The sequence below is a fragment of the Pseudomonas sp. GW823-FHT02C05 genome, assembly GCF_058797595.1.
Genome location: NZ_JBXAJU010000002.1, coordinates 224,797 through 451,204 on the forward strand (window position 1 = coordinate 224,797; position 226,408 = coordinate 451,204).

Genomic DNA, 226,408 nt, shown 5'->3' on the forward strand with positions numbered 1-226,408 from the left:
CGTGGCCGCAGCGTGCTGCAGAACGCCGCTCGCGAACCAGAAGTCGTGGACCTGGCAAACTTCCTGATCGCCATGGGCGCGAAGATTTCCGGCGCCGGCACCGACACCATCACCATCGATGGCGTAGAGCGCCTGCATTCGGCGATCTACAAAGTGATGCCTGACCGTATCGAAACCGGCACCTACCTGGTGGCCGCTGCGGTCACCGGTGGCCGCGTCAAGGTCAAGGACACCGATCCGACCATCCTTGAGGCCGTTCTGGAAAAGCTCAAGGAAGCCGGCGCTGAAGTCACCACCGGCAGCGACTGGATCGAGCTCAACATGCACGGCAAGCGCCCCAAGGCGGTCAACGTGCGTACCGCTCCGTACCCGGCGTTCCCCACCGACATGCAGGCGCAGTTCATTTCCCTGAACGCGATTGCCGAAGGTACTGGCGCGGTGATCGAGACCATCTTCGAAAACCGCTTCATGCACGTCTATGAGCTGCACCGCATGGGCGCCAAGATCCAGGTCGAAGGCAACACCGCCATCGTTACCGGTACCGAAATCCTCAAGGGCGCGCCTGTCATGGCTACCGACCTGCGGGCTTCGGCCAGCCTGGTGATCTCGGCCCTGATGGCCGAAGGCGACACCCTGATCGATCGCATCTACCACATCGACCGTGGTTACGAGTGCATCGAAGAGAAGCTGCAGATGCTCGGCGCCAAGATCCGCCGCGTACCGGGCTAGTTGCATGACGGGCACAGGGAGGTGCCCACAGTCGAACCTGTTTCACGTCGAGCCTGTCTTCAGGCTCGACGCATGTCTGGCGCCGTTTGCGTCCGGGCATCAGTCGCCGCATAAGGACTTACGTTACTCATGTTGACCATCGCACTGTCCAAGGGCCGTATCCTCGACGACACGCTGCCGCTTCTGGCTGAAGCGGGCATCGTGCCAACCGAGAATCCGGACAAGAGCCGCAAACTGATCATCCCCACGACCCAGGACGATGTCCGCCTGCTGATCGTGCGTGCCACTGACGTGCCGACCTATGTCGAGCATGGCGCTGCCGACCTCGGGGTGGCCGGCAAGGACGTCCTGATGGAATACACCGGCCAGGGCCTGTATGAGCCACTGGACCTGCAGATTGCCCAGTGCAAGCTGATGACTGCCGGTGCCATTGGCGCCGCAGAACCCAAGGGCCGCCTGCGCGTGGCCACCAAGTTCGTCAACGTAGCCAAGCGCTACTACGCCGAGCAGGGTCGTCAGGTGGACATCATCAAGCTCTACGGTTCTATGGAGCTGGCACCGCTGATCGGCCTGGCCGACAAGATCATCGACGTGGTCGACACTGGCAATACCCTGCGGGCCAACGGCCTGGAACCCCAGGAACTGATTGCTACCATCAGCTCCCGCCTGGTGGTCAACAAGGCATCGATGAAGATGCAGCACGCCCGTATCCAGGCGTTGATCGATACCCTGCGCAAGGCAGTGGAATCGCGACACCGCGGCTGATTCACATGCGTGGCCTTGAGCCGCGCCCATCTATCCGCGTCATAGCCAGAATGCTCAGGTGCCCACGCGGATGGCTTGGTAGTCTTGCGGCGCCTGAGCTTTGCAAATCCAAGCTTGCCCTTTTGTGCATTCGCCAATCATTGAGGCCTTCGCTATGACCGCTCCGACTGCAATTCGCCGACTCAACGCTGCCGACCCGGACTTCGCCCGTCATCTGGATCATCTGCTGAGCTGGGAAAGTGTCTCTGACGATTCGGTCAATCAGCGGGTGCTGGACATCATCAAGTCCGTGCGCGAGCGCGGCGATGCGGCGCTGGTGGAGTTCACCCAGCGTTTCGACGGCTTGCAAGTGGCCTCCATGGCAGACCTGATCCTGCCGCGCGAGCGCCTGGAGCTGGCCCTGACCCGGATCACCGTGGCCCAGCGCGAAGCCCTGGAAAAGGCCGCGGCGCGGGTGCGCAGCTACCACGAGAAGCAGAAACAGGACTCCTGGACCTACACCGAGGCCGACGGCACGGTGCTGGGCCAGAAGGTCACGCCGCTGGACCGCGCCGGGCTGTACGTACCGGGGGGCAAGGCGTCCTACCCGTCGTCGGTGCTGATGAACGCGATTCCGGCTAAGGTGGCGGGCGTTACCGAGGTGGTGATGGTGGTGCCGACCCCGCGTGGCGAGGTCAACGAATTGGTACTGGCTGCCGCCTGCATCGCCGGGGTCGATCGGGTGTTCACCATCGGCGGCGCCCAGGCCGTGGCCGCGCTGGCCTACGGCACCGAAAGCGTGCCCCAGGTGGACAAGGTTGTCGGCCCGGGCAACATCTATGTAGCCACCGCCAAGCGCCACGTGTTCGGCCAGGTCGGCATCGACATGATCGCCGGCCCGTCGGAGATCCTGGTGGTCTGCGACGGCCAGACCGACCCGGACTGGATCGCCATGGACCTGTTCTCCCAGGCCGAGCACGACGAAGACGCCCAGGCGATCCTGGTCAGCCCGGATGCCGAGTTCCTGGATAAAGTCGCGGCAAGCATCGCCAAGCTGCTGCCAACCATGGAGCGCGCGGAAATCATCAACACCTCGATCAATGGCCGTGGAGCCCTGATCAAGGTCCGCGACATGCAGCAAGCCATTGAAGTGGCCAACCGCATTGCCCCCGAGCACCTGGAGCTGTCCGTGGCCGATCCGCAAGCCTGGCTGCCGCAGATCCGCCACGCCGGGGCGATCTTCATGGGCCGCCACACCAGCGAAGCGCTGGGGGATTACTGCGCCGGGCCGAACCACGTGCTGCCGACTTCCGGCACCGCGCGTTTCTCGTCGCCGCTGGGGGTGTATGACTTCCAGAAACGTTCGTCGATCATCTTCTGCTCCGAGCAGGGCGCCTCTGAACTGGGCCGCACCGCCTCGGTGCTGGCCCGTGGCGAGTCGCTGACCGCCCACGCCCGCAGCGCCGAATACCGCATCGTCGACGACCAAGATCAGGGGCAATGAACATGAGCAAATTCTGGAGTCCGTTCGTCAAGAACCTGGTGCCCTACGTGCCGGGCGAACAACCCAAGCTGACCAAGCTGGTCAAGCTCAACACCAATGAAAACCCCTATGGCCCGTCGCCCAGGGCCCTGGCGGCGATGCAGGCCGAACTCAACGACAACCTGCGCCTGTACCCGGACCCCAACAGTGACCTGCTCAAGCAGGCGGTGGCCAGTTACTACGGGGTGCAGGGTAACCAGGTGTTCCTCGGCAACGGTTCCGACGAAGTCCTGGCGCACATTTTCCATGGCCTGCTGCAGCAGGAAAAACCGCTGCTGTTCCCGGACATCAGCTACAGCTTCTACCCGGTGTATTGCGGCCTGTACGGCATCGAGCACGAAGCGGTGCCGCTGGACGAGCAGTTCCAGATCCGCGTGGCCGACTACGCCAGGCCCAACGGCGGGATCATCTTCCCCAACCCGAATGCGCCCACCGGCTGCCTGTTGGCCCTGGATGCGGTGGAGCAGATCCTCAAGGCCAGCCCGGATTCCGTGGTGGTGGTGGATGAGGCCTACATCGACTTCGGCGGCCAGACCGCCATCAGCCTGGTGGATCGCTACCCGAACCTGCTGGTGACCCAGACCCTGTCCAAGTCGCGCTCCCTGGCCGGCTTGCGAGTGGGCCTGGCGGTAGGGCACCCGGATCTGATCGAGGCCCTGGAGCGGGTCAAGAACAGCTTCAACTCGTACCCGCTGGATCGCCTGGCGATCGTCGGAGCGGCGGCGGCCTTCGAGGACCGCGAGTACTTTGCCAAGACCTGCCAGCAAGTGATCGACAGTCGCGAATGGGTGGTGGCGCAGTTGCAGGCCAAGGGCTTCGAAGTGCTGCCGTCGGCGGCCAACTTCATCTTTGCCCGCCACCCGCGGCACGACGCAGCCGGCCTGGCGGCCAAGCTGCGCGAGCAAGGGGTGATAGTGCGCCACTTCAAGCAGCAGCGGATCGCTCAGTTCCTGCGGATCAGCATCGGCACACAGGAACAGAACCAGGCGCTGATCGACGGCCTGGGCGAGCTGTAGTCCAGGCGCCTGGCTTCCGAGGTGGCCGTACCTTTATTCGTGGTGCGGCTCGCCGAGGAAAGTCAGGGAGCTGAACAGGCCGCGTGAGGCCACATCCGGGTTGTCCTTGAGCGCTACCTCCAGCTCTGCGGCAATCACGTTCAAGCCTTCGTTCCTCACCAGCACTTGGGCACGTCCCTGGGCATCGGTCTCGGTGCTCAGGGTGCTCGGTGCATTGCGGTAATCGCCAATCAACTTCACCCCGGCCACCGGCTGCCCATCCAGCAGCACCCGCACCGGCAGGTTTTTGCCCGGGCCGACGGTCAGCGGGTCGACTTCCGGCAGGATCACCAGCTTGAGCTGTTCCAGCTTGGGCAGCTTCGCTCCCGGTTGATAGATCGCCAGGCTGTACTTGTAGGTGTGAGTCGAGGCAATGGCCCCCGGGACCTTGCTGCGACCCTGGTTGACCCAGCGCTTGTCCGCGGTTTGCGACCAGGGGCCGTTGTCCAGTGCCACGGCCAGTACCGCCGGTGGTTTGAGCGGTTGCAGGCGTGCGTGGTCCGCCAGGCGTTGCACGGTCACCGGAATCATTCTGGCCGCGCCGTCATAGGCCCAGGCACCGCTGATTTTCTTGGCCTTGAAGGCGTCGTCTTCGGCGCCGTGGCCGTAGATCACTTCGATATTGCCGCGTCGTTGTTCGGTCCACAGGCCGTGGGCCGAGGCCTGGGTGGCGCCCAGTGTGGCGAGCAGGCCCAGCAGGGCAATGGATTTGAGGCTGTGCATGGCGGCTCTCTTCTACAGGTTGAGTGTGAGGCTGAGGGTGAAATTGCGCGGTTCGCCGGGATTGACCCAGTAGTTGCTGTAGGAGCGTTCGTAGTACTTCTCGTCGAACAGGTTGTTCAGGTTCAGGCCCAGGGTCAGGTTGTCGCTGGCCTTGTAGTGGGCCAGCAGGTCCAGGGTGCGGTAGGCGGGCAGCTCGAAGCTGCCTCCGGCCTCGCCCGAGCGGTCGCCGACATAGGTCAGGGCTGCGCCGATGTCCGAGCCCTTGAGCCGGCCGTCCTGGAATTCATAGACCCCCAGCAGGCTGGCGCTGTGCTTGGCCACGCCGAGAATGCGGCTGCCGGCGGGGATTGCCGGGTCGCCCTTGGTGACTTGCGCATCAATCAGCGCATAGGCGCCTATCACGCGCACCGCGTCGGTCAACTGGCCGCTGAACTGCAGGTCGAAGCCCTGGCTGCGGGCCTTGCCCACGGCGCGGCTGGCGTCGGTGCCGGGGTCCAGGGCCAGGACGTTTTCCTTGTCGATATGGAAGGCGGCGAGGGTGGCGCTCAAGCGTTCGTCGAACAGCTCGCTCTTGATCCCCACTTCATAGCCGACGCCTTCCTCGGGCTTGAAGGTCTTGCCGCCCGCATCCAGCCCATTGTTGGGCTTGAACGAGGTGGAGGCGTTGGCGAACAGCCCCACCTGCGGGGTCAGTTGGTAGAGCAGGCCGGCGCGCTGGGTCAGGGCATCGTGGTTCTGGCGGCTGCGCTTGCCGGTGGTGTGGTCGTCGATCTTTTGCTCGAAGTGTTCAAAGCGGGCGCCGACCATGCCTCGCAGGCGGTCAGTGAAGATGATCTGGTCCTGCAGGTTGAGGGCCTGGCTTTCGACATGCTCGAAAAAGTCCGTGCCAGAGCGTTTGCCGTTGGGCTTGGCCTGACCGTAGATCGGGTCGTAGATATCGATGGCATAGGCGCCGCCGGCAATGCTGGTGACCCGCTCGTTCTTGCGGTAGTTCTCGTATTCGCTGCCGATCAGCAGTTCATGCTGCCAACTGCCGAGGTCGAACAGGCCGCGCAGTTCCAGCTGGGTGATGCTGTCATGCCAGTTGTTGTCCCGCTCGCGGTAGCGCCGGTTGACCGTGTGCCGGTCGGCGTTCAGCGGTCGGGTTTCGGAGGCGAAGCCCCAGAGCTTGCCTTCCTTGTAGTGGCTGGCCAGACGCAGTTTCCAGCTGTCATTGAGGTGGTGTTCCAGGGTGGCCTGAAGCATGTTGTTGTGGTTGTCGATGTTGCCGTCATCGGGTTCGCCGAGGAAGGTCGAGCGGGAGACGCCGCTCCAGCGATTGTTCGGGGCCACGATGCCGCGGTCGAAGGTCGAGCTGTGGCGCACCCATTCGCTTTCCAGCAGCAGGCTGGTGTCCGGGTTCAACTGCCAGCTGAAGGAAGGCGCGACGAACACCCGGCGGCTGTCCACGTGGTCGCGAAAGCTGTGGTTGTCCTCCACGGCCAGGTTGACTCGGGACAGCAGGTTACCCTGGGCATCCAGCGGGGTGTTGAGGTCCAGGGCGGTACGGTAGCGGTCCCAGCTGCCAGCACTGGTCTGCAAGGTCGCGAAGGCTTCGGGCTGGGGTTTCTTGGTGACGATATTCACCGTGCCGCCGGGGTCGCCACGGCCATAGAGGCTGGCGGCCGGCCCCTTGAGCACTTCGATGCGCTCGACAGTGGCGGCGTCCGGGGTGCTGGGATAGCCGCGGTTGGCGCTGAAGCCGTCCTTGTAGAACTCCGAGGTGGTGAAGCCGCGCACGCTGTATTCATACAGGGTCAGCCCGCCGAAGTTGTTCTGCTTGGAAACCCCGCCGGCAAACTCCAGGGCGCGTTCGACGTTGTTGCTGCCCAGGTCCTTGAACACGCTGGCGGGGATCACGCTGATGGATTGGGGAATGTCGCGGATCGCCGTATCGGTCTTCGTCGCGCTGGCCGAGCGTGTGGCCCGGTAGCCCTTGACCGGGCCCGTTGCGGATTCGTATTCGGTGCTGATACGGGTGGTTTCAAGTTCCAGCGGCTCAGGTTCTTTAGCCAGCAGCGGATCTGCCAGCAGGCCCAGGGTCAGGCCTGCCAAGGGGAGGATTCTTCGGGACGTCATGGGGCTGTTCCAATAGCGATATTGAAACAATATAACATGACTAATGAGAATGTATGCTGTTAGCCCGGCATGGCCGGGCCCAGCTTCACTCTTCTTCTTTGACGGGCGCGGGCGGTGGTCGCAGGCCGATTTCTGCCGTCAGCTTGAGTTCCTTGCCGTTGCGCATGACCAGGATCGAGACTTTGTCCGTCGGTTTGATCCGCGCCACCTGGTTCATCGAACGCCGGCCGTCGCCGGCAGGTTCGCCATCGATACTGAGGATCACGTCACCCAGTTGCATCCCAGCTTTCTGCGCCGGGCCGTCGCGGAAGATCCCCGCCACCACGATTCCCGGGCGCCCGGCCAGGCCGAAGGACTCTGCCAGCTCCTGGGTCAAGGGTTGCACTTCGATCCCCAGCCAGCCGCGGATGACCTGGCCGTGCTCGATGATCGACTTCATCACTTCCATGGCCAGCTTGATCGGGATCGCAAAACCGATGCCCTGGGAGCCGCCGGACTTGGAGAAGATCGCGGTGTTGATCCCGGTCAGGTTGCCGTTGGCGTCCACCAGGGCGCCACCGGAGTTGCCCGGGTTGATGGCGGCGTCGGTCTGGATGAAGTCTTCGTAGTTGTTCAGGCCCAGCTGGTTGCGCCCGGTGGCACTGATGATGCCCATGGTCACGGTCTGGCCGACCCCGAACGGGTTGCCGATGGCCAGCGCGACGTCGCCGACGCGGACGTTTTCCGAACGGCCGACGGTGATCGAAGGCAGGTTCTTCAAGTCGATCTTGAGCACCGCCAGGTCGGTTTCCGGATCGCTGCCGATCACCCGGGCCAGGGTCTCGCGACCGTCCTTGAGGGCCACCACTATTTGCTCGGCACCGGAGGTCACATGGTTGTTGGTCAGCAGGTAGCCCTCGGGGCTCATGATCACCCCCGAGCCCAGGCTCGATTCCATGCGCTGCTGCTTGGGCAGGTTGTCGCCGAAGAAGCGCCGGAACTGCGGGTCTTCAAAGAGCGGGTGAGCCGGCTTGTTGATGACCTTGGTGGTGTACAGGTTGACCACCGCGGGCGCGGCGATCACCACGGCGTCGGCGTAGGACACCGGCCCCTGTTGCGTGCTGGTGGTTTGCGGGGCTTGCTGCAGATTGACGTCGAGGCTGGGCAGGCCCACCCATTGCGGGTAGCGCTGGATAATCAACAACGCGATAAGCACGCCGGCCAGTAGCGGCCAGCCAAAAAAACGCAGAGCCTTGAGCATTGAGCAAGTCCTGGGTGGTTACGAAGGGCTGCGCACGGCCCATAATGTCGCGCATTATACGAGGCCGCGCGTGCCTCTGAACGGGATATTTAGGAGTCTTTTATGGCCGTTGCCCTGAGCACACTGGTGGAAGAAGCGGACCGTTACCTGGGCAGTTCACGTATTGCCGATTACTGCCCCAATGGCCTGCAGGTCGAAGGGCGCCCGCAGGTGATGCGCATCGTCAGTGGCGTGACCGCCAGCCAGGCGTTGCTGGACGCTGCGGTGGAGGCCAAGGCCGACCTGGTGCTGGTGCATCACGGCTACTTCTGGAAGGGCGAGAACCCCTGCATCACCGGCATGAAGCAGCGTAGGCTGAAAACCCTGCTCAAGCACGACATCAGCCTGCTGGCCTATCACCTGCCCCTGGATCTGCACCCGGAAGTGGGCAACAACGTGCAACTGGCCCGTCAGCTGGACATCACCGTGGAAGGCCCGCTGGACCCGGAAAACCCCAAGGTCGTCGGCCTGGTGGGTTCCCTCAGCGAGCCGATGACCGCGCGGGACTTTGCCCGCCGGGTGCAAGAGGCAATGGGGCGAGAGCCGCTGCTGATCGAAGGCAGCGAGATGATCCGTCGGGTCGGCTGGTGCACCGGTGGCGGCCAGGGCTACATCGACCAGGCGGTGCAGGCCGGCGTCGACCTGTACCTCAGTGGCGAAGCCTCGGAGCAGACCTTCCACAGTGCCCGGGAAAACGACATCAGCTTCATTGCCGCCGGCCATCACGCCACCGAGCGTTATGGCGTCCAGGCCCTGGGTGACTACCTGGCTCGGCGCTTCGCCCTGGAGCACCTGTTCATCGACTGCCCCAACCCCATCTGACCCCCGGCAGGATCCGGCTTGCCGGCGAAAAGATCTTCAGCCCGAAGGTGCGCTTGAAAGCGCCTTCGCTGGCAAGCCAGCTCCTGCAGAGCGGCGCCTGGGGCCTAACGGAGCGGTATATTCATATACCGTTTCGTTCTAGTTGGCTCCCTGATTAGAAGCAGGTCGCTGTGCTAGCATGCCCCGCTCGAACACGGCCCGATGGCCGTCCATAAGAAAGCTTTCGTGAGTAGCCATGGTCGACAAACTGACGCATCTGAAACAGCTGGAGGCGGAAAGCATCCACATCATCCGCGAGGTGGCCGCCGAGTTCGACAACCCGGTGATGCTGTACTCCATCGGTAAAGACTCCGCCGTGATGTTGCATCTGGCTCGCAAGGCGTTCTTCCCCGGCAAGCTGCCGTTCCCGGTGATGCACGTCGATACCCAGTGGAAATTCCAGGAAATGTACAAGTTCCGCGACCGCATGGTCGAAGAGCTGGGCCTGGACCTGATCACCCACGTCAACCCGGATGGCGTGGCCCAGGGCATCAACCCTTTCACCCACGGCAGTGCCAAGCACACCGACATCATGAAGACCGAGGGCCTCAAGCAGGCTCTGGACAAACATGGTTTCGACGCCGCGTTCGGCGGTGCCCGCCGCGATGAAGAGAAGTCCCGCGCCAAGGAGCGCGTCTACTCGTTCCGCGACAGCAAGCACCGCTGGGACCCGAAGAACCAGCGCCCCGAGCTGTGGAACGTCTACAACGGCAAGGTCAACAAGGGCGAGTCGATCCGTGTGTTCCCCCTGTCCAACTGGACCGAGCTGGACATCTGGCAGTACATCTACCTCGAAGGCATCCCGATCGTGCCGCTGTACTTCGCCGCCGAGCGTGAAGTGATCGAGAAGAACGGCACCCTGATCATGATCGATGACGAGCGCATCCTCGAGCATCTGTCCGATGAAGAGAAAGCCCGCATCGTCAAAAAGAAAGTACGTTTCCGTACCCTTGGCTGCTACCCGTTGACGGGCGCGGTGGAGTCCGAGGCCGAGAGCCTGACGGACATCATCCAGGAAATGCTCCTGACGCGAACTTCCGAGCGCCAGGGCCGAGTCATCGACCACGATGGCGCCGGCTCAATGGAAGACAAGAAACGTCAAGGTTATTTCTAAGGGGCTGTCATGTCGCATCAATCTGATTTGATCAGCGAGGACATCCTCGCGTACCTGGGCCAGCACGAACGCAAGGAGCTGCTGCGCTTTTTGACCTGCGGTAACGTCGACGACGGCAAGAGCACCCTGATCGGGCGCCTGCTGCACGACTCGAAGATGATCTACGAAGACCATCTGGAAGCCATCACCCGGGACTCGAAGAAGGTCGGCACCACCGGTGACGACATCGACCTGGCGTTGCTGGTCGACGGCCTGCAGGCCGAGCGTGAGCAGGGCATCACCATCGATGTCGCCTACCGCTATTTCTCCACCGCCAAGCGCAAGTTCATCATCGCCGACACCCCCGGCCATGAGCAGTACACCCGCAACATGGCCACCGGTGCATCCACCTGTGACCTGGCGATCATCCTGGTGGACGCCCGCTACGGCGTACAGACCCAGACCCGTCGCCACAGCTTCATCGCCTCCCTGCTGGGCATCAAGCACATCGTCGTGGCCATCAACAAGATGGACCTCAAGGACTTCGATGAAGGCGTGTTCGAATCGATCAAGGCCGACTACCTGAAGTTCGCCAAGGGCCTGAAGCTGCAGCCCACCAGCCTGCACTTCGTGCCGATGTCGGCGCTCAAGGGCGACAACGTGGTGAACAAGAGCGAGCGCTCGCCCTGGTACACCGGCCAGTCGCTGATGGAAATCCTCGAGACCGTGGAAGTGGCCGGCGACCGCAACTTCACCGACCTGCGTTTCCCGGTGCAGTATGTCAACCGTCCGAACCTGAACTTCCGTGGTTTTGCCGGCACCCTGGCCAGCGGCATCGTGCACAAGGGCGACGAGATCGTCGTGTTGCCGTCGGGCAAGAGCAGCCGGGTCAAGTCCATTGTCACCTTCGAAGGTGAACTGGAGCAGGCCGGCCCGGGCCAGGCCGTGACCCTGACCATGGAAGATGAAATCGATATCTCCCGCGGCGACCTGCTGGTGCATGCCGACAACGTGCCGCCGGTCACCGACAGCTTCGAAGCCATGCTGGTATGGATGGCCGAAGAGCCGATGCTGCCGGGCAAGAAGTACGACATCAAGCGCGCCACCAGCTATGTGCCGGGCTCGATTGCCAGCATCCATCACAAGGTCGATGTGAACACCCTGGAAGAGGGCGCGGCCAGCGCGCTGCAACTGAACGAGATCGGCAAGGTCAAGATCAGCCTCGACGCGCCGATTGCCCTGGATGGTTACGAAAGCAATCGCACCACCGGTGCTTTCATCGTCATCGACCGCTTGACCAACGGCACCGTCGGCGCCGGCATGATCATCGCCCAGCCGGTGGCCCATGGCAGCGTCACCCAACACGGCAAGCTGGCTCATGTAGCCACCGAAGAGCGTGCCCAGCGTTTCGGCCAGCAACCGGCTACCGTGCTGTTCAGCGGCCTGTCGGGTGCGGGCAAGAGCACCCTGGCCTACGCGGTCGAGCGCAAGCTGTTCGACATGGGGCGCGCGGTGTATGTGCTCGATGGCCAGAACCTGCGGCATGACCTGAACAAGGGCCTGCCCCAGGACCGTGCCGGGCGTACCGAGAACTGGCGGCGCGCGGCCCATGTGGCCCGTCAGTTCAACGAAGCCGGGCTGCTGACCCTGGCGGCGTTCGTGGCACCGAGTGCCGAAGGGCGCGAGCAGGCCAAGGACCTGATCGGCAAGGAGCGTCTGCTGACGGTCTACGTCCAGGCATCGCCTGCGGTGTGCGCCGAGCGTGATCCGCAGGGCCTGTACGCGGCCGGCGGGGATAACATCCCGGGCGAGTCCTTCCCCTATGACGTGCCGCTCAATGCCGATCTGGTGATCGACACCCAGTCGCTGTCGCTGGAAGAAAGCGTCAAGCAGGTGCTGGACCTGTTGCGCAGCCGCGGCGCGATCTAAGCCATAGCAAAAAAGCCCGCAGCCGAGTGATCGGCTGCGGGCTTTTTTGTGCGCTTCAGATAGCGTTCGCCGGTAAGTAGGGTGCAGACCCGCAGGAGCTGGCTTGCCAGCGAAAAGGCCCTCAGGGTCTTGCCGGATACTCCCGATGCAGCGTTTCGAGCAGCGCATCCTTGTCCAGCCACTGCTGGTTGATCCAGCCCTGGAATTCCTGGCGATAGGCCGTGTCCTGCTCGTAGTTCTTGCCAAGGAACTGCGCCGGGATCTGCACCTCTTCGAAACGCACCACCACATCCTTGACCCTGCCGCACAGCAGGTCCCAGAAACCGGGGCGGCCCGCCGGGTAGTGGATGGTCACATCGATGATCGACTGCAGTTGCTCGCCCATGGCATCCAGGACAAAGGCGATGCCGCCGGCCTTGGGCTTGAGCAGGTAGCGGAACGGCGATTGCTGCTGGGCGTGCTTGGCGTCGGTAAAGCGCGTGCCCTCGACGAAGTTGAAGATGCCCACCGGGTTGTTGCGAAACTTCGCACAGGTCTTGCGCGTGGTTTCCAGGTCCTTGCCTTTCTTTTCCGGGTGCTTCTCCAGGTACGCCTTGGAGTAGCGCTTCATGAACGGAAAGCCCAGGGCCCACCAGGCCAGACCAATCACCGGCACCCAGATCAGCTCCTGCTTGAGGAAGAACTTCAGGGGGCGGATACGCCGGTTGAGCACGTACTGCAGGACCATGATGTCGACCCAGCTCTGGTGGTTGCTGGTGACCAGGTAGGAGTGCTGGTAATCCAGGCCTTCCAGGCCCTGCACGTGCCAACGGGTACGGCATACCAACTGCATCCAGGCCTTGTTGTTGCTGATCCAGGCTTCGTGGGTGTGGTTCATCAGCCACAGGCTCAAGCGCTGGGTGAGGGCGAAGGGCAGGGCCTTGACCAACGCCACGCAGAACAGGAACGAGCACAGCAGGATGGTGTTCAGCGCCAACAGGAGCGAGGCGATGACTCCGCGCACCACGGCAGGTAGAAATTCCAGCATTTAGACATCCATAGGTCGGTTGGCGGCTTGAATCGCGGTAAGGGCGATGGTGTAGACGATGTCGTCCACCTGGGCGCCCCGGGGCAGGTCGTTCACCGGCTTGCGCAGGCCTTGCAGCATCGGCCCCAGGCTCACGCAATCGGCGCTGCGTTGCACCGCCTTGTGGGTGGTGTTGCCGGTGTTGAGGTCAGGGAACACGAAGACCGTGGCCTTGCCCGCGACCTGGCTGTTAGGGGCCAGTTGCCGGGCGACGTTTTCGTTGGCCGCGGCGTCGTATTGCAGGGGCCCGTCGATCAGCAGCGAACGCTGGGCTTCGTGGGCCAGCAGGGTGGCTTCGCGAACTTTCTCCACTTCCTCGCCGCTGGCCGAGTCGCCGCTGGAGTAGCTGATCATCGCCACGCGCGGGGTGATACCGAAGGCGGCTGCCGAGTCGGCGCTCTGCAGGGCGATTTCCGCCAGCTCGCTGGCGCTGGGGTGCGGGTTCATCACGCAGTCGCCATACACCAGCACTTCCTCGGGGAACAGCATGAAGAACACCGAGGACACCAGGCTGCAGCCCGGCGCGGTCTTGATCAACTGCAGGGCCGGGCGGATGGTGTTGGCAGTGGAGTGGATGACCCCGGAAACCAGGCCATCGACTTCATCCAGGGCCAGCATCACCGTGCCGATCACCACCGGATCTTCCAGTTGCTGCTCGGCCATGGGAGCGTTGAGGCTCTTGCTCTTGCGCAGGGCCACCATGGGCTCCACGTAGCGTTGGCGAATCAGGTCCGGGTCGAGAATCTCCAGGCCTTCGGGCAGTTCGATGCCCTGGGCCCGGGCCACCGCGTGCACGTCCTCGGGCTTGGCCAGCAGCACGCAGCGGGCGATGCCCCGGGCCTGGCAGATGGCGGCGGCCTGCACGGTCAGCGGCTCGCTGCCTTCGGGCAGGACGATACGCTTGTTGGCCTGCTGGGCGCGCTGGATCAACTGGTAGCGGAACACCGCAGGCGACAGGCGCATTTCCCGCGGGGTGCCGCAGCGCTGGTGCAGCCAGTTGGCGTCCAGGTGACTGGCGACGAAGTCGGTGATGATTTCCGCGCGCTCGCGGTCATCGATGGGAATTTCCTTGTTCAGGCCATTGAGCTGGTTGGCGGTGTCGTAGGATCCGGTGCTCACCGAAAGCACTGGCAGGCCGGCGTTCAGGGCGCCCCGGCAGAGCTCCATGATCCGCGGGTCGGGCAGGGTGTCGCTGGTCAGCAGCAGGCCGGCCAGGGGCACACCGTTGATGGCCGCCAGGCTCACGGCGAGGATGATGTCGTCACGGTCGCCCGGGGTCACCACCAGCACGCCGGGCTTGAGCAGTTCCACGGTATTGCGCATGGTGCGGGCGCAAATGATGATCTTGGTCATGCGCCGGCTTTCGTAGTCGCCGGCGTTGAGCACCTGGGCGCCCATCAGGTCCGCTACGTCACGGGTGCGCGGCGCGTTCAGTTCCGGTTGGAAGGGAATGCAGCCCAGCAGGCGGAAGTCGCCGCTGCGCAGCAAGGGCGAATGTTCCTTCAAGCGCGCGGAAAACGCCTCCATGCTTTCGTCGGTGCGCACCTTGTTGAGGATCACCCCCAGCACTTTCGGGTCCCGCGGGCCGCCGAACAGCTGGGCCTGCAACTCGACCCGGCCGGACAGCTCGGTGAGCACTTCGTTTTCCGGGGCGGATACCAGGATCACCTCGGCATCCAGGCTTTTTGCCAGGTGCAGGTTGACCCGGGCGGCGTAGCTGGCACTGCGGGTCGGCACCATGCCTTCGACGATCAATACATCCTTGCCGATGGCTGCCTGCTGGTAGAGGGTGATGATTTCTTCCAGCAACTCATCCAGCTGGCCGTCGCCGAGCATCCGCTCCACATGGGCCAGGCCCAGGGGTTGTGGCGGTTTCAGGCCATGGGTGCGCGCCACCAGTTCGGTGGAACGCTCGGGGCCGGTGTCACCGGGGTGAGGTTGGGCTATGGGTTTGAAGAAGCCGACCTTGAGGCCAGCCCGTTCCAGCGTACGCACCAGCCCGAGGCTGATGGAGGTCAGACCCACTCCAAAATCGGTGGGCGCGATGAAAAAAGTTTGCATGCGAATTCTCAGAAGGTGCATGGCAAAGGCGACGGTCTTTGGCCGTCTGCCTGAAGTCAGGCGCTAAGGTTATCGTTATCCGGGGCTTGAGCACACCAGCCGCAGGCAAAGCGCTGGCCTATTTTTTTGGCTCGCAACTGCGGCTCCAGGACCCAGGCCCGGGACTGCCAGGGCGGTTGGTGGCGCAGGTGCTGGGTATGCCCGCAGGACAGTTCAGCCACCCAATGGCCTTCTTCATCCTGGTGAAAACCGCAGATTGTCGAGTGATTTTTCACGTTCCGTTGGTCCGGGTTCCGTTCGCTTTCGAGCGATTGCTTCGCTAAACTTGGACGTTCTTCATTCTTATGCAAAAGGTCCCGCCCCATGCTGATCGCCGCCAATAAGGCTGTCTCCATCGACTATACCCTCACCAACGACGCTGGTGAGGTCATCGACAGCTCTGCCGGCGGCGCCCCGCTGGTTTACCTGCAAGGCGCAGGTAACATCATTCCTGGTCTGGAAAAGGCCCTGGAAGGCAAGCAAGTTGGTGACGAACTGAAAGTCTCCGTAGAACCTGAAGATGCCTACGGCGAATACGCTGCCGAACTGGTCAGCACCCTGAGCCGCAGCATGTTCGAAGGCGTTGACGAACTGGAAGTGGGCATGCAGTTCCACGCTTCCGCTCCGGACGGCCAGATGCAGATCGTGACCATCCGTGACCTGGACGGCGACGACGTTACCGTCGACGGCAACCATCCGCTGGCCGGTCAGCGCCTGAATTTCCAGGTCAAGATCGTTGCCATCCGTGACGCCAGCCAGGAAGAAATCGCTCATGGTCACGTCCATGGCGAAGGTGGCCATCACCACTGATTTTCTGCGCTAAGCTCAAGCTTACTGGAGAGGCGCCCGAGGGCGCCTTTTTAGTCCGCGGCTTTTGGCTGTACTGTCGAGAGGCTGTTTTCTGTAAGAACACAGGAATTTGGAGTTCGTCATGAGTGCTTTTCACGACCTTAAATTGAAAGCCCTGGATGGTCAGGAGCTGCCGCTCGCGCCCTTCAAGGGGCACGTCGTGCTGGTGGTCAACGTCGCCTCCAAATGTGGTCTGACACCACAATATGCGGCGCTGGAGAATCTCTACCAGCAATACAAGGCCCAGGGATTCAGCGTGCTGGGGTTGCCTTGCAACCAGTTCGCCGGGCAGGAACCGGGCACCGAGCAGGAGATCCAGGAGTTTTGCAGCCTCAACTACGGGGTGACCTTTCCCTTGAGCAGCAAACTGGACGTGAACGGTCCCGAGCGCCATCAGCTGTACCGCCTGCTGGCGGGCGAAGGCGCCGAGTTTCCCGGGGACATCACCTGGAACTTCGAGAAATTCCTATTGGGCAAGGACGGCCGGGTACTGGCGCGTTTCTCGCCGCGTACCGCTCCCGATGATCCGACAGTGGTCCAGGCCATCGAAAAGGCCCTGAGCTAACCACTGACGGGCACCTCTTTCACGCCGCTGCAATGCGGCGTTTTTGCATCTAAATCACTCAAATCAATAATGCTGGGCAGCGTATTGAGGGGGGAATATTATCCTCATCATAAGTGCGCCGGGGCCGGTACCCGGCGCAGTCTTGTGCGTCGAATATCGACTCAAGCCTTTTTCTCGGAGCGCAGCATGCCTGTTCAAGCCTTGTTCAAACCCTTTCAACTCGGCGCGCTGGAACTGCCGACTCGCGTGGTGATGGCACCAATGACCCGGTCGTTTTCCCCCGGTGGCGTGCCCAACTCCAAGGTCATCGAGTATTACCGCCGCCGCGCTGCTGCGGGTGTCGGCCTGATCATTACCGAGGGCACCACGGTGGGTCACCAGGCTGCCAATGGTTACCCCAATGTGCCGCAGTTCCATGGCGAGGCGGCCCTGGCCGGCTGGAAGAAGGTGGTGGATGCGGTCCACGCCGAAGGCGGCAAGATCGTCCCGCAACTCTGGCATGTGGGCAATGTGCGGCGCCTGGGCACCGAGCCGGACGCCAGCGTGCCCGGCTACGGCCCCACCGAGAAGCTCAAGGACGGCAAGGTGCTGGTGCACGGCATGACCCACCAGGACATCCAGGAGGTGATCGCAGCCTTTGCCCAGGCCGCCAAGGATGCCCAGAGCATCGGCATGGACGGCGTGGAGATCCATGGCGCCCATGGTTACCTGGTGGACCAGTTCTTCTGGGAAGGCACCAACCAGCGTACCGATGAATACGGTGGCGACCTGGCCCAGCGCTCGCGCTTCGCCATTGAGCTGATCCAGGCCGTGCGGGCTGCCGTCGGTCCGGATTTCCCGATCATCCTGCGTTTTTCCCAGTGGAAGCAGCAGGACTACAGCGCGCGCCTGGTGCAGACCCCGGAAGCTCTGGAGGCCTTCCTCAAGCCGCTGGCGGATGCCGGTGTGGATATCTTCCACTGCTCGACCCGCCGCTTCTGGGAGCCTGAGTTCGAAGGTTCCGACCTCAACCTGGCGGGCTGGACTCGCAAACTCACCGGCAAGCCCACCATCACCGTGGGCAGCGTCGGCCTGGACGGTGAGTTCCTGCAGTTCATGGTCAACACCGACAAGGTGGCGCAGCCGGCCAGCCTGGAAAACCTGCTGCAGCGTCTGAACAACGACGAGTTCGATCTGGTGGCCGTGGGCCGTGCACTGCTGGTGGATCCGGATTGGGCGCAGAAAGTCCGTGAAGGTCGCGAGCAGGACATCCTGCCGTTCAGCCGTGACGCGCTGACGACCCTGGTTTAACTGCCGGCTCCGGGCGGCGAGGGGGGGAGCCCCCTTGCCGTGCCGAGTGTCTCCACCGCGCTGCGGGGTTTGACCGTAGCTTCGATAAGCCCTTCGTAATCCTCGGCCGGCCCGTGCTCGCAGGCACTGCGCAGGCGATCTTCAAACTGCTCGATAACCGCGGCCCAGCCCTGGCGGCTGGCATGCTGGCGGGCGTTGAGGCGTACCCGGCGCAAGGTTTCCGGTTCTTCCAGCAGCCAGTTGGCAGCGTCGCAGAAGGCGCTTTCGTCGCCGGGCATGGCCAGCACGCCGTTGTAGCCATGGCGGATATGCTGGGCTGCGGCAGCCTGATCGTAGGCCACCACCGCGAGCCCCGAGGCCAGAGCCTCCAGCACCACGTTGCCGAAGGTTTCGGTGAGGCTGGGAAACAGGAACAGGTCCCCGCAGGCGTAGTGGGCGGCCAGGGCTTCGCCCCGCTGGCTGCCACAGAACAGGGCCTCGGGCAGGCTTTTTTCCAGAGCCCCACGCTGCGGGCCGTCACCCACCACGATCAGCTTCATCCTGCGCTGTGGATAAGTCGCCTGCAGGCGTTCGAAGCAGCGCTTGAGCAAGCCCAGGTTCTTCTCCTGCGCCAGGCGCCCAACGTGGATCACCGCCAGGTCATCGGTGCCCAGGCCCCAGTCGGCCCGCAGCGTATCGAGCCGCTTGGCCGGGTGGAACAGTTGGCTGTCGACGCCCCGGGACAGCAAGGCCAGGCGTTCGAAATGCCGGCGCTCCAGCTCCAGGTGCTGGCTGGCGCTGGGTACCAGGGTCAGTTGCGAGCGGTTGTGGAACCAGCGCAGATAGTGGGTCAGCAGGCGGGTCAGCAAACCCAGGCCATATTGGCTGGAGTACTGCTGGAAGTTGGTGTGAAAGCCGCTGACCACGGAGATTCCCAGGCGCTTGGCGGCCCGCAGCGCAGACAGCCCCAGCGGCCCCTCGGTGGCGATATAGAGCACGTCCGGGCGCTGGCGTTTCCAGCGTCGCAGCAGCTTGTGCATCGACGACTGGCCCCATTGCAGCCCCGGGTAGCCCGGCAGCGGCCAGCCCCGGCACAGCAGCAGGGCTTCGTCGCTGGCCCGGCTCTGGTCGCAACCCTGGCGCGGGCGCACCAGCTCAACCTGATGCCCACGGGCGCGCAGGCCCTCGCAGAGGCGGCCAAGGGTATTGGCCACGCCATTGATTTCCGGTGGGAAGGTTTCAGTGATGAGGGTGATATGCAGAGCTGTCGTCATGGCCTCAGTGTCGGCTGAGGCCATGTCGCCATTGTGACCTTGCGATGATGGATTTATGACGCCCCGGCCTTATTTGGCCGGCAGGTTCTCCACCCCGCGTTCACGCACCCAGAACAGCGTGGCACCGGCCACGGCGGCCGGCATCATCAGGATATTGACCAGCGGGATCAGCAGCGCCAGGTAGACGATGCCGCCAAAGCCCAGGCTCTGCCAGCGCTTCTGGCGCAGCCAGGCGAGCATGTCCTGCCAGCTCATCTTGTGGTTGTCCGCCGGGTAGTCGATGTACTGGATAGCCATCATCCAGATACCGAACAGCAGCCACAGCGGCGCGGCAATCAGGTTGACCACCGGAATCAGCGAGAGGATGAACAGGCCGATGGCCCGGGGCAGGAAGTAGCCGAGCTTGCGCATTTCCCGCGCCAGGGTGCGGGGGATCATGGCAATCAGCTCACCCCAGCTGAAGGGCGGGAAATCATCGGTGCCGCGCACCACGGTTTCGACTTTTTCCGAGAGGAAACCGTTGAAGGGTGCGGCGATGATGTTGGCCAGCATGGTGAAGCTGAAAAACACCATGAAGGCCACCAGCACCACGAACAGCGGCCAGATGACATAGCTGAGGAAACTCAGCCAACTGGGCAGGGACGGCATCAGCGCATCGACCCAGAGGCTGAATTGATGGCCGGCGAAATAGATCAATCCGACGAACAGCACCAGGTTGATTGCCAGGGGCAGGAGCACGAACAGGCGCAGGCCGGGGCTGAGGACCAGCTTCAGGCCTTCACGCAGGTATTGCGGGCCGGACAGGACAGGGGCGGGCATAGAGCGCTCCGAGCAGAATGAAAACGCGCCGACCTTACCGGCTTTGTCCTGGGGGCGAAAGCACGGCGAAGCGGTCGACATCAACGGTAACAAAGACCCTTTCAAATAGGCCTCCTGAGGATAGAGACCGCCTATGAGCTGGATTGTTAAACCGTATTTCCTTAATCTTCGCCCCCTCTATACGCTTCACCCATTATTTTTTGGACGGACGAGTTCAAGCCTTCCCCAAGGTTTCGCCGTCCTTTTTTATTCCAGCCGGCAATCCGGCGTTCCGCGCCAGGCTAGCCGGGCCGGTCGATAGGAGTGAGTCATGTCTGAAGTACGCCATTCGCGTGTGATTATTCTCGGTTCCGGCCCTGCCGGTTACAGCGCCGCCGTCTATGCCGCCCGTGCCAACCTGAAGCCGCTGTTGATTACCGGCATGCAGGCCGGTGGCCAGCTGACCACCACTACCGAAGTCGACAACTGGCCGGGTGACGTGCACGGCCTGACCGGCCCGGCCCTGATGGAGCGGATGCGCGAGCACGCCGAGCGTTTCGAGACTGAAATCGTCTTCGATCACATCAATGCCGTGGACTTCGCAGCCAAGCCCTACACCCTGACCGGTGACAGCGCGACCTACACCTGCGACGCCCTGATCATCGCCACCGGTGCCAGCGCTCGCTACCTGGGCCTACCTTCGGAAGAAGCGTTCATGGGCAAGGGTGTTTCCGCCTGTGCCACCTGCGACGGCTTCTTCTATCGCAACAAGCCGGTGGCAGTGGTCGGTGGCGGTAACACCGCTGTTGAAGAAGCGCTGTACCTGGCCAACATCGCCAGCACCGTGACCCTGATCCACCGTCGCGAAACCTTCCGCGCCGAGAAGATCCTGATCGACAAGCTCAACGCCCGGGTGGCCGAAGGCAAGATCATCCTCAAGCTCAATGCCAACCTGGACGAAGTCCTGGGTGACAACATGGGCGTGACCGGTGCCCGCCTGAAGAACAACGACGGCAGCTTCGACGAGCTGAAGGTCGACGGCGTGTTCATCGCCATCGGCCACACCCCGAACACCTCGCTGTTCGAAGGCCAGTTGACCCTCAAGGACGGTTACCTGGTCGTGCAGGGCGGCCGTGACGGCAATGCCACCGCCACCAGCGTCGAGGGCATCTTTGCTGCCGGCGACGTGGCCGACCACGTTTACCGCCAGGCCATCACCTCGGCCGGCGCCGGTTGCATGGCGGCACTGGACACCGAGCGTTACCTGGACGGCCTGCAGAACGCTTCGTTCTGATTTGCCACCCATAAAAAAACCGGCGCAAGCCGGTTTTTTTATGGGTGTTGCACGGTAGCAGCCGGCTTGCCGGCGAACAGGCCCTCGAGCCTTGCGCCGCTGTGCTGACGCCTTCGCCGGCGAGCCAGCTCCTACAGAATGCGGATCAGCGGCGGGTCAGCGGCTGGGTGGAGAACTTGACCCCGGCCAGGCCGTGAACGATCAGGGCGCGGATATTGCCGTGGTCAGTGCCTTCGGGGGTGGCCAGTACCGAGCGGTAGTGTTCGCCGAAGGCCAGCAGGGCCTCTTCGTCGCTCAGGCCTTCCAGCAGGGCCAGGCCCAAGGTCTTGCACGAACCTTCGTTCTGCCCGGCGGCGTTTTCCACGCCGCCGTTGTTGAAGGCCTGGGGCTGGTAGTCATAGCCGGCGGCGACAAAGGCCAGGGTGTCGGCAAAAGCGTGTTCACCGCTGTTCAGGCTGGCGCGCAGGGTGTTCAGGTCAGTCATTGGGGTTTTCCTTTGGCGAACGCCGCTTGCTGCTCGGCGCTGGCTTCTTTCTGGTAGAGATTTTTCCATTCGGCGTAGGGCATGCCATACACCACTTCACGAGCGTCATCGAGGCTGACCTCGATCTGGCGTTCGTCGGCCTCGGCCTTGTACCACTTGGACAGGCAGTTGCGGCAGAACCCGGCGAGGTTCATCAGGTCGATGTTCTGTACGTCCTTGCGGCTGTCTAGGTGGGCCACCAGGCGGCGAAAGGCCGCGGCTTCCAGTTCCAGGCGTTGTTGTTCAGTCATGGGGTTTCTCCGGGACAGGGGCAAGCGCCCAGGCGGGCACTTGCCACTTGTGGCAGTTTTCTAGGCGCTGGCGCGGCTGGCCGCGAGGGTGATCGACACCGACTCGGCAAAACGCAGGGCGTGGGGTTTGTCGACTTCGACTTCGGCGTACTGCACCGAGGCGTTGCTCATCACCAGGTCCAGCAGCTCCTGGGTCAGGCGCTCCAGCAGGGCAAAGCGGTTGCCCTCGACATGGGCAATGATCGCCTTGGTGATGGTGCGGTAGTTCAGTGCGTGGTCGATGTCGTTGTCCCGCACCGCGTCCTGGGCCGCGTAGAGGATGGTCAGGTTGATCAGCACATCCTGCTTGTTGAGGATCTCTTCCTCGTTGATTCCGATGTAGGTCCGCAGGAGCAGGTCCTTGACTCGGATACGAGCCATTCCTGGCTGAAGTTGTGGCATTGCTACTTGCTCCGTCCAATCAATTGCAGGAATTCCTGGCGAGTGGTGCTCGAATCGCGGAAGGCGCCGAGCATCACCGAGGTGTGCATGGTGGAATTCTGTTTCTCGACGCCGCGCATCATCATGCACATGTGCTTGGCCTCGATCACCACCGCGACGCCGGCGGCCTGAGTCACGCTCTGTACCGCGTCGGCGATTTCCCGAGTGAGATTTTCCTGGATCTGCAGGCGCCTGGCGAACATGTCGACGATCCGCGCGATCTTCGACAGCCCCAGGACCTTGCCGGTAGGAATATAAGCCACATGGGCCTTGCCGATGAAGGGCAGCAGGTGATGTTCGCACAGGGAATACAGCTCGATGTCGGCGACTATCACCATTTCATCGCTGTCGGAAGCAAACAGCGCGCCGTTGACGATGTCCTCCAGCGACTGGCCGTAGCCGTGACACAGGTACTGCATGGCCTTGGCCGCGCGCTTGGGGGTATCGAGCAGGCCTTCGCGCTCGGGGTCTTCGCCCAGGTCCTTGAGGATCTCGCGATAGTGCTGGGGCAGGGAAAGGGTCATGCAAGGTCCTCACAGGGGCCGGCTTACTTGAGGTGCCGCCCGCCGTTGACGGTCAGGGTGGTGCCGGTGACATAGGGGTTGTCCAGCAGATAGCGCAGGCTCTGGTAAATCACTTCGCTGCCGGGTTCGATGCCCAGCGCGGATTTGGCCAGGGTCTTGGCGCGGTACGCCGCGTCGTCGTCGGGGTTGAACAATAGCAGGGCCGGGGCAATGCCGTTGACCTTGATTGTCGGGGCGTATTTCGCTGCGAAGGACAGGGTCAGGCTGTCCAGGCCGGCTTTGCTGGCGCAGTAGGCGATGTGCTTGCTGCTGCCCTTGCGAGTCACGTCGTCGCTGATGTGGATGATGTCTGCCGGGCTCGAGCGCTGCAGCAACTCGGCGCAATGCAGGTTGATCAGGTAGGGCGCCAGCATGTGCACGCCGAACATCCGGGCAAAGGCCGCTGCTTCCTCGCCTGGGCTCTCCTCCAGCCATTCCGAGGCGTTGTGGACGATGGCCCGCAGGCTCTGGGTACGGTTTTTCAGCTCGGTGATCAGGGCCAGGATCCCGGTTTCGCTGGAGAGATCGGCGAACAGCAGGGTCGCGCCCTTTTCCCGCAGGGCCTCAAGGCCCGGGCGCTGGCTGCGGTAGGTGACGATCACCGGCTGCCCGTCTTGGAGCAGGCGCAGGGCGCAATGCAGGCCGACTCGCTGGCTGGCGCCGGTGATCAGGATCGGGGCAGGAGAGGTGTTCATGAAGGGCTCGCGTCGCGGGTAGTGGGAAAACTATACCAGCGAGGGAAGGCCCTGTGCCTGCAGGCAACGGGCTTGCCGGCGAATGCGATCTTGCGGGGTTTTTTCGTTGGCAAGCCAGCTTCTACGGTAGGCGCAAATATTGCGCGAGGTGTGGTAAGAGCCGGCTTGCCGGCGAATCACGGATTCTGCGTCGAGGGGGTGGCCGGCAGCGGTCGGGCCGGTGTGCTGTTGAGCCAGTTGGCCAGCAGCCGGGTGGACAGTGGAATGAAGAAATAGACCATCAGCGGTGTCAGGGCCAGGGTGCTGACAAATACCCGAGGCAGCAGGCTCAGGTCGCCGAGCAACGGGCCCAGGACAAAGTTGAACAGCAGCGACACCGGGAAGAATGCCAGCCAGATGGCCACGGCCTGCTTCCAGCGCGGCGGGCGATGGCCGGCGGCGCCGAACCAGCCGTCGATACCGCTGACCCGGTGCTCCGAAGGGTGGGCGAACAGGTCGCTGCCCCGGGCCAGCCAGGCCGTACGCGAGGCGGAGTGTTCCCAGGTATGCAGGGTGGATTCGTCGGCGAAGCGGAAGATGATCTGGAATTCGTCATCGTTGGGTGGCGGCGCAAGAACGCCGGAACCCAGGTAGCCGGGAAAGTCGGTGGCCAGTTGTTCGCCTTCGCGCAGCCAGGCGATCAGGTCCTGGTAACGGCCGTCGGCAACGCGCCGGGCAACCATCAGGGTGACGGGTGAGGTAGACATTATGTATCTCCGTAAAACCAATGCGCTGCCTGGGTAAGGCAGTCGCTTGACGAGGCACCGGGGTGGCGGGCCGCGCCTGAAGCAAGCAAGGATTATTCCTGATTGCTGCCCAGGCACCAATGACGGCGGTCGGTTTTTCTCGTGCTTGAAGCATCGCCACCTGAGGGGAGTAGAATGATCGCCACTTTGTTTTCCGGTGTTTTCTTCCCAGATGCCCGTCATGACTGAACTTGCCCCTGCCCCTCACGCCCCCGAAGCCGTTCGTCAGGACGAGTTGTTTCCGATCCGTGAGGTGGCGCGCCTGACCGGAATCAACCCGGTGACCCTGAGGGCCTGGGAACGACGCTACGGTCTGATTCAGCCGACACGCACCGAAAGTGGGCATCGCCTGTACTCCATGCACGATGTTGAGGCGGTGCGTGAGATTCTCGGCTGGATCGAACGCGGCGTGGCGGTGAGCAAAGTGGGCAAGATCCTGGCCAAGGGCCGGGCTGCCCAGGCCCAGCTCAAGGCTCCGGTGGATGGCGGCTTGCAGGGCGAATACGGCCAGTGGCGCGATCAATTGAAGCTGGCGGTCAGCGCGTTCGATGAGGAGCAGCTTGAGCGCCTCTACGGGCAGATCTTCTCCAGCTATGCCTTGCCGGTGGTGTTCCAGGACATCTTCCTGCCGTTCTGGAAGCAGTTACTGCTGGCGCGCGAGGCTTTTGGCCAGACCAGCGAATGGCTGTTCCTGGATGGCTTTCTGCGGGCGCGGATTACCCAGCGCCTGCTGTTGCAACGCGCCACCCAGAGCCGCTATCTGCTGCTGACGGCGCTCAATGAGCAATGCCGCGAACTGGAGCTGTTGGTGGCGGCGCTGATGCTCGGGCAGGACCCGATCGGTGTGCGCCTTCTAGGCGCGGGTGTGCCGCTGGAGGAACTGACCCTGGTCTGCGAAAAGGTCGCGCCGGTAGCCCTGGTGGTGTTTTCCAATCACGCACCCTCGGCCGAGTTGCCCAAGCGCCTCAAGCGCCTGGCACTGACCCTGGATTGCCCATTGCTGCTGGCCGGGGACGCGGCGGACCTGGCCCAGGACAGCCTGGTCGGTTCGCCGGTGGCTTGCCTGGGTAACGAGGGGCGCTTGATGCAGCAGCGCCTGCGCGGGTTCCTTTGAGGCGCTAGCCTTCAGGCGTGCAATGCCGGATGGCTGTGGCGGTGCTGCTGGAGGATGAACTGGCGCAGGCGCTCGGTTTCTTCCAGGTCGCTCTGATCCAGGCGGTAGGCGTAGAAACCGGCTTCGGTCTGGCGCTCGAAGCGCCCGTGCAGGGCAATCCGTTCATAGCCCGAGGGGCTGAACCACTGGGCGAACTGCCGCGGTGGCCGGGTACCGTTGCGGATCTCCACCAATATCCCCTTGAACGAGACCTCCCGAACCCACAGGCGGCCAGGCTGGCCCCTGGCATTTTCCAGGGCCACCGGCTGCTCCAGGGCCAGGCGCCAGGGGCGCACCATGGGCCCATCCTCGAAGATGCTCGGCACCCCCAGCCGCAGGTGCAGGGCATGAAATTCGTCTTCCACCAGCTGCAGCGGGAAGGTCATCTGCTGGTTGTCGAAACGGGCCTGGATGGTGACCTTTTCATTGGCCGCCAGGCGCGTCAGCAGGTCACGGATCTGCGCGCCGCCATTGACCATCAGGCTCGAGGTGGTATCACGCACATTGAGCTGCGGGTTGTGCTGCATGGTCTGGATGAAGTCCAGTTCATCCTGGGTGAGGAGGGCGTCACGCTGCATGATGTTGCTCGGAGGGTGGAGGACAGATCGGCGGGGAATATCCCTACGACCACGAATTCCGCGATTTATTAGTGGCCGCTGGTCGCCTTGAGGGCGGCCAGTTCAGCTTGCACTTCGGCCAGTTGCTGCTCCAGCTGGAGCAAGCGTTGCTGGGCCTTGACCTGGACGCTGACGTCTTTCTGCACGCCGATGAAATAGGTCAGCTGATCACTGTCATTGAATACCGGGGTGATCGACAGCTCATTCCAGAAGTGACTGCCGTCCTTGCGGTAGTTGCGCAGCACCTCGCGGCACGGCCGGCCTTGTCGCAGGGCCTGGCGGATCACTTCCAGGCCTGGCTGGTCACGGTCCCCGGATTGCAGGAAGCGGCAATCCTGGTACAGCACTTCGTCGGCGCTGTAGCCGGTCAGCCGCTCGAAGGCCGGGTTCACATAGATCACGATGTTGTCTTCGCCTTCCTGCTCGGCGACCACAATCCCGTCGTTGGAGGCGTTGATCATCCGTTGCAGCAGATGAGCGTTGATCATCCTGAAGTTCCGCTTTCGATCAGCAAGTGCTGGAGTGTAAGAGAGGCTGGCCCGCTGTCCACCAGCGCTTTGCAGCAGAGGTGGCGGCACAGGCGGGATTTTACTCCGTAGCTGTTAATATCCCAGCCTTTTAGTCAGCTTCAGGATCAGATTGATGAAAGTCGCCATCCTTTCCGGCTCGGTGTACGGCACGGCTGAAGAAGTCGCCCGGCATGCCGCCAAACTCCTCAACGCCGCAGGTTTCGAGGCCTGGCACAACTCGCGCGCCACTCTGGCCGAGCTTCAGGCCTTCGCCCCGCAGGCGTTTCTGGCCGTGACCTCCACCACCGGCATGGGCGAGTTGCCGGACAACCTGCTGCCGCTGTATTCGAGTATTCGCGATCAGTTGCCCGCCGCCTGGCGCGGGTTGCCCGGAGCGGTCATCGGCCTGGGGGATTCCAGCTACGGCGATACCTTCTGTGGCGGTGGCGAGCAGATGCGCGAGCTGTTCGCCGAGCTGGGCGTGCAGGAAGTGCTGCCCATGCTGCGCCTGGACGCCAGCGAGAGCGTGACCCCGGAAACCGACGCCGAGCCCTGGCTGGCCGAGCTGATCAGCGCCCTGCGGGGCTGACCGGCTGTTCCCGCAGCAGCGCCAGCCAGGCTTGCGCTGCCTTGGACAGATAAGCGCCCTGGCGCCAGATGAAGGCGATATCCCATCGCAGGTAGTCCGGCGCCTTCAAGGTCAGGCGCACCACCCCAGGCCGCACCAGGCCACGGGCCACCACACTGGGCAACAGCACCACGCCCTGGCCGGCGGCCACCAGCGCCGCCAGGAAATCCGCCTGGCCGCTGCGCCCGCCTTCCCTGGGGGTGAAACCCACCTGCTGGCAGGCCTGCAACAGCCGGTCGTTGAGCACGAAACTGCGCTGGTACAGGAGGAACGGCGTGTCCGCCAGTTCTTCCAGGCGTACCTGGGCGTTCATCGCCAAGGGGTGATCGGCGGGCAGCAAGGCATCCAGCGGTTCATCGCAGAAGGGCTGGTAGGCGAACGCCGGGTCCTTGGGGGTCAGGCTTCCCCCCAGTTCCAGTTCGCCGTTGCGCACCGCCTGTTCGACATTCAGGCTGCCGCCTTCGAGCAACTGCACCTGGATATTCGGATAGCGCCGGCGGTATTCGGCAAAACGGCTGGCGAACAGCGCGTCACTGCCTAGCAGCGGCAGCCCCAGGCGCAGTTCACCCCGTGCCAGCTGGCTCAGGTCGTCCAGTTCGCTGAGCAGTTCGTGGCGCAGGCGCAACATGCCTTCGGCCCGTTGCAGCACCACGTTGCCGGCGGCGGTGAGGTGGATATGCGAACCCTGGCGCTCCAGCAAGGGCGTGCCGAGGCTCTGTTCCAGCTGGGCGATCTGCTTGCTGACCGCCGACTGGCTGATGTGCAGGGTCCTGGCCGCCTGGGTGAAGCCGCCCTGGCGGATGACCTCGACAAAGCTGCGCAGTTGTTTGAAATCCATGGCGTTGATTCCAGATTGGAATGGCTTCCAGTCTAACAATTCGCTTCGGTAATGATGGGGCTTTTCATAAAATAAGCCCCTGAGAGGACCGAACCACCATGAACATTTCCACCTGCAAACGCCTGGGCCGCCTGATTCTTGAACTGGCGGTGCTGCTGGCCATCTATTTTCTCGGCTGCCAACTGGCCAGCTGGCTGCCCTGGCCGATTCCCGGTGGGGTCATGGGCCTTGCGCTGTTGCTGCTGGCCTTCGCCCTGGGCTGGATCAAGCCGGCGGCCCTGCAGCTGGGGGCCGGCCTGTTGATGGCCGAGATGCTGCTGTTCTTCATTCCCGCACTGATGAGCCTGCTGGACTACGGCGGCCTGCTGCGCCAGGACGGCTGGCGAATTCTGCTGGTAATAGGCGTCAGCACCCTGCTGGTGATGCTGGTGACAGCCTTGACCGTGGAACTGGTGTGCCGCTGGAGGATGCGCCATGAAGCTTGAAGCCATGCCGGTGTTCTGGCTGGCCCTGACCCTGGGCGCCTACCTGTTCAGCCGCTGGATCTACCGGCGCACCGGGCGCTACCTGCTGTCGCCGCTGATTCTGGTGCCGGCCCTGCTGCTGGCGGTCGCCGTGCCGCTGCACACCGCCTACGCCGAATACGCCGCCAATACCCACTGGCTGATGCTGGTACTGGGGCCGGTGACCGTGGCCTTCGCCATTCCCATCTGGCAGCAGCGGCAACTGCTGATGCGCCACTGGTCGGCATTGCTGCTGGGCATGCTGGCGGGCAGCGCGGCTTCCATTGGCAGCTCGTTCGGCCTGGCCAAGGCCCTGGCCCTGGACAGCTCGGTGACCCTGTCCCTGGTGCCGCGCTCCATCACCACGCCGTTCGCCATGCCCCTGGCCCATGACCTGGGCGGCGTACCCGAGCTGACCGCGGTATTCGTGATGTTCACCGGGGTGTTCGGGGCCATGCTCGGCGGTGTGCTGCTGCGCTGGCTGCCGCTGCGCAGCGCCCTGGCCCGCGGCGCCCTGTTTGGCGTCGGGGCCCATGGTGCAGGGGTCAGCCGGGCCCATGAAGTGGGGGGTGAAGAAGGTTCGGTGGCAGGGCTGGTGATGGTCCTGACCGGGCTTCTGAACCTGTTCGCCGCGCCTTTGCTGGCGTCGTTGCTTTGACGCGCAAGCCCCGGGCCAGGGCCTGATTCCCGGCTGACCCGCACGGCCATCAAGCTGGCTGCCAATGCAACTCCGCCAGCGGCGTGAGCTGTCTAGACTCTGGAGGTCCTCTTCCTATAAGAACCATCACCGAGGTCCTTGCCGTGAGCCTAGCCCCCGTTCAATCGACACCGAGTGTAAAAAACCAGGTCAGCGCCATCGAGTGGCAAACCCGCGTGGACCTGGCTGCCTGCTATCGCCTGGTGGCGATGCATGGCTGGGACGACCTGATTTTCACCCACATCTCCGCCAAGGTGCCGGGCACCGAAGATTTCCTGATCAACCCGTTTGGCCTGATGTTCCACGAGATCACCGCGTCGAGCCTGGTGAAGGTCGACCAGGCCGGCAACAAGCTGATGGACAGCCCCTACGAGATCAACCCGGCGGGCTACACCATTCACAGCGCGGTGCATGCGGTGCGTCACGATGTGGTTTGCGTGCTGCACACCCATACCGCGGCCGGGGTTGCGGTGTCGGCGCAGAAGCAGGGCGTGTTGCCCATCAGCCAGCAGTCGCTGTTCGTGTTGTCGAGCCTGGGTTACCACCCCTATGAAGGTGTGGCCCTGAACCCCGAGGAGAAGGTCCGGCTGCAGGCCGACCTGGGGGACAACAGTTTCCTGATGCTGCACAACCATGGCCTGCTCACCTGCGGCGCGACCATCGCCGACACCTTCCTGATGATGTTCACCTTCCAGCGCGCCTGCGAGATCCAGGTGTTGGCGCAGAACGGCGGCGCCGAGCTGATTGCCATCCCTGCGCCGATCCTGGCCGGGGCCAGGGCGATGATCGCCGGTGTCACCCGCAGCGCTCAGGGCATGGGCGGCGCTCTGGCCTGGCCGGCCCTGCTGCGCAAACTCGATCAACTCGACCCGGGTTACACACTCTGATGCCTATTGCCGAGATCCCGCTGTGCGTGTGGCGTACACGCGGACATGACCTGCTCTTTCGCGGCCAGCGCATCCGTTACTGGGTGGCCGGGCAGGGCGAGCCGCTGCTGCTGATCCATGGCTTTCCCACCGCCAGCTGGGACTGGCACTACCTGTGGCAGCCCCTGGCCCGGCATCATCAGGTGATCGCCTGCGACATGCTGGGCTTCGGTGATTCGGCCAAGCCCCTGGAGCATGACTACAGCCTGCTGGAGCAGGCTGACCTGCAGCAGGCGCTGCTGGCCCATCTGGGTATCGCCGAGCCGGTGCATCTGCTGGCCCACGACTACGGCGACAGCGTTGCCCAGGAGTTGCTGGCCCGGCACTACGAAGAGCGGATCGATATCGCCAGTTGCGTGTTTCTCAACGGCGGCCTGTTCCCGGAAACCCATCGCCCGGTGCTGACCCAGAAGCTGCTGCTCAGCCCGCTGGGCTGGATGCTCGGGCGAACGTTCAGCCGCCAGGGCCTGGCCAAGAGTTTCCGGCAGATATTCGGCCCTCAGAACCGCCCCAGCGAGTCGGTGCTGGATGATTTCTGGAGCCTGGTGCAGAGCAACGATGGCCCGCGAATCCTGCACAAGCTGATCGGCTATATCCCTGAACGCCGGGCCCGGCGTGAACGTTGGGTCAGTGCCATGCAGCGCGGCGAGGTGCCCCTGCGGGTGATCGATGGTGCCCTGGACCCGATTTCCGGGGCACACATGGTGGAGCGCTATCGGCAATTGATCCCACGGGCCGACACGGTGCTGCTGCCGAACATCGGGCATTACCCGCAGATCGAAGCGCCCCTGGCGGTGCTCAAGCATTATCTGGAGTTTCGCGACAATCTGCTGTCGCCATCATCACGGTTGGCGTGTTCCTGAACCCCGCGGCCTTGAGCGGGCAAGGCGATTATCCCGCTGCCTTATTGCGCACCATTCAGGTCAAAACGTTTTTATTGTGACCAAAGGCTGGCTGCCTGACACTCGAAGCATTGTCCATTGGTCCTGCTGGAGTTCGGTATGAGTGAGTCTGTGCGCTTGGAAGATAAAGTGGTGATTGTCACCGGAGCCGGCGGTGGCCTGGGCCGGGCCCATGCACTGCTGTTCGCCCGGCACGGCGCCAAGGTGCTGGTCAACGACCTCGGCGGCTCGGCCCAGGGCGAAGGCGCCAGCGCTTCGGCCGCCGACCGCGTGGTGGCGCAGATCCGCGAGGCCGGCGGTATCGCCGAAGCCAGCCATGACTCGGTCACCGACGGTGAAAAGATCGTGCAGAACGCCCTGGATGTGTTTGGCCGGGTCGATGTGGTGGTCAACAACGCCGGGATCCTGCGGGACAAGACCTTCCACAAGATGGAGGACGCCGATTGGGACCTGGTTTATCGGGTGCATGTCGAGGGGGCCTACAAGGTCACCCGCGCCGCCTGGCCACACCTGCGCGACCAGGGGTATGGGCGGGTGATCTTCACCGCTTCCACCTCGGGCATCTATGGCAACTTCGGCCAGTCCAACTACGGCATGGCCAAGCTCGGCCTGTACGGCCTGACCCGGACCCTGGCCATCGAAGGGCGCAAGAACAACATCCTGGTCAACGCCATCGCACCCACCGGCGGCACGCGGATGACCGAGGGGCTGATTCCGCCCCAGGTGTTCGAGCAGCTCAAGCCCGAACTGGTCAGCCCGCTGGTGGTGTACCTGGGCAGCGAGCAGTGCCAGGAAACCTCCGGCCTGTTCGAAGTGGGCGGCGGCTGGATCGGCAAGGTGCGCTGGGAGCGCAGCCTGGGCGCCGGCTTCGATCCTCGCCAGGGCTTTTCCCCGGAAGACGTGGCGGCCCACTGGCAGCAGATCTGCGACTTCGAGGGCGCGGCTCACCCCAAGGACAATATCGAGGCGTTGAAGGAGATGATGCAGAATCTGCAAAAGTACGCCCTCTGAAGCGCCCCTTTGTCCATCCCCTATCGCCTGTGCCAGGGTGATAGGGGCCGGCTTCTAGCGCTAAGTGCGCCGGGTTTTCAGTGCTGGATGCATCACCCCGCCGGGCCCTGGCCCCGGCGGTTTTACTCCTGCAGCGTTCGTCACTATGCTCGACGGTCCGCGAACGAACAGGGAGTGCTGCATATGTATGAGTCAAAGGATCAGCCGGTATTGTCGCGGCTGCTGTTCATCCGCCGTTTATGCATGCATGGGCTGGTGGTGCTGGCGCTGATCATCTTCTCGGTGCTGCTGGGTATCAGCGGCCTGCTGTACTTCGAACAAGACATTTCCTTCCATGACGCCTTGTATGACGCGGCCATGATCCTCGGCGGCATCGGCCCCATCAACATGCCGCAAACCCCTGGTGGCAAACTGTTTTTTGCCAGCTACGGGCTTTATACCAACCTGGTCTTCGCTGCCACCCTGGGCTTGATCCTGTCCCCAGTGGCGCACCGTCTGCTGCACAAGTTTCATTACGACGAGAGCGAGGACGACGCGGCGTAGTTGCCACTTTCCTCTGGTGTTCCAGGCATAAAAAAGGCCGCTGCAAGAGCAGCGGCCGAAGCAAGACGTTAGATCAAGGAGCTACAAAATCAACGTCGGTGAACCAGGGGCAGCAGCTTGAATCACACGCCTTCAAGCGGCTGGAAATCATTCCCGGGAACAGTTCGTGCCCGGTACTTGCAAGGTCAGTGGCAAGCGGTTGTTTGCCGTGACTGCGAGTGAAGAATAAGCCCTGGCCGGGTACGGAAAAATAGCGATTCAGGACAAGGACTGTTACAGCCTGAGCAACAGTCTGAGCGTTTTTTCGCCCCGGTCATCCCCCTGCATCGACGCCCCTGATAAGCCTGCATCCAGCCGCTGGATAACCCCTTGAACGGCCGTGATGGCAAGGGCACTAATTCCTTCGAGTGACAGCGCGAATACCTCCTTGGTGCGCTTATCGACCGTGCTACCCCGGCAGTAGGGTGAGGCCTCCTGTCACTCACCGGGGAAGACGCATGACAAGAATAACAATGCGCGCCATCTTCAAACCGCAGGCGCTGGCCGTCGCGGTGGCGCTGGGCTGCTGCGCCCAGGCGCAGGCGGTGTCGTTCAACATCGGGGAAATCGAAGGGCAGTTCGACTCGTCGCTATCGGTTGGTGCCAGCTGGGGCATGCGCTATGCCGACCGCGCCTTCGTCGGAACGGTCAATGGCGGTACCGCCCAGTCGTCCACCGGCGACGATGGCCGCCTGAACTTCAAGAAGGGCGAAACCTTCTCGAAGATCTTCAAGGGCCTGCATGACCTGGAACTCAAGTACGGCGACACCGGGGTCTTCGTTCGCGGCAAGTACTGGTACGACTTCGAGCTCAAGGACGAAGACCGCGAGTTCAAGCCCATCAGCGACCACAACCGCAAGGAGGGCGCCAAGTCATCGGGGGCGCAGATCCTCGATGCCTTCGTCTACCACAACTATTCCATTGCCGACCTGCCGGGTACCGTGCGTGCCGGCAAGCAGGTGGTCAGCTGGGGCGAGAGCACCTTCATCGGCAACTCCATCAACAGCATCAACCCTGTGGATGTCTCGGCCTTTCGCCGCCCCGGCGCCGAAATCAAGGAAGGCCTGGTGCCGGTGAACATGCTGTTCGCTTCCCAGGGCCTGACCAACCAGCTGACCGTGGAAGGCTTCTATCAGCTGGAGTGGGACCAGACCGTGGTGGACAACTGCGGCACCTTCTTCGGCAACGACGTGGTGGCCGATGGCTGCACCACCGGCTACACCGTCGGCAGCCCGGCCATCGCGCCGTTGCAGCCGGTGGCGGCGGCCTTCGGCCAGGGCTTCCAGGTGACCCGCGAAGGGGTGATCCTGCCCCGCGGCGGTGATCGTGATGCCCGCGACTCCGGGCAGTGGGGCGCCGCCCTGCGCTGGCTCGGCGATGACACCGAGTACGGCCTGTACTTCATGAACTACCACTCCCGCAGCCCGGTGGTGAGTACCACCACGGCCAATGTCAGCGCGGCGACCCTGGGCGCGATTGCCGGCGTCGCCAACGGCATCGTTCCGGGTTCTGGCAGTGGCCTGGTGCAAAGCGTGATGCTTGGCCGTGGCCAGTACTACCTCGAATACCCGGAAGACATCCGCCTGTATGGCGCCAGTTTCTCCACCACCCTGCCCACCGGCACCGCCTGGACCGGCGAGATCAGCTATCGGCCCAACGCGCCGGTGCAGGTCAACACCAACGACCTGACCCTGGCCCTGCTCAACCCTATTTCCGGGGGCGCGGCGTCGCCGATCAAGACCGCCATGGGGGCCGACAACACCGGCTACCGGCGCAAGGAAATCACTCAGATCCAGAGTTCCATGACCCAGTTCTTCGATCAGGTGCTGGGGGCCGACCGCCTGACCCTGGTGGGCGAGGCGGCAGTGGTCCACGTCGGAGGCCTGGAAGACAAGAGCAAGCTGCGCTACGGCCGGGACTCGGTGTACGGCCAATACGGCTATGGGGGCGACACCGACGGTTTCGTCACGGCCACCTCCTGGGGCTATCGCGCCCGGGCCATCCTCGACTACAGCAACGTGATCGCCGGCATCAACTTCAAGCCCAACCTTTCCTGGTCCCATGACGTCAACGGCTACGGGCCCAACGGCCTGTTCAACCAGGGCGCCAAGGCCCTGAGCGTTGGCGTGGATGCCGACTACCGCAACACCTACACCGCCAGCCTCAGCTACACCGACTTTTTTGGCGGGCGCTACAACACCCTGACCGACCGGGACTTCCTCGCGTTGAGCTTTGGCGTGAACTTCTGAACCGGCACAAGAAGGAGCATTTGAATGCGCAAGATGATTCTGCAATGCAGCGCCCTGGCACTGGGGTTGTGGGCGGCCAACCTGATGGCCGCCGTGAGCCCGCAAGAGGCCGCCAAGCTGGGAACCAGCCTGACCCCGGTGGGTGCGGAAAAAGCCGGTAATGCCGACGGCTCGATCCCGGCCTGGACCGGAGGCATTCCCAAGAATGCCGGGGCGGTGGACAGCAAGGGCTTTCTCGCCGACCCGTTCGCCAATGAAAAACCGCTGTTCATCATCACCGCGGCGACGGTGGACAAATACAAGGACAAGCTTTCGGACGGCCAGGTGGCGATGTTCAAGCGCTACCCGGACAGCTACCGGATCCCGGTCTACCCCACTCACCGCAGCGTCGGTTTGCCACCCGAGATCTACGAGTCGGCCAAGCGCAGCGCCTTGAGCGTGACCACCACCAACGACGGCAACGGCCTGGCCAACTTTACCGGCAACCGTTACTACGCCTTCCCGATTCCGAAGAACGGCATCGAGGTGCTGTGGAACCACCTGACCCGTTATCACGGCGGCAACCAGAAGCGCATCGTCACCCAGGTCACCCCGCAGACCAACGGCAGCTACACCTCGATCCGTTTCGAGGAAGAGGTGGCGGCGCCGCAACTGATCCCGGACCTGGACCCGGCCAAGGCGGCCAACGTGCAGAACTTCTTCAAGCAGTCGGTGACCGCCCCGGCGCGGCTGGCGGGCAACGTGCTGCTGGTCCACGAGACCCTGGACCAGGTCAAGGAACCGCGTTCGGCATGGATCTACAACGCGGGCCAGCGTCGCGTGCGCCGCGCCCCGCAAGTGGCCTACGACGGCCCGGGCACCGCCGCCGACGGCCTGCGCACCTCGGACAACTTCGACATGTTCTCCGGTGCTCCCGACCGTTACGACTGGAAGCTGGTGGGCAAGAAGGAGATGTACATCCCCTACAACAGCTACAAGCTGGATTCCCCGAGCCTCAAGTACGACGACATCGTCAAGGCCGGGCACATCAACCAGGACCTGACCCGCTATGAACTGCACCGGGTGTGGGAAGTGGTGGGCACGGTCAAGCCCAACCAGCGGCACATCTACGCCACTCGGCACATGTACATCGACGAGGACAGCTGGCAGGTGGCCCTGGTGGACCACTATGACGGACGCGGCCAACTGTGGCGGGTAGCCGAAGGTCATGCGCAGTACTACTACGACCACCAGGTACCGGCCTACACCCTGGAGGCCCTGTATGACCTGAACGCCGGCCGTTACCTGGCCCTGGGCATGAAGAACGAAGAGAAGCACAGCCTGGAGTTCGGCTTTGCCGCCAAGGCGGCCGACTACACCCCGGCGGCCCTGCGCGCCAGCGGAGTGCGCTAGGCGCCTCTTGGGTTGCAGTGGAGCAATGGTCGAGCCGCACGCTCTTGGGGCGTGCGGTTTTTTAGGGCGGCCAGTCCTGGCAAGCGAGCTTGCTCGCCACAGTCGCGGCAATACTGCGTTCCTCTTGACTGGCAGTTATCCGACTGCCTGGTCGGTTTTTTTATGGGGGCTGATCAGCCTGCTGAATACTTCTTCAACTGGCCGGGAGGTCGGGGCTAGGGTGGGGCTACGCTGGCTAAAACTATAAAAAGGCACGCCGCAATGACCGCCATGACTCGTTGTCCAGAGCGTCCCGGGTTCATGCCCCGTTTGTCCTCCCATCATTTTTCCCGCAGCCGCCTCAGCGCGCCGTTGCTGGCCTCCGGTGCGCGGGTCAAGCTGCTTTGCGCGCCTGCCGGCAGCGGCAAGACGGCGCTGCTGGCTGAGTGCCTGCAACAGGCACCGGAGACCTGCCGGGTGAGCTGGTTGCCGTTGTCCGGCGGGCGGCATAGCCCGCAGGGGCTGTGCGCTGCCCTGGCCCAGGCCCTGGGGCTGGAGCGCGATGACGAAGCCACGGTGCTGCAGCACCTGGCGCACCTGCAGGCGCCGGCCTGGATCTTCATCGATGACTATTGCCGGGTCGCGGCTGCGGACCTGGACCTGCTGCTCGATCGCCTGCTGAGCCTGGACAACCCGCAGTTGACCTGGTGGCTGGGTTGCCGTCGCCGGCCCCTGTGCAACTGGCCACGCCTGCTGCTGGACGATCAGTTGTTCGAGCTGGACGGCCCGGCACTGGCATTCAGCCAGATCGAGATCGAGCAACTGCTGCAACGGCTGCCGCAACCCCTGTGTGCGCAGACCGCCAGTCGCATTCTGCAACGCAGTGGCGGCTGGTGCGCCGGGGTGCGCATTGCCTTGCTGGAAGGCAGCGAGCTGACGATTCAGCCCTGCAAGCCGGGGCGCCCCAATACCTTGCTGGAGTACCTGGAGCACGAGCTGTTCAGCGTGCTGCCGGCGGAGCTGGCGCAAGTCTGGCAAGTACTGGCGCACCTGCCACGTTTCAACGCCGAGCTGTGCGAGCATCTGTTCGGCGTCGGGGAGGGGGCCCAGTACCTGCGGACCTTGCAGGACATGGCCTGCTTCATCGAACCCTGGGACGGTGGCGGCGACTGGCTCCAGGTGTTTCCGCCGCTGGCCCGGCTGATGCGCGACGAGGCCTGGCCGGGCGGGCGCTCCTGGCATCGCCGGGCCTGCCAGTGGTTCATTGCCCAGGAGGATTGGCAGTCGGCCTTTGAGCAGGCGCTGCGGGCCCAAGAGTATGAAGTCGCGGTCAGCCTGCTGGAGCATTTCAGTTTCGAGTTCCTGTTCCAGCAGGACAATGCGCTGCTGTTGCTGCAACTGCATGAGCGCCACGGTGGCGAACTCTTGCTGGTGTCGCCGCACCTGGTGGGGCTGCTGGTTGCGGCCATGCTGTTTGCCGGGCGCTTCGAGCAGGCCGGGCAGTGCATGGCGCAGATGGCCCGGTTCGCCCCCCAGCCCTCGGCAGCGCAGCAGCGTCAGTTGCTGGCCCGCTGGCAGGCACAGCAGGGCTGGCTGCTGCACCTGAGCGGGCGGATGGCGGCGGCGCGGCAGCATTTTATCGAGGCCCTGGATGAGCTGGCGGACAGCGCCTGGACCACCCGCCTGCTGTGCCTGTCGGGGCTGACCCAGCAGGCCCTGCTGGGTGCGGAGCTGGATGTGGCCCAGGCCCTCAATCGTGAAGCCCTGTGCCTGGCCCGGGCCCAGGATGCCCAGCTGTTCGAAGGCCTGCTGGAACTGGACCATGCCCAGTTGCTGGAGCAAAGGGGCGCGCCGCATCGGGCCCAGAGCCTGCTGGAGCAGGTCTGTGAGCGCTTGTCGATGCAGGCGCTGCGGGCGACCCCGCTGCTCGGTCGCATCGCCCTGCGTCTCGGTCGCCTGGCCTTGCGCCAGGGGCATGCAGAGCAGGCGGCCGGCTACTTTCGCAGCGGCCTCGAGGATTGCCTGCTGAGCCACGACAAGCGTGCCTTGTATGGTTTCCTCGGCCAGGCCCAACTGGCGGCCAACCAGGGTGATTATGCCCAGGCCTTCGTACGCCTGCGGGATGCGGAGCGGCTGATGCAGCAGCGGCAGATTCCCGACACGGTGTACCGGGGCGTGCTGTTGCAGGTCAGCAGCCAGCTCTGGCTGCAACAGGGGCGACCGGAGCTGGCTCAGGAGGCCTTGAGCCGCTTGCTCCGGCACTTTCGCGGCCCCCAGGCGCTACAGGCGCCACCGGCCACCCTGGAGTTGATTCCGGGGATCGAATACCTGCTGGTGCTGGCCGAGGTGCACCTGGGGCGGGCCCAGGCGCCGATCGCTACCTTGCAGGGGCTGCTGGCCCGGGCCCAACGCCACGGCATGCAGGGGTTGGAGGCCGAGGTGCAACTGGCCCTGGCCGAGGTCGCCCACCTGCAAGGCAACCCGGCGCTGGCGCAGGAAGCATTGCAGGCGGGGCAGGCACTGGTGCAGCGATGCAACCTGCCGCAGGCACTGCACGAACTGCGCCTGCGGCAACCACTCTTGCTGTCTGCGGGGGAAGCGCTGCAGACGCCATCATCGGCAGGCCCCCTGGAAAACCGCGAAAGCCTGCTCAGCCTGCGGGAACTGCAAGTGCTGCAACTGATCGCCCAGGGCTGTTCAAACCAGCAGATCGCCGAGCAATTGTTCATTTCCCTGCATACCGTGAAGACCCACGGGCGCCGGATTCACAGCAAACTGGGGGTGGAGCGGCGTACCCAGGCGGTAGCCAAGGCCCAGGCCCTGGGGCTGATGAGTTGAGCGCTAGCGGTTATTGCGGCTGATAACCCATGCGCCAGCTCACTGCAGAGCTGGCCGCCAGCAGACGTTGGGCTGCGGGCCCATGTTCATCGGCGTGGAACAGCGACGTCGGCCCTACCACGGTCAGCACCGCGGCGATTTTGCCGGTGGCATCGAACACCGGCGCCGACAGGGCATCGACACCGGGCATCAGCAAACCGTGGACATGGTGCAGCCCGCGCTGGCGAATCTGCTCGGCCAGGGCATCGTGCACCTGCTTGTCGGCCAGGGCGTGGGGGCTGCCGGTTGCCAGTTCCTGCTGGCGCAGGTCGAGGGTTTCGCGCTGTGGCAGGTAGGCGTTGAACACCAGCCCGGTGGATGAACTGAGCAGTGGCAGCACCGAGCCCAGTTGAGTGACCACGGTCACCGCCCGCACCGCCGGTTCGATATGCACCACCGTCGCGCCCTGGTTGCCCCACACCGCGAGGAAGCAGGTTTCGTTCAATTCGTCCCGCAGTTCCGCCAGGGGCAGGGTCGCGACTTTCAGTACGTCCATGCTGCCCAGGGCGGCCAGGCCTACCCGCAGGGCTTCGCGGCCCAGGCCGTAGTGATTGGTGGCGCTGTTCTGTTCGGCAAAGCCGCTGGCAATCAAGGCCTGCAGGTAGCGATGCACCTTGCTTGCCGGCATCTGCACATGTTCGGCCAGGCGCGAAAGGGAAGTGGCCGGCGACAGTTCGGCCAGGGCCTTGAGGATGTCGGTACCGACCTCGGCCGAGCGGACTTTCTGTTTACCGGTGCTGTCGCTGATGCTGCGCGGCTTTTCCATGGAGGCATTGGGGTCCCGTGACAAGTGGCGGTCTTTATAGCTTGACGCTCCTGGGCAATCAAATTACGTTATGCGTAATTGGATTACGATAAAAATAACCCAGGCGTGCCGATAGCTCTTGTGAGGGAGTGGTGGGCCCCTGCCTATTCCAACTTACAGGAGGCTCCATGAACCTCGATTCTTCGGCGTCGGCCCTCAGCTACCAATCGGGCTTCGGCAACGAATTTGCCAGCGAGGCCCTGCCAGGGGCGCTGCCCGTCGGCCAGAACTCCCCGCAAAAAGCCCCTTATGGCCTGTACGCCGAACTGTTTTCCGGCACCGCCTTCACCATGACCCGCAGCGAAGCCCGGCGTACCTGGATGTACCGCATCCAGCCCTCGGCCAAGCACCCGGCTTTCGCCAAGCTTGCGCGCCAGCTGGCAGGCGGCCCCCTGGGTGAGGTCACCCCCAACCGACTGCGCTGGAGCCCCCTGCAGATTCCAAGCGAGCCCACCGATTTCATCGACGGCCTGGTGGCGATGGTGGCCAACTCGGCGGCGCAGAAGCCGGCGGGTATCAGCGTCTATCACTACCGTGCCAACCGCTCGATGGAGCGGGTGTTCTTCAATGCCGATGGCGAGCTGCTGCTGGTGCCGGAGCTGGGCCGCCTGCGCATCGTCACCGAACTGGGCATGCTGGACCTGGAGCCATTGGAAATCGCCGTGCTGCCTCGCGGGCTGAAATTCCGCATCGAACTGCTGGACCCGCAAGCCCGTGGCTACGTCGCCGAGAACCACGGTGCGCCGCTGCGCCTGCCGGACCTTGGGCCGATTGGCAGCAACGGCCTGGCCAACCCTCGGGACTTCCTGGCCCCCGTGGCTCATTACGAAGACCTGCGCCAGCCCACCACGCTCGTCCAGAAGTACCTCGGCGAGCTCTGGGGCTGCGAGCTCGACCACTCGCCCATGAACGTGGTGGCCTGGCACGGCAACAACGTGCCGTACAAATACGACCTGCGTCGTTTCAACACCATTGGCACCGTCAGCTTCGACCACCCTGACCCGTCGATCTTCACCGTATTGACCTCGCCCACCAGCGTGCCGGGCCTGGCCAACCTGGACTTCGTGATCTTCCCGCCACGCTGGATGGTGGCCGAGAACACCTTCCGTCCACCGTGGTTCCACCGCAACCTGATGAACGAGTTCATGGGCCTGATCCAGGGTGCCTACGATGCCAAGGCCGAAGGCTTCCTGCCCGGCGGCGCGTCGCTGCACAGTTGCATGAGCGCCCACGGCCCGGACGGCGAAACCTGCACCAAGGCGATCAACGCCCAGTTGCAGCCGGCCAAGATCGACAACACCATGGCCTTCATGTTCGAGACCAGCCAGGTGCTGCGCCCGAGCCAGTTCGCCCTGGAGTGCCCAGAGCTGCAGAACGACTACGATGCTTGCTGGGCCTCGCTGCCCGTCACCTTCAACCCGAATCGGAGATAACCCATGACCTTGCCCACCATCACCCGTAGCTGGGTCGAGTCCGCCAACGGTCACCCCGACTTCCCGTTGCAGAACCTGCCCCTGGGCGTCTTCAGCACCCAGGGCTCGGCGCCCCGCAGCGGGGTCGCCATTGGCGAACAGATTTTCGATCTGGAAGCGGCGCTGGATGCCGGGCTGTTCGAAGGCCAGGCCCAGGCAGCGCTGCAGGCGGCCCGTGGCGGCCAGTTGAATGCGTTCTTCGAACTCGGCCGCCCGGCCCGGGTCGCCTTGCGCGAACGCCTGCTGGAACTGCTCGGCGAAGGCAGCAGCCTGCGCGGCAAGATCGAGGCCCAGGGGGCGAAACTGCTGCCCCTGGCCGCGGACTGCCAGATGCACCTGCCGGCCAAGATCAACGATTACACCGACTTCTATGTGGGCATCGAACACGCGCAGAACGTCGGCAAGCTGTTCCGCCCCGACAACCCGCTGCTGCCCAACTACAAGTACGTGCCGATCGGCTACCACGGTCGCGCCTCCACTATCCGTACTTCCGGTGCCGACGTGCGCCGGCCCAAGGGCCAGACCCTACCGGCCGGGCAGTCCGAACCGACCTTCGGCCCCTGCGCGCGCCTGGACTACGAACTGGAGCTGGGCATCTGGATCGGCCAGGGCAACGAGATGGGCGAGCCCATCGCCATTGGCGACGCCGCCGAACACATTGCCGGGTTCTGCCTGCTCAACGACTGGTCGGCGCGGGATATCCAGGCCTGGGAATACCAGCCGCTGGGCCCGTTCCTGTCGAAAAGCTTCATTACCAGCATTTCGCCCTGGGTGGTGACCGCCGAGGCCCTGGAGCCGTTCCGCCAGGCCCAGGCCCCGCGCCCTGAAGGCGACCCGCAACCGCTGCCGTACCTGCTGGACAAGCGCGACCAGGCCGCCGGTGGCTTCGACATCGAACTGGAAGTGTTGCTGACCACCCGCACCATGCGCGAGCAGGGCCTGCCGGCACACCGCCTGACCCTGAGCAACACCCGGTACATGTACTGGACCGTGGCGCAGATGGTTGCGCACCACAGCGTCAACGGCTGCCAGTTGCAGGCCGGCGACCTGTTCGGTTCGGGCACCTTGTCCGGCCCGCAGAACGGCCAGTTCGGCAGCCTGCTGGAGATCACCGAAGGCGGCAAGAAACCCATCGAACTGGCGTCCGGCGAGGTGCGCAAGTTCCTCGAGGACGGCGATGAAATCATCCTGCGCGGGCGTTGCAGCCGTGAGGGTTTCGCCTCCATCGGCTTCGGCGAATGCCGTGGCACGGTCCAGCCGGCACGTTAAGGGAGAGCCCCCATGCAGCTCTATACCTACTACCGCTCCACTGCGTCCTACCGGGTGCGCATCGCTCTGGCCCTCAAGGGCCTGGAGTTCCAGGCCATACCGGTCAATCTGCTGGTGCCCAAGGGCGGTGCGAATCGCCAGCCGGAGTACCTGGAGATCAACCCGCAGGGCCGGGTGCCGGCCCTGCGGACCGATGACGGCGACCTGCTGATCCAGTCGCTGGCAATCATCGAGTACCTGGAGGAGCGTTATCCACAGGTGCCGCTGCTGTCCACGGACCTGGTCAGCCGCGCCCGGGAACGGGCGGTTGCCGCGATCATCGGCTGCGACATTCATCCGCTGCACAACTCCAGCACCCAGAACCTGCTACGGGAATGGGGGCATGAGGAAGCGCAACTGCTGGTGTGGATCGACCACTGGATCAGCCAGGGGCTGGCGGCCCTGGAGCAACTGATCGGCGACCAGGGCTTCTGTTTTGGCGATGAGCCGGGGCTGGCCGATGTGTTCCTGATTCCCCAGCTGTATGCGGCCGAGCGTTTCAAGGTGTCCCTGGACGCTTATCCGCGGATCCTCCGGGTCGCGGCCCTGGCCGCCGAGCACCCGGCGTTCCAGGCCGCGCACCCGGCCAACCAGCCGGATACGCCAGCCTGAACCCGCACGCTGCCCGGTATCCGGGGCAGCGTGGCATCCGCATCACCCAGGCCCCGCAACGGGGCCTGAGCGGTCACCGCCTGTGACCTGCGCAACATTGCTGCCCATAACCATAAAAAACCGAACAGGTACCTTGCGATGCAAAATCAGATTGCCAGCTTTCGTGCTGCGCTCGACGCCCGCCCGGTGTCCCGCTACCAGTGGTTGCTCTTGTTGCTTCTCGCCTTGCTGCTGGTCACCGATGGCTACGACGCCCAGGTCCTGGGCTATGTGGTGCCGGCCCTGGCCCAGGACTGGGGGCTGGAGAAGGCCGCCTTCGGCCCGGTGTTCAGCGCCAACCTGCTGGGCCTGACCCTGGGGTCCCTGGCGGTGACGCCCCTGGCCGACCGTTTTGGCGTGCGCCGGATCTTGCTCGTTTGCGTGCTGATCTACGCCAGCCTGACGGTGCTGATGGTGTTCGCCAATTCCCTGGAAAGCCTGATGGCCGCCCGTTTTATCTGTGGCATCGGCATGGGCGGGGCGATGCCCAGCGCGATGGCGCTGATGTCCGAATATTCGCCGCCGCGCCTGCGCACCCTGATGGTGACCCTGGCCGCCTGCGGTTTCTCCTTTGGCGGCGCGGCGGGTGGTTTCGTTGCCGCCGGCTTCATCGATCGCTTTGGCTGGGAAGCGGTGTTCCTCGCCGGCGGCATCACGCCGCTGCTGCTGTTTCCTTTCCTGCTCTGGCGCCTGCCCGAATCGCTGCCGCGCCTGCTGCGGGACGCGCCGCCCTATGCGCGGTTGCGCAATGTCACCGCACAGATGCTCCCGGACTGGCAACCGCCGGCCGCAGTGCTCAACAGCGGTGAGCAGGCGGACAGCAAGCTCACGGTGCTGGAGTTGTTCCGCCACGGCTATGCACGGCCGACCTTGCTGATCTGGGCGACCTTTTTCGTCAGCCTGATCCTGCTGTATTTCATGATCAGCTGGTTGCCGACGCTGCTGCTGGAGAGTGGCCTGGCCCTGAAGCAGGCCAACCTGGTGACTTCGATGTTCCTCTTCGCTGGCACCCTCGGCGCGATCTGCATGGCCTGGTTCGCCGACCGCCTGAAACGCAAGGTGCGCCTGCTGGCCGCGGTGCTCAGCGCCGCCGCACTGTGCACCGTGCTACTGGGGTTGAACCACGACAACCCGCGCTACCTGGTGGTGTTCGTGTTTGCCGCGGGCTTCTGCATCATCAGTGGCCAGTTGACCCTGAATGCCTTCGCCAGCAACTTCTACCCGGCCCAGGTACGCGCCACCGGCACCGGCTGGGCTTTGGGCGTGGGGCGTTTCGGTTCGATCCTCGGTCCGCTGTTCGGCAGCATGCTGCTGGCGATGCATATTCCGGTGCAGCAGATTTTCTTCTTCTGCGCGATTCCGGCCCTGCTTGCGGCGTTGTTGATCATCCAGGTGCGTTCGCCCCTGGCGTCGGCCTCGGGTGAGGCGGGGCCGGCCGCGCAACGGCAGGCGCCGCTCAAGTCCTGAGGGGCAGGGGGGTTCAGCGTGCCAGGTGCTTGATCATCGGCACGCAGGCCAGGGTCAGGCCCCGGGGCGACTGGTACTGGGCGATGCGCTCACCGACGAAGCCGCAGCGGCGATAAAAGTCGGCGGCGTTGAGGGTGGAATCCAGGATCAGGTGGGGCAACTCGGCTTCCAGCGCCCGTTCTTCGAGGTACTCCATCATCTTGCGGCCGATGCCGCGTCCCATGTAGGCCGGGTCGACGAACACCGCGTCGACCTGCCCGGTCGCCAGGTCGAGCATGCCGCTGGCGGTCACCTGATTGTCGATGACCGCGACATGGCCGGTGTTTTCCACCACTTCGATGAAGTAGTCACTCAGTTCGCCAGCTGTCCAGACCTGGAGGTCCGCTTCGGGGTAGTGGCCGGCGCACTGCTGGTTGATGGCCTGGTTGCGAATGTCGAAGACCCGTTGTGCGTCGGCGCCGTGGGCTTTTCTGATGAGCATGCTGTGTCCGTTCCCTGGGGTTAGCCGCCCATCCTGCCAGAGCCCGGGCGCTGCTGTCATGCGGCCCTGGCCTGGATCAGCAACAGCCCCCAGCCGTTGGCGTGGTGCTGGGGTGGCGCGGGTGGAAATCCTGGAGGAAGCGTTCGGCGCTGTTCATGCTTTTTCATCCTTGCAGCAGGCAGAAGGGCGGCGGGCATTCTTGCACGGCAGGCGCGAAACAGCGGGGGATTCAGTGCACGATGGTGTTGGGCGGCAGGTGCCCCAGGCGTTCGGTCAGGCGCAGGCGCTGGATCGGGTCGTCGCTGAGCAGCAGGGCGTGCTCCAGGTCGAAGCGTTCGGCATTCGGGCATTCCAGGCGCTGGTAGAGGCTGGCCCGGGCCAGGTAGTCGGCGGCGCTGCCGTTGCCGATTTCCAGGACCCGTTCGGCATTGATCAGGGCCCCCAGGTGGTCGTCGTAGGACAGGTGCAACTGGCGCAGGTTGCGTGACAGGCGCTGGAACATCTGCAGCGGTTCGGCGCTGGCCAGATGCTCGGCGCTGAGCTTGATATGGGCGCCGTACTGGCGCTGCAGCAGTTCCCGGCAATCGTTGGGGTACAGCCGGCGCCCGCCGCACGGGTCCAGCAGGTGGTCGGCACCGGGCACCCGCAGCAGGAAGTGCCCGGGAAAGTTCACCCCCGCCAGCGGCACCTGCAGCCGCTGCGCCAGTTCCAGAGCGATCAGGGCCAGGGCCAGGGGCTGGCCGCGCCGACGCTCCAGGACCTTGTCCATCAGCGCCGCCTGGGGCCGCAGGGGCAGGTGTTCGTCCTGTTGGAAACCCAGGTCGTTGAGCCGGCGCAACAGCGGTTGGCCAAGCTCGTTCGCCGGCAGCGTCGGCAGGCTGCTGCCCACTTGCTGCTGCAGTTGCTTGAACTCCTCCAGCAACAGGCCGGGCACCACCTGGGGATCATGCTCGGCGGCAATCCACAGGGCAGCTTCCAGCAGGGCGGGTGGCGAGCGGTGCAGACAGGCGAAAAAAGCTTGGCGCGGGTTCATCTCGATCTCCGACGGATGCCTCGTTTTAGCCCCGTGACGAAGCTTCGTCCAGTGTTGAAATGCGTGGTAGCAGGTTATTTCCCAAAGCCTGCAAAACCCCGGGGCTTATTCCTGCGCGGCGCAGCAAATTCCAGGCGCAAGCCTATACTGGCGTCTACAAGAAGTGATTCGGGAGCCCGTCGATGTTCGCTCTCATGCACAGCACCCGCCTTGAATCGCTGCACCTCAGCGTCGACCCTTGTACCGGGTTGAAGGCAGTGATCGCCATCCACGACAGCCGCCTGGGGCCCGCCCTGGGCGGCTGTCGTTACCTCGCCTACCCCGACGACAGCAGTGCCGTGACGGATGCCGCGCGCCTGGCCCAGGGCATGAGCTACAAGGCCGCCCTGGCCGGCCTGCCCCAGGGGGGCGGTACCGCCGTGATCATCCGCCCCGCCCATGTGGAAAGCCGCGCCGCCCTGTTCGAAGCCTTCGGCCGATGCGTCGAGCAACTGGACGGGCGCTACATCACCGCTATCGACAGCGGCACCTCGGTGGCCGACATGGACTGCATCGCCCAGCAGACCCGTTACGTCACCAGCACCAGTGCCGCGGGCGACCCGGCCCCCCATGCCGCCATGGGAGTGTTCGCCGGCATTCGCAGCACCGCCATGGCGCGCCTGGGCAGCGACAACCTGGAAGGCCTGCGGGTGGCGATCCAGGGGCTGGGCAATGTCGGCTATGCCCTGGCCGAGCAGTTGCACGCTGCTGGGGCGGAGTTGCTGGTCAGCGATATCGATGCCGGCAAGGTGCAACTGGCCATGGAGCAACTGGGCGCCCATCCCATCGCCAACGATTCTCTGCTCAGCACCCCTTGCGACATCCTCGCACCCTGCGGCCTGGGGGCGGTGCTCAACAGCCTCAGCGTGGCGCAACTGCGCTGCTCGGCGGTGGCGGGTTCGGCCAACAATCAACTGACCAACCTGCAGGTGGCCGATCAACTGGAGCGCCGCGGGATTCTCTATGCGCCGGACTACGTGATCAATTCCGGGGGGCTGATCTATGTGTCCCTCAAGCACCGCAACACGGAACTGCCGGTCATCACCGCCCACCTGTCGAAGATCAGCCAGCGGCTGACGGAAATCTTCGCCCACGCCCAGGCCGAAAAGCGCTCCCCGGCGCGAGTGGCCGATGAACTGGCGGAACGGGTGCTGTACCGCTAGGCATTCTTGCCTTAACCCTTGGCCAGGCTCTGTGTACCATCCGGCTGCGAAGTGCCCACTGACAAGGAATGTATCGACGATGCGTGAAGCGCTGGAGACCGGGCTGGGTGAGCAGTTGTCCTGCCTGTTGCGGGCGGGGGCGGACATTCAGGCGGTTCGTGATGTTCTTGTGGCATACCGGGACAAGGGCTTTTGCGCAGAGGCCGTATACAAGCATCTGGCATCACTCCGCCCTGGCGCATCAGAAGAGCTGGAGGACCGAATTCTGGAAGCCATGGATATCGCATCAGGTTTTTGTTCCGCAGGCTCCAGGGTCTGGGACGTCGCGCAATGACAGCGCCAGATATGGCCCCACCATTGACTGGCTGCTCCATCAGGCAACTGCAGTTGTACGCAGCGGCATGCCTGGCGCTTTACTGCGAACGAAAAGGCATTGCTCACCCGTCCATCGATGAGTTGATAAAGCACCTTGAGGGCTACCCGCCAAAGGGCGATCTACTGGCGTGGGAGAGAGCCGGGGCGCTGCTGGCACTCAATGGTCGCGGAGATGATTGGCCCCAGGAGCTTGTCGCCTTGATAGCGCCTGAAGAGGTCGAGGCGTTCTCCTGCATCGTTGACAGCGCAGTTGAGGTGGGAATGGTTGACCTGTATGGCGACTCGACTGAGATGCCCCTGGCCTTCCTGGGCAAGATCACTTCCCTGCTGCATCGCAACGCTATCGAATTGCCTGATCCGCCAGGGGCGACAACGCTTGAACCGGCCACCGCACAAGTGCCACTCTTGCCTTCGCAGGCATGAAAAAAGCCCTGTGCCAGGGGCACAGGGCTTATTCAATTCGCGTAAAGCCTATTTTGCGGCCTTGGCCGCTTTCGCCGGTTTGGCTGGCGCCTCGGCTTCAACAGGTTGCGGCTCTGCCACAGCCTCCACTACGGGAGCGGGGGCACTGAGCAACTCGGACAACGCGTCCGGCTGGCTCTTGAACGCCTTGGCGAACACATCGCGGTTCTTCGCCATGTAGATCCCGGCTTCTTCCACCTGCTGTTCGCTCAGCGACGGCACGGCTTTGTGCAACACTTCAGCGAGCAATTCAGCCAGTTCGAGCATTTTGTCATGACGGTCAGCTTCGGCTTTATCCATGAACAAGCGCTCCAGATCTCGGCTGCTGCGGTATACCACTTCGACGGCCATTCACCACCTCACATGCCTTCACGATAATGGGTCTGTATAAACACTGTATCTATATACAGGTCGAGAGAATAGGCGAAACCTTTTCCCTTGGATAGTGGCTTTTTAATGTAGACGCAATTTTTTTCCCGGGCCGATTGTTACCAGGCCGTGCCTCGTTGCCGGCGGCCACCATCTCATTGAAGGCTCCTGGCCTTTTTTCTGCATGCAGAACAACCGTCACGTCCAATCCGCATCATCCGGTCGAAACGACCTAAGGAAAAACCATCGTGAAAATCAATTGGGCCGAGAACCTGCGACAGAACGTCCACCAACTGGCCGAATCCCTGGGCAACCTGTTCGTCGAGTCGTTCCACTACCTGGCGCTGTTCGCCATCGGTGCGGTGACCGCCTGGGCGGCGGTGATGGAATTTTTGCAGATGATCGAGGTGGGCCACATCAAGATCGATGACATCCTGCTGCTGTTCATCTACCTGGAATTGGGGGCGATGGTCGGCATCTACTTCAAGACCAACCACATGCCGGTGCGTTTCCTGATCTACGTGGCGATCACCGCGTTGACCCGGTTGCTGATCTCCAACGTCTCGCACCACAACCCGCCGGACCTGGGCATCATCTACCTGTGCGGCGGCATCCTGTTGCTGGCCTTCGCCATCCTGGTGGTGCGCTACGCCTCGTCGCAGTTCCCTTCGGTGAAGATCGAGCATCCGCAGCGCAAGATCGGCGCGGGCTCCGGCGAACACCCGGAAGTGGAGAAGGGCGAGCTCTAGAACCTCAGGGCCGGCGGCGCGAGCTTCTGGCCGGTGGGCGGCGGCAGGCCCAGGCTGTCGCCGTTGGTCATGGCTTCGAGAATGGCCACGGCACTGTGGCCCTGCTCGATGGCGATACCAAACTGAATGCTTTGCACCAGGCGCTTGATGCGCTGCGGATCATTGCGCTGGGCCGCGCTGATCATGCGCTTGGCCACCACCCGGCCACCTTCGGACAAGGTCAGCATGATGCTGCCGTCCAGGCCCTGGATGCTCAGGTTGACTTGGTATTGCGGGGTGAAGGTGTCGGTAATCAGTTGAAAAGGGTTGTCCATGATGCGTCACCGCCTGATTGGATCGTGCAGTCATTGACCGGCAGGGCGCGGAATTAGTTCGCGATTCCGGACCACTGGCCAGTCGTTCGCCGAGGGTGGCCAACGTCCGTATTCCTCCCCCGGGACAAAGCAAGGGACATGCCGGGAAACGCGCCGGGCAATGAATACGGGGACAAAAAAGCGGACCATGAGGTCCGCTTTTTTTATCCCGGCCCGATTCAGGGCACGACTGAATAAATGATCGCAGACAGTGCGACCAGCCCGATCAGCACCACGAACAGGTTCGACAACTGGCCCGAATACTGGCGCAGTGAAGGCACCCGCCGGATCGCATACATCGGCATCAGGAACAGCAGGCAGGCGATTACCGGTCCGCCCATGGTCTCGATAATGCGCAGGATGCTCGGGTTGAAGGTGGCCACGGCCCAGCACGTGAGGATCATGAACAGCGCGGTGATCTTTTCCAGGCTGCTGGAGGACAGCGAGCGCCCCCGCAGGTTTTTCACGATCAGGCCCTGGAAGCCTTCGCTGGCGCCGATGTAGTGGCCCAGGAACGACTTGGTAATGGCCACCAGGGCGATCAGCGGGGCGGCATAGGCAATCACCGGGGTCTGGAAGTGGTTGGCCAGGTAGGACAGGATCGAGATGTTCTGCTCCTTGGCCGCTACCAGGTCCGCCGGCGACAGGGCCAGCACGCAACTGAAGCAGAAGAACATCACTGTCAGCACCATCATGCCGTGGGCCGTGGCCAGGATACCGCTGCTCTTGGCTTCGGCCTGCGGGCCGTAATGGCGCTTCTGATCCAGGGCGAAGGCCGAGATGATCGGCGAATGGTTGAACGAAAACACCATCACCGGGATCGCCAGCCACAGGGTCTTGAGGAACAGCGGCAGGGGCATGCCTTCGCCGGCCGAGGCGAAGAACGCGCCGTTCCAGTTGGGGATCAGGCTCAGGGCCAGTAGCAGCAACGCGGCGACGAACGGGTAGACCAGCAGGCTCATGGCCCGCACGATCACGCCCTGGCCGCAACGCACAATGGCCATCAGGCCGAGGATCAGCAGCAGCGACAGCAGCGCCCGCGGCGGTGGAGTCATGTGCAGTTGGTGTTCCATGAAACTGCTCAGGGTGTTGGTCAGCGCCACGCTGTACACCAGCAGGATCGGGAAGATGGCAAAGAAGTAGAGCAGGGTGATGAGCTTGCCGGCGCCGACCCCGAAATGCTCCTCGACCACTTCGGTGATGTCTCCGGAGCGCCCGGAAAGAACGAAGCGGGTCAGGCCGCGGTGGGCGAAGAAGGTCATGGGGAAGGCCAGCAGCGCCAGCACGATCAGCGGCCAGAAGCCCCCAACCCCGGCGTTGATCGGCAGGAACAGGGTGCCGGCGCCGATGGCGGTGCCATACAGGCCGAGCATCCAGGTGGTGTCGTGCTTGCTCCAGCCCTGGCGGGCGCTGGTGGTGTCGCGGGGTGTGGCTACAGCAGGGTTTTGGGCAGCAGGTGTCGGTACATCGGTCATCGTTATCGCCTCGTTATTATTTTTGCTCGGGCTCACGTAGTGCGGACGGTCAGGGAAGGCTCCTCAGCATTCCACCCAGCTCACCGCCAGGCCGCCCCGTGAAGTCTCTTTGTATTTGTCATGCATGTCGGCGCCGGTATCGCGCATGGTGCGGATCACCCGGTCCAGGGAGATGAAGTGCTTGCCGTCGCCGCGCAGGGCCATCTGGGTGGCGTTGATCGCCTTCACCGCGGCAATCGCGTTGCGTTCGATGCAGGGCACCTGCACCAGCCCGCCTACGGGGTCGCAGGTCAGGCCGAGGTTGTGCTCCAGGCCGATTTCCGCGGCATTGCACAGTTGCTCCGGGGTCGCCCCGAGGATCTCCGCCAGCCCGGCGGCAGCCATGGCGCAGGCCGAGCCCACTTCGCCCTGGCAGCCGACTTCGGCGCCGGAGATGGAGGCGTTCTTCTTGCACAGGATGCCCACGGCGGCGGCACCGAGGAAAAAGTTGAGGATGTCGTCGTCACAGGCCTGCGGGTTGAACTTCATGTAGTAGTGCAGCACCGCCGGGATGATCCCCGCCGCGCCGTTGGTGGGCGCGGTGACCATGCGCCCGCCGGCGGCGTTTTCCTCGTTCACGGCCAGGGCATAGAGGTTGACCCACTCCATGGCCGAGAGGGTCGAGGTGATGACATTCGGCTTGCCGATTTCCAGCAGGTTGCGGTGCAGCTTGGCGGCGCGGCGGGGTACGTCGAGGCCGCCGGGCAGGATGCCTTCGTGGCGCAGGCCCTGTTCCACGCATTCGCGCATCACCGACCAGATGTGCAGCAGGCCGCTGCGGATCTCGGCGTCGCTGCGCCAGGCCCGTTCATTGGCCAGCATCAGTTCGCCGACCCGCAGCTTATGGGTCTTGCACAGGGCCAGCAGTTCAGCGGCACTGTTGAAGTCGTAGGGCAGTTGGACACCGGTGGTGGTTTCGGCACCGGCCTCGACCTGGGCCGCTTCGATGATGAAGCCGCCACCCACCGAGTAGTAGGTCTGCTCCAGCAGCGTGCCCTGCTCGCCAAAGGCGGTCAGGGACATGGCGTTGGGGTGGTAGGGCAGGCTTTCGTCCAGCAGGAGCAGGTCCTGCTGCCAGTCAAAGGCAATGAGGCTGTGCCCGCCCAGCAGCAGTTGGCCGCTGTCGCGCAACTGCTGGATGCGCGGGTTGATGCTGGTGGGGTCGATGCTGTCGGGCCATTCACCCATCAGCCCCATGACACTGGCGCGGTCGGTGGCATGGCCGACGCCGGTGGCGGACAGCGAACCATAGAGACGGATCTGTACCCGCTGCACCTGGTCTTGCAGGCCCTGCTCGAACAGCGCCTGGGCGAAGGTCGCGGCGGCGCGCATCGGGCCCACGGTGTGGGAGCTGGAGGGGCCGATACCGACTTTGAAGAGATCGAAAACACTGATAGCCATGCTAAAGCCTTACAAGCAATGGAAGGTGGATCGCTGCCATTTTTTGTAGGCCAAGCGCAATGTCGGCGATACTGCCCGCCTCGGTCAGCACTGACCAACGAAACTTCCTAAGAGATCCTTTAGCAGGGCTAAACGATGAGCCGACAATTTCATGCCCAGACCTATGTCTGGCTGCATGTGTTTTCCTGTGCCGCGCGGCACCTGTCTTTTACCCGGTGTGCCGAAGAGCTGCACATCACCCCGGGGGCGGTCAGCCAGCAGATCCGCCAGTTGGAGGAGCGCCTGGGTTTTCGCCTGTTTCACCGGCGGCCCCGGGGGGTGGAGCTGAGTGCCGAAGGCCAGCGGCTGGCGCTGACGGTGAGCGAGGCCTACGGCAGCATCGACGCGGAACTGCGGCGCCTGGATGCGGGGATGATCGGGGGGACCTTGCGCTTGCGCTCGATCCCGTCGTTTCTCGGCAAGTGGCTGACTCCGCGCCTGCCGCGCCTGCAGCAGCGTTATCCAGAGATCCAGCTGCGGCTGGTGGCCGAAGACAGCAGCGTGGCCCTGCACGAGGGCGACTTCGACCTGGCCATCGACCTGAACGACGGCAGCTACCCCGGCTTGCAGTCCACCGCGTTGCTGGATGAGCAGATTTTCCCGGTGTGCGCGCCGAGCCTGCTGCGTGGGCGCCCGCCGCTGCACGGTCCGGCGGACCTGGCGCACTTTGCGCTGTTGCACGACATCACCGCCTGGCGCGGCAGCTATGAATACGCCGAATGGGAGTTCTACCTCAATGCCATCGGCTTCGAGGGCGCGGATGTGCGTCGTGGCCATACCTTCAATCGCAACCACCTGACCATTGAGGCGGCGATTGCCGGCATGGGCGTGGCGATTGCCCGGCGCACCCTGCTCAATGACGAACTGGAGCGTGGCACCCTGATCGTGCCTTTCGGCCTGGCGGTGCCCAACCACAAACGCTACGTGCTGCTCTATGCGCCGGGCGCACTGAGCCATCCGGGCGTACGCGCGGTGCATGACTGGCTGGTGGAGGAAGCGGAGATCTTTCGCGGCTTGCACCCTCTGGGCGAGGGGCAGCTGTGAGCGGTTTTGACTGACGCATGGGGCGGGCTAACTCCCGACCTTAACAGCGCCTTTGCGGTTTGTCCGGCTTTATTTGCGTATGAATATTTATCTTTTTTAAGGGGTTGAAATGTTCGTCGCCGTGCCTAATTGTGTAATCAAGAGGTCACGAAATGCAGGTTCATACGCATTGCCTTGACCCTCTTACGAGCAAGCTGAAATAAGGGAAGAACTATGCAAATCCAAGTCCATAGCGATAACCATATTCAAAGCAGCCTTCGGATGGAGGAGTGGGTGCGCAGCACCGTTGAAAGCACGCTCGAACGCTACGAAGAAGACCTGACCCGGGTAGTGGTCCACCTGCGGGACGAGAACGGCGGCAAGTCGGGTCCGGACGATATGCGCTGCCAGCTGGAAGCCCGTCCGAAAGGTCACCAACCGGTTTCCGTGACCCACAAGGCCGACACCCTGGAGCAGGCCCTCGACGGCGCCACCGTCAAGTTGGAAAGTGCCCTGGAGCACATGTTCGGCAAATTGCGTGGCAAACGTGCGGCAGCGGTGCCCACAGCCGATGGCAGCGAGGCAGATGCCCTGCTCGAAGAAGAATTCCTGGAGAACCAACAGGCCGCGCTCAATAGCTGACGGCCGAGTTTCACCCCCCAACCGGACGGGCCTGCATTGCAGGCCCGTTTTGCTTTGTGGGGAAAATTAATCAGAACGCCACGGAGGTCTGCACATAGAGCGTGCGGGGCTCGCCTACGTACTTGCCCTTGTTGTTGTCGTCGAAGGAACGGGTGAAGTACTGGTGGTTGAAGATGTTCTTCACCCCCACCGCCACGTTCAGGTCCGACAGTTGCGGGCCGAAGTCATACCCGGCGCGGGTGCTGAACAGCATGTAGCCGGGGATGCGCCCGGTGCTGCCATCGGCGCTTTCGGCACGGGTGTTGGCATTGTCGGCAAACTGGCTGCTCTGGTAGCTGCTGTCGAGGTTGAGCTTCCACGGGCCTTCGGTGTAGCTCACCCCCAGGGTGCCCTTGTGCTTGGAAGAGAAGGGCACGCGGTTGCCCTTGTTCGGGCCGTTTTCACGAATGGTGGCATCGACATACGCGTAGGTGGCGTAGACATCGAAGCCCGCCAGCGCCGGGGCCAGGCCATCCAGGGCGTAGCTGACGCTGCTCTCGATACCCTGGTGGCGAGTCTCGCCCCGGGCGATCACCGTGTCGTTGGTCTGGTTGCTGTCGTACTGGTTGTCGAAGTTGATCAGGAAAGCGCCGATCTCCGCCCGCAGGGTGCCGTCGTCATAGCGGGTGCCCAGTTCCCAGGTGCGGGCTTTCTCCGGCTTGACCTCGCCACTGGCCACGCGGTTGGGCATCTGGCTGTACTGCACGCTGCCGAAGGAACCTTCGGTGTTGGCGTAGAGGTTCCAGCTCTCGTTGAGGTGGTACATCACATTCAGCGCCGGCAGCGCGGTGTTGTAGTCACCCTTGTATTTGACGTGGGTGAGGTTGTTGCTCTGCTGCGACTCGATCATCTCGTAGCGGATGCCCGGGGTCAGGGTCCACTTGCCGATATCGATCCGGTCATCGACGAAGAACGCATGGGCTTCGGTGCCGCCACGGGTGTCGCGGTCATTGCGGCTGTTGCTGGTGGGCAGTTGCTGGTTGGCGGTCAGCGGCGTGCGATAGCGCAGTTCATGACCGGCTTCGTTGATGTAGCGGTAGCCGACGCCCACTTCGTGGCTGCTGTCCCCCAGGTCGAAGCCTTGGGCGAAACGGGTTTCCAGGCCGCGTACCCAGTATTCGCGAGGCGACAGGGAGAGGAAGCTGCCCTGGTCCAGGTAACCGCTGCGCAGGGTCTTGGTGAAGAAGCTGTTGACGGTGAATTCGCGGCGATCTTCCTGGTAGCGGTAGCCGACGTTGAACATCGTGCGCCGGCCCCAGAACTTGTCGTAGGGGCGGGTCGACTGGTACGGGTCGGCCTTGTAGTCCGCCACGTTCAGGCCGCCGGGCATGTCCGCCTCACCTTCGTAGTACTGGGCCATGGCATTGAAACTGTTGGCTTCATCGAGCTGGTACTTGCCCTTGAGGATCAGGTCGTCGATCTGCGTGTCGCTGTGTTCGCGCCAGTCGCCGCCGCGGGTGCCGGAGTACAGCAGGGCGCCGCCCAGGCCGTTGTCGGCGGTGCCACCGGCCAGCAGGTTGCCGGTGGTCTTGAAACCGTCATGGCTGGAGGAGGGGCTGGTTTCGGTCTGGAAGCCGCCCTTGACCGTCGGCGTGTCGGGAATTGCCCGGGTCACGAAGTTGACGATGCCGCCGACGTTCTGCGGGCCATAGCGCACCGCGCCACCACCGCGCACCACGTCCACGGCATCCATGTTGCCCATGCTGATGGGGGCAAACGACAGTTGCGGCTGACCGTAGGGGGCGAAGGGTACCGGGATACCGTCCATCAGCACCGTGGAGCGCGAGGCCAGGCGCGGATTGAGGCCGCGGATGCCGAAGTTCAGCGCCATGTCGTGGCTGCCGGTGCCGTTGTTGTCCGGTGCGTTGACCCCGGGAATCCGATTGAGCACGTCCCGCGCCTGGGTGGCGCCCTGGCGTTCGAACTCCTCGCGACGGATCACGTCCCGGGCCCCTGGGTGCTCGAACACATCGCTTTGCTGGGCATCGCCGAGCCAGTCGCCGACCACGCTGGAGGCGCCCAGGTGCAGCGGCTGCGCAGCGGCCTCGGGGCTGGCCGGTTGCAGGCTGAAGGCATTGCTACCCTCGGCCCGGGCTTGCAGGCCGGTGCCTTGCAGCAGAACGTTCAGGCCTTCCTGCGGGCTGTACTGGCCTTGCAGGCCACGGCTTTGCACGCCACTGGTGACGTGTGAGCCGAAAGAGATCAGCACCCCGGCTTGCCGGCCGAACTGGTTCAGGGCGTTTTCCAGCGAGGTCGGGGCGATGTGATAACTCTGGGCCTGGGCCTCGGCGGCCTGGACCAGGGGCAGGCTGGCCAGGCTCAGGCTGGCCCCCAGCAGCAAGTGGCGCAGGGTACGGGCCAGAGGCGTGAGGCAGGTGGGTTGCTCGGTCATGAAGGTGGGTCCTGAGAAGGGGGAATCAAGGTGGCTTTCCTTCTCTGTCACTTGAACCTGGGGAAACGGCTCATGGGCGGTGGTTTTTTTTCGGTGCCGGGGCGGGCGGCGATTGGTTTGCGGGGGCTTGGGTGAGGCCCGGGTCAAGGGCGCGTCCCCTGCGGAGCCGGTTGCAGCCCGCGGCAGCGGCGACAGAGTGCCGTCAGGCGCGGGCCTGGACGGTGACCCAATAGCGGGTGAAGCGACGTACCTTGACCGGCAGGCTGATCTCCAGCAGGTCGAGAATCCGCTCGCTGTCATCCAGGGGGTAGCTGCCGGAAATCAGCAGGTCCGCCACCTGCGCATCACAGTTGAGCTGGCCGCGGCGGTAGCGCCCCAGTTCGTCGAGAAAGTCCGCCAGGCGCATGTGCGCTGCCACCAGCATGCCTTCGCTCCAGGCGCCGCTGCCGGCATCCAGGGCCCGGGGAGCTTGCCAGCTGTTGCCGGTGAAATTCAGTTGCTGCCCGGCCGCCACCTGGGGCGGGGTTGTGGCGTAGTCCAGGGGCGTCACGCCGACGGTTCCGGAGAACACCGCCAGTTGGGTGTAGTCCTTGAATTGGCGCAGGTTCAGCCGCGCGCCTTGCGGGCTTACCTGCCCTTGTGCGGTCTGCACCCGCAGCGGCCGGGCATCCTGGGCACTGGTGAGCATGATCTCGCCCTCCAGCAGGCGGATCAGCCGTTGCTGGCCATCAAAGCGCACATCCACCGCGCTGCTGGTATTGAGCTGCAACTGGCTGCCGTCGCTCAGTTGCAGTTTGCGCCGCTGCCCCAGGGGGCTGCGGTAATCCGCCAGCAGTGGCGGCAGCGGGTTGTGCTCGCGCAGGCCCCAGGCGGCGGCCGATCCGGCGCCGAGAATCAGCAGCAGCTTCAGTGCCTGGCGCCGGCTGGCGGATTTCGGCGCGTTCAGGGCGGCGTGGGCCAGGGGCGAAGACAGGCCACGCAGGCGCTGGTTGACGCGCTGGATATGCTCCCAGGCCCGCTGATGTTCGCTGTGGGCATCGTGCCATTGCTGCCAGGCCTGTTGCTGGCGCGGGCTCAAGGGCCCGCCCTGCATTTCGATCAGCCAGTGCACGGCCTGTTCGGCCACCTGGTTGCTGAAATCGGGCTGGCCATTGAGGTGTGGGTTCATCGAGGCACTCACAGGGCGAAGTAGCAGCGCATCGCCGCTTTGTTCAGGTGGCGTTTGACCGTGGCGATGGAGATATTCAGCTCCCGGGCGATTTCGCCGTAGGTCAGGCCGTCCAGCTGGCACAGCAGAAAGGCTCGCTTGACCGGCCGCGGCAGGCCGTCGAGCAGGCTGTCCAGCTCCATCAGGGTTTGCAGGATGATGGCCCGCTCTTCCTCGGAGGGCGCCACCTGTTCAGGCATCTGCGCCAGGGTTTCCTGATAGGCCCGCTCCAGGTCCTGGCGCCGGTAGTGGTTGAACAGCACGCGCTTGGCGATGGTGGTGAGAAACGCCCGGGGCTCGATCAGGGCCGGTGTTTCCCGGGCGCTGAGTACCCGGATGAAGGTGTCCTGGGCCAGGTCTGCGGCGCTGTGGGGGCAGCCGAGCCGGCGCCGCAACCAGGTGTTCAACCAGCTGTGATGGGCCTGGTAGAGGCCTTCGACGGTAGCGGTGTGGGACAAGCCGGACGCTCCTGCACCGAGATGGCGCATAAGAGAACAAGAATTGTTCGCATTGTAGTGGGGCGACATGGCATTCGGCAATCAGGCCGGACCGACGGGTTTGCATCGGGTTCGTCGCTGCTTTTTGCATATGAGAATATTTATCATTAAACTTGCCCGCCTACTTCCCCCGGCCGCCTGTGTGCTGTGCCGGACCTCCCCTCGCGTCAAGGTCGAAACATGAAAAGCAAGGCTGGCGGTCTTTCCGCTTCCTATCGTCTGGCGGTGGCTTCGCGGGTATTCGCCGCGGTGCTGGGGGGCTATCTGCTGGCGGCGCTGGGCAGTGTCTGCCTGACCTTGCTGCTGCCCCTGCCCAGGGCCGATGCCGTGGTCAGCGGAATGGTGACGTCCTTCCTGTTCTATCTGGTGGCAGTGCTCTGGTGCTTTGCCTGTCGCAGTGCCTGGCAAGCCTGGCTGGGCTTGTTGCTGCCGAGCCTGGTGCTGGCGCTGGTCGCCGGCAGTGCCTACTGGGTGGCCCTGCTATGAAGGAAGGATTTCGCCAGTCCATGGCCTGGCTGCACACCTGGAGCGGGCTGCTGTTCGGCTGGTTGCTGTTTGCGATCTTCCTCACCGGGACCCTGTCCTATTTCAAGGATGAGATCACCCACTGGATGCAGCCGGAGGCGCCGGCCCGGGTCCTGAACGCCGATGCCAGCCTGGGGCTGGCCCAACGCTACCTGGAACGCCATGCCCAGGGTGCGCAACGCTGGTTCATCGGCCTGCCCGATGCCCGCCAGCCGAGCCTGTCGGTGGGCTGGCAGGCGTCCGGCAAACCCGGCGAGCGCGGTGCCTTCACCGAGAAACTGCTGGACCCGGCCACCGGCAGCGAAGTGCATGTGCGCGACACCCGCGGCGGCGAGTTCTTCTACCGCTTCCACTTCCAGCTGCAGATGCCCTATCCCTGGGGCCGATGGCTGTCGACGATGGCAGCCATGGTGATGTTCGTGGCGCTGATCAGCGGCATCATCACCCACAAGAAAATCTTCAAGGACTTCTTCACCTTCCGCCCGCGCAAGGGCCAGCGCACCTGGCTCGACGGGCACAACGCGGTGGGCGTGCTGGTGCTGCCGTTTCACCTGATGATCACCTACAGCAGCCTGGTGATCTTCATGTACATGGTCATGCCGGCGAGCATCCTGGTGGCCTACAAAGGGGATTCCGATGCCTTCTTCGAGGACTTGCGGCCCGCTGCTGCCGCTGCCTCGGCCGCCGGGCAGAGTGCCCCGCTGGCCCCCCTCGAACCCATGCTGAAGCAGGCCCGGGAACGTTGGTCGGGCGGCCATGCGCAGCGCCTGGTAGTCAGTTACCCGGGGGACCTGAATGCCTCGGTGCAGGTGTTTCGCCATGAAGCCGACCGGGTGGCCCGGGATTTCGGCAGCCAAGTGGCGTTCAACGGCGTGACCGGCCAGCCGTTGCAGGCCTCTGCCGAGCAATCCCTGCCGCTGGCCATCGGCGGCAGCTTCTATGGCTTGCACATGGGTCGCTTCGCCGGGCCGGTGTTGCGCTGGCTGTACTTCCTCTGTGGGCTGGCCAGCACCGCGATGATCGGCACCGGGCTGGTGATCTGGCTGGGCAAGCGCCAGCTCAAGCATGCCAAGAGTGCCGCCCAGCCTTTCGAACTGCGCCTGGTGGAAGTATTGAACATCGCCAGCATGGCCGGGCTGCTGCTGGCGGTGGCGGCGTTCTTCTGGGCCAACCGCCTGTTGCCCGCAGGCTTCGCCGAACGCGCCGACTGGGAGGTCAACAGCTTCTTCTGGGCCTGGGGCCTGAGCCTGTTGCACGCCTGCGTCCGCCCCGGCCGTCGCGCCTGGGTTGAACAACTGGGCCTTGGCGCCTTGCTGTTCGCCGGGGTGCCGGTGCTCAGCGTGCTCACCAGCCCGAGCCTGATGGATGGTTTCATGGTCCGGGGCGACTGGGCCATGGCGAGCTTCGACCTGGCGTGCCTGGGCAGTGGCCTGCTCCTGGCCTGGGCGGCGCGCAAGCTGCATCGCGCGGGGGCCGCCGCCACAGCCACGCCCCGGGTGCCCCGGCAACGCCCGCCGGCTCCTGAAACCGAGGTGAATTGAATGCTCCTGGTGCTGTTGCTCTGTTATGCCGGCTTTACCGGCCTGTGCCTGTCCCTGGACCGGCATCACGGCGAGCTGCTCGGGCACAAGCCTTCGGCCCTGCGCCGCCACGGCCTGCGTCTGGGCGGCTGGATGCTGCTGGGCCTGTCGCTGGCAGCAGCAGTGCAGGGCACCGGCTGGAGCCTGGGGCTGGTGCAGTGGTGCGCGGTGCTGATGTTCAGCGCCTTGCTGCTGGTGCTGCTGTTGCCCTATCGGCCGCGCCTGGTGCTGACGATGGCGGGGGCCAGCCTGCTGGCCAGCCCGGTCGCGGCCCTGGCCCACTTCTGAGCGGACCGACGATGATGAGCACCCTGCCACCGGAGCCTGCCGAGGGGGATCACCCTGATCCGCAGGGCAGCCGTGCGCATTTTCTCCAGGTGTTCCTGTCCCAGCGTTCGCAGATGGAGGCCCTGGTCAGCCGCCGGGTCGGTTGCCGGGCTACCGCCGCCGACCTGGTGCAGGACCTGTTCCTGCGCTTCTGGCGCCGGCCCCTGGTGCAGGTCGAGGAACTCAGCACCTACCTGCTGCGTTGCGCCGGCAATATCGCCATCGACCACCTGCGCAGCGAGGGCGCGCGAGTGCGGGTCAATGAAGGCTGGCTGCCAGAGCAGCAGGACAACCAGGGCAGCGAGCCCCAGGCGGCGCTGGAAGCCGGCAACGACCTGCGGCATGTCGAAGCGGCCCTGCGCAGCCTGCCGCAGCGCACCCGGCAGATCTTCCTGCTCAACCGCATCCACGGGCGCAAGTACGCCGAGATCGCCAAGGCCATGGGCTTGTCCCAAAGCGCCGTGGAAAAACATATGATGCGCGCCCTCGAAGCCTGCAAGGCCAGCCTGCGGGAAGCCCCGGGCACGCGCACGCCAAGGAATGCACCGTGAACCACCGCACGAGTATCTGCCCGACGCCCGCTCAGGAGCAGGCCGCGCTGGCCTGGCTGAGCCTGCTCCACGATCAGCCCAGCAGTGGCGACCAGGCCACCTTCAGCCAGTGGTTGCAGGCCGACCCCGCGCATATCGAGGCCTATGCCCAGGCCCAGGTGGTGTGGGAGCTGAGCGAGCAGCCGGCGCGCACCCTGGCCGATGAAGACGCCTTTGCCCTGCACGGCCTGCTGCGTTCCATGGATGCTGCCAGGGGCCGGGCCCGGCGGCGCTGGTCGGCGGGGCTGGCGCTGGCCGCCAGTGTATTGCTGGCGGTGGCCCTGGGCGCCGGCTGGCAGCCCGGGCGCTGGGTCGATGACCTGGGGGCCGACTACGTTTCCGCGCCGGGCCAGGTGCGCACCCTGATCCTGGCCGACCAGAGCCAGGTGACCCTGGATGCCGACAGCGCCATTGCCGTGGATTTCAGCCGCGGCGAGCGCCATGTGCAGCTGCGTCGCGGCGCCGGTTTCTTCAGCGTCAGCCACACCGGCGAGCCCTTTGTGGTGGACGCGCAAGAGGGGGAGGCGCGGGTGCTGGGCACCCAGTTCGAAGTGCGCCTGCAGCCGGGCGGGGCCCAGGTCACGGTGCTGTCCGGCCGGGTGGGGGTCACGCCGGCCAAGGGCGCGGCGCAGCAGGTGCTCGGCGCCGGGCAGCAAGTGGCCTACGGACATGGCGTTGCGGCCCCGCTGCACGCTGTCGACAGTGAGGCGCAACTGGCCTGGCGCCAGGGCTGGCTGAACTATTACCACGCGCCTCTGGCCGAGGTGGTGGACGACCTGCGGCGCTATTTCCCCGGGCGTATCCTGCTGCTCAACGATGAACTGGCGGCGCGGCGCATCAGTGGCAGTTTCTCCAGCAAGGACCCGCAGGCGGTCCTCGATTCACTGCAGGCGGTGCTCGGCTTCCAGCAGCATCGGGTTCTCGGGAGGTTCATCGTCCTGCGCTGAGAACCGCGTCCCAGAGCTCCCGAACATTCATCGTTATCGCTCCGTTCTGTCACCAAACCGTTACATCAGACGGGGATGATCTGCGCATTCCTGAGCACATGGTCAGGATCGGCGAGGGTTGTGATTCAGCTCTCACAAGGGAGGGATGGCTGAAGCGGGAGCAAGACGATGCGCAGCTGGGATGTAGCTAAAAAGAAAAAAGCTCATATCGAGATCATTCCGATGATCGATGTGATGATGTTTCTGCTGGTGTTCTTCGTACTCATCAGCCTCAACGTGATCCCGGCCGTAGGGATCAAGACGCAGTTGCCGGTCGCCAGTACCGCGCAACAGTTGAAGCCGCAAAACAAGGCAGTGATTACCCTGGGTCTGCAAGAGCGCCTGCAACTCGATGGCCAGGACCTGGATGAAAGTGCATTGCTGGCGCAACTCAAAGTGTTGAACGACAGCAGTGAAAAGTTGGTGATCATTATCAACAGCGATCAGGGCGTGGAAGTTAAACGCCTGGTTTCGGTGATGGACTTGCTCAAGGGCAATGGCTTCTCTTCCGTCTCCATCGCTACACGCAAGTCCTGACGCCATGTTCAGTCTCTATAGAACTCGCAAGTTGCTTGCGTGCCTGCTGCCGGCTGGCCTGTTGTTGCTGGTGATCTATACCAGCCAGTTGCAGCAGTTGCAGATCAAGCCGGTGTATGACGAAAGCACCGTGGAAATCGCCCTGGTCGATGCCGCCGAACTGCTGGCGGCGGCCGAGCCACCACCGCCACCGCCTGAGCCGTTGCCCATCGAGCCCGAGCCGCCGCAGGTGGTGCCGGAGGAAGAACCGCTGGTGATCGAGCCGCCGAAACCCAAGCCGGTGGTCAAGCCCAAGCCGCCGGTGCCCAAGCCCATGGTGGCCAAGCCTGCGCCACCCAAGCCGGCCCCGGCCGTGGCCCAGAACGCCCCCACCGCGCCGCAGCCCGCAGTGGCCGCTGCGCCGAAACCGGTGGCCGCACCGGCTCCCGTACCTGCTCCGGCCACCGCGCCCGCGGCGCCCAGCAGTGCAATCAAGGAAAGTCTGTACACCGCCGCTTTGCGCAAGGAACTGGAAAAGCACAAGCAATACCCCAGCGGCCGCGAGGCCTCGCTGCAACGTCCCCAGGGCGATGTGGTGATCTGGCTGGAAGTCGATCGGGCCGGCAACGTGCTCGACAGTGGCATCGAAAACAAGGCGCCGAACATGTTGCTCAATCGCGCGGCGCAAACCAGTTTGCGCCGCGTGGAGAAAGTTTCGCCGTTTCCCTCGGACGCGTTCTCCGGCAAGAACAAGCAACGTTTTACCGCGACCTTTAGTTACAACGTGGAATAAACCCATCACCTATTAACGAAAGTTGTAAGCAAGGGATTGACCCGTGAAGATCAATAAACTTTATGCCCTGCTTCTGGCATCGGGCCTGGGCAGTTTTGCGCCACTGGTTTTGGCCGACGATACCGTGGACGTAGGTTCGGTGAACGTTGCCGGTAAGCAGACCCTGGGCAACGGCCACATGATCAAGGAAGAAAGCGCCAAGGGCCGCTCCACCGTGACCAAGGAGGCCATGGATCAGATGGCCCCCACCGCCAACGCCGTGGACAAGCTCAAGTACACCCCGGGGATCAACGTTTCCAGCACCGACGCCTCGGGCCTGAGCGGCACCAACTTCACCATGCGCGGGATGAACTCCGACCAGGTCGGGCTCTCCGCCGACGGTTTCCCGATCAACGACTCGGGGGACTACAGCATCTACCCGAACCTGATGGGCGACCCGGAGAACTTCAGTGAAGTCTTCGTCACCCAGGGTTCGTCCGAAGCCGACGGCCCGCACATCGGTTCCAGCGGTGGCAACATCGGCCTGGTGACCGTGCGCCCGACCAAGGATTTCGGGGTGTTCGTCAAGCAGTCTGTGGGTTCCAACAACCTGCGCAAATCCTTTGCCCGCCTCAACACCGGCGAGCTGGGGGGCTTCAAGACCTGGGTCTCGGCGTCCCATACCGAAGGTGACAAGTGGAAGGGCAAGGGTACCTTGCGGGCCGACAAGATCGAGTGGAACACCCTGTTCGAAGACGGCAACGGCAACTCCACCAACGCCATCGTCAAATACAACCTGCAGGAAAACTACAACTACAACAGCGTCAGCAAGTCCCAGTTCCAGACCCAGGGCCGGCGCCTGGACTACTCGGAAAGCACCGTGTTCAAGAACGGCAGCGTGTCCCAGTCCTACAAGCTCAACCGCAACCCCTTCGAAAGCGTGACCGCCTCGGTGACCCAGCGCTTCCAGCTGCGCGACGACCTGAGCCTGACCTTCAACCCGTACTACGTCTGGTCCAACGGCGGCAGCTTCAGCGGCCAGACCGCCACCACCTTGTCCAGCACCTCCAGCCGGGCCGGCAACTATGACCTGAGCGGGCTGCCCAGCGGCACCTACTACCGGCCTTCGTGGACCGAGACCTGGCGCCCCGGCATGACCACCAAGCTCAAGTGGGACCTTAACGAAGAGCACAGCCTGGACGTCGGCTACTGGTACGAGCGCGCCCGCCAGCGCCAGACCCAGCCCTTCATCGGCATCAAGGGCAACGGCGCTCCGGAAAACGTCTGGGGCGACTACAACGGCTCCGACCAACTGGTGGACCGCAATGGCGCGACGGTCCAGGGCCGCCACCAGTACACCGTGACCCCGGCGCAGAAACTCTGGGTGCAGGACACCTGGCAGGCGACCCCGGACCTGACCCTCACCGGAGCCCTGGCCTACCAGTACGTTGAGCGCGATGGCAACAACCTGGGCAGCCTCACCGACAAGCCGGAAAAACGCGACGCCAAGTACCACGAGTTCCTGCCCAGCTTCAACGCCAAGTACCAGGTGGACCCGAACAACCAGGCGTTCTACAACGTCACCCGCAACATGCGCACGCCGCCCAACTACGTGCTCTACAACAAGGGTGATTCCATCAGCCTGAAACCCGAGCTGAGCTGGAACCAGGAACTGGGCTGGCGCTACAGCGAGGAGAACATGGCCCTGAGCGCGACCCTGTTCTACATCACCTTCAAGGACCGGCAGATCTCCACCACCGACCTCAATGGCGACTACGTCGTGGCCAACGTCGGCGAAGTGAAGAACCGTGGCCTGGAGCTGGAGTGGAGCGGCCGCTTGCCACACAACTTCAACTACTACGCCTCGTACACCTACACCAAGTCCGAGCAGATGGATGACCTGACCAACAAGAACGTGCTGCTGCCGACGTCCGGCAAACAGCTGACCAACGTTCCGGAAAACATGTTCAACCTGAGCCTGGGCTACGACGATTCGCTCTACTACGGCAACGTGGTGGGCAAGTACGTCGGCGCCTTCTACGGCGACCTGACCAACGACGAGAAGATCTCCGGACGCACCGTGTTCGACCTCAATGCCGGTATCCACCTGCCGGTGGACAAGAAGGTGCTGAAGTCCGCGACCCTGCGCTTCTCGATGCTCAACGTGTTCGACAAGGAATACCTGGCGTCGGTACGCACCGTGTCTTTCAACTCGGTAAGGACCAATGGCCTGGCGCCAAGCACCGCCTATTACAACGTGGGTGAAGAACGCACCGCGATGGTCTCCCTGGAAGCTGCGTTCTGATTCGATTCAGGCACAAGAGGAAATGACGATGGACATGAATCTGCTGCACGACATCACCTTCTACACCATGTACGGCGCTGCCGCGATTGCCGCCTTCATCGCGGTGGAGCGGGGCATCTACTTCAGCTTCAGCCTGCGCCAGGCGAAGAAACTGGAGACCGTGCTCAACCCGAAGATGCACAGCGTCGACGATCTGCCCGCCCCGCTGCGCGAGCGCAACAGCCTGCCCCTGGAAATGGTCGCCGAGCTGTTTGCCCACAAGCAGGGGCTGGCCAGCCACAAGGACCTGGAAGACCTCAGCGAGTCGATCTACATCGCCACCCGCAGCAAGCTGATGCATGGCCTGTGGCTGCTGGAAACCGTGGTTACCGCTGCGCCCTTGCTGGGCCTCTTGGGTACCATCCTGGGGATCATCGACACCTTCAAGGCCCTGGCCGAGACCGGCGTCAGCGACCCGGGCGAAGTGTCCAAGGGCATCGGCACCGCGCTGTATGCCACGGCCCTGGGGATCGCCATTGCCCTGGGCAGCATGATCTTCCACAACCACTTCCAGGACCGGGTCGAGCGCATCACCGACCACCTGAAGATCCTGCTGCTGCGCGCCGGCATGGGCACCGCGCTGAAGGCCCCGCCAGCACCCCAGGTGGTCCATGGCAGCCTGCAACCTGCCTGATGACCTGACCTGTAGCCGCTGCCGCTGCCGCTGCCGCTGCCGCGGGCACGGGCTGCGATCGACGGCGAAGCCGGCGCTGTTCCCAGCGCTGTTCTCTGTCTGATCGGCCTGCGCCAGCGGCTTTTTTTCGCTGATCTACCAAGGATTTCTTTCATGTCCCGTCTTCGTCCCATGCCCCGGATGCTGGGGGCACTGACCCTGGCCCTGGTCACCCTGGCCGGTTGCAGCTCGCTGTCTGAACCGCCGCAACCGGTGGCGGTGAACATCGTCGCCATCAACGATCTGCACGGCTACCTGCAAGCCAACCCCTTCAGCTACAAGGACCCCCAGGCCCCGGGCGGCGTGCGCAAGCTTGCGGCCGGCGGCATCGCTACCCTGGGCGGCATGCTTGCCCAACTGCGCCAGCAGGATCCGCAACTGCTGTTCATCGGCGCCGGCGACCTGGTGGGCGGCAGCCCGCCGCTGTCGGCCATGTGGGCCGACGAGCCGACCCTGGACGCCCTGCGCCAGATGGGCATGAAACTCAGCGCCATCGGCAATCACGAACTGGACAACGGCAAGGCCGAGTTCCTGCGCCAGCTCAATGGCGGCTGCCAGTCGTCGCGGCCGGACAAGGCCTGCCAGTTCCGCCCGAACTACCCCGGCAGCGGCTTCCCCTACCTGGCGGCCAACCTGCTGGACAGCGACACCGGCAAGCCGTTGCTGCCGGCCTACCGCATCGAAGAGGTGCGCGGGGTCAAGGTGGCCTTTGTCGGTGCGGTGCTGCGGGACGTGGCCTCGGTGGTCAGCGCCAAGGGCATGCGCGGTTTGCAGGTGGCCGACGAAGCCGAATCCATCAACAAGCTGATCCCCGAACTCAATGCCCAGGGTGTCAACGCCATCGTCGCCGTGGTGCACCAGGGCGGCTCGACCCCGGAGCCGTTCGACAAGCAGGACTGCTCGCAGCTCGGCGGCGATATCGTCGACGTGGCCAAGCGCCTGGACCCGGCGGTGGACGTGCTGATCAGCGCCCACTCGCACCAGGGCTACCTGTGCAAGGTCGGGCCGCTGCTGGTGACCCAGGGCAATTCCTACGGCCACCTGCTGACCCACCTGACCCTGCAAGTGACCCCGGGCCAGCACCGGGTGGCGAGCATCCAGGCCCTCAACCTGCTGGCCGATCCGGCCCGTTATCCACAGGACCCGGCCCTGGCGCAGTTGCAACAGGAGGTCGAGGCCCGTAGCAACCAGGTGCTGCTCAAGCCGGTGGGGGCGATTGCCGCCTCGCCGATTGCCCGGCGTGCCGACGCGGCCGGGGAAATGCCCATCGGTGACCTGATTGCCGACGCGCATCTGGCCGGCGGCCGGGCCAATGGCGCACAGATCGCCTTCATGAACACCGGCGGCATTCGCAGCGACCTGGCCCTGGAGCCCGGGCAGACCCGGGTCAACTACGGGCAACTGGCGACCTTGCAGCCGTTCAACAACAACCTGATCGCTTTCGACCTCACGGGCCGGCAGATCGAACAGGTGCTCAACCAGCAATGGAAGGGCGCGGACGATGCCAACATCCTGCAAGTGTCCCAGGGCTTCACCTATCGCTGGGACCCCAAGCGCCCGCCGGACAGCCGTGTCGTCCCCGGCAGCGTGCGCCTCAACGGCAAGCCGCTGCAGGCCGGCGCGAACTACCGGCTGGTGATGAACGGCTTCCTGGCCGATGGCGGCGACCGCTTCAGCCTGTTCAAGAGCGGCCTGAACCGCAGCGACCTGGGGGTCAGCGACCTGGAGGCGATGCTGCACTACCTCAAGGACATGGACCAGCAGGGCAAGCCCGTGGGCTCCAGCACCAGTGCCGGGCGCATCCAGCGATCCCTGTAACGAGCGCTGTAGCCGCTGCCGAGCCTGCGAGGCTGCGAAAAGGTCCGCAGGGCCTTGCTTGACGGTCTCCCGTCAAACCTCCTGCGGCCTCACGAGCGCCTCGATCTTCGTCGGAGTGCGGCCCAGCTCGATTGCAGCCTGCGGCAGCGGCTACAGGGGATGCATCGGGCGGGGGGCGTTTTCGCCGCCCTGAAAATATTTTCAAAAAAATGCTGAGGTCTTTGCCTACGACATACGTGTAGTGCTTGAAAGTGCGACTAATTCGCATTCACGGTGCTTTTACACACGAGTCTCCAGCATGAAGTCCAGGGCAAATTCGGCGGTAAACGGTTCGGTCAAACGGTGGTTCGGCGCTTCGGCGCTGGTGGTTTCGGGGTTGGCCCTGCTGCCCCTGAGCGTGGCATTGGCGGCCCAGGCCGGCAGCGAGCAGCACAGTGCGCTGTTCAACTTCGCCATCGCGGCCAAGCCGCTACCCCAGGCCCTGAGCGATTTCACCCGGGTCACCGGGATCAGCGTGGTCTACACCGACGAGGCGCCCTACAACCTCAAGGCCCCGGCCGTCACCGGCCAGCTCAGTGCCGAGCAGGCCTTGCAGCGTCTCTTGGGCAATTCCGGTTTCACCTATCGCCGCAGCGACGCCCATACCCTGGTTCTCGAACCCCTGCCCCAAGGTGCCGGGCTGAACCTGGGGACTTCCAGCATCACCACCCAGGGTGTCGACGAAAGCACCAGCTACCAGCCGCCGGCCACCACCTCGGTGGCCCGCTCCCAGGCGCTGAACCAGGAAATCCCGCAGATCATCAACGTGATCCCGGCCCAGGTGCTGCGCGACCAGACCCCGCGCAACCTGGATGACGCCCTGAAGAACGTCAGTGGCATCACCCAGACCAACACCCTGGGCGGCACTCAGGACGCGGTGCTGCTGCGCGGCTTCGGCGACAACCGCAACGGCTCGATCATGCGCGACAGCATGCCGGTGGTGCAGGGCCGTGCCCTGAACGCCACGGCCGAGCGCGTGGAAGTGATCAAGGGCCCGTCTTCCCTGCTCTATGGCATCCAGGACCCGGGCGGGGTGATCAATATCGTCAGCAAGAAACCCGAGTTGCAGCAGTCCACGGCCCTGACCGTGCGCGGCTCGACCTACGGCTCGGGCAAGAACGGCAGCGGCGGCAGCCTGGACACCACCGGGCCGCTGGGGGATTCCGGGCTGGCCTACCGGCTGGTCGTGGACCACGAAGACGAAGACTACTGGCGCAACTTCGGCACCCACCGCGAATCCCTGGTGGCGCCGTCCCTGGCCTGGTACGGCGAGCGCACCAAGGTGCTGCTGGCCTATGAGCATCGCGAATTCCTGACCCCGTTCGACCGCGGCACGGCCATCGACCCCAAGACCAACCACCCGCTGGACATCCCGGCCACCCGGCGCCTGGACGAGCCATTCAACAACATGGAAGGGCGTTCGGATCTGTATCGTTTCGAGGTCGATCACGAGCTCAGCGACGACTGGAAGGCCCACTTCGGCTACAGCTGGAACCGTGAAACCTACGACGCCAGCCAGGTGCGCCTGACTGCGGTGAACGCCAACGGCACCCTGACCCGGACCATGGACGGTACCAAGAATGCCCTGACCACCGACCGCTATGCCACCGTCAGCCTGGAAGGCAAGGTGCAACTGGGCGGCATGCAGCACGACCTGGTGTTCGGCCTGGACGACGAGTACCGCAAGATCTACCGCGCCGACCTGATCCGCGGCAAGAACACCAGTTTCAACTACCTCAACCCGGTGTACGGCCAGCAAGTGGCGGGGACCAACGTCAGCGCCCCGGACAGCGACCAGACCGACCTGCTGCGCAGTGACTCGCTGTTCTTCCAGGATGCCATCCACCTCACCGACCAATGGATCCTGGTGGGCGGCGGGCGTTTCCAGGAATACGACCAGTACGCGGGCAAGGGCCGGCCGTTCCACGCCAATACCGACAGCAACGGGCAGAAGTTCGTGCCCCGCGCCGGCCTGGTGTACCGCTACACCGACCAGCTGTCGTTCTACGGCAGCTACACCGAGTCGTTCAAACCCAACTCCAGCATTGCCCAGCTGGCCGGCGGCAGCGTGGTGCTGGACGGCTCCATCGCACCGGAAGAAGCCAAGTCCTGGGAACTGGGGGCCAAGCTCGACATTCCAGGGCGCATCACCGCCAGTGCGGCGTTGTTCGACATCACCAAGCGCAACGTGCTGGTGACCACCGCCACGGCTTCCGAGACTGTCACCAGCGTGGCCGGTGAAGTGCATTCCCAGGGCCTGGAGCTGGACCTGACCGGGCAGCTCACCGACCAGTGGAGCCTGATCGGCAGCTACGCCTACACCGACGCCGAAGTGACCAAGGACACCCAGTACAAGGGCAAGCAACTGCAGAACGTGGCCAAGAACACCGGCTCGCTGTCGGCCGTCTACGACTTCGGCAGCCTGATCGGCGGTGACCGCCTGCGGGTCGGCGCCGGTGCCCGTTATGTCGGTGAGCGCGCCGGGGATGCGCCCAACAGCTTCGACCTGCCGGGCTACACCGTGGCCGATGCCTTCGCCACCTACGACACCAAGGTCGAAGGGCAGAAGGTCAAGTTTCAGCTCAACGTGAAGAACCTGTTCGACAAGACCTACTACACCTCCTCGGTGAGCAAGTACTTCGTGTCCCTGGGGGACGCTCGCCAAGTGTCGCTCTCCAGCACCCTGGAGTTCTGATGAAAGCCCTGGCCCTGAGTGTGCTCCTGGCGTTCTGTGGCGTGGCCCAGGCGGCTCCGCCGGCGGATGAGCGCCTGTACCACCGCGAACAGCAAGTGCAGCTGCCGGGCTCCGGCAGCAGTTGGGGCTTCATCGCCCTGGACCCGACCCGGCCCTACCTGTTCCTGGCCCGCCGGGAAAACGGCCTGAGCGTGTTCGATGTGGACAAGCAGCGCCCGGTGCGCACCCTCGAACAGTCCCGGGGCGCCAATGGTGTGGTGTTGGTACCGGAGCTGGACCGCCTGCTGGTGCTCAACACCGACGGCAGCCTGGGGGTGGTGGAGTTATCCACATTCAAGCCGCTCAAGCGCATCACCGTGACCCAGAGCAACCTCAACAGCGCGGTGTACGAGCCGCGCACCGGGCAGGTGATCATTGTCAGCGGGCGCCGGGCCGACCGTTCCACCCTGTTCGTCTTCGATCCCAAAGAAGAGCGCATCAGCGCCGCCCATGAGCTGGCGGTGAAGAAGATCGACCCGTTGCTGCTCAAGGGCGATGGCAGTTTCTTCCTGCCGATGCGCGATGAGGGCATCGTCGCGCGGTTGTCCTCCAGCAGTTTCAAGGTCCTGGACCGCTGGCAGTATCCCGACTGCCCGCGGCCCAGTGCCCTGGCCCAGGATGAACAACGGGGGCGGTTGTTCGTCGCTTGCCGTGGTGAGCGGCCAGTGCTGCTGGTGCTCGACCGCGACAACGGTGCGCTGAAGGCCAGCCTGCCGAACACCCGGGACGTCAACGCCCTGGCCTACGACCCGCAGGCCCAGCGCTTGCTGATCGCCAGCGGGGTGGACGCCAACCTCAGCGTCGTCGCCCAGCTCGATGCCGACCGCTACCAGCTCCTGGGTAGCGTCAGCACCCAGCCCATGGCCTACAACATGGCGTTCGACCCGCGTACCCGGCGGGTCTACCTGGCGGCAATGGACTTCACCCAACCGGCCGCGAGCCCGGCCGAACCCAAGCCGGACCCGCTGTTTCATGCCAATACCTTCAAGGTCCTCACCCTGGCACCCTAGTCGGCGTCAAGTGCCAGGGCCTGCGCTTGCGCTGCACAGTCAGCGCCGGCGGTCAGGCCCTGGGCCCGAACGGCCAGCAACTCTTGCCGGGCGACGGCGAAATCGGCCTGGAAGGTCGGGTCGGCGTGCAAGCGTGCCACGGTGGTCGCGCCTATTTCACGGCCTTCACGGATATCGCTGTACCAGTGCACGTTGCACACCATGCGGCTTTGCGAGTAGGCCCGGCCGCGGGCCCAGAGCGCATTGCCGTGCTCGGGGGACAGTTCGCTCAGCAACAGCGCCCAGGCCCAGCCGATTGCGCTGTGGCCCGATGGGTAGGAACCATCTGCGGCCAGTTTCGCCTCGTCTTCCGGGGTGCAGCTGGGTTGCTGGTTGTAGACGAAGGGCCGGGTGCGCTGGTAGCGCTTCTTTGCGCTGTAGGTGGCCAGCCCGGCGTCGGCCAGGGTCCGCCGCAGGACTCTGTACAGCGTAGGTGTCAGCTGTTCGCTGATCGGGGCATTCAGGGCACAGGAGAATGTCTGCGCGGCGGCAGGGAACTTCAGGTTGGCATCGCTGACGGCCAACTCCCAGCGTTTGCTGCCCCGCAAGGCCTGGTTTTTCTCGGCCATGCTCTGGTCCAGAGCGAAGGCTGGGGTTCCCACCGCAGGAGGGGGCGGCAACAGCGACAGACTGTCGGGCAGATCCTGCTGTTTCAGATAACCGATCAAGTAACCCGGTCGGAACTCCGGGACGCTTTGCGCTTGCAGGGGCTGTTTCGCCGCGACCGGGTTGAACAGGCTTAAAAACAACAGGCTGGCCAAACTTTTCGATAATAGACGTTGCATGGAGATAGTCCTCTAGGCATTAGATCCGTTACATCGGTTCTGGTGGTCTGGTTACTTGATATTCCAGGTGTAGTTGAACATCAGTCGCGTATCATCAGTGTCGCGAATGAAGTTCTTGGCGTAGTTGGAGCGATAGAGCGCACTGCGCAGGCGTACACTTAAGTTCTTCAGCGGGCCTTGTTGCACGACATAACGCAATTCATTATCCAGCTCCCATGACTTGCCAATTCTTTGGCTGCCGGTTATCTCGGCATGGCTGCCGGATATATAGCGGCTATTGATAGTCAGGCCCGGCAAGCCCAGGTTGGCAAAGTCATAGCCATAACGAAGCGCCCAGGAGCGCTCCTTGGCATTGGCGAAGTCACCCAGTACGGATAAGTTGATCAAGTTGGCATCGGTACCCAAAATGTTGGCATAACCGGTGTCCCCCAACATTCGCTGATAAGTCAGGCCAAGGCTGTGGCCTTTATAGGCATAGCCGAGCAACCCCTGCAGGGCGCGGTTGTCGATCTTGCCGCCTTTGGCATTGCCGTAGTCGTTCATCAGGCTCAAGCGCAGATCGCTGCTGAACGTCCCCGCTCCCCAGGGGCTCTTGTTGACCAGGGTGAAGACCTGCTGGCGGTAGATATCCTGCAGCTGGGCGACATGCACGCGAGCCAGCCATTGCTTGTGGAACCGATAGTCGAGGCCCGCCATGTCGAAGTGTTCCGCGGTGGCCCCCAGCTTCTCGAAGCGCCGGTTCAAGGGGCTCAGGGTCAGCGGTGTGTACTGCGTGGCGTTGCGCTGCAGGACCCGGCTCAGATGCCCGGCGGTAAACTCCAGGTCTTCGATTTCATTGGAGGTCAGCAGCCCGCCTTCGAACATCTGCGCAAACAGGCGGCCGTCATTGGGTCTCAGTGTCGGCAGTACCGGCGGTACCAGGGTTCCGAACTTGAACAGGGTCTTGCTGGTCTTGAGCTTGCCGGCCAGGGCCAGTTTCGAATAGTCATCCTCTGCCCGGCCATTGCGTGCCACCTTCAACAGCCCGGTGCCGGTCCGGCCAGGAGCGGAATCCAGCTTGATCCCAAGCATGCCGATGGCGTCGGCACCGACGCCGAGGCTGCCTTCGGTGAACCCCGAATCCAGGCGCAAGAGGAAACCTTGCGCCCATTCTTCACGGGTAGGGGCAGTGCCTTCGCGGTAGTCCCGATTGAAGTAGTAGTTGCGCAGTTCCAGGCGTGCGCTGCTGTCCTCGAGCAGTTCGGCTTTTACCGGAATGGCCAGTATCGAGGCACACAGCAGGGGCGAGTGTCTGACCCATTGCCGTGGCAAACTTTGTGAAAGCATTTCATCGTCCTCTGTTTTTGTTGTTTTGGAGTAAGGCGATTAACGGCTTAGTTGTTGCTGGTTTGTTCAAGGACCCAATGGTTGAAGGTTGGATTGCCTCAGGGGTGTGGTGAAAGTTGTGTGTCAATTGTTGTGGGCAAGAGTCTGCCGGGTATTTCAGGTAATTGGCTCCTGTAAGGGGGTGGGTATTTATGGAATGCCTGGCACTCAAGGTTCGAAGACTAAGTTGAAATTGGGCTTAAACAATAATCATCAGTTCCATGAATGAAGTGATAAATAAAATATTAAAATAATTACCTGGTTATGTTCTTGAGTGTCATATAAGAACTTGCCGGGCGTGATCTTTCTGAGAGAGATATGTAGGGGGTTTTTAATTGGCTTGTAAGAATTGTCTTATTTAAGTAAGGAACTTTAACCGTTCACTGACTCAGGCGTGTCAGCCTGGGCTTTGGCATAAGAAGGAGCATGCAGAGGCGGGTTTTGGGTAACCCTGGCCTCAGCGCAGGAACGCCAGGCGGTAGTCTCCCGGCGTGCCCCCCAGGGCGTGCCGGAAGCGATTGCTGAAGTGGCTGGCACTGGCAAAACCACAGGCCAGTGCAATCTCGCCCAGGGGCTGGGCGGTGGTGCGCAGCAGGTGCCGGGCCCGGCTCAGGCGTCGGGCTAGCAGGTATTGGTGGGGCGGCAGGCCGAAGCTTGCACGGAACATGCGGGCGAAGTGGTATTCGGAGAGGGCGCACAACCCCGCCAGTTGGCCCAGGCTCAGAGGCGCGTCCAGCTGGCTGTCGATGTAGTCCACCAGCAGCCGTCGCTGGTGTGCGGCCAGCCCGCCCTTGAGCCGGGCCCCCTGGCGCTGGCCCACTTGATTGAGCAGGGCATGGCTGAGCATCTCGTGGGCCAGGCTGCTGGTCAGCAGGCGCTCGCCGGGTTCGTCCCAGTTCAGGCGGACCAACTGCGCAAAGCGCTGGGTCTGCTCGGGGTCGTCGAGAAAGGTGCTTTCGCGCAGTTGCAGTTCCCGGGGCTCGCGATCCAGCAGGGTGACGCAGCCCAGGGCGAACTGCTCCGGGCTGAAGTACAGATGGGCCAGGCGAATATCACCGTTGATCACCCAGGCCGACTGGTGCTCGGCGGGCAGGATGCACAACTTGCCCGGGCCGCCCTTGCTGCCCGGCTGGTCGCGGCGGAAGGTCCCGGTGCCGCCGGCCAGGTAACAGGACAGGGTGTGATGGCTGGGGGCCTCGTACTCCTGGGCGTCGTGATGGTTGCTCCACAAGGCTGCGGACAAGCCGTCACCGAGCTCGGCGCTGTGCTCCAGGCGAGCATTGGGCGAGCGGTTCAGGGCTTGGAAGACTTGCAGGGTATCCAGTGCGTGCATGGTGGGGCGTCAACATGGGTGCGGCTGCCGGTGTTCTGCATGCTACTCCGTAGCCCGTGTGCTGCCAGCCCCGGGCGGATAAAAAGCGCAAGTTTGTGCAAGCGCGCAAGGCCGGCGGGGCGTGACACTGCACTCCTGACAAAGGAGTCGCGCCATGAACCTATCGCTGTACCTGTTGACCGTGCTGATCTGGGGCACCACCTGGATCGCCCTGAAACTGCAACTGGGGGTGGTGGCGATTCCGGTGTCCATCGTCTATCGCTTCGCCCTGGCGGCCCTGGTGCTGTTCGTCCTGTTGCTGCTCAGCCGCAAGCTGCAGCCGATGAACCGTCGTGGTCACCTGATCTGCCTGGCCCAGGGGTTGTGCCTGTTCTGTATCAACTTCATGTGCTTTTTGCACGCCAGCCAATGGATTCCCAGTGGCCTGGTAGCGGTGGTGTTTTCCACTGCGACCCTGTGGAACGCCCTCAATGCGCGAGTGTTCTTCGGCCAGAAGATCGCTCGCAACGTGCTGCTGGGCGGCGGCCTGGGGCTGCTGGGGCTGGGGCTGCTGTTCTGGCCGGAGCTGGTGGGCCACAGTGCCAGCCCGCAAACCCTGCTGGGCCTGGGCTTGGCCCTGCTGGGCACCTTGTGCTTCTCGGCGGGCAACATGCTGTCCAGCCTGCAGCAAAAAGCCGGGCTCAAGCCGTTGACCACCAATGCCTGGGGCATGGCCTACGGCGCGACGATGCTGGCGGTGTATTGCCTGTTCCAGGGCATCGCCTTCGATGTGGAATGGAGCACCCGCTACATCGGCTCACTGCTGTACCTGGTGATTCCGGGCTCGGTCATCGGCTTTACTGCCTACCTGACCCTGGTGGGGCGCATGGGCCCGGAGCGCGCGGCTTACTGCACCGTGCTGTTCCCGGTAGTGGCGTTGAACGTCTCGGCCTTTGTCGAAGGCTACCAATGGACCGCCCCGGCGCTGGCTGGGCTGGTGCTGGTGATGCTGGGCAACGTCCTGGTGTTCCGTAAACCCAAGGCTGTGCCTGCCTCTGTAGCCGCTGCCGAGCTTGCGAGGCTGCGAACGGCGGCGCAGCCGTCGCAAAACCGGGCGACCTGATTCTGCCGGGCTATCGCTGAAGGTCCTGCGGACCTTTTCGCAGCCTCGCAGGCTTGGCAGCGGCTACAGGGGGGATAGGCCGTGGGTGGTCAGCCCTTCCACACCTGCGGGTTGACCAGGTCCTGCGGCCGCTCACCCAGCAGGGCACTGCGCAGGTTGCTCATGGCGCGCGCGGCCATGGCGTCGCGGGTTTCATGGGTGGCCGAGCCAATGTGCGGCAAGGTCACTGCGTTCTTCAGCTGGAACAGCGGCGACTCCGCCAGCGGTTCCTTCTCGTACACATCCAGGCCGGCGCCACGGATCTGGCCCTTCTGCAAGGCTTCGATCAGCGCCGGTTCATCCACCACCGGCCCGCGGGAAATGTTCACCAGGATTGCACTGGGCTTCATCAGCGCCAGTTCGCGGTGGCTGATCAGGTGCTTGGTCTTTTCGCTCAACGGCACCACCAGGCAGACGAAATCCGCCTCCGCCAGCAGTTGCTCCAGGCTGCGATACTGCGCCCCCAATTCCTGCTCCAGGGCCGCCTTGCGGCTGTTGCCGCTGTAGAGGATCGGCATGCCGAAGCCCAGGCGCCCACGGTGGGCGATGGCCGCGCCAATGTTGCCCATGCCGACGATGCCCAGGGTCTTGCCGTGCACGTCGCAGCCGAACAGCGCCGGGCCGACACTGGCCTGCCATTGCCCGGCCTTGGTCCAGGCGTCCAGCTCGGCCACTCGGCGGGCGCTGCTCATGAGCAGGGCGAAGGCCAGGTCGGCGGTGCTTTCGGTGAGCACGTCCGGGGTGTTGGTGAGCATCAGCCCGCGTTCGTTGAAGTAGGCCAGGTCGTAGTTGTCGTAGCCCACCGAGATGCTCGACACCACTTCCAGGCGCGCGGCGTTTTCCAGCTGCGCACGGCCCAGCTTGCGGCCGACACCGATCAGGCCGTGGGCCTGGGGCAGGGCTTCATTGAATTGCGCGGCGATGTCCCCGTGCTTGGGGTTGGGCACTATGACCTCGAAATCCTGTTGCAGGCGTTCGGTCATCTCGGGGGTGATGCGGCTGAAGGCAAGTACAGTCTTTTTCATCGCGCGAAGGCTCGTCAGGCGGGGAGAATGCCAAGCAAGCTAACATTTTTGCCGCCGCCACCAAAGCACCCCGCCACGAGCCTGCATGTGTAGGAGCTGGCTTACCAGCGAAGGCGGTATCCAGGTTTGCACAGGACGTGCGGGCCTCTTCGCCGGCAAGCCGGCTCCTACAGGTGGGACGGTGGTCTGGGCGGGGCGCCCCGCGGTCAGGTGGCCAGGCGTGCGCCGGTCAGGCTGCCGCTCAGTTCATAGGCCGCCAGTTCCGTCTGGTGCGCGGTGAGGATCTCCGGCAGCGAGCCGCGCAGGTATTCGACCCAGGTCTTGATCTTGGCGTCCAGGTACTGGCGCGACGGGTAGATGGCGTACAGGTTCAGCTCCTGGGAGCGGTACTTGGGCATCACCCGCACCAGGGTGCCGGTGCGCAAACCCTCTATAGCCGCATATACCGGCAACACCCCGACCCCCATGCCGCTGATGATCGCAGTCTTCATGGCATCGGCGGAGTTCACCAGGAACGGCGAGCTGTTGATGGTGACCATTTCCTGGCCTTCCGGGCCGTCGAAGGTCCACTTCTCCAGGGGAATCACCGGGCTCACCAGGCGCAGGCACGCATGGTTCAGCAGATCGCTGGGCTTTTGCGGGCAGCCGTTGGCTTTCACATAGGCCGGCGAGGCGCAGACGATGCTGTAGGTCATCCCCAGGCGCTGGGAGACGAACCCCGAATCCGGCAGCTCCCGGGCCAGGACGATGGACACGTCGTAGCCCTCGTCCAGGAGGTCCGGCACACGGTTGGCCATGGTCAGGTCGAAGGTCACGTCCGGGTGGGTCTTGCGGTAGCGGGCGATGGCGTCGATCACGAAGTGCTGGCCGATGCCGGTCATGGTGTGCACTTTCAACTGCCCGGCGGGGCGGGCGTGGGCGTCGCTGGCCTCGGCCTCGGCTTCTTCGACATAGGCCAGGATCTGCTCGCAGCGCAGCAGGTAGCGCTTGCCGGCCTCGGTCAGGGCGATGCGGCGAGTCGTGCGGTTGAGCAGGCGGGTTTGCAGGTGCGCCTCTAGATTGGAGACGGCGCGCGAGACGTTGGCGGTGGTGGTGTCCAGCTGCACCGCGGCGGCCGTGAAACTACCGGCTTCGGCAACACAACTGAAGGCGCGCATGTTTTGCAAGGTGTCCATGGGGTGCTCTCAAGGGAGATTGCAAATTGTGACACGAAGTTTCTGTTTTTACAGGCGTACAGGGATACGACCAAGGGATTATCGCGTTTACGGTAACAAAGATTCACAGGAATCCCAGCTTATCGCCACAACGACCGCCCCCTAGAATTGCGCCGATCCCTAGGAGCCGGCAGGCCGGCGATCCGCGCAACGCGGTGTAGCAGGCGTATCGCTGCGCCGGCAAGCCAGCTCCTACGAGAGAAATACTCCCCCCCCCGATCTCAGGAATTCGCAGCAGTGCCGCGTCGCATCAGCAGAGGGTTCAAGACCCTCAGTGTTTGGGCTTTATCGTTAGCAATCAGCGGCTGCATCGGAACCGGAGGCATTGCCCCACAGGGCAAGACACTTCCCGCTAATACATTGGCCACGGATGAGGCGATAAAGAGCGCCGCGCAGGACGCCCACTGGCCCAGCGCCCAGTGGTGGCAGGCCTATGGCGACCCGCAACTGGACCGCTGGATCAGCCTTGCGCTGCAAGGCAGCCCGAGCCTGGCCATGGCCGCCGCCCGGGTCCGCCAGGCCAAGGCCCTGGCCGGCATCGCCGAGTCGGCCGAGTCGCTGCAGATCAAGGGTGACGCCACCCTCAAGCGCCACAACTGGCCCACCGATCAGTTCTACGGCCCCGGCGCCCTGTCCAACAGCACCACCTGGGACAACAACGCCGCCCTGGGTTTCAGTTATGCCCTGGACCTCTGGGGCCGGGAAAGCAACAGCACCGAGCGTGCCGTGGACCTGGCCCACATGAGCGTGGCCGAAGCCCGTCAGGCCCAGTTGGAACTGGTGAACAACGTGGTGCGCAGCTATATCCAGCTGTCCCTGCACTTCGCCCAGCGCGATATCGTCGCGGCCACCCTCAAGCAGCAGCAACAGATCCTCGAACTGGCGCAACGGCGCCTGGACGGCGGCATCGGCACCCATTTCGAAGTCAGCCAGGCCGAGGCGCCGCTGCCGGAAACCCATCGCCAACTGGACGCCCTGGACGAAGAAATCGCCCTGACCCGCAACCAATTGGCGGCCCTGGCCGGCAAGGGCCCGGGGGAGGGTGCGCAACTGCAGCGGCCAAGCCTGTCCCTGGGCGCCGCGCTGAAACTGCCCTCGGCCCTGCCCGCCGAACTGCTGGGGCAGCGCCCGGACGTGGTCGCCAGCCGCTGGCAAGTGGCGGCCCAGGCTCGCGGTATCGATGCGGCTCACGCCGGCTTCTACCCCAACGTCGACCTGGTGGGCAGCATCGGCTTCATGGCCACCGGCGGTGGGGCCCTGGAGTTCCTCACCGGCAAGAAGCTCAACTACAACGTCGGCCCGGCCATCAGCCTGCCGATCTTCGACGGCGGGCGCCTGCGCTCGGAACTGGGTGAAGCCTCGGCCGGCTACGACATGGCCGTGGCCAGGTACAACCAGACCCTGGTGGATGCACTGAAAAGCATCTCCGACCAGTTGATCCGCCGCGAGTCCATGGACAAGCAGCAAGCCTTCGCCGCCGAGTCGGTGGCCGCTGCGCAGAAGACCTACGACATCGCCACCGTGGCCTTCCAGCGCGGCCTGACCGACTACCTGAATGTGCTCAACGCCCAGAGCCTGCTGTTCCATCAGCAACAGGTGCAGCAGCAGGTGCAGGCCGCACGCCTGACGGTCCAGGCGGACCTGGTCACGGCCCTGGGCGGCGGGCTTGAAGCCGGCCGCGACGTTCCCGCGCAAGATCGCCTTGAGGCACCCAAGACCCCCGCGGCCCTGGCCGTGTTCGACCATTGAAGCAGGCACCCATGACTTCCTTGCCCGCACCTTTGCGCTGGCTGTACTCCCTTGAATGGCGCCGGGGTTTCTTCGACTGGGCGCGCAGCGACGGCGTGACCTGGGTCTATATCTTCAAGGTCCTGGCCGCCGCGTTCCTCACCCTGTGGCTGGCCATGCGCCTGGAGTTGCCGCAACCGCGCACGGCGATGATCACCGTGTTCATCGTCATGCAGCCGCAGAGCGGCCAGGTGTTCGCCAAGAGCTTCTACCGCTTTCTCGGCACCCTGGCCGGCTCGGCGGTGATGGTGGCGCTGATCGCCCTGTTCGCCCAGAACACCGAGCTGTTCCTCGGCTCGCTGGCGATCTGGGTCGGCATCTGCTCGGCCGGCGCGGCGCGCTACCGCAACTTTCGCGCCTATGGTTTCGTCCTCGCCGGCTACACCGCGGCCATGGTCGGCCTGCCGGCCCTGGCCCATCCGGAAGGGGCCTTCATGGCGGCGGTGTGGCGGGTACTGGAGATCTCCCTGGGGATTCTCTGCTCGACCCTGGTCAGCGCCGCGATCCTGCCACAGACCGCCAGCGCCGCCATGCGCAACGCCCTGTACCAGCGCTTCGGGGTGTTCGCCCTGTTCGTTACCGACGGCCTGCGCGGGCGCAGCCAGCGCGACAGTTTCGAAAGCAGCAACGTGCGCTTCATCGCCGAGGCCGTGGGCCTGGAAGGGCTGCGCAGCGTCACCGTGTTCGAAGACCCGCACATGCGTCGGCGCAACGGCCGCCTGAGCCGCCTGAACAGCGAGTTCATGGGCATCACCACGCGCTTCAACGCCCTGCACCAGTTGCTCGAACGCCTGCGCAGCAGCGGCGCCGATCACGTGGTGGCGGCGATCAAGCCCGGCCTGCAGGACCTGGCGGAACTGCTGGACGGCTTCTCCGGCCGTGCCCTGACCAGCCCCGATGCGGCGCGCCTGGCCACGGCCCTGGCGGCCTACAAGGCCGAGCTGCCGGCGCGGGTGCGCAGCCTGCGCACGGCCTTCCAGGAGAGCGGCCCGAGCGACGCCGAGCAGCTGGATTTCCACACCGCCTACGAGCTGCTCTACCGCTTCGTCGACGAGATGCACAGCTACGCCCAGACCCACGCGTCCCTGGCCGACCACAGCCACGAGCGCGAGCGCTGGGACGAGCCCTACACCCCGCAGACCAACTGGCTGGCCTGCGCCGCCTCGGGCATCCGCGCGGCCTTCGTGCTGGTGGTGCTGGGCAGCTACTGGGTGGCCACGGCCTGGCCCAGCGGCGCCACCATGACCCTGATCGCCGCCGCCACCATCGGCCTCTCGGCCGCCACGCCGAACCCCAAGCGCATGGCGTTCCAGATGGCCTGCGGGACTTTCATCGGCGCCCTGGTGGGCTTCGTGGAAATGTTCTTCGTGTTCCCCTGGATCGACGGCTTCCCGCTGCTGTGCCTGATGCTGGCGCCGGTGATCGTGCTCGGTTCGTTCCTTGCGTCCAGGCCCAAGTACGCCGGGGTCGGCCTGGGTTTGCTGATCTTCTTCAGCACCGGTTCGGTGCCGGACAACCTGACCATCTACAACCCCTACACCTTCATCAATGACTACATCGCCATGGTCATGGGCATGCTGGTCTGCGCGGCGGCCGGGGCGATCATCCTGCCGCCCAACAGCCGCTGGCTGTGGCGGCGCCTGGAGCAGGACCTGCGCGGCCAGGTGGTGTACGCCATCAGCGGCAAGCTCAAGGGCCTGGCGTCGAGCTTCGAGAGCCGTACCCGCGACCTGCTGCACCAGGCCTATGGCCTGGCGGTGGGCCAGCCCAAGGTGCAGAGCGAGCTGCTGCGCTGGATGTTCGTGGTGCTGGAAGTCGGCCACGCCATCATCGAGCTGCGCAAGGAGCAGGCGATCCTCCCGGTGCACCCGGCCTATGCCGAATCCCAGCCCTGGCGCCAGGCGATCCGGGTCATGGGCCGCTCCCTGGTGCGGCTGTTCCTGCAGCCCAGCCAGAGCAACCTGGAGCGCGGCCTGATCGCCGTGGACCACGCCATCAGCCGGGTCCAGGCCACCGACGAGCCCTTTGCCCCGCACTTCGACACCTCGGCCCTGCGCCGGGTCAAGAGTTACCTGCACTTCATCCGTACTTCATTGCTCGACCCGCAATCGCCGCTGGCGGCCTATGCCGTGGCCAAGCCAACGGCGCCTGCACCCCAAGGACTTGACCATGCCTCGTGAAATCGCCTTCCACGGCGTTTACATGCCCACCATGACCCTGATGTTCTTCATCGCCGCGGCCCTGGCCTGGGCCCTGGACCGGTTCATTTCCGGCTATGACCTGTATCGCTTCTTCTGGCACCCGGCGCTGCTGCGCCTGAGCCTGTTCTGCTGTCTGTTCGGCGCCATGGCGCTCACTGTCTACCGTTGAGACCCCCGCAATGAAAAAGTTTTTCAGCCTGCTCGCCACCCTGCTCGTGCTGGCCCTGGCCCTGTGGATCGGCCGTACCCTGTGGGAGCACTACATGTACACCCCCTGGACCCGTGACGGCCGGGTGCGCGCGGACATCATCAACGTCGCCGCCGATGTCACCGGCGAAGTGGTGGACGTGCCGGTCAAGGACAACCAGCTGGTGCGCAAGGGCGATCTGCTGATGCAGATCGACCCCGAGCACTACCAGATCGCGGTCAAGCAGGCGCAAGCGCTGGTGGCGTCGAAGAAGGCCACCTGGGAGATGCGCAAGGTCAACGCCCGGCGCCGCGCCGACATGGACAACCTGGTGATCTCCAAGGAAAACCGCGACGACGCCGGCAACATCGCCGACTCGGCCCTGGCCGACTACCAGCACGCCCAGGCCCAGCTGGAAGCGGCGCAACTCAACCTTGCACGCACCCAGGTGCGGGCGGCGGTGGATGGCTATGTCACCAACCTCAACGTGCACCGTGGCGACTACGCACGCATCGGCGAGGCGAAGATGGCGGTGGTCGACATGAACTCGTTCTGGGTCTACGGCTTCTTCGAGGAAACCAAGCTGCCCCACGTGCGCGTCGGGGATAAGGCCGACATGCAACTGATGAGCGGCGAAGTGCTCAAGGGCCATGTGGAAAGCATTTCCCGGGGCATCTACGACCGCGACAACCCGGAAAGCCGCGAACTGATCGCCGACGTCAACCCGACCTTCAACTGGGTGCGCCTGGCCCAGCGCGTACCGGTGCGCATCCACATCGATGAAGTGCCCGAAGGCGTCCTGCTGGCGGCCGGCATCACCTGCACCGTCATCGTCAACCCCGAGCCCCTGTAGGCGCCACCCTATGTAGGAGCTGGCTTGCCAGCGAAGGCGCCGGCCCAGGCGCTGCATGACTTGCCGGCCTCATCGCCGGCAAGCCGGCTCCTACAGGGGGCGGTTATTTGTAGCTTTTGTCCATGATCGCCTGGGACTTCTTCGCCGCAGCTTCCAGGCCGTCGTTGACGTTGTTGATGGTGGCCACCAGCTTCGGGTTCTGCAGCACGTCGACACCGGGGTAACGCTGCTGGGCCAGGCGCGAGACGATGATGTACTGGGTCACTGCGTAATGCAGCTTGAACTGGCCGCTGTCCCGGGCCTTGGCGATGGCCGCCTTGACGAAGGCCTGGCGCTCGGCCGTGGTCATGCCCTTGAACAGGTCGGGGAGATCGAAATGGATCTCGGCCGAGAAAATCGCCACTTCTTCATCCCGCGCCTCGTCGTACATCACCTGCTTGCTGGTCACCCGCGCCTTAAGCTCGTCAAAGTGCTGTTCGCCTTCGGCCAGTTGCTCTGGGCTCATCTTGCCTTTAAGGGCATCCAGCTGGCTGGTGTCCTCGGTGTTGTCGATAACCTTCAGCCAGGCGTAGGCCTTCACCAGGTCGCCGGACTCTTCGGCGGCGTCGGCCAGGCTCTGCTGCGGTTCCGGGTTGCCGTGCAGCGCAGAGCGCTCCAGCCAGCGCAGGGCCAGGTCCCGGTCCTTGGGGATGTCCTTGTCGCCGAACCAGTAGGTGGCGTACATGCCGTACTCGGCGCACCAATCGTTCTGTGACGCCGAGTAGGCGATGTAGTTGAAGGACTCGCGGTCGCGCTCAGCCTTGGGCTTGTCCGTTTCCTGATCGGTGGTGGTGGACAGATAGCAGAAGGCCCGGGTGTAGTGCGGCGCGGCCATGGCGAAGCAGCTCTTGGCGTTCTTGTAGTCCTCGATCTCGTTCAGCTTGTAACCGGCGCCGTACAGCACATCCGCGTCCATGGCCGGGTTGCAGTACTCGTTGGCGCTGACCTTGGGCAAGACGCTGTCCAGCGTCAGCTTGGGCAGGGTGTCATTGAGTTCGGGGCGTTTCGGTTCGGTGTTTTGCGCAGGCGTGGAGGCGCAAGCCGCCAGCAAGACAGCCAATGCCAGTGGCAGCGCGTTGAACAATTTCAATGGATATTCCCTGATCGGCGAATGAAAAAAGACGCGCATGAAATCAGGCAGGGACGGCAAAGGAGGGGAGCGTGAGCAGTTCCGTGCTTGGGTGTCGGCGCCAGCGATTCCATGCTGCTTGAGCGCGGGCGCTCAAGACCGCGGATTCTACTGGGTTTGAGAGGGCGCACAACCGAAACCGCAGCAGCTGTCTGGCTGCGGCTGCAAAAGCAGTAGCGCCTGCCGCTCCAGTTATGGCGTGCGCTTGGCCAGGAGGATTTTGGCCTTGGCCACGCTGTCTTCCACGCTCAGGTCATCGTCCTCCAGCACGGCCTGCAGCGCCGGGTCTTGCCACAGGTCCACGGCCGGCCCGGTGCTTTGCACCAGGCGGGAAATCAAGGCGTAGGCCACCAGTTGGCCGCGGGTGTGGAACTTCGGGTAGCGGTCCTGCATGTCCACCAACTGGGCGACGAAAGCATGCTGTTGCTCAGCGGACATGCCCGCGAACACTTCCGGGTAGTCGTAGTAGATATCCCCTGTGCCCAGGAGGATGACGTTCTGGCGCAGCGCCTGCTCAAGATCCTGTTTGGAGGGGAGCTGGCTGAGTAGCCGGGTGTAGTGCTGTTCGCCTTCAGCTGTTTGCTGAGGGCTCATCTTGCGTTTCAGCGCTTCGAGCCTTTGGGCGTCATCGAGGGTTCGGGCCCAGGCGTAGGCCAGTGGCAAATTGTCCTGTTCGCTGCTGCGCAGCATCTCTTGTTGCGAGTCCTCGTCGCCGTGCCGAGCGGCGCGTTCCAGCCAGGCCATGGACAATGCCTTGTTCGCCGGCTGGTCCAACTTGCCAAGGTTGTAGATGTCGTACAGGCCCGCTTCCGCGCAGGATTCATTGTGCTGGGCGGCGTAAGCGATGTAGTTGAAGGCTTCGCTTTTGTCATAGTCCTTCTGCCTGGAGCCGACAATCCCGCCCAGGATGCACAGGCTCATGGTATCGCGGGGGGCGGCCATGATCAGGCAGCCGCGGGCCATTTGTATGGCCTTGCTCGCCAGCAAGGTACGGCTTGCGCCATGCAGTACCTCGTCCTCATTCATCAGGCGGATGCCGAGGCCGACCAGCCGTTCGCTGTCCATCTCCGGCGAGCAGTACGGGTTGGCCTCGACCTTGGGCAGGATCTGTTCCAGGCTCAGCTCCGGCAGGGTGGCATTGAGTTTTTCGTCCGGTGACGAGGCATGGCAGCCCAGCAGCAAGGCGAACAGAGTCAACGTCAGCGCACTACGATATTTCAATGGGGCAGATCCTTGATTGGCGAATGAACAAAGGCGCACTGCGCCACCGCGGTAGGAGCTGGCTTGCCAGCGAAGGTGGTCGCAAGATTTGCACTCGGCTCGCGGGCCTCTTCGCCGGCAAGCCGGCTCCTACGGGAGGCACGCGGTACACCCTGGATGGCTTGCGTGCGTAGGGGTCAGAGCCTGGCGCTCAGGCCGAAGCGCTTCATCAGTCCCTTCTCCAGCAGACCCTTGGGCAGCAGGTTGGCCAGCAGCGGCAGGGCGCGGCTGCCATTGCCCAGCCGTACCAGGCGTGGCGGATTGTCCTGCTGCACCGCCTTGAGCAAGCCGGCGGCGAATTCGCTGGCCGGGGTCGGCTTGTCCTGGGAGGCCTTGGCCCGGGAGCGGATGCCCTCGCGCAGCGGCCACCAGGGCGATTGCTCGTTGAGCAGCTGTTCGGCTTCATGCCCGGCATTCTTGGCGAAGCTTGAAGCAATGGCCCCGGGCTGCACTTCCATGACGCGGATGCCGAACGGCGCCAGCTCCATGCGCAGGGCATCGCTCAAGGCGTGCACTGCGGCTTTCGAGGCGCAGTAGGCACCGGCAAAAGGCGTCACCAGCACCCCGGACACACTGCCGATGTTCACCACCAGGCCGCGGCTGCGGCGCAGCACCGGGAACATCGCCCGAGTCACCCCGACCACCGAGAACACATTGGTTTCGAACTGGCGTTGCATCGCTTCCACGCCGCCATCGAGCAGCGGGCCCATGGCGCCGTAGCCGGCGTTGTTGATCAGCACATCGAGGCCGCCGTACTGCTGGTTGATCTCCTCGCCCAGGGCGCCCAGGGCCGGGCCGTCATTGACGTCCAGTTGCACGGCCTTGAAACCGGCCGCTTGCAGGGCAGAGACGTCCTCGGCCTTGCGGGCGGTGGCGAGCACGGTGAAACCGGCGCCCTTGAAGGTGTCCGCCAGGGCGCGGCCGATGCCGCTGGAACAACCGGTGATCAACGCTACGGGCATGGCGCGGTCCTTGTGCTGGGTGAGGGAGGGGGTGAATCAGTCGGAGAAACTACCCTGTAAACGCTCGGCGCGAAACTCCAGGGTTTGCGGGCGATAGCCGGGGCGCAGCGGCGGCAGGGGCAAGCAGTCCTGCCAGTTGGCGCCGGCCTGCAACTCGCCGGGGCCACGGTAGCGAGGGGCACTGTACTGGTTGTCGGCGAGGTTGACCGTATCCCCCGGGGCATAGGCGGCGACCCGCCAGCGCAATTCCACCAGGGGCACCTTGTTGCCGTTGTTCAGCTTGACCTGCAATGGACGGTCGGCGGGGCAGTGCTCCGGCGCGTAGGTCAGGCGCAACTCCAGGCGCGCCAGTTGCTGGGCTTCGCGGTTGTCCAGCCAGACCACCCAGCAGGCCACCAGGGCCAGGCCGAACGCGGCAGCCAGGGACACGGGGAGGGCTTTGGCGGGGTAGCGCAGAAGCAGGATCAGCCAGGTAATGACCAGCAGAACGCCGATGAACATGACGCGAGCCTCGGGGAAAAGGAGGGGACATCCTACCTAAGCGTAGGTGGGGTTGGCGATGGAGGGTGGCTGTTGTGACGTTATCCACAGGCCAGGTTTTGATGGGGGCGTTAGGGACAACAGAAGGCCTGTTAAAGCGGATTTATGCCGATAGTGGACATCATGTGGTCCACTCTGGTGCCCGCCCGAGCAGGTGGCTGGCATGCTTCGGGGTCATCTATCCATTTCTGGAACACCTTTACCGGGACTGGAAAATGCTCAGGCTCTCAGGGCTGCAAACATCGAACGAGGCGAATGCTAGCTGAAGGGGTGGGCTCCGCTTTTGACTGTGAAGCGTGCTGGTGCCAAGGACGAGACGTGCCCGTGGTGGCGATCTATGAGGTGTATAATCTCCGGGCTTTGGCATCAATCATGGGGCGATGATGGACGTATCACTGCAGCAGATCTTGCAAACTGCACAGATCAGCGATCTGAAGAAGCTGGGGACGTTTCTTGAGGTCAAACGCTTTGTCGAAACTCAGCTTCATCTGAAGTTAGGGGCAAATGGCTGGAGCTCTTTATCTTTGAAGTTAAAGCGCCTGAGTGCCCTCGCAGAAGAGGGGCGAGAGTGCGAACGCGTGCTTATTGATGCGTTGCCCTATCCGGCCGTGCGCAATGAAGTTTCAAAAAGAATCGGCTTCAGGATGTGCGCCAGGAATGTTGCAGAACTTAGAGGCGCTTTGTCCCTGTTGTCGAAATGCGCTGTTCGTCCAGCGTTTGATCCTTATGAGCGTTTCGAAAAGAACAAGCTTAAAAACTTTGTCAGCAGTTCAAGACTGGAAGGCATAGATATACCGATCTTCGACGAAAAAGCTTCGTTGGAAAAAATCCTGGCCAAGCATGGAAGACCGTTGAATGGATAAATACGACGCCTCTCATGATCATTACTGCTACCCCGCCTCCTCAGTGCTTAAAAACAAGCTGAATATCCAGGAAATGGCCGCCCTTGAGGCAGCGGAGAGGGACATCACCGCGCTGACCGTCAGTCGGGTTCGCTATGTCGCTCCGCCCTACAGCCTGGAGAATTTCAAGCTGCTGCATCGCCAGTTGTTTTCCGACCTCTATGCCTGGGCGGGAGAGATAAGAAATGTTGATATCTCCAAGGGCGGAACGCGTTTCTGTAACTGCGGAAGAATCGAGGCGGAAGCCCTGAAGATTTTTTCCAATCTTCAAGAAAACAACTGGCTGAGTGGACTTGAACGAAACGATTTCTGTGAAAAGTTGGCGGAATTCTACTGCGAGCTGAACATGATTCATCCGTTTCGCGAGGGCAATGGCCGAGTCCAGCGGATCTTCTTTGAACACCTCGCGCTATCGGCAGGTTACGAACTGGATTGGGAAGAGCTCAGCCAGGATGAGTGGCTTGAAGCGAATATCAATGGCGTCTATGTGAACTACACGCCCATGGCAGATATCTTCAAGCGCATCGTCACTGCCTAAAACCCCTATCGAAGTTGGCCGCAATGGCCTGCTGATTCTGGCGTGCTACGGCGTGCCACCATCCTGAACATTCCCAACACCCGTGGCTTGGACATAAACTGCGACGCCTTTGTCGTTGCTCCGTGTCGAACCCGGGACTAGCCTTTGAGCGTCGCTGCCAACTCAGCGGCCGGGCTTGGTAACCCGTGTTGATACAGGCGCAACAGCGCCCCTTGACGATTGCAGGCGTTTTTTTTGCGCCCGCGTTTCCGTGCAATGGCGGCTGTGCGTGGGAGGGCTCGTCCCTGCCGGGTTCCTGTATCTCCGGTTTACCAACCTGCGCACGGCTGCCACCCATTCGCTTGGTAACGAACGTGGCAGCTCTCACTTTGATACGGGAGGTTCAACCATGTGCGCTATCAAGACCTCGGGCTTCGTCACCTTCGGTTCCTGTGGTGACGCCGATCAGTCCCTGTTCCGCGTCAATGCCGATGTGCCTTTGCAGCAGGCGCTGGAGCACGCGTCGACCCTGCTGTATTACGCCAAGAAACTCACCCTGGATGCGGCCATGGAAGACCAGGGCGAGCGCTACGCCTGGGCCGCGCATTTTCTGGCGGAAATGGGCAAGGCGGTGATCGATGACGTGGGATTGGGAATGAAGGAAGAGGTGTTGCAGGCCTGATCGATGTTTCTTGATGGAAGGAGTCGAAAGGGCGCTGCGTCTTCGTGGGAGGGACGCAGCGCTTTTTTGCTTCTTGTAGCCGCTGCCGCAGGCTGCGAACGCCCGCGCAGGGGGCGCAGGGGGCTCAAGACCGCTGAAGGTCCTTCGGCCCTTTTCGCAGCCTGCGGCAGCGGCTACAAAAAAATCCCCCTGTCCAGGCGCCTGCGGATAGGGGACGCAGGCGCCTGGAAGGGGGTTGAAAGGACTCGCTGATAACGGCGCTCTGCCTTTGCTCGCAGCTTGCCGCTTGAAGCCTGTCGCTGTTACTGGGCGATGGTCTTCACTGAGACGCCACGTTCCACCGGGGTGGAGCGGCCGTAGATATCTTCAAACCGCTCGATATCGTCTTCGCCCAGGTAGCTGCCCGATTGCACTTCGATGATCTCCAGCGGGATCTTGCCCGGGTTGCGCAGGCGGTGCACCGAGGCAATCGGGATGTAGGTGGACTGGTTCTCGGTGAGCAGGAACACGTTCTCGTCACAGGTGACTTCGGCGGTGCCGCTGACCACGATCCAGTGTTCGGCGCGGTGGTGGTGCATCTGTAGCGACAGGCAGGCCCCCGGCTTGACCGAGATGTGCTTGACCTGGAAACGCCCGCCCATGTCCACCGAGTCGTAGGAGCCCCACGGGCGGTAGACCTCGCAGTGGTTCTGGGTCTCGCTGCGGCCCTGTTCGTTGAGGGTGTTGACCATCTGTTTCACCCCTTGGACCTTGTCCTTGTGGGCGATCATCATGGCGTCCTTGGTTTCCACCACGACGATGTTTTCAAGGCCGATCACCGACACCAGCTTGCCGTTGCCGTGGATCATGCAGTTCTTGCTGTCCTGGATCACCACATCGCCTTTGCTGACGTTGCCGTTGGCGTCTTTTTCATGCACGTCCCACAGCGACGACCAGCAGCCGACATCGCTCCAGCCGGCACTCAGGGGGACCACGCAGGCGCGCTGGGTCTTCTCCATCACCGCGTAGTCGAGGGAGTTGTCCGGGCAGCAGGCGAAGGTGGCTTCGTCGATGGTCACGGTGTCCGGGTCCTGCTGGCTGCGCTCCAGGGTCAAGAGGCAGGTGTCGTAGATGTCCGGGTCGTGTTTCTTCAGCTCTTCGAGGAAGCGGCTGGCGCGGAACAGGAACATGCCGCTGTTCCAGAAATAGCCGCCGGCCTGGACAAACTCGGTGGCGCGTTTTTCGTCGGGCTTTTCGACGAAGTGCGAGACCCGGCTGACCCCCTCCGGGAGCAGCGCATCGTTGGTGGACTTGATGTAGCCGTAGCCGGTTTCCGGCTTGGTTGCCGGGACCCCGAACAGCACCATTTCGCCACGCTCGGCGGCCACGGTGGCCAGGGCCAGGGCCCGTTGCAGGGCTTTCTGGTCGTCCAGGACGTGGTCGGCGGGCAGTACCAGCATCAGCTCGTCACGGCCTTCGTTGACCAGCATCATCGCGGTCAGGGCCACGGCCGGGGCGGTGTTGCGGCCGAAGGGCTCCATGAGGATGCGCTGGGATTCGAGCTTACGGGCCGCCAGTTGCTCGTTGACGATAAAGCGGTGGTCCTTGTTGCAGACCACGATGGGGGTATCCATGCCTTCGAACACCAGGCGCTCCAGGGTCTGCTGGAACAAAGTGTGTTCGCCGGTCAGGGCGAGGAACTGCTTGGGGAATTGCTTGCGCGAAAGCGGCCAAAGACGTGAGCCGCTACCACCTGACAAGATCACCGGAATCATGTTGTTACTCCTTCAAACATCGTATGGGTTAGAGCTACTGCGTTCTGTCGTTTCACTCTTGTTTTTGTTGCGTGACCGGATGCGCTGCCCACCTTCTGTAGGAGCCGGCTTGCCGGCGAAGGGGCCCGTGAGGACGCCTTCGCTGGCAAGCCAGCTCCTACGAGAGGCGGGGAGCAGCCTTCCGGAAATTCATTAGCGGGTGGAAACCGGGCGCTTGACCCAGACCGGCGACAGGTTGCTGCCGTTGCCGGTGACGTAGAGCACCGCTGCTTCGCCGCGCTCCAGGGCCACGGGCTTGAGGTCGCTGACCTTTTTCTCGCCGTCATACAGGGCGAAGCTGACCTTCACCGGGTTGATTTCGCGCTCGCCGCGGCCCTTGGCGGCCACGGCCTTGACCACATCGGTCTTGCCGTCGGCGGTCTTCAGGGTCAGGGCCTGGTCGCTGAGGTTCTGCACCCGCACCAGGGATTTCTGCTTGTTCTTGAACGGCGGTTCTTCGATCAGTTGCGGCTGGCCGCTGGCGTTGTTGACCAGGGTGTAATAGTGATCGGCGGCCAGTTTTACCGGTACGCTCTGGCTGCCCACCTTGGCGGTGTAGTCGCCGCCGGGCATGAAGCTGAAGTCGCTGCTGGCCAGGGGCGCGACGTCATTGACGTTGGTGCTGCCCACCGTGGCGCTGACTTCGCTGTTGCTGGCGTTGTACAGGCGCACGAAGGTCGAGCCCTTGGGCGCGGTGGGGCCGTACAGGGCGGCATCGCCACCGGCGAATACCGGAGCTGATAGCAGGCCCAGGCCCGCGGCCAATACGGCAGCTTTCAGGGATTTGGCAGCGAGACGACGAGGAGTAGTAGTGAAAGTCATGAGTGTTACCTCTTTTCAGTTTTGCGCCCGGTCGGGCGTCTCGGATTTGTTGAGTGCAGCTACGTTCTGTTGGCGAGCACCGGCTTGCTTGAGCTCTGCGACCCACTGCGGGTCGGCGTCGCCGATTTCGTTGTTCACAGGCAGATAGCGTTCAGGGAATTCCCAGATCAGCACCTGGGGCGGGTTGTTCTTGAAGTCGTCGCTTTTCAGGTAGCTGAGCATCGGCAGGATCGGGCCGTGGCCGTCTTCGGCGTAGCTCAGCACGTCGCTGTGCAGGGCCTGTTTCAGGGCGCCGACGAAGTTCCAGCTGGGGTTGGCGCTGTAGCTGGTGCCCACCAGGGTCACCGGCACTTCGCGGTCGGCGAACAGCGCGTCGTCGGCGGCCGGCTGCTCTTCGCTGGCCCGGGTCACGCGCTTTTGCAGGGGCTCTTCGGCCGGCATCAGGTTTTCGAACAGCGGGTCCAGGGGCAGGAAGCGGCGCAGGTCGCCCTTGTGTTCCACGGTCTCTTCGGTCTCGGTGACGAAGCGCTGTGGCTGACCGCTGAGCGGGGTCTTGGCGGCGATGGTCAGGGCCAGTTGGCGGGCGACGATCTCGGCGCCGGCGGGGGTCCAGTGGGTGTCGGTGCGCAGGAACACTTGCTGGCCCTGTTGCTTGGCCTGTTGCAGGGGGCCAAGCAGGTCGGGGGCAAGGATCTTGTCGGCAGCGACCCGGGCGTGGAAGTCCTGGTAGAGGTTGGCGTGGATGCGCGCCGGGCGCACTTCGTCCATGTGTTCCGGGTACAGGCGCACCTTGGCCGGAACGATCGCCATCACCAGTTTCACCCCGTGCTCCTTGAGGGTCTGGCGCACGCCTTCCACCAGGGCGTAGTTGCCCTGCAGGTTGAGCTCCTCGTTGACCACGGGGTTGAACTCTTCATCGCTGTACAGCCACTGGTCACGGCCCAGCACCACCCCCGGGCGCCCTTCGTTGAACAGCTTGAAGTCCAGGGCGGCCCAGAGGTTGGTGCCCAGGCGCTTGATCGGGAACTGGTCGTCGTAGTGGGTTTCCACCGCCTTGGCCCAGCGCCCGTTGAGCACGGTGGCGTCGTTGTTGGTACTGAAACCGAAGAAGCTGCGCGCCGACCACACCCCCAGCACCAGCAGGGTCAGCAGGAACAGGGCGATGTAGAACACACGTAATGAGCGGGTCATGGGCAGATCCCTCAGAACTGGAAGTAAAGGAACGGCGAGAAGCTTTGCGCCGAGAGTTTGAGAATCGAGGCAATGAACAGCAGCAGCACCAGGGCGCGCATGGCGTAGCGCGACCAGTCGGCAGTCCAGTAGGCCGGCTGCACCTGGGCCTCGGTGCCGACGATGTAGCCCGGTTGGTGAATGCTGCCGGGGTTGTCCCCGGGCACCGCCTTGATCAGGCCGGGCTGGGCGCTGGCCGGGCCGTCGGCGGCGGTAGTGACCTCGGGCTTGGCCTTGACCGGCGCCGGGTTGCGGTACAGGTCACGCAGGCCGAAGAACGCCAGGGTGGCGTAGGCCAGGATCAGGGTCGCCACTTGCAGGCCGGTGAGGCTGGCGCGGTTGAGTTCCGACAGCGACCAGTCGCCAAAGCTGAACATCGCGCCGTACATGCGGCCTGCTACGTGCAGGTTCTCGGCGCGGAAGATCACCCAGCCCATCACCACCAGCAGGAAGGTCAGGGCCCAGCGCACCGGGTTCAGGCTGCGCGGCGTGGTGTTGATGCCCAGGGCCTTTTCGATGGCCAGCCACATGCCGTGCCAGGCGCCCCAGACGATGTAGGTGAAGTTGGCGCCGTGCCACAGGCCGCCCAGGAGCATGGTCAGGAACAGGTTGCGGTAGGTGATCAGGGTGCCTTTGCGGTTGCCGCCCAGGGTGATGTACAGGTAGTCGCGCAGCCAGGTAGAGAGGCTGATGTGCCAGCGCCGCCAGAACTCGGTGATCGACTGGCTGATGTAGGGCTGCTTGAAGTTTTCCATGAAGCGAAAACCCATCATCAAGCCCAGGCCGATGGCCATGTCGCTGTAGCCGGAGAAGTCGAAGTACAGCTGCGCGGTGTAGGCCAGGGCGCCGAGCCAGGCATCGCCCGTGGTGGGGTTGTGCAGGGCGAAGCAATGGTCGGCGACCACCGCCAGGGTGTCGGCGATGAACACTTTCTTGATGAAGCCCTGCATGAACCGCGTGCAGCCTTCGGAGAACTTGTCCAGGGTGTGGGTGCGGTTGTTGAACTGGTCCGCCAGGTCACGAAAGCGCAGCACGGGGCCGGCGATCAGGTGCGGGAAGATTGCCACGAACGCCGCGAAGTCGATCAGGTTGCGGGTGGCCGGGGTGTCGCCGCGGTAGACGTCGATGATGTAGCTGATGGACTCGAAGATGTAGAACGAGATGCCGATCGGCAGCAGCACGTGGGTCAGGATGAACGGCTCAAGCCCCATGGAGGTCATGATAGCGTTGATGCTGTCGACGCCGAAGTTGGCGTACTTGAAGTAGCCGAGGATGCACAGGTCCACCGCCACCCCCAGCAGCAGCCAGCGCTGGGCGGGTTTGGTCCTGACACCGGCGGCGCCGACTTTCAGGCCGATCCAGTAGTTCCACAGGGTGACCCCGGCGAACAGCGCCAGGAAGTCCACGCGCCACCAGGCATAGAACACATAGCTGGCGATCAGCAGCAGCAAGTTGCGATAGCGTTGCCCGCTCAAGTAGTACAAGCCGAGAAAGATCGGCAGGAACAGGAACAGGAACACATTGGATGAGAAAACCATCCCGATCTCTCCATGTTTAACCAATAGTCAGAGGCCGGAGCCCCCCCAAACCCCCCCGTGAAAAACCGGGAAAGCGGTACTGCGTGCAGCGCGCCCCCTGTAGGAGCCGGCTTGCCGGCGAAGGCGCTCTTGAGGGCCTCTTCGCTGGCAGCCAGCTCCTACAGGGGGACGTTCCAACGATTCGAATCAGGAGCCCTTTTCATGGGCCGGGTCGTAGACCTTGGTCAGGTCGCCACCCAGGCGGAAAGTCTTGAACGGCTGCATCTTGTGCTTGCGCTCCAATGTCTCCGGAGCGCAGGTGTAGAGGCTGCAGTAGGGTTCCAGCCAGGCGAATTTCGAGTCGATCTTGAGGTCGGTCATGTCCTGCTGCTTACCGTTCTTCTTCTCGAAGGTGTCCGGGTCCTTGACCCCGGCCAGCACCCGCTCACCCAGGCGCTTGAGGGCGCTGTTGTTCTCCTGGCGCAGGTCGACGCCGTTGACCTGGGCGAAGCTGGCGATCATTGCCAGCGGCGGCAGGGCGTAGTTGTGGTAGGCCAGGGCTCGCTGCTGGCGCTTGAGTTCGTTGGGCAAGAAGCCGTCGGCATCGACCTGGTTGGCGCCGACCTTGTATTCCTTGACCGCCCAGTCGAACAGGTCGCGGCGGTTGGTGGCCACGGCGGTGGCCATCACCGACCAGGCGGCCCAGTAGGAGTGGTTGTTGGTCTTGTCCAGGGGCAGGTTGTCCCAGTCGCTGACCACCTGGTCGGCCATCTTGCTGAACCAGGCCTCGATCTTCTGTGCCTGTTCCTGGTGGGTGGCCAGGGGATGGGAGTCGGAGAACTTCAGCCGCAGGTAGGCCGAGGCCATGCTGCCCAGGGCCCATTTGCGCATCGACTTGCCGGTGTGGTTGAAGTCCTTGGACATCAGCGCATCGGCCTGGGCCCAGGCACTGAGCCAGGCGAGGGTGCAGTCCAGCTGTTCAGGGCGGCCGTCGCGCATGAACTGCATGACCCGCTTGCTGGTACCGCGCTCGATCTTGGTGATGTCCGCGGTGGTGTCGCGAAAGGCCTGTTCGGACTGCACGTTGAGGGTCGCCCGGGCCTTGTCCGAGCCTTCGTACTTGCTGCGAAACTGCAGGGCGCCGGTGTAGGGCGCCGGCATGGCGTCGCAGCCCTCGCTGTTGTCGCCGCTCTTGAACTTGTCCACCGGGGCGTAATAGCCCTGGGGCGGGCGCAGCGGCGCGGCGGCCTGGGCGCTGCCGGTGACGATGGCCAGCCCCAGCAGGCTGGGTATCAACAAGCGTTTCAAGTCTGTGCTTTGCATAGGTAACCTCATTGCCCGATCTGCGCGGTGCGTTGCTCGGCGCTCGGGAATACGTTGCGTTTGCAAATTTTCGCTTCGACCTTCTGCCCCGCAGTGCCCGCTTCCGGGCCCTGGATCTCGACCGCCAGCAGGTTCTGCGAGGCCCAGTCTTCGTCGGTGCGCAGTTCGAAGGCGAAGCGCCCGTCGGTGTCGGATGTTTCCGGTTTTTCGATCTTGATGTCCTCGTGGCGCCCGTTCATGTACCAGAGGGTGGCTTGCAGGGTTTTCACCGAGGTGTCGGCGAAGCGGATGTCGACCTGATGACCGCTGTTGCGCAGGTCCATGTTCTTGCTGTTGACCAGCAATTCGTTCTTGCCGGGCTTGAGGGTGGTGCTGCCGGTCATCTGCGCGTCCTTGCCCTCGCAGCCGTTGTCCAGCAGGGCCATCATCTGCCGGTAGATGGTTTCCTGGTCCAGGCGGTACAGCGGCGAGAATTCCCAGATGAGGATCTTCGGCGGGCTCTTCTGGAACTCGTCGCTGCCCAGGTACTGCAGCATCGAGCCTTCCAGGCCGCCGCCGGGGAAGGCGACGTTGAGGATGTCGGCACCGATGGCCTCTTCCAGGAAGCCGGCGAAGTTGTAGTTCTTGCCACTGTGGCTGGTGCCCACGAGGGTGATCTGCGGGTTGCCGGAGTCGCCGAACAGGTCGCCGTCGCCAGCCTCGCCCTTGGGCTCGGTGGTGAACTGGTCCATGTACTGGATGGCGTAGCTGGTGCCGCACAACTGGCCGGCCATGTTGTGCAGGGTGCCGGTCTTGCCCATGCGCCCGGACTTGTGGGTTTCGAATTCACGCCGTGGAATGTCGGCAAAGGCCGGCAACTGCTTGACCTTGTCGGCGACGATCTTCGCCGTGCGCTGGGCGCCATAAGGGGTCCAGTGCTGGTCGCCGCGGAAGTAGAAGTCGTGGGCCGGCAGGGTATCGGGCAGTTGTTCGTTGGTCAGCGGCGAGAGGTCCGGCACCACGTAGCCCATCTGCGCGAAGCGCCCGAGCATGGCCTTGTAGTTGCTCAACGCCTTGTCATAGTCGAAACGGGCTTTCTCCGCCGGGTTGAGCTTGTTGCGGTTCACCAGGCCGCGGGTCGGCTGATAGACCACCACCAGTTCCACGCCCTTGCTCTTGAAGGCTTCGTGCAACTGCTTGAGGCGGCGGTAGCCTTCGGGAGTGGTGTTGAACTCGGTGCGCAAATCTTCCTGGGTACGGAACAACCAGTCGCCCTGGGCTTGCACCAGGGTGGTGAAGTTCTGCTGGTAGCGGGTCACGTAGTTCTTTGCGTCGTGGGCGGCCGGGCACAGGTTGCAGCACGGCTCGGCCTTGAAGTTCGGCGCGGCGCTTGTGGCGCTGGTTTCGTCGGCACGGGCGCCGGCGCTGGCGGCGAGAATCCCCGCGGTCAGGGCCGACAGGCCCAGGAGTTTGATCCAGTGTGGGTGCATGAAAGTCATCCTCAATCCCGCAATTCGGTCTGGCGTTCGACGGGGTCGATCAACACGGCTTTCTGCTGGCGCACCAGCAGGTCGAGAATTTCATCCTGGCGGTCGCCCAGGACCCCGGAGAAGCTGATGCCGCTGCTTTTGGTCGGCGCCAGCATGGAGACCCGGTACAGCTCCACGCTCAAGGGGGAGTCGATGGACATCGGCCCGCTGCCGTTGGCGGCCAGCTCGCCGCCGACCACGATCAGCGAGACCTGGGCGTCGAACGGGTCGAGCTTGATGTCGCGGTCGGTGTCGGAAAGGTCCTTGATGTGGCCGTAGACCCCGGTCAGGCCGTTGGCCATGGCGATGTTTTCGTACAGGCGGATGTTCACGCTGTTGCGAATGCGGATGCCGTGGCGGCGGTTGCTGATCACCTTGTTGCCGTAGATCAGGTTGTCGGCACTCTCGTAGAGGGTGATGCCGTCGGTGTGGTTGCGGTAGATCTCGTTGTAGGCGATCAGGTTGTTGACGCTGTTACGGTCGATTACCAGCCCGGAGAGGTGGTTGTCGTAGCTGCGGTTGTTGAAGATGAAGCTGTCGTTCACTTCCCGGGAAATGATGATGCCGTGCTTCTTCTTGGTGCCGTGGACGGTGTTGTCGGCAATGATCAGGCCATGGGAACGGTCGTGGGGGTCGATGCCGTAGACGATGTTGTCCTTGTAGGTGTTGCCCTTGAGCACGAAGTCCCGGGTCTCGTAGCAGTAGAAGCCGTACCACATGTCCGAGAACGTCGAGCCGACGATCCAGCCGGTGGGCTCGGGGCGCTTGAGCACCTTGGCCATGTTCGGCGTGTACTGGGAAATACTCACCCCGTAGGACTTGGAGTTGGCGTAGCCGAAGCTGGCCATCGTGCTGTTGACGATGTAAGTCTCGGTGCCGCCCCAGGCCAGCAGGAACGGGCGGAACTCCTTGGGCGAGCGGAAGGTCGCCGGGCCGTTGTCCTTTTCGCGCCAGCCCGTGACTTTGGTGTCACGCACGAACAGCTGGCCATCGTTGACCAGGAACGAGCCGCCTTCTTGGGACAGGCGCAGCTCCTGGGTCTGTTTGTCGATTTCCAGGATGCCGTGGCGGCCGACGACGATGGGCAGGCGGGCCAGGTAGACCCCGGGCGCGGTTTCGCTGATGTACTGCTTGGGCAGCTTGCCTACCAGTTCCTTGAGGTTGACGTAGCCGTCGTCGATGAAGATCGCCTGGGGTATGCCGTGCTGGCGCACCACCCATTCGGCCATCTTGTTGTCACCGCCGATAAAGTCCTTCAGGGCGTCTTCCTGCATCATCCGGCGCACGCTGATCTTGCCCGGCTTGCTGCGCACGATCTTCGCCGCGGCCGCCTCGGCGGTGTAGTCGGAGAGGTCGGGCAGGGTCGGCTTGGCCAGGGCCAGGGGCTCGGTGGGAGCACTGCTGACGGTGTAGGTCTTGGCCTGTTGCAGCTCCTTGGCGATGATCGGCGCCTTGGCCGTCTCGGCAGTGGCGAAGGCGCTGCTGCTGGCCAGCAGCAGGGCGCCGGCCAGGAGGCTCAGGGAGCCTCTGGACAACGGGCTCTGGAGAGTTTGAGTAGGCATGTCGGGCACTCCTTTAGCGGCTTGCATCAGAAGCGCCAGATCACGTCGATAAAGGCGCGGTGCATGTAGGAGTCGACCTCTTTGCCGTAGGCGTCGCCGGGCTTGAACACGCCACCGCGCAAACGCACCAGGGCCGAAGGTTCATCGATCGACTGGCTCAGGGCCGCGGGCAACAGGCCTTGCTTGAAGTACTTGGTGACCACCAGGTCCATCTCCTGGCCGAGGTCCTTCTTGCCATCCATGAGCGGCAGCGAGGTGCTGCTGAGCAGGGCGCCGGTGGTGTCGTCGTAGTTGTTGTCCACTGCGTTGATGCCGTTGCTGCCCACCGGTTTGTTGCCGTCCACACGCCAGAACTTGTGGTAGACCAGGCTGGCGTCGTAGTCCTCGCGCAGTTGCCAGGAACCGAACAGGGTGGCGCTCTGGGTGTTGTTCATTTCGCCCCGGAAGGCTTCGCCGAAGCGGTGCACCCGGGAGCGAGTACCGGTGTAGTTGGAGCGGTTGCTTTGCAGGCCGTTCTGTTCGTACTCGGCGCTGGCCCGGGCATAGGCCGCGCCCACTTGCCAGTTCGGGTCAAGGCGCAGGCGCACGCCCAGGTCGGTGGCCCAGCCGTTGAGGTTGTCCCCGCGCTTGGCTTGGGTCGGGCGGCTGCCATCGGCGTTCAGCGGGTTGACCGTATCGCGGTCGCCGCGCATGCCGGTGAGGCTGGCCCAGTAGTTGACGGTATTGGTGTTGCGCCAGTTAAAGGCGTCGCTGTTGGCTTCCAGGCCGAGCCAGGTTAGGTCGCCGTTTTCCTTCTTGTCCAGCGGGTCGCTGGCCACGCCGGGCTGGGCATAGTCGAGCTTGCCGTCGTCGTGGGTATGGTGGGCGCGGATGCCCACCCACTGGCCGGGCGTCCACTGGTAGGCGGCGTCGGCGTACAGGTGCAGGCGGTCCTTGTCCTTGGGCGCCAGCTCCTTGAGGTCGGTGCGGTATTCACTGAAGCGCTCGGCGGCCCCCAGGTTGGCCCGCAGCAGGGTGGTGTCGAAGGTCCAGTTCAGCGCCTCGATGTTGGTGTCGCGCCATTGCCCGTCATCGTTGCGCAGGCGCTGGCGGCCGAACTTCAACTGCTCGCCGGGGTAGGCGGTGAAGCCGCTGTAGCCGACCCAGAACTCGCGCATGGCCAGGTAGTTCTTCTTGGTCTTGCGGTCATCGTTGCTGGACTGCTGGCTGGCGTCGTCGCCGGACTGTTGCAGGGTGTCGGTTTCGATCACGTCGCTTGCGGTCACTGCCTGGCCCATGGCGTAGGCGCTCCAGTTGCCGCTTTCGCCATAGACCCAGGGCCGCAGGTCGAGGCCGATGCCGTTGACGTCGCCACCGCCCTGGGTGCCCAGGTCGCGATCGTCCTCGGACTGGCCGGTGATCTTCACTTCCAGGCCGAAGTTCTTGGTGTCGGTGATGGCCGCCAGGGTCGGGTTGGACCAGATCATGGCAAAACCCAGGGCCATGCCCAGTTTCGACAGGCACAAGCGCTTGCCTGTGGTGGTGAAGGCGGGGTGTGCCCGTTCGCGCAGCGGCCGCGATTCGCGAGGGCAGGCGTGGCGAGCGCTTCGCGCTTGGTCGCAGCCTGCGGCAGCGGCTACAGGGGCGGTGTTGAATGGGATGGACTTCATAGGGATTCCTCGCCGTCTTCTTCCTGCAGCGCGTGCAGTTGCAGCGTGTTCTGGGTCAGGGCACCGCGCGCCGCCTGCTCCTGTTGCAGCAGGCGCTGGGCTTCGGCGCGCTGGCCGGGGGGCAGTTGTTGATCCAGCTGCTGGGCCAGTTCGTTGGCCTGTGGGGTGTCCTGGGCCTTGGCCAACTGGCTGAAGACGTAGGCGTTGACCGGGTTGGGCGCGGTGCCGCGGCCCTGGGAAAACAGCTGGGCAATGGCGAAGTCGGCGCTGTTCTGGCCGTTGCGGGCAGCCGTCAGCAGGTGGTCCAGGGCTTTTTGCGGGTACACCTGGCCCAGATAGCCACGGCGGTAGATCTGCCCCAGGTAGTAGTCGGCGGCGACTTCGCGGCCCACGGCTTTCTGGAAGTGCGCCTCGGCCACCTTGGCGTCCGCCGGCACCCACTTGCCTTCGTAGTAGAGCTTGCCCAGCAGCAGTTCGGCCCGGGGCTGGTCGGCGGCGCGGCCGTTCTCCAGGTATTCCATCATCTTGTCGACGTCACCCAGCTCGGGGAAGTCGTAGAGCAGTTGCGCCAGGCTGACCCAGGAGGCCGGGTAGCCGGGGGCGACCTGTTCCAGCAGGGCCTGGGCGGTCTTTTCATCCGGCTTGCCAAGACTGGCATCGCCCAGTACCCGGGCCACGCTGTCGACTCGCTGGGCACTGACGCTGCCACGGCTGTAGCCGGCCTGCAGTCGCTTGATCAGCTCGGCCTGCTGTTCTGGCTGGCCGCGTTTCTGGTAGACGGTGGCCAGCTCGACGTAGCAGATGTCGGTGCTGTCGAGGGCGGCCTTGCAGATGCTTTCCACCTGGTCCAGGTGCTGGTCGTAGGTGCCCTGGGTGCGGTACAGCAGGACCTGGGCCAGGCCGGCTTCCGGATAGCCGGCGGCGCGCCATTGGCTGATCTGCTGCTGGGCGTCGACGTTGGGGAAGCTGTGGGGGTATTGCAGGTACAGCATCGCCAGGGGGATCAGGGTGTTGCCTTCGCCATTGGCAAAGGCTTTCTTCAGCAGGCCTTCGGCTTCGTGCTGCTCGGCCTCGCTGGAGCCGGGCTTGGCCACCAGCAGGCGCCCCAGGCGCGCCTGGGCACGGGGCGAGGTGTCGGCCGCGGCGCGGTAGGTGGCCTCGGCCTGCTTGATCTGCGCCGGGTCGCGGCTTTCCACCTGAATGTCGGCCAGGCCCACTTGCGCTTCGCTGTAGCCCAGGTCTGCCAGTTGGCGGTAGTTCTGCTGGGCCAGGGCGGTGTCGCCGCGCTTCAGGGCCTCGTTGGCCAGGCGCTGGTCCGGCAGGCCGGCGCAACCGGCCAGGGCCAGCGCCGCGACCAAAGGCAATACCGAACCCTGTAGCCGCTGCCGCAGGCTGCGATCGAGCGCGAAGCGCTCGTGCTGGTTGTCGGGGAGCATCGAGTCGGCCGGATGGCGTCCGCTGCGCGGCCGGGCGCAGCCTGCGGCAGCGGCTACAGGGAGCTGGGTAGGCACTCTCATGGTTACAGACCCGCAGCCATGGCTTTGTCGATCAGCCAGTTCATCGATGGTCCGCGGTCGCTGCTGACTTCCACCGGGCGGCCGGCGAAGGCGCTGCTCAGGGGCGCGTCGGGCTTGATCTGTACGCGGATGTCGGAGGACAGGTCGTTGCTGTTGAGGCTGGCGCTGCTGACGATGGTGCCGGTGCGCACTTCATCCTCGCCGGCGATCTGGAAGTTGACCTTGGTGCCCGGGCGCACGTCGCCGAACTGGCGGTAGGAGAACCGCGCCTCGACATTGGCCAGGCTATTGCGCGGCACCAGCTGGAAGATCACGTCGCCCTTGCTGGCGTACTGCCCGTCGGCCACCAGTTGCTGGGCCACGGTGCAGTCGCAGGGGGAGGTCAGGGTGCCGGTCATCTGCTTGCCGAACAGTTCCTCGACCTTGGCCGGTTGCAGCTGGTTTTCGTCCAGGTGGCCCTTGAGCACGTCCAGCATGCTGGTGCTGAAGCTGGCCAGGGGCGCGCCTTTGGCAACGCTGCCATCGGTCTGCACCAGGCTCTGCACGGTGCCGTCGCGCGGCATGGTGACGTTCATCCCCGGAACGTTGACCAGGCCGGCCTCGGCGTGGCTGACGAAGTACATGCCGTACACCGACTTGAGGATGAAACCGAAGGCGGCAAGGCCGACGATGAAGATCCCGGCGCTGAAGGTCACCGCCCGCAGGCGCCCCAGCGGAGTCATGCCGCTGCCGCTGTCCTTGTTCTTGCGCGCCTTGGTGAAGTTGTCCCGCTGCAGGGTGGCGAGCACGTCGCCCATGCTGACGATGTCGCCGGCCAGGTGCGAGGTGATCAGGTGGCGCAGGGTGGAGATGTCCTGGGGTTCGAGGTTCTGGAACTGGCAACCGACCCGGCCGCTCTGGCGATCGAAGGAGCGGACCTGCAGCTCGACGTCCATGGCCAGGCCGAGGTTGTCGATGACAAATTGCAGGCGGCCCTTGTGCACTTCGCCCACGGTCAGCATCTGCTGCCCGGCGTTGAAGCTCAGGCCGCCGGCGGAGAGGTCGTGGACCCGCACTTCAAGAGGCTTGGCCTCGGTTCCGAAGAAGCGCAGCTTGGCCGGGATCTTGACCCGGGCGTGCTGGCGTTGGGCTTCGGATTCATGCACTACATTGACGTTCACGGCGGTGTTCATAGAGTCGATTTCCTAGTTAATTCAGGCAAGGCGGTTCAGACCATCAGCAGCAGGACAGCGACGAACACGCTGCCGGCCGAGAAGGTCATGGTCCGAGACGACCAGGTGTTGAACCAACGTTGAAAACTGGCCAGGTCGCGGGTCAGCTTGGTGTCCTGGCGGGTCCAGGATTGCTGGTCGAGGCGGAAGAACACGTAGATCTTCACCAGCGCGCCGACGATCTGGTTGTAATAGAGAATCAAGGGGTAGGCCGGGCCGATGCGGTGCCCCGAGCAGGACAGCAGCAGGGTCAGGATCAGGCGGGTAATGCCGATCCACAGCAGGTAGGCCAGGATGAAGGCGGTGCCGTACTTGAAGCTGGCGATGATCGCCACGGTCAGGCCCAGCAGCGAGGTCCACATCGACACGCGCTGGTCGAACAGCACCACGCTGGTGAACAGCCCCAGGCGTTTCATGCCCAGGCCGAGGGCCCGGGAGTTCTGCCGCAGGTTGTTGCCGTACCAGCGGAACATCAGCTTGCGGCTGGCCTTGATGAAGCTCTTCTCCGGCGGGTGCTCCACGGTGTTGATTGCCGCGTCAGGCACGTAGAAGGTGTCGTAGCCCAGGCGCATCAGGCTGAACCAGCTGGACTTGTCGTCGCCGGTAAGGAACTTGAAGCGGCCCAGGCGCCAGTGCTGCAGGGAGTCGCTTTCCACGTCGGCGATGAAGTCCGGGTCGGTGACCACGGTGGCGCGAAACACCGACATGCGCCCGGTCATGGTCAGCACGCGCTTGGACAGGGCCATGGAGCACATGTTGATGTGGCGCTGGGCGAAGCGCAGCTTGTGCCATTCGCTCATGATGTAGCCGCCGCGCACTTCGCAGAATTCGTTGGTGGTCAGGCCGCCGACATTGCCGAACAGCTGGAACCAGGGCACGGTCTTGCGTACCACGCCTTCGCCGAGCACGGTGTCGCCGTCGATCACCGCTACCACGGCGCGGCTGTCCGGCAGGTGGCGGGAGATGGCACGAAAGCCGAAGGCCAGGCCATCACGCTTGCCGGTGCCGGGGATGCGCACGAAGTCCAGCTTGACCCGCTCCGGCGGGTTCATCCGCGCCCACAAGCTTTTCACCAGCAGCTCGTCGGACATTTCCACGATCGAGCAGACCACGGTGGTGGGGAAGCCGCAGTCGATGGCTTCACGGATGACCGAGCCGTAGACCTGGGCGGTGGTCAGCGCGTCGATCCGGAAGCTGGTGACCATCAGGTACACATGGGACGGGTCCGCCGCGCTGCCGAGCTTGCGCACCTTGCGCCGCAGGTGCGGGTAGACCACGTAGAGAAACAGCATGCCGCGCACGAAGTGCGTGGCACCCATCGAGTAGCGCCAGATGCCCACGGCGCCAATCAGGAAAATGAAGTCCTTGGACTGTGAGTCGAAGGTCGAGGCGGGCAGCAACAAGGCCATGCCCATCAGCAAACTCGAGTAGAACAGCCAACCGGCGGCCTGAAGCAGGCCGTGCTTTAGCCTGTGCATAATCTGCGTCCATCAAGGTCTCGGGCGAGCCTGTGGGGTGGCCCGAGGGGGGTTAAGGCAGGCATGGAGATCTGGGAGGGCCAGATCGCTGGCCAGCCAGCTCCTACGGGGATGGGGTAGGAGCCGGCTGGCTGGCGAACCCTTACCAGCAGATCCCTTCGGTACGGCCTTTGCTGCAGGTAGCCTTGGACATGAAGCCCACCAGGTCGATGACCTGCTTGCCGTGGGGCACGTCTTCGGCCAGGGCGCGGAACTTCTCGTCGCGGTTGCCGAGAATGATCACGTCGGAGTTGCCGATTACCGCGTCGAAGTCCGAGTTGAGCAGGGACGAAACGTGGGGGATCTTCGACTCGATGTAGTCCTTGTTGGCGCCGTGAACCCGGGCGTACTCGACGTTGCTGTCGTAGATGCTCAGGTCGAAGCCCTTGCCGATGAGCATTTCCGCCAGTTCCACCAGCGGGCTCTCGCGCAGGTCGTCGGTGCCGGCCTTGAAGCTCAGGCCCAGCAGGGCGACCTTGCGCTTGTCATGGCTGGAAACGATGTCGAAGGCGTTCTGCACCTGGGATTCATTGCTGCGCATCAGCGAGTTGAGCAGGGGCGCCTCAATGTCCAGGGAGCCGGCGCGGTAGGTCAGGGCGCGCACGTCCTTGGGCAGGCACGAGCCGCCGAAGGCGAAGCCCGGGCGCATGTAGTACTGGGACAGGTTGAGGGTCTTGTCCTGGCAGACCACGTCCATCACTTCACGGCCGTCCACGCCCACCGCCTTGGCGATGTTGCCGATCTCGTTGGCGAAGGTGACCTTGGTGGCGTGCCAGACGTTGCAGGTGTACTTGATCATCTCGGCGACTTCGATGTCCTTGCGGATGATCGGTGCATCGAGCTCTTCGTACAGCGCTTGCAGCACATCACCGGAGGCCTGGTCGAACTGGCCGATCACGGTCATGGGCGGGAAGTCGTAGTCCTTGATCGCGGTGCTTTCACGCAGGAACTCGGGGTTCACCGCGACGCCGAAATCCACCCCGGCCTTCTTGCCCGAGCAGTCTTCGAGGATCGGGATCACCACGTTCTTCACGGTGCCCGGCAGCACGGTGCTGCGCACCACGATGGTGTGTCGGGTGGCCTTGTCGCGCAGGACGAAACCGATCTCGCGGCACACCGATTCGATGTAGTCCAGTTCCAGGTCGCCGTTCTTCTTGCTCGGGGTACCGACGCAGATCATCGACAGGTCGGTATCGCGAATGGCCTCGGCGAAGTTGGTGGTGCCACGCAGACGAGCGGTCTGGATTCCTTGCGCCAGAAGTTCACCCAGGCCCGGTTCGACGATCGGCGACTTGCCGGCGTTGATCAGGTCGATCTTGTCTTTGGAGATATCTACGCCAACCACTTCATGGCCCCGTGCGGACAGGCAACCGGCACATACTGCACCGACGTAACCCAAACCAAATATGCTGATGCGCATCGCATTTACCTCTGTGTTATTCACGCCATTAGATGGCCGGAGTTAATGTTTGCCAGCTGTTGTTGCGCACTCGGAAGTCCAGCGAAGTACGCTGTAGTACCGTGTGCAGGCAGACTAAGTTCCGAGTGACTAAATAAATGCACTCAAGTTGTGCGCAACCGATCCATGTTGTTTTGACTTGCCCTTGAATGTTGCCGGCGGCTCCTGCTGCAGGTCCCTCGAGAAAAACCATCCGCGTTCCTGTGGATGGCTGGATGCCACGTAGTACGGGCTCTCCAGTTGTTTTCGGGGGCCTTGAAGGCCAGCTGTTCCTTGGCTCGTTAGGGGATAGTTGAGGTGCCTTATCTCCGTTTGTTTACCCTTTAGTTCAAGTTTGTGACTCGTTGGTCAAATCAATGTTGAAACTTGATTAGTTCCTCATGAGTACGTGTAAGTCATCTCCTACAACCTCGTTGAGAATCGTTACCGGTGGTATGAGCGGTGTCTGAAGGCATAGTTCCTGCCCGCTCATCCTGTTTTTCGAAATTTCTTGAAATATTGAGAAAGATGGCACTGCTCTCAAACTGATAGCACTAACGGTTTGAGCCTTTAGTTATGGGGAGTTGAAGCGAGGGGATATTTTTGTGCCACTACCGAATAAAAAAAGTGGTGCCACTACTGAAAAAAATCAGGGCTGTCGAGTGAAATAAAAGTTAGGCAAAACGCTGAAAGTTCTATGGCGCCAGAAAATTGGCTTATTAAAGGCGGGGAATGTGCGGATGATCACATTCTGGCGCGCTCGCCGGTTGGAAGCGAGCGCGGCAGGGGAACGCTTTATTCCGGTGCGTGGTCGCGCAGGAATACCAAGTTGTCGGCTTTGGACTGCTCCGCGCTGAAGCGGTAGCCCTGGACGTCGAATTGCTTGAGCTGAGCGGGGTCGTTGATGCGCTCCTGGATGACGAAGCGGCTCATCAGGCCACGGGCTTTCTTGGCATAGAAACTGATGATCTTGTACTGGCCGTTCTTCAGGTCCTTGAACTCGGTATTGATGATCCGCGCGTTCAGGGCCGTGCGCTTGACCGCCGAGAAGTACTCGTTGGAAGCCAGGTTCAGCAGCAGGTCGTCACCTTGCTCGGCCAGGGCCTCGTTCAGCCATTCGCTGATACGGGTGCCCCAGAAGGCATACAGGTCCTTGCCCCGGGCGTTGGCCAGCTTGGTGCCCATTTCCAGGCGATAGGGCTGCATCAGGTCCAGGGGGCGCAGCAGGCCGTACAGGCCGGAAAGCATGCGCAGGTGCTGCTGGGCGTAGTCGAAATCCGCCTCGCTGAGGGTTTCGGCGTTGAGCCCGGTATAGACGTCGCCCTTGAACGCCAGCAGTGCCTGCTTGGCGTTGTCTGGAGTGAAGGCCGGGGTCCAGCTACCGAAGCGCGCGGCGTTGAGCCCGCCGATCTTGTCGGATACGTGCATCAGCTCGCTGATCTGCGCCGGGGTCAGTTCCCGCAGTTGCTGGATCAGTTCCTGGGAGTGGTCGAGGTATTGCGGCTGGGTGAAGCGCTGGGTAACCGGCGGTGTTTCGTAATCGAGGGTCTTGGCGGGTGAAATCACCATCAGCATGGGGTCGTCTCCTTTTGGCGTCGGGGGATTCTAGGGGCTCGGGCGCCCGGACTCCACCTATGATGGCGATAGTCATGACCGCTGATCGCGGTTCGCCGGCAAGCCGGCTCCCGCACGAGCCTGTAGGAGCCGGCTTGCCGGCGAAGGGGCCCTGATTCCTGGCACAGATCGGCTATAGTGCGGCGCGGGTTTTGTTCTGGAGGCATCCCTTTTGCGTATCGCGTTTCTCTTCTCGGCCTGGCTTATGAGTTTCAGCGTGCTGGCAGCGCCCAATGATGTGGCGACCCTGGACCGCAGCACCTGGCCGGAAAAGCTCGACAATCCGACCCTGTTCGACGTCGCCTCGCGGGCCGAGATCCTCTCCTTCGCTCGCGCCTTGCTGATCAGCGAAGCCTGGGACGAGGCCTCGATGAAGCAGCGCCTGGGCCTGCGGATGATCAACATGGAGGCGATCTCTGAGCTGCGCGAACATCTGTGGCAGCGCCTGCTGGATAACTACAACTTCGCCCAGCAGAGCTGCGACCAGGACGCGTCCTTCTGTTACCTGGTGGAAAACATGCAGCAGTTGCGCAAGCAGGCCGGCAAGTTCCATCTGGCGCAGGACTCCTACTACGCGCGCTGGGGCGAGCCGAGCCGGACCTTCCACGAGCAGTACCTGGACGAATTGCTGCGCAAGGCCGCGCTGTCACCGCAGACCAGCAGCGAAGTGCTGCGCTTTGGCGACTACGAGCGCAATGGCGACGAGCTCAATGACCGGCTGTTTCTGCTGACCTTCGACAGCGCCGCCAACCTGGCGCCGGACAACACGCCCTGGCTCACCAACTACCTGCGCAAGGCCAACCTCAGCGGCACCTTCTTCGTTCTTGGCAACGATATCCAGAACCGTCTCGACAAGGCTTCGGTGGCCAGCCTGCAATCCCTGTATTCCCGGCAGTGCGTTGGGGTCCAGGGGTGGGAATTCCGTTCCCACAGCCATTGGCAGGACTGGCAGTACTCGATCCAGCGCAGCGCCGACCTGGTGAAAAGCAAGCTGCCGGAAAACTACGTACCGCTGTTCCGCCCGCCCTATGGCCAGCGTCGCGCCGACGCCCAGGGCTTCTTCAATGCCCAGGGCATGCAGGTGGCGCTATGGGACATCGACGCCCAGGACGGCGCCGGCAAGCTCAAGGCCGAGGACAGCGGGCAAAGAGTGTTGACCTTGATGCTGCTGTGGCGACGCGGGGTGATCGCCTTCAATGCCAAGCAGGATGGGGTCAAGAGCAGCCTGCCCTGGTTGCTGGCCCAGACCGCGCAGAGCGGCATCGGTTGGGAAGACTGCCAGGATGCATTTCGCTGAAACGAAACAGCCTGCGCAAACAGGGAGAAATGGCGGCTGAAGAGGGGAAAAATAGCGGGATTTCGAGGCAGGCGGACTTCCGACTTTAACGGTGCCCGGGCCACTCGCCAAGGGCTATTCGTCACTCTGCAAAATAAACATCAAAAAAGCGTCAAAGTGCTTTTTCCCGTCACGGTTTTTGGAGTATTACGAAATCAGACCGCCGAAACCTGCGACACAGGTGGCGTCTCCCAAGACTCCTTGTGTGTGCAGGTCACCTGAACCCCCGCGGGTGAATTCGGTGGCCCTTCGAGGCGCGATATCCCATGGTATTGCGTCGACTGGCTCCCACATAAGGTGACCGAGTATGGATGACCACGGACGTAGCTCTTCTTCCAACCAGCCAATCCTTTATGTACTCGATACCAATGTATTGATTCACGATCCAAACGCCTTACTGAATTTCGAAGAACACCACGTCGCCATCCCCATGACCGTCCTCGAAGAGCTGGACAAGCTCAAGAGCGGGCATCACAGCGTGGCCGCCGAATGCCGCCAGGCCATCCGCCTGATCGACAAGACCCTGGGTGAAGCCTCACCCGAGGACGTCGAGCTGGGCGTACCGATCCAGCGTGGCAAGAGCGGGCCCAAGGGCTTGCTGTCGATCCTCATGAGCAAGCGCAACGAGCCCACCAGCCTGTTGCCGGACAACCTCAACGACAACATCATCATCAACCAGCTGATCGACCTGCACGCGCGCAACAAGGACCTGCCCGTGGTGCTGGTGACCAAAGACATCAACATGCGCCTCAAGGCGCGAGCCTGCGGGATCGCCGCCGAGGACTACAGCACCGACCAGCTGGTGGACGATGTTTCCCTGCTGCCCAATGGTTTCCACAACATGAGCGGCTCGTTCTGGGACCGCGTAAGCAAGGTGGAAACCCGCCAGGACCATGGCCGTACCTGGCACCAGGTGCAGTTGATCGACAACCTGCCGGCGGTGCACATCAATGAATTCATCATCGACGAACAGGGCTTTGTCGGCTGGATCAAGGAAATCCGCGCCGATGTGCTGCTGATCCTCGACCTGCATCAGGAGCCCCTGTTGCACCAGGAGGCCTGGGGCCTGAAACCGCGGGACATCTACCAGGGCCTGGCGCTGTACGCGCTGCTCGATCCGGATATCCACCTGGTCAACCTGTCCGGCGCCGCGGGCTCGGGCAAGACCATCCTGGCCCTGGCCGCCGCTATCGAGCAGACCATGGTCAGCAAGCGCTACCGGCGCATCATCGCCACCCGCAGCGTGCAGGGGCTGGACCAGGAGATCGGCTTCCTGCCCGGCACCGAGGCGGAGAAGATGGAACCCTGGCTGGGCGCCATCACCGACAACCTCGAAGCCCTGCACATGGATGACGAGAACACCCACGGCAGCGTCGACTACATCCTCAGCAAGGTGCCGTTGCAGTTCAAATCCCTGAACTACATCCGCGGCCGCAGCTTCCAGCAGAGCCTGATCCTGATCGACGAATGCCAGAACCTCACCCCGCACCAGATGAAGACCATCATCACCCGTGCCGGCGCCGGTTCCAAAGTGGTGTGCCTGGGCAACCTGGCACAGATCGATACCCCCTACCTGTCGGCCACCAGTTCTGGCCTGACCTACCTCACCGAACGTTTCAAGGACTTCCCCAACGGCGTGCACATCACCCTGCAAGGGGTGCCGCGCTCGATCCTGGCGGAATACGCCGAAAGCCACTTGTAACCTCACCCTGGAACACAACGGGCGGCCCTTGGGCCGCCCGTTGCACTTCTGGCGCAGGCTCAGGCCAGTTGCTGCAGTTCCTCCAGCTCGCTGGAGCGACTGTGGGCGCGTGCCATCAGGCTGTAGATCGACGGCAGCACGAACAGGGTGAACAGGGTGCCCACCAGCATGCCGATGACGATCACCAGCCCCAGGCCGAAACGGCTGCTGGCGCCGGCGCCGGAAGAAAACAGCAGCGGCACCAGCCCCACCACCATGGCGGCGGTGGTCATGAGGATCGGCCGCAGGCGGATCCGTGCCGCGCGGATAATCGCCTGGGCCGCAGTGCAGCCCAGGGCGGCGCGCAGTTCATTGGCGAACTCCACCATCAGGATGCCGTGCTTGCTGATGAGGCCGATCAGGGTCACCAGGCCGATCTGCGTGTAGATATTGATGGTCGCCAGCCCCAGCGCCAGGGGAATCAGCGCGCCACAGATCGACAGCGGCACGGTGATCAGGATGATCAGCGGGTCGCTCAGGCTTTCGTACTGCGCGGCCAGCACCATGTAGATCACGATGAGGGCGAACAGGAAAGTCAGCAGCAGGGCATTGCCTTCGTGGATGAACTGTCGCGAATCGGCCTGCCAGTCATGGCTGAAACTGGCGGGCAGGGCCTGGCTTTGCTGCTGCAGGAAGGCCACCGCCTGGCCCAGGCTGACCCCCGGGGCGGGGATGCCCTGGAAGGTCGCGGCATTCTGCTGGTTGAACTGCTTGAGCTTGTTGGGCTGGATGCTGTCATGCAGGCTGACCACGGTGGACAACGGCACCTGGGTGCCGCTGTCGGTCTCCACGTAGAAGCCGTTGAGGGCCTGGGGTGTCAGGCGCTGGGCCGCGGCGCTCTGGGGAATCACGTCGTAGGAGCGGCCCTGCAGGGCGAAGCGGTTGGTGTAGTTCTCGCCGATCAGCACCGCCAGGGTGGTGCCGATGTCCTGCATGCGGATGCCCAGGCTGTTGGCCTTGCTGCGATCGATGCGCACCTCGGTCACCGGGTTGTTGAACTCCAGATCGCTGTCCACCACCGCGAACAGGCCGCTGGCCCGGGCCTGCTGCTTGATCTCCTCCATGGCCTGGAACAGCGAGCGGTAGTCCTCGGTGCTGCGGATCACCAGTTGCACCGGCAGGCCGCCGGTGGAGGCCGGCAGCGGCGGCAACTGGAAGACGAAGATCGAGTTGCCCTCGACTGCATCGACCTCCTGCTGCAACTGCTGCTGGATGCTGGCCGCGCTGCGCTGGCGTTGCGACCACTCGCTGAAGTTGACCCCGGCGAAACTGGCAGCCACGCCGTCGCTGCCATTGATGATCCAGGTGCTGACGGTTTCCGGCAGGCCCTGGAGGATCGCGTCCAGCTGGTAGGCATAGCGCTCGACATAGTCCAGGTTGGCGTGCTGCGGCGACTTGATCGCCAGCAGCAGGTTGCCCTGGTCTTCGTTGGGCGCCAGCTCCTTGCTGGCGTGGCCGTAGAGCCACGGCAGGCTGAGCAGCACCAGGGCGGCAAACGCCAGGACCGCGCCGCGCCAGCGCAGGGAACGCACCAGGCCGTGCTGGTAGAGACGTGCCAGCCAGTGGAAGAACTGCTCGGCCCAGCGGCTCATGCGGCCTTCCTGCTGCCCCGCCGGCAGCAGCGTGGCGCACATCACCGGGGTCAGGGTCAGGGCCACTACCCCGGAGATCAGCACCGCGCCGGCCAGGGTCAGGGCGAACTCCTTGAACAGCGCGCCGGTCAGCCCGCTCATCAGGCCGATGGGCATGTACACCGCAGCCAGGGTGATGGTCATGGCGATCACCGGCGAGGCGATTTCGCGGGCCCCGACAAAGGCCGCCTGCAACGGCGTGCGACCCTCCTTGAGGTGGCGGTGGATGTTCTCCATGACCACGATGGCATCGTCCACCACCAGGCCGATGGCCAGGACCATGGCCAGCAGAGTCAGGAGGTTGATGCTGAAGCCGAACAGGTGCATCAGCGCCAGTGCGCCGACCATCGACAGCGGAATGCTGACCACCGGGATCAGCACGCTGCGGGCCGAGCCCAGGCACAGGTAGATGATCGCCACCACGATCAGGATGGCTTCGATCAGGGTTTCGATGACCTCGATGATCGAGGCCTGGATGAAGTGGGCGGTCTCGAACGCCAGGGCCACCTCCACTCCCGGCGGCAGGGTCTTCTGGATCTCCGGCAGCAGGCGCTTGATGTCGGCGACGATCAGCAGCGGGTTGCCCTTGGGCGTGGCATACAGGCCCAGGTGCACCGCCGGCTTGCCGTCCATCAGCGCACTGGTTTCATAGGACGCCGAGCCCAGCTCGACCCGGGCGATGTCCCGCAGGCGCAGCAGGTGGTCGCCACGGTTGCTGATGACCATGTCGCGAAACTCGTCGAGGTTGCTCAGGTCGGTGTTGACCTGGATCGACGAGATCACGTACTGGCCCTTGATCTGCCCGGGGGCGGCCTGGAAGTTGTTGGCGCGGATCGCCTGTTCCACCTGGGCCGCGCTGACGCCGTGGCCGGCCATGCGCTGCGGGTCCAGCCACAGGCGCATGGCCAGGCGCTGGCCGCCGAAGGTCTCGACCTTGGCCACGCCCTCGATGCTGGAAAACAGCGGCTGTACCACCCGGCTGAGGTAGTCGCTCAGCGCCGAGGCGGACAGCGAGCGGCTGGCGAAACCGACATAGGCCACGGCGGTGGCGTCCCCGGCGGAACGCTCGATCACCGGGTCGTAGGCCTGCTCGGGAAGGCGGTACTTGACCTGGTTGACCTTGGCGATCACCTCGCTCAGGGTCTTCGACGAATCCTGGTTGAGGGCCATGCGCAGGGTGATCAGGCTGCGCCCCTGGACCGAGGACGAGCTGACGTAGTCCACCCCCTCCACCGAGGCCAGGGACTGGTTGATCGGCTGGGTGACAAAGCCCTGCATCAGCTCAGCCGGCGCCCCGGGGTAGTCGGTGGTGACGCTGATCACCGAGCTTTCCAGCAACGGGTACTGGCGCACCGGCAGGTTGCTGTAGGCCTTGAGCCCCGCCAGCAGGATCAGCAGGCTGACCACCAGCGCCAGCACCGGGCGGCGGACAAACAGATCGGTGAACTTCACGGCTCTTCTCCTGCGGCCAGGGTCGTCGCACTGCCGCCGGCATCGCTGAGCACACTGTGCTGCTGCGGTTCGATCGGGGCGCCGTCACTGAGCTTGATCTGCCCGGACGTCACCACTTGCGCGCCCGGCGCCAGGCCGCTGTCGATTACCACCCGGCCGGCATGCCGCGCGCCGGTTTTCACCGATACCCGCTGCACCGTCGGTGCGCCCTGGGCATCCTTGGCCGGCTGGACCACGAACAACTCTTCGCCGTAGGCGTTATAGGTCACCGCGGTTTCCGGCACGCTCAAGGTGCCGCTGGGCAGCGGCTGGGCCAGCCGTACACGGGCGAACATATGGGGCAGGGCGCTGGCTGGCGGGTCTTGCAGGCGCGCCTGGATGCTCAGGGTGCGGGTGCGATCGAGAAACGGATCGACAGCGCTCACTTTGGCGCTGAGCACCTGCCCGGGCAGGGCGTCGAGAAGCACTTCCAGGGTCGCCCCCGGCGTGACCTGGGCCAGCGCCTGCTCGGGCACGCTGAAGTTGACGTACAGGCCCTTGTCGCCAATCAGGTTGATCAGTACGTCCCCGGGGTTCACGTATTGCCCCAGGTGCACCTTGCGAATGCCCAGGGTGCCGGCAAAGGGCGCGCGGATGGTGCGCTGCTCGATTTCCGCGGTCAGCGCCTGCAAGGCGCCCTTGGCGGTGGACAGCTCGGTCTGGGCATTGTCGAAGGCTTCCCTGGAGGTGGCGTTGACCGACACCAGGCGCCGCGAGCGTTCGAGGCGGATCCGGGCGTTTTCCATTTCCCCTTGCAGGCGCACCAGGTTGCCGCGCTGGGGCGCGTCGTTGAGCTGGACCAGGACCTGGCCGCGTTCGACCCGCTGCCCTGACTGGATCGGCAGGTTGACGATGCGCCCGCCGATTTCCGCCGGCACGCTGACTTGCTGGATCGCCTCCAGTTCGCCGATGGCTTCCAGGTAGTTCGGGAAGGGCAGGGTACTGGCCGTGGCCACGGCGACCTTGACCGGTGCCTGTGCATAGGCCTGGGGGCCGGGCCGGGCCCCGTGCCACAGCCACCCGGCCAGCAGGCCGACGGTCAGCAGCGCCGCGATCAGCGCCAGCCATGCGCGCAGGGAGGGGGGCTTGGTTACACCGACGGACACCATGACATTCACTCCTTGACGTCAGTTGCAGTTTCAGTAGATCGGCCAGCAACCGGGGGTGAGCAGCTCGACGAGGTTTTCATCCGGGTCGCGGAAATAGATGCTGGAGCCGCCCTTGGGCCATTCGGTACGACCTTCCAGGGGAATGCCGGAGCGGGCCAGGCGTTCCTTCCAGCCGGGCAGGTCCTGTTTGTCGATGGCAAAGCACACATGGATCCGCCCGCTGGCATCGTGGGGCGGGATCTCGCCGCCGCTGAGGTATTTGGTGTGCAGCGAGGCGCCCCGCTTGAAGAGCAACAGGGTATTCTGGCCGCCGATGTTAAGCGCCACGAGGACATCACTCTCGACCATGACTTCCAGCTGGAAGGTTTTTGCGTAGAATTCTTTCGCGATGTCGAGATCGTTCACATAAAGGGCTGTTTCAATAATTCGTTTGAGTTGCAGCATGTGTTGCTCCTTTTGGGACCTTGCTCCCTGAGTTGGAAATGACAGGATGGTCACGGTCTTACTGCGCAATATCGATTTGAACCTGCTGGTGGTGCTTGATGCCCTGCTGACAGAAAAACATGTCACCCGCACGGCCTTGCGCCTGCACTTGAGCCAGCCGGCCATCAGCCACTCGTTGAGCAAGTTGCGCGGGTTGCTGGATGACCCGATCCTGATTCGCCGGGGCAGCGAACTGGTGCTCAGTTCCCTGGCCCAGAACATCCAGCAGCCGCTGCGGGAAATCCTCGGCCAGATCGAAACCCTGTTCGGCAAGTCCATCGACTTCGACCCGGCCAGTTCCCAGCGCATCTTCACCCTGGCGATGTCCGACTACGGCGCCGCGTTGGTGCTGCCCAACCTGATGGTGCGTTTGCGCCGCGATGCGCCGAACACCACCTTGGTGGTGACCCAGGACACCCGGCACGGAATGTTCGAGCAGGTTTCCCAGGGCAAGATCGACCTGGCCCTGGGGGTGTTTCCCAACCTGTCCGGCGACATTTCCACCGAGGTACTGTTCGAGGAAACCTTCTCCTGCCTCCTCGACCGACGCACGTTGCCGGCCGACGGCACGCTGGACCTGGACAGCTACCTGGCCCGGCCACACATCCTGGTGTCGATGGATGGCAGCGCCAACGGCGAGGTGGACAGCCTGCTGCGCGACGAAGGGCTGCAGCGGCGGATAGCCGTGAGCGTGCCCCATTGGCGCACTGCCCCCAGCATGATTCACAACACCGACCTGATTCTCACGGTGGCCACTCGCACCCTGGACGAAGCGCTGCTTAACCAGGACCTGATCCAGCTGCGACCGCCGTTGCCGATTCCGCCGTTTCCCTTCGTGCAGATCTGGCATCAGCGTTTCGACAATGAACCGGCTCATGTCTGGTTGCGTGAGCAGGTCAAGCAGGTGGTCGCTCATAGCGCGCTCGGCGGCTGAGCCGGCCGCAGGCGCAGACGCAGGTCCGGCCCCAGCTGGCTGACGTCATACAGGGCAAAGTCCAGGGCCTCCTCCAGGCGGTCGAAGCACGGCAGGTGCACCAGCGGCCGGGCCAGATCCCCCAGCAGGCGCGGAGCCACGTACAACAGCAACTCATCCACCAGATGCGCCTTGAGCAGGTTGCCGGCCAGTGTCGGGCCGGCTTCCACCAGCAGGTCGTGCAGGCCGCGCTGGCTGAGGTTGTGCAGCAACTGCTCAAGGTGCAGGCCCTGGTCGTCCCCGGGCAGCGCCATGACCTGCTCGCTGTCGCTGCTGGCCAGCGGGCACTCCCGGTGCACCACGTGCAGGCTCGGCGCCTGGTCGTTGAACACCCGCGCCGTGGCGGGCACCCGGCCCTGGCTGTCGAGCACCACACGTACTGGCGCCAGGGCCTCCGGGGAGGACAGCTGGCGTACCGTGAGCAGTGGGTCGTCCGCCAGGACGGTACCGCTGCCGGTGAGGATCGCCGAGCTGCGGGCCCGCCAATACTGCACGTCGGCCCGGGCCCGGGTGCTGGTGATCCACTTCGAGCGCCCATTGTCCAGGGCCGTGCGCCCGTCCAGGCTCATGCCCATTTTCAGTTGCACCCAGGGCCGCTGGCGCCGCACCGTGGACAGAAAGCCGCGGTTCAACTCCTGGGCCGCCGATTCCAGCAGGCCGACCCGCACCTCGATTCCGGCGTTGCGCAGTTGGGCGATGCCCTGGCCGTTGACCTGTTCGAACGGGTCCTGATGGGCCACCACCACGCTGTGCACGCCGCTGTCGATCAGGGCCTGATGGCAGGCACCGGTGCGTCCGACATGGCTGCAGGGTTCCATGGTCACGTAGGCGGTGGCCCCCCGCGCCAGGCCACCGGCCTGGCGCAGGGCGAACACCTCGGCGTGGGGCCCGCCGGCCCGCCGATGCCAGCCTTCGCCGACCACTTGCGAGCCATGGGCGATCACGCAACCCACCCGCGGATTGGGCCAGGTGGAGTGGCTGCCCCGTTCTGCCAGGGACAGGGCGTGCTGCATGTGCTGGAAGTCGACTTCGCTGAAGTAGGTCATGGGCGCGCCGACTGGACAGCGGCCGGGGGCGTGATCGGGTAGATCCGGCCGTCGTAGGCGCTGGCCAGGAAACCTTCGCCGCTGGCGTCATGGATCAGGCAGGAAATGCCGCTGGCGGTGGGTTTCTCCACGCTGGCCCAGACGCGCTTTTTCAGATCGAAGACGGCCACGGTGCCGCCGTAGCTGCCGGTGGCGATCATCGAGCGGTCGCGGGAGATGGCGATGCACTTGATCGAGTGGCTGTGGGGCGTGTCGAACACCTCGCTGGCGCCATCGCGCCACAGGCGCAGTTTCAGGTCGCGACCGATGCTGGCGAAGCCGCCCTGGATCTGCGTGCAGCCGTTGGAGATCCGCTCGTGGGCCTTGTCCAGGTAGGTTTCCAGGCCGAAGTCGGCAATCCGGAAGAAGGCCGCGGCTGCGGTGGCGCACACGCTGAAAATGTAGGTTTCATCGGCGGCGATGCCTTTGATGGCGTTCTCATGCATGCGCACCTGGGTGACGAAGCGCGGCTGCTGCTGGTCCAGGCAGAAGATCAGCGCTTCGCCGGTGTAGGTGCCGATGGCTGCGTGCAAGGCACCGTCCTTGATGAAGGTGGTGCCGCAGTTCAGGGGCGAGCGGTGCTGGTACAGGGTGGCGCCGGTGCGGGCGTCGAACACCGTGCCCATCTGGCCGCCGGTCAACACACTGTCGCCAAAGGGCAGGAGGAAGTTGCACAGGCTGCCGGCCTTGATGCTGGGTTGGCCGTTGATGTGCAGGATGCCGGCGTCGCCGATGCTGTAGACGTCTTCGCCGACCACCGCCACGGCGTTGAGGCTGACCGCCGGTTCGATGCCGCTGAGGTCCCAGGTCTGGGTGGCGAAATCCCAGGTGGCATAGCGTGAGCCGAAGGTGACGAAGGCGATGCGATGGCTGCCCAGCAGCGCGCAACTGCGTGGCCAGATGATGCTCGGCAGGGAGGTTTCCGCGGTCTTGACCAGGGTGCCGTCCTGCTTGAGGTGCCAGAGCATGACCGAGCGGTCGTAGCTGAGGCTGATCAGCAGGCGCTGGCTGTCGTCCCAGATGATGCGCTTGATCCCGGCGCTGTGGGCGGGCTGCAGCAGGGTGCCGCGGGGGCTGATGATGGAGATCTTGCCTTCGTCGTCGCCGGCGAAAATGATGCCCTCGCGGGACAGGGCCACGGTGTCGGTTTCCACGCCGCCCAGGTCGATGGTTTCCAGCTGTTGCCCGGTATTGGCATCCCAGCGCCGGATCGAACCGTCATCGCTGCTCGACACCAGGGTCTGGCCGTCGGCCGACCAGCACACCGAGATCACGTCGGCGGTGTGGCCGTGGAGGATCCGCAGGGTCTGGCCGCTGAGGTTGAACAGGCGGATGCTGTGGTCCCGGGAGCAGGTGGCGATGGTCTGGCCGTCCGGGGAGAAGGCGGCCATCTCGATGTCGTCGTCATGGCCGATGAGCACGGTCTTCAGGCGCAGGGACGGCACTTCCCAGACCCGCGCGGTGTAGTCGCTGCTGGCGCTTACCAGCAGCGTGCCGGCGGCGTTGAATGCGCACTGGTTGGCCAGGTGATCGTGAAGGACCCGCTGGATCGGGGTCCGGGTCCTGGCATCCCAGAGGATCACCTGGTTGTCGTAGCCGGCGGTGGCGACGTAGGTGTCCTTGAACGTGGCGATGCCGCTGATGGGCCCGAAATGTCTCATGATTATTGTCCTTAATAATGCGTTGGCGGATGACGGGCAGCCGTCCCCCGGCCCGCGGGCTCCGGGGGAGGCAGGCTCTTCTATTTGATGAGATCGATGAGGTGGTGCTTCTTGTCTTTCTTGGCTTGCAGGTAGTGGCTGTTGTGCCGGGTGAGGAAGACCCCGGTGGGGATGGTGCTGTCCACGATGATGCCGTTGTCCTTCAGGGCCTGGACCTTGTCCGGGTTGTTGGTGATCAGGCGGCAGTGCTGCACGCCCAGGGCCTTGAGCATCCTGGCGGCCATGGAGAAGTCCCGGCCGTCCTCGGGGAAGTTCAAGTGGCTGTTGGCTTCGAAGGTGTCCATGCCGCCGTCTTGCAGGCGGTAGGCATCCAGCTTGGCGTACAGGCCGATGCCCCGGCCTTCCTGGCGCAGGTAGATGAGGTAGCCGCCTTCTTCCTGCATGCGCGAGATGGACTCGCTCAGTTGCGGGCCGCAATCGCAGCGCTGGGAGTTGAAGACATCGCCGGTCAGGCATTCGGAATGAATGCGCACCAGGGGGCTGTGTTCGCTGGCGGGGCCCAGCTTGATCAGGATGTGTTCATGGGCCGCTTCCAGGCCGCTGAAACTGTAGAAAGTGCCGGGGGTGGGCGAGTCGTTCAGGGGGATGTCGACCTGGTTTCTGATGCTGAGTGTGTTCATGGAAATCCCTTCCGTTCTTTGACGTTGAACGTGTAATTGTTTGGTTGCAAAAGTAGAAATGCCGGGTCAGAGGCTCTCGGCGAGCCTGAAGCCCATCACGTAGATCTCCCTGGGGTATTTGCCGTGTCGACGGCAGTTGCGGGTCAAGTCGCGAAAGCGCGTGAAGCTGCCGCCGCGGGCAATCCGGTGGGTGCCGACCACGGTCACCAGGTCGTCGATGACGGCGTTGCCGCCGGGGTAGGGGGCGTAGTCATCGGCCACGTATTCTTCGACGTTTCCGGCCATGTCCATGCAGCCGAAGGGCGATGCGCCCTCGGGCAGGGCACCTACCGGGGTGGTGGCGAACAGGCCCATTTCCGCGGTGTTGGCGTGCAGGGGCAGAAACTGGTCGCCCCAGGGGTATTCGAGGTTTTCATGGCCGGCGGCGGCAAACTCCCATTCCGCTTCGCTGGGCAGGCGGAACGAGCGACCGGTACGGGCCGCCAGCCACTGGCAGTAGACGTCGGCATCGCCGGCGCTCAGGCCATAGACCGGATGGTTGGCGCGTTCGCTGGGGAACTGGCCGAAAAGCCAGTTGCCGGGGATGACGGGGTACTGCGAATCCTCCAGGAATGCCCGGTATTCCAGGTTGGTTACCGGGTACTTGCCAATGGCGTAGGGCTTGAGCTCCACCCGGTGGCGCGGGGCCTCCTTCTCGATCCAGCTGCGGTCCAGCCCCAGGCCCTGCATGCGCTGCAGCACCTGGTCGATGGCCGACTCCTCCAGGCCGATCTCGACCTGGCCGCCTTCGATGGTGATCATCGGCGGGTTGAGTACATCCAGGCGTGGGTCCATGGTCTGTGCCAGCAGCCGTGCCGAGGCCAGACGCCATGACAGAGGAGCGTCAGGGTTTTCCACCCCCAGGGCCAACTGCTCCGCCGATTTATCGGACAACTGCCGCCAGACTGCCAGGGGCAGCGAAAGCTCGATGCCTGGCTGAAAGTGTTCCGCGAGGCCCATCAATTGCCTGTCGGTCATTTCGGCTGTCAGGGGGCCGTCGAACACTGGCCAGTGAGCAAAACCCTTGGAATTCATAGTACTTCTTGTCCTGCATCTGGTTGAGGGGAGAGGGGCGGTCACAGGGTGCAGATCAGCCCGGTTTGCAGGCAGTTGCGCTCGAAATCGTCCCAGTAGCCGACGGGATGCTTGGCACGATTGGCGACGGAGATGATTGGCTTCTGCCACTGCAGCTTGGAGAAGCCGGCCTTGAGGATGGCGTGCTCGTAGGTGTCGCGGCTCCAGCGGTGGAAGGTGAAGGCGCTGGGCGGTTGGGTAACGAACTCGGCGTGATGGCGGAAGCCACCGGCATGGGGTTCTTCGCTGAGTACGTGGACGCCGTACTTGGTGAAGTTGCCGCGTTGCAACTCGAAGCCCGGGTCCACGGTGTAGGCGATGAGTTTGCCGCCGGGGACCATGTTCCTGGCCACCACCTTGAACATCTTTTCCAGCTCTTGTGGCGATTGCGCGTAATTGAACAGCCAGGCCGCAGTGACGCGGTCGAAGTGCCCCAGTACGCCCATGTCGCAGACGTTGGCGACGTGATACTCGATGGCCTCCTGGTTGCGTGCCGATTCCTTGCGTGCCAGTTCGATCATCGATGAGGAAATATCCACCCCGACCACCTTGCTGGCGCCCTGGTGGTAAAGCTCGCGGCCGAAGTAGCCGAAGCCGCAGGCCAGGTCCAGGACGGATTTGCCTTGGATGGCTCCCACCATATGGAAGAAGGTTTCGGTTTCTACCGAGCGTTGCGAGGCGGTGTCGGTAAAGTCTTCAAAGCGTTCACCGATGGAGTCATAAGTTGCAGCTTGACTGGTCATTGTTCACCTATATGGTCGGCTGAGTGTTATTAACTTTCCGATGAGGAAATAGTTGGGCAGGTTGTTTCTGGTTGTTATCGGTTGTTGCGTTGTTCTTATGGCTAGCCGCGAGTGGTAATGATGAATCCACCAATGACTACTAGTACGCCAATGAGTTTTTGCATGCTTATTGTTTGGCGTGGAAGACCGACCAAACCGAAATAGTCGATGAGCAAGGAAATGATCAGTTGTCCGACAATCACTGTCATGATGAAGTTGAGGGCCCCTAGGCGTGGCGCCATCAGTAGGGCGACGGTGATGTAGAACACACCGGCAATCCCGCCCATCCAGATCCACCAGGGGCCTTCCTGAGCGGCTGCGAAGTTGGGGCGAGGAACTTTAATAAAGATTATTACAGCAATAAGTGCCAGTAGGCTGACAAGTAGTGATACCCCGGTGGCCCATAATGGATGGCCTAATAGGTGTCCAAGTCTTGAATTGGTTCCTGCTTGTAGTGGTACTGCGAAACCGGCCAGGAGGCTTAGGAGGATTGATATTAGAAATGCCATGTTTTTTCGTTTCCTTTTTCCGGGAAGTTGTACTTTTATTAATATAATGGCGCCAATTCTTTGTTCTTATGCTGGGTATTCGCCACGCTGATCGTCCTCTGGGACCCTGGGCCAGACAGGCCGGCTGACCATCTCGGGCAGGATTGTTTTCCCCCGGGGGGCGGGGCTGCAGGGTGCGGAAAACTGACCCGCGGGTTTACAATCGCCGCCACCAGATCAGGAGTAACGCCGTGCTGACTCATCTCGATTCCCAGGGGCGCGCCAATATGGTCGACGTCACCGACAAGGCCGTGACCTTTCGCGAGGCGGTGGCCGAAGCGCGGGTACGCATGCTTCCGCAAACCCTGCAGATGATCGTCAGCGGCGGTCACCCCAAGGGCGATGTATTCGCCGTGGCGCGCATCGCCGGGATCCAGGCGGCCAAGAAAACCAGTGACCTGATCCCCCTGTGCCATCCGTTGATGCTCACCAGTGTCAAGGTCGAGCTCAGTGCCGAAGGCGAGGACTGCGTGCACATCGTTGCGCGTTGCAAGCTATCGGGGCAGACCGGGGTGGAAATGGAGGCGCTGACCGCCGCCAGCGTCGCCGCGCTGACCATCTATGACATGTGCAAGGCGGTGGACCGGGGCATGACCATCGACAGCGTTCGGGTGCTGGAGAAGCTCGGCGGCAAGAGCGGCCATTACCAGGCGGATCAGGCATGAAGATCTCGGTGAAGTTTTTCGCTCGCTACCGCGAGGCCCTGGGCATTGACGGGCTGGAGATCGAAGGCGTGTTCCAGCAGGTCGAGGATGTGCGCCAGGCGTTGCTGTCCCGGGACGGGGCCGAGGTATTGGCCGAGCAGAACCTGATGTGCGCCCGCAATGAAGAGCTGTGCCAGCTGGACGAACCCCTGGAAGACGGCGACGAAGTGGCGTTTTTTCCCACGGTGACCGGAGGTTGAGATGGCGATTCGAGTGCAGTCAGCAGCGTTCGATCCCGGGGCTGAAGTCAACGCCATGCACGCCGCGGATACCGGGGTGGGTGCGGTGGTCAGCTTTGTCGGCTACGTGCGCGATTTCAATGATGGGCAGGATGTCCACGGCATGTTTCTTGAGCACTACCCGGGCATGACCGAAAAGGCCCTGGGCAAGATCGCCGCCGAAGCCGAGCAGCGCTGGCCGCTGTTGCAACTGGAAGTGCTGCACCGCATCGGCGCCCTGGAGCCGGGCGAGCCCATTGTGTTTGTCGGTGCGGCCAGTGCCCATCGCCAGGCTGCGTTCGATGCCTGTGCCTTTGTCATGGATTACCTGAAGACCCGGGCGCCTTTCTGGAAGAAGGAAAACACCGCCGACGGCCCGCGCTGGGTCGAAGGTCGCGACAGCGACCATGCGGCGGCCGCGCGCTGGAAAGACTGATCCCCTGATACTTGCCGGCGGCACCTGAGCCCGCCGCAATCCAACCTGCAATCGACTGCGACTGTTCCCGCCGACCGCTGGGGATAAGTCGTTGCGCGCGTCGTTGACGATATGTACGTAAAAGTCCAGTATGGATTAACAAGTACAAATAAAGCGTCGCCTGTTTCTCCTCTTCCTTCTGTCTTGCCAAACCAACAACAACCCGCGAGAGAACGAACATGAAAAAACTCCCCCTGATCAGTGGCCTGGCCTTGAGCCTGTTGGCGTGCAGCAGCCTGTTCGCGGCCGAAAAGACCCTGCGCCTGGGCATCGAGGCGGCGTACCCGCCATTTGCCTTCAAGACCGCCGAGGGCAAGATCGGTGGTTTCGACTACGACATCGGCAATGCCCTGTGCGCGCAGATGCAGGTCAAGTGCGAGTGGATCGAGGGCGAGTTCGACGGCCTGATTCCTTCGCTGAAGGTGAAGAAGATCGACGCTGCGCTGTCCTCCATGACCATTACCGCCGAGCGCCGCAAATCCGTGGATTTCACCCACAAGTACTACTTCACGTCGTCGCGCCTGGTGATGAAGAAGGGCGCCGAGGTGGACGACCAGTACGCCAGCCTCAAGGGCAAGACCGTGGGCGTGCAGCGCTCCACCACCACCGACCGCTATGCCACGGAGGTGTTCGAGCCCAAGGGCATCAAGGTGGTGCGCTACAGCAACAACGAGGAGATCTACATGGACCTGGCGGCCGGGCGCCTGGACGCGATCTTTGCCGACAGCATTCCGCTGGCCGACTTTCTGTCGATGCCCCGGGGGGCCGACTACGCCTTTGTCGGGCCTGAGCTCAAAGATCCGAAGTACGTCGGCGAGGGCGCCGGGATTGCCGTGCGCAAGGGCAACAGTGAACTGGTGGGCGAGTTGAACAAGGCCATCGAGGATATTCGGGCCAATGGTGAATATCAGAAGATCCAGGCCAAGTACTTCAAGTCGGATATCTATGGGGATTGAGACATTGTGGCGTTCTTGAGGACGCCTTCGCGAGCGAGCTCGCTCCTACAGGTGTTGTGCAATTCCGCGTAGGAGCGAGCTTGCTCGTGAACCTTTATTGTCCCTTCAATTCCTTCAGGTGCTTGTACACCGTCGCCCGGCCCATGTTCAGCACGTTGGCCACGTAGTTGGAGGCGCTCTTGCCCTTGAAGGCGCCCTCGGCGTGCAGCGCCAGCACCAGTTCGCGCTTGTGATCGCGGGTCAGCAGGTTCAGCCCCAGCTGGCGCTCGCGCAGCCAGTTGTGCAGGAAGGTGTTGATCCGCTCCTGCCAGTCATCGCGAAACAGCGAGTCGGGCTGGGGAATCAGTTTGCTCGGCGACAGAAACAGGTCCAGCGCCGCCTTGGCGTTTTCGAACAGCGAGATGTTCAGGTTGATGCACAGCACCGCCTGGGGCTGACCCTGGCTGTCGCGCAGCACGCTGCTGAGGCTGCGGATCTTCTGTCCGTCCCAGTTGAGCTTTTCATAGGGGCCGATGTTGCGTTCGTCGCGGTCGCCGCTGAGCAGGTCTTCCAGGGCTGCGTCGTCGCCCACTTCGCGTTTGGACAGGTTGTTGGCGATGTAGTCGATCTTCTGTGTACGCAGGTCGTGGAGCACCACCTCGGCATGGGGGAAGAACAGGGTGGCAATGGCATCGGCAATCGCCCGGAAATTGTCCAGGGCAGGGTCCTTTGCAGGTGAGGTCATGGTCGTACTCCAGGCAGCTTCAGCGCCCGCCGGCAGCGGGCGCTGGGAGTGTGCCGCAATCGTTGGGGGCGCCTCAACCGGTGGTTCGGTCGAGGCGGGCCGGGGAGAGCATGGCAGGCGTGAGGCCGAAGCGGGTCAGGTGTTCCGGCAAGGGGGCACCTCGCACCAGGGCGGCGCTGGCCTGGCCCATGGCCGGCGAGGTCTGGATACCGTAGCCGCCCTGGCCGGCAACCCAGAACAGCCCCGGAACCTGCAGGTCGAAACCGGCCAGCAGATCGCCGTCGCTGACAAAGCTGCGCAGCCCGGCCCAGGTCCGGGTCGGACGACGGATGCTCAGGGTGGTGGCTTCTTCGATCTGGTGGATACCCAGGGCAATGTCCAGTTCTTCGGGTTGCACATCGTGGGGTTCAACCGGATCGGCATTGGCCGGTGAGCCGAGGAACATGCCGGCGTCGGGCTTCATGTAGAAGGATTCATCCAGGCTCACCAGCATTGGCCAGTGGTGAAAGTCCAGGCCTTCGGCGGCGGCGAAGATGAAAGCCGCGCGGCGCTTGGGCTGCAGGCCCAGGGCGCGGGCTCCGGCCATTGTGCCGATGTGGTCGGCCCAGGCCCCGGCGGCATTGATCAACACCGGCGCACTGAACGCCTGAGCGGCCGTTCGCACCTGCCACTGCCCTTGGCTGTCGCGCTCGATCCCCAGCACTTCATGGTCGGTGCAGACCTGGCCCTGGTTGCGGCGGATGCCCCGCAGGTAGCCCTGGTGCAGGGCGTCGGTGTCGATATCGCTGGCGCTGGGGTCGTAGAGCGCGCCATGGACCTTTTCCCGGCGCAGGATCGGCAGGCGCGCGCAGGCTTCGTCGGCGCTCAGCAGTTGCATCTCCGGCACCGTGGCCCTGGCGCTCAGGTACTGGTTGTTCAGCTCGGCCGGATCACCGTTGAAGTCCACGGTCATTTCACCCCGCGGGGTCAGCAGCGGGTGCTCGCAGAAACCCTGCGGCGGGTGGTCGAAGAAGGCCCGGCTGGCCAGGGTCAGGGCGCGCACCTGGGCGGTGCCGTAGGCGGCGGTATAGAGCGCCGCGGAGCGGCCGGTGGAGTGATAGGCGGGATGGGATTCACGTTCCAGCACAACCACCCGGCCATGGGGCGACAGCCAGTAGCCGGTGGACGCGCCGGCGATACCGCCGCCAATGATGATGAAATCTGCCTGGATCATTCGAAGCTCCGCAATAGGGGCGAGCAGCAGTGGTTACTGCGCGCGCCGCAGGTGGTACAGGGCATTGGCCAGGGCGATGTCTTCCAGGCCCAGGCCGATGGAACGGAAGAACACCGGGCGTTCGGCATCCGGGAGCGGGGCCTGTTCGCTGAGCAGCTCCGGCAGGTCGCCGAGAATCGCCGCACTGTCCCAGCCGTGCTGTTCGCCGGCGATCAGCATTTCACCGGCGCAGCCCGGCGTGGTGCGCCGGTAGTCGCAGTAGACCTGCATCTGTGCCAGGGCCGCGGGCGGCACTTCGTGGGCCCGTGGCGCATTGGTGCTGATGGAGGTGATCAGCGCCGGCTTGCCGAGGCTGCTCGGATCCAGCACGGGGCCGGCGGACGAGGTGCAGAGCATGATCACGTCGGCGCCCTCGGTGGCGTCCTCAAGCCGGGCCACCAGTTGCAAGCGCGGGTCGAGGGCTTGCAGGCGGGCAAGCTCCGCGGCGGGCTTGCTCGCCAGGCTCGGGGAGTAGAGGCGGATGCTCTGCCAGGGGCGCAGGTGCTGCACATAGCGCAAGTGCGCCTGGGCCACCGCGCCGCTACCGATGATCGCCAGGTGCCGGGTTGTGGGGGGCGCCAGGGCGTCGACCGCGACCGCTGTGGTGGCCGCGGTACGGGCGGTGGTCAGTTCGGCGGCGTCGCACAGCAGCAACGGCTGGCCGCTGTCCATGGACATCAGCAACGTCCAGGCGGTGACCAGCGCACCTTGGGTACGGACGATGTAGGGCGAGGTCTTGACCCCGTACACCCGGTCTTCGGCCAGCACCCCCAGGTAATTGATGAAGTCGCCGGCCCCCTGGGGAAACTCCACCAGTTGTTGCGCCGGTTGCACAGCGAGCCCGGCAGCCAGGTCGCGGAACAGTTTGCGCAGGATCTGCGGCACGTCGATGCGTTCGAGCAATTGACGGGCCTCGGGGCGGGCAATCACGTAAGGCGTGCTGGACATGCAAGGGCTCCCAGGATTTAAACTAATTTGTCTATTATGGACTTTTAGTTTTGGTGGGCAATATCCAGGCGAAAAAAAACGCAGCCTGTGGTCGGGCTGCGTTTCTTCAGGTTGCCGGGGCGCTGCGGGTGCGCCGGCCGTCAGGCTTGCGGGCGCTTGCGCTCCACCGGGCGCAGCAGTTCGGCGGGCGGCATCTCGCAGCTGATCTTGCGGCCCAGCAGGGCTTCGATCGATGGCAGCTGGTAGGAGTCGTCTTCGCCGGCGAAGCTGATGGATACGCCGTCGGCACCGGCGCGACCGGTCCGGCCGATGCGGTGCACGTAGTCGTCCGGCACTTCCGGCAGGGTGAAGTTGATCACGTGGCTGATGCCGTCGATGTGGATGCCGCGGCCGGCCACGTCGGTGGCCACCAGGACCCGGATCTTGCCTTCGCGGAAGCCTTCCAGGGTCTTGATCCGCTTGTGCTGCGGCACGTCGCCGGACAGCTGGGCGGCGTTCACCCCATCGCGTACCAGGCGTTCCTCGATGCGTCGCACTTCATCCTTGCGGTTGGCGAAGACCATCACCCGTTCCCAGCCGTTGTCGGTGACCAGGTTGTACAGCAGCTTGTACTTGTCGGCGCCGGCCACGGCATAGATGTGCTGTTCGACGTTGGCGTTGGCGACGTTCTCGGCTTCGATCTCGACGATGGCCGGGTCGGTGGTCCATTGCTTGGCCAGGTTCATCACGTCTTCGGTGAAGGTGGCGGAGAACAGCAGGGTCTGGCGCTCGCTCTTGGGGGGCGTCTGGCGAATGATCTGCCGTACCTGCGGGATGAAGCCCATGTCGAGCATGCGGTCGGCTTCGTCCAGCACCATCACTTCGACCATGTCCAGGTGCACGTCGCCGCGCTGGTTGAAGTCCAGCAGGCGGCCCGGGGTGGCGACCAGGATGTCGCAGTGGCGCGCTTCCAGGTGCTTGAGCTGCTTGTCGAAATCCATGCCGCCAACGAAGATCATGACGTTGAGGCCGGTGTACTTGGTCAGCGCCGCGGCATCCTTGGCGATCTGTACCACCAGCTCCCGGGTCGGAGCGATGATCAGCGCCCGTGGTTCGCCCATGTAGCGCTCCTTGGGCGGCGGGGTCTGCAGCAGCTGGGTGATGATCGACACCAGGAATGCGGCGGTCTTGCCGGTACCGGTCTGGGCCCGGCCGATGGCGTCCTTGCCCGCCAGGGTATAGCCCAGCACCTGGGCCTGGATTGGCGTGCAATAGGGAAAGCCCAGGTCCTGGATGGCGTGCATCAGTTCCGGAGCGAGCTTGAAGTCGTGGAAGCGGGTCTTGCCTTCCTGGGGTTCGACCACGAAGTCTTCGAGTTTCCAGGTGCTGACCGGCGGTTTCGGCGCGCGCGGGCGACGCGGCTGCTCAGCTTTGGGTTGCTCGGCCTTGGGCTTCTCTTGGCGTGGGGCTTTGGGAGCGGAAGGGGTGGCCGGTGTGTTCACCGGTTCTTTTTTAGCTGCGGTAGCGGGTGCGCTCCGTTCCGGCTGACGGCCGTCATGACGGCTGCTGGAACTGGGGGAGGGGGCACTGGGGCTTGGCGCGAGCGGCTCAGCCTCGCTTTTACCGAAGATTTTCTTGAGTGCTTTGAGCACGGTCATCTCATCAATTGGTTAAGGAATGTACGCCGGCCAGTGTAATGCAAGAAGCGGGCGCGGCGTAGTCTGTTGCTCGCCGGGGGCACGGCGCGCGGATTTTCTAGCGCAAGCGCTCGCTCAGCCAGGTGCCGATGTCGCGGATTTCCTCTGGTAACACCTCGTGTTCCATTGGGTATTCCTGCCATGTCACGGTGACACCATGCTGCTTCAGGTACTCATAAGCGGTACGGCCCATGGCGTTCTGCACCACTTCGTCGTACTGGCCGTGCAGGCAAAGCACCGGAATCCGCTGTTGGCTGGCCGATAGTTGCAGTTCATCGCTGAAGGTCGGGGCATAGGTGGACAGGGCAAGTACGCCACCCAATGGACCCTGCCATTTGAGGAAGGCGGTGTGCAGTACAACGGCGCCACCCTGGGAGAAGCCGGCGAGGAAAATTCGCGATGCGTCTATTCCGCTGGTGCGTTGTTCTTCGATCAGTCTGATGACCTCATCAGACGATTCCTCGAGCTGTTCACGGCTGATGGCGCGGGCCGGGTTCATGGCCAGAATGTCGTACCAGCTGGGCATGGCATATCCGCCATTGATGGTCACTGCCCGGGTCGGCGCCTGGGGCAATACGAAGCGCGTGCTCAGCAGGGTTTCCTGCAGCATCTCGGCTACCGGCAGGAAGTCGTAACGGTCCGCTCCCAGGCCGTGAAGCCAGATCACACAGGCATCTGCGGGCTTGCTGGGCTGAAGAATCAAGGGCTCGGTCATGGCTGCTCCATTTGTGTGCGTGCGCGCTGATTGAGTGCGTGAGTGAAGGGCGCGCCCGGTTGATCGGTGAAGAAGATGTCGCACGGTTGAACGTTTTACTGTTGACCACTGGCTGAAACGCTTTAGCCGGGACTGTGGTACGGGCTTTGCTATGGCTCAGAAAGAGGAGTCCAGGTGAAAGCCCTGTCCGCCGGCGGTAACACTAACAGGCTACCGCAGGCGATGGGATAGCCAGCCTCCTCTGATGAAGGTTCGCCACTGGCCGCTACGGGCTTTGCGAACTGCGAAGGGCTACAGCCCGTTCGGCCGATTGGTGAGATGTAGGCCCCCTATTACGTGGATTTCTCCTACTAGACTCATAGCTAAGGTCTTACGCCGCTTGACCCCATAAAAAAGCCGACACGGGTCAACAGCGCCTCATGAGGGTGCGGCAGGACTCAAGCTCCGACACAACAAGAGCAAAATTGGAGGTTTGAATGAAGATGTTGAAATCCACCCTGGCTGCCGTCACGGCAGCAACGGTGCTGGGTATGAGCGGTTTCGCACAGGCGGGTGCGACCCTCGATGCAGTACAGAAGAAAGGATTCGTGCAATGCGGCGTCAGTGACGGTTTGCCGGGCTTCTCGGTACCGGATGCCACCGGCAAGATCCTCGGCATCGATGCCGACGTTTGCCGCGCGGTGGCGGCTGCGGTGTTCGGCGATGCGACCAAGGTCAAGTTCAGCCAGTTGAACGCCAAGGAGCGCTTCACTGCGCTGCAGTCCGGCGAGATCGACGTGCTGTCGCGCAACACCACCTGGACCAGTTCCCGCGATGCGGGCATGGGCCTGGTGTTCGCCGGCGTCACCTATTACGACGGCATCGGTTTCCTGGTGAACAAAAAACTGGGCGTAAAAAGCGCCAAAGAGCTGGACGGTGCGACTATCTGTATTCAAGCCGGTACTACTACCGAACTGAACGTGTCGGACTACTTCCGCGGCAATGGTCTGAAATACACCCCGATCACTTTCGATACCTCTGACGAAAGCGCCAAGTCCCTGGAGTCCGGGCGTTGCGACGTACTGACCTCCGACAAATCCCAGCTCTACGCACAGCGCAGCAAGCTGGCAACCCCTACCGACTATGTCGTTCTGCCGGAAACCATCTCCAAGGAGCCCCTGGGCCCGGTGGTGCGCAAGGGCGACGAAGAGTGGTTCAGCATCGTCAAGTGGACCCTGTTCGCCATGCTCAACGCCGAAGAGGCGGGCGTCACCTCGAAGAACGTCGAGGCTGAAGCCAAATCCACCAAGAACCCTGATGTTGCACGTCTGCTGGGCGCGGACGGTGAATACGGCAAAGACCTGAAGCTGCCGAAGGACTGGGTGGTGCAGATCGTCAAGCAAGTAGGTAACTACGGTGAAGTGTTCGAGAAAAACCTCGGCAAGAGCACGCCACTGGCCATCGACCGCGGCCTGAACGCGCTGTGGAACAACGGCGGCATCCAATACGCACCACCTGTGCGCTGATGGTTCTATCACCCGGCGGGCCAACCGCCGGGTGATGTTCTGTTCCATTATTCCTGGGGCACTTCATGCAAAATACAATCGGCGCACCCAAGCAGAGGCTTAGCCTCAGCGACCCGCGTGTGCGCGCCTGGCTGTTCCAGATCATCACCCTGGTGGCGGTGGTTTCGCTGGGCTGGTTTCTGTTCGACAACACGCAAACCAACCTCCAGCACCGAGGGATCACCTCGGGTTTCGACTTTCTCGAGCGCAGCGCCGGGTTCGGCATCGCGCAACACCTGATTGCCTACACCGAAGCGGACAGTTATGCCCGGGTGTTCGTCATCGGCCTGCTCAACACCCTGCTGGTGACCTTTATCGGGGTGATCCTCGCGACCCTGCTGGGGTTCATCATCGGTGTGGCGCGGCTATCGCCGAACTGGATCATCAGCAAGCTGGCGACGGTGTATGTGGAAGTGTTCCGCAACATTCCGCCGCTGCTGCAGATCCTGTTCTGGTACTTCGCGGTATTCCTGACCATGCCGGGGCCGCGCAACAGCCACAACTTCGGCGATATGTTCTTCGTCAGCAGCCGCGGCCTGAACATGCCGGCGGCGCAGATGGCCCCCGGTTTCTGGGCGTTTGTCGCAAGCCTGGTCCTGGCCATCGGCGCCATCGCGCTGATGTGCCGCTGGGCCAACCGGCGCTTTGAGGCCACCGGCGTGCCTTTTCACAAGTTCTGGAGCGGCCTGGGCCTGCTGTTGGTGATTCCCGCGCTGTGCACGCTGATCTTCGGCTCGCCGGTGCACTGGGAGATGCCGAAGCTGGCGGGGTTCAACTTCGTCGGCGGCTGGGTGCTGATTCCCGAGCTGCTGGCCCTGACCCTGGCCCTGACTGTCTACACCGCGGCGTTCATCGCCGAGATCGTGCGGTCCGGGATCAAGTCGGTGAGCCACGGCCAGACCGAGGCGGCCCGCTCCCTGGGGCTGCGCAACGGCCCGACCCTGCGCAAGGTAATCATTCCCCAGGCCCTGCGGGTGATCATTCCGCCGCTGACCAGCCAATACCTGAACCTGGCGAAGAACTCTTCCCTGGCCGCCGGTATCGGCTACCCGGAAATGGTTTCGCTGTTCGCCGGCACGGTGCTCAACCAGACCGGCCAGGCCATTGAAGTCATTGCCATCACCATGAGCGTGTACCTGGCGATCAGCATCAGCATTTCCCTGCTGATGAACTGGTACAACAAGCGCATTGCGCTGATCGAGCGGTGAGGAAGCGCCCATGACGACTCATACCTTCAAGCCCGATATGCCGCCGCCCAGCCGCAGTATCGGCGTGCTGGCGTGGATGCGCGCCAACATGTTCTCCAACTGGCTCAATACCCTGTTGACCCTGTTTGCCTTCTACCTGATCTACCTGGTGGTGCCGCCGCTGCTGCATTGGGCGATTCTCGACGCCAACTGGGTCGGTACCTCTCGCGCCGACTGCACCAGGGGCGGCGCCTGCTGGGTGTTCATCCAGCAGCGCTTCGGCCAGTTCATGTACGGCTACTACCCGGTGGAACTGCGCTGGCGAGTGGACCTGAGCGTGTGGCTGGCGGTGATCGGTGCCGCACCGTTGTTCATCTCGCGCTTCCCGCGCAAGGCGATCTACGGGCTGTGCTTCCTGGTGGGTTACCCGATCATTGCCTACAGCCTGTTGCACGGCGGTTACCTGGGCCTGAGCACGGTGGCCACCAGCCAGTGGGGTGGCCTGATGCTGACCCTGGTGATTGCCACCGTGGGCATCGCCGGGGCACTGCCGCTGGGAATTCTGCTGGCATTGGGAAGGCGCTCCAACCTGCCGGCGATCCGCGTGGTCTGCGTGACCTTCATCGAGTTCTGGCGCGGCGTGCCGCTGATCACCGTGCTGTTCATGTCCTCGGTGATGCTGCCGCTGTTCCTGCCCGAAGGCATGAATTTCGACAAGCTGTTGCGTGCGCTGATCGGGGTGATCCTGTTCCAGTCGGCCTATGTGGCCGAGGTGGTGCGGGGTGGCTTGCAGGCCATTCCCAAGGGCCAGTACGAAGCGGCTGCGGCCATGGGCCTGGGCTACTGGCGCGCCATGGGCCTGGTGATTCTGCCGCAGGCCCTGAAGCTGGTGATTCCCGGCATCGTCAACACCTTCATCGCCCTGTTCAAGGACACCAGCCTGGTGATCATCATTGGCCTGTTCGACCTGCTCAACAGCGTCAAACAGGCCGCCGCCGACCCCAAATGGCTGGGCATGGCCACTGAAGGCTATGTCTTCGCGGCCCTGGTGTTCTGGATTTTCTGTTTTGGTATGTCCCGCTACTCCATGCACCTGGAGCGTAAGTTGGACACAGGCCACAAGCGTTAGGAGTATCTCCATGAGTGAAGCGAGCAAAAAGCCTGTGGGCCCTGAAGGCATTATTCAGATGCAGGGTGTGAACAAGTGGTACGGCCAGTTCCACGTGTTGAAGGACATCAACCTCAACGTCCGCCAAGGCGAGCGCATCGTGCTGTGCGGGCCTTCGGGGTCGGGCAAATCCACCACCATCCGCTGCCTCAACCGCCTGGAAGAACACCAGCAGGGGCGCATCGTGGTGGACGGCGTGGAACTGACCAACGACCTCAAGCAGATCGAGGCCATTCGCCGGGAAGTGGGCATGGTGTTCCAGCACTTCAACCTGTTCCCGCACCTGACCATTTTGCAGAACTGCACGTTGGCGCCGATGTGGGTACGCAAGATGCCCAAGCGCAAGGCCGAGGAAATCGCCATGCATTACCTGGAGCGAGTGCGCATTCCGGAGCAGGCCAACAAGTACCCGGGCCAGCTTTCCGGTGGCCAGCAGCAACGGGTGGCGATTGCCCGGGCGTTGTGCATGAAGCCTAAGATCATGCTCTTTGACGAGCCCACCTCGGCCCTCGACCCGGAGATGGTCAAGGAGGTGCTGGACACCATGATCGGCCTGGCCGAAGACGGCATGACCATGCTCTGCGTGACTCACGAAATGGGCTTTGCCCGCACCGTGGCCAACCGGGTGATCTTCATGGACAAGGGCGAGATCGTCGAGCAGGCGGCGCCCAACGACTTCTTCGACAACCCGCAGAACGACCGTACCAAGCTGTTCCTGAGCCAGATCCTGCATTGATGCTGCAGCGGGGCCTGCGCTGACGATAAACCCGGACTGGCTCCGGGTTTATTTTTGCCCGGCGTTCAACGGCCGGCAGCGCCGAGCTGTGGTTCGGGTTGGTCGCTCAAGGCTGAGGGCGCCAGTTGCGGTTCGCTGAGCTCCAGTACGTCCTTCATCAACTGCGGGTGGCGATCCAGCAGGCGCATCAGCATGTACAGCGGTTGAGGGGCACCGACTTCGCCGCGCTCATAACGGGAAAAGGCATTGTGCCCGCCACCCGACAGCAGCCTGACCGCTTCTTTCTGGGAAAGGTGCAGCTTGCGGCGGATGCGCTTCATGTCGGCGGCGACGATCTGCCGGTAATCCTCCAGCAATTGGTCGCCCGCGGCGGCGTAACGTTCTGCGCTCGGTGCGTCGAATTCGATTTCACCGCATTCCTGGCATTCCCAACCCGCCAGGCCATGGAGGTGATGCTGCAGATGCCGGTAGTCGATGAGCTCGCTGCGCTGCTCGAACGCCAGCATGCCGGTGGGAGCGCCGCAGCTGTAGCACTGTTGTCGTTTCATGCTTGTGCCTCCTTGAAGGAGATCACTGGAGGCCCTATGCCGGGGCGCTGGGTGATCTTGATGTAGAGCGTCCGGTTATCGATGCCGGTGTAATACACGTCCTGCCACACCCGGTGATCGTGATAGGTGGTCATCGATTTGTAGAACATGCTGCCCTGGAGTCCGGCTATCACTCGTTGCATGGCCGCCAAGGACAATCCGAGTTCCTTGCCACAGAGCAACGCGCTTCGAGTGAAGGCTTGTGCCCCTTGCCGAACGACCTGTGCCTTGATCAGCGACAGGTCATAGTGAGGTGTTTTCTTTTCCATGAGACACCCTTGAGGCTTGATTGAAATTACCCTTATAGGGTTTTTTGTCAAGGCCTGGCTGAAATGGTGAAAGTGCCTGCTCCAGCCTAAAACGTTGAACTCTGGGAAAGGTCTGAATACCATGCCAGGCAATTCGTCCGATGATTGGATGAAAGAGTGAGTTCAATGAGCGAAATATCCCCCCTGATCAAACGTTCCCTGGTCGACCAGGCCCTGGAGCAATTGCGCCTGCGCATCACCAATGGCGCCTGGGTCGTGGGCCAGCGCCTGCCCACCGAACCGGAACTGGCCAGTGAGCTGGGCATCAGCCGCAACACCGTGCGCGAGGCCCTGCGAGTACTGGCGTTTTCCGGGCTGATCGAGATCCGCCAGGGTGACGGCAGTTACCTGCGGGCGGTGGCCGATCCCTTGGACATGCTCCAGGCACTGTCCCAGTGCTCCCTGGAGCAGGCCCGGGAAACCCGCCACATTCTGGAAGTTGAGGCCGTCGGCCTGGCCGCCCTGCGCCGTACCGACGAGGACCTGCACGCCCTGAGCGATGCGCTGGCCGTGAGCGGCGGGCACTTTCATGGCGAGCTGGAAAGCTATATCGCCTGCGACCTGGTGTTTCACCAGCGCCTGGTGGACGCCGCCCACAACCCGACCCTCAGCCAGCTGTATCGCTATTTCTCCAGCGTGGTCGGCGCCCAGTTGCGCCAGACCCTGACCGTGACCCCCAGGCGTCAGGAAGTCTTCGATCGGCACCAGCACCTGCTGGATGCCATCGAGCAACGCGACCCCGAACGAGCCAAGAACATTTCCCGCCAGCTGATCAACGAATCCTGAGTCCGAGACCTCCATGTCCAATCAAACGGTACCTGCGAATACCCCGTCCTCGCCTCGGCGTTCCGCCGAGCTCGAGGAGCTGCTGATCGACGCCGAGGCTGATGATGAGGAGGTGCAGCAGGCTCCACCGCCTCTGCAGCGCCCCTGGCTGTTGCTGCTGGGGCTGATCCTGGTGGCGCTGAACCTGCGTCCGGCGCTGTCGAGCATGGCGCCACTGCTCAGTGATGTGTCGCAGCACCTGGGGCTATCGGCCGCCAAGGCCGGGCTGCTGACTACCTTGCCGGTGCTGTGCCTGGGGCTGTTCGCGCCTTTGGCGCCGCTGCTGGCCCGGCGCTTCGGCGCCGAGCGGGTGGTGCTGGGCATCCTCATGACCCTGGCCCTGGGCATTGTGCTGCGTAGTTCCTTCGGTGAGGTCGGAGTGTTTGCCGGGAGCATCCTGGCCGGCGCCAGCATCGGCGTGATCGGGGTGCTGCTGCCGGGTATCGTCAAGCGTGACTTCGCCCGGCACGCGGGCACCATGACCGGGGTCTACACCATGGCCCTGTGCCTGGGCGCGGCGATGGCGGCGGGGGCCACGGTGCCTCTGAGCCAGCATTTCGGGGGCAGTTGGGCCATGGGGCTGGGCTTCTGGGTGGTGCCGGCGCTGGTGGCGGCCCTGTTCTGGTTGCCTCAGGTGGGGCACAAGCACGGTGCTCACCATGTGGCCTTTCGCGTGCGCGGCCTGTTGCGGGACCGCCTGGCCTGGCAGGTAACCCTGTACATGGGCCTGCAATCCTCCCTGGCGTACATCGTGTTTGGCTGGTTGCCGTCGATCCTGATCGGCCGTGGGCTGACCCCGACCCAGGCCGGGCTGGTGCTGTCCGGTTCGGTGATCGTGCAATTGGCCAGTTCTCTGGCGGCGCCCTGGCTGGCGACCCGGGGCAAGGACCAGCGCCTGGCCATCGTGATTGTCATGCTGATGACCCTGGGCGGCCTGTTCGGTTGCCTGTACGCGCCCATCGAGGGCCTGTGGGGCTGGGCGGTCCTGCTGGGCCTGGGGCAGGGCGGTACCTTCAGCCTGGCCCTGACCCTGATCGTGCTGCGTTCCCGGGACCCCCATGTGGCGGCCAACCTGTCGAGCATGGCCCAGGGCATCGGCTACACCCTGGCTTCCATGGGGCCGTTTGCGGTGGGCCTGGTGCACGACTGGACCGGGGGCTGGAACGCTGTGGGCTGGATTTTCGCGGTGTTGGGCTGCGGTGCGATCATTGCCGGGCTGGGCGCCGGTCGTTCGCTGCATGTGCAGGTGCAGAGCGAGAGAATCTGACGGGCCTTGCTTGTGCTATTTGCCCGGTAAATGCCGATAGTGTTCGCCGGGGTTGCGGATTATTGTGCTGCATCCCCCTTGCCCTTTCGGAGTCCGTTCATGAGTGATGCCCATCGCGCCCTGATCACCGAGTTCTATCAGGCTTTCCAGCGCCTGGATGCCGAGGCCATGAGCGCCTGCTACACCGAGGATGTGCTGTTCAGTGACCCGGCGTTCGGCGAGTTGCGCGGGCGTGATGCCGGCGATATGTGGCGCATGCTCACCTCCCGTGCCAAGGACTTTTCCCTGACTTTCGATCAGGTGCGTGCCGACTCGAATTCCGGCGGCGCGCACTGGGTTGCCACCTACCTGTTCAGCCAGACCGGCAATACGGTGATCAACGATATCCAGGCCCGGTTCGTGTTTCGCGACGGCAAGATCTGCGAGCATCACGATCAGTTCGACATGTGGCGTTGGGCGCGCCAGGCCCTGGGCACCAAGGGCCTGCTGCTGGGCTGGACGCCGCTGCTCAAGAATGCTGTTCGAGCCCAGGCGCGCAAGGGGCTCAAGGCCTTCCAGAGCGGTCGCTGAAAGCCATCCTCTGCTAAGATCGCGGCTTGTTATCCACAGGCCTCGATACCTTTTGTGACCAGCCCTCTTTCATCCTCCAGTGCCGAAACGGCGCAGCCTGCCACTGACGCCAAGCCCTGGTTCGTGTATCTGGTGCGGGCGGCCAACGGTGCCCTGTACTGCGGTATCAGCGACGACCCGGTGAAGCGCTTCGCCAAGCACCAGAGCGGCAAGGGCGCGCGTTTCTTTCTCTCCAGCCCGGCGGTGGCGCTGGTCTATACCGAGGCTTGCCGGGACAAGGGCGAAGCCTTGCGCCAGGAGCGGTTGATCAAGAAGCTCAGGAAGAGTGCCAAGGAATGCCTGGTGGCTTCGGCCACCGCCGCGGCATCAATCTGACTGATAGGTTCTCATCAGCCGGATCTGTAGGCCGTCCACGGATTGCGCGCTAAGCTCAGCGCTCTCCCTCTTCCGGCGGACCCCAGCATGTCAGAGTTGATTCTCCACCATTACCCGACCTCTCCCTTTGCGGAAAAAGCCCGCTTGCTGCTGGGTTTCAAAGGGCTGTCCTGGCGCTCGGTGAAGATTTCCCCGGTGATGCCCAAGCCCGACCTGACCGCCCTGACCGGTGGCTATCGTAAGACCCCGGTGTTGCAGGTCGGCGCGGATATCTATTGCGACACGGCCTTGATCGCGCGGCGCCTGGAGCAGGAAAAATCCTCGCCTGCGCTGTTTCCCGAAGGCCAGGAAATGATCAGTGCGGCCTTCGCCGCCTGGGTCGATTCGGTAGTGTTCCAGCACGCGGTGACCCTGGTATTCCAGCCTGAATCCGCAGCCGTGCGTTTCGGCAAGCTGCCGCCGGAAGCGGTCAAGGCCTTCATGGCCGACCGTGCCGGGCTGTTCAGTGGCGGCAGCGCCAGCCGGCTGCCTCTGGAGGTGGCCAAGCATCAGTGGCCGACCCTCATGGCGCGCCTGGAGCAGCAGTTGCAGCGCGAGCCCGGGGACTTCCTGTTTGGCCAACCGTCGATTGCCGATATTGCCTTGGCTCACCCGCTGTGGTTCCTCAAGGGCACGCCGGTGACCGCGCCGCTGGTGGACGACTACCCGGCGGTTGCTGGCTGGCTGGCGCGGGTCCTGGCTTTTGGGCATGGCTCCTTCACCGAAATGAGCGCCGAAGAGGCCCTCGAGGTCTCGCGCAGTGCCACCCCGGCGGCGCTGCCGGATGAACAGTTCGTCGACCCCAACGGCTTCAAGGCGGGCCAGCAGGTGGTGATTGCCGCGACTGACTACGGTGTCGACCCGGTGGCGGGCGAGTTGCTGTTCGCCGGTACTGAAGAGCTGATCCTGCGCCGTGAAGATCCACGTGCCGGTGTGGTCCACGTGCACTTCCCACGGCTGGGCTTTCGCATCCAGGCCCAGTGATGCATATCTGCAGGAGCTGGCTTGCCTGCGAAGGCGTTCCCAGAGCGGCCGCCCCCTTCGCTGGCAAGCGAAACGGCTCCTAGGGCTTCAGCGCGGCCATGATTGCGTCGGGGTCGTAGGTGCGGATCAGGGTGCCATTCACGTCCAGGATCGGAATCCCGGCACCGCCCAGGGCGGTGTAGGCCTGGCGTGCCGCGGCGTCTTTCTCGATGTCGAATTCCCGGAAGGGAATGCCCTTCTGATCGAGAAAGCGCCGGGTGGCCTTGCAGTAGCCGCACCAGTCGGTGGCGTACAGCACCACCCGGGCATGCTCGCGGGTCTCTTCGCTGACCATTGCCGAAGGGTTGAACAGCCGTTCGATCTTGCCCCAGTGCTGGTAGGTCACCACCACCAGCAGGATCAGCAGGAACTTCTTCAATACCCCCTGGAGCATCAGTTACGGCGCTTGAGCTGGTCGGTCAGTTGGGTGGGCAGGCCCTTGATGATCAGGGTCCCGGCTTCTTCGTCGTACTCGATCTTCGAACCCAGCAGATGGGCCTCGAAACTGATGGACAGGCCCTCGGCGCGACCGGTGAAGCGGCGGAACTGGTTCAGGGTGCGCTTGTCCGCCGGGATCTCCGGCGACAGCCCGTAGTCCTTGTTGCGGATGTGATCGTAGAACGCCTTGGGGCGATCCTCGTCGATCAGTTCCGAGAGTTCTTCCAGGCCCATGGGTTCGCCGAGCTTGGCCTGGCTGCTGGCGTAGTCCACCAGGGTCTTGGTCTTCTCCCGGGCCGAGTCTTCCGGCAGGTCCTCGCTTTCCACGAAGTCGCTGAAGGCCTTGAGCAGGGTGCGGGTCTCGCCCGGGCCGTCGACACCTTCCTGGCAGCCGATGAAGTCGCGGAAATACTCCGAGACCTTCTTGCCGTTCTTGCCCTTGATAAAGGAGATGTACTGCTTGGACTGCTTGTTGTTCTGCCATTCGGAGATGTTGATCCGCGCCGCCAGATGCAACTGGCCCAGGTCCAGGTGGCGCGACGGCGTCACGTCCAGCTGGTCGGTCACCGCCACGCCCTCGCTGTGGTGCAGCAGGGCGATCGCCAGGTAGTCGGTCATGCCTTGCTGGTAGTGGGCGAACAGTACGTGGCCGCCCACCGACAGGTTGGACTCTTCCATCAGCTTCTGCAGATGCTCCACCGCCACCCGGCTGAACGCGGTGAAGTCCTGGCCGCCGTCCAGGTACTCCTTCAGCCAGCCGCTGAAGGGGAACGCACCGGACTCGGGGTGGAACAGGCCCCAGGCTTTGCCCTGTTTGGCGTTATAGCTTTCATTGAGATCGGCGAGCATGTTCTCGATGGCCGCGGACTCTGCCAGTTCGGAATCGCGGGCGTGCAGGACTGCTGGGCTGCCGTCGGGTTTTTTGTCGATCAGGTGGACGATGCAATGACGGATCGGCATGGGCTTCTCGGCTGATTGAAGGGGGAGGGCGGGCTCCCCGAAAAAGTGCCCAGTGTACCGCACCCGCTGGTTTTGGCGCGGTTTGCGGGGTGATGAACGGCTCGTCGGTAAGGCTTATGCATTTTTTTACCGATTTAGAGCAATAAAGCTGACCAAATGGCTAGGTAGAGGCGGATATTTCCCCGTCTGTGTGCTAGTTTTGCCCCGTCTTACGCGATGTCTCAGCGTTAAGCGTGCATTCAGCATTTGTCGGGTCGAACCAAACCCTGATTTCGGTATCTATAACCCCGATCTGTCGTGGTTGTAACCGGGGTGCCAGATTCACAAGATCTGGCTCGATGGCTGACACTGCACTCTGCAATCCAAATGAATTTGATAGGGAAGGAACACCACAATGGCTATTACTAAAGACCAACTGATCGCTGATATCGCTGAAGCTATCGACGCGCCGAAAACCACCGCGCGTAACGCCCTGGACCAACTGGCTCAGATCGTTGCTGATCAATTGGAAAATGGCGGCGAAATCACTCTGCCAGGTATCGGCAAACTGAAAGTGACCGAGCGTCCTGCCCGTACTGGCCGTAACCCATCGACTGGCGCTGCCATCGAAATCGCTGCCAAGAAAGTTATCAAGCTGGTTGTGGCTAAAGGCCTGACCGACGCTGTTAACAAGTAATACTTGCAGTGAAACCGTGCTCAGAAGTCTTCCGGGCACGGTTTGTGTGATACCGATTCACGCAAGGTGAATCGTCTTTGAATTCCCCGCCTCTCTAGTTCTTCCTAACCCAGCGTTCCTGACCCCAGGCCTGTTGCTGTGCCTTGTCCTTGAAGGTCCAGGCGACGAAGCGGCTCTGTTTCTGCCCCTGGGACATTTCCACCACCTGGCTTTCCAGGGCTCCGGCCTTTTTCAGCGCGCTTTCAATCGCCGGCAGGTTAGAGGCCTTCGACACCAGGGTGCTGAACCACAGTACCTGTTGGCCGACGCTGGCGCTTTCACTGATCAACTGGCTGACAAAGCGGATCTCGCCGCCTTCGCACCAGAGCTCCCGGGCCTGCCCGCCGAAATTCAGCACCGGCAATTTGCGCTTGGGGTCGGCCTTGCCCAGGGCCCGCCATTTACGCTGGCTGCCGCGGGTGGCTTCGTCCAGGGAGGCATGGAAGGGCGGGTTGCACATCGTCAGGTCGAAACGCTCGGTGCTGTCCAGCAGGCCGGTGAGGATCTGCTTGGGATTGCCCTGCTGGCGCAGGCTGATGGCCTTGTTCAAGTCGTTGGCCTGGACAATCGCCTTGGCCGCGGCCAGGGCGGTGCTGTCGATGTCCGAGCCGAGGAACTGCCAGCGGTAGTCGCTGTAGCCGATCAGGGGGTAGATGCAGTTGGCGCCGACGCCGACATCCAGGACCCGCACGGCCGCGCCACGAGGGATTTCACCCTGGTTGTGGCTGGCCAGCAGATCGGCGAGGAAGTGCACATAGTCAGCGCGACCGGGCACTGGTGGGCAGAGGAAGTCCGCCGGAATATCCCAGTGGGCGATGCCGTAGAAGGCCTTGAGCAGGGCCCGGTTGAATACCCGCACGGCGGCCGGGTCGGCAAAGTCGATGCTTTCCTTGCCGTAGGGATTGAGGATCACGAACTGCCCCAACTCCGGGGTGCTCTTGATCAGTTGCGGGAAGTCGTAACGCCCCTGGTGACGATTGCGCGGATGCAGGCTGGCCTTTTCCCGGGGCGTGGCGGCTTTGGCTGGGGAGGCAGGCTTGGGTTTTTTGCGCGCAGGCTTGGGGGTGTTGGGGGCGGTCATGGGGGATCGATTCGGGGCTGGTTCAAAGTGGCGGGCATTGTCCCATATCTTGCGGCGTTGGGGCGGGAGGCTTCGCCGCCGGCAAGCCGGCTCCTGGCAAACCACCGCGTAACGCTTTCGCTGGCTTGCCAGCGAAAGCGATTTGCCGCCAATAAAAAAGGGAGGCCTTTGCGGCCTCCCTCTTTCACACTGCGCGAATCGCCGTTACAGGCTGGAGATCCGTGCGTGCTGCTCCGCCAGCTTGCCCAGGGCCTGTTCGGCCTCGGCCAGTTTGGCGCGTTCCTTCTCGATCACTTCGGCCGGGGCCTTGTCGACGAAGGCCGGGTTGGACAGCTTGCCGCCCACGCGTTGCACTTCGCCTTGCAGGCGCTGGATTTCCTTGTCCAGGCGCGCCAGTTCGGCGCCCTTGTCGATCAGGCCGGCCATCGGCACCAGCACTTCCATCTCGCCCACCAGCGCCGTGGCGGACAGCGGTGCTTCGTCGCCGGCAGCCAACACAGTGATGGACTCGAGACGGGCCAGCTTCTTCAGCAAGGCTTCGTTCTCGGTCAGGCGACGCTGGTCTTCGGCGCTGACGTTCTTCAGGAACAGGGCCAGGGGCTTGCCCGGGCCGATGTTCATTTCCGCGCGAATGTTGCGCGTGCCGAGCATCAGGCCCTTGAGCCATTCGATGTCGTCCTCGGCGCCTTGGTCGATGCGGGTTTCGTTAGCCACCGGCCAAGGTTGCAGCATGATGGTCTTGCCGGTGCTGCCTGCCAACGGCGCCAGGCGCTGCCAGATTTCCTCGGTGATGAACGGCATGAACGGATGCGCCAGGCGCAGCGCCACTTCCAGCACGCGCACCAGGGTGCGACGGGTGCCGCGCTGGCGTTCAACCGGCGAGTTCTCGTCCCACAGCACGGGCTTGGACAGCTCCAGGTACCAGTCGCAGTACTGGTTCCAGATGAACTCGTACAGGGCCTGGGCGGCCAGGTCGAAACGGAACTGGTCGAGTTGGCGGGTGACTTCGGCTTCAGTGCGCTGCAGCTGCGAGATGATCCAGCGGTCCGCCAGGGACAGCTCGTAAGCTTCGCCGTTCTGGCCGCAGTCTTCGCCCTTGTCCAGTACGTAGCGCGCGGCGTTCCAGATCTTGTTGCAGAAGTTGCGGTAACCCTCGACGCGGCCCATGTCGAACTTGATGTCGCGACCAGTGGTGGCCAGGGAGCAGAAGGTGAAGCGCAGGGCGTCGGTGCCGTAGCTGGCGATGCCGTCGGCGAATTCGGCGCGGGTCTGCTTCTCGATGGCTTTCTGCAGTTTGGGCTGCATCAGGCCGGTGGTGCGCTTCTGCACCAGGGTTTCCAGGTCAATACCGTCGATGATGTCCAGCGGGTCGAGGACGTTGCCCTTGGACTTGGACATCTTCTGGCCCTGGCCGTCGCGGACCAGGCCGTGCACGTACACGGTCTTGAACGGAACCTGCGGCGTGCCGTCTTCGTTCTTCACCAGGTGCATGGTGAGCATGATCATCCGGGCGACCCAGAAGAAAATGATGTCGAAGCCGGTGACCAGCACGTCGGTGGGGTGGAAGGTCTTGAGGAAGTCGGTCTGCTCCGGCCAGCCCAGGGTGGAGAAGGTCCACAGCCCCGAACTGAACCAAGTGTCGAGCACGTCGTTGTCCTGCTGCAGGGCAACGTCCGGGCCGAGGTTGTGCTTGGCCCGTACTTCCGCTTCGTCGCGGCCGACATAGACCTTGCCCGACTCGTCGTACCAGGCCGGAATGCGGTGGCCCCACCACAGCTGGCGGCTGATGCACCAGTCCTGGATGTCGCGCATCCAGGAGAAATACATGTTCTCGTACTGCTTGGGCACGAAGGCGATGCGGCCGTCTTCCACAGCGGCGATGGCAGGTTCTGCCAGCGGCTTGGTGGAGACATACCACTGGTCGGTCAGCCACGGCTCGATGACGGTGCCGGAACGGTCGCCCTTCGGCACTTTCAGCGCGTGGTCGTCGACGCTCACCAGCAGGCCGGCGGCGTCGAACGCGGCAACGATCTGCTTGCGTGCTTCGAAGCGGTCCAGGCCCACGTACTCGGCCGGGATCTTGCCGTCGACGCTGTCGTTCAGGCTGCCGTCCAGGTTGAACACCTGGCAGGCCGGCAGTACGGCGGCGTTCTTGTCGAAGATGTTGAGCAGCGGCAGGTTGTGGCGCTTGCCGACTTCATAGTCGTTGAAGTCGTGGGCCGGGGTGATCTTCACGCAGCCGGTGCCGAACTCGGGGTCGCAGTAATCGTCGGCGATGATCGGGATGCGGCGGCCCACCAGGGGCAGCTCGACGAATTTGCCGATCAGGGCCTTGTAGCGCTCGTCTTCAGGGTTCACCGCGACGGCGGAGTCACCGAGCATGGTTTCCGGACGGGTGGTGGCGACGATCAGGTAGTCGTTGCCTTCGGCTGTCTTGGCGCCGTCGGCCAGCGGGTACTTGAGGTTCCACAGGAAACCCTTCTCGTCGTGGTTTTCCACTTCGAGGTCGGAAATCGCCGTGTGCAGCTTGGTGTCCCAGTTCACCAGGCGCTTGCCGCGGTAGATCAGGCCGTCTTCGTGCAAGCGCACGAAGGCTTCCTTCACCGCTTCCGAGAGGCCGTCGTCCATGGTGAAGCGCTCGCGGCTCCAGTCGACGGAGGAGCCCAGGCGGCGGATCTGGCGGCTGATGTTGCCCCCGGACTGATCCTTCCATTCCCAGACTTTCTCGAGGAATTTTTCCCGGCCCAGGTCATGGCGATTCTGGCCCTGGGCTTCGATCTGGCGCTCCACCAGCATTTGCGTGGCGATACCGGCGTGGTCGGTGCCCGGCTGCCACAGGGTGTTGCGACCCTGCATGCGGCGGAAACGGATCAGGGCGTCCATGATCGCGTTGTTGAAGCCGTGGCCCATGTGCAGGCTGCCGGTGACGTTCGGCGGCGGGATCATGATGGTGTAGGAGTCGCCCGCGCCTTGCGGGGCGAAGTAGTTCTCGGACTCCCAGGTCTGGTACCAGGAAGTTTCAATGGCGTGCGGCTGGTAGGTCTTATCCATGCGCGGCGGGACCCTATTGGCATTTATTCAGGAAAAGCCGGGAAGTATAGCGGAGGGGGGCGGCAGCAAGCCACCAGCGGCAAGCGACAAGATGGCCCGGCCCGGCTTTTGCGTGTGGCTTATGGTTTGCCGCTGGTGGTCGCTGCGAGCAGGCGTTCCAGGCGGGCGTCGAGGCGACGCTTGATCTCGGTTTCGATATGCGGCGCGAAGTCGTCGATCACGTCCTGCATGATCAGTTGTGCGGCAGCGCGCAGTTCGCTGTCCAGGTGCAGCAAGGCATCGGCGTTGTTGCTGGCGGTGGCAGGCTTGGCGACGGGGGCCGCCGCTGCAGGTGCTGGAGCGGGTGTTGCCGCTTGAGCCGGCGCGGGGGTGGCCACTTGCGCCGGGGCTGGCGCGGGTTGCGCCTTGGCGGGTGCGGCAGGAGCGGCTTGGGCAGCGGCCGGCTGCTGGTTGCCCACCATGTCGAACAGCAGGGGAATCTGTACTTCGCTGCTGACGGTCTCGGTCAGCAGTGGCGGTTGCAGGTTTTCATCGCCGAGCAGTTTACGGATCGACTCGAGGTCATCCAGCAGGTGCGCGGGCTTTTGCAGCGGATTGGGAGTGTCCATCGGGTGCTCAGAGTCGCTGTAAACGGTGATCTTGCAGAGGATAGCCCTGTTCGCGATAGAAACGGAAACTCTCGCGGGCCGCCTGACGAATAGCGGGGTCTTCCACCACCACCTCGGCAATCCGGGCAAAACGCGGGGCGAAGGCCGGCACTTTCAGGTCCAGGTTCACCAGCAGGTCATTGTGGGGGCCGGGGTCCTGGCCGAGGCCGAGGACGATCAGGCTTTCGGGTTCGCTTTCCGCCGGGCCGTGGGGGACGAAGGTTTCGCCCTTGAAGCGCCACAGGCGGGCATCGAGCTCGTCCCGTTGCTCTGCATCGCTGCAATGCAGGTAGATGCGGTGGCCCATGCGCCAGGCCTTGTCGGTGAGCTTGCAGGCAAAATCCAGGCGCGCCGCAGGGTCCGCGCTGGGAAGAATATAGAAGTCGACTTTGGTCATTGGGCTTCCTGAGCCGAGGAGGGCTCCGCCTTCATGCGGCGCCCCCTGCGGTCATGGTTTTCAGGCTTTGGCGCGGTCCAGCAGGTATTGGGTCAGCAGGGGGACCGGACGGCCAGTGGCGCCCTTGTCCTTGCCACCGCTGGTCCAGGCAGTGCCGGCGATGTCCAGGTGCGCCCAGTTGAGGTTCTTGGTGAAGCGCGAGAGGAAGCAGGCGGCGGTGATGGTGCCGGCCTTTGGCCCGCCGATGTTGGCGATGTCGGCGAACGGGCTGTCCAGTTGCTCCTGGTACTCGTCGAACAACGGCAGTTGCCAGGCGCGGTCGTCGGCTTGCTGGCCGGCGCTGAGCAGTTGGCCGATCAGTTCGTCGTTGTTGCCCAGCAGGCCCGAAGTATGGGCGCCCAGGGCGACCACGCAGGCACCGGTGAGGGTGGCAATATCGATCACGGCCTGTGGCTTGAAGCGCTCGGAGTAGGTCAGGGCATCGCACAGCACCAGGCGGCCTTCGGCGTCGGTGTTGAGGATCTCCACGGTCTGCCCGCTCATGGTGGTGACGATGTCGCCAGGGCGCGCGGCGCCACCGCTGGGCATGTTCTCGGCGCAGGCCAGGATGCACACCAGGTTGATCGGCAGCTTCAGCTCCAGCACGGCGCGCAGGGTGCCGAACACGCTGGCGGCGCCGCCCATGTCGTACTTCATTTCATCCATGCCGGCGCCCGGCTTGAGGCTGATGCCGCCGGTGTCGAAAGTGATGCCCTTGCCCACCAGGGCGAACGGCTTCTCGGACTTCTTGCCGCCGTTGTACTGCATGACGATCAGGCGTGGCGGCTGGTCGCTGCCCTGGCCCACGGCATAGAACGAGCCCATGCCCAGTTCCTTGATCTTCTTCTCGTCGAGGACCTCGACCTTCAGGCCCTTGAACTCCTTGCCCAGGGCCTTGGCCTGTTCGCCGAGGAAGGTCGGGTGGCAGACGTTCGGCGGCAGGTTGCCCAGGTCGCGGGTAAAGGCCATGCCGTTGGCGATGGCCTGGGCATGGGTCACGCCGCGCTGGACTTCGGCTTCGGCGGCCTTGATGGTCAGCAGGGTGATTTTCTTCAGGGCGCGGGGCTCGGCCTTCTGGCTCTTGTAGCGGTCGAAGACATAACCACCGTCCACCAGGGTTTCCGCCAGCAGGCGGGTCTTGCCGTAGCTGTCGCGGCCCTTGACCACGACTTCATCCAGCGCCAGCACGGCGTCGCTGCCGCCCAGGCCCTTGAGGGTGGTGAGCACGCCGCTGATGATCTTGCGGAACGGGCGGTCGCCCAGTTCGCCGTCCTTGCCGGTGCCTACCAGCAGCACCCGCTCGGCCTTGAGCTTGGCCACACCGTGCAGCAGCAGGCTCTGGCCGACCTTGCCGGCCAGGTCGCCGCGCTTGAGTACGGCGCTGATGGCGCCGCCGCTGAGTTCGTCGAGTTGCTTGGCAACGTTGCCGAGTTTGCGGCCTTCGCCGACGGCGACCACCAGGGTGGCGGTCTTCAACGTTTCCGGGCTAACGCTTTTTACAACCAGTTCCATGTCTGGGTCCCTGAATAAATGGTCAAAGAGCGCAGGAGGCTGTCCTGCGCCGAGCTTATCTATATAGAAGAAGACGCCGCATGCTGCCGACGACAAAGCCGCCAGTTTGAACCTCGCCGGTCGCGGCTGACAACCCTCGCATGGGCCAGTTTCGGCGCATTAGAGCGCTGGGTGAGCATCCTCCGTGACAGGCGCGCGCAATCACAGGATAATGCGCCATCTTTTTTCGGCGGCCCTGCGTCTGGGGCCGGCTCGATACGTTTGCTTGTTCGGCCGCCTTAGCCTGACAACCCTGGAGTGTCTGGTTTGATCGTCTTTCGTTATCTGTCCCGCGAAATCCTGCTGACCCTGAGTGCCGTGAGCGCGGTATTGCTGGTCATCATCATGAGCGGGCGCTTCGTCAAGTTCCTCGCGCAAGCCGCCTCGGGGGCCCTGGATCCGGGCTCGCTGTTCCTGATCATGGGGTTTCGCCTGCCGGGCTTCTTGCAACTGATCCTGCCCCTGGGGCTGTTCCTCGGCATTCTCCTGGCTTACGGCCGGCTCTATCTCGAAAGCGAGATGACCGTGCTGTCGGCCACCGGCATGAGCCAGCAGCGCCTGTTGGGCATAACCATGATCCCGGCGGCCCTGGTGGCCCTGCTGGTGGCCTGGCTGAGCCTGAGCCTGGCGCCCCAGGGTGCCAACCAGTTCCAGCTGTTGCTGAACAAGCAGGATGCCCTGACCGAGTTCGACACGCTGGTGGCGGGGCGCTTCCAGGCGCTCAACGACGGTACCCGGGTCACCTACACCGAGCAGTTGTCCGAAGACCGAACCAACCTGGGCGGCGTGTTCATTTCCGAGAAGCGCCTGGGCCAGCAGAAAAAGGACGAGGGCATTTCGGTGCTGGTGGCCGAGAAGGGCCATCAGGACATTCGCCCCGACGGCAATCGCTACCTGATCCTGGAAAACGGCTATCGCTATGACGGCAACCCGGGCGAGGCCAACTACCGGGTGATCAAGTACGACACCTACGGTGTTTTGCTGGAGCGTCCGGACGTCAGCGACGAAGTCACCGATCGCGATGCCATGCCCACCGCTGACCTGATCGGCAAGGATGACCTGCGAGCCCGTGCCGAGCTGCAATGGCGCCTGTCCCTGCCATTGCTGGTGTTCATCGTGACACTGATGGCGGTGCCGTTGTCCCGGGTGAACCCGCGCCAGGGCCGCTTCCTCAAGCTGATCCCGGCGATCCTGCTGTACATGGCTTACCTGACCATCCTGATCGCCGTGCGCGGTGCACTGGAGAAGGGCAAGATTTCCCCGGCCCTGGGGCTGTGGTGGGTGCACCTACTGTTTCTGTTGATCGGCCTCGGCCTGATGTATTGGGAGCCGATGCGCTTGAAAATGGCGAGTCGTCGCAGCGTGAAGGAGATGGCTCGTGGTTAAGCTCGATCGCTACATCGGTAGCAGTGTGTTCATGGCTATCCTGGCGGTCCTGGGGATCATCCTCGGGCTGGCCTCGCTGTTTGCCTTCATCGATGAGATGGGGGCTGTCAACGAAACGTATACCGTGGTGGATGTAATGAGCTACGTGGCCCTCACTGCGCCGCGTCGGGTCTATGAAATGCTGCCGATGGCAGGCCTGATCGGCTGCCTGATCGGCCTTGGCAGCCTGGCCAGTAACAGCGAGTTGACCATCATGCGCGCGGCCGGTGTATCGGTGGGCCGTATTGTCTGGGCGGTCATGAAACCCATGCTGGTGCTGATGCTGGTGGGCGTGCTGGTGGGCGAATACGTAGCGCCGGCCACCGAGACCCAGGCCCAGGCCAGTCGGGCCCTGGCCCAGGGTTCCGGCGATGCCCAGAGTTCCAAGCACGGCCTGTGGCACCGCCAGGGCGATGAATTCATCCATATCAACGCAGTGCAGCCCAATGGCCTGCTCTATGGCGTGACCCGCTACCACTTCGATGACCAGCGCCACATGCTGTCGTCGAGTTTTGCCCGCCAGGCCCGTTTCCACGAGGACTACTGGCAGCTGACGGATGTCACCACCACCTACTTCCGCGACGGTCATACCGAAGTCATCAGCGTGCCCGGCGAACGTTGGGATGTGGCCTTGAGCCCGCAACTGCTGAGCACTGTGGTGATGGCGCCGGAATCCCTGTCCATCAGCGGCCTGTGGGGCTACATCCACTACCTGGCCGACCAGGGCCTGAACAACGGTCGCTACTGGCTGGCGTTCTGGGTCAAGGTCCTGCAGCCGCTGGTGACGGCGGCGCTGGTATTGATGGCCATTTCCTTCATTTTCGGTCCGCTGCGTTCGGTGACCCTGGGTCAGCGGGTATTCACCGGCGTACTGGTGGGTTTCACCTTCCGCATCGCCCAGGATCTGCTGGGCCCTTCGAGCCTGGTATTTGGCTTTTCGCCGCTGTTCGCGGTGCTGGTGCCTGCGGGTATCTGCGCGGTGGCGGGCGTCTGGCTGTTGCGCCGGGCCGGCTGATTCCGCGGCTTTGCCAGGGTCTTGACGTAACGCCCCGGTCCTTGGATCGGGGCGTTTTTGCATTTGACAAACGCTGACAGGCGAGCGTGACGCTTGTGCCGAGTATCAGGTACAATTCCCGGCTATTTTTCGGCGGGCCATGCCTGCAGCCTTTTTGAGTGTTCATCCGTGAGTGATTTGAGTCATATCCGCAATTTCTCCATCATCGCCCACATTGACCATGGCAAGTCGACTCTGGCCGATCGCTTCATCCAGATGTGCGGCGGCCTGGCCGAGCGCGAAATGGAAGCCCAGGTTCTGGATTCCATGGACCTTGAGCGTGAGCGCGGGATCACCATCAAGGCCCACAGCGTCACCCTCTATTACAAGGCCCGCGACGGCATTACCTACCAGCTGAACTTCATTGACACCCCGGGCCACGTGGACTTCACCTACGAAGTCAGCCGTTCCCTGGCGGCCTGTGAAGGTGCATTGCTGGTGGTGGACGCCGGCCAGGGCGTCGAAGCCCAGTCGGTTGCCAACTGCTACACCGCCATCGAGCAAGGCCTGGAAGTGATGCCGGTGCTGAACAAGATCGACCTGCCACAGGCCGATCCTGAGCGGGTCAAGGAAGAGATCGAGAAGATCATCGGTATCGATGCCACCGACGCCGTGACCTGCAGCGCCAAGACCGGCCTGGGCGTGGACGAGGTGCTCGAGCGTCTGGTGACCACCATTCCGGCACCGACCGGCAACATCGAAGACCCGCTGCAAGCCCTGATCATCGACTCCTGGTTCGACAACTACCTGGGCGTCGTGTCCCTGGTACGTGTACGTCATGGCCGGGTGAAGAAGGGCGACAAGATCTTGGTGAAATCCACCGGCAAGATCCACCTGGTGGACAGCGTTGGTGTATTCAACCCGAAACACACCGCCACCACCGACCTCAAGGCCGGTGAAGTGGGCTTCATCATCGCGGGCATCAAGGACATTCACGGCGCGCCCGTGGGTGACACCCTGACCCTGAGCTCGACCCCGGACGTTGAAGTGCTGCCGGGTTTCAAGCGCATCCAGCCCCAGGTCTACGCCGGCCTGTTCCCGGTCAGCTCCGACGACTTCGAGGATTTCCGCGAAGCGTTGCAGAAGCTCACCCTCAACGACTCTTCCCTGCAGTACACCCCGGAAAGCTCCGACGCCCTGGGCTTCGGCTTCCGCTGCGGGTTCCTCGGCATGCTGCACATGGAGATCATCCAGGAGCGCCTGGAGCGCGAGTACGACCTGGACCTGATCACCACCGCACCGACGGTAATCTTCGAGCTGCAACTGAAGAACGGTGAAACGATCTACGTCGACAACCCGTCCAAGCTTCCGGATCTGTCGGCGATCGAAGACATGCGCGAGCCGATCGTGCGGGCCAATATTCTTGTGCCGCAAGAGCACCTGGGCAACGTCATAACCCTGTGCATCGAGAAGCGCGGCGTGCAGCACGACATGCTGTTCCTCGGCAGCCAGGTCCAGGTGACCTACGACCTGCCGATGAACGAAGTGGTCCTGGACTTCTTCGACCGCCTGAAATCCACCAGCCGCGGCTATGCTTCGCTGGATTACCATTTCGATCGTTACCAGTCGGCTAATCTGGTGAAACTGGATGTGCTGATCAACGGTGAGAAGGTCGACGCCCTGGCGTTGATCGTGCACCGTGACAACGCCCACTACAAAGGGCGCGCGCTGACCGAAAAGATGAAAGAACTGATTCCTCGGCAGATGTTTGACGTGGCAATCCAGGCCGCCATTGGCGGGCAGATTGTGGCGCGGACAACCGTCAAGGCACTCAGAAAGAACGTACTGGCCAAATGCTACGGCGGCGACGTTAGCCGTAAGCGCAAGCTGTTGGAAAAGCAGAAGGCCGGTAAGAAACGCATGAAGCAAGTGGGCAACGTGGAAATTCCACAAGAAGCCTTCCTTGCCGTGCTCAGGTTGGATAGTTAGGTCCTATGTCACTAAATTTCCCGCTGTTGCTGGTCATCGCTGTCTTCGTTTGCGGTCTCTTGGCGTTGCTCGACCTGGTGTTCCTGGCACCGCGCCGGCGTGCCGCCATTGCCAACTATCAGGGCAGCGTCAGCCAGCCGGACGGGGTGGTGGTCGAGAAGCTCGGCAAAGAGCCGCTGCTGGTTGAATACGGCAAGTCGTTCTTTCCGGTGCTGTTCATCGTCCTGGTGCTGCGTTCGTTCCTGGTGGAGCCGTTCCAGATTCCATCGGGCTCGATGAAGCCGACCCTGGATGTGGGCGACTTCATCCTGGTGAACAAGTTTTCCTACGGGATCCGCTTGCCGGTGATCGACAAGAAGGTCATCGAAGTCGGTGATCCGCAGCGCGGCGATGTGATGGTGTTCCGCTACCCAAGCGATCCGAACGTCAACTACATCAAGCGTGTGGTCGGCCTGCCGGGTGATGAAGTGCGCTACACCAGCGACAAGCACCTGTTCGTCAACGGTCAGCCGGTGGCGGAGCAACTGGTGGGGGCTGAACCCGGCACCTTGGGCAGCGCCGAGCTGTACAAGGAAAAACTGGGCGCCGCCGAGCACTTGATCCGCAAGGAAATGAGCCGTTACCGGGCAACCCCGGACGGTCGCTGGGTGGTGCCGGCCGGGCACTACTTCATGATGGGCGACAACCGCGACAACTCTAACGACAGTCGCTACTGGGACGATCCAAGTATTCCCAAGGACCTGCTGGGCATGGTTCCCGACAAGAATATCGTCGGCAAGGCCTTCGCAGTCTGGATGAGCTGGCCCGAACCGAAACTCAGCCACCTGCCGAATTTCTCGCGGGTTGGCCTGATCAAGTAATCACACGCGGCGCTGTTGAACACAGCGCCGAATGCTTTTCTGGCTCTTGTATAAAACGGCCTTGCCCTTGGGCGACCCGTAACAGCCTTATCGCCAGAAGCATGCAGTCAACGATATTCAGGATGTAAATTTGAACACAGCGTTAATTGCCACCCGCACCTCGTGCGCGGCCCCTGGGATGGCGAGTTTCGGCAACGAAACCAGCGTGGGTAAACCGTGAGCGTTTCTTTGAGCCGTCTCGAGCGTCAGCTCGGTTATTCCTTCAAGGACCAGGAGCTGATGCTGCTGGCCCTCACTCACCGCAGCTTTGCCGGGCGCAACAACGAACGCCTGGAGTTTCTCGGTGACGCCATTCTCAACTTCGTTGCCGGCGAGGCGCTGTTCGAGCGCTTTCCCCAGGCCCGCGAAGGCCAGCTCTCGCGTTTGCGCGCGCGTCTGGTGAAAGGTGAAACACTGGCGGTGCTGGCCCGTGGTTTCGACCTGGGCGAGTACCTGCGCCTGGGCTCCGGCGAATTGAAGAGCGGCGGTTTCCGTCGTGAGTCGATCCTTGCCGATGCCCTGGAGGCCCTGATTGGTGCGATCTACCTGGACGCCGGCATGGAGACTGCCCGTGACCGCGTGCTGTCCTGGCTGGCCTCGGAGTTCGAGAGCCTGACCCTGGTGGACACCAACAAGGACCCCAAGACCCGGCTGCAGGAGTTCCTCCAGTCCCGCGCCTGCGAATTGCCACGTTACGAAGTGGTGGATATCCAGGGCGAACCGCATTGCCGGACATTCTTCGTTGAATGTGAAGTCACCTTATTGAATGAAAAAAGCCGAGGTCAGGGTGTGAGCCGCCGTATTGCCGAACAGGTAGCGGCCGCCGCAGCACTGATTGCCCTGGGCGTGGAGAATGGCCATGACTGATTCAACTGCAACACGCTGTGGCTATGTCGCCATCGTCGGCCGCCCCAACGTGGGCAAGTCGACGCTGCTCAACCACATCCTCGGCCAGAAGCTGGCGATCACCTCGCGCAAGCCCCAGACCACTCGTCACAACATGCTCGGGATCAAGACCGAAGGCGCCATCCAGGCGATCTACGTCGATACCCCCGGTATGCACAAGAGCAACGAGAAGGCGCTGAACCGCTACATGAACAAGACCGCTTCGGCGGCGTTGAAAGACGTCGACGTGGTGATCTTCGTGGTCGATCGCACCAAGTGGACCGACGAAGACCAACTGGTGCTGGAGCGTGTGCAGTACGTGCAGGGCCCGGTAATCCTGGCGATCAACAAGACCGATCGCATCGAGGACAAGGCCGAGCTGATGCCGCACCTGACCTGGCTGCAGGAGCAACTGCCGAACGCCGAGATCGTGCCGGTCTCCGCCCAGCAGGGCCACAACCTCGAAGCCCTGGAAGGCCTGATCGCCAAGCACCTGCCGGAGAACGACCACTTCTTCCCGGAAGACCAGATCACCGACCGCAGCAGCCGCTTCCTCGCCGCCGAACTGGTGCGGGAAAAGATCATGCGCCAGCTCGGTGCCGAGCTGCCCTACCAGATCACCGTGGAAATCGAAGAGTTCAAGCAGCAGGGCAAGACCCTGCATATCCATGCCTTGATCCTCGTCGAGCGCGACGGCCAGAAGAAAATCATCATTGGCGACAAGGGTGAGCGGATCAAGCGCATCGGCATGGAGGCGCGCAAGGACATGGAGCTGCTGTTCGATTCCAAGGTCATGCTCAACCTCTGGGTCAAGGTCAAGGGCGGCTGGTCCGACGACGAACGCGCCCTGCGCTCGCTGGGCTACGGCGACCTCTGATGCACTTCGCCGGCAAGCCGGCTCCTGCACCTTCCTGTAGGAGCCGGCTTGCCGGCGAACAGCTGCAACCCCTTCTCCGGACCCGGTTCCCTCTCTTCCCCTGAGATCCCTCGCAACCATGTCCAGCAACGCCCCAGTCGGCCAACTCGCCTACGTCCTGCACAGCCGCGCCTACCGCGAAAGCAGTGCCCTGGTGGATTTTCTTACCCCCCAAGGTCGCCTGCGAGCGGTGCTGCGCAATGCCCGGGGCAAGGCCGGGACCCTGGCGCGGCCCTTCGTGCCCCTGGAGGTCGAGTTTCGCGGCCGTGGCGAACTGAAGAACGTCGGGCGCATGGAAAGTGCCGGCATTGCCGCCTGGCTCAATGGCGAGGCGTTGTTCAGCGGCCTCTATCTGAACGAGCTGTTGATTCGCCTGCTGCCGGCGGAAGATCCCCATCCTGCGGTATTCGACCACTACGCTGCCACGCTGCTGGCCCTGGCCGAAGGCCGTCCCCTGGAGCCTCTGCTGCGGGCCTTTGAGTGGCGCCTGCTGGATGACCTGGGCTACGGCTTTGCCCTGGACAGCGACATCCATGGCGCGCCCATTGCTGCCGACGGCCTGTATCGCTTACAGGTGGATGCCGGGCTGGAGCAGGTGTTCCTGCTGCAGCCGGGGCTGTTCAACGGCACCGAGTTGCTGGCCATGGCCGATGCCGACTGGAGCGCTCCCGGCGCGCTGTCGGCGGCCAAGCGCCTGATGCGCCAGGCCCTGGCGGTGCACCTGGGCGGCCGGCCCCTGGTCAGTCGCGAGTTGTTTCGCAAGCCTTAGTCTCCCCGTATGCTGTGCGCCGAATCTTCATTTATTCAGGAGCGCTTCCGTGACCACCAGCAATCGCATTCTTCTTGGCGTGAACATCGACCACGTTGCCACCCTGCGCCAGGCACGGGGCACCCGTTACCCGGACCCGGTCAAGGCAGCGCTGGACGCGGAAGAGGCGGGCGCCGACGGCATCACCGTGCACCTGCGCGAAGATCGCCGGCATATCCAGGAGCGCGACGTGCTGCTGCTCAAGGATGTGCTGCAGACCCGCATGAACTTCGAAATGGGCGTCACCGAAGAGATGATGGCTTTTGCCGAGCGTATCCGTCCGGCACATATCTGCCTGGTGCCGGAAACCCGCCAGGAGCTGACCACTGAAGGCGGCCTGGATGTGGCGGGGCAGGAGGCGCGGATCAAGGCGGCGGTAGAGCGGCTGTCGAAAATCGGTTCCGAAGTGTCCCTTTTCATCGACGCCGACGAGCGCCAGATCGAGGCCTCCAAGCGGGTCGGCGCGCCGGCCATCGAGTTGCACACCGGGCGTTATGCCGATGCCCAGACGCCCAGTGAAGTGGCCGAGGAGCTGCAGCGTATCGTCGACGGCGTTGCTGTTGGCCTGGCCCAGGGGCTGATCGTCAACGCCGGCCATGGCCTGCATTACCACAACGTCGAGGCGGTGGCGGCGATCAAGGGCATCAACGAGCTGAACATCGGCCATGCCCTGGTGGCACACGCTCTGTTTGTCGGTTTCAAAGGTGCGGTGGCTGAGATGAAGGCCTTGATCCTGGCGGCTGCGGCCAAGGCCTGAATCGCCTTCGCCGGCCAGCCGGCTCCTGCACAACCTGCGTAGGAGCTGGCTGGCCGGCGAATGCTTTTAAAGCGGCGGATTCTCTTCCGGCGGCTTGGTCTTGTTGACCCCGGGTACGTGCAGGTTGCCTTCGGCAACCTGGTCGCCTTCCAGCTGCGGCTGGGTCACCCAGGTGAGAATGTCGTAGTAGCGACGGATGTTGGCGACGAAATGCACGGGCTCGCCGCCCCGGGCATAGCCGTAGCGGGTCTTGCTGTACCACTGCTTCTGCGACAGGCGCGGCAGCATCTTCTTCACATCCAGCCACTTGTTCGGGTTCAGGCCTTCTTTCTCGGCCAGCTTGCGCGCATCGTCCAGGTGGCCGGTGCCGACGTTATAGGCGGCCAGGGCGAACCAGGTGCGGTCCGGTTCCTCGATCTTGTCGTCCAGCTGTTCCTTGATATAGGCCAGGTACTTGGCCCCGCCGCTGATGCTCTGCTTGGGGTCCAGGCGGTTGGAAACGCCCATGGCCTGGGCGGTGTTCTGGGTCAGCATCATCAGCCCGCGCACCCCGGTCTTGGAGGTGACCTCGGCCTGCCACATCGATTCCTGATAGCCCACCGCCGCCAGCAGGCGCCAGTCGAGCTTTTCCTGCTTGGCCGACGCCTTGAAGTGCTTCTCGTACTTGGGCAGGCGTTGCTGCAGGTGCTGGGCAAAGGTGTAGGCGCCGACATAGCCGAGCACGTCCACGTGGCCGTAGTAGCGGTCCTTCAGGCGTTGCAGGGTGCCGTTCTTCTCGACCTTGTCGAGGAAACTGTTGATCTCGTTGAGCAGGCTGTTGTCGTCGCCTGCGGCCACGGCCCAGCTCTGGCTGCGGGCGTCGCCCAGGTCAAAGGCCACTCGCACATTGGGGAAGTAGACCTGGTTCATCGCCAGTTCGTTGGAGTCCACCAGGGTCAGGTCGATCTGCCCTTCGTCCACCATGCGCAGCAGGTCCACCACTTCCACGGCGTCCGACTCTTCGTATTCGATGCCGGGGTACTTGAGCTTGAGTTCCGCCAGTTGTTCGGCGTGGGTGCTGCCCTTGAGCACCATGATGTGCTTGCCCACCAGGTCTTGCGCGGTGGTGGGGCGGGAACGGCCATTGCGATAGATGACCTGGGGCGTGACTTCCAGATAGGGGTGGGAGAACCGCACCTGCTGCTTGCGCTGCTCGCTGCTCACCAGGCCGGCGGCGGCCAGTACCGGGCCCTTGGGCTGGCCCAGCTGGTCGAATAGGTCGTCGAGGTTGTCGGCGGTCTCGATCTTGAGCTCCACCCCCAGATCATCGGCAAAGCGTTTCACCAGCTCGTATTCGAAGCCGGTTTCACCGTTGCGATCCTGAAAGTAGGTGGCAGGGCTGTTACGGGTGACCACCCGCAGCACACCATCCTCCTTTACGCGCTCGAGCGTGCTGGGTTTCTCAACACAGGCGCCGAGCATCAGGAAGAGTCCGGTAACGATGAGCCACTTGGCGCAGCGCGGACGTAAAGCCATAGGGGAAAACATTGGCGCAGTATACGCAAAGGATAACGGCCGCCATATCTCGACAGCGAAGGGCTTGTCTGCTAGCGATGGTCGAGCCGGGCTGAAGGCCTCAGGAATGGGGCCTGGGCGCTGAATGTGACGTTTAAAATAACCACCGGCAATGACCCTGATGAGGCTTTGTTATAGGGGGCTGGCCCCGGGCCGACGTCCGGAGGCGCCCGGGGGTTGCGTTTCGAGTGCCGATGCCAGCGGTTTACGTTAGAATGCACGGCCTCAAAGCACACCCCCTTCCCGAGGCTGTCCCGAAGATGTTGATCCTGCGCGGCGCTCCTGCCCTTTCTGCCTTTCGCCACAGCAAACTCCTTGAGCAACTGAGCCAGAAAGTACCGGCTGTCAGTGGCTTGTATGCTGAATTCGCTCACTTCGCCGAAGTCACCGGCGTCCTGACCGGCGACGAACAGCAGGTGCTTGCGCGCCTTCTGAAGTACGGCCCCAGCGTTCCGGTACAAGAGCCGACCGGCCGTCTGTTCCTGGTCCTGCCACGTTTCGGCACCATTTCGCCGTGGTCGAGCAAGGCCAGCGACATCGCCCGCAACTGTGGCCTGGCGAAGATCCAGCGCCTGGAGCGCGGCATCGCCTTCTATGTGGCCGGTGAGTTCAGCGAGGCCGAGGCCCAACTGATCGCCGACGCCCTGCACGACCGCATGACCCAGATCGTGGTGGCCAACCTGGAACAGGCCGCCGGCCTGTTCAGCCACGCCGAACCCAAGCCGCTGACCGCCATCGACATCCTCGGCGGTGGCCGGGCTGCGCTGGAGCAGGCCAACAGCGAGCTGGGCCTGGCCCTGGCCGAAGACGAAATCGATTACCTGATGAACGCCTTCCAGGGCCTCAAGCGTAATCCCCACGACATCGAACTGATGATGTTCGCCCAGGCCAACTCCGAGCACTGCCGCCACAAGATCTTCAACGCCAGTTGGGATATCGACGGCCAGAGCCAGGAAAAAAGCCTGTTCGGCATGATCAAGAACACCTATCAGATGCACAACGAAGGTGTGCTCTCCGCCTATAAGGACAACGCCGCGGTCATCGTCGGTTCGGTTGCCGGGCGTTTCTATCCGAACCCTGAGACCCGCCAGTACGGTGCGGTACAGGAGCCGGTGCACATCCTGATGAAGGTCGAGACCCACAACCACCCGACCGCCATCGCGCCGTTCCCGGGGGCCTCCACCGGTTCCGGCGGCGAAATCCGCGACGAAGGCGCCACCGGGCGGGGCGCCAAGCCCAAGGCCGGCCTCACCGGTTTCACCGTGTCCAACCTGCAGATCCCGGGCTTCGAACAGCCGTGGGAAGTGCCGTACGGCAAGCCTGAGCGCATCGTCACCGCCCTCGACATCATGATCGAAGGCCCACTGGGTGGCGCGGCGTTCAACAACGAATTCGGCCGTCCGGCCCTGACCGGTTATTTCCGCACCTTCGAGCAATCCATTACCACGCCTCGTGGCGATGAAGTTCGCGGTTACCACAAGCCGATCATGCTGGCAGGCGGCATGGGCAACATCCGTGACGAGCACGTGCAGAAAGGCGAGATCACCGTCGGCTCCAAGCTGATCGTGCTCGGCGGCCCCGCGATGCTCATCGGCCTGGGCGGCGGCGCCGCTTCCTCCATGGCCACCGGCACCAGCTCGGCGGACCTGGATTTTGCTTCGGTACAGCGTGAAAACCCTGAGATGGAACGCCGTTGCCAGGAAGTCATCGACCGTTGCTGGCAACTGGGGGATAACAACCCCATCAGCTTCATCCACGACGTGGGCGCCGGTGGCCTGTCCAACGCCTTCCCGGAACTGGTCAACGATGGCGGCCGTGGCGGTCGCTTCGAACTGCGCAACATCCCCAACGACGAGCCGGGCATGGCCCCGCACGAAATCTGGTCCAACGAATCCCAGGAGCGTTATGTCCTGGCGGTAGGCGCTGCGGATTTCGAACGTTTCAAGGCCATCTGCGAGCGTGAGCGCTGCCCGTTCGCGGTGGTCGGCGAAGCCACTGCCGAACCACAGTTGACCGTGACCGACAGCCACTTCGGCAACAGCCCGGTGGACATGCCGCTGGAAGTGCTGCTGGGCAAGGCCCCGCGCATGCACCGTTCGGCCGTACGGGAAAACGAGTTGGGTGACGATTTCGATCCAAGCACCCTGGATATCGCCGAGAGCATCGAGCGCGTCCTGCACCACCCGGCCGTGGCCAGCAAGAGCTTCCTGATCACCATCGGCGACCGCACCATCACCGGCCTCGTGGCCCGCGACCAGATGGTCGGCCCATGGCAGGTGCCGGTGGCCGACGTGGCCGTGACCGCCACCAGCTTCGACGTCTACACCGGTGAGGCCATGGCCATGGGCGAGCGCACACCGCTGGCCCTGCTGGATGCCCCGGCGTCCGGCCGCATGGCGATCGGCGAGACCCTGACCAACATCGCGGCCTCGCGCATCAACAAGATCAGCGACATCAAGCTCTCCGCCAACTGGATGTCCGCAGCCGGCCACCCGGGCGAAGACGCGCGCCTGTACGACACCGTCAAGGCAGTGGGCATGGAGCTGTGCCCAGAGCTGGGCATCACCATCCCGGTGGGCAAGGACTCCATGTCCATGGCCACCCGCTGGAACGAAGAGGGCGTGGACAAGAGCGTCACCTCGCCGCTGTCGCTGATCGTCACTGGCTTCGCACCCGTAGCGGACATTCGCCAGACCCTGACCCCGCAACTGCGCATGGACAAGGGCACCACCGACCTGATCCTGATCGACCTCGGTCGCGGGCAGAACCGCATGGGCGCCTCGATCCTCGCCCAGACCCACGGCAAGCTCGGCAGCCAGGCACCGGACGTGGATGATGCGGAAGACCTCAAGGCCTTCTTCGCGGTGATCCAGGGCCTCAACGCCGACGGTCACCTGCTGGCCTACCACGACCGTTCCGATGGCGGCCTGCTGGTCAGCGCCGTGGAAATGGCCTTCGCCGGCCATTGCGGCCTGAACCTGAGCCTCGACGCCGTGGCGGAAAACACCGCCGAAATCGCCGCCATCCTGTTCAACGAAGAGCTGGGGGCGGTGATCCAGGTGCGCCAGGACGCTACTCCGGACGTGCTGGCCCAGTTCAGCGCCGCCGGCCTGGGCGATTGCGTGGCCGTGATCGGCCAGCCGATCAACAACGGTGAAGTGAGCATCTCCTACAACGGCGAAAGCGTGTTCACCGGCCAGCGCCGCCTGCTGCAGCGTCAGTGGGCAGAAACCAGCTACCAGATCCAGCGCCTGCGGGACAACGCCGACTGCGCCGAGCAGGAATTCGACGTGGTACTGGAAGAAGACAACCCGGGCCTGAGCGTCAAGCTGGGCTTCGACGTCAACCAGGACATCGCCGCGCCTTACATCAAGAAAGGCGTGCGTCCACAGGTGGCGGTACTGCGTGAGCAGGGCGTCAACGGCCAGGTGGAAATGGCAGCGGCCTTTGACCGCGCCGGCTTCAACGCCATCGACGTGCACATGAGCGATATCCTCGCCGGTCGTGTCGACCTCAACGACTTCAAGGGCATGGTTGCCTGCGGCGGCTTCTCCTACGGCGACGTACTGGGCGCCGGTGAAGGCTGGGCCAAGTCGGCGCTGTTCAACAGCCGCGCCCGCGACGCCTTCCAGGGCTTCTTCGAACGTACCGACAGCTTCACCCTGGGTGTGTGCAACGGTTGCCAGATGATGTCCAACCTGCACGAGCTGATTCCGGGCAGCGAGTTCTGGCCGCACTTCGTGCGCAACCGCTCCGAGCAGTTCGAAGCCCGGGTGGCCATGGTCCAGGTGCAGGAGTCGAACTCGATCTTCCTGCAGGGCATGGCCGGTTCGCGGATGCCGATCGCCATCGCCCACGGTGAAGGCCATGCGGAGTTCGAAAGCGAAGAGGCATTGCTGGAAGCGGACCTGTCCGGTTGCGTGGCCCTGCGTTTCGTCGACAACCACGGCAAGGTTACCGAGCGTTACCCGGCCAACCCCAACGGTTCGCCGCGCGGGATCACCGGCCTCACCAGCCGCGACGGCCGCGTCACCATCATGATGCCGCACCCTGAGCGGGTGTTCCGTGCCGTGCAGAACTCCTGGCGCCCGGATGAGTGGAACGAAGATGGGGCGTGGATGCGCATGTTCCGTAACGCTCGGGTCTGGGTGAACTGAGGCTGATGTACAAGCTCAGCTTCTTCGTGCCTCCCAGCCATGTGGAGTCGGTCAAGAGCGCTGTGTTCGCCGCGGGCGGCGGACGCATCGGCGCCTATGACCAGTGCGCCTGGCAGGTGCTCGGCCAGGGCCAGTTTCGCCCGTTGGACGGCAGCCAGCCGTTTCTCGGGCAGACCGGCCAGGTGGAGCGGGTGGAGGAGTGGAAGGTCGAGCTGGTGGTGGCCGACGAACTGATTCGCGACGTGGTACTGGCCCTCAAGCAGAGCCATCCCTACGAAACGCCGGCTTATGAAGTCTGGCGCCTCGAAGCGTTCTGAGGTTATCCACAGACACAAAGCCCGCTGAACCGGCAACGGTCAGCGGGCTTTTTTGTGGGCCTTCGCCGGCCAGCCGGCTCCTACAGGAGCCTTGCAGGAGCCGGCTGGCCGGCGAAAGTGTCTTCAAGCACCTGCGCCGACCTCTCGGTGCAGCAAGCCCGCCAGCGCCACCTGCAAGCCCCCGGCCTTTTCGCCAATCAGCACGTGCCAGACGTCCCCCTCCATGCGCCGCATGCCCTGGCAGCCCAGCCCCTTGAGCGCCGGCTCCGACAGGCTGCGGCTATTGTTCACTCGCACTCGCAACCGGGTCAGCGCCACACAGTCCATCTGCAGCAGGTTGTCCCGACCGCCCAGGGCGTTGAGCCACTGCTGGGCTTCGTGGATGGAAATGTCGACCTGCGGGGGTTCTTCAACAGGCGCCTGTGCCACCGCAGCCCTGGCCGAAACGGGTGACGCCAGGCGGATCTCGTCGGCGATGCTGTCTGCCAGCGGCCCCACCACCACCTGCAAGCTGCCGCCCTTGCCGGGGCGCACCACGGCCATGGCGCCCAGGGCCTTGAGCTCGCTGTCCGAAGCCAGGTTGCGGTCTGCCAGCTCCAGGCGCAGGCGCGTGGTGCAGGCACCGACGGTAAGCAGGTTGCCGGCGCCACCCAGGGCCTTGATGTAGGCTGCGGCGCGCTGGTCGACGCTCAGTTCAGTCTTTTCGCTGGAGGGGCTGTCTTCACGGCCCGGGGTCTTGAGGTTGAAGCGACGGATGCAGAAATCGAACACCAGGTAGTACACCACCGCGTACAGCAGGCCCACCGGAAACACCTTCCAGCCGTTGGTGGAGCGGCCCCAGCCCAGGGCCATGTCGATGGCGCCGCCGGAAAAGGTAAAGCCCAGGTGGATGTTCAGCAGGTTGGTCAGGGCCATGGCCAGCCCGGTGAGCAGGGCATGCACCAGGTACAGCAGGGGGGCAAGGAACATGAAGGCGAATTCGATCGGCTCGGTGACCCCGGTCAGGAAGGATGTCAGGGCCATGGACAGGAAGATCCCGCCCATTACCTTGCGCCGTTCCGGCGGTGTGTTGCGGTACATCGCCAGGCAGGCGGCGGGCAGGCCGAACAGCATCATCGGGAACATCCCGGTCATGAACTGGCCGCCCTTGGGGTCGCCGGCAAAGTAGCGGGTCAGGTCGCCGGTGACCACGGCGCCGGTGCTCGGGTCGGTGAAGCTGCCGAAGATGAACCAGGCCATGTTGTTGAGGATGTGGTGCAGGCCGGTGACGATCAGCAGCCGGTTGAACACGCCGAAGACAAAGGCGCCGAAGCTGCCGCTCTCCAGCAGCAACTGGCCGAAGCTGTTGATGCCGTGCTGGATCGGCGGCCAGATCAGGCCGAACGCCACCCCCAGGCCCACGGCGGTGAAACCGGTGGCGATGGGCACGAAGCGCCGGCCGCCGAAAAACGCCAGGTACTCCGGCAGCTTGATGTCCTTGAAGCGGTTGTACAGCGCGCCGGCCATCAGCCCGCTGATGATCCCGGCGAGCATGCCCATGTTGATGCTGGCGTCCAGCACCTTGAGGGTCGAGATCATTACCAGGTAGCCAATGGCCCCGGCCAGCCCGGCGGTGCCATTGTTGTCCTTGGCAAAGCCGACGGCGATACCGATGGCGAAGATCAGCGCCAGGTTGCCGAAGATCGACTGCCCGGCATCGTGGATGATCGCGATGTTCAGCAGGTCGGTGTCGCCCAGGCGCAGCAGCAGACCGGCGATGGGCAAGATGGCGATGGGCAGCATCAGCGCCCGGCCGAGGCGTTGCAGGCCCTCGATGAAATACTGGTACATGGCGTCTCTCCTGGAGTTCTTGTTATGAGTGCAGAGGCCAAAGCCGTTCGCAGGCCTGACGGACTGCGGCGGCACCGGGCAGGTTGAGCAGCGGCTGGCTGAGCTGGCGGCACTGGCTGGCGTCCAGCTGGCGCACCCGGTCCTTGATCTCGCCCACCTGTGGCGGGCTGACCGACAGCTCGCTGACGCCCAGGCCAATGAGTACTGGTGTGGCCAGGGGATCGGAGGCCAGGGCGCCACAGACCCCGACCCAGCGACCATGGCGCTGGGCGCCGGCACAGGTCTGGGCGATCAGCCGCAGCAGGGCGGGGTGCAGGGCGTCGACCCGTGCCGCCAGCCCGGCGTGATCACGGTCCATGGCCAGGGTGTACTGGGACAGGTCGTTGGTGCCGATGGACAGGAAGTCGGCGTGTTCGGCCAGTTGCTCGGCCATCAGGGCGGCGGCGGGGACTTCGATCATGACCCCCAGTTCCGGGCGCTGGCTCAGGCCCAGTTCGGCAGCGAATAGGTCCAGGCGCTGGCGAATGTGCAGCAGCTCGGCGACTTCGGTGACCATCGGCAGCATCACCCGGCAGCGTTGCACGGGGCTGACCTGGAGCAGCGCCCGCAGTTGTTGGTCCAGCAGTTCAGGGCGCGCCTGGGCCAGGCGGATGCCGCGCAGCCCAAGTACCGGGTTGGCTTCCACCGGCAGGGGCAGGTAATCCAGCTGTTTGTCGCCGCCGACGTCGATGGTGCGAATGATCACCGGCTTGTCGCCCATGGCGTTGAGCACTGCCTGATAGGCCTGGCGCTGTTCTTCTTGATCGGGGGCGGTCTGGCGGTCAACGAAGAGAAACTCGGTGCGCAGCAGGCCGACGCCGTCGGCGCCACCCTGGTGGGCGTCCCGGGCTTCATCGCCGGACGCCACATTGGCCGCCACCTCGATCTGCTGGCCGTCCTGGGTCAGGGCGGGCTCATGGGCTTTTTGCTGTTGCAGCGCATGGCGCTGGCGCTGGGTTTCACCGGCCTGTTGCACCTGTGCGATGCGCTGCGGGTCGGGCTCCAGTTCCAGGCGCCCGCCGTTGGCATCCAGCACCACCTGGCGGCCACTGTCGATGCGCAGCACTTGCGGGCCCAGGGCCACCAGGCAAGGCAGGCCCTTGCCCCGGGCAAGGATCGCCACGTGGGAAGTGGCACCGCCGGCGGCCATGCACAGCCCGGCCACGCCCTGGGCGCTGAGTTGCAGAAGGTCGGAAGGGGTCAACTCCTCGGCGGCAACGATCGCCCCGGCTGGCAGGTCGTAGTGCCAGGCCTCCCCCAGCAGGGCGCGCAGAACGCGCTGCTGCAGGTCCCGCAGGTCGTTGGCGCGTTCAGCCAGCAGCGTACTGCCCAATTGCTGCAGGATCTGGCATTGCTCGGTAATCGCCGCGCTCCAGGCATGGGTGGCGGCGCGGCCCTGGGCAATGGAGGCTTCGGCGGCGTCCAGCAGGGTCGGGTCTTCGAGCAGCGCCAGGTGGGCGCTGAAGATGTCCTGTTCCTGCTGGTCGCGGCGTTGCCGGGCCTGCTCCAGGGTGTGGCGGATTTCCCCGCGCACCTGGTCCAGCGCGGTGCTCAATGCTTGCCGTTGAGGCTCGGGTGCATGCTGGCCATGATCCTCCGCCAGGACCATGGCGTTGAGCCGTACCAGGGGGCCGTATACCAGGCCCGGCGCGGCGCAGACGCCCGGCAGCACGCCATCTTCCACGGGGCCTTGGGCGGCCGGGGCCGGTACCGGGGTTTCGCCATGGGCATCTGCGGCCATCGCGGTGCCGAGGGTCTGCAGCATCGCCTGCAGGGCATCCTGGCAATCGTCGCCCTGGCAACTGACCAGCACTTCTTCCTGTTCACCGATGCCCAGGCTCATCAGGGCGATCAGGCTGGTGCAGGGGGCGCTCTTGTCCTTGAAGGTCAACTGCGAATGGCTGTTGAAGCTCAGGGCGGTCTGGCGCACCAGGGCGGCGGGGCGGGCATGCAGGCCGCCGCGATGGGCGACCTTGATCCGGGCGCTGGCCTGCTGCCCGGATTGCTCTTGCGTAAGCGGCTGCGGGCCAGCGTTGGCGCGCCGGCTGATGTGCAGCAATGGCTCGCCCACCTGGACTGTCGACAGGGTCAGCGGGCGCAGGTCGAAACCCTCGCCATTGGTCAGGATCAGCAGGCTGATCAGGCTTCGGCAATGCTGTGCCACGTGGTCCAGATCAACCCGCAGCAAGGGCTGGCCGGCACGCACCTGCTGGCCTTCCTTCACCAGCAGGGCAAACCCCTCGCCCTGCAGTTCGACAGTGTCCAGGCCCAGGTGCAGCAGCAGTTCGGCCCCATTGGCGGCGCGCAGGGTGATTGCGTGCCCGGTACGTGCGACCTGGATCACCTGGCCGGCGCAGGGCGCATGCAGGGTGTCGTTGAGGGGATCGATGGCGATGCCGTCGCCCATGGCACCGCTGGCGAACACCGGGTCGGGCACGCTGCGTAGTGCTAGCACTGGCCCGCTTAACGGGGCACCGAGCGTCAGTTCGTTATTGTTGTTGTGCATGGCGCAGTACTCGTTGGCGATGGGGCTTAGTGAGTGCGGGTCACTTTGCTCAGGTGGCGCGGTTGGTCGGGGTCCATGCTGCGGGCTTGGGCGAGGCCGGCGGCCATGACGTAGAAACTCTGGATCGCCAGGATCGGGTCGAGTGCCGGGTGTTCGGCACGACTCAGGGTCAGGTCCCGTTCACCGATGTCGTCCGGAGCGGCCAGCAGCACCTTGGCGCCGCGCTGGCGCATGTCGGCGGCCAGGCTCAGCAGGCCGCCCTGCTCGGCGCCGCGGGGGGCGAACACCAGCAGCGGATAGTCGTGGTCGATCAGCGCCATGGGGCCGTGGCGGACTTCGGCACTGCTGAAGGCTTCGGCCTGGATGGCCGAGGTTTCCTTGAGCTTGAGCGCGGCTTCCTGGGCAATGGCGAATCCCGCCCCGCGGCCGATCACCATCAGGCGCTGGCAATCGCGCAGCGCATTGACGGCCAGGCTCCAATCCTGGGTCGCGGCCTGGCGCAGGCCTTCGGGCAGGGCCAGGCCGGCTTCGAGCAAGCGTCCGTCATCATTCCAGTGGCCGATCAGTCGCGCGCTGGCACTGAGGGTGGCAATAAAGCTCTTGGTGGCGGCCACGCTCTGCTCGGCGCCGGCGTGCAACGGCAGGAAGAATTCGCTGGCCGCTTCCAGCGGGCTGTTTTCCGCGTTGACCATGGCCACGCTGAGGGCCCCGCGCTTGCGCAGCAGGCGCACGCTGTTTACCAGGTCCGGGCTTTGCCCCGATTGCGAAAAGGCGAACACCGCCTGGCCGCTGACCCGCAGGGGCGCCTGCTGCATGGTCACCACCGACATCGGCAGCGAGGCCACGGGAATACCCACTTGCTGCATGGTCAGGTAGGCGAAGTAGCTGGCGGCGTGGTCGGAGCTGCCCCGGGCCACGGTCATCGCCACTTGTGGCGGCTGGCGGCGCAGGCGGCCGGCGACCTCGATCAGCGCCGGGTCCAGGTGCTGCAACTGGTTGCTCGCGGCCAGGTGCGAGGACAGCGCCTCTTCAAGCATTTTTGAAGTCAATGTCTTCTCCTTCGACCATGACGGCGGTCAGTGTGAGTGCCCGGTCCAGGCGCACGCTGTCGGCCCAGCTGCCAGGTTGCAGGCGGCCGCGTTCAGGGATGCCGAGGTAGTCGGCGGGAAATTGAGATAGGCGCTGCGATGCTTCGGCCAGGGGCAGGCCGATCTTCACCAGATTGCGCAGGGCCTGGTCCATGGTCAGGGTGCTGCCGGCCAGCGTGCCGTCGGCCAGGCGCACACCACCCAGGCACTTGGTCACGGTGTGGCTGCCCAGCTTGTATTCACCGTCGGGCATGCCGGCAGCTGCGGTGGAGTCGGTAACGCAGTACAGGCATGGGATCGAGCGCAGGGCCACGCGCATGGCACCGGGGTGCACGTGCAGCAGGTCCGGGATCAGCTCGGCGTACTGGGCGTGGGCCAGGGCCGCGCCGACGATCCCCGGCTCACGGTGATGCAGCGGGCTCATGGCGTTGTACAGGTGGGTGAAACTGGTGGCGCCAGCGGCGAGGGCCGCCACGCCTTCCTCGTAGCTGCCCAGGGTGTGGCCGATCTGCATGCGCACGCCGCGGGCGCTGAGTTCGCGGATCAGGCCGTCGTGGCCGGCGACTTCCGGGGCGATGGTGATCACGCGGATCGGCGCCAGCGCCAGGTACTGCTCCACTTCCGCCAGCAGTGCGGTGTGGGCGAAGTTGGGCTGGGCGCCAAGTTTGCCGGGGTTGATGTAGGGGCCTTCCAGGTGCACGCCGAGCACTCGGGCGCAGCCTTTGGGGCGCTGTTCGGCATAGCTGCCCAGTTGCTCCAGGACCTGGCGGATTTCCTCGCTGGGGGCCGTCATGGTGGTGGCCAGCAACGAGGTGGTGCCGAAGCGCACATGGGTGCGGGTGATGGTCTGGAAGGCATCGCGGCCTTGCATGATGTCCTTGCCGCCGCCGCCGTGCACATGCAGGTCGATAAAGCCGGGCAGCAGGTAGGGCAGGTCGTTGTCCGCCGGATTGCAGGGGCTGCCTTCGATGGCGATCACCTTGCCGTCCTGATGCAGCAGACGGCCGCGGACCCAGCCTTGGGGCGTGAGGATATTGTCTTCGGACATGGCGTTTCTCTGGCTCCGGAAGCGGGTTCAGCGTCGCAGTTCAGCGACGAAGTCGTAGTAGTCGTTGCGGCAGTAGGTGTCGGTGACCTCGATCGGCGTGTTGTCTTCCAGGTAGCCGACCCGGGTCATCAGCAACATGGCGGTGCCGGGGGCGATGCCCACCAGGGCGGCGAATTCGTCCGAGGCATTGATCGCCTGGATGTGCTGCAGCGCCCGCACCACGGGCTTGCCGATGCCATCGAGGTATTCATAGAGCGAATCCCCGACCGCTTCCGGCTGGGCGATGATGCTGGCCGGCAGGGTGCTCATCTCGATGGCCATCACTGTGTCATCGGCTTTGCGCAGGCGCTTGAGCCGCGCCACCTTGTCGTTGGGCGACAGGCCGAGGCGGATCAGTTCTTCATGGGTGGGCGGGGTGAGGGTGCGTTCCAGCCATTGGGAGCCGGGCACGAAACCCTTCAGGCGCAGCATTTCGCTGAAGCCGGAGAGCCGCGACAGCGGTTGCTCCAGGCGCGGGGTGATGAAGGTCCCCGAGCCCTGGCTGCGGCGGATCAAGCCCTGTTCGAAGAGCACTTCCAGGGCCTTGCGCGCGGTGACCCGGGAGATCCCCAGCAATTCGCTGAGGTTGCGTTCCGACGGCAGTGCCTGCTCGGCTTTCCACTGGCCGGCATGGATTGCCGCTTCCAGGTTGCGAGCCAGTTGCAGGTACAGCGGAGTGGGTTGGGAGTCGTCGGGGCGCAGGGCCAGGAGGTGATTCATCTGTAGGTTTTCCGATGCGGTTATTAGGTTGTTGTCGCCCGGTAGTGCCGAAAAACTAATACCACTTAGATACCATGTCAACGCCACTGGTCTGCTGGAGGTGGCGTAAATCCAGCGTTTGCGGGGTGATTTGAAGGGTAAATGATTAAAGTGGTATTAGGCAGGTCTGACTGCCATCGCCATGGCGTCGAGTGGCGACCCCTTGCGGGTCGCCAAGTGGTATGGGCGCAGTGGAAGAGCTGGCGGGGGTAAAAATATTTTTTGCGGAAGGGAAATTAAGGGCGGATCTCGATCATGGTGCCGTCCTTGACCAGGCCCCAGACCTCGCGCATGTCGACGTTGCGCATGGCGATGCACCCGTCTGTCCAGTCCAGGGTGTGGAAATACTGCTCCGGGAATTCTTCGGTGTCCGGGGTGCCGTGGATCATGATCATGCCGCCCGGGTCCACCCCTTCGCGCCGCGAGCGGGCGGCATCGGTGATGTTCGGATAGGAGATGTGCATGGCCAGGTTGTAGCGGTCGCTGGTCTTGCGCCAGTCGAGCCAGTAGAGGCCTTCAGGGGTGCGCTTGTCGCCCTCCATGAGCTTGGGACCCTTGGGTTTCTTGCCCAGGGAGATGCGATAGGTCTTCAGTGGCTTGCCACCGTTGATCAGTTGCAGTTGATGGGCGGACTTGAGCACCAGGACCTTTTCGATGACCTTGCCGTCCAGGGTTTCCACGGTGGAGGCCTGGCACACAGCAACGACGGAACAGCACAGCAGGGCAAGCAACCAGCGCATTGACACGATATCCCCAGGCGCACACAGATCCCGTGCACGTTTTATTGTTTAACTGATGGCAGGCTGAGAGAGCGGCGGAATGGATTCGGAGCGCACTTCAAAGGCTGCGGCCCGCCGGTCAGCGAAGAAGCATTCTAAGGTACGGCCGACGGTGCGGAAAGCCAGCTCGGACCAAGGGATATCGGCTTCGTCGAACAACTGCACTTCCAGGCTCTCGGGGCCGGCGGTAAAGTCCAGGTCGGCGAGCTCCGCGCGAAAGAACACATGCACCTGGCTGATGTGCGGCACGTCGATCAGGGTGTAGATGCTCAGGCCGCGCACCCGGGCGCAGGCCTCCTCGTAGGTTTCGCGAATGGCCGCCTGTTCGATGGTCTCGCCGTTTTCCATGAAGCCTGCGGGCAGGGTCCAGTAGCCCAGGCGCGGCTCGATGGCGCGACGGCACAGCAGCACCTTGCCCTCCCAGGTGGCAAGGCAGCCGGCGACGATATTGGGGTTCTGGTAATGGATGGTCTGGCAGTGGTCGCAGACATAGCGCAGGCGCGAATCGCCTTCGGGAATGCGCTGGGTCACCGGGTTGCCGCACTGGCTGCAAAATTTCATGTGGGGTATCCGAAAAGGCTGGGGCTATCTTGGCGCGCCAGCCCCGTTGTCGGCAAGTTGTCGTTAAGCGACATGCCCGGGGGCGGGGGTTGGGCCGAAGATTGGATTGGTGCATGATGCACGGTAGCCAACAGATCGAGATGCCTCATGCTGGACGAGCTACTTCATCGGGTAAGCCACTACACGCCGCGTACGCTGGAGACCGACCGACGTTTTCCCGAGGCTGCGGTGCTGGTGCCCATCACCCGCAGCGAAGAACCGGAACTGGTATTGACCTTGCGTGCCAGCGGGCTGTCGACCCATGGCGGCGAGGTGGCTTTCCCTGGTGGCCGACGCGATCCGGAAGACCCGGACCTGATCTTTACCGCGCTGCGCGAGGCCAAGGAGGAAATCGGCCTGCCGCCGGGGCTGGTGGAGGTCATCGGGCCTTTGAGCCCGCTGATTTCCCTGCACGGAATCAAGGTCACGCCTTACGTCGGGGTGATTCCCGACTATGTCGAATACCAGGCCAATGACGCCGAGATCGCCGCCGTTTTCAGCGTGCCCCTGGAGTTCTTTCGCCAGGACCCCCGTGAACATACCCATCGCATCGATTACCAGGGGCGCAGCTGGTACGTCCCCAGCTACCGCTTTGGCGAGTACAAGATCTGGGGCCTGACCGCGATCATGATCGTCGAGCTGGTCAACCTGTTGTACGACGCCGGAATCAGCCTGCATCGCCCGCCGAAAAACTATATCGATACCTGAAGCCATCACTTCGCATGGCATAAACCCGCGGCTGCCTGAGCCATGAGGACAATAAGATGAAATACCGCCTGGGCGACGCCCGAGTCGAGACCCATCCACAGAGCTGGGTTGCCCCGAATGCCACGCTGGTGGGCAAGGTCAAATTGGAGGAGGGAGCCAGCGTCTGGTTCAACGCCGTGCTGCGCGGGGACAACGAACTGATCCTGATCGGCAAGCACAGCAACGTCCAGGATGGCACGGTGATGCACACCGACATGGGCTTTCCCCTGACCATCGGTACCGGCGTGACCATCGGCCACAACGCCATGCTGCACGGCTGCACCGTGGGCGACTACAGCCTGATCGGCATCAACGCGGTGATCCTCAATGGCGCGAAGATCGGCAAGAACTGCATCATCGGCGCCAACTCGCTGATCGGCGAGGGCAAGGAAATCCCCGACGGTTCGCTGGTCATGGGCTCGCCAGGCAAGGTGGTACGGGAGTTGACCGAGCCGCAGAAGAAAATGCTCGAAGCCAGCGCCGCGCACTACGTTCATAATGCCCAGCGTTATGCCCGAGACCTGGTTGAGCAAGAACAATGACAGCCCCTGAAAGACCCGTCGCTTCGCCCTGCGTGAGCATCTGTGCCCTGGACGAGCAGGATATCTGCACCGGTTGCCAGCGCACGGTGGACGAGATCACCCGCTGGAGCCGCATGGACAACGCCGAGCGGCGTGCGGTCCTGGCCCTGTGCCATGAGCGGGCCAAGTCCAGCGGCTTGCTGTGGATGATCGGCTCCAGCTCGGCAAGTTGATCCGCTCGTTTCGCCAGCAAGCCGGCTCCTGCAATCTTGTGCAGGTGCCAGCGTGCTGGCGAAAGGGCTTCTTGGCCCAGCCCCGGGCCTGCAGTAACCTGTGCACCTTCCTGACAGGTACCCTTGGCCCCCATGTTCTTCCTGATCGCCTATATCAGCAGTGTCGTGCTGATCAACTACGCCTTTTCGTCTGCCCCGCATCTGGACATCATCTGGTCGGCCTGGGGCGGGTTGGTGTTTGTCCTGCGGGACATGGTGCAGACTCGTTTCGGCCACGGCGCCATCGTCGCGATGCTGGCGGCCCTGGTGCTGTCCTATGTGACCTCCGATCCGACCATCGCCCTGGCCAGTGCCACGGCATTCGCCGTCTCGGAATGCATCGACTGGCTGGTGTTCAGTATCACCAAGCGGCCCCTGCATGATCGTCTATGGATCAGCTCGGCCCTGAGCATTCCCCTGGATACCTTCATCTTCTTCGGCATGATCGATGCCTTGACCCCTGGGGTGATCCTGACCGCCCTGGGTTCGAAGTTCGCCGGTGTCACCGTGGTCTGGCTGGCCATGGCCTGGCGTTTGCGCAAAGCGGCGTGCGCCGGCTGAGCCAAAGCCCGCGCTTCATGTAAAATGCCGCTCCCCATGGGTCGCCCGCCTGGCGCTCGGCCCTCGATGATCCGCTCCTTTGAGGACCTTCAGATGACTCGTATCGGAACTCCACTGTCGCCAACCGCGACCCGCGTCTTGCTTTGTGGCTGTGGTGAGTTGGGCAAGGAGGTGGTGATCGAGCTGCAACGCCTGGGTGTCGAGGTGATTGCCGTGGACCGCTACGCCAACGCTCCGGCGATGCAGGTGGCCCATCGCAGCCACGTGATCAACATGCTTGATGGCGCGGCGCTGCGGGCCGTGATCGAAGCCGAGAAGCCGCACTTCATCGTGCCGGAAATCGAAGCCATTGCTACCGCGACCCTGGTGGAACTGGAAGCCGAGGGCTTCACCGTGATCCCCACCGCCCGGGCCACCTCCTTGACCATGAACCGCGAAGGCATCCGGCGCCTGGCCGCTGAAGAGCTGGACCTGCCGACCTCGCCGTACCATTTCGCCGACACCTTCGAAGACTATTCCAAGGCCGTGCAAGACCTGGGCTTCCCGTGCGTGGTCAAGCCGGTGATGAGTTCCTCGGGCAAGGGCCAGAGCCTGCTGCGCAGCGTCGACGACGTGCAGAAAGCCTGGGACTACGCCCAGGAAGGCGGCCGTGCCGGCAAGGGCCGGGTGATCATCGAAGGCTTTATCGACTTCGACTACGAAATCACCCTGTTGACCGTGCGTCATGTGGGCGGCACCACCTTCTGCGCGCCGGTCGGCCATCGTCAGGAAAAGGGCGACTACCAGGAATCCTGGCAGCCTCAGGCCATGAGTCCCAAAGCCCTGGCCGAATCCGAGCGGGTGGCCAAGGCTGTCACCGAGGCCCTGGGGGGCCGCGGCCTGTTTGGCGTGGAACTGTTCATCAAGGGCGACCAGGTGTGGTTCAGCGAAGTGTCGCCGCGCCCACACGACACTGGCCTGGTGACCCTGATTTCCCAGGACCTGTCCCAGTTCGCCCTGCATGCGCGGGCCATTCTCGGCTTGCCGATTCCGCTGATCCGCCAGTTCGGCCCTTCGGCTTCGGCGGTGATCCTGGTAGAAGGCACATCCACCCAGACCGCCTTCGCCAACCTCGGTGCCGCCCTGAGCGAGCCGGACACTGCGCTGCGCCTGTTCGGCAAGCCGGAAGTCAATGGCCAGCGCCGCATGGGCGTAGCCCTGGCGCGTGACGAGTCGATCGAAGCCGCCCGGGCCAAGGCGACCCGTGCTGCGCAAGCGGTGGTGGTCGAGCTGTAAAAAAGCATCGCGAGCAAGCTCGCTCCTACAGCGCCCGGATTGAACCTGTAGGAGCGAGCTTGCTCGCGAAGCGGTCGCTCAAGCGACCCGATTCAAATCGTTATTGCGCGTTTCCTTCAGGCACAGCACCGCGATCAGGCTCAGGATCGCCGCCCCTGAAACATACCCCCCAACCCAGCTCAAACCGCCCATCGCCACCAGTTTCTGGGCGAAGAACGGCGCGGCCGAAGCTCCGACGATGCCCCCCAGGTTGTACGCCGCCGAAGCGCCGGTATAACGCACGCGGGTCGGGAACAGTTCCGGCAGCAGGGCGCCCATCGGGGCGAAGGTGACCCCCATCAGGAACAGTTCGATGCACAGGAACAGCGCCACGCCGGCGGTGGAACCCTGGGTCAGCAGGGGTTCCATGGTGAAGCCGGACAGAATCGCCAGCACGCCGCCGACAATCAGCACCGGCTTGCGCCCGAAGCGGTCGCTGGCCCAGGCCGACAGAGGGGTGGCCGCGGCCATGAACAGCACGGCGAAGCACAGCAGGCCGAGGAAGGTTTCCCGGCTGTAGCCCAGGGTAGCGACGCCGTAGCTCAGGGAAAACACCGTGGAGATGTAGAACAGGGCGTAGCACACCACCATCGACGCGGCGCCCAGCAGTACCGGCAGCCAGTACTGGCTGAAGAGTTCCACCAGCGGCATCTTCACCCGTTCCTGGCGTGCCACGGCGTTGGCAAAGACCGGGGTTTCGTGCAGCTTCAGGCGCACGTACAGGCCCACCATCACCAGGGCGGCGCTGAGCAGGAAGGGAATGCGCCAGCCCCAGGAGCGGAACTGTTCGTCATCCAGGCCCATGGCCAGGGCCAGGAACAGGCCGTTGGCAGCGAGAAAACCGATGGAGGGGCCCAACTGCGGGAACATGCCGAACCAGGCGCGCTTGCCTTCCGGTGCGTTCTCCGTGGCCAGCAGCGCGGCGCCGCCCCATTCGCCACCCAACCCAAGGCCCTGGCCGAAGCGCAGCACGCAAAGCAGGATGGGCGCCCAGGCGCCGATGCTGGCGTAGCCTGGCAGTACGCCGATCAGGGTGGTGCACACGCCCATCAGCAGCAGCGAGGCAACCAGGGTCGACTTGCGTCCGATACGGTCGCCGAAGTGGCCGAACAGTGCCGAGCCCAGGGGGCGGGCAAGGAAGGCGATGCCGAAGGTCAGGAACGCCGAGAGCATCTGGGCGGTGCCGGAGGTCTGGGGAAAGAATACCGGGCCTATCACCAGTGCGGCGGCGGTGGCGTAGACGTAAAAGTCGTAGAACTCGATGGCGGTGCCGATAAAGCTGGCAGTGGCCACCCGCGAGGCGGAATTGCTCGGTTGGGCAGGCGTGGTGGCGCTGTAGGCGGTGCTGGTCGTCATGCGGTTATCCCTGACAGTCTGTGCTCCGGTGGAGCGAATTATTATGGTCGAGCACCCAGGGATGTGGGTTTGGCGCGGTCGTCCCTCGGGATGGGAGTGACGTCGAACAGAAGGGCTGGTTATCGGCAGATTTGCGCTGGGTGCGGGTAGCAAGCGGGTCTGCACAGGGCTTGGGTAAGCGGATCGATTATAGAAAGGCGGCTAACGATTCAACAAGGGGCTTGGCGGCTGCCGGGCTGGCGAGAAGGTTTTCGACCTTCAGGGGCGCCATTGGCTGCGGCGGCAGGCGATCAGATGCGGGCGGGGACGCTGCTGGTGTGCCAGATCAGTACGCGGCTGACGCGGTTTTCCTCGGTTTCGAGGATTTCCAGGCGGTAGCGGCCGATTTTCAGGCACACCGCGCTGTCGGGGATGGTTTCCAAGGCTTCGGTGACCAGGCCGTTGAGGGTCTTGGGACCGTCGCTGGGCAGGTGCCAGCCCAGGCTCTTGTTCAGCTCGCGGATCGATGCCGCACCTTCCACCACATAGCGGCCATCGGCCTGGGGGTGGATGTGCGGGTTGTCCAGGCTGTGCTCGCTTTCGAACTCGCCGACGATTTCTTCGAGGATGTCTTCCAGGGTGACGATGCCCAGCACTTCGCCGTATTCGTCCACCACCATGCCCAGGCGCCGTTGCTGCTTGTGGAAGTTGAGCAGTTGCAACTGCAACGGGGTGCTTTCCGGGACGAAGTAGGGCTCGTGGCAGGCCGCCAGCAGGGCGTCCTTGGTCAGGCTGGCGTCCGGCAGCAGGTGACGGATCTGCCGGGTGTTGAGCACCGCTTCGACCTGGTTGATATCGCTGTGGAACACCGGCAGCCGTGTGCGTCTGTTCAGGCGCAGTTGGGCGATGATGTCCTCGATCGGGTCGTCCAGGTTGATGCCGTCCACTTCGCTGCGGGGCACCAGGATGTCATTGACGGTGATGTTGTCCAGGGCGTGGATGCCGGACAGGGCGTGTGGCTCCTGTGGCGTGGGCTCGTCGTCCAGCAGCGCCGGGTCGTCGTCACTGTGCTTGACCGCGCCGGCCTTGCGGGCAAACGGGCGCAGCAGCAACTGGCTGAGGGTGTCGAGCAGCCAGGCCAGGGGATAGACGATTTTCATCGGAATGAGCAGCAGGCTGTTGCCAAAGCCCAAGGTACCTTCCGGGTAGCGCACGGCCAGGGCTCGCGGCAGGTATTCGGCCAGCACCAGCAGGGCGCAGGTGCTGATCAGGCAGGCCAGCCAGGGGCCATTTTCCGCCCAGTAGAACAGCGCCAGCAGGGTGCTGATGATCACCGCCAGGACCCGGCACAGGGTATTGCACAGGATCAGGCTTTCCTTGGGGAAGGCCAGGCGTGCCTGGGACTTGTCGCCATTGCGCGAGTTGCCGCGCAGGGTCAGCAGGTGCTGCTGGGCGGCATCGATAGCGGTGAACAGGCCCGACCAGACGATGAGCAGGGCGATTACCGCGAGCATGGGCCCGGTGGGCAGGGAATCGGTCATGGCCGGTCGTCAGATGTGCAGGATGTATTCACGAACCAGCTTGCTGCCAAAGTAGGCCAGCATCAGCAGGCAGAAACCTGCCAGGGTCCAGCGAATTGCCTTGTGCCCGCGCCAGCCGAGGCGATTGCGGCCCCATAGCAGCACGCTGAACACTACCCAGGCCAGGCAGGCCAGCAGTGTCTTGTGCACCAGGTGCTGGGCGAACAGGTTCTCGACGAACAGCCAGCCGGAGATCAGCGACAGCGACAGCAGGGTCCAGCCGGCCCAGAGAAAACCGAACAGCAGGCTTTCCATGGTTTGCAGCGGCGGGAAGTTCCTGATCAGCCCGGACGGGTGCTTGTTCTTCAACTGATGGTCCTGCACCAGCAGCAACAAGGCCTGGAACACCGCGATGGTGAACATGCCGTAGGCCAGGATCGACAACAGGATGTGGGCGAGGATCCCGGGTTCCTCATCGATCACCGGCACTGTGCCGGTGGGGACGAATTGCGCCAGTAGCGCGGTCAGGGCGCCGAGCGGGAACAGCAGTACCAGCAGGTTTTCCACCGGGATGCGCCAGCAGGCCAGCAGGGTCAGGGCGATGACTGCAGCGGCAATCAGGCTGGCGGCGCTGAAGAAGTCCAGGCCCAGGCCGACCGGAGTCAGCAAGTGGGTCAGCAGGCTGGCGGCATGGGCCAGCAAGGCCAGGATGCCGAGCGTAACCAGCAGGCGCTTGTTCGCCTTGGCGCCTGTGGCCAGGCGGGAGCCTTGGTAGAAGGTCGCAGCGGCATAAAGGACGGCGGCGGCGAGGGTGGGTAGCAAACTGGGTGACAAGGGGAGCATAAATCCTGTTAGGCAGGCCCGAAAGTCGCTGAGTTTGGCATAGAACCCAGAGCCCTGAAAGACCAGGCAAGCAGACGGCGAGGTGTCCGCCACGCACAGTCTTCGCTATAATCCGCGACCTGCCCACGCCGCAGGCTCATCGAGCACCTGTTTATTACGCTCTGGGCCGCCATTACCCCCGGTCTACCTTGGGCCTGAAAGGATCGAGCATGTTTGAAAACCTAACCGACCGTCTCTCGCAGACGCTGCGCCATGTCACCGGCAAGGCCAAGCTGACCGAGGACAACATCAAAGACACCCTGCGCGAAGTGCGCATGGCGCTGCTCGAAGCCGACGTTGCGTTGCCGGTGGTCAAGGACTTCGTCAACTCCGTGAAGGAGCGTGCGGTCGGCACCGAAGTGTCCCGCAGCCTGACGCCGGGCCAGGCTTTTGTGAAGATCGTCCAGGCCGAGCTGGAAAGCCTGATGGGCGCGGCCAACGAAGATTTGAACCTCAGCGCAGTGCCACCGGCCGTGGTGCTGATGGCCGGTCTGCAGGGTGCGGGTAAGACCACCACCGCCGGCAAGCTTGCGCGCTTCCTTAAAGAGCGCAAGAAAAAGAGCGTGATGGTGGTCTCCGCGGACGTCTACCGTCCGGCGGCTATCAAACAGCTGGAAACCCTGGCCAATGATATTGGCGTGACCTTCTTCCCATCGGACCTGAGCCAGAAGCCGGTAGCTATCGCCGAAGCGGCTATTAAGGAAGCGAAGCTCAAGTTCATCGATGTCGTGATTGTCGACACCGCCGGTCGCCTGCACATCGACAGCGAGATGATGGACGAGATCCAGGCGCTGCACGCGGCCATCAAGCCGGTGGAAACCCTGTTCGTGGTCGACGCCATGACCGGTCAGGACGCCGCCAACACCGCCAAGGCCTTTGGCGACGCGCTGCCGCTGACCGGTGTGATCCTGACCAAGGTCGACGGCGATGCCCGTGGTGGTGCCGCGCTGTCGGTGCGGGCCATTACCGGCAAGCCGATCAAGTTCATCGGTATGGGCGAGAAGAGCGAAGCCCTGGAGCCGTTCCACCCTGAGCGCATCGCTTCGCGCATCCTCGGCATGGGCGACGTGCTCAGCCTGATCGAACAGGCTGAAGCGACCCTCGACAAGGACAAGGCCGACAAGCTTGCTAAAAAACTGAAGAAGGGCAAGGGCTTCGACCTCGAAGACTTCCGCGATCAGTTGCAGCAGATGAAGAACATGGGCGGTCTCGGCGGCCTGATGGACAAGCTGCCGAACATCGGTGGCGTGAACCTGGCGCAGATGGGCAATGCCCAGGGCGCGGCAGAGAAGCAGTTCAAGCAGATGGAAGCCATCATCAACTCCATGACCCCGGCCGAGCGCCGCGACCCCGAGCTGATCAGCGGTTCGCGCAAGCGCCGGATCGCCCTGGGTTCCGGCACCCAGGTGCAGGACATCGGTCGCTTGATCAAGCAGCACAAGCAGATGCAGAAGATGATGAAGAAGTTCTCCGCCAAGGGCGGTATGGCCAAGATGATGCGCGGCATGGGCGGTATGTTGCCCGGCGGCGGCATGCCGAAGATCTGAAGAATCCGCGCCGGCCGTCATGCCGGCGCTTTTTCCACGGGGACGTGGAATCCCGGGCAAACCCTCGATTGGGGTGCGCTCACTCGCTGTCGCTTGCGGCAGCTCCATGGCAAATCTGAATGGCAGCCGACGGGCGCCGGAAAAAGTCATTTGCAAAAGTCCGGATATTCCTTAGAATATGCGGCCTTTCGGGCACCCATGCCCGCTGTGCATTTAGATTTGCAGCACCGACTACAGGAACGATGTTCACATGCTAACAATCCGTCTTGCCCTTGGCGGCTCCAAAAAGCGCCCGTTTTACCACTTGACCGTGACCGACAGCCGCAACCCACGCGACGGTTCGCACAAAGAACAAGTTGGCTTCTTCAACCCGATCGCTCGTGGTCAAGAAGTCCGCCTGTCCGTGAACCAAGAGCGCGTAGCCTACTGGCTGAGCGTTGGTGCACAGCCTTCTGAGCGTGTTGCTCAGTTGCTGAAGGAATCGGCTAAGGCTGCAGCCTGAACCCTATGAACGCGACGCCAGCTCCTGCTGATGATTTGATCGTTATCGGCAAAATCTACTCTGTTCATGGCGTTCGCGGCGAAGTGAAGGTCTTTTCCTTTACTGATCCGATTAAAAACCTGTTGGACTACAAAACCTGGACGCTCAAGCGCGAAGGTAGCGTGAAGCAGGTTGAGCTGGTCAGCGGACGCGGGAACGACAAGTTCCTGGTCGCAAAGCTCAAGGGTCTTGATGATCGCGAGGAAGCTCGTCTTCTGGCCGGTTACGAGATCTGCGTGCCGCGCAGCCTGTTCCCTGAACTGACCGACGGCGAGTACTACTGGTACCAGCTGCAAGGTCTCAAGGTTATCGACGGCCTCGGGCAACTGCTCGGGAAGATCGATCACCTGCTGGAGACCGGCTCGAACGATGTAATGGTGGTCAAGCCTTGCGCTGGCAGCCTGGATGATCGCGAACGCCTGTTGCCCTATACCGAGCAATGCGTGTTGGCCGTCGACCTGGCCGCGGGCGAGATGAAGGTGGAATGGGATGCGGACTTCTAAGCGTGGCTAACTTGCGCGTAGAAGTGATCAGTTTGTTTCCCGAGATGTTCTCCGCCATCAGCGAGTACGGCATAACCAGCCGCGCGGTGAAACAGGGGCTGTTGCAGCTGACCTGTTGGAATCCGCGAGACTACACCACGGATCGACATCACACTGTGGACGATCGCCCGTTTGGCGGTGGTCCGGGCATGGTGATGAAGATCAAGCCCCTGGAAGATGCACTGGTTCAGGCCAGAAACGCAGCCGGGGAGGGCGCGAAGGTGATCTACCTGTCGCCCCAAGGCCGCCAACTGAATCAGTCGGCGGTGCGCGAGTTGGCGAATGAGGATGCATTGATCCTGATTGCTGGTCGTTATGAAGGCATTGACGAGCGTTTTATTGATGCTCATGTCGATGAAGAGTGGTCGATTGGCGACTATGTACTCTCCGGTGGCGAGCTGCCGGCGATGGTCCTGATTGATGCGGTTACGCGACTGCTGCCCGGAGCTTTAGGGCATGTGGATTCCGCGGAGGAAGATTCCTTCACGGACGGTCTGCTGGATTGCCCGCACTACACCCGACCGGAGGTGTATGCGGATCAGCGTGTTCCCGACGTGTTGCTAAGTGGCAACCACGCACACATCCGGCGTTGGCGTTTACAGCAGTCCCTTGGTCGGACCTATGAACGACGCGCCGATCTTCTGGAAAGCCGCTCGCTTTCTGGAGAAGAGAAGAAGCTGCTCGAGGAATATCTCCGCGAGCGGGACGATAGTTAACAACGTATCGATGGTAGATCCGACGATTTACCTTAGGAGCACAGCATGACCAACAAAATCATCCTTGCACTCGAAGCAGAGCAGATGACCAAAGAGATCCCAGCCTTTGCCCCGGGCGACACCATTGTCGTTCAGGTGAAAGTGAAGGAAGGTGATCGTTCCCGTCTGCAGGCGTTCGAAGGCGTAGTTATCGCCAAGCGCAACCGCGGTGTGAACAGCGCGTTCACCGTACGTAAAATCTCCAACGGCGTTGGCGTAGAGCGTACTTTCCAGACCTACAGCCCGCAGATCGACAGCATGGCTGTCAAGCGTCGCGGTGACGTGCGTAAAGCCAAGCTGTACTACCTGCGCGACCTGTCGGGTAAAGCAGCTCGCATCAAGGAAAAACTGGCTTAAGTCCAGCTTCCGATGCAGAAAAAAGCAGCCTACGGGCTGCTTTTTTGTTGCCTGTCATTTAATGCCCGGAGCGGTTCAGCAGGGCGCAGACCGTGTTGGCGATCCGTTCCAGCAGTACCTCGTCATAAGGCAGCCAGGGCACGGCGGTCAATTTGCCGCTTTGCGCCGCCAGGGCCATCTCCACGGGTTCGCCATCGCGTGTCACGCGCCCGGTGGCCAGATGCACCGCATGGTCGCCGATGCGGGCATGGCGCCCCTCCATCGACAACACCCCCTGCTCGATAAGTGGGGCGAAAGCCCTGCCCAGCACGTGCTGGCGCATCAGAGCCATCTGGGTGAGGTTGTGCCCGGCCAGCAGGTTCAGGCGTTGCTCGCGCCTGGTGGCCGGCATTTGCGGCAGGGGCTGGCCGGTGGCGCTTTGTGCCAGCTCTTCGATGGCGAAACTGCTGACGCTCACCAGCAGGTCGATGGCCCGGCAGGCTTCTGAAAACACCTGCGGCGGCACATCCTGCAGCAGCATCGGCTGCCAGTGTTTATCGGTGCGCCGAGCGAAGCTTGCGCTGCCGGACAGGCAGTGCCCCTGCAGCCCCGGATAGAGTGCCGCGTCCACCGCAAAGCTCACCCGGATATCCCCCAGGTTCCGGCTCAGGCCGCTGTCCCTGTCGATCTTCCAGCCTTCGCGGCGGGCCAGGCCGATCAGGGGGCGGATGGACAGGCTGTATCCGGCGAATGCCTGGCAGGTGTGGCTTTCCAGCTCTTGCTGAGAGGGCAGGTAGTACTCGCGAAACACTTGGCGCAGCGGTTGTTTGATCCGGCGTTCGCTGATCAGGGCCTGCCAGGCGTGGCGCTCTGCGGCGTTGGCTGACAGTGGGTGCCATAGCGAAATCCTGCACCCGGCATCCAGGCTCAGCGGTTGGCCCCGGGAGTCTAGCGCTTGCGCATTTGCGTCCAGCAGGAAGCTGCGGTGTTGGCCATCTGTGCAATGGGCAACCCAAACCAGTGAGCGGGCAAAGGGCGAGCCCACGGCGGAGTCCGCCAGTTGCGCTCGCCAGTCGCTGAAAGACAACTCAAAGGCTTGCCACAGCCCGGATTCCAGGCAACTGGCCAGAAGCCCGTGCTGGGCCTTGCCGGGCGTGCTGGTGGGGGCCAGGCGCAGGGCGATCTCGGGGCGTTGGGCCAGGCCGCGTTCGGCAGGTTTGAGGTTGCGGGCGAGTTTTTTCTGGATGCTGGCATGGCGCACCAGGCCCAGGGCACTGCGCAGTGCCTGCACGCTTTCCGGGGTTGGTACCTGCTCGATGCAATGCCCCAGGGCAATGGCCAGGGACTGCGACGGCGCAGTCTTGGCCTGGGTCGGGGCGACGCAGGCCTTGGGCAGCAAAATGTCCATCAGTGGCGGCAGCCAGGAGGCATCGCGCAGCAGGGCGACCCGCGCGGCGCGGGCGATCACCGGAGTGTCGTCGGTGGTAAAGGCGCCATCGGCCACATAGGGCGTGGCGCCGCTGTGGATGGCGTCCAGGCGCTGGGCTGCGGTATTGATGATCTGCTGTGAGAATTCGACGTACGCCGCGTCATCCATCAGCACCCTGGCCGGATCGGCGCTCAGGTGATGATGGCCGGTCCAGTACTCGCTGCCGGCCAGGGCCTGCCGTGAGCGAGGCTCCAGTTGCCCAAGCAGTTCGAACTCCTGCCGGGCGTAGGGCGCATCGGCGTAGTGTTGTTCCACGCAACGCCGCAGAGCCATGCGGGTTTCTTCATCCACCCATTGCGCCAGCACGTACGCCTGGTGGTAGTACAGCGCCCACTGTGGGCCCGGTTCCGCAAGGATCCTGCGCAGTTCCTCGGTCAGGGCGGAGCTCGGTGTTCCGCTGAAACAGGCCAATTGTTCCAGCGCTTCCTGCCAGTTCACGCAACTGCGCAGCGCCTCCAGCAGGGTGGTTTGATCGAGGGCCGGGCTCAGCTCCAGTTGCGTGGCCTGTTGCACGATCGCGGTCGCCAGTTGCTGTGCCGCCGGGTTGGCATGGTCGCGCAGGGCCCGGCGGATGGCCGGCCACAGGCTGCCCAATTGAGCGGGCGTCAATGGGCTGATGTCGGGCGGCGGGCCGATGAAGTTCGGATGATCCACTCGGTCGGGGTTCAGGCGTTGTTGCAGGTGTGCGACGAGCGAAGGCGCGAGCGGGGCATCCATGGCGGCGGGTCTCCTTTTTCAGTGCGCGGATAATCGCATTTTTTATCGCCGGTTGTGGCCTCTGGCCCCTGGCGGGTTCTTTCGGCCCCTGCCGGGCGGCGATATACTCGCCGGCCCAATAAAGTGTGATCGCCCGATCCGTGCAGCCCGCACGGACGCCCAGGGTGCGTCGCATCCTCCCGGCAATCCTGGCCTGGTTCTATCCACAGGCGGGCCGCCCCGATTATTCCCATCCAGCCTTGGGTCGCTGCCCTGCAGCGCTCATGGGCGTGCCATGCCCGCAGCGTGCCCGTGCGCGGATCCATCCATTCAGGCAGTAGTCCGATGACCCTTCGTGAGCAAGAAATCCAGCGCCGTACCGAACTCTCGGTGACCCGCGTGACCAAGGCGGTATTCCCGTCCACCACCAATCATCACAACACCCTGTTCGGCGGCACTGCCCTGGCCTGGATGGACGAGGTTTCGTTTATCGCCGCGACCCGTTTCTGCCGGCTGCCGCTGGTGACGGTGTCCACCGACCGCATTGATTTCAACCATCCGATTGCCGCAGGTTCGATCGTCGAATTGGTGGGACGAGTGGTGAAGGTGGGTAACACCAGCCTCAAGGTCGAAGTCGAGGTGTTTGTAGAGAGCATGAGCTGTGATGGTCGGGAAAAGGCCATCCATGGCTTGTTCAGCTTTGTCGCCATCGACGATGACAAGCGCCCGGTGCCGGTGCTTCCAGGGTTTGCGACGTAGGAGCCGGCGTGCCGGCGAATAAGCCATCGGGCCTCTTCGCTGGCAAACCAGTTCCTGCAAGGGGGAGCGTTACAGGGACTCGGGCTGGATCAGGGCCAGCAGCGTCCAGCCTGCCGCCGGCTTGAGGCTGCTGTCTGGGGTGACGACATGCACCCAGCCGCTACTGTCGCGGGCAAACAGCAGGGTGGCGCGTTCGCCGTGCAGGGCCTGGTAATCGTCCCAGCCAAAGGCTTCGGTCAGGTTGGTGCTGTACAGCTCCGCGCCCTGGCCCAGCAGGCTGGCCAGCTTGGTGTAGGTCAAGGCCTCGTTGCCCAGCAACTGGCCGCGGTGTTCGTGGCTGGCCCGGTGCTTGTCGGTGCGCCGGCTTTCCTGGCTGTTGGCCAGGGCGAACAGGCGCTGGTGGCCGAAGTCGTGGCGAAAGCGCATGGCGGCCAGGGTGTTCAGCTCTCCTGAGGGCGAGAGTGCAAGCAAGTGGCCCAGGCCCACCAGGTCCAGATGGGCATCGGCGTGCTGCGAGGCCGGGTTGCCGAAATAGGTGGGCAGCCCTTCCATGCGCGCCGCGCGAATGTTTTCCCAGCTGGAGTCGGTCAACAGCACCCGGCTGCCCAGTTGCTGCAAGGCTTTGCCAAGGGTCCGTGCCGGGCCGTTGGCGCCGACGATGAGAAAGCCGCTGGGCGCCGGCTCGGCGACTTTCAACAGGCGCGCCAGGGGGCGAGCCGTGGCGCTTTGCAGGACCACGGTGCCGATGATCACGGCAAAGGTCAGTGGCACCAGCAGCAATGCCCCCTCATGACCGGCTTCATCCAGGCGGATGGCGAAGATCGCTGACACTGCTGCCGCAACAATCCCCCGTGGGGCTATCCACGCCAGCAAGGCGCGTTCACGCCAGTTGAGGTTGGAACCGGCCGTGGACAGCAGCACGTTCAGTGGCCGGGCGATGAACTGGATCACCAGCAGCAGGATCAGCACCAGCGGGCCCAGGGCAATCAGCGCCTTGAGGTCCAGGCGTGCCGCCAGGAGGATGAACAGCCCGGAAATCAGCAGCACGCTGAGGTTTTCCTTGAAGTGCAGGATGTGCCGCACATCCACGCCCTTCATGTTGGCCATCCACATGCCCATCAGGGTCACCGCCAGCAGCCCGGATTCGTGCATCACCTGGTTGGACGCGATGAAGATTCCCAGCACTGCCGCCAGGGTTGCCAGGTTGTGCAGGTATTCCGGCAGCCACTGGCGACGCATGATGCTGCCCAGGACCCAGCCGCCGGCGATGCCGAACAGGCTGCCGCACAGAATCACCCCGCCAAAGGTCAGCAGGCTCTGGCTCAGACCGGCGCCCTCGGCGCTGGCGATGATGAAGCTGTAGACCACCACCGCCAGCAGGGCGCCGATAGGGTCGATGACGATGCCTTCCCAGCGCAGGATATTGGCGATCGAAGCCTTGGGCCGCACTACCCGCAGCATGGGCACGATCACCGTCGGTCCGGTGACCAGGGTCAGGGTGCCGAACAGCAGGGCCAGCATCCAGTCGAAGCCCAGCAGCCAGTGGGTGGCCAGGGTGATCACGGCCCAGGTGGACAGTGCGCCGATGGTCACCAGGCGGTGCACCACACTGCCGATCTCGCGCCACTCGGAGAGGTGCAGGGTCAGGCTGCCTTCGAACAGGATCAGCGCCACCGCCAGCGAAACCAGGGGCATCAGCAGCGGGCCGAACATCTCCTGCGGGTCGAGCCAGCCCAGTATCGGCCCGGCCAGAATGCCGCTGAGCAACAGAAAGAGAATGGCCGGCAGTTTCAGCCTCCAGGCCAGCCACTGGCAGCCCAGCGCGGCCACGCCGATGCCGCCGAAGGCCAGCAGAATCTGTTGTTCACTCATCAATGCACCCTGTTCCTGAAAATGGCTGGCTATGAAAGACTAGCGACCCTGCGCGCAGTTCACTATTTTTTTACGCCTGGCCTCTGGGCCGCGCCTTTCGAGTCTTTATGCCTGCCATCGACCACCCCCTGATCGACCGTTTTCTCGACGCCCTGTGGTTGGAGAAAGGCCTGTCCGACAACACGCGCGACGCCTATCGCAGTGACCTGGCGTTGTTCAACGGCTGGTTGCAGGAGCAGGGGCTGGAGTTGCCGCGGGCCGGGCGCGAGCTGATCCTCGATCACCTGGCCTGGCGCGTGGAGCAAGCCTACAAGCCCCGCTCGACAGCGCGATTCCTCTCGGGCGTGCGTGGTTTCTATCGCTATCTGCTGCGGGAAAAGCTGATTGAAATCGATCCCACCTTGCAGATCGACATGCCGCAACTGGGGCGTCCGTTGCCCAAGTCGCTGTCGGAGGCGGATGTGGAAGCGCTGCTGGCCGCGCCGGACCTGAGCGAGGCCATCGGCCAGCGCGACCGGGCCATGCTCGAAGTGCTCTATGCCTGCGGCCTGCGGGTTACCGAGCTGATCAGCCTGACCCTGGAGCAGGTCAACCTGCGCCAGGGCGTGCTGCGGGTCATGGGCAAGGGCAGCAAGGAGCGCCTGGTGCCCATGGGCGAGGAGGCGATTGTCTGGGTCGAGCGCTACATGCGTGATGCTCGTGCCGAGCTGCTGGGCGGGCGCCCCAGCGACGTGCTGTTCCCCAGCCTGCGTGGCGAGCAGATGACCCGCCAGACCTTCTGGCATCGGATCAAGCACCAGGCCAAGGTCGCCGGGATCGGCAAGGCGCTGTCGCCCCACACCTTGCGCCATGCCTTCGCTACCCATCTGCTCAATCACGGCGCCGACCTGCGAGTGGTGCAGATGCTGTTGGGCCATAGCGATCTGTCCACCACCCAGATCTATACCCATGTGGCCCGCGCCCGGCTGCAGGATCTGCACGCCAAGCACCATCCGCGCGGTTGATTTGCCTTCCGGGCCGCGCTTTGCGTCGCCCGTAGTCGGTGCCGGCAAACAGATGTGATAGGCTTTGCCGGTTTGCAAAACGGCTGTTTGCGAGCGGTTGCCATGGTGATCGCTGCGAGTGGCCCATTTGCCCGCCTTCAGGAGTTCCCATGCGCTTGACCCAGATTTTTGCCGCCGCCTCCCTGGCGCTGCTCAGCACTTTTGCCATGGCCGATGACAGTGCCGAGAAAGCCATCCGCAAGAGCCTCGAGACCCTGCAGCTCGAAACGCCTGTGGAAAGCATTACCGCCAGCCCCATGGGTGGCCTGTACGAAGTCAAGCTCAAGGGCAGCCGTGTGCTGTACGCCAGCGCCGACGGCCAGTTCGTGGTCCAGGGCTACCTGTTCCAGCTCAAGGATGGCAAGCCGGTCAACCTCACCGAAAAAACCGAGCGCCTGGGCATTTCCAAGTTGATCAACGGCATTCCGGTCGCGGAAACTGTGGTCTATCCAGCCATTGGCGAGACCAAGACCCACATCACCGTGTTCACCGACACCACCTGCCCGTACTGCCACAAGCTGCACGCCGAAGTGCCCGAGCTGAACAAGCTGGGTGTGGAAGTGCGCTACGTGGCGTTCCCGCGCCAGGGCCTGGGCTCGCCGGGTGACGAACAGCTGCAGGCGGTCTGGTGCTCGGCGGACAAGAAAGCCGCGATGGACAAGATGGTCGACGGCAAGGAAATCAAGGCCGCCAAGTGCGCCAACCCGGTGTCCAAGCAATTCGCCCTGGGCCAGTCGATCGGCGTCAACGGCACCCCGGCCATCGTTCTGGCTGATGGCCAGGTGATTCCCGGCTACCAGCCGGCACCGCAGATCGCCAAACTGGCCCTGGGTGCGAAATAATCCTGCATCGTCACGCTAGCCTTTGACGATCATGGCCCGCCGGCCAAGCCGGCGGGCCATTAATAGAGAGCCGCGCAGTTTGCGGCTGTATTCCACGGCCGGCCTAGAGTCGGCCGTTTTATGGGGAGTTCAGAGTGAATCCGGTCAAAGTAGGCATCTGTGGGCTGGGTACTGTCGGTGGCGGTACCCTAAACGTACTTCAGCGCAACGCCGAGGAGATTGCCCGCCGTGCCGGGCGTGGAATCGAAGTAGCGCAGATTGCTACCCGTACGCCAAAGCCGCAGTTCCAAACGACCGGTATTGCGATTACCAACGATGTCTTCGCCGTGGCCACCAACCCTGAAATCGATATCGTCATCGAGCTGGTGGGCGGCTACACCGTGGCCCGTGACCTGGTGCTCAAGGCCATCGAGAACGGCAAGCACGTGGTCACCGCGAACAAGGCGCTGATCGCCGTGCACGGCAACGAAATCTTCGCCAAGGCCCAGGAGAAGGGCGTGATCGTCGCTTTCGAAGCCGCCGTTGCCGGTGGCATCCCGGTGATCAAGGCGATCCGCGAAGGCCTCTCGGCCAACCGTATCAACTGGCTGGCGGGGATCATCAACGGCACCGGTAACTTCATCCTCTCGGAAATGCGCGAGAAGGGCCGCACCTTTGAAGACGTGCTGGCCGAAGCCCAGGCCCTGGGCTACGCCGAAGCCGACCCGACCTTCGACGTCGAAGGCATCGATGCCGCGCACAAGCTGACCATCCTGGCCTCCATCGCCTTTGGTATCCCGCTGCAGTTCGACAAGGCCTACACCGAAGGCATCACCAAGCTCACCACCGCCGACGTGAACTACGCCGAGGCCCTGGGCTACCGCATCAAGCACCTGGGTGTGGCGCGCCGCACCGAGGCCGGTATCGAGCTGCGGGTGCACCCGACCCTGATTCCGGCCGATCGCCTGATCGCCAACGTCAACGGTGTGATGAACGCGGTCATGGTCAATGGCGATGCTGCCGGTTCGACCCTGTTCTACGGCGCCGGCGCGGGCATGGAGCCGACCGCTTCCTCGGTGGTGGCCGACCTGGTGGACGTGGTTCGCGCCATGACCAGTGACCCGGAAAACCGCGTGCCGCACCTGGCGTTCCAGCCTGACTCGCTATCGGATCATCCGATCCTGCCGATCGAGTCCTGCGAGAGCGCCTACTACCTGCGCATCCAGGCCAAGGATCACCCGGGCGTACTGGCCCAGGTGGCGAGCATCCTCTCGGAGCGCGGCATCAACATCGAATCGATCATGCAGAAGGAAGTGGAAGAGCAGGACGGCCTGGTGCCGATGATCCTGCTGACCCACCGTGTTCTGGAGCAGCACATCAACGATGCGATCACCGCCCTGGAGGCCCTGCAGGGCGTCGTTGGCCCGGTGGTGCGTATCCGCGTCGAACATTTGAATTAATGAAGCAGCCGCAAGTGGCAAGCGGCAAGCGCCAAGTCAGAAGCTGATCGGCTTTGACTTGAGGCTTGAAGCTTGCGGCTTGAGGCTCAAACCGAAGGTTTGTCCCCATGCGCTATATCAGTACTCGTGGCCAGGCACCGGCCCTGAATTTCGAAGATGTGCTGCTGGCAGGTCTGGCCAGCGACGGCGGTCTCTATGTGCCAGAGAACCTGCCGCGTTTCACTCAGGAAGAAATCGCTTCCTGGGCTGGCCTGCCGTATCACGAGCTGGCGTTCCGGGTCATGCGCCCGTTCGTCACCGGCAGCATTCCGGACGCCGATTTCAAGAAGATCCTTGAAGAAACCTACGGCGCCTTCTCCCACAACGCCATTGCGCCGCTGCGCCAGCTCAACGGCAACGAGTGGGTGCTGGAGCTGTTCCATGGCCCGACCCTGGCATTCAAGGACTTCGCCCTGCAACTGCTGGGTCGCCTGCTGGACTACGTGCTGGAGAAGCGCGGCGAGCGCGTGGTGATCATCGGTGCCACCTCCGGTGACACCGGCTCGGCGGCCATCGAAGGCTGCAAGCGTTGCGACAACGTCGACATCTTTATCCTGCATCCGCACAACCGTGTATCGGAAGTGCAGCGCCGGCAGATGACCACCATCCTCGGCGAGAACATCCACAACATCGCCATCGAAGGCAACTTCGACGACTGCCAGGAAATGGTCAAGGCCAGCTTCGCCGACCAGGGCTTCCTCAAGGGCACTCGCCTGGTGGCGGTGAACTCGATCAACTGGGCGCGGATCATGGCCCAGATCGTCTACTACTTCCACGCGGCCCTGCAGTTGGGCGGCCCGGCACGTTCCATCGCGTTCTCGGTGCCCACCGGCAACTTCGGCGACATCTTCGCCGGCTACCTGGCGCGCAACATGGGCCTGCCGATCAGCCAACTGATCGTCGCCACCAACCGCAACGACATCCTGCACCGCTTCATGAGCGGCAATCAGTACGTCAAGGAAACCCTGCACGCGACCCTGTCGCCGTCCATGGACATCATGGTCTCGTCGAACTTCGAGCGTCTGCTGTTCGACTTGCACGGTCGCAACGGCGCGGCCCTGGCGGCCTTGATGGACAGCTTCAAGCAGGGCGGCGGTTTCAGCGTCGAACAGGATCGCTGGACCGAAGCGCGCAAGCTGTTCGACTCCCTGGCGGTGAACGACGAGCAGACCTGCGAAACCATCGCCGAAGTCTTCGCCCAGACCGGCGAAGTGCTGGACCCGCACACCGCGATCGGGGTCAAGGCTGCCCGTGAATGCCGGCGCAGCCTGGATACACCCATGGTGGTCCTGGGCACCGCGCACCCGGTCAAGTTCCCGGATGCGGTGGAAAAGGCCGGTGTCGGCAAGGCTCTGGAGCTGCCGGCGCACCTGTCCGACCTGTTCCAGCGTGAAGAGCGCTGCACGGTCCTGGCCAACGACCTGAAAGCGGTGCAGGCTTTTGTCAGCCAGCACGGCAATCGTGGCAAGCCGCTCTGATTCATTGGCTTTGCCGACTAACAAGCCCGTCCTCTGACGGGCTTTGTTTTTTCTTGCCCCAGTGGCATGAGTGTGGCTCGCAAGACGCCGGGAGGCCCGGATGATTCGCCGTCGAACCTATCGGAAACTGCCCGTCCAGCGCTGGCTGTACGGGCCTGTGCTGGTCTGTGCAATATTCGCTTGGGCGGCACCTGCCTACGCCGCTCAGAACCTGTCTTTCAAGTTGGTGCCGGCCTTTGTCGATCTCGACCCCTTGCCCCTGGCTCCCGCCGAGCAGCGATGGCTGAAAAGCCACCGGACCCTAAGGGTGGGGATTTCCATCGATGACTACCAGCCCATCGACATCACTCGCGACCGTAACCGTTACCAGGGCATCAGCGCCGATTACCTGAGCCTGGTGGGCGAGCGCCTGGGGACGTCCATGGAGGTCCTGGGCTTTTCCGAGCGCGAGCAGGCGGTGGAAGCGCTGCGCAACGGCACCATCGATGTGCTGACCAGTGCCAACGGCTATGAGCGCGGAGCGCCGGGGCTGCGTTTTACCAGTGACTACATGCCGGACCTGGCGGTGGTCGTGGTGCGTCGGGACGAGCCGCAGCCCAGTGACGACCTGGCGGGCAAGAAGGTGGTGCTGCTGGACGGCTACGCCAATGCCGCCCAGGTCCATGCGGCCTATCCCGACAGCCAGATCATGCTTTCACCGAACCTCTACAGCGGCCTGGAAGCGGTGAAGCAGGGGGATGCCGACGCCTTCATCGGCAACGAGGTGATCGTTCGCGCCTACAAGGCCCTGCGTCCGTACCTGGGGTTGCAGATCCACGTGGAAAGCCGCCTGCCGCCCACCGGCTTTGCCTTCGCCACCCGCGACAGCAATGTGCTGCTGGCGCAGTTGCTGGAAAAGGCCCTGCAAAGCATCGATGAATCCATACGCCGGGAAATCCAGGCACGCTGGACCACTGGCCTTGGGGCGAGCAACTTCGCCGAGCCGATCGAGCTCAGCGCCCAGGAACAGGCCTGGATCCTCCAGCACCAGCATGTGGTGGTGGCCTCCCAGCAATACCCGCCCCATGTGTTCAAGGACAAGGAAGGCCAGTGGACCGGCCTCAATATCGACCTGCTCAACCGTATCTCGCGCATGACCGGGCTGCATTTCGTGCAGAAGGAAAGCCAGACTACTGCCCAGACTCTGGAACTGCTGGAAAGCGGGGAGGCGCAGATGAACACCACCCTCACGGCCAGCGATGACCGGCGGTTGTTCCTGAACTTCTCCCATGCCTTCGGCGGCGCGGCCTGGGTGTTCGTGGTGCGTCCCGAGGACCGGCGCCTGAGCAGCCTGAAGCAGATGGCGGGGGAGGTGCTGGTGCTTCCGGCCCGGCACACCCTGGAGAGCTTTATCCGGCGCAACTACCCGGACATTCGCCTGCGCAGCGTTGCCAGCTATGAAGAGGCCCGGGCCCTGGTCAGCAATGGCGAGGCCATGGCGACTATCCAGAGCGAGGTGCAGGCCCTGGGGCCGGCCGAGACCGGGGTGATGGTAGGGCGCAGTGTCGAGGGCACCTGGTCGGCCGACGAGTTTTCCGTGCGCAAGGACCAGCCCGAGCTGCTGAGCATTCTCAACAAGGCACTGGAAGCCTTGCCGGTAGCGGAGCTCAGCGCTCTGCGCCTGAAATGGCTGGGGGCTACGCCAGTGCCGGTGCCTGCCTGGCAGCGCGTGCCGAACTGGGTGTATTGGGCGATTGCCACAGCGCTGCTGTTCGGCCTGATTTCCCTGGCCTGGAACAGTCGCCTCAAGCGCCAGATCCAGCAGCGATTGCTGGCTGAACAGCGGCTCAATGATCAACTGGTGTTCAAGCGGGCCTTGCTCGACGGTATTCCCAACCCGATTTTCGTGCGCGACCTGCAGGGGCGTTTGATGACCTGCAACAAGAGTTATGAACAGCAATTGGGCACCAGCCTGGCGCAGATCCAGGGGCGGCAACTGACCGAACTGGACATCCTGCCGCCGGCCACCGCCCAGCAGTTGCATGGTGAGTTCATGCAGTTGCTGGCCTCCGGTGAGTCGGTGTTCGCCGACCGACAGGTGGAGTCCAGGGATGGCCCTATCGATGTCTATCAGTGGGCGGTGCCCTTCTACAGTGCAGAAGGGCAGTTGCAGGGCTTGCTGGGCGGCTGGATCGACATCACCGAGCGCAAGCGCCTGGAGAACCAACTGGTGGAGGCACGCCAGGCGGCCGATCAGGCCAACGCGGCGAAGACGGCTTTCCTGTCCACCATGAGCCACGAGATCCGCACACCGATGACCGCCATCCTTGGCCTGCTGGAGCTGGAGAAAGAGCAGGCGCGGCTGCGCGGCGTGCCCTTTTCCGAAGCCCTGCGGGTGGCTTACCAGTCTGCCCAGGAATTGATCGGCCTGATGGGCGATAGCCTGGACCTGGCCAAGATCGAGGCCGGGTATATGCACCTGGTGCCCCAGGTCACCGCCCTCAAGCCGTTTTTCGAGAGTATCCGGCAGTTGTTCGAGGTCACGGCGCGCAACCAGGGCGTGCAGTTGCAGCTGGTGTTCAGTGAGCGGGCCAAGGGCCGTTATCTGTTCGACCCGGCGCGCCTGCGCCAGGTAGTGCACAACCTGTTGAGCAACGCGCTGAAATTCACCGCCCAGGGCGAGGTGCGGATGACGGTAGAGTGCCAGCCTGACGAGTCCGGCCTTGAGTGCCTGCGCATCAGCGTTGCGGACACCGGCCGCGGTATCAGCTCCGAGCAGCAGGCCAAGCTGTTCACGCCCTTTGTCCAGGCCGATGCCATGACCTCGTCAGCCTACGGCGGCACCGGGCTGGGGTTGAGTATCTGCCGGCAACTGGTGGAACTGATGGGCGGGCGGATTCACCTGCTCAGCGAGCCCGGGGTCGGTACCGTGGTGTCGCTGGAGTTGTACCTGGAGCGGGTCAGTGACGATTTCGAGTCTGGGCCGGCGTCGACGCAGGAACGTCCGCCGAGCCGGAGCATGGAGGTGCTGGTGGTGGATGACTTGAGCGCCAACCGCATGGTCCTGTGCCAGCAACTGATGTTCCTCGGGCACCGGGTGGTGGCCTGTGACAATGCCCGGGAGGCGTTGCAGCAATGGCGTGGCGGCACCTTCGACGTGGTGATGACTGACTGCAACATGCCGGACATGAGCGGCTACGCCCTGGCCGAGGCGATACGCCAGGCCGAGGCACAGGAAGGGCGCGGGCGTTGTCCGGTGATCGGCTGCACCGCCAATGCCTTTGAAGATGAACGCGAGCGCTGCGAGGAGGCCGGAATGGATCAACTGCTGGTCAAGCCGGTAACCCTGGATCAGTTGGCCCAGGCCCTGGCGCGCTTCCTGCCGCCGCCATCCTTCAACATCCAGACCTTGCGCAGCATGACCCAGGCCGACGACCAGGTGCTGCAACGCATGCTGCACGAGTTGTTGCGCAACCTCGCCGAGGAGCAGCAGGCGCTGGAAGCGGCGCACCAGGCCCGCGATCGGGAACGCCTAGGGGGTACCCTGCATCGGCTCAAGGGCGTGTGCTGCCTGATCGATGCCCTGCCCCTGGCCAGGGCCTGTATCGAGCTCGAGGGGCTGGTCAAGGGGCGGCAGGACGAGGCCATCGATCGTCATTGGCCATTGTTGCTGGAGGTCATCGCCAGCTTGCGCAGTGATATCCAGGCTGTCCTGGATGATTAAGACTTGTCCTATGTGTGCGTAGGAATTGTCTGATTAACCTGCCGGTTCGTTGTGGATACTTGCCACGCACGTCGTACCGGAGGTTGCCCCATGCATTCGCTTAAAGTGCTGATTCTCGAAGATAACTCGTTCCAGCTGATGGCCCTGCACCAGATGCTCAACGCCAATGGCGTGTTCAATGTGCTGACCGCCGAGAGTGTCGAGGCCGCGCGGCGTTCGCTGGACAGCAAGGGGCCGGTGGATATCGCCATCTGCGACCTGTACCTGGAGCAGGCCGACGGGCTGGAGTTGATCCGTGACCTGGCCCGCCAGGAGCGGGCCCGGGCGCTGATCATCCTCAGCGATGCTGAAGAGGATGTGCTGGAGGGGGCGGCCGGCATGGCCCGGGAGCTGGGCCTGAAAGTGCTGGGATGCCTGCCCAAGCCGGCCTCGGTGGCGGTGATCGGCGACTTGCTCACCGCCTACCAGCAGCACTCCAGGCAGGGGGCGCCGGCGCCGGACCAGGCGTTGCTGCGGGACTTGCTCGGGCTGGAGCCGTTTTCCCTCGACAGCGTCACCCAGGAGGAAGGGCTGGCGGCGATCCTGGGCCACGGCGTGGCGCATTTCCAGCCGGTCATCCAGCCCCACGGCGAGCTCCAGGGGGTCGAGGCCCTGGCCCGCTGGCAGCACCCCGAACGCGGGCTGCTGATGCCCGGGGAGTTTCTGCCATTGATCGAGTTCGCCGGCCTGCAGGAGATCTTTACCTGGCACATGCTGGAACAGGCCCTGGAGCTGGCGGCCGGGGTGAAGCTGGTGATGGGCCATTCGTTGCCGGTGGCAGTGAACATTCCCATCGGCATCCTTGAACGGCCGCTGTTTCCCCGTCAGCTGGAGGCCTTGCTCAGGCGTTTCGAAGTGCCCGCCCGGCTGCTGACCCTGGAAATCATCGACACCACCCGGCTACAGACCGATACCGCCCATGTGGAGGCGCTGCTGCGTCTGCGGATGATCGGCTGCAAATTGTCCATCGGCGACTTCGGCATCGGCGGCACCAGCCTGCAGCGACTGTTGGAACTGCCCTTTACCGAGTTGAAGATTCCCCCGGTGTTCGTGGCGGGCATGGCGGCCGACGAGCGCAAGGTGGCCCTGGTCGGTGGGGCGATGAACATGGCCCGGCGCATGTCCCTGGGAGTGGTGGTGGCCGGAATCGAGAGCGAGGCCGACTATAAGGCGGCCAAGGCCCTGGGGGCGGCCCATCTGCAGGGCTGCTTCCTGGCCGGGCCGATGAGCGCTGCCCAGATGCGCCAGTGGCTGGCGCAGGCGCTGGACCGGGGTGCTGAGGGGGCTGGCGCTGAGGGCCTGTGTGCCTAGGACAGCCCGTGCTCCTGCACGTAGATGTACAGCGCGGCTTCGCTGGACAGGCCGAGCTTGCGCATGGCACTGACCTTCTGCGCACTGACGGTCTGCTTGCTGCGGTTGAGTTGCGCGGCAATTTCCCCGACCGCATGGCCAGCGGCCAACAGGCGGATCACTTCCAGCTCCCGCGGCGACAACTGATCGCTGGAAACCAGGCGGTCCGGCCCCACTTCGCCGGCCAGGCTCAGGGCCTGCTTGATGGCCTGGGCGATGTAGGGCTTGTGTTGCCGCGCCCGGGCGATGGCAGTCGGCAGCTCGTCCGCCAGGCTGGCCTTGCTCAGCAGGCCCGTTACTCCCAGATCGAGGATCGAGCGGAACAGCCCGGGGTGGTTGAGCATGGTCACCACCACGATGGGCAGGTCGGGGTGGCGGCGGCGCAGCTGTTCGATCAGGCGCAGGCCGTCGTTCTGCTGTTCGGCTGGCATCATGAAATCCGTCACCAGCACATCGCATTCGATCTCCTGCATCAGTTGCGCCAGGGCGGAGGGCGAGCTGGCCTCGCCGACGATGGCCAGGCTGTCGTCCTGTTCCAGGACGGCGCGCAGGCCAATGAGGAAGATCGGGTGGTCGTCGGCAAGGATGATGCGCAATTTGTTGTTCGTCGTTGCTTTCAAAGCTGAGCTCCAATGCAAAGGCGGCGTTGTTTGCGCCTGGTCGGCCGTTTTTCAGCTGTCATATTACCCGTGCATGCTCGATTGACTCAGGTCGGCAGCAGTAGGTGTGGCGAACTTTCTTCTCTGAGCGATGGTCACTTGAATGTCAGAAAGCTACCGGCATTTTTGTTTTCGAACCTTTAATTCGAGCTATTGAGTGGTGATCTAGATGGAAAGTATCAGTCTTTTATTGAGTGAGGCCCTGAGCCCTTACCAGGTTGCTCTGACGCCTTGCGGGGCTCGGGGCGAATGCCTGGTGACCTTGAAGAATGCTGCCGGCGCCATCGTGGTGGAGCGTGAGGTCAATCGGGCCCAGCTCACTGACAAGCGCCTGCTCACTGATGTGGTGGACGGCCTGCACCGTGATGTGCTGATCGCCGAAGGCCGGCTCGAACCCTGCGTGATCGCCGCCCTGCGCCATGCCGCCGAAGACAAGGCGTTCGCCCGGCGCAATTGATCTGAAATTTTACGGAACCTTCCGCCAGGCCCGTCAGTCAGACTCAGTATCAGCAGGATCAGGCATTGTGCTCCGGTGCTTGTGGCCTGCTGGTACGGGTCTGCAAAGACCACGTTTAACCCCGAGTCGTCTCCCCACTTCTCGGGGTTTCTTTTTGCCCGGCGTTTGTCAGTGGTCCTTCAAGTCCTGGAAGTAGGCCCGGGCATCGGCGCGGTATTCATCGCGCATTCCGGGGTCCAGCCAGGCGGCATACAACTCCACCAGTCGCTCCTCGCGCAGCTTGAGCAGGGCCTGGTTGATCCGGGTGATGGCTTTGCGGCCCTGCGGGGTATCGGAGCAGCCGACGTGGATTTCCTGATACTTGCTGGTGCCTTCGACCGGGTAGAACTCCAGATCCTGCGGGTCCATGCCCTGCTGCACGGCCTGGTAGCGGATTTCCGGCCAGTAGCCCAACAGCAGTTGCAGGCGCCCCAGGCGCTGCATCTGCAGCAGGCTGCCCAGGGCGTCGTTGCCGTAGTGGGCGCGGATTTGCTGCGGAGCAACCTGCTGCAGCAGGTTGTCGAGCTGTTGCCCGTAGCTGCGCTCGGCCACCACCCCGATCAGTTCCTTGCCGCTGTCGAGCAGGCCATGCAGGTCGACCTTGCCGTCATGGATGAAGTGCGCGATCTGTTCACGGTCGGCACGGCGGATCGCCAGGCCATTGCTCAGCACTCGAAAGCTGGTGATGGAAAAGGCCACCCATTGCGCACGCTCCTTGTTCCAGATCAGCGCCGGATCACAGGTGAAGCTGGGGTCGCGCAACATCTGCATGCCCCGGGCGCGATTGACCCGTACCAGTTCGTGCTGGTACTCCGGCAGGCTGGCAATCAATTGCGGCATCAGCAGGTCGACCACTCCTCGACCTTTTTGCTGGCCCTCGAAAATATTCAGCGGCGGCAGGTCGCGCAGCAGCCAGGTGAGCATTTCGCCGGCGTGGCCGGGGGCGCAGGGCAGCCACAGCAGGCAGGTCGCGAGCGCCATCGTCAACCGGCCAAGGCCTGGCCTCGGGCGTCGCTGGGCCCGTTGCGGGGGGGCAGTGTGAGACGGCTGTTTCAGCTTAGATTGCCCCAGAGTTGCGCAGGTCCTGGATCTGCTCGCTGCTGTAGCCCAGGCCGGCCAGAACTTCGCTGGAGTGTTCGCCGAGCTCGGGGCCGACCCAGTCGGCCGAGCCCGGAGTCTGCGAGAGCTTTGGCACGATGCCGGGCATCTTGAAGGCCTTGCCGTCCGGCAGCCTGGCCTGGAGGAACATTTCCCGGGCGAGGAATTGCGGGTCGTGGAACATGTCCTCGGCGCTGAAGATCCGGCTCGCCGGGACTTCGGCCTGGTTCAACTGCTCCAGCACCTGCTCCAGGGGCAGGGACGCCACCCAGCGATCGATCACCCCATAGAGTTCGTCGCGGCGGGTGTCGCGCCCGTCGTTGCTGGCCAGAGCCGGGTCATTGGCCAGATCCTCACGGCCGATCAGGAGCATGAAGCGCTTGAAGATCGCATCGCCGTTGGCGCCGATCTGCACGTGCTTGCCGTCGGCACTGGTGTGGATCGACGAAGGGGTGATGCCGGGCATGATGTTGCCACTGCGTTCGCGGATGAAACCGAATACATCGAACTCCGGAACCATGCTTTCCATCATGGCGAAGATCGCCTCGTACAGCGCCACGTCCACCACCTGCCCCTGGCCGCCGTTGACCTCGCGGTGACGCAGCGCCATCAGCGCGCCGATCACCCCCCACAGGGCAGCGATGGAGTCGCCGATGGAGATTCCGGTGCGCACCGGTGGGCGGTCCTCGAAGCCGGTGATGTAGCGCAGGCCGCCCATGGATTCGCCCACCGCGCCGAAGCCCGGCTGGTCCTTCATCGGCCCGGTCTGGCCAAAGCCCGATAGCCGCACCATCACCAGTTTGGGGTTCAGGGCGTGCAGCACGTCCCAGCCCAGGCCGAGTTTTTCCAGCACGCCGGGGCGAAAGTTCTCGATCAGGATGTCCGCTTCGCCCAGCAGTTGCTTGAGCACCGCCAGGCCTTCCGGGTGCTTGAGGTTCAGGGTCAGGGACTTCTTGTTGCGTGCCTGGACGAACCACCACAGCGAGGTGCCTTCATACAGCTTGCGCCACTTGCGCAGCGGATCGCCGCCATCGGGTGACTCGACCTTGATCACCTCGGCACCGAACTCGGCGCAGATGCGCGAGGCGAAAGGGCCGGCGATCAGGGTGCCGAGTTCTATCACTTTCAATCCGGCGAGGGGCTTGCTGAGGCTGGTCATGGGGCATCCGCTGGGCAGGAAAATCCGCCTAGCCTAGACCATTGGTCGCCATTAAGGCAGCGCCTGACGCCTGCCTTTGCCGATTATTTCCCGCCCGGGCCAAGGATTATTGTGCTTCTCATTCCATTGGGCGGCAGGGTTTAATGACGCCGCTTGAAAAAAGAGCGGTTGCGAAAGCTGTAAAAGGGTCTATGCAGCGATGGATGCCTTGCGGCTGTTTGCCGAGCGATCTTCCTGATATTTCTTGTTACAAATGTCGCCTGTAAATTTTACATGTGATGAATTGAAAACCTTACATGTGATGTTTTAGTCTCTGCGCCATGGAAAACAAATCCTCAGCCCATTACCAACGTTTATTCCGCCAGCGCCTGCGTGATCAGGGCTTGGTGAAAAAGGAAGTCTGGATACTGCCGGAGAACGCCCAGGCGTTGTTGGCGGTTGAACGCAAACTGCGTCAGCCCTCAGAAGGGCTGGCTCCTGTGGAAAAGGATGGAGAAATGAGCATGCCGCAGATCTGGAATGCCCGATCGTTGTGCCAGGCCCTGGCAGCCACCGAGCTGTTCAATAGCGGCGAAGCCAGCGTTGAGTTGCTAGAGGGTGCCGAACCGAGCTTGCACGTGACCATGCGCGAATACGGCGACCTGCCGTTGTTCGTGGCCCTGTCCGGCGAGCAGATCCTGGTGGAGGCGCTGCTGTGGCCGCAAAGCGAAGTGACCGATGTGGCCGCGTTCAATGAGGAAGTGTTGCTCAGCCGCCAGTTGTTCCCGCTGTCGAGCATCGGCCTGGAAACCCGTTTTGGCGGTGAGCGCCACTACATGATGTACGGCGCCCTGAGCGCAACCTCGATTCTCTCCAACGTGCTCTACGAGATCGAAACCCTGGCCAGCAACGTGATCAGGGCAACCGAGGCCTACGAAGGCTACCTGAAGGCTCAGGCCTGACCTGGAGGAATGCACATGAACGTATGGAGCAAGCTGCTCACCGCGCTGCGCGGTGGTGCCAATGAGGCGGGCGAGGCCCTGGTGGACAGCCAGGCACTGAGGATTCTCGATCAGGAGATCCGCGACGCCGATCAGGAACTGCGCAAGTCCAAGGAAGCCCTGGCCGAGATCATGGCCCGGCAGAAACTCGCCGCCGAGCGCGCCAACGGCAGCGCGGCCAAGGTCGCCGAGTATGAAAGCTACGCCCTCAAGGCCCTGGAAGCGGGCAACGAAGCCCTTGCCCAGGAAGTGGCGCAAAAGATCGCCAACCTGGAAAATGACCTGGCCGTGGAGCGTGAGCAGGCCGATGGTTTTGCCGCCAGCGTCGCGCAGTTGCGCAAGGCCGTGACCCAGGCCGAGGGCAATATCAAGCATTTGAAACAACAGGTGGATACCGTCAAGGCCACCGAAAGCGTGCAGAAGGCCCAGCAGGCCGTGGCCCAGCGCTACGGCGGCTCCCAGAGCAAGCTGCACACCGCCGTGGAGTCCCTGGAGCGGATCAAGCAGAAGCAGGCCGAGCGCGCGGCAAAGATGGACGCCGCGGCCGAGCTGGCCAGTACCAGCACCCCGGACGATGCCCTGGATGCCAAGTTGCGTGAAGCCGGGATCGTTGCCGGCAGCACCAGCGCCGACAGCGTGCTGGCGCGCCTCAAGGACCGTAGCAAGTCCTGATTCACCGTTGTGTTGTAGGGGCGGGGCCGCCTGGCCTTGCCCGGCTTTTTCAGGGATAGGAAAGCAATGGAAATCTTCCTGCAGACAGTGTTGTCGTTCCCCACAGTGCTGTTCAGCTTCATGCTCTGCCTGGCCGTGATCTACTGGGCCGTGGTGGCCATGGGCATGCTTGAAGTCGACCTGCTGGACTTCGAGGCCGACTCGCTGCTCGACAGTGCCCACGCCGGCGAAGGCCTGGCCGGGCTGCTGATCAAGTTCAAACTCAACGGGGTGCCGGTCACCCTGGTGCTGACCCTGCTGATGTTCTTCAGCTGGTTCCTGACCTATTTCGCCGAACTCTACGTGCTCAGCCACCTGCCCCTGGGTTGGCTGCGCTATCCCCTGGGCCTGTTGCTGGCGGTGCTCGCACTGTTCCTGGCAGCGCCCATCAGCGCGACGATCTGTGGTCCGCTGCGCCCGCTGTTTCTCAAGATGGAGGCCACCAGCAGCAAGTCGGTGCTGGGGCAGACGGCTGTGGTACGCAGCGGCAGAGTCACCCTGGAACATGGCGAAGCCGTGCTCGAGGACGGCGGCGCGGGCCTGATCCTGCGTGTGCGTGCCGATGAGGCACGAGCTTTCAAACGCGGCGATCGCGTCGTGTTACTGGAGTATCTGGAGGCGCAACACGCCTATCGGGTCATTACAGAGGACGAGTTTCGCGGCCTCTGAGCCCGGGCTCCCTCAAGAATCAAAGGAGATTGATTGCATGAATTTACCGTCGCTGCTGCCCATCCTGCTCGGGATCGGCCTCGTCGTCCTGGTGGTCTTCGGCCTGTTGGCCTTGTTCAAGGCCTTCTATATCAAGGTTCCCCAAGGCACGGCGTTGATTGTCAACGACATGTCCTCGACCCCCAAGGTGCATTTCACCGGTGCCCTGGTGTACCCGGTGATCCACCTCAAGGAGTTCATGCGCATCTCGCTGATCACCCTGGAAGTCGACCGTCGGGCCAAGGACGGGCTGATCTGCCGCGACAACATGCGCGCCGACATCACCGTGGCCTTCTACCTGCGGGTCAATGAAACCCAGGAAGACGTGCTCAAGGTGGCCAAGGCCATCGGTGTCGACCGTGCCTCCGACCGCGCCGCGGTCAACGAACTGTTCAACGCCAAGTTCTCCGAAGCGCTGAAAACCGTGGGCAAGCAGTTCGATTTCGTCCAGCTGTTCGAGAACCGCCAGGACTTCCGCGACCGCATCATCGAGATCATCGGCAACGACCTCAACGGCTATGTGCTGGAAGACGTGGCCATCGACTACCTGGAGCAGACCGCCAAGCACTCCCTGGACCCGAGCAACATTCTCGACGCCGAGGGTATCCGCAAGATCACCGAGCTGACCGCGGCGCAGAACGTCATCACCAACGAACTGGAGCGCAACCAGGAACTGGCGATCCAGAAGAAGAACGTCGAGACCCGCGAAGCCTCGCTGTCCCTCGAACGCCAGCAGGCCGATGCCGAAGCCCGGCAGAAGCGCGAGATCGAAACCATCCGTGCTCGCGAGGAAGCCGAGACCGCCAAGGTCAAGGAAGAAGAGCGCCTGAAGGCCGAACAGGCACGCATTCAGTCCCAGCAGGAAATCGACGTGCGCACCGAGAACCATCAGCGCGAAGTCGAAGTGGCCCAGCAGAACCGCCAGCGTGCGGTGGTCATCGAAGTCGAGAAAGTCACCCGCGCCAAGGACCTGGAAGTGGTGGCCCGCGAGCGTGAAGTGGAACTGCAACGCATCGAGAAAGAAAAGGCTCTGGAAGAACAGCGCAAGAACATCGCCACAGTGATCCGTGAGCGGGTAGCGGTGGAGAAGACCGTGGCCCAGGAAGAAGAGCGGATCAAGGAAGTACGCGAAGTCTCCGAAGCCGAGCGCGCCAAGCAAGTGGTGGTGATCCAGGCCCAGGCCGAAGCCGAGCAGGATCTGGTGCGCCAGGTGAAGCAGGCCGAAGCCGACGAGACCCGTTCCAAGCACAAGGCCGTGGAAATCAACAACCTGGCCCAGGCCGAACTGGAAGCCGCGGCCAAGCAGGCCGAAGCCAAGAAACGCCTGGCCGAAGGCCTGGAAGCCGAGCGCGCCGCGCCTGGCCTGGCCGATGCCCGGGTGCTGGAAATCACCGCAGCGGCCCAGGAAAAAGAAGGCCTGGCCCAGGCTCGCGTACGCACCGAGCAGCTGATTGCCGAAGCCCGTGGCGAGCAGGAAAAAGGCCTGGCCGACGCCCGCATCATGGAAGCCCAGGCGGCTGCCAAAGAGAAGGACGGCCTGGCAGAAGCCAAGGTCATGGAAGAGAAGCTCGGTGCCCAGGCCCGTGGCGAAGAACAGTTGGGCGCGGCCAAGGCCAAGGCCACCAAGGACCTGGGTTCGGCCGAAGCCGAAGTGCTGCTGCAGCGCCTGAACGCCGAGGCCGAAGGCCTGGGCAAGAAGTTCGGTGCCCTGGACTCCCTCAGCGACAGCGCGCGGTCCCACGAAGAGTTCCGCATGCAACTGGAGAAGAACTTCGAGGAAGCGATGGCCGCCATCGCCGCCAACAAGGAAATCGCCAAGGACCAGGCCGAAGTGCTGTCGGCTGCCCTCAGCAAGGCCAAGATCGAGATCGTCGGCGGCGAAGGAGACTTCTTCAATTCCTTCGCCAAGTCGCTGTCGGTGGGCAAGGCCATCGAGGGCGTGGTGGGCAAGAGCCCGGTGGTCCAGGACGTGCTGGCACGCCTGCTCAATGGCAAGGGCGCTCCGGCCGTAGCCGCTGAGCTGGCCGCCGCTGCCGTTACGCGCAAGGCCGACGCTCCGTCTGCCGAAGCCTGAAATGCCTGACCACAGCTGATTCGCCAGCCCTCGCCTGATCCTGCAGCCGTCGTTTTTATCGACGGCTGCAGGGCAGGTGTCAGGCGGCGGGTTTCAGCTGGCTGGTTTCAGGTGCCGGGCTCCAGGTTTGAGGAGCCCGCTTTTTTGCATACCGCCGTAGATCCAGGAAGGCCACGATGTCGGACGCTCAAGTCGCAACTCCCCCACAGGACGTATTGGATAAGGCCGTCGCCGAAGGCGGCGCCTATGAGGTGCTGCACAAGCGCCTGCTGGACCAGGGCCAGCGCCTGCGGGCCACCACTGACGACCTCAACCAGAGGCGTCTCGACGAGTTCGGCAACAGCCGCATGGAAGTGGTCGGGCGGGTGCGCATCCGTACCGAGAACAACTGCATCGCCCGGGACATCGTCCAGGTCGGCGACTGCCTGCTGTTCGGCTACAACGTCTTTATCGGCCTGAAGAAGGAAACCAGCGTCGCTGACGTGTTTTCCCTCTACCGGCTGGTGGAAGAGGGCGAAGGCTATGAAGCCGAGCCCGTGCCCCTGGAAGGCAGCTTTTTGGCGGCCCAGGGCTTCCTCAACGATTTCAACGAGCTTTATACCTATTACAAGAACACCCGCCTGCTGCAGTTGGCGATCCGTGACGGCAAGCTGCTGGCAAGTTTCCAGATCGGCGAGCGGGTCACCGATGTGCGGGTGTTCCGCTGGTCGATCTCGGTGGACGGGCGTGATGTCCGTTACATCGACAACCGGGGCGAGCGGGATATCGCCCTGCCGGCACCCTTCGATTTCGAATGGAAGAAAGCCACCCGCGAGATGGTGGTCGAAGGCCGCTTTCCGCACCTGAACATCCTCGACACGGTGTTCGTCGAGACCATCGGCGGCGACCTGACGATCAAGGTCGAGAACAACACCGAATCGGGCCTGGGCATCTACCGCGAAGAGGTGCTGGACAAGACCCAGTCCCTGGACGACTCGCAGATCGAATTCGCCCGCCTGGGCAGCCTGATCCTGCTCAAGGTCCTGCCGTACCGCGAAGAGCAGTGGCGCTACCTGGTGTTCAACAGCCTGACCCGCCAGGTGGAGCGCATCGACGCCATCGGCCTGGCCTGTGTGCAGTTGCCGGAGGACCACGGGATCATCTTCCCCGGCGGCTACTACCTGCAAAGCGGCGAGTACAAGACCTTCGAGCAGTCCATGGAGGGCATGCGCTACAAGCGCTCGGTGCGCTCGCCCAACGGTGAAGATGTGCAGTACATCTTCTACCACCCGGAGCAGGGCCGCTCGGTGCTGCTGACCTACAACATGATCAACCGCCAGTTGCAGAACCCGCTGTTCGGCCACGGCTACGCGCGCCTGGAAGACGGGCGCATGGTGATCTTCGCCGCCGAGGGCGACGAGCCGACCCGGGTCCATCCGATGCAGGTCTGGCAGACACCGTTCTTCACCGAGGAGTACGCCGCGCGGCAGCCGACCCGCAGCGGTTTCCTCGGGCGCATCGGCAACGCCGAACTGGTGCGCAGCGTTTCCGACCTCTACGACCTGTGCCGCGAGATCGACACCCCGGCGGTGTCGGTGCAGCGCTACTCGCTGCTGTGCCAGAACACCCGGCGCCTGTTCGATGTGTACCACTGGCTGGGCAGCGACGAGCTGGACGGCCTGGCGCCGCTGCTGCGGGAAGTGGCCTCCACCTCGGAGCTGGTGCTCGACGAATACGAAAAAGTCGAAAGCATCCGCCGCCAGTCGGACCAGGCCATGGTGGCCGCCGAGGCCAAGCAGAAAGCCCTGCTGGACAGCCTGCTGGTGGACAGCTGGGACCAGGTGCAAAGCTTCGTCGATGCGCTGAACGGCATCACCACCCAGCGCGGCCTGCTGCTGACCATTCGCGACTACCGCTACATCGACGTGGCGCGCATCGACGCCATGGAAGCCGAGCTGCTCAAGGCCCAGGAACGCACTGCCGCCGGCACCGCGACCTTCCTTGCCAGCGAGCAGGCCCTGCAACCCTTCGTCACCCAGCTCGAAACCCTGGACGCCCAGGCGCAGAAAGCCGAAACCGTGGCCCAGCTCAGCGAGCCCCTGGGCGCCCTGCAAGCCATGGCCGGGGACCTGGACATGCTGTCGAGCCTGATGGCCTCGTTGCAGATCGACGACGCCACCCAGCGCACCCGCATCATCGAATCCATCTCGCAGATCTACGCCCGCCTGAACCAGGCCAAGGCCCGCGCCGAACAACGGCGCAAGGCCCTGGGCTCGACCGAGACCGTGGCCCAGTTCGGCGCCCAGTTCAAACTCTTCAGCCAGGGCATCACCAACGCCCTGGCCCAGGCCCAGGACCCCGAGCGTTGCGACGAGCAGCTGTCGCGCTTGCTGGTGCAGTTGGAGGAACTGGAAAGCCGTTTCGGCGATCACGAACAGTTCCTCGGCGACATCCTCGGCAAGCGCGAGGAGTTGCTGGAAACCTTCGAGGCCCACAAGCAATCGCTGCTCGACGAGCGCCAGCGCAAGGCCCAGGGCCTGCTGGATGCCGCGCGGCGGATTCTCGACAGCCTCGGTCGGCGCACCGCCAAGTTCACCCAGGCCGAAGAGCTCAATGCGTTCTTCGCCGCCGACCCGCTGATCCTCAAGCTGCGGGAGCTGGCCGAGCGCTTGCGCGAGCTCAAGGACAGCGTCAAGGCCGACGATGTCGAGTCGCGCCTCAAGGGCGCCCGGGACCAGGCCGTGCGTGCCCTGCGCGACAAGACCGAGCTGTTCGAAGAGGGCGGCAACGTCATCAAGCTGGGGCCGCGCCACCGCTTCAGCGTCAACACCCAGGAGCTGGACCTGACCCTGATGCCCCGGGGCGATGAGCTGCACCTGCACCTCACCGGCACGGATTTCCTCGAACCCCTGCGCGACCCCGAGCTGGAGGCCCTGCGGGACTTCTGGCAGGTAGCCCTGGAGTCGGAATCGGCCCAGTTGTACCGCGCCGAATACCTGGCCGGGCAAGTGCTGGACGCCGCCGACCGCGGCGAGGAAGGCCTGAGCCTGGAAAGCCTGAAACCCTTGCTGGCGCACCCTGAAGAACTGGCGCGGGTGATCCGCGACTTTGCCGCGCCGCGCTACAAGGAAGGCTACGAGAAGGGCATCCACGACCACGACGCCGCAGCGATCCTCCTGCAACTGCTGCCCCTGCGCGACAGCGCCGGCCTGCTGCGTTTCGGCGCGGCGGCCCGTGCCTTTGCCACCCTCTACTGGGATCGCCAGCAGGAACAGCCGCAACCTCGGCAATGGGTGGAACGTGCTCGTACCAGCCGGCATATCCAGCAACTGTTCGGGCGTCGTGAAGGCTTGCTGCAATTGCAGGAGGAAATCCTCGTGGCGCTGGGTGACTGGCATCAGCAGCACGCCTTCACCTTGGCCGCGGAGCTGTTGCCGGAGGCTGCCGAGTACCTGGTTCAGGAACTGGCCGCAGAACGCATCGAATTCACCTTCAGCAAATACGCCAAGCAACTGCAGGAAGCCCTGACCCTGCGTCTGCAGGGCGCACGGATGTGGGACGACTACCAGCAGGCCCTGGCGCGGCTGGTGGAGCGGCCCGCTGCGCAGTGGGCGCTGACCGAGAACTGGCTCTCGGCCCTGTGCGCCGAGGGCGAGTTCGCCGAGTGGGCCGACTACGTGCCCGAGGCGGTGGCCCTGTCGCTGCTGCGGGAAGACTTTGTCAAGCGCATCACCGAAGTCGATCTGCGGTTCAAGGTCGACAACCTGATGGGCGAACACCCGCGCATCCAGGAGCGCAGCCTGTCACTCACCGTGGACGGCTTCTTCGCTCGCCTGCGGGCTCACCGCGAACAATTCCTGCCTGGCCTGCAGCGTTACCAGAGCCTGCGCCAGGGCATCATCAGCCGCGAACGCTCGGCCCTGCGCCTGAGCGAATTCAAGCCGCGGCCGCTGAGCTCGTTCGTGCGCAACAAGCTGATCAACGACGTGTACCTGGGCTTTATCGGCGATAACCTGGCCAAGCAGATGGGCACCGTGGGCGAGAACAAGCGCACCGACCTGATGGGCCTGTTGATGCTGATTTCGCCACCGGGCTACGGCAAGACCACCCTGATGGAGTACGTGGCCCACCGCCTGGGCCTGATCTTCATGAAGATCAACGGCCCGGCCCTGGGGCACCAGGTTCGTTCCCTGGACCCGGCCCAGGCGCCGGACGCCACTTCGCGCCAGGAGCTGGAGAAGCTCAACCTGGCCCTGGAGATGGGCAACAACGTGATGCTCTATGTCGACGACATCCAGCACACCCACCCGGAATTCCTGCAGAAGTTCATCTCGCTGTGCGACGGCACCCGGCGCATCGAAGGCGTGTGGAAAGGCCGCACCAAGACCTACGACATGCGCGGCAAGAAGTTCTGCGTGGTGATGTCGGGCAACCCGTACACCGAGTCCGGCGAAGTGTTCAAGATCCCCGACATGCTGGCCAACCGGGCCGACATCTATAACCTCGGCGACACCCTGGGGGGGATGCAGGACGCCTTCGCCCTGAGCTACATCGAGAACGGCCTGACCTCCAACCCGGTGCTGGCGCCACTGGCCACCCGCGACATGGCGGACGTCTACCGCTTCGTCGCCAAGGCCGAGGGCAAGGCCTTCTCCAGCAACGAGCTGAGCCACAGCTACAGCGGTGCCGAGATCAACGAAATCACCACCACCCTGCAACGCCTGATGCAGGTGCGCGACGTGGTGCTGCGGGTCAACCAGCAGTACATCGCCAGCGCCGCCCAGGCCGACCAGTACCGCAGCGAGCCGCCGTTCAAGCTGCAGGGCAGCTACCGCAACATGAACAAGATGGCCGAGAAGATCTCGGCGGTGATGAACGACGCCGAGCTCCTGCAACTCTTGGCCGACCACTACCAGGGCGAATCCCAGTTGCTGACCACCGGCGCCGAGGAAAACCTGCTCAAGCTCGCCGAACTGCGGGGCAACCAGACCCCGGAGCAGAGCGAGCGCTGGACCCAGATCAAGCGCGACTTCGTGCGCAACCGTTCCATGGGCGGCAGCGACAGCGATGTCGGTACCCGCGTCGTGGCCCAGCTCAACGATCTGGTGGAAGGCGTGCGCGGCCTGGCCCGGCCCGCGCCGCAGCAAGGCATGCGTGAAGTGCTGGAGAACCTCTCCGAGCACCTGGAGCAGAGTTTCCTGCCGCTGCTCAAGGTCATGCACAAGAAGATCGATGTCGACCTGCACAGCCACCAGCGCATTGGCGACATTGCCACGCGCCTCGACGAACTGAGCCAGATGCTCAGTAACGGCGAGGTTCCGACCCTCAAGGACTCCCAACCGTAGGAGCCGGCTTGCCGGCGAACAGCCAAGGATCACGACATGGATTTTGCCCACCTGGACCAGCAACTGCGCGACAGCGTGCTGGACCTGAAACTGAGCAACGAAGAGCGGGACGAGCTGCGCCAGCTGGGCAGCGAACTGGGCCAGGACCAGGTGCGCTACATGCGTAACCGCGCCTTTGACCTGGTGCGCGAGCTGGCGCTGGCGGACAGCGTCAATGTGCTGCCGGCGTTGAAGTGGCTGGAACAAGTGATCAAGACCCTGGACGCCAACAGCGCCCCGGTGCGGGACATGGCCAGCGCCCACTTCAGCCCCGGCGAAGACTGCCGGCGCAAGATCCGCGACCTGTGCCGCCAGGCCCGAATCTCGGTGGATATCTGCGTGTTCACCATTTCCGACGATCAACTGAGCGACGAAATTCGCGCCTGCCACCAGCGCGGCGTGGCCGTACGGGTGATCAGCGACAGTGAAAAGCAGTTCGATGTCGGCAGCGATATCGCCGCGCTGCGCGAGGCCGGGGTGCCGGTGCGGATCGACGACACGCCGTTCCACATGCACCACAAGTTCGCCGTATTCGATGGCCGGACCCTGCTCAACGGCAGCTTCAACTGGACCCGCAGCGCCACCACCGGCAATGAGGAAAACCTGCTGGTGATCGACCACCCGCAACTGGTGGCCAGTTATCTCAAGGAGTTCAACGAACTCTGGAGCCGCTACGCGCCGCGTTAAGGCGTGCAGCGGCGGGCCTTGACGCTGCCTCAGGCGGCGTTCGGCTGGCCCCAGGCGCTCTCGGCGGCCAGGTGGTCGATCAACTTCTGGCACAGCCCTTGGGCTTTTTCCGGGGCGCTCTGGCGCAGGGTTTCCAGGGCCTGGTGCAACTGTTGCACCGGGTTTTCGCCGATAAACAGGTTGCTCGGTTCCAGCCCGGCAATCGCCTCGTCGAAGCGTTGCTCGTGAATGTGCTTGAGCACCATGGCCTGGCTCAACTGGTGGGTGTAGGCCGCCTGCTGCTCCAGGCGAGCTTTCAGTTCGACAGCCTTTGCCTGGTCGTCGATGTAGACGTAGCTCAGCGCCAGCTGTTCCAGGAAGAAGTTTTTTTCCGCTGGATCCAGAGGCGCATTCTGACTGTCGTCGAGGGCTTGCACGGCCTGGTCCAGCAGTTCACCGGCTTGCCGGGTCTGCTCCAGGTCGTGCAGCAGCTTGGCCTGCAAGGCCAGTTTCATCGGTCGATCGGCGTATTCGAGCTGGGTGTTGAGGCGCGCCATTTCCTCCAGATTGTTGCGGATCAGCCAGCTGTCGCGGCGCAGGCGCGGCAGGTCGGCCTGCACCCGTAGTTGGGTTTCCAGGATCAGCAGGCGCAACCATGGCCATTGCTCATCGCCACGCAGGGTTTCCAGGGTCAGCAAGGCTTGTTCCAGCAGATGGGCGCACCATTGCGAGTGTTCCTCGACGTAGGTGCCCCACAGGCAGACCAGGCACCAGATACGCTGCGAGGGCGAAACGGCGCAGGCCTGCAGGGCCGCCTCGGCCTTGGCCATTTCGTTGCGCCCGACATGCCAGTTCAACAGGCTCAGCAGTAGATCGCTGGCGTAGCTTTCCGGCATCTGGGCGATCAGCCGTGGAGCCAGATCCGGGCGGTTGGCGTCCAGTATCAGTTTGAGCAGCGGCGGGTAGCCGAAGTAGTCCTCGGGCTCGGGGGCCTGCGCCAGCAGTTCGAACCCGGCCTCGAATTCCCCGGTTTCCATGAGCAAGGTTACGACGATGATCCGAGCCGATCCGGGTAATTGCGCGGCCATGGCCGGGAACTGCGCATCCTGCCCCTGGGCACGGTACTCGCGCAGGGTCTGCTCTATCTCGTGTGGGTCCAGTTCGTTGACCGGCTGTTTGAGCAGCAGTTGCCAGGCCAGGCCGATGCTGATGGCAGCCTCGTCGGCCAGGCCCAAGCTGCGTTGCAGGGCAGCCAACTGCCGGTGCTCGCCGGGGGAGTCCGGGCTCAGCTGGTTGACGCCGAAGGTCACCAGCAAGGCGCGGGCCTGCTCGTGTTCACCCTTGGCCAGCAGCAGCGGGATGCGCAGCAAGGGCGCTGACGGCAGGGGTTGATGCAGGCGCTCCAGCAAGCCCAGCACAGCCTGCGGGCCATCGTTGTCGAGCAGGGTTTCGAGCAACTGGTTCAGTGCCATGGGCTGGTAGGTTTCATCCAGCTCGGCCAGTACTTCCAGGGCCTGTTCCGGGTGCCCCTGTCGGTACAGCGCTGCGGGCATCTGGAACAGCCCCAGTTGCCGGGCTTTGCCCGTCAGGCGTTGGGCCAGTTGCAGGCCCACTTGCGGTTCGATGGCGCTCAGGTGCGCCGCGCGATTGATCTGCGCCGCCTCGTCCAGGGTGATGCCCAGGTCATTGCCGGCGCTGCGCTTGTTGGCATAGACCACCAGCAGCGTTATCACGCCGGTAATCAGCAGCAGGATGACAAGTACTTCCATGATGAATCTTCCTCGGGTGCGGCTGTTGGCCGGTGACGCGCCCCGCCAAGGGCGCGCAACCGGGGGGCGTCAGTTGGTCTGGGAACTGAGCCAGATCTGGCCGTTGGCAATGCGCGCCATCAGTTGCTGTTTCAGCTCGCCGGCACGTTCGGGGGCACGCTGCTGCAGGTCTTCCAGGGCCTGGTACAGCAGCGACAGGGGCTTCTTGTCGCTGAGCAGGATGCCCAGGTTCAGGCCCTCGATGGCCTGGGCGTAACGCTGATGCTGGATATGGTTGAGCAGCAGTTCCTCTTCCAGGATGCGACTGCCCGAATCCTCGGCGTTGAGCCGGTCCTGCAGGGCCTGGGCCTGTTGTACATCGTCGATGTTCAGGTAGGCGCTGGCGATGTCCTCCAGGTAGAAGCGGGCGTCCATCTCATCCACATCCGGCAGCGGCTCGCCATCCAGTAGCTGCACCGCCTGCTCCAGCAGGGACCTGGCCTGGGCGGTCTGGTCCAGGGCGTGCAGCAGCTTGGCCTGGTCGCACAGATGCAGCAATTGCTCGTCACCGGGCATCTGCTGGCGCAGACGGTGCATTTCCTCGATGCTGCTGCGCACCAGCCAGCTGTCCCGGCGATGAGCTGGCAGGTGGCTTTGCATCAGTAGCTGGGTTTGCAGGGCCTGCATGCGCAAGCTGTTGTAGAACTCATGTTCATTCTTGTAGCCGTCGATCAGGTGCAGGGCCTGGGCCAGCAGGGCTGTGGTCCATTGCGGCTGCGCCTGGTGCAACTCATCGCAGAGGTTGAGCATCAGCCCCGGACGCTGCGACTCGTGGCTGGCTCGCGCCTGCAGCAGGGCCTCGGCTTCGGCGGTCTGGCCCTGGGCCGCCAGATGGCTGAGCAGTTGCAGCAGTACGCTGTGCTGGTGCATCTCGGGGGTCAGGTCCAGCAGGCGCAGGGCGGTTTCGGTTGGCTGGCGTTTCAGGGCCGAGTCCATCAGGTCGCTGTAGGTCGAGGAGTAGAGGGTGCCGTTGTCGGCCAGCAAGCTGAAGGCCGGCTCCACCTGGCCGGCATCGAACAGCGCGATCAGCGCCTGCACCTGTTCCTCGGCCGGCAGTTCGGCCGAGTGGGCCAGAATCCGCTCGGCATGCCCTTGGGTGGCGAAGGCGTCGAAAAGGCTGCGCAGCACAGTGTGATAGCGCTCCTGCCCGGGTTGCTGGAAGCTCGCCCAGGCCTGTTCGAGGCTGATCAGCGCGGCGTCTTGCATGCCCGCCTGAAATTGCAGGCGCGACAGCATCAGCAGATTGCCGATGCTCTGGCGTTCATGGGCCGCAGGGTTTTTCGGGTCGCCGAGCTCGCCGATCAGGGCCAGGGCGCGCGCCTGTTCACCGCGGGCCTGGAGGATTGGCACCTGCAGCAGCGGCCAGCTGGGCAGGGATTCGCCCCAGTGCTCCAGGAGCTCCAGGCAGGCCTGGGTATCCTGGCTGTCGAGCAGCGTTTCAATCAGGGTATTGAGCACGTATTCCCGAGCGTGAGGCGGCAGTTGCTGGTAGATCGCCGTGGCCTGGGCCTTGTGCCCAGCCACATAGAGCTCGCTGGCCACCAGTTGCAGGGCCAACTGCTGCGCCTCGCCCTCTGGCAGTTGCAGCGCCAGTTCTAGGGCCAGTTGCGGCTCGGCCTTGCTCATCAGCAGGGTCTGATTGATCTGGGCGGTGAGGTTGCCGGTCTGTTCCAGGTATTGCTGTTGGTCGGCGGATTTCTGGCGCAAGTACAGGATCAGTGCGATGAACAGCAGCACGATGACGAGCAGGATGACAAAGAGGGTCATGGACGTCCTTTTCTATTGAACAGCGGCTCTGGCGCGGTGCGCGTCAGCCGGTTTGCGCGGGGTTATAAAGCCATGGTCACGGGCTGGCAACCGACTTTACCCAGCCAATGCGTTTCAGCGGATGTCATCCAGGACAGGGGTGGCCCGGTCAGCGGTCGGGCAGGGCGGCGGGTTTCGGGTTAGACTTGCCGCCTTTTCGCACATTCAAGAAGCCCGCACATGGCCCAGCCGTCCACCACCTACAAATTCGAACTGAACCTGACCGACCTCGATCGTGGGGTCTATGAAAGCGTCAAGCAGACCATCGCCCGTCACCCTTCGGAAACCGAAGAGCGCATGACCGTACGGCTGCTGGCCTACGCCTTCTGGTACAACGAGCACCTGTCGTTCGGTCGGGGTCTGTCGGACGTGGATGAACCCGCCCTGTGGGAAAAGAGCCTGGATGACCGCGTCCTGCACTGGATCGAAGTCGGCCAGCCGGACGCCGATCGCCTGACCTGGTGCTCGCGCCGCACCGAGCGCACCAGCCTTCTGGCCTACGGCAGCCTGCGGGTCTGGCAGACCCGGGTGCTGGACGCGGTGAAGAACCTGAAGAACCTCAACATCGCCGGCGTGCCCCAGGAAGTCCTCGAGACCCTGGCCAAGGACATGCCGCGTGTCATCAAGTGGGACGTGATGATCAGCGAAGGCACGATCTTCGTCACCGACGATCGCGGCCAGCACGAAGTGCAGCTGGAATGGCTGCTGGGCGAGCGCGGCTGATCGCCCGCTCTGCCCCTGAACGATCCACCGTCCCCCCAGAGAAGTTGCTGTTAGCCCATGCGTATCGAACCCCGTGAGTTGCCCGCCGTCCTGCCCTTTCTTGGCGATCTGCCGCCACTGCTGACCCGCCTCTACGCCGCCCGTGGCGTGCAGTCGGTGGAGGAGCTGGACAAGAGCCTGGCGCGGCTGATCCCGTATCAGCAGCTCAAGGGCATCGATGCCGCGGTGGACCTGCTGGTGACCGCCCTGGACCAGCGCCAGCGCATCCTCATCGTCGGCGACTTCGACGCCGACGGCGCCACCGCCAGCACCGTGGGCCTGTTGGGCCTGCGCCTGCTGGGCGCGGCCCATGTCGATTACCTGGTACCCAACCGCTTTGAATACGGCTACGGCCTGACCCCGGAAATCGTCGCCGTGGCCCTGCAGCGCGAACCGCAGCTGCTGATCACCGTGGACAACGGCATCTCCAGTGTCGAGGGCGTGGCGGCGGCCAAGGCAGCAGGCTTGCAAGTGCTGGTCACCGACCACCACTTGCCCGGCCATGAACTGCCCGCGGCGGACGCCATCGTCAACCCCAACCAGCCGGGCTGCGAGTTCCCCAGCAAGGCCCTGGCCGGGGTCGGGGTGATCTTCTACGTGCTGATGGCCCTGCGCGCCCGTTTGCGCAGCCTGGGGCGCTATGAAACCCGGCCGCAGCCGAACATCGGCGAGCTGCTGGACCTGGTGGCCCTGGGCAGCGTGGCGGACGTGGTGCCCCTGGACGCCAACAACCGCATCCTGGTGCACCAGGGCCTGGAGCGGATTCGCGCCGGTCGCGCGCGGCCGGGGCTCAAGGCGATTCTCGAAGTGGCCAAGCGTGATCATTCGCGCATCACCTCCACCGACCTGGGCTTTATCCTCGGCCCGCGGCTCAACGCCGCCGGGCGCCTGGACGACATGAGCCTGGGTATCGAGTGCCTGCTCAGCGACGACGTTTCCGCCGCTCGGGCCATGGCCGCCCAGCTGGACGAACTGAACCAGGACCGCAAATCCATCGAGCAGGGCATGCAGCGCGAAGCGTTGGCCCAGCTCAAGGAACTGCCGGTGGAGTCGATGCCGTTCGGCCTGTGCCTGTTCGACGCCGACTGGCACCAGGGGGTGATCGGAATTCTCGCCTCGCGCCTGAAAGAGCGTTACCACCGGCCGACCATCGCCTTTGCCGATGCCGGCGACGGCATGCTCAAGGGTTCGGCGCGTTCGGTGCCGGGCTTTCATATCCGCGACGCCCTGGACGCCGTGGCCGCGCGCCATCCGCAACTGATCAGCAAGTTCGGCGGCCACGCCATGGCCGCCGGCCTGTCGTTGCCGGAGCAGAACTTCCCGGCCTTCGCCGAAGCCTTCGACGTAGAAGTGCGGCGCCAGCTGCGCGAAGAAGACCTCACCGGGCGCCTGCTGTCGGACGGCACCCTGGCGGTGGAAGAGTTCCACCTGGAACTGGCCCGTGCCCTGCGCCATGCCGGGCCCTGGGGCCAGCATTTCCCCGAGCCGATGTTCCATGGCGTGTTCGAACTGGTGGAGCAGCGCATCGTTGGCGAACGCCACCTGAAAGTGGTGCTGCGCAGTGAATGCGGTTCGCTGAAGCTGGACGGCATCGCCTTCGGCATCGATCGTGAAGTCTGGCCCAACCCGACCATCCGCTGGGTGGAGCTGGCCTACAAACTCGACCTCAACGAGTTCCGCGGCCAGGAAACCGTGCAGTTGATGATTGCCCATATCGAACCGCGTTAAGGGGCGCTGCGAGCACTCAGCGCTATAGCAAAAAACACCTGTGGCGAGGGAGCAAGCTCCCTCGCCACAAGTACAGTGCTCGTCCTTAACTGATTGGCAGTAGGCGACGAGGGTGGTTTTGCCAGACTTTGGGAAAGCGGGGCGGTGGCGTGTCTCTTTCTTTTGTAAGGGGTTTCCGAGACACTCTCGGGCGCTTGCGGCTGGGTACTCGGCTCACTAGGCTCGGTTCATCACTGAATTTTCAGTGATCGGGTTTAGCAGCCTGTGACCAAGACACGTGAATGTTGCCGTAAGTCCAGTTGGCTTTCCTGCCTGCTGTGTTCTGTTATGGCGGCTGTGCGTGGGGCGCCCTTGGGTGCGCCGGGTTCCTTGGACCGGTCTGCTAACCCGCGTACAGCTGCCACCCTTACGTTTAGCAGCGTGGGGTGGTGGCTCCACTCCAAGGAGCTGCACCATGAAAAAGATCGTCCCCGATCCGCCTGTTTCCCCTCCTTCTTCCCGTCGTAATCCAGACCATGATCTGGCCAATCAAGCCGTGCGCCATGCCCTGGCCAACACTTGCGTAAACGGCTCGCTGATCGCCGCTCTACAACCCACCGCCACCGGCCCTGCAGGGCCCGATAACCCCTTCGCTGTGCGCGCAGGCATCAGTGCCGAAGAAGCGTTGATTCATGTTTCCATGCTGCTCAAGTCTGCCGAGGAGGTGTCCGATGAAATCACCGAGCACGCCAGCGGCATCGAACGTGGCCTGATCTGGTCGCTGGTGCATTCGGTGGAAATGGCCCGTGGCGTGGTGGATGCCTTGCTCGATGGCAATCGCCGCGCCGCGCTTGGCTGATATTGGCCTGGCCGCTGCCACTGGCAGCGGCCAGTGCAACAGGTTTTTTGCCCGGTGCCGTGTCAGGAACCCAGCCAACGGCAGTGTTGTCGACTAGTCTCTAAGCACTGTCTGATTGGTCTTGTGACTTTTTTGTCATTCATCTTCCCGCGGGGGCGGGCGCTTCACTTCGCAGTCACTCGTCGACCGTTCACACAGAACCCTGGAGCCTGACCATTGACCGAGAGGTGCCCCATGAGTCTGCTGCTTGAACCCTATACCCTGCGTCAACTGACCCTGCTCAACCGCATCGCGGTGTCGCCCATGTGCCAGTACTCGTCGGTGGACGGGTTGGCCAACGACTGGCACCTGGTGCACCTGGGCAGCCGCGCCGTCGGCGGCGCCGGGTTGATCTTCACCGAGGCCACGGCGGTCACCGCCGAAGGCCGGATCACCGCCCAGGACCTGGGGCTGTGGAACGACGCGCAGATCGAACCCTTGCAGCGCATCACCCGTTTCATCACCGCCCAGGGCGCGGTGGCGGGTATCCAGCTGGCCCATGCCGGGCGCAAGGCCAGTACTCATCGACCCTGGCTGGGCAAGTCCGGCAGCGTCAAGCCCGAGGACGGTGGCTGGGTGCCGGTGGGGCCATCGCGGATTGCCTTCGATCCGCAGCACACACCGCCGACCCAGCTCGATGAAGGGCAGATCGGCGAAGTCATCCAGGCCTTCGTCGAGGCCGCCAAGCGCGCGCTGGAGGCCGGTTTCAAAGTGGTGGAAGTGCATGCCGCCCATGGCTACCTGTTGCATCAGTTCCTCTCGCCCCTGAGCAACCAGCGCCAGGATCAATACGGCGGTTCGTTCGAAAACCGCATTCGCCTGGTGTTGCAGGTGACCGAAGCGGTACGCGCGGTGTGGCCCGAGGAGCTGCCGCTGTTCGTGCGGGTGTCGGCCACCGATTGGGTGGAAGACGGCTGGAACCCGGACGAGACCGTGGAGCTGGCGCGGCGCCTCAAGGACCTGGGGGTGGATTTGATCGATGTGTCGTCCGGAGGCACCGCGGCCAATGCCGAGATTCCCACCGGGCCGGGCTACCAGACGCGCTTTGCCGAGCGAGTGCGCAAGGAGTCGGGGATTGCCACCGGGACCGTGGGGATGATCACCGAACCGGCCCAGGCGGAGCATATTTTGCGTACCTGTCAGGCGGACATCATCTTCCTGGCCCGGGAGCTGCTGAGGGACCCTTACTGGCCGCTGCATGCCGATGACGACCTGGGCGGGCGCAAGGCGATCTGGCCGGCGCAGTACCAGCGGGCGACCCACAGGGACCAGCCGATTCATGAGTCGGATTTGCGCGATTAGGCTTTTGCCGATGTAAAAAAAACGGCCCGTGCGGGCCGTTTTTTGTGCCTGGCTTCAGGCTGCCTTCGCTGGCAAGCCAGCTCCTACGGGGGCGGTGCGGTCTGTAGGAGCCGGCTTGCCGGCGAAGAGGCCCGTAGGGCGGGCCGGGGCTGGCAGCGGGTCACGGGTATTTGCGTTTGTCCGGCGCCGGCGGGAAGTACTGGTACAGCCAGGTCTCGCTCAGGGTTCGGTCGTTGGTGCGGATGAACAGCCGCAGCTCCACCGGTTCGACGCTGTCGTTGGTGGGGAACCAGTCGAAGGTGATGCGGTAGCCCTTGATCTCGTCCAGCACCAGCACGTTGAAGTCCTTGACCTCGCCGTTAGACGCGGTGACCACCGGCTCGATGCCAGTGCCCGCTGGCAGGCGGTCGAGGCCGCCGCCGGTGAAGTCCACGGCAAAGCGCCGCGCCCAGACTTCCGGGTAATGCTCGCCCGGGGCCCAGCCTTCGACGAAACCGCCCATGCCGGAGCGGGTGGCGTGTACTCGCGCCAGGGGCGTGCCCACGGGCGGCAGGGCGCTCCAGTAGAGTTTGTAGCCGTAGTTCAGCGAGTCCCCGGCGGCCACCGGTTTTTTCGGGGTCCAGAAGGCCACGATGTTGTCCAGGGTTTCGCCGGTGGTGGGGATTTCCAGCAGGTCGATGCTGCCTTCGCCCCAGGCAGTGGTGGGCTCGACCCACAGGCTCGGGCGGCGGCTGTACCAGTCCACGGTGTCCTGGTAGCTGGCGAACTCGTGGTCGGTCTGCACCAGGCCGAAGCCTTTCGGGTCCTTGTCGGCGAAAGCGTTGAATTGCAGGTTCGCCGGGTTGTTCAGCGGGCGGCAGATCCACTCGCCATTGCCGCGCCACATGGCCAGGCGGTCGGAGTCGTGGATCTGCGGGTGGATGGTGTCGCACATGCGCCGCTCATGGGTGCCGCAGCTGAACATGCTGGTCATCGGTGCAATGCCCAGTTGCTCGATGGCGGTGCGGGCATTGATGTGGGCGTCGACGTCCATCACCACGCGTTCGGCCTGGCAGTCGATGTCGAAACGGTAGGCACCGGTGGCGCTCGGCGAGTCCAGCAGGGCGTAGACCACGAAGCGGGTGCTGTCCTTGTCCGGGGTCTCGAACCAGAACTGGGTGAAGTCGGGGAACTCCTCGCGGCGCTTGGCGTAGGTGTCGATGGCCAGGCCACGGGCCGAGAGGCCGTACTGGCCGGTGGCGTCCACTGCGCGGAAGTAGCTGGCACCAAGGAAGGACACCACGTCGTGCTTGTCCAGTTCCGGGGCCTTGAACAGCTTGAACCCGGCAAAGCCCAGGTCGCCCTTGAGCTGGGCGGTGTCGACGCTGGTGTTCTGGTAGTTGAACAGTGGCGGGCGGAAGTGCACCTCCCGCGCCTGGCGGGTCTTGGGGTCGACACTGTGCATGCGCACCGGCTGCTTGAAGCCCATGCCGACGTGGAAGAACTGCACGTCCAACTGCCCGTTCAACTCGTTCCACAGCGAGTGCTTGCTGTCGTACTGGATGGCGTTGAAGTTCTGCGGGGTCATCTTCGCCAGGGTGGGCGGCAACACCTGCTTGGTGTCCACGTACTGGCTGGCGGCAAGTTGCTTGGCCTGGGCCTTGAGCTGCTCGAAATCGAACGCCTGGGCCTGGCCATCAGCGGCGCCGGCCCAGGCGCGGGCGGCCAGCAGGCCGCTGGCCGAGAGGCCGGTATAGGCCGCCAGGGCCATGGAGGCTTTGAGGAGATTCCTGCGGTGCATGGTTGAACCTTGATCAGAGAAAGATCCCAAGCCGTTCCTGGCTGCGTGGGGGGATCGCGAGGGGTGGTTCGGTCATGCCATCGGCCAAACGCAACGGACTATAAACAGACGCCGGATAGAATAAACGGTTCGCCAGGGGCAGAAAAATGATTAGCTTGTGTCCATTGGTAACCGCCCGATCCCCTTCAGGAACTGCTCCCATGCTGCACCCGCGCTTGCTCGGCGAAGACGATATCCCCTTGCTCAAATGGATCGACCGCGCCGAGGTCATCGATGAGTTCTACCGCCTGTGCAATGGGCAATTGAGCTGCTACGCCCAGCATGAAGTGGTGCAGGGCTGGCCGGAGGGCGAGGCCGAGCATGATGCATTGATCTTGCAGCAGTGTTACCGGCGTGGCGGTTGGCTGTACGGGGTGTTCGACGGCCCGGCGCTGGTGGCCGCGGTGGTGGTGGATTGCCTGCCGATCGCCTGTGCCGGGCTGGATCTGCGGCAATTGAAGTTCCTCCATGTGAGCCAGGCCTATCGCGGCCTTGGCCTGGGCCGGCAGTTGTTTGCCCTGGCCCGGGAGCAGGCCCTGGTCCTGGGGGGGCAGGGCTTGTATGTGTCAGCCACGCCGTCGCGGCATACGGTGGATTTCTATATGCGCCTGGGCTGCGAACTGCTGGCCACGCCCGACCCGCAACTGCTGCGCATCGAGCCCGAGGACATCCACCTGTACCTGCGCCTGGCCTAGGCCGCCAGGCGCTTGCGCCAGCTTGGCCAGGCCGCGATGGTCACGGCCCGCAGCAGCCACTCGCAGGGGCCGTACTGGTGGCTGCGCAACCACAGGGTGCTGAGCTGCATCTGCAGCAGGTAGATGGCAACCACCAGCAGCACAATCCACAGCGGCGGCAAGTGGTTGACCAGCCCCAGCCCGTAGCCGGTGAACAGCAGCCCCAGAATCAGCGATTGCAGCAGGTAGTTGCTCAGGGACATGCGCCCCAGTGGCGCCAGCCGTCGGCACAGGCGTTGGCCCGGGGCCGAGCCGAAGGCCTTGAGCAGCAGCATGGCGTAGCTGGCCGAGAGCAGTGGTGCGGTCAGTTGGCTGACGCCGTAGCCGAGCACTTCCAGGCCGCCGCCGGGCGCATAGGCCGCCCAGTAGCCGTAGAGCAGGGCGCCACCCAGGCCCAGCGGCAGGCTGATCCTCAGCAGCCGTGCCAGGTGCGGTTCGAAGGCGTAGGGCGCCACCAGCAGCTTGTTGCGCCCCGCCACATAGCCCAGCAGGAACATTGCCAGGGTGCAGGGGCCCTGCAGCAGCCACAGCGCCGAGGCGGTTTCCAGCAGATGCGAGGCGTTGTAGGCCAGGGTTTGCAGGGCGCTGCCGCTCAGGGCCAGGTCCTTGAGTACCGGCCCGTCATCGGCGGCGCCGGTGTAGAGGCCGGCCTCCAGCAGGGTGATGCCGAACAGCAGGAACAGCGCCGCCGTGCCGCTGATCAACAGTGCGGCCAGGGCCGCCGCCCAGCGGACCGACAAGCCGCGCAGAATCAGCAGGACCAGCCCCAGCACGGCGTACAGCGAGAGAATTTCGCCATAGAACAGCAGGGCGCCGTGGATCAGGCCGATCACCAGCAAGGCCAGTTGCCGGCGCAATATGCGCGGTACGAAGCGCTCCCCCGAGCGTTCGGCGGAGGTCATCTGCAAGGTGAAGCTATAGCCGAACAGGAACGAGAACAGCAGGTAGAACTTGGTCTCGAAGAACACCGACACCAGCCAGCGAACCAGGTGGTCAAGGCTACTGGCGTAGCCCGGGTTGCTCACCGACGAGGCGTAGTACGGATCGGCGAAGGACCAGATATTCACCGCCAGGATGCCCAGCAGGGCGAAACCGCGCAGGGCGTCCACCTGCTCCAGGCGCGCTGCTTGCGTCGCTCCGGAGGCCGTCATCTGCGGGGTACCGGCAACAGCGGTGATGAAAGCGGGGTACAGCGCATGGAACGGACCTCCGGGGTTGATCGAGCCAGAGTCTCAATTAACCCGATCAGGCCGGGGCGCAGCTATGGGGATTTTGTTAAAAAGCGTCAAGATGCGGGCTCAGCTTCCCGCCTGGGCGGGCGCTGAAGGTTCCAGGCACTGGGCGCCGCCGGCCGGCATCTCATTCTTTTTGCTCCACCAGGTCAGCGGCCAGAGGCTATGCAGGTCACCGCGCTTGAGTGCTTCCTGGTGACAGGCCAGGGCCCTGGGTCTGTCGGTGACGCCCCACTGGCCATCGGCATAGCCACTGCCCAGGTAGTAGAAGGCGCTGCCTGAATCCAGTTCCCTGGCGGTGCGCAGCACCAGCTCTTCGGACTTGCGCGGCTGCTGGCATTGGGTGATCGAGCCATCGCCGACTGGGTCGCAGTAGTACATGGACAGCATCAGCGCCGCCTCGGCATCGGTCTTGGCGTAGGGCAGCAGCAGTTCTTCCGGCTCCCCCGGCTTGAGCGCCGGGGCCATGCCCGAGTAGCCGAGGCTGACCGCCTGCACCGCGGCCTTGGGTGAGCCGTGGCGGGCGGCATCGAGCAGGATGCGTTGCCCGAGCTCGAAGAAGTACGCGGTCAGCGGGTACTGCTCGCGTCCGCCGTAGCCCAGGAACAGGTCAGCCTTGCGCATCTGTCGCTGCAGGGCGCTTTCGCCTGCGGGGGCGTTGTGTGTGAGCAATTCGTCCATGGACCATTGCTCGACGCGCACCAGTTGCCAGCAGGCACCCTGTTCAAAGACGAAGGCTTGCACCACATCGCCCAGGGGATCGTTGACCACCAGGGTATTGCCCTCCCAGAAGCTCTGCAGGCCAGCTTCGGCCTGGGCCTTGGGGGCGAGCAGGGTCAACAGGTGGTGGGTGTCGCCCGTGAGCTTGTAGCGCGCGGTGACTTCCCGGCCGCGCTCGTCAGTGATCGGCCGTTGCTCGACCAGTGGCACGGCAGTGAATGCCTGCTGCAGTTCCGGGCTGCTGGCAAAGGCCTGGGCAAAGACCTTCAGGTCGCTGGACGGGCAGGCAGGTGCGGCGGCGGCCTGGGCGGCGGCACCGAGCATCAGGCTCAGGGCGATCAGGTGCAAACAGCGACGGGGGGTGGGCATCGGCAGGGTC

General features: G+C 63.6%; 200 protein-coding genes and 2 pseudogenes (1 of these 202 cut by a window edge). 109 read left to right on the forward strand and 93 right to left on the reverse strand.

All coding sequences use genetic code 11. The features are described 5' to 3' along the window. The 4 genes from murA to hisC form a co-directional block, all read left to right on the forward strand. On the forward strand, window positions 1-729 hold the 3' portion of the coding sequence (gene murA, locus AC1RGE_RS12005) for a UDP-N-acetylglucosamine 1-carboxyvinyltransferase (protein ID WP_011059281.1). Its footprint begins 537 nt before the window's first position; 729 of the gene's 1,266 nt are visible here — the last part of the coding sequence; its start codon lies beyond the left edge, outside the window; the stop codon is at window positions 727-729. Between the two features lie 129 nt (window positions 730-858). Then, entirely contained in the window at window positions 859-1,494 is a 636-nt protein-coding gene (hisG, locus tag AC1RGE_RS12010) for an ATP phosphoribosyltransferase (RefSeq protein ID WP_011059282.1), read from the forward strand. 154 nt (window positions 1,495-1,648) lie between these two features. Beyond that, window positions 1,649-2,977 carry a histidinol dehydrogenase gene (gene hisD, locus AC1RGE_RS12015; RefSeq protein ID WP_401261482.1) on the forward strand — a complete coding sequence of 443 codons (1,329 nt, stop codon included), beginning with the start codon at window positions 1,649-1,651 and terminating at the stop codon, window positions 2,975-2,977. Between the two features lie 2 nt (window positions 2,978-2,979). Beyond that, window positions 2,980-4,032, forward strand: a complete 1,053-nt coding sequence (gene hisC, locus AC1RGE_RS12020; protein ID WP_011059284.1) for a histidinol-phosphate transaminase — start codon at window positions 2,980-2,982, stop codon at window positions 4,030-4,032. A 33-nt stretch (window positions 4,033-4,065) separates the two neighbouring features. Here the strand turns inward: hisC and AC1RGE_RS12025 are convergent, their stop codons facing one another. The 3 genes from AC1RGE_RS12025 to algW all read right to left on the reverse strand — a co-directional run bounded on the left by AC1RGE_RS12025 (window position 4,066) and on the right by algW (window position 8,152). Further along, a complete protein-coding gene (locus AC1RGE_RS12025) occupies window positions 4,066-4,794 on the reverse strand; it encodes a DUF4198 domain-containing protein (protein ID WP_011059285.1) in 729 nt (242 codons plus the stop codon). 12 nt (window positions 4,795-4,806) lie between these two features. Beyond that, window positions 4,807-6,912: a TonB-dependent siderophore receptor gene (locus AC1RGE_RS12030; RefSeq protein WP_492584350.1), complete on the reverse strand. Its 2,106-nt coding sequence runs from the start codon at window positions 6,910-6,912 to the stop codon at window positions 4,807-4,809. Window positions 6,913-6,997: 85 nt separating this feature from the next. Next, window positions 6,998-8,152, reverse strand: a complete 1,155-nt coding sequence (gene algW / locus AC1RGE_RS12035) for a Do family serine endopeptidase AlgW (RefSeq protein WP_011059287.1) — start codon at window positions 8,150-8,152, stop codon at window positions 6,998-7,000. Between the two features lie 102 nt (window positions 8,153-8,254). On the opposite strand from algW, the gene AC1RGE_RS12040 reads away from it, so the two are divergent. From AC1RGE_RS12040 to cysN, 3 genes are all read left to right on the forward strand, one after another. Then, on the forward strand, window positions 8,255-9,013 hold the full coding sequence (locus AC1RGE_RS12040) for a Nif3-like dinuclear metal center hexameric protein (protein WP_011059288.1): 759 nt from the start codon (window positions 8,255-8,257) through the stop codon (window positions 9,011-9,013). Window positions 9,014-9,248: 235 nt separating this feature from the next. Beyond that, complete coding sequence (gene cysD / locus AC1RGE_RS12045; protein WP_011059289.1) at window positions 9,249-10,166, forward strand: sulfate adenylyltransferase subunit CysD; 918 nt, start codon at window positions 9,249-9,251, stop codon at window positions 10,164-10,166. Between the two features lie 9 nt (window positions 10,167-10,175). Then, entirely contained in the window at window positions 10,176-12,074 is a 1,899-nt protein-coding gene (gene cysN, locus AC1RGE_RS12050; protein ID WP_011059290.1) for a sulfate adenylyltransferase subunit CysN, read from the forward strand. A gap of 121 nt (window positions 12,075-12,195) precedes the next feature. On the opposite strand, the gene yihG is transcribed toward cysN, so the two are convergent. From yihG to AC1RGE_RS12065, 3 genes are read right to left on the reverse strand one after another with little or no spacing between them, the layout of a single operon-like run. After that, the gene (gene yihG, locus AC1RGE_RS12055; RefSeq protein WP_011059291.1) at window positions 12,196-13,101 is read right to left on the reverse strand and encodes a 1-acylglycerol-3-phosphate O-acyltransferase, YihG family; all 906 of its coding nucleotides are present in this window, start codon (window positions 13,099-13,101) and stop codon (window positions 12,196-12,198) included. Then, window positions 13,102-15,201, reverse strand: a complete 2,100-nt coding sequence (gene pta / locus AC1RGE_RS12060) for a phosphate acetyltransferase (protein WP_019096051.1) — start codon at window positions 15,199-15,201, stop codon at window positions 13,102-13,104. Between the two features lie 56 nt (window positions 15,202-15,257). After that, entirely contained in the window at window positions 15,258-15,596 is a 339-nt protein-coding gene (locus tag AC1RGE_RS12065) for a DUF3565 domain-containing protein (protein WP_011059293.1), read from the reverse strand. Here AC1RGE_RS12065 and AC1RGE_RS12070 point away from each other — a divergent pair. The 3 genes from AC1RGE_RS12070 (at window position 15,565) to AC1RGE_RS12080 (ending at window position 17,944) form a co-directional block, all read left to right on the forward strand. Next, window positions 15,565-16,050: an FKBP-type peptidyl-prolyl cis-trans isomerase gene (locus tag AC1RGE_RS12070; protein WP_011059294.1), complete on the forward strand. Its 486-nt coding sequence runs from the start codon at window positions 15,565-15,567 to the stop codon at window positions 16,048-16,050. The genes AC1RGE_RS12065 and AC1RGE_RS12070 overlap by 32 nt on opposite strands. A gap of 121 nt (window positions 16,051-16,171) precedes the next feature. Then, window positions 16,172-16,654 (forward strand): glutathione peroxidase, encoded by a 483-nt coding sequence (locus AC1RGE_RS12075; RefSeq protein ID WP_011059295.1) that lies wholly within the window; start codon window positions 16,172-16,174, stop codon window positions 16,652-16,654. Between the two features lie 186 nt (window positions 16,655-16,840). Next, a complete protein-coding gene (locus AC1RGE_RS12080) occupies window positions 16,841-17,944 on the forward strand; it encodes an NADH:flavin oxidoreductase (protein ID WP_011059296.1) in 1,104 nt (367 codons plus the stop codon). Here the strand turns inward: AC1RGE_RS12080 and AC1RGE_RS12085 are convergent. Beyond that, window positions 17,941-19,221 (reverse strand): glycosyltransferase family 4 protein, encoded by a 1,281-nt coding sequence (locus tag AC1RGE_RS12085; RefSeq protein ID WP_103289890.1) that lies wholly within the window; start codon window positions 19,219-19,221, stop codon window positions 17,941-17,943. The genes AC1RGE_RS12080 and AC1RGE_RS12085 overlap by 4 nt on opposite strands. Window positions 19,222-19,266: 45 nt before the next feature. Further along, window positions 19,267-20,016 (reverse strand): sulfate transporter CysZ, encoded by a 750-nt coding sequence (gene cysZ, locus AC1RGE_RS12090; protein WP_011059298.1) that lies wholly within the window; start codon window positions 20,014-20,016, stop codon window positions 19,267-19,269. A 310-nt stretch (window positions 20,017-20,326) separates the two neighbouring features. Between cysZ and trxB the strand changes: the two genes are divergently transcribed. Then, complete coding sequence (gene trxB / locus AC1RGE_RS12095) at window positions 20,327-21,289, forward strand: thioredoxin-disulfide reductase (RefSeq protein ID WP_011059299.1); 963 nt, start codon at window positions 20,327-20,329, stop codon at window positions 21,287-21,289. Window positions 21,290-21,434: 145 nt separating this feature from the next. Here the strand turns inward: trxB and AC1RGE_RS12100 are convergent, their stop codons facing one another. The 6 genes from AC1RGE_RS12100 to AC1RGE_RS12125 all read right to left on the reverse strand — a co-directional run bounded on the left by AC1RGE_RS12100 (window position 21,435) and on the right by AC1RGE_RS12125 (window position 24,547). After that, window positions 21,435-21,773, reverse strand: a complete 339-nt coding sequence (locus AC1RGE_RS12100) for a HopJ type III effector protein (RefSeq protein ID WP_015634180.1) — start codon at window positions 21,771-21,773, stop codon at window positions 21,435-21,437. Then, window positions 21,770-22,063: a DUF1244 domain-containing protein gene (locus tag AC1RGE_RS12105; RefSeq protein WP_011059301.1), complete on the reverse strand. Its 294-nt coding sequence runs from the start codon at window positions 22,061-22,063 to the stop codon at window positions 21,770-21,772. The genes AC1RGE_RS12100 and AC1RGE_RS12105 overlap by 4 nt, the downstream gene beginning before the upstream one ends. A gap of 60 nt (window positions 22,064-22,123) precedes the next feature. Continuing rightward, on the reverse strand, window positions 22,124-22,504 hold the full coding sequence (gene folX, locus AC1RGE_RS12110) for a dihydroneopterin triphosphate 2'-epimerase (protein WP_011059302.1): 381 nt from the start codon (window positions 22,502-22,504) through the stop codon (window positions 22,124-22,126). A 2-nt stretch (window positions 22,505-22,506) separates the two neighbouring features. Beyond that, the gene (gene folE, locus AC1RGE_RS12115; protein ID WP_011059303.1) at window positions 22,507-23,067 is read right to left on the reverse strand and encodes a GTP cyclohydrolase I FolE; all 561 of its coding nucleotides are present in this window, start codon (window positions 23,065-23,067) and stop codon (window positions 22,507-22,509) included. Window positions 23,068-23,090: 23 nt separating this feature from the next. Next, entirely contained in the window at window positions 23,091-23,801 is a 711-nt protein-coding gene (gene folM / locus AC1RGE_RS12120; RefSeq protein ID WP_053156397.1) for a dihydromonapterin reductase, read from the reverse strand. A gap of 176 nt (window positions 23,802-23,977) precedes the next feature. Then, on the reverse strand, window positions 23,978-24,547 hold the full coding sequence (locus AC1RGE_RS12125; protein ID WP_011059305.1) for an antibiotic biosynthesis monooxygenase: 570 nt from the start codon (window positions 24,545-24,547) through the stop codon (window positions 23,978-23,980). A gap of 211 nt (window positions 24,548-24,758) precedes the next feature. On the opposite strand from AC1RGE_RS12125, the gene AC1RGE_RS12130 reads away from it, so the two are divergent. Then, window positions 24,759-25,700, forward strand: a complete 942-nt coding sequence (locus AC1RGE_RS12130) for a MerR family transcriptional regulator (protein ID WP_015634184.1) — start codon at window positions 24,759-24,761, stop codon at window positions 25,698-25,700. Between the two features lie 11 nt (window positions 25,701-25,711). On the opposite strand, the gene AC1RGE_RS12135 is transcribed toward AC1RGE_RS12130, so the two are convergent. Together AC1RGE_RS12135 and AC1RGE_RS12140 are read right to left on the reverse strand one after the other, a co-directional pair. Further along, window positions 25,712-26,317, reverse strand: coding sequence for a hypothetical protein (locus AC1RGE_RS12135; RefSeq protein ID WP_011059307.1), 606 nt, complete (start codon window positions 26,315-26,317; stop codon window positions 25,712-25,714). A gap of 68 nt (window positions 26,318-26,385) precedes the next feature. Next, window positions 26,386-26,844 carry a PAS domain-containing protein gene (locus AC1RGE_RS12140; protein WP_011059308.1) on the reverse strand — a complete coding sequence of 153 codons (459 nt, stop codon included), beginning with the start codon at window positions 26,842-26,844 and terminating at the stop codon, window positions 26,386-26,388. 154 nt (window positions 26,845-26,998) lie between these two features. On the opposite strand from AC1RGE_RS12140, the gene AC1RGE_RS12145 reads away from it, so the two are divergent. Beyond that, a complete protein-coding gene (locus AC1RGE_RS12145; protein WP_011059309.1) occupies window positions 26,999-27,454 on the forward strand; it encodes a flavodoxin in 456 nt (151 codons plus the stop codon). Here the strand turns inward: AC1RGE_RS12145 and AC1RGE_RS12150 are convergent. Further along, a complete protein-coding gene (locus AC1RGE_RS12150) occupies window positions 27,435-28,331 on the reverse strand; it encodes a LysR family transcriptional regulator (RefSeq protein ID WP_011059310.1) in 897 nt (298 codons plus the stop codon). The genes AC1RGE_RS12145 and AC1RGE_RS12150 overlap by 20 nt on opposite strands. A 98-nt stretch (window positions 28,332-28,429) precedes the next feature. Between AC1RGE_RS12150 and AC1RGE_RS12155 the strand changes: the two genes are divergently transcribed. From AC1RGE_RS12155 to AC1RGE_RS12195, 9 genes are all read left to right on the forward strand, one after another. Continuing rightward, window positions 28,430-28,816: a CidA/LrgA family protein gene (locus tag AC1RGE_RS12155; protein WP_072443027.1), complete on the forward strand. Its 387-nt coding sequence runs from the start codon at window positions 28,430-28,432 to the stop codon at window positions 28,814-28,816. Further along, window positions 28,806-29,492, forward strand: coding sequence for an LrgB family protein (locus AC1RGE_RS12160; RefSeq protein ID WP_011059312.1), 687 nt, complete (start codon window positions 28,806-28,808; stop codon window positions 29,490-29,492). The genes AC1RGE_RS12155 and AC1RGE_RS12160 overlap by 11 nt, the downstream gene beginning before the upstream one ends. A 143-nt stretch (window positions 29,493-29,635) precedes the next feature. Next, window positions 29,636-30,418, forward strand: coding sequence for a class II aldolase/adducin family protein (locus AC1RGE_RS12165; RefSeq protein ID WP_011059313.1), 783 nt, complete (start codon window positions 29,636-29,638; stop codon window positions 30,416-30,418). Continuing rightward, window positions 30,418-31,320 carry an alpha/beta fold hydrolase gene (locus AC1RGE_RS12170; RefSeq protein WP_015634188.1) on the forward strand — a complete coding sequence of 301 codons (903 nt, stop codon included), beginning with the start codon at window positions 30,418-30,420 and terminating at the stop codon, window positions 31,318-31,320. The genes AC1RGE_RS12165 and AC1RGE_RS12170 overlap by 1 nt, the downstream gene beginning before the upstream one ends. A 138-nt stretch (window positions 31,321-31,458) precedes the next feature. Then, window positions 31,459-32,370 carry an SDR family oxidoreductase gene (locus tag AC1RGE_RS12175; protein WP_011059315.1) on the forward strand — a complete coding sequence of 304 codons (912 nt, stop codon included), beginning with the start codon at window positions 31,459-31,461 and terminating at the stop codon, window positions 32,368-32,370. A 183-nt stretch (window positions 32,371-32,553) separates the two neighbouring features. Continuing rightward, window positions 32,554-32,913 (forward strand): hypothetical protein, encoded by a 360-nt coding sequence (locus AC1RGE_RS12180; protein WP_019093356.1) that lies wholly within the window; start codon window positions 32,554-32,556, stop codon window positions 32,911-32,913. A gap of 497 nt (window positions 32,914-33,410) precedes the next feature. Beyond that, the gene (locus AC1RGE_RS12185; protein WP_492584352.1) at window positions 33,411-35,201 is read left to right on the forward strand and encodes a DUF1302 domain-containing protein; all 1,791 of its coding nucleotides are present in this window, start codon (window positions 33,411-33,413) and stop codon (window positions 35,199-35,201) included. 24 nt (window positions 35,202-35,225) lie between these two features. Continuing rightward, window positions 35,226-36,593, forward strand: coding sequence for a DUF1329 domain-containing protein (locus tag AC1RGE_RS12190; protein WP_011059318.1), 1,368 nt, complete (start codon window positions 35,226-35,228; stop codon window positions 36,591-36,593). Window positions 36,594-36,854: 261 nt separating this feature from the next. Then, complete coding sequence (locus tag AC1RGE_RS12195) at window positions 36,855-39,410, forward strand: LuxR C-terminal-related transcriptional regulator (protein ID WP_492584354.1); 2,556 nt, start codon at window positions 36,855-36,857, stop codon at window positions 39,408-39,410. 10 nt (window positions 39,411-39,420) lie between these two features. Here the strand turns inward: AC1RGE_RS12195 and AC1RGE_RS12200 are convergent, their stop codons facing one another. Then, complete coding sequence (locus AC1RGE_RS12200; RefSeq protein ID WP_011059320.1) at window positions 39,421-40,215, reverse strand: IclR family transcriptional regulator; 795 nt, start codon at window positions 40,213-40,215, stop codon at window positions 39,421-39,423. A 167-nt stretch (window positions 40,216-40,382) separates the two neighbouring features. On the opposite strand from AC1RGE_RS12200, the gene hmgA reads away from it, so the two are divergent. The 4 genes from hmgA to AC1RGE_RS12220 all read left to right on the forward strand — a co-directional run bounded on the left by hmgA (window position 40,383) and on the right by AC1RGE_RS12220 (window position 45,152). Beyond that, window positions 40,383-41,687 carry a homogentisate 1,2-dioxygenase gene (gene hmgA / locus AC1RGE_RS12205; RefSeq protein ID WP_492584356.1) on the forward strand — a complete coding sequence of 435 codons (1,305 nt, stop codon included), beginning with the start codon at window positions 40,383-40,385 and terminating at the stop codon, window positions 41,685-41,687. Window positions 41,688-41,690: 3 nt separating this feature from the next. Then, window positions 41,691-42,995, forward strand: coding sequence for a fumarylacetoacetase (gene fahA / locus AC1RGE_RS12210; RefSeq protein ID WP_492584358.1), 1,305 nt, complete (start codon window positions 41,691-41,693; stop codon window positions 42,993-42,995). A gap of 12 nt (window positions 42,996-43,007) precedes the next feature. Then, window positions 43,008-43,646 carry a maleylacetoacetate isomerase gene (gene maiA / locus AC1RGE_RS12215; RefSeq protein ID WP_019093360.1) on the forward strand — a complete coding sequence of 213 codons (639 nt, stop codon included), beginning with the start codon at window positions 43,008-43,010 and terminating at the stop codon, window positions 43,644-43,646. A 138-nt stretch (window positions 43,647-43,784) separates the two neighbouring features. Further along, window positions 43,785-45,152: an MFS transporter gene (locus AC1RGE_RS12220; protein ID WP_492584360.1), complete on the forward strand. Its 1,368-nt coding sequence runs from the start codon at window positions 43,785-43,787 to the stop codon at window positions 45,150-45,152. A 13-nt stretch (window positions 45,153-45,165) separates the two neighbouring features. On the opposite strand, the gene AC1RGE_RS12225 is transcribed toward AC1RGE_RS12220, so the two are convergent. Then, on the reverse strand, window positions 45,166-45,633 hold the full coding sequence (locus AC1RGE_RS12225) for a GNAT family N-acetyltransferase (RefSeq protein ID WP_019093362.1): 468 nt from the start codon (window positions 45,631-45,633) through the stop codon (window positions 45,166-45,168). Between the two features lie 229 nt (window positions 45,634-45,862). After that, window positions 45,863-46,666 (reverse strand): SirB1 family protein, encoded by an 804-nt coding sequence (locus AC1RGE_RS12230; protein WP_011059326.1) that lies wholly within the window; start codon window positions 46,664-46,666, stop codon window positions 45,863-45,865. A gap of 182 nt (window positions 46,667-46,848) precedes the next feature. On the opposite strand from AC1RGE_RS12230, the gene AC1RGE_RS12235 reads away from it, so the two are divergent. The 3 genes from AC1RGE_RS12235 to AC1RGE_RS12245 all read left to right on the forward strand — a co-directional run bounded on the left by AC1RGE_RS12235 (window position 46,849) and on the right by AC1RGE_RS12245 (window position 48,666). After that, window positions 46,849-47,868, forward strand: coding sequence for a Leu/Phe/Val dehydrogenase (locus AC1RGE_RS12235; protein ID WP_011059327.1), 1,020 nt, complete (start codon window positions 46,849-46,851; stop codon window positions 47,866-47,868). Window positions 47,869-47,947: 79 nt separating this feature from the next. Then, on the forward strand, window positions 47,948-48,202 hold the full coding sequence (locus tag AC1RGE_RS12240) for a hypothetical protein (RefSeq protein WP_093404685.1): 255 nt from the start codon (window positions 47,948-47,950) through the stop codon (window positions 48,200-48,202). A gap of 11 nt (window positions 48,203-48,213) precedes the next feature. Next, window positions 48,214-48,666: a hypothetical protein gene (locus tag AC1RGE_RS12245; protein WP_492584362.1), complete on the forward strand. Its 453-nt coding sequence runs from the start codon at window positions 48,214-48,216 to the stop codon at window positions 48,664-48,666. 135 nt (window positions 48,667-48,801) lie between these two features. Here AC1RGE_RS12245 and AC1RGE_RS12250 read toward each other — a convergent pair. Beyond that, window positions 48,802-49,056, reverse strand: a pseudogene (locus AC1RGE_RS12250) (YebG family protein); the annotation flags it as partial. A 266-nt stretch (window positions 49,057-49,322) separates the two neighbouring features. Here AC1RGE_RS12250 and AC1RGE_RS12255 point away from each other — a divergent pair. Then, the gene (locus AC1RGE_RS12255) at window positions 49,323-49,823 is read left to right on the forward strand and encodes a phosphate-starvation-inducible protein PsiE (protein ID WP_011059330.1); all 501 of its coding nucleotides are present in this window, start codon (window positions 49,323-49,325) and stop codon (window positions 49,821-49,823) included. On the opposite strand, the gene AC1RGE_RS12260 is transcribed toward AC1RGE_RS12255, so the two are convergent. The 3 genes from AC1RGE_RS12260 to AC1RGE_RS12270 form a co-directional block, all read right to left on the reverse strand. Continuing rightward, window positions 49,820-50,137, reverse strand: a complete 318-nt coding sequence (locus AC1RGE_RS12260) for a DUF3509 domain-containing protein (RefSeq protein ID WP_011059331.1) — start codon at window positions 50,135-50,137, stop codon at window positions 49,820-49,822. The genes AC1RGE_RS12255 and AC1RGE_RS12260 overlap by 4 nt on opposite strands. 218 nt (window positions 50,138-50,355) lie before the next feature. Beyond that, complete coding sequence (locus tag AC1RGE_RS12265; protein WP_492584364.1) at window positions 50,356-51,651, reverse strand: serine/threonine transporter; 1,296 nt, start codon at window positions 51,649-51,651, stop codon at window positions 50,356-50,358. 63 nt (window positions 51,652-51,714) lie between these two features. Continuing rightward, complete coding sequence (locus AC1RGE_RS12270) at window positions 51,715-53,091, reverse strand: L-serine ammonia-lyase (protein ID WP_492584366.1); 1,377 nt, start codon at window positions 53,089-53,091, stop codon at window positions 51,715-51,717. Between the two features lie 135 nt (window positions 53,092-53,226). On the opposite strand from AC1RGE_RS12270, the gene AC1RGE_RS12275 reads away from it, so the two are divergent. Next, the gene (locus tag AC1RGE_RS12275; RefSeq protein ID WP_011059334.1) at window positions 53,227-54,174 is read left to right on the forward strand and encodes a LysR substrate-binding domain-containing protein; all 948 of its coding nucleotides are present in this window, start codon (window positions 53,227-53,229) and stop codon (window positions 54,172-54,174) included. Between the two features lie 213 nt (window positions 54,175-54,387). Continuing rightward, on the forward strand, window positions 54,388-54,795 hold the full coding sequence (locus AC1RGE_RS12280) for an HPF/RaiA family ribosome-associated protein (RefSeq protein ID WP_011059335.1): 408 nt from the start codon (window positions 54,388-54,390) through the stop codon (window positions 54,793-54,795). A 70-nt stretch (window positions 54,796-54,865) separates the two neighbouring features. Here the strand turns inward: AC1RGE_RS12280 and fecA are convergent, their stop codons facing one another. The 3 genes from fecA to AC1RGE_RS12295 all read right to left on the reverse strand — a co-directional run bounded on the left by fecA (window position 54,866) and on the right by AC1RGE_RS12295 (window position 58,891). Beyond that, window positions 54,866-57,226 carry a TonB-dependent Fe(3+) dicitrate receptor FecA gene (fecA, locus tag AC1RGE_RS12285; RefSeq protein WP_492584368.1) on the reverse strand — a complete coding sequence of 787 codons (2,361 nt, stop codon included), beginning with the start codon at window positions 57,224-57,226 and terminating at the stop codon, window positions 54,866-54,868. A 202-nt stretch (window positions 57,227-57,428) separates the two neighbouring features. Further along, the gene (locus tag AC1RGE_RS12290; RefSeq protein WP_072451248.1) at window positions 57,429-58,394 is read right to left on the reverse strand and encodes a FecR domain-containing protein; all 966 of its coding nucleotides are present in this window, start codon (window positions 58,392-58,394) and stop codon (window positions 57,429-57,431) included. A gap of 8 nt (window positions 58,395-58,402) precedes the next feature. Beyond that, window positions 58,403-58,891 (reverse strand): sigma-70 family RNA polymerase sigma factor, encoded by a 489-nt coding sequence (locus tag AC1RGE_RS12295; protein ID WP_011059338.1) that lies wholly within the window; start codon window positions 58,889-58,891, stop codon window positions 58,403-58,405. 219 nt (window positions 58,892-59,110) lie between these two features. Here AC1RGE_RS12295 and AC1RGE_RS12300 point away from each other — a divergent pair, with 219 nt between their 5' ends. From AC1RGE_RS12300 to AC1RGE_RS12355, 12 genes are all read left to right on the forward strand, one after another. Beyond that, window positions 59,111-59,416 carry a DUF3649 domain-containing protein gene (locus AC1RGE_RS12300; protein WP_011059339.1) on the forward strand — a complete coding sequence of 102 codons (306 nt, stop codon included), beginning with the start codon at window positions 59,111-59,113 and terminating at the stop codon, window positions 59,414-59,416. Further along, window positions 59,413-60,996: a PepSY-associated TM helix domain-containing protein gene (locus AC1RGE_RS12305; protein WP_492584370.1), complete on the forward strand. Its 1,584-nt coding sequence runs from the start codon at window positions 59,413-59,415 to the stop codon at window positions 60,994-60,996. Before AC1RGE_RS12300 ends, AC1RGE_RS12305 begins: the two co-directional genes overlap by 4 nt. Beyond that, a complete protein-coding gene (locus AC1RGE_RS12310; protein WP_047283981.1) occupies window positions 60,997-61,323 on the forward strand; it encodes a DUF3325 domain-containing protein in 327 nt (108 codons plus the stop codon). Window positions 61,324-61,334: 11 nt separating this feature from the next. After that, a complete protein-coding gene (locus AC1RGE_RS12315; protein WP_011059342.1) occupies window positions 61,335-61,913 on the forward strand; it encodes an RNA polymerase sigma factor in 579 nt (192 codons plus the stop codon). Then, window positions 61,910-62,899, forward strand: a complete 990-nt coding sequence (locus AC1RGE_RS12320; protein WP_015634214.1) for a FecR family protein — start codon at window positions 61,910-61,912, stop codon at window positions 62,897-62,899. Before AC1RGE_RS12315 ends, AC1RGE_RS12320 begins: the two co-directional genes overlap by 4 nt. A 168-nt stretch (window positions 62,900-63,067) precedes the next feature. Then, complete coding sequence (locus AC1RGE_RS12325) at window positions 63,068-63,475, forward strand: ExbD/TolR family protein (protein ID WP_011059344.1); 408 nt, start codon at window positions 63,068-63,070, stop codon at window positions 63,473-63,475. 4 nt (window positions 63,476-63,479) lie between these two features. After that, entirely contained in the window at window positions 63,480-64,247 is a 768-nt protein-coding gene (locus AC1RGE_RS12330) for an energy transducer TonB family protein (protein ID WP_011059345.1), read from the forward strand. A 43-nt stretch (window positions 64,248-64,290) separates the two neighbouring features. Next, complete coding sequence (locus AC1RGE_RS12335) at window positions 64,291-66,531, forward strand: TonB-dependent receptor family protein (RefSeq protein ID WP_019093373.1); 2,241 nt, start codon at window positions 64,291-64,293, stop codon at window positions 66,529-66,531. A 28-nt stretch (window positions 66,532-66,559) separates the two neighbouring features. After that, on the forward strand, window positions 66,560-67,204 hold the full coding sequence (locus AC1RGE_RS12340) for a MotA/TolQ/ExbB proton channel family protein (RefSeq protein ID WP_011059347.1): 645 nt from the start codon (window positions 66,560-66,562) through the stop codon (window positions 67,202-67,204). Between the two features lie 153 nt (window positions 67,205-67,357). Next, window positions 67,358-69,061, forward strand: a complete 1,704-nt coding sequence (locus AC1RGE_RS12345; RefSeq protein ID WP_011059348.1) for a bifunctional metallophosphatase/5'-nucleotidase — start codon at window positions 67,358-67,360, stop codon at window positions 69,059-69,061. Window positions 69,062-69,359: 298 nt separating this feature from the next. Continuing rightward, window positions 69,360-71,795, forward strand: coding sequence for a TonB-dependent siderophore receptor (locus AC1RGE_RS12350; protein ID WP_015634217.1), 2,436 nt, complete (start codon window positions 69,360-69,362; stop codon window positions 71,793-71,795). Beyond that, on the forward strand, window positions 71,795-72,844 hold the full coding sequence (locus tag AC1RGE_RS12355; protein ID WP_492584372.1) for a YncE family protein: 1,050 nt from the start codon (window positions 71,795-71,797) through the stop codon (window positions 72,842-72,844). The genes AC1RGE_RS12350 and AC1RGE_RS12355 overlap by 1 nt, the downstream gene beginning before the upstream one ends. Here the strand turns inward: AC1RGE_RS12355 and AC1RGE_RS12360 are convergent. From AC1RGE_RS12360 to AC1RGE_RS12370, 3 genes are all read right to left on the reverse strand, one after another. Further along, complete coding sequence (locus AC1RGE_RS12360; protein ID WP_019093376.1) at window positions 72,841-73,668, reverse strand: acid phosphatase; 828 nt, start codon at window positions 73,666-73,668, stop codon at window positions 72,841-72,843. The genes AC1RGE_RS12355 and AC1RGE_RS12360 overlap by 4 nt on opposite strands. Before the next feature lie 51 nt (window positions 73,669-73,719). Continuing rightward, window positions 73,720-74,994 carry an OprD family porin gene (locus AC1RGE_RS12365; protein ID WP_492584374.1) on the reverse strand — a complete coding sequence of 425 codons (1,275 nt, stop codon included), beginning with the start codon at window positions 74,992-74,994 and terminating at the stop codon, window positions 73,720-73,722. A 496-nt stretch (window positions 74,995-75,490) separates the two neighbouring features. Beyond that, entirely contained in the window at window positions 75,491-76,366 is an 876-nt protein-coding gene (locus AC1RGE_RS12370) for an AraC family transcriptional regulator (RefSeq protein WP_011059353.1), read from the reverse strand. A 154-nt stretch (window positions 76,367-76,520) separates the two neighbouring features. Between AC1RGE_RS12370 and AC1RGE_RS12375 the strand changes: the two genes are divergently transcribed. After that, window positions 76,521-77,468 (forward strand): DMT family transporter, encoded by a 948-nt coding sequence (locus AC1RGE_RS12375; protein WP_015634221.1) that lies wholly within the window; start codon window positions 76,521-76,523, stop codon window positions 77,466-77,468. A gap of 89 nt (window positions 77,469-77,557) precedes the next feature. Here the strand turns inward: AC1RGE_RS12375 and AC1RGE_RS12380 are convergent, their stop codons facing one another. Continuing rightward, window positions 77,558-78,532, reverse strand: a complete 975-nt coding sequence (locus AC1RGE_RS12380) for a 2-hydroxyacid dehydrogenase (RefSeq protein WP_492584376.1) — start codon at window positions 78,530-78,532, stop codon at window positions 77,558-77,560. Between the two features lie 206 nt (window positions 78,533-78,738). Next, entirely contained in the window at window positions 78,739-79,707 is a 969-nt protein-coding gene (locus tag AC1RGE_RS12385) for a LysR family transcriptional regulator (RefSeq protein WP_011059356.1), read from the reverse strand. 276 nt (window positions 79,708-79,983) lie between these two features. On the opposite strand from AC1RGE_RS12385, the gene AC1RGE_RS12390 reads away from it, so the two are divergent. From AC1RGE_RS12390 to AC1RGE_RS12405, 4 genes are read left to right on the forward strand one after another with little or no spacing between them, the layout of a single operon-like run. Next, a complete protein-coding gene (locus tag AC1RGE_RS12390) occupies window positions 79,984-81,495 on the forward strand; it encodes an efflux transporter outer membrane subunit (RefSeq protein WP_492584378.1) in 1,512 nt (503 codons plus the stop codon). An 11-nt stretch (window positions 81,496-81,506) separates the two neighbouring features. Then, window positions 81,507-83,714, forward strand: a complete 2,208-nt coding sequence (locus tag AC1RGE_RS12395) for an FUSC family protein (protein WP_019094736.1) — start codon at window positions 81,507-81,509, stop codon at window positions 83,712-83,714. Continuing rightward, window positions 83,704-83,904 (forward strand): DUF1656 domain-containing protein, encoded by a 201-nt coding sequence (locus tag AC1RGE_RS12400; RefSeq protein ID WP_007930063.1) that lies wholly within the window; start codon window positions 83,704-83,706, stop codon window positions 83,902-83,904. Before AC1RGE_RS12395 ends, AC1RGE_RS12400 begins: the two co-directional genes overlap by 11 nt. A 10-nt stretch (window positions 83,905-83,914) precedes the next feature. Beyond that, window positions 83,915-84,775 (forward strand): efflux RND transporter periplasmic adaptor subunit, encoded by an 861-nt coding sequence (locus tag AC1RGE_RS12405; protein ID WP_011059359.1) that lies wholly within the window; start codon window positions 83,915-83,917, stop codon window positions 84,773-84,775. Between the two features lie 103 nt (window positions 84,776-84,878). Here the strand turns inward: AC1RGE_RS12405 and AC1RGE_RS12410 are convergent, their stop codons facing one another. From AC1RGE_RS12410 to AC1RGE_RS12425, 4 genes are all read right to left on the reverse strand, one after another. Beyond that, window positions 84,879-85,904: an SEL1-like repeat protein gene (locus tag AC1RGE_RS12410; protein ID WP_255313389.1), complete on the reverse strand. Its 1,026-nt coding sequence runs from the start codon at window positions 85,902-85,904 to the stop codon at window positions 84,879-84,881. A gap of 231 nt (window positions 85,905-86,135) precedes the next feature. Beyond that, window positions 86,136-87,164 (reverse strand): hypothetical protein, encoded by a 1,029-nt coding sequence (locus tag AC1RGE_RS12415; RefSeq protein ID WP_026020169.1) that lies wholly within the window; start codon window positions 87,162-87,164, stop codon window positions 86,136-86,138. Window positions 87,165-87,340: 176 nt separating this feature from the next. Continuing rightward, on the reverse strand, window positions 87,341-88,165 hold the full coding sequence (locus AC1RGE_RS12420; protein WP_041116054.1) for an SDR family oxidoreductase: 825 nt from the start codon (window positions 88,163-88,165) through the stop codon (window positions 87,341-87,343). 36 nt (window positions 88,166-88,201) lie between these two features. After that, on the reverse strand, window positions 88,202-88,666 hold the full coding sequence (locus tag AC1RGE_RS12425) for a hypothetical protein (RefSeq protein WP_019094739.1): 465 nt from the start codon (window positions 88,664-88,666) through the stop codon (window positions 88,202-88,204). Between the two features lie 422 nt (window positions 88,667-89,088). Between AC1RGE_RS12425 and AC1RGE_RS12430 the strand changes: the two genes are divergently transcribed. From AC1RGE_RS12430 to AC1RGE_RS12440, 3 genes are all read left to right on the forward strand, one after another. Next, window positions 89,089-89,568, forward strand: a complete 480-nt coding sequence (locus AC1RGE_RS12430; protein ID WP_011059363.1) for a YhfG family protein — start codon at window positions 89,089-89,091, stop codon at window positions 89,566-89,568. After that, window positions 89,561-90,145 carry a putative adenosine monophosphate-protein transferase Fic gene (locus AC1RGE_RS12435; protein WP_065364593.1) on the forward strand — a complete coding sequence of 195 codons (585 nt, stop codon included), beginning with the start codon at window positions 89,561-89,563 and terminating at the stop codon, window positions 90,143-90,145. Before AC1RGE_RS12430 ends, AC1RGE_RS12435 begins: the two co-directional genes overlap by 8 nt. A gap of 388 nt (window positions 90,146-90,533) precedes the next feature. After that, the gene (locus AC1RGE_RS12440; RefSeq protein WP_019094742.1) at window positions 90,534-90,806 is read left to right on the forward strand and encodes a DUF3077 domain-containing protein; all 273 of its coding nucleotides are present in this window, start codon (window positions 90,534-90,536) and stop codon (window positions 90,804-90,806) included. Window positions 90,807-91,108: 302 nt separating this feature from the next. Here the strand turns inward: AC1RGE_RS12440 and AC1RGE_RS12445 are convergent, their stop codons facing one another. The 13 genes from AC1RGE_RS12445 to yaaA form a co-directional block, all read right to left on the reverse strand. Beyond that, window positions 91,109-92,560 (reverse strand): mannose-1-phosphate guanylyltransferase/mannose-6-phosphate isomerase, encoded by a 1,452-nt coding sequence (locus tag AC1RGE_RS12445; protein WP_011059366.1) that lies wholly within the window; start codon window positions 92,558-92,560, stop codon window positions 91,109-91,111. Between the two features lie 192 nt (window positions 92,561-92,752). Continuing rightward, window positions 92,753-93,421: an alginate O-acetyltransferase AlgF gene (locus AC1RGE_RS12450; protein ID WP_011059367.1), complete on the reverse strand. Its 669-nt coding sequence runs from the start codon at window positions 93,419-93,421 to the stop codon at window positions 92,753-92,755. Window positions 93,422-93,436: 15 nt separating this feature from the next. Further along, window positions 93,437-94,612: an alginate O-acetyltransferase gene (locus AC1RGE_RS12455; protein ID WP_011059368.1), complete on the reverse strand. Its 1,176-nt coding sequence runs from the start codon at window positions 94,610-94,612 to the stop codon at window positions 93,437-93,439. Window positions 94,613-94,623: 11 nt separating this feature from the next. Continuing rightward, window positions 94,624-96,189, reverse strand: a complete 1,566-nt coding sequence (locus AC1RGE_RS12460; protein WP_053149125.1) for an MBOAT family O-acyltransferase — start codon at window positions 96,187-96,189, stop codon at window positions 94,624-94,626. Window positions 96,190-96,375: 186 nt separating this feature from the next. Next, entirely contained in the window at window positions 96,376-97,491 is a 1,116-nt protein-coding gene (locus AC1RGE_RS12465; protein WP_072443056.1) for a mannuronate-specific alginate lyase, read from the reverse strand. An 8-nt stretch (window positions 97,492-97,499) separates the two neighbouring features. After that, window positions 97,500-98,960, reverse strand: a complete 1,461-nt coding sequence (locus tag AC1RGE_RS12470) for an alginate O-acetyltransferase (RefSeq protein WP_011059371.1) — start codon at window positions 98,958-98,960, stop codon at window positions 97,500-97,502. An 11-nt stretch (window positions 98,961-98,971) separates the two neighbouring features. Continuing rightward, window positions 98,972-100,561 (reverse strand): mannuronan 5-epimerase AlgG, encoded by a 1,590-nt coding sequence (gene algG / locus AC1RGE_RS12475; protein ID WP_220223730.1) that lies wholly within the window; start codon window positions 100,559-100,561, stop codon window positions 98,972-98,974. Window positions 100,562-100,587: 26 nt separating this feature from the next. After that, a complete protein-coding gene (locus AC1RGE_RS12480; RefSeq protein WP_036996876.1) occupies window positions 100,588-102,045 on the reverse strand; it encodes an alginate export family protein in 1,458 nt (485 codons plus the stop codon). Between the two features lie 161 nt (window positions 102,046-102,206). Continuing rightward, entirely contained in the window at window positions 102,207-103,646 is a 1,440-nt protein-coding gene (gene algK, locus AC1RGE_RS12485) for an alginate biosynthesis TPR repeat lipoprotein AlgK (RefSeq protein ID WP_011059374.1), read from the reverse strand. 83 nt (window positions 103,647-103,729) lie between these two features. Then, window positions 103,730-104,899, reverse strand: coding sequence for an alginate biosynthesis protein Alg44 (locus AC1RGE_RS12490; RefSeq protein WP_011059375.1), 1,170 nt, complete (start codon window positions 104,897-104,899; stop codon window positions 103,730-103,732). A 35-nt stretch (window positions 104,900-104,934) separates the two neighbouring features. Next, a complete protein-coding gene (gene alg8, locus AC1RGE_RS12495; protein WP_011059376.1) occupies window positions 104,935-106,416 on the reverse strand; it encodes a mannuronan synthase in 1,482 nt (493 codons plus the stop codon). A 142-nt stretch (window positions 106,417-106,558) separates the two neighbouring features. Beyond that, window positions 106,559-107,875 (reverse strand): nucleotide sugar dehydrogenase, encoded by a 1,317-nt coding sequence (locus AC1RGE_RS12500; RefSeq protein ID WP_011059377.1) that lies wholly within the window; start codon window positions 107,873-107,875, stop codon window positions 106,559-106,561. An 813-nt stretch (window positions 107,876-108,688) separates the two neighbouring features. Continuing rightward, window positions 108,689-109,468, reverse strand: coding sequence for a peroxide stress protein YaaA (gene yaaA / locus AC1RGE_RS12505; protein ID WP_011059378.1), 780 nt, complete (start codon window positions 109,466-109,468; stop codon window positions 108,689-108,691). A 211-nt stretch (window positions 109,469-109,679) separates the two neighbouring features. Between yaaA and AC1RGE_RS12510 the strand changes: the two genes are divergently transcribed. Together AC1RGE_RS12510 and AC1RGE_RS12515 are read left to right on the forward strand one after the other, a co-directional pair. Continuing rightward, window positions 109,680-110,804: a polysaccharide deacetylase family protein gene (locus AC1RGE_RS12510; protein WP_492584380.1), complete on the forward strand. Its 1,125-nt coding sequence runs from the start codon at window positions 109,680-109,682 to the stop codon at window positions 110,802-110,804. 346 nt (window positions 110,805-111,150) lie between these two features. Next, entirely contained in the window at window positions 111,151-112,545 is a 1,395-nt protein-coding gene (locus AC1RGE_RS12515) for a PhoH family protein (protein WP_011059380.1), read from the forward strand. Window positions 112,546-112,604: 59 nt separating this feature from the next. Here the strand turns inward: AC1RGE_RS12515 and AC1RGE_RS12520 are convergent, their stop codons facing one another. Genes AC1RGE_RS12520 through AC1RGE_RS12530 form a run of 3 tightly spaced genes read right to left on the reverse strand, consistent with a single transcriptional unit; the run spans window position 112,605 to window position 117,259 of the window. Next, window positions 112,605-115,667 carry a MexW/MexI family multidrug efflux RND transporter permease subunit gene (locus AC1RGE_RS12520; protein ID WP_011059381.1) on the reverse strand — a complete coding sequence of 1,021 codons (3,063 nt, stop codon included), beginning with the start codon at window positions 115,665-115,667 and terminating at the stop codon, window positions 112,605-112,607. Further along, the gene (locus tag AC1RGE_RS12525; protein ID WP_015634242.1) at window positions 115,664-116,815 is read right to left on the reverse strand and encodes an efflux RND transporter periplasmic adaptor subunit; all 1,152 of its coding nucleotides are present in this window, start codon (window positions 116,813-116,815) and stop codon (window positions 115,664-115,666) included. Before AC1RGE_RS12525 ends, AC1RGE_RS12520 begins: the two co-directional genes overlap by 4 nt. A 30-nt stretch (window positions 116,816-116,845) precedes the next feature. Further along, the gene (locus AC1RGE_RS12530; RefSeq protein WP_011059383.1) at window positions 116,846-117,259 is read right to left on the reverse strand and encodes a VOC family protein; all 414 of its coding nucleotides are present in this window, start codon (window positions 117,257-117,259) and stop codon (window positions 116,846-116,848) included. A 46-nt stretch (window positions 117,260-117,305) separates the two neighbouring features. On the opposite strand from AC1RGE_RS12530, the gene AC1RGE_RS12535 reads away from it, so the two are divergent. Next, window positions 117,306-118,232 (forward strand): LysR family transcriptional regulator, encoded by a 927-nt coding sequence (locus tag AC1RGE_RS12535; RefSeq protein ID WP_011059384.1) that lies wholly within the window; start codon window positions 117,306-117,308, stop codon window positions 118,230-118,232. Here the strand turns inward: AC1RGE_RS12535 and ribD are convergent. The 6 genes from ribD to AC1RGE_RS12565 all read right to left on the reverse strand — a co-directional run bounded on the left by ribD (window position 118,211) and on the right by AC1RGE_RS12565 (window position 124,101). Then, window positions 118,211-119,317 carry a bifunctional diaminohydroxyphosphoribosylaminopyrimidine deaminase/5-amino-6-(5-phosphoribosylamino)uracil reductase RibD gene (gene ribD / locus AC1RGE_RS12540; protein WP_011059385.1) on the reverse strand — a complete coding sequence of 369 codons (1,107 nt, stop codon included), beginning with the start codon at window positions 119,315-119,317 and terminating at the stop codon, window positions 118,211-118,213. The two genes, AC1RGE_RS12535 and ribD, sit on opposite strands and share 22 nt — an antisense overlap. Next, entirely contained in the window at window positions 119,314-121,017 is a 1,704-nt protein-coding gene (locus AC1RGE_RS12545) for a WD40 repeat domain-containing protein (RefSeq protein WP_015634244.1), read from the reverse strand. The genes ribD and AC1RGE_RS12545 overlap by 4 nt, the downstream gene beginning before the upstream one ends. A gap of 80 nt (window positions 121,018-121,097) precedes the next feature. Beyond that, a complete protein-coding gene (locus AC1RGE_RS12550; protein ID WP_011059387.1) occupies window positions 121,098-121,697 on the reverse strand; it encodes a GTP cyclohydrolase II in 600 nt (199 codons plus the stop codon). A gap of 66 nt (window positions 121,698-121,763) precedes the next feature. After that, complete coding sequence (locus AC1RGE_RS12555; RefSeq protein ID WP_185066773.1) at window positions 121,764-122,771, reverse strand: formylglycine-generating enzyme family protein; 1,008 nt, start codon at window positions 122,769-122,771, stop codon at window positions 121,764-121,766. Between the two features lie 41 nt (window positions 122,772-122,812). Further along, window positions 122,813-123,553, reverse strand: a complete 741-nt coding sequence (locus AC1RGE_RS12560; RefSeq protein WP_011059389.1) for a class I SAM-dependent methyltransferase — start codon at window positions 123,551-123,553, stop codon at window positions 122,813-122,815. A 101-nt stretch (window positions 123,554-123,654) separates the two neighbouring features. After that, a complete protein-coding gene (locus AC1RGE_RS12565) occupies window positions 123,655-124,101 on the reverse strand; it encodes a DMT family transporter (protein WP_011059390.1) in 447 nt (148 codons plus the stop codon). Between the two features lie 230 nt (window positions 124,102-124,331). Between AC1RGE_RS12565 and moaC the strand changes: the two genes are divergently transcribed. The 4 genes from moaC (at window position 124,332) to AC1RGE_RS12585 (ending at window position 126,493) form a co-directional block, all read left to right on the forward strand. Next, window positions 124,332-124,805, forward strand: coding sequence for a cyclic pyranopterin monophosphate synthase MoaC (gene moaC / locus AC1RGE_RS12570; RefSeq protein ID WP_011059391.1), 474 nt, complete (start codon window positions 124,332-124,334; stop codon window positions 124,803-124,805). Then, entirely contained in the window at window positions 124,802-125,044 is a 243-nt protein-coding gene (locus AC1RGE_RS12575) for a MoaD/ThiS family protein (protein ID WP_011059392.1), read from the forward strand. Before moaC ends, AC1RGE_RS12575 begins: the two co-directional genes overlap by 4 nt. A gap of 1 nt (window position 125,045) precedes the next feature. After that, on the forward strand, window positions 125,046-125,498 hold the full coding sequence (moaE, locus tag AC1RGE_RS12580) for a molybdopterin synthase catalytic subunit MoaE (RefSeq protein WP_015634248.1): 453 nt from the start codon (window positions 125,046-125,048) through the stop codon (window positions 125,496-125,498). Between the two features lie 218 nt (window positions 125,499-125,716). Then, complete coding sequence (locus AC1RGE_RS12585) at window positions 125,717-126,493, forward strand: ABC transporter substrate-binding protein (RefSeq protein ID WP_492584381.1); 777 nt, start codon at window positions 125,717-125,719, stop codon at window positions 126,491-126,493. Between the two features lie 94 nt (window positions 126,494-126,587). On the opposite strand, the gene AC1RGE_RS12590 is transcribed toward AC1RGE_RS12585, so the two are convergent. The 5 genes from AC1RGE_RS12590 to AC1RGE_RS12610 form a co-directional block, all read right to left on the reverse strand. Beyond that, window positions 126,588-127,217 carry a helix-turn-helix transcriptional regulator gene (locus AC1RGE_RS12590; protein WP_011059395.1) on the reverse strand — a complete coding sequence of 210 codons (630 nt, stop codon included), beginning with the start codon at window positions 127,215-127,217 and terminating at the stop codon, window positions 126,588-126,590. A gap of 73 nt (window positions 127,218-127,290) precedes the next feature. Beyond that, entirely contained in the window at window positions 127,291-128,430 is a 1,140-nt protein-coding gene (locus AC1RGE_RS12595; RefSeq protein ID WP_019094753.1) for an NAD(P)/FAD-dependent oxidoreductase, read from the reverse strand. 33 nt (window positions 128,431-128,463) lie between these two features. Beyond that, a complete protein-coding gene (locus tag AC1RGE_RS12600) occupies window positions 128,464-129,417 on the reverse strand; it encodes an ornithine cyclodeaminase family protein (protein WP_492584383.1) in 954 nt (317 codons plus the stop codon). A 140-nt stretch (window positions 129,418-129,557) separates the two neighbouring features. Continuing rightward, on the reverse strand, window positions 129,558-131,054 hold the full coding sequence (rhlB, locus tag AC1RGE_RS12605; RefSeq protein ID WP_492584385.1) for an ATP-dependent RNA helicase RhlB: 1,497 nt from the start codon (window positions 131,052-131,054) through the stop codon (window positions 129,558-129,560). Window positions 131,055-131,151: 97 nt separating this feature from the next. Then, window positions 131,152-131,808 carry an alpha/beta hydrolase gene (locus tag AC1RGE_RS12610; protein WP_011059398.1) on the reverse strand — a complete coding sequence of 219 codons (657 nt, stop codon included), beginning with the start codon at window positions 131,806-131,808 and terminating at the stop codon, window positions 131,152-131,154. Window positions 131,809-132,284: 476 nt separating this feature from the next. On the opposite strand from AC1RGE_RS12610, the gene AC1RGE_RS12615 reads away from it, so the two are divergent. The 4 genes from AC1RGE_RS12615 (at window position 132,285) to AC1RGE_RS12630 (ending at window position 136,443) form a co-directional block, all read left to right on the forward strand. Next, window positions 132,285-133,313, forward strand: coding sequence for an amino acid ABC transporter substrate-binding protein (locus AC1RGE_RS12615; protein ID WP_011059399.1), 1,029 nt, complete (start codon window positions 132,285-132,287; stop codon window positions 133,311-133,313). 65 nt (window positions 133,314-133,378) lie between these two features. Further along, window positions 133,379-134,560, forward strand: coding sequence for an amino acid ABC transporter permease (locus tag AC1RGE_RS12620; protein WP_011059400.1), 1,182 nt, complete (start codon window positions 133,379-133,381; stop codon window positions 134,558-134,560). Between the two features lie 10 nt (window positions 134,561-134,570). Then, window positions 134,571-135,668: an amino acid ABC transporter permease gene (locus tag AC1RGE_RS12625; protein WP_011059401.1), complete on the forward strand. Its 1,098-nt coding sequence runs from the start codon at window positions 134,571-134,573 to the stop codon at window positions 135,666-135,668. 10 nt (window positions 135,669-135,678) lie between these two features. Further along, window positions 135,679-136,443, forward strand: a complete 765-nt coding sequence (locus tag AC1RGE_RS12630) for an amino acid ABC transporter ATP-binding protein (RefSeq protein ID WP_041116093.1) — start codon at window positions 135,679-135,681, stop codon at window positions 136,441-136,443. A 65-nt stretch (window positions 136,444-136,508) separates the two neighbouring features. Here AC1RGE_RS12630 and AC1RGE_RS12635 read toward each other — a convergent pair whose 3' ends face one another. Together AC1RGE_RS12635 and AC1RGE_RS12640 are read right to left on the reverse strand one after the other, a co-directional pair. Further along, entirely contained in the window at window positions 136,509-136,991 is a 483-nt protein-coding gene (locus AC1RGE_RS12635) for a type II toxin-antitoxin system MqsA family antitoxin (RefSeq protein WP_492584387.1), read from the reverse strand. Continuing rightward, on the reverse strand, window positions 136,988-137,299 hold the full coding sequence (locus tag AC1RGE_RS12640; protein ID WP_011059404.1) for a type II toxin-antitoxin system MqsR family toxin: 312 nt from the start codon (window positions 137,297-137,299) through the stop codon (window positions 136,988-136,990). The genes AC1RGE_RS12635 and AC1RGE_RS12640 overlap by 4 nt, the downstream gene beginning before the upstream one ends. Before the next feature lie 13 nt (window positions 137,300-137,312). Between AC1RGE_RS12640 and AC1RGE_RS12645 the strand changes: the two are divergent. From AC1RGE_RS12645 to AC1RGE_RS12670, 6 genes and pseudogenes are all read left to right on the forward strand, one after another. Further along, window positions 137,313-137,369, forward strand: a pseudogene (locus tag AC1RGE_RS12645) (cytochrome b6-f complex subunit PetG); the annotation flags it as partial. Window positions 137,370-137,464: 95 nt separating this feature from the next. Continuing rightward, complete coding sequence (locus AC1RGE_RS12650; protein WP_011059405.1) at window positions 137,465-138,124, forward strand: FadR/GntR family transcriptional regulator; 660 nt, start codon at window positions 137,465-137,467, stop codon at window positions 138,122-138,124. 13 nt (window positions 138,125-138,137) lie between these two features. Beyond that, window positions 138,138-139,430: a CynX/NimT family MFS transporter gene (locus tag AC1RGE_RS12655; RefSeq protein WP_019096059.1), complete on the forward strand. Its 1,293-nt coding sequence runs from the start codon at window positions 138,138-138,140 to the stop codon at window positions 139,428-139,430. Window positions 139,431-139,529: 99 nt separating this feature from the next. Further along, a complete protein-coding gene (locus AC1RGE_RS12660; protein ID WP_011059407.1) occupies window positions 139,530-140,000 on the forward strand; it encodes a nuclear transport factor 2 family protein in 471 nt (156 codons plus the stop codon). 54 nt (window positions 140,001-140,054) lie between these two features. Continuing rightward, window positions 140,055-140,375, forward strand: a complete 321-nt coding sequence (locus tag AC1RGE_RS12665; protein ID WP_011059408.1) for a GIY-YIG nuclease family protein — start codon at window positions 140,055-140,057, stop codon at window positions 140,373-140,375. 87 nt (window positions 140,376-140,462) lie between these two features. Beyond that, window positions 140,463-141,398 carry a glutathione S-transferase family protein gene (locus AC1RGE_RS12670; RefSeq protein WP_011059409.1) on the forward strand — a complete coding sequence of 312 codons (936 nt, stop codon included), beginning with the start codon at window positions 140,463-140,465 and terminating at the stop codon, window positions 141,396-141,398. A gap of 79 nt (window positions 141,399-141,477) precedes the next feature. Here the strand turns inward: AC1RGE_RS12670 and AC1RGE_RS12675 are convergent, their stop codons facing one another. After that, complete coding sequence (locus tag AC1RGE_RS12675; RefSeq protein ID WP_011059410.1) at window positions 141,478-141,831, reverse strand: glutaredoxin family protein; 354 nt, start codon at window positions 141,829-141,831, stop codon at window positions 141,478-141,480. Continuing rightward, window positions 141,831-142,835 carry a nucleoid-associated protein YejK gene (gene yejK, locus AC1RGE_RS12680; RefSeq protein ID WP_011059411.1) on the reverse strand — a complete coding sequence of 335 codons (1,005 nt, stop codon included), beginning with the start codon at window positions 142,833-142,835 and terminating at the stop codon, window positions 141,831-141,833. The genes AC1RGE_RS12675 and yejK overlap by 1 nt, the downstream gene beginning before the upstream one ends. A 394-nt stretch (window positions 142,836-143,229) precedes the next feature. On the opposite strand from yejK, the gene AC1RGE_RS12685 reads away from it, so the two are divergent. After that, window positions 143,230-143,511: an HU family DNA-binding protein gene (locus AC1RGE_RS12685; RefSeq protein WP_003440137.1), complete on the forward strand. Its 282-nt coding sequence runs from the start codon at window positions 143,230-143,232 to the stop codon at window positions 143,509-143,511. 94 nt (window positions 143,512-143,605) lie between these two features. On the opposite strand, the gene rlmF is transcribed toward AC1RGE_RS12685, so the two are convergent. The 5 genes from rlmF to AC1RGE_RS12710 all read right to left on the reverse strand — a co-directional run bounded on the left by rlmF (window position 143,606) and on the right by AC1RGE_RS12710 (window position 150,277). Continuing rightward, window positions 143,606-144,631 (reverse strand): 23S rRNA (adenine(1618)-N(6))-methyltransferase RlmF, encoded by a 1,026-nt coding sequence (gene rlmF / locus AC1RGE_RS12690; RefSeq protein ID WP_492584389.1) that lies wholly within the window; start codon window positions 144,629-144,631, stop codon window positions 143,606-143,608. Window positions 144,632-144,835: 204 nt separating this feature from the next. Continuing rightward, a complete protein-coding gene (locus AC1RGE_RS12695; protein WP_492584391.1) occupies window positions 144,836-147,682 on the reverse strand; it encodes a valine--tRNA ligase in 2,847 nt (948 codons plus the stop codon). A gap of 119 nt (window positions 147,683-147,801) precedes the next feature. After that, window positions 147,802-148,290, reverse strand: coding sequence for a hypothetical protein (locus AC1RGE_RS12700; protein WP_053156481.1), 489 nt, complete (start codon window positions 148,288-148,290; stop codon window positions 147,802-147,804). A 7-nt stretch (window positions 148,291-148,297) separates the two neighbouring features. Then, entirely contained in the window at window positions 148,298-148,726 is a 429-nt protein-coding gene (locus AC1RGE_RS12705; RefSeq protein WP_015634262.1) for a DNA polymerase III subunit chi, read from the reverse strand. A gap of 60 nt (window positions 148,727-148,786) precedes the next feature. Further along, entirely contained in the window at window positions 148,787-150,277 is a 1,491-nt protein-coding gene (locus AC1RGE_RS12710) for a leucyl aminopeptidase (RefSeq protein WP_011059416.1), read from the reverse strand. A 306-nt stretch (window positions 150,278-150,583) separates the two neighbouring features. Here AC1RGE_RS12710 and lptF point away from each other — a divergent pair, with 306 nt between their 5' ends. The 8 genes from lptF to pdxJ all read left to right on the forward strand — a co-directional run bounded on the left by lptF (window position 150,584) and on the right by pdxJ (window position 158,989). After that, a complete protein-coding gene (lptF, locus tag AC1RGE_RS12715) occupies window positions 150,584-151,702 on the forward strand; it encodes an LPS export ABC transporter permease LptF (RefSeq protein ID WP_015634263.1) in 1,119 nt (372 codons plus the stop codon). Beyond that, window positions 151,695-152,756 carry an LPS export ABC transporter permease LptG gene (lptG, locus tag AC1RGE_RS12720; protein WP_011059418.1) on the forward strand — a complete coding sequence of 354 codons (1,062 nt, stop codon included), beginning with the start codon at window positions 151,695-151,697 and terminating at the stop codon, window positions 152,754-152,756. Before lptF ends, lptG begins: the two co-directional genes overlap by 8 nt. A gap of 168 nt (window positions 152,757-152,924) precedes the next feature. Further along, on the forward strand, window positions 152,925-154,724 hold the full coding sequence (gene lepA, locus AC1RGE_RS12725; protein ID WP_011059419.1) for a translation elongation factor 4: 1,800 nt from the start codon (window positions 152,925-152,927) through the stop codon (window positions 154,722-154,724). A 5-nt stretch (window positions 154,725-154,729) separates the two neighbouring features. Beyond that, complete coding sequence (gene lepB / locus AC1RGE_RS12730) at window positions 154,730-155,584, forward strand: signal peptidase I (protein WP_492584393.1); 855 nt, start codon at window positions 154,730-154,732, stop codon at window positions 155,582-155,584. 216 nt (window positions 155,585-155,800) lie between these two features. After that, window positions 155,801-156,490 (forward strand): ribonuclease III, encoded by a 690-nt coding sequence (gene rnc / locus AC1RGE_RS12735; protein ID WP_011059421.1) that lies wholly within the window; start codon window positions 155,801-155,803, stop codon window positions 156,488-156,490. Further along, a complete protein-coding gene (gene era, locus AC1RGE_RS12740; RefSeq protein WP_019094760.1) occupies window positions 156,483-157,385 on the forward strand; it encodes a GTPase Era in 903 nt (300 codons plus the stop codon). Before rnc ends, era begins: the two co-directional genes overlap by 8 nt. Before the next feature lie 118 nt (window positions 157,386-157,503). After that, entirely contained in the window at window positions 157,504-158,193 is a 690-nt protein-coding gene (gene recO / locus AC1RGE_RS12745) for a DNA repair protein RecO (RefSeq protein WP_011059423.1), read from the forward strand. A gap of 49 nt (window positions 158,194-158,242) precedes the next feature. Next, on the forward strand, window positions 158,243-158,989 hold the full coding sequence (pdxJ, locus tag AC1RGE_RS12750; RefSeq protein WP_011059424.1) for a pyridoxine 5'-phosphate synthase: 747 nt from the start codon (window positions 158,243-158,245) through the stop codon (window positions 158,987-158,989). 66 nt (window positions 158,990-159,055) lie between these two features. On the opposite strand, the gene mltF is transcribed toward pdxJ, so the two are convergent. Continuing rightward, window positions 159,056-160,516 (reverse strand): membrane-bound lytic murein transglycosylase MltF, encoded by a 1,461-nt coding sequence (gene mltF, locus AC1RGE_RS12755; protein WP_011059425.1) that lies wholly within the window; start codon window positions 160,514-160,516, stop codon window positions 159,056-159,058. A 287-nt stretch (window positions 160,517-160,803) separates the two neighbouring features. On the opposite strand from mltF, the gene purL reads away from it, so the two are divergent. Both purL and AC1RGE_RS12765 read left to right on the forward strand, forming a co-directional pair. Then, the gene (gene purL, locus AC1RGE_RS12760) at window positions 160,804-164,700 is read left to right on the forward strand and encodes a phosphoribosylformylglycinamidine synthase (protein ID WP_011059426.1); all 3,897 of its coding nucleotides are present in this window, start codon (window positions 160,804-160,806) and stop codon (window positions 164,698-164,700) included. A 5-nt stretch (window positions 164,701-164,705) separates the two neighbouring features. Continuing rightward, window positions 164,706-165,017, forward strand: coding sequence for a YqfO family protein (locus tag AC1RGE_RS12765; protein WP_015634269.1), 312 nt, complete (start codon window positions 164,706-164,708; stop codon window positions 165,015-165,017). A gap of 123 nt (window positions 165,018-165,140) precedes the next feature. Here AC1RGE_RS12765 and nagE read toward each other — a convergent pair whose 3' ends face one another. The 7 genes from nagE to AC1RGE_RS12800 all read right to left on the reverse strand — a co-directional run bounded on the left by nagE (window position 165,141) and on the right by AC1RGE_RS12800 (window position 173,666). Further along, window positions 165,141-166,847 (reverse strand): N-acetylglucosamine-specific PTS transporter subunit IIBC, encoded by a 1,707-nt coding sequence (gene nagE / locus AC1RGE_RS12770; protein WP_492584395.1) that lies wholly within the window; start codon window positions 166,845-166,847, stop codon window positions 165,141-165,143. Window positions 166,848-166,869: 22 nt separating this feature from the next. After that, window positions 166,870-169,392 (reverse strand): phosphoenolpyruvate--protein phosphotransferase, encoded by a 2,523-nt coding sequence (gene ptsP, locus AC1RGE_RS12775; RefSeq protein ID WP_492584397.1) that lies wholly within the window; start codon window positions 169,390-169,392, stop codon window positions 166,870-166,872. 26 nt (window positions 169,393-169,418) lie between these two features. Next, window positions 169,419-170,441, reverse strand: coding sequence for an SIS domain-containing protein (locus AC1RGE_RS12780; RefSeq protein ID WP_103289925.1), 1,023 nt, complete (start codon window positions 170,439-170,441; stop codon window positions 169,419-169,421). Beyond that, a complete protein-coding gene (gene nagA, locus AC1RGE_RS12785) occupies window positions 170,422-171,528 on the reverse strand; it encodes an N-acetylglucosamine-6-phosphate deacetylase (protein WP_015634273.1) in 1,107 nt (368 codons plus the stop codon). The genes AC1RGE_RS12780 and nagA overlap by 20 nt, the downstream gene beginning before the upstream one ends. 27 nt (window positions 171,529-171,555) lie before the next feature. Further along, window positions 171,556-172,287 carry a GntR family transcriptional regulator gene (locus tag AC1RGE_RS12790; RefSeq protein ID WP_011059432.1) on the reverse strand — a complete coding sequence of 244 codons (732 nt, stop codon included), beginning with the start codon at window positions 172,285-172,287 and terminating at the stop codon, window positions 171,556-171,558. 275 nt (window positions 172,288-172,562) lie between these two features. Continuing rightward, complete coding sequence (locus AC1RGE_RS12795) at window positions 172,563-173,066, reverse strand: L,D-transpeptidase family protein (RefSeq protein WP_011059433.1); 504 nt, start codon at window positions 173,064-173,066, stop codon at window positions 172,563-172,565. Window positions 173,067-173,114: 48 nt separating this feature from the next. Continuing rightward, entirely contained in the window at window positions 173,115-173,666 is a 552-nt protein-coding gene (locus AC1RGE_RS12800; protein WP_492584399.1) for an NUDIX hydrolase, read from the reverse strand. Window positions 173,667-173,813: 147 nt separating this feature from the next. On the opposite strand from AC1RGE_RS12800, the gene AC1RGE_RS12805 reads away from it, so the two are divergent. The 5 genes from AC1RGE_RS12805 (at window position 173,814) to purT (ending at window position 177,081) form a co-directional block, all read left to right on the forward strand. Beyond that, window positions 173,814-174,413, forward strand: a complete 600-nt coding sequence (locus AC1RGE_RS12805; protein ID WP_011059435.1) for a CoA pyrophosphatase — start codon at window positions 173,814-173,816, stop codon at window positions 174,411-174,413. A gap of 56 nt (window positions 174,414-174,469) precedes the next feature. Further along, the gene (locus AC1RGE_RS12810; protein WP_011059436.1) at window positions 174,470-174,994 is read left to right on the forward strand and encodes a gamma carbonic anhydrase family protein; all 525 of its coding nucleotides are present in this window, start codon (window positions 174,470-174,472) and stop codon (window positions 174,992-174,994) included. Continuing rightward, the gene (locus AC1RGE_RS12815; protein ID WP_011059437.1) at window positions 174,991-175,206 is read left to right on the forward strand and encodes a DUF1289 domain-containing protein; all 216 of its coding nucleotides are present in this window, start codon (window positions 174,991-174,993) and stop codon (window positions 175,204-175,206) included. The genes AC1RGE_RS12810 and AC1RGE_RS12815 overlap by 4 nt, the downstream gene beginning before the upstream one ends. 132 nt (window positions 175,207-175,338) lie before the next feature. Then, window positions 175,339-175,806, forward strand: a complete 468-nt coding sequence (locus tag AC1RGE_RS12820) for a hypothetical protein (protein WP_015634275.1) — start codon at window positions 175,339-175,341, stop codon at window positions 175,804-175,806. A gap of 93 nt (window positions 175,807-175,899) precedes the next feature. Next, a complete protein-coding gene (purT, locus tag AC1RGE_RS12825) occupies window positions 175,900-177,081 on the forward strand; it encodes a formate-dependent phosphoribosylglycinamide formyltransferase (protein WP_015634276.1) in 1,182 nt (393 codons plus the stop codon). Between the two features lie 78 nt (window positions 177,082-177,159). Here the strand turns inward: purT and AC1RGE_RS12830 are convergent, their stop codons facing one another. From AC1RGE_RS12830 to AC1RGE_RS12840, 3 genes are all read right to left on the reverse strand, one after another. Continuing rightward, window positions 177,160-178,476: an MFS transporter gene (locus AC1RGE_RS12830; RefSeq protein ID WP_072443094.1), complete on the reverse strand. Its 1,317-nt coding sequence runs from the start codon at window positions 178,474-178,476 to the stop codon at window positions 177,160-177,162. Window positions 178,477-178,766: 290 nt separating this feature from the next. Continuing rightward, complete coding sequence (locus AC1RGE_RS12835) at window positions 178,767-179,996, reverse strand: transporter associated domain-containing protein (protein WP_053156496.1); 1,230 nt, start codon at window positions 179,994-179,996, stop codon at window positions 178,767-178,769. 9 nt (window positions 179,997-180,005) lie between these two features. Next, window positions 180,006-180,818, reverse strand: coding sequence for a cytochrome C assembly family protein (locus AC1RGE_RS12840; protein WP_011059442.1), 813 nt, complete (start codon window positions 180,816-180,818; stop codon window positions 180,006-180,008). A 209-nt stretch (window positions 180,819-181,027) separates the two neighbouring features. On the opposite strand from AC1RGE_RS12840, the gene ffh reads away from it, so the two are divergent. The 5 genes from ffh to rplS all read left to right on the forward strand — a co-directional run bounded on the left by ffh (window position 181,028) and on the right by rplS (window position 184,599). Then, window positions 181,028-182,404, forward strand: a complete 1,377-nt coding sequence (ffh, locus tag AC1RGE_RS12845; RefSeq protein WP_011059443.1) for a signal recognition particle protein — start codon at window positions 181,028-181,030, stop codon at window positions 182,402-182,404. A gap of 250 nt (window positions 182,405-182,654) precedes the next feature. Continuing rightward, a complete protein-coding gene (gene rpsP / locus AC1RGE_RS12850; RefSeq protein WP_007927680.1) occupies window positions 182,655-182,906 on the forward strand; it encodes a 30S ribosomal protein S16 in 252 nt (83 codons plus the stop codon). Between the two features lie 5 nt (window positions 182,907-182,911). Next, window positions 182,912-183,448, forward strand: coding sequence for a ribosome maturation factor RimM (rimM, locus tag AC1RGE_RS12855; RefSeq protein WP_011059444.1), 537 nt, complete (start codon window positions 182,912-182,914; stop codon window positions 183,446-183,448). After that, the gene (gene trmD / locus AC1RGE_RS12860) at window positions 183,430-184,203 is read left to right on the forward strand and encodes a tRNA (guanosine(37)-N1)-methyltransferase TrmD (RefSeq protein ID WP_019094770.1); all 774 of its coding nucleotides are present in this window, start codon (window positions 183,430-183,432) and stop codon (window positions 184,201-184,203) included. Before rimM ends, trmD begins: the two co-directional genes overlap by 19 nt. Window positions 184,204-184,248: 45 nt before the next feature. Then, window positions 184,249-184,599 carry a 50S ribosomal protein L19 gene (gene rplS, locus AC1RGE_RS12865; protein ID WP_009047143.1) on the forward strand — a complete coding sequence of 117 codons (351 nt, stop codon included), beginning with the start codon at window positions 184,249-184,251 and terminating at the stop codon, window positions 184,597-184,599. Between the two features lie 58 nt (window positions 184,600-184,657). On the opposite strand, the gene AC1RGE_RS12870 is transcribed toward rplS, so the two are convergent. Further along, window positions 184,658-186,784, reverse strand: a complete 2,127-nt coding sequence (locus AC1RGE_RS12870) for a DUF4132 domain-containing protein (protein WP_492584401.1) — start codon at window positions 186,782-186,784, stop codon at window positions 184,658-184,660. Between the two features lie 324 nt (window positions 186,785-187,108). Here AC1RGE_RS12870 and AC1RGE_RS12875 point away from each other — a divergent pair, with 324 nt between their 5' ends. Continuing rightward, window positions 187,109-187,522, forward strand: coding sequence for an acyl-CoA thioesterase (locus tag AC1RGE_RS12875; RefSeq protein WP_019094772.1), 414 nt, complete (start codon window positions 187,109-187,111; stop codon window positions 187,520-187,522). Between the two features lie 69 nt (window positions 187,523-187,591). On the opposite strand, the gene AC1RGE_RS12880 is transcribed toward AC1RGE_RS12875, so the two are convergent. Next, window positions 187,592-189,394: a cation:proton antiporter gene (locus AC1RGE_RS12880; RefSeq protein ID WP_492584403.1), complete on the reverse strand. Its 1,803-nt coding sequence runs from the start codon at window positions 189,392-189,394 to the stop codon at window positions 187,592-187,594. Between the two features lie 107 nt (window positions 189,395-189,501). Between AC1RGE_RS12880 and xerD the strand changes: the two genes are divergently transcribed. The 6 genes from xerD to AC1RGE_RS12910 all read left to right on the forward strand — a co-directional run bounded on the left by xerD (window position 189,502) and on the right by AC1RGE_RS12910 (window position 199,288). Beyond that, window positions 189,502-190,398 (forward strand): site-specific tyrosine recombinase XerD, encoded by an 897-nt coding sequence (gene xerD, locus AC1RGE_RS12885; RefSeq protein ID WP_011059449.1) that lies wholly within the window; start codon window positions 189,502-189,504, stop codon window positions 190,396-190,398. A 149-nt stretch (window positions 190,399-190,547) separates the two neighbouring features. Beyond that, on the forward strand, window positions 190,548-191,279 hold the full coding sequence (locus AC1RGE_RS12890; protein WP_011059450.1) for a thioredoxin fold domain-containing protein: 732 nt from the start codon (window positions 190,548-190,550) through the stop codon (window positions 191,277-191,279). A 134-nt stretch (window positions 191,280-191,413) separates the two neighbouring features. Further along, window positions 191,414-192,718 carry a homoserine dehydrogenase gene (locus tag AC1RGE_RS12895; RefSeq protein WP_011059451.1) on the forward strand — a complete coding sequence of 435 codons (1,305 nt, stop codon included), beginning with the start codon at window positions 191,414-191,416 and terminating at the stop codon, window positions 192,716-192,718. A 107-nt stretch (window positions 192,719-192,825) separates the two neighbouring features. After that, a complete protein-coding gene (gene thrC / locus AC1RGE_RS12900; RefSeq protein ID WP_011059452.1) occupies window positions 192,826-194,235 on the forward strand; it encodes a threonine synthase in 1,410 nt (469 codons plus the stop codon). A gap of 100 nt (window positions 194,236-194,335) precedes the next feature. Further along, complete coding sequence (locus AC1RGE_RS12905; RefSeq protein ID WP_011059453.1) at window positions 194,336-197,938, forward strand: ATP-binding protein; 3,603 nt, start codon at window positions 194,336-194,338, stop codon at window positions 197,936-197,938. Window positions 197,939-198,028: 90 nt separating this feature from the next. Continuing rightward, the gene (locus AC1RGE_RS12910; RefSeq protein ID WP_072451201.1) at window positions 198,029-199,288 is read left to right on the forward strand and encodes an EAL domain-containing response regulator; all 1,260 of its coding nucleotides are present in this window, start codon (window positions 198,029-198,031) and stop codon (window positions 199,286-199,288) included. Here AC1RGE_RS12910 and AC1RGE_RS12915 read toward each other — a convergent pair. After that, a complete protein-coding gene (locus AC1RGE_RS12915; protein WP_011059455.1) occupies window positions 199,285-199,947 on the reverse strand; it encodes a response regulator in 663 nt (220 codons plus the stop codon). The genes AC1RGE_RS12910 and AC1RGE_RS12915 overlap by 4 nt on opposite strands. Window positions 199,948-200,155: 208 nt before the next feature. On the opposite strand from AC1RGE_RS12915, the gene AC1RGE_RS12920 reads away from it, so the two are divergent. After that, window positions 200,156-200,443: a DUF3509 domain-containing protein gene (locus AC1RGE_RS12920; protein ID WP_011059456.1), complete on the forward strand. Its 288-nt coding sequence runs from the start codon at window positions 200,156-200,158 to the stop codon at window positions 200,441-200,443. 168 nt (window positions 200,444-200,611) lie between these two features. Here AC1RGE_RS12920 and AC1RGE_RS12925 read toward each other — a convergent pair whose 3' ends face one another. Together AC1RGE_RS12925 and AC1RGE_RS12930 are read right to left on the reverse strand one after the other, a co-directional pair. Next, a complete protein-coding gene (locus AC1RGE_RS12925; RefSeq protein ID WP_015634285.1) occupies window positions 200,612-201,463 on the reverse strand; it encodes a TIGR02285 family protein in 852 nt (283 codons plus the stop codon). A 76-nt stretch (window positions 201,464-201,539) separates the two neighbouring features. Further along, on the reverse strand, window positions 201,540-202,739 hold the full coding sequence (locus tag AC1RGE_RS12930; protein WP_011059458.1) for a CaiB/BaiF CoA transferase family protein: 1,200 nt from the start codon (window positions 202,737-202,739) through the stop codon (window positions 201,540-201,542). 320 nt (window positions 202,740-203,059) lie between these two features. Here AC1RGE_RS12930 and bacA point away from each other — a divergent pair, with 320 nt between their 5' ends. The 6 genes from bacA to AC1RGE_RS12960 all read left to right on the forward strand — a co-directional run bounded on the left by bacA (window position 203,060) and on the right by AC1RGE_RS12960 (window position 213,262). Next, window positions 203,060-203,680, forward strand: a complete 621-nt coding sequence (gene bacA / locus AC1RGE_RS12935; RefSeq protein WP_492584405.1) for a biofilm formation regulator BacA — start codon at window positions 203,060-203,062, stop codon at window positions 203,678-203,680. Window positions 203,681-203,695: 15 nt separating this feature from the next. Continuing rightward, a complete protein-coding gene (locus AC1RGE_RS12940) occupies window positions 203,696-204,391 on the forward strand; it encodes a PspA/IM30 family protein (protein WP_492584407.1) in 696 nt (231 codons plus the stop codon). A 66-nt stretch (window positions 204,392-204,457) separates the two neighbouring features. Beyond that, window positions 204,458-205,099: a hypothetical protein gene (locus tag AC1RGE_RS12945; RefSeq protein WP_492584409.1), complete on the forward strand. Its 642-nt coding sequence runs from the start codon at window positions 204,458-204,460 to the stop codon at window positions 205,097-205,099. 37 nt (window positions 205,100-205,136) lie between these two features. Further along, on the forward strand, window positions 205,137-207,212 hold the full coding sequence (locus AC1RGE_RS12950; protein ID WP_011059462.1) for a flotillin family protein: 2,076 nt from the start codon (window positions 205,137-205,139) through the stop codon (window positions 207,210-207,212). Between the two features lie 176 nt (window positions 207,213-207,388). Continuing rightward, complete coding sequence (locus AC1RGE_RS12955; protein ID WP_492584411.1) at window positions 207,389-212,536, forward strand: DNA repair ATPase; 5,148 nt, start codon at window positions 207,389-207,391, stop codon at window positions 212,534-212,536. Window positions 212,537-212,572: 36 nt separating this feature from the next. Then, a complete protein-coding gene (locus AC1RGE_RS12960; protein ID WP_011059464.1) occupies window positions 212,573-213,262 on the forward strand; it encodes a phospholipase D-like domain-containing protein in 690 nt (229 codons plus the stop codon). 29 nt (window positions 213,263-213,291) lie between these two features. Here the strand turns inward: AC1RGE_RS12960 and AC1RGE_RS12965 are convergent, their stop codons facing one another. Beyond that, a complete protein-coding gene (locus AC1RGE_RS12965) occupies window positions 213,292-215,010 on the reverse strand; it encodes a tetratricopeptide repeat protein (protein WP_093404502.1) in 1,719 nt (572 codons plus the stop codon). Window positions 215,011-215,079: 69 nt separating this feature from the next. Further along, complete coding sequence (locus AC1RGE_RS12970) at window positions 215,080-216,816, reverse strand: hypothetical protein (protein WP_492584413.1); 1,737 nt, start codon at window positions 216,814-216,816, stop codon at window positions 215,080-215,082. A gap of 219 nt (window positions 216,817-217,035) precedes the next feature. Here AC1RGE_RS12970 and AC1RGE_RS12975 point away from each other — a divergent pair, with 219 nt between their 5' ends. The 4 genes from AC1RGE_RS12975 to AC1RGE_RS12990 all read left to right on the forward strand — a co-directional run bounded on the left by AC1RGE_RS12975 (window position 217,036) and on the right by AC1RGE_RS12990 (window position 221,524). Beyond that, the gene (locus tag AC1RGE_RS12975; RefSeq protein ID WP_011059467.1) at window positions 217,036-217,578 is read left to right on the forward strand and encodes a YaeQ family protein; all 543 of its coding nucleotides are present in this window, start codon (window positions 217,036-217,038) and stop codon (window positions 217,576-217,578) included. A gap of 57 nt (window positions 217,579-217,635) precedes the next feature. Beyond that, entirely contained in the window at window positions 217,636-219,345 is a 1,710-nt protein-coding gene (gene recJ / locus AC1RGE_RS12980) for a single-stranded-DNA-specific exonuclease RecJ (RefSeq protein WP_019093923.1), read from the forward strand. A gap of 454 nt (window positions 219,346-219,799) precedes the next feature. Beyond that, window positions 219,800-220,183: a DUF6124 family protein gene (locus AC1RGE_RS12985; RefSeq protein WP_492584415.1), complete on the forward strand. Its 384-nt coding sequence runs from the start codon at window positions 219,800-219,802 to the stop codon at window positions 220,181-220,183. 234 nt (window positions 220,184-220,417) lie between these two features. Next, a complete protein-coding gene (locus AC1RGE_RS12990) occupies window positions 220,418-221,524 on the forward strand; it encodes an NADH:flavin oxidoreductase/NADH oxidase (protein ID WP_492584417.1) in 1,107 nt (368 codons plus the stop codon). Between the two features lie 160 nt (window positions 221,525-221,684). Here AC1RGE_RS12990 and AC1RGE_RS12995 read toward each other — a convergent pair whose 3' ends face one another. Continuing rightward, complete coding sequence (locus AC1RGE_RS12995) at window positions 221,685-223,304, reverse strand: glucan biosynthesis protein D (RefSeq protein WP_011059470.1); 1,620 nt, start codon at window positions 223,302-223,304, stop codon at window positions 221,685-221,687. Between the two features lie 200 nt (window positions 223,305-223,504). On the opposite strand from AC1RGE_RS12995, the gene AC1RGE_RS13000 reads away from it, so the two are divergent. Continuing rightward, window positions 223,505-224,038, forward strand: coding sequence for a GNAT family N-acetyltransferase (locus AC1RGE_RS13000; RefSeq protein WP_011059471.1), 534 nt, complete (start codon window positions 223,505-223,507; stop codon window positions 224,036-224,038). Here AC1RGE_RS13000 and AC1RGE_RS13005 read toward each other — a convergent pair. Next, on the reverse strand, window positions 224,035-225,228 hold the full coding sequence (locus AC1RGE_RS13005) for a DUF418 domain-containing protein (RefSeq protein WP_011059472.1): 1,194 nt from the start codon (window positions 225,226-225,228) through the stop codon (window positions 224,035-224,037). The genes AC1RGE_RS13000 and AC1RGE_RS13005 overlap by 4 nt on opposite strands. A 147-nt stretch (window positions 225,229-225,375) precedes the next feature. Then, window positions 225,376-226,398: a hypothetical protein gene (locus tag AC1RGE_RS13010; protein ID WP_492584419.1), complete on the reverse strand. Its 1,023-nt coding sequence runs from the start codon at window positions 226,396-226,398 to the stop codon at window positions 225,376-225,378. Between the last annotated feature and the right edge of the window lie 10 nt (window positions 226,399-226,408).

Excerpts from the sequence above, each read along its gene's own strand:
- AC1RGE_RS12260 (WP_011059331.1), bottom strand. The coding sequence starts at position 50,137 with ATGGACAACCCTTTTCAACTGATTACCGACACCTTCACCCCGCAATAC.
- alg8 (WP_011059376.1), bottom strand. The coding sequence starts at position 106,416 with ATGCACAGGCTAAAGCACGGCCTGCTTCAGGCCGCCGGTTGGCTGTTC.
- AC1RGE_RS12145 (WP_011059309.1), top strand. The coding sequence starts at position 26,999 with ATGAAAGTCGCCATCCTTTCCGGCTCGGTGTACGGCACGGCTGAAGAA.
- cysZ (WP_011059298.1), bottom strand. The coding sequence starts at position 20,016 with ATGCCCGCCCCTGTCCTGTCCGGCCCGCAATACCTGCGTGAAGGCCTG.
- AC1RGE_RS12345 (WP_011059348.1), top strand. The coding sequence starts at position 67,358 with ATGTCCCGTCTTCGTCCCATGCCCCGGATGCTGGGGGCACTGACCCTG.
- AC1RGE_RS12800 (WP_492584399.1), bottom strand. The coding sequence starts at position 173,666 with ATGAAATTTTGCAGCCAGTGCGGCAACCCGGTGACCCAGCGCATTCCC.
- AC1RGE_RS12550 (WP_011059387.1), bottom strand. The coding sequence starts at position 121,697 with ATGAACACACTCAGCATCAGAAACCAGGTCGACATCCCCCTGAACGAC.
- AC1RGE_RS12515 (WP_011059380.1), top strand. The coding sequence starts at position 111,151 with ATGGATGACCACGGACGTAGCTCTTCTTCCAACCAGCCAATCCTTTAT.
- AC1RGE_RS12140 (WP_011059308.1), bottom strand. The coding sequence starts at position 26,844 with ATGATCAACGCTCATCTGCTGCAACGGATGATCAACGCCTCCAACGAC.
- AC1RGE_RS13000 (WP_011059471.1), top strand. The coding sequence starts at position 223,505 with ATGCTGCACCCGCGCTTGCTCGGCGAAGACGATATCCCCTTGCTCAAA.
- xerD (WP_011059449.1), top strand. The coding sequence starts at position 189,502 with ATGCCTGCCATCGACCACCCCCTGATCGACCGTTTTCTCGACGCCCTG.
- AC1RGE_RS12070 (WP_011059294.1), top strand. The coding sequence starts at position 15,565 with ATGCTGATCGCCGCCAATAAGGCTGTCTCCATCGACTATACCCTCACC.
- folX (WP_011059302.1), bottom strand. The coding sequence starts at position 22,504 with ATGCCACAACTTCAGCCAGGAATGGCTCGTATCCGAGTCAAGGACCTG.
- yihG (WP_011059291.1), bottom strand. The coding sequence starts at position 13,101 with ATGCTGGAATTTCTACCTGCCGTGGTGCGCGGAGTCATCGCCTCGCTC.
- AC1RGE_RS12100 (WP_015634180.1), bottom strand. The coding sequence starts at position 21,773 with ATGACTGACCTGAACACCCTGCGCGCCAGCCTGAACAGCGGTGAACAC.
- AC1RGE_RS12455 (WP_011059368.1), bottom strand. The coding sequence starts at position 94,612 with ATGACCCGCTCATTACGTGTGTTCTACATCGCCCTGTTCCTGCTGACC.
- AC1RGE_RS12315 (WP_011059342.1), top strand. The coding sequence starts at position 61,335 with ATGATGAGCACCCTGCCACCGGAGCCTGCCGAGGGGGATCACCCTGAT.
- AC1RGE_RS12190 (WP_011059318.1), top strand. The coding sequence starts at position 35,226 with ATGCGCAAGATGATTCTGCAATGCAGCGCCCTGGCACTGGGGTTGTGG.
- AC1RGE_RS12270 (WP_492584366.1), bottom strand. The coding sequence starts at position 53,091 with ATGGCTATCAGTGTTTTCGATCTCTTCAAAGTCGGTATCGGCCCCTCC.
- AC1RGE_RS12660 (WP_011059407.1), top strand. The coding sequence starts at position 139,530 with ATGAGTGATGCCCATCGCGCCCTGATCACCGAGTTCTATCAGGCTTTC.
- AC1RGE_RS12930 (WP_011059458.1), bottom strand. The coding sequence starts at position 202,739 with ATGACCAGCCTCAGCAAGCCCCTCGCCGGATTGAAAGTGATAGAACTC.
- AC1RGE_RS12340 (WP_011059347.1), top strand. The coding sequence starts at position 66,560 with ATGGACATGAATCTGCTGCACGACATCACCTTCTACACCATGTACGGC.
- AC1RGE_RS12710 (WP_011059416.1), bottom strand. The coding sequence starts at position 150,277 with ATGGAACTGGTTGTAAAAAGCGTTAGCCCGGAAACGTTGAAGACCGCC.
- folM (WP_053156397.1), bottom strand. The coding sequence starts at position 23,801 with ATGAACACCTCTCCTGCCCCGATCCTGATCACCGGCGCCAGCCAGCGA.
- folE (WP_011059303.1), bottom strand. The coding sequence starts at position 23,067 with ATGACCCTTTCCCTGCCCCAGCACTATCGCGAGATCCTCAAGGACCTG.
- AC1RGE_RS12490 (WP_011059375.1), bottom strand. The coding sequence starts at position 104,899 with ATGAACACCGCCGTGAACGTCAATGTAGTGCATGAATCCGAAGCCCAA.
- cysN (WP_011059290.1), top strand. The coding sequence starts at position 10,176 with ATGTCGCATCAATCTGATTTGATCAGCGAGGACATCCTCGCGTACCTG.
- AC1RGE_RS12135 (WP_011059307.1), bottom strand. The coding sequence starts at position 26,317 with ATGCAGCGTGACGCCCTCCTCACCCAGGATGAACTGGACTTCATCCAG.
- AC1RGE_RS12445 (WP_011059366.1), bottom strand. The coding sequence starts at position 92,560 with ATGATTCCGGTGATCTTGTCAGGTGGTAGCGGCTCACGTCTTTGGCCG.
- moaE (WP_015634248.1), top strand. The coding sequence starts at position 125,046 with ATGGCGATTCGAGTGCAGTCAGCAGCGTTCGATCCCGGGGCTGAAGTC.
- AC1RGE_RS12425 (WP_019094739.1), bottom strand. The coding sequence starts at position 88,666 with ATGTTCATCGGCGTTCTGCTGGTCATTACCTGGCTGATCCTGCTTCTG.
- AC1RGE_RS12280 (WP_011059335.1), top strand. The coding sequence starts at position 54,388 with ATGCAAATCCAAGTCCATAGCGATAACCATATTCAAAGCAGCCTTCGG.
- rpsP (WP_007927680.1), top strand. The coding sequence starts at position 182,655 with ATGCTAACAATCCGTCTTGCCCTTGGCGGCTCCAAAAAGCGCCCGTTT.
- AC1RGE_RS12195 (WP_492584354.1), top strand. The coding sequence starts at position 36,855 with ATGACCGCCATGACTCGTTGTCCAGAGCGTCCCGGGTTCATGCCCCGT.
- AC1RGE_RS12105 (WP_011059301.1), bottom strand. The coding sequence starts at position 22,063 with ATGACTGAACAACAACGCCTGGAACTGGAAGCCGCGGCCTTTCGCCGC.
- AC1RGE_RS12400 (WP_007930063.1), top strand. The coding sequence starts at position 83,704 with ATGCCTCGTGAAATCGCCTTCCACGGCGTTTACATGCCCACCATGACC.
- algK (WP_011059374.1), bottom strand. The coding sequence starts at position 103,646 with ATGCTCCCCGACAACCAGCACGAGCGCTTCGCGCTCGATCGCAGCCTG.
- AC1RGE_RS12870 (WP_492584401.1), bottom strand. The coding sequence starts at position 186,784 with ATGGATGCCCCGCTCGCGCCTTCGCTCGTCGCACACCTGCAACAACGC.
- AC1RGE_RS12170 (WP_015634188.1), top strand. The coding sequence starts at position 30,418 with ATGCCTATTGCCGAGATCCCGCTGTGCGTGTGGCGTACACGCGGACAT.
- AC1RGE_RS12615 (WP_011059399.1), top strand. The coding sequence starts at position 132,285 with ATGAAGATGTTGAAATCCACCCTGGCTGCCGTCACGGCAGCAACGGTG.
- AC1RGE_RS12185 (WP_492584352.1), top strand. The coding sequence starts at position 33,411 with ATGACAAGAATAACAATGCGCGCCATCTTCAAACCGCAGGCGCTGGCC.
- AC1RGE_RS12640 (WP_011059404.1), bottom strand. The coding sequence starts at position 137,299 with ATGGAAAAGAAAACACCTCACTATGACCTGTCGCTGATCAAGGCACAG.
- AC1RGE_RS12245 (WP_492584362.1), top strand. The coding sequence starts at position 48,214 with ATGGCCCCACCATTGACTGGCTGCTCCATCAGGCAACTGCAGTTGTAC.
- AC1RGE_RS12330 (WP_011059345.1), top strand. The coding sequence starts at position 63,480 with ATGTTCAGTCTCTATAGAACTCGCAAGTTGCTTGCGTGCCTGCTGCCG.
- AC1RGE_RS12890 (WP_011059450.1), top strand. The coding sequence starts at position 190,548 with ATGCGCTTGACCCAGATTTTTGCCGCCGCCTCCCTGGCGCTGCTCAGC.
- AC1RGE_RS13010 (WP_492584419.1), bottom strand. The coding sequence starts at position 226,398 with ATGCCCACCCCCCGTCGCTGTTTGCACCTGATCGCCCTGAGCCTGATG.
- AC1RGE_RS12430 (WP_011059363.1), top strand. The coding sequence starts at position 89,089 with ATGGACGTATCACTGCAGCAGATCTTGCAAACTGCACAGATCAGCGAT.
- AC1RGE_RS12300 (WP_011059339.1), top strand. The coding sequence starts at position 59,111 with ATGAAAAGCAAGGCTGGCGGTCTTTCCGCTTCCTATCGTCTGGCGGTG.
- AC1RGE_RS12970 (WP_492584413.1), bottom strand. The coding sequence starts at position 216,816 with ATGACCCTCTTTGTCATCCTGCTCGTCATCGTGCTGCTGTTCATCGCA.
- AC1RGE_RS12700 (WP_053156481.1), bottom strand. The coding sequence starts at position 148,290 with ATGGACACTCCCAATCCGCTGCAAAAGCCCGCGCACCTGCTGGATGAC.
- AC1RGE_RS12545 (WP_015634244.1), bottom strand. The coding sequence starts at position 121,017 with ATGAGACATTTCGGGCCCATCAGCGGCATCGCCACGTTCAAGGACACC.
- AC1RGE_RS12175 (WP_011059315.1), top strand. The coding sequence starts at position 31,459 with ATGAGTGAGTCTGTGCGCTTGGAAGATAAAGTGGTGATTGTCACCGGA.
- AC1RGE_RS12625 (WP_011059401.1), top strand. The coding sequence starts at position 134,571 with ATGACGACTCATACCTTCAAGCCCGATATGCCGCCGCCCAGCCGCAGT.
- AC1RGE_RS12840 (WP_011059442.1), bottom strand. The coding sequence starts at position 180,818 with ATGCTCCCCTTGTCACCCAGTTTGCTACCCACCCTCGCCGCCGCCGTC.
- AC1RGE_RS12960 (WP_011059464.1), top strand. The coding sequence starts at position 212,573 with ATGGATTTTGCCCACCTGGACCAGCAACTGCGCGACAGCGTGCTGGAC.
- pta (WP_019096051.1), bottom strand. The coding sequence starts at position 15,201 with ATGCAAACTTTTTTCATCGCGCCCACCGATTTTGGAGTGGGTCTGACC.
- hmgA (WP_492584356.1), top strand. The coding sequence starts at position 40,383 with ATGAACCTCGATTCTTCGGCGTCGGCCCTCAGCTACCAATCGGGCTTC.
- bacA (WP_492584405.1), top strand. The coding sequence starts at position 203,060 with ATGGAAAACAAATCCTCAGCCCATTACCAACGTTTATTCCGCCAGCGC.
- fecA (WP_492584368.1), bottom strand. The coding sequence starts at position 57,226 with ATGACCGAGCAACCCACCTGCCTCACGCCTCTGGCCCGTACCCTGCGC.
- AC1RGE_RS13005 (WP_011059472.1), bottom strand. The coding sequence starts at position 225,228 with ATGACGGCCTCCGGAGCGACGCAAGCAGCGCGCCTGGAGCAGGTGGAC.
- AC1RGE_RS12675 (WP_011059410.1), bottom strand. The coding sequence starts at position 141,831 with ATGCTCCAGGGGGTATTGAAGAAGTTCCTGCTGATCCTGCTGGTGGTG.
- AC1RGE_RS12830 (WP_072443094.1), bottom strand. The coding sequence starts at position 178,476 with ATGACGACCAGCACCGCCTACAGCGCCACCACGCCTGCCCAACCGAGC.
- AC1RGE_RS12395 (WP_019094736.1), top strand. The coding sequence starts at position 81,507 with ATGACTTCCTTGCCCGCACCTTTGCGCTGGCTGTACTCCCTTGAATGG.
- AC1RGE_RS12130 (WP_015634184.1), top strand. The coding sequence starts at position 24,759 with ATGCCCGTCATGACTGAACTTGCCCCTGCCCCTCACGCCCCCGAAGCC.
- AC1RGE_RS12955 (WP_492584411.1), top strand. The coding sequence starts at position 207,389 with ATGTCGGACGCTCAAGTCGCAACTCCCCCACAGGACGTATTGGATAAG.
- yaaA (WP_011059378.1), bottom strand. The coding sequence starts at position 109,468 with ATGCTGATGGTGATTTCACCCGCCAAGACCCTCGATTACGAAACACCG.
- rimM (WP_011059444.1), top strand. The coding sequence starts at position 182,912 with ATGAACGCGACGCCAGCTCCTGCTGATGATTTGATCGTTATCGGCAAA.
- trxB (WP_011059299.1), top strand. The coding sequence starts at position 20,327 with ATGTCTGAAGTACGCCATTCGCGTGTGATTATTCTCGGTTCCGGCCCT.
- ptsP (WP_492584397.1), bottom strand. The coding sequence starts at position 169,392 with ATGCACAACAACAATAACGAACTGACGCTCGGTGCCCCGTTAAGCGGG.
- AC1RGE_RS12795 (WP_011059433.1), bottom strand. The coding sequence starts at position 173,066 with ATGCGCTGGTTGCTTGCCCTGCTGTGCTGTTCCGTCGTTGCTGTGTGC.
- AC1RGE_RS12460 (WP_053149125.1), bottom strand. The coding sequence starts at position 96,189 with ATGGTTTTCTCATCCAATGTGTTCCTGTTCCTGTTCCTGCCGATCTTT.
- AC1RGE_RS12200 (WP_011059320.1), bottom strand. The coding sequence starts at position 40,215 with ATGGAAAAGCCGCGCAGCATCAGCGACAGCACCGGTAAACAGAAAGTC.
- AC1RGE_RS12940 (WP_492584407.1), top strand. The coding sequence starts at position 203,696 with ATGAACGTATGGAGCAAGCTGCTCACCGCGCTGCGCGGTGGTGCCAAT.
- yejK (WP_011059411.1), bottom strand. The coding sequence starts at position 142,835 with ATGCCGATCCGTCATTGCATCGTCCACCTGATCGACAAAAAACCCGAC.
- AC1RGE_RS12420 (WP_041116054.1), bottom strand. The coding sequence starts at position 88,165 with ATGCCCGTAGCGTTGATCACCGGTTGTTCCAGCGGCATCGGCCGCGCC.
- AC1RGE_RS12985 (WP_492584415.1), top strand. The coding sequence starts at position 219,800 with ATGAAAAAGATCGTCCCCGATCCGCCTGTTTCCCCTCCTTCTTCCCGT.
- recO (WP_011059423.1), top strand. The coding sequence starts at position 157,504 with ATGTCCAGCAACGCCCCAGTCGGCCAACTCGCCTACGTCCTGCACAGC.
- AC1RGE_RS12655 (WP_019096059.1), top strand. The coding sequence starts at position 138,138 with ATGTCCAATCAAACGGTACCTGCGAATACCCCGTCCTCGCCTCGGCGT.
- AC1RGE_RS12585 (WP_492584381.1), top strand. The coding sequence starts at position 125,717 with ATGAAAAAACTCCCCCTGATCAGTGGCCTGGCCTTGAGCCTGTTGGCG.
- AC1RGE_RS12635 (WP_492584387.1), bottom strand. The coding sequence starts at position 136,991 with ATGAAACGACAACAGTGCTACAGCTGCGGCGCTCCCACCGGCATGCTG.
- AC1RGE_RS12920 (WP_011059456.1), top strand. The coding sequence starts at position 200,156 with ATGGAAAGTATCAGTCTTTTATTGAGTGAGGCCCTGAGCCCTTACCAG.
- AC1RGE_RS12040 (WP_011059288.1), top strand. The coding sequence starts at position 8,255 with ATGGCCGTTGCCCTGAGCACACTGGTGGAAGAAGCGGACCGTTACCTG.
- AC1RGE_RS12150 (WP_011059310.1), bottom strand. The coding sequence starts at position 28,331 with ATGGATTTCAAACAACTGCGCAGCTTTGTCGAGGTCATCCGCCAGGGC.
- AC1RGE_RS12905 (WP_011059453.1), top strand. The coding sequence starts at position 194,336 with ATGATTCGCCGTCGAACCTATCGGAAACTGCCCGTCCAGCGCTGGCTG.
- AC1RGE_RS12620 (WP_011059400.1), top strand. The coding sequence starts at position 133,379 with ATGCAAAATACAATCGGCGCACCCAAGCAGAGGCTTAGCCTCAGCGAC.
- AC1RGE_RS12705 (WP_015634262.1), bottom strand. The coding sequence starts at position 148,726 with ATGACCAAAGTCGACTTCTATATTCTTCCCAGCGCGGACCCTGCGGCG.
- AC1RGE_RS12950 (WP_011059462.1), top strand. The coding sequence starts at position 205,137 with ATGAATTTACCGTCGCTGCTGCCCATCCTGCTCGGGATCGGCCTCGTC.
- AC1RGE_RS12080 (WP_011059296.1), top strand. The coding sequence starts at position 16,841 with ATGCCTGTTCAAGCCTTGTTCAAACCCTTTCAACTCGGCGCGCTGGAA.
- rlmF (WP_492584389.1), bottom strand. The coding sequence starts at position 144,631 with ATGACCGCCCCCAACACCCCCAAGCCTGCGCGCAAAAAACCCAAGCCT.
- AC1RGE_RS12500 (WP_011059377.1), bottom strand. The coding sequence starts at position 107,875 with ATGCGCATCAGCATATTTGGTTTGGGTTACGTCGGTGCAGTATGTGCC.
- ribD (WP_011059385.1), bottom strand. The coding sequence starts at position 119,317 with ATGACCTACTTCAGCGAAGTCGACTTCCAGCACATGCAGCACGCCCTG.
- AC1RGE_RS12480 (WP_036996876.1), bottom strand. The coding sequence starts at position 102,045 with ATGGCCCTGGGTTTTGCCATGATCTGGTCCAACCCGACCCTGGCGGCC.
- AC1RGE_RS12600 (WP_492584383.1), bottom strand. The coding sequence starts at position 129,417 with ATGTCCAGCACGCCTTACGTGATTGCCCGCCCCGAGGCCCGTCAATTG.
- AC1RGE_RS12125 (WP_011059305.1), bottom strand. The coding sequence starts at position 24,547 with ATGTCTACCTCACCCGTCACCCTGATGGTTGCCCGGCGCGTTGCCGAC.
- AC1RGE_RS12820 (WP_015634275.1), top strand. The coding sequence starts at position 175,339 with ATGTTCTTCCTGATCGCCTATATCAGCAGTGTCGTGCTGATCAACTAC.
- AC1RGE_RS12350 (WP_015634217.1), top strand. The coding sequence starts at position 69,360 with ATGAAGTCCAGGGCAAATTCGGCGGTAAACGGTTCGGTCAAACGGTGG.
- AC1RGE_RS12365 (WP_492584374.1), bottom strand. The coding sequence starts at position 74,994 with ATGCTTTCACAAAGTTTGCCACGGCAATGGGTCAGACACTCGCCCCTG.
- AC1RGE_RS12310 (WP_047283981.1), top strand. The coding sequence starts at position 60,997 with ATGCTCCTGGTGCTGTTGCTCTGTTATGCCGGCTTTACCGGCCTGTGC.
- AC1RGE_RS12275 (WP_011059334.1), top strand. The coding sequence starts at position 53,227 with ATGAGCCGACAATTTCATGCCCAGACCTATGTCTGGCTGCATGTGTTT.
- AC1RGE_RS12790 (WP_011059432.1), bottom strand. The coding sequence starts at position 172,287 with ATGAATCACCTCCTGGCCCTGCGCCCCGACGACTCCCAACCCACTCCG.
- AC1RGE_RS12370 (WP_011059353.1), bottom strand. The coding sequence starts at position 76,366 with ATGCACGCACTGGATACCCTGCAAGTCTTCCAAGCCCTGAACCGCTCG.
- AC1RGE_RS12810 (WP_011059436.1), top strand. The coding sequence starts at position 174,470 with ATGAAATACCGCCTGGGCGACGCCCGAGTCGAGACCCATCCACAGAGC.
- AC1RGE_RS12835 (WP_053156496.1), bottom strand. The coding sequence starts at position 179,996 with ATGACCGATTCCCTGCCCACCGGGCCCATGCTCGCGGTAATCGCCCTG.
- hisC (WP_011059284.1), top strand. The coding sequence starts at position 2,980 with ATGAGCAAATTCTGGAGTCCGTTCGTCAAGAACCTGGTGCCCTACGTG.
- cysD (WP_011059289.1), top strand. The coding sequence starts at position 9,249 with ATGGTCGACAAACTGACGCATCTGAAACAGCTGGAGGCGGAAAGCATC.
- AC1RGE_RS12225 (WP_019093362.1), bottom strand. The coding sequence starts at position 45,633 with ATGCTCATCAGAAAAGCCCACGGCGCCGACGCACAACGGGTCTTCGAC.
- AC1RGE_RS12695 (WP_492584391.1), bottom strand. The coding sequence starts at position 147,682 with ATGGATAAGACCTACCAGCCGCACGCCATTGAAACTTCCTGGTACCAG.
- AC1RGE_RS12155 (WP_072443027.1), top strand. The coding sequence starts at position 28,430 with ATGAACATTTCCACCTGCAAACGCCTGGGCCGCCTGATTCTTGAACTG.
- AC1RGE_RS12380 (WP_492584376.1), bottom strand. The coding sequence starts at position 78,532 with ATGAAAAAGACTGTACTTGCCTTCAGCCGCATCACCCCCGAGATGACC.
- hisD (WP_401261482.1), top strand. The coding sequence starts at position 1,649 with ATGACCGCTCCGACTGCAATTCGCCGACTCAACGCTGCCGACCCGGAC.
- ffh (WP_011059443.1), top strand. The coding sequence starts at position 181,028 with ATGTTTGAAAACCTAACCGACCGTCTCTCGCAGACGCTGCGCCATGTC.
- AC1RGE_RS12975 (WP_011059467.1), top strand. The coding sequence starts at position 217,036 with ATGGCCCAGCCGTCCACCACCTACAAATTCGAACTGAACCTGACCGAC.
- AC1RGE_RS12565 (WP_011059390.1), bottom strand. The coding sequence starts at position 124,101 with ATGGCATTTCTAATATCAATCCTCCTAAGCCTCCTGGCCGGTTTCGCA.
- AC1RGE_RS12685 (WP_003440137.1), top strand. The coding sequence starts at position 143,230 with ATGGCTATTACTAAAGACCAACTGATCGCTGATATCGCTGAAGCTATC.
- AC1RGE_RS12525 (WP_015634242.1), bottom strand. The coding sequence starts at position 116,815 with ATGGTGTCCGTCGGTGTAACCAAGCCCCCCTCCCTGCGCGCATGGCTG.
- AC1RGE_RS12990 (WP_492584417.1), top strand. The coding sequence starts at position 220,418 with ATGAGTCTGCTGCTTGAACCCTATACCCTGCGTCAACTGACCCTGCTC.
- AC1RGE_RS12305 (WP_492584370.1), top strand. The coding sequence starts at position 59,413 with ATGAAGGAAGGATTTCGCCAGTCCATGGCCTGGCTGCACACCTGGAGC.
- nagA (WP_015634273.1), bottom strand. The coding sequence starts at position 171,528 with ATGTCCGAAGACAATATCCTCACGCCCCAAGGCTGGGTCCGCGGCCGT.
- AC1RGE_RS12560 (WP_011059389.1), bottom strand. The coding sequence starts at position 123,553 with ATGACCAGTCAAGCTGCAACTTATGACTCCATCGGTGAACGCTTTGAA.
- AC1RGE_RS12880 (WP_492584403.1), bottom strand. The coding sequence starts at position 189,394 with ATGAGTGAACAACAGATTCTGCTGGCCTTCGGCGGCATCGGCGTGGCC.
- AC1RGE_RS12925 (WP_015634285.1), bottom strand. The coding sequence starts at position 201,463 with ATGGCGCTCGCGACCTGCCTGCTGTGGCTGCCCTGCGCCCCCGGCCAC.
- AC1RGE_RS12265 (WP_492584364.1), bottom strand. The coding sequence starts at position 51,651 with ATGACCGATGTACCGACACCTGCTGCCCAAAACCCTGCTGTAGCCACA.
- thrC (WP_011059452.1), top strand. The coding sequence starts at position 192,826 with ATGCGCTATATCAGTACTCGTGGCCAGGCACCGGCCCTGAATTTCGAA.
- AC1RGE_RS12075 (WP_011059295.1), top strand. The coding sequence starts at position 16,172 with ATGAGTGCTTTTCACGACCTTAAATTGAAAGCCCTGGATGGTCAGGAG.
- AC1RGE_RS12375 (WP_015634221.1), top strand. The coding sequence starts at position 76,521 with ATGAACCTATCGCTGTACCTGTTGACCGTGCTGATCTGGGGCACCACC.
- fahA (WP_492584358.1), top strand. The coding sequence starts at position 41,691 with ATGACCTTGCCCACCATCACCCGTAGCTGGGTCGAGTCCGCCAACGGT.
- AC1RGE_RS12220 (WP_492584360.1), top strand. The coding sequence starts at position 43,785 with ATGCAAAATCAGATTGCCAGCTTTCGTGCTGCGCTCGACGCCCGCCCG.
- AC1RGE_RS12230 (WP_011059326.1), bottom strand. The coding sequence starts at position 46,666 with ATGAACCCGCGCCAAGCTTTTTTCGCCTGTCTGCACCGCTCGCCACCC.
- trmD (WP_019094770.1), top strand. The coding sequence starts at position 183,430 with ATGGGATGCGGACTTCTAAGCGTGGCTAACTTGCGCGTAGAAGTGATC.
- hisG (WP_011059282.1), top strand. The coding sequence starts at position 859 with ATGTTGACCATCGCACTGTCCAAGGGCCGTATCCTCGACGACACGCTG.
- AC1RGE_RS12325 (WP_011059344.1), top strand. The coding sequence starts at position 63,068 with ATGCGCAGCTGGGATGTAGCTAAAAAGAAAAAAGCTCATATCGAGATC.
- AC1RGE_RS12555 (WP_185066773.1), bottom strand. The coding sequence starts at position 122,771 with ATGAATTCCAAGGGTTTTGCTCACTGGCCAGTGTTCGACGGCCCCCTG.
- rhlB (WP_492584385.1), bottom strand. The coding sequence starts at position 131,054 with ATGACCGTGCTCAAAGCACTCAAGAAAATCTTCGGTAAAAGCGAGGCT.
- AC1RGE_RS12630 (WP_041116093.1), top strand. The coding sequence starts at position 135,679 with ATGAGTGAAGCGAGCAAAAAGCCTGTGGGCCCTGAAGGCATTATTCAG.
- AC1RGE_RS12610 (WP_011059398.1), bottom strand. The coding sequence starts at position 131,808 with ATGACCGAGCCCTTGATTCTTCAGCCCAGCAAGCCCGCAGATGCCTGT.
- AC1RGE_RS12805 (WP_011059435.1), top strand. The coding sequence starts at position 173,814 with ATGCTGGACGAGCTACTTCATCGGGTAAGCCACTACACGCCGCGTACG.
- AC1RGE_RS12025 (WP_011059285.1), bottom strand. The coding sequence starts at position 4,794 with ATGCACAGCCTCAAATCCATTGCCCTGCTGGGCCTGCTCGCCACACTG.
- AC1RGE_RS12945 (WP_492584409.1), top strand. The coding sequence starts at position 204,458 with ATGGAAATCTTCCTGCAGACAGTGTTGTCGTTCCCCACAGTGCTGTTC.
- AC1RGE_RS12235 (WP_011059327.1), top strand. The coding sequence starts at position 46,849 with ATGTTCGCTCTCATGCACAGCACCCGCCTTGAATCGCTGCACCTCAGC.
- AC1RGE_RS12360 (WP_019093376.1), bottom strand. The coding sequence starts at position 73,668 with ATGCAACGTCTATTATCGAAAAGTTTGGCCAGCCTGTTGTTTTTAAGC.
- AC1RGE_RS12290 (WP_072451248.1), bottom strand. The coding sequence starts at position 58,394 with ATGAACCCACACCTCAATGGCCAGCCCGATTTCAGCAACCAGGTGGCC.
- AC1RGE_RS12385 (WP_011059356.1), bottom strand. The coding sequence starts at position 79,707 with ATGGACACCTTGCAAAACATGCGCGCCTTCAGTTGTGTTGCCGAAGCC.
- AC1RGE_RS12450 (WP_011059367.1), bottom strand. The coding sequence starts at position 93,421 with ATGACTTTCACTACTACTCCTCGTCGTCTCGCTGCCAAATCCCTGAAA.
- AC1RGE_RS12465 (WP_072443056.1), bottom strand. The coding sequence starts at position 97,491 with ATGCAAAGCACAGACTTGAAACGCTTGTTGATACCCAGCCTGCTGGGG.
- AC1RGE_RS12240 (WP_093404685.1), top strand. The coding sequence starts at position 47,948 with ATGCGTGAAGCGCTGGAGACCGGGCTGGGTGAGCAGTTGTCCTGCCTG.
- recJ (WP_019093923.1), top strand. The coding sequence starts at position 217,636 with ATGCGTATCGAACCCCGTGAGTTGCCCGCCGTCCTGCCCTTTCTTGGC.
- AC1RGE_RS12180 (WP_019093356.1), top strand. The coding sequence starts at position 32,554 with ATGTATGAGTCAAAGGATCAGCCGGTATTGTCGCGGCTGCTGTTCATC.
- AC1RGE_RS12670 (WP_011059409.1), top strand. The coding sequence starts at position 140,463 with ATGTCAGAGTTGATTCTCCACCATTACCCGACCTCTCCCTTTGCGGAA.
- AC1RGE_RS12405 (WP_011059359.1), top strand. The coding sequence starts at position 83,915 with ATGAAAAAGTTTTTCAGCCTGCTCGCCACCCTGCTCGTGCTGGCCCTG.
- AC1RGE_RS12590 (WP_011059395.1), bottom strand. The coding sequence starts at position 127,217 with ATGACCTCACCTGCAAAGGACCCTGCCCTGGACAATTTCCGGGCGATT.
- AC1RGE_RS12470 (WP_011059371.1), bottom strand. The coding sequence starts at position 98,960 with ATGCACCCACACTGGATCAAACTCCTGGGCCTGTCGGCCCTGACCGCG.
- AC1RGE_RS12575 (WP_011059392.1), top strand. The coding sequence starts at position 124,802 with ATGAAGATCTCGGTGAAGTTTTTCGCTCGCTACCGCGAGGCCCTGGGC.
- nagE (WP_492584395.1), bottom strand. The coding sequence starts at position 166,847 with ATGTACCAGTATTTCATCGAGGGCCTGCAACGCCTCGGCCGGGCGCTG.
- AC1RGE_RS12535 (WP_011059384.1), top strand. The coding sequence starts at position 117,306 with ATGGTCACGGTCTTACTGCGCAATATCGATTTGAACCTGCTGGTGGTG.
- AC1RGE_RS12160 (WP_011059312.1), top strand. The coding sequence starts at position 28,806 with ATGAAGCTTGAAGCCATGCCGGTGTTCTGGCTGGCCCTGACCCTGGGC.
- AC1RGE_RS12440 (WP_019094742.1), top strand. The coding sequence starts at position 90,534 with ATGTGCGCTATCAAGACCTCGGGCTTCGTCACCTTCGGTTCCTGTGGT.
- lepB (WP_492584393.1), top strand. The coding sequence starts at position 154,730 with ATGTCACTAAATTTCCCGCTGTTGCTGGTCATCGCTGTCTTCGTTTGC.
- mltF (WP_011059425.1), bottom strand. The coding sequence starts at position 160,516 with ATGTTTTCCCCTATGGCTTTACGTCCGCGCTGCGCCAAGTGGCTCATC.
- purT (WP_015634276.1), top strand. The coding sequence starts at position 175,900 with ATGACTCGTATCGGAACTCCACTGTCGCCAACCGCGACCCGCGTCTTG.
- AC1RGE_RS12355 (WP_492584372.1), top strand. The coding sequence starts at position 71,795 with ATGAAAGCCCTGGCCCTGAGTGTGCTCCTGGCGTTCTGTGGCGTGGCC.
- AC1RGE_RS12815 (WP_011059437.1), top strand. The coding sequence starts at position 174,991 with ATGACAGCCCCTGAAAGACCCGTCGCTTCGCCCTGCGTGAGCATCTGT.
- algW (WP_011059287.1), bottom strand. The coding sequence starts at position 8,152 with ATGCTCAAGGCTCTGCGTTTTTTTGGCTGGCCGCTACTGGCCGGCGTG.
- AC1RGE_RS12650 (WP_011059405.1), top strand. The coding sequence starts at position 137,465 with ATGAGCGAAATATCCCCCCTGATCAAACGTTCCCTGGTCGACCAGGCC.
- AC1RGE_RS12995 (WP_011059470.1), bottom strand. The coding sequence starts at position 223,304 with ATGCACCGCAGGAATCTCCTCAAAGCCTCCATGGCCCTGGCGGCCTAT.
- AC1RGE_RS12965 (WP_093404502.1), bottom strand. The coding sequence starts at position 215,010 with ATGGAAGTACTTGTCATCCTGCTGCTGATTACCGGCGTGATAACGCTG.
- AC1RGE_RS12065 (WP_011059293.1), bottom strand. The coding sequence starts at position 15,596 with ATGGAGACAGCCTTATTGGCGGCGATCAGCATGGGGCGGGACCTTTTG.
- era (WP_019094760.1), top strand. The coding sequence starts at position 156,483 with ATGACTGATTCAACTGCAACACGCTGTGGCTATGTCGCCATCGTCGGC.
- algG (WP_220223730.1), bottom strand. The coding sequence starts at position 100,561 with ATGCCTACTCAAACTCTCCAGAGCCCGTTGTCCAGAGGCTCCCTGAGC.
- AC1RGE_RS12530 (WP_011059383.1), bottom strand. The coding sequence starts at position 117,259 with ATGCTGCAACTCAAACGAATTATTGAAACAGCCCTTTATGTGAACGAT.
- AC1RGE_RS12435 (WP_065364593.1), top strand. The coding sequence starts at position 89,561 with ATGGATAAATACGACGCCTCTCATGATCATTACTGCTACCCCGCCTCC.
- AC1RGE_RS12765 (WP_015634269.1), top strand. The coding sequence starts at position 164,706 with ATGTACAAGCTCAGCTTCTTCGTGCCTCCCAGCCATGTGGAGTCGGTC.
- AC1RGE_RS12030 (WP_492584350.1), bottom strand. The coding sequence starts at position 6,912 with ATGACGTCCCGAAGAATCCTCCCCTTGGCAGGCCTGACCCTGGGCCTG.
- AC1RGE_RS12085 (WP_103289890.1), bottom strand. The coding sequence starts at position 19,221 with ATGGCCTCAGCCGACACTGAGGCCATGACGACAGCTCTGCATATCACC.
- purL (WP_011059426.1), top strand. The coding sequence starts at position 160,804 with ATGTTGATCCTGCGCGGCGCTCCTGCCCTTTCTGCCTTTCGCCACAGC.
- AC1RGE_RS12595 (WP_019094753.1), bottom strand. The coding sequence starts at position 128,430 with ATGATCCAGGCAGATTTCATCATCATTGGCGGCGGTATCGCCGGCGCG.
- rplS (WP_009047143.1), top strand. The coding sequence starts at position 184,249 with ATGACCAACAAAATCATCCTTGCACTCGAAGCAGAGCAGATGACCAAA.
- AC1RGE_RS12910 (WP_072451201.1), top strand. The coding sequence starts at position 198,029 with ATGCATTCGCTTAAAGTGCTGATTCTCGAAGATAACTCGTTCCAGCTG.
- AC1RGE_RS12875 (WP_019094772.1), top strand. The coding sequence starts at position 187,109 with ATGACCCTTCGTGAGCAAGAAATCCAGCGCCGTACCGAACTCTCGGTG.
- maiA (WP_019093360.1), top strand. The coding sequence starts at position 43,008 with ATGCAGCTCTATACCTACTACCGCTCCACTGCGTCCTACCGGGTGCGC.